Here is a 192,438-nt window from a genome sequence, read left to right on the forward strand (position 1 = left end):
GCACCAGCGCGGTGGTCTACAACGGCAGCGACGGCAGCACCACCGTGCAAATGGTCCGCCCGCCCGACGCAGCCACCAAAGCCCACAACGCGAAAACCCGCTGGGCCGACCCCTTCCTTTTCGGCGCGCCGGGAGTGAGGCAATGAAACCATCCCCAACAGCAGTGGCGGGCACGATCCCGTGCTGCGATAGCGGCACCGCGAATCCCCGAGAGGCCCGCGCTGTTGCGCTAGGCCGAGGGTGCAAAAAAGGCCCGCGTCCAGAAGGGCGCGGGCCTTTTTAGTGAGCGGGCACCTGCGTTACAGCACCGGGTAGTCGATGTAGCCCACCGGGCCTTTGCCGTAGAAGGTTTCCGGGTGCGGCTCGTTGAGCGGTGCATCGGCTTTGAGGCGGGCCGGCAGGTCCGGGTTGGCGATGAACGGGATGCCGAAGGCGACCGCGTCAGCCTTGCCGCTGGCCAGCCAGGCGTTGGCGCTGGCCTTGGTGAAGCGTTCGTTGGCGATGTACGGGCCGCCGAAGGCTTGCTTGAGTTGCGGGCCGAGGCTGTCGGCGCCTTCCTTTTCCCGCGAGCAGATGAACGCGATGCCGCGTTTGCCCAGCTCCCGGGCCACGTAGGTGAAGGTTTCGCTGAGGTTGGCGTCGCCCATGTCGTGGGAATCGGCCCGCGGCGCCAGGTGCACGCCGACGCGGCCGGCGCCCCAAACTTCGATGGCGGCGTCGGTCACTTCCAGCAGCAGGCGCGCGCGGTTTTCCAGGGAGCCGCCGTAGCGATCGGTGCGCTGGTTGGTGCTGCTTTGCAGGAACTGGTCGAGCAGGTAGCCGTTCGCGCCGTGGATCTCCACGCCGTCAAAACCGGCGGCCTTGGCGTTTTCCGCACCCACGCGGTAGGCCTCGACAATGTCGGCCACTTCTTCGGTTTCCAGGGCGCGCGGGGTGGGGTAGTCCGCCAGTGGGCGCACCAGGCTGACGTGGCCCTTGGGTTGCAGCGCGCTTGGCGCCACCGGGGTTTCGCCGTTCAGGTACGAGGGATGGGAAATGCGCCCCACGTGCCACAGCTGCAGGAAGATTCGCCCGCCCGCGCCGTGGATGGCGCGGGTGACGTTGCTCCAGCCACGCACCTGGTCGTTGGACCAGATGCCCGGGGTGTCCGGGTAACCCACGCCCAGGGGCGTGACCGAGGTGGCTTCGCTGAGGATCAGGCCCGCGGAGGCGCGTTGCACGTAGTACTCGGCCATCAGCGCGTTGGGCACCCGGCCCTCGTCAGCGCGGCAGCGGGTCAGGGGCGCCATGATGATGCGGTTAGGCAGTTGGAGGTCGCCGAGGGTGATGGGGTCAAAAATAGTCGTCATGCCAATAATCCTCTGGGTAGTCAGTTAGTTGCGGGGGCCAGGTCAGCATTGCCGCCCTGACGGAAGGTAATGAGAGTCACCAGCAGCGCCAGGACCGCCAGGGCGCCAGCGGCCAGGGGCACGCGGGTCAGGCCCAAGCCGTGGGCGATCACGCTGCCGCCGACCCAGGCGCCGAGGGCATTGCCGACGTTGAACGCGCCGATGTTCAGGGTCGACACCAGGTTCGGCGCGGCCTTGCCGAAGGTCACCACGTTGATCTGCAGCGCCGGCACCGCGGCGAAGGAGGCCACGGCCCAGAGGAACAGGGTGATCTCGGTAGGGATCAATGCCACGCTGGTCCAGCTCAGCACCGTGGACACCACGGCCATGGCCACGAATACGCCGATCAGGGTCGCCGCCAGGCGTTTGTCCGCCAGCTTGCCGCCGATGATATTGCCCAGGGTCAGGCCCAAGCCGATCAGCAGCAGGGTCCAGGTCACGCCCTTGGGCGAGACGCCGGTGACGTCCCCCAGCAGCGGCGCGACGTAGGTGAACAGGGTGAACATGGACGCCGAGAACAGCGCCGTCATGCTCAGCGACAGCCAGATCCCCGCACCCTTGAGGGCCGCCAGTTCGGCGCCCATGTCGAGTTTTTCCTCGTCGCGCTTGGCCGGCAGGAAGCGGATCAGGCCGGTCAAGGCGATCACGCCAATCACCGTCACCGCCCAGAAGGTCGAGCGCCAGCCGTATTCCTGGCCCAGGGCGGTGCCCAGCGGCACGCCGAGGACGTTGGCCAGGGTCAGGCCGGTGAACATCAGCGCAACGGCCGACGCCCGCTTGTTGGCCGGCACCAGGTTGGCTGCCACCACCGAGCCGATACCGAAGAACGCACCATGGCACAGGGCTGTGACGACCCGGGCGAACATCAGCACGTTGTAGTCACTGGCCAGGGCGCAGAGCAAGTTGCCGATGATGAAGATGCCCATCAACGCCACCAGCGCAGCCTTGCGCGGCAGCCGAGCGGTGGCCAGGGCCATAAAGGGTGCACCGATGGCCACGCCCAGGGCGTAGCCGGTGACCAGCCACCCGGCGCCGGGGATCGACACGCCCAGGTCCGCCGCCACATCGGGCAGAAGGCCCATGATGACGAACTCGGTGGTGCCGATGGCGAAGGCGCTCAAGGCCAGGATGAGGAGCGAGAGGGGCATGGGTGAATCCTTGTGGAACTCTGGGTCAGAGCTCTTTGCTAATGGCGCGGATGAACGCTTGGATCACGTCCTCGTTGCGTTTGAAAAAGTGCCACTGGCCGGCTTTCTGGCTGGTAATCAGGCCGGCCCGTTGCAGGGTCGCCAGGTGTGCGGAGACGGTCGATTGCGACAGGCCGCAGCGTTGGTCGATCTGCCCGGCGCAAATGCCGTACTCGTGGTTGTGGGTCTGGTCGGGGAACTGGACCTTGGGGTCCTTGAGCCAGTTGAGAATGTCTCGCCGTACTGGGTGTGCCAGGGCTTTTATTATTTCGTCGAGGTCAATGTTCATGGCGGTGCTCGGGTGGGTAAAACGTTATATCGCGATGAGGCGAACTTTAAATCGGTATTTCGCGATATACCAATATGATTTTGATCTGATATCAGCATAAATCGGTATATCGAGTTATAACGATATGTAGGGCGCAGTGCTAAGCTGCGCCGATGAACTATCTCGCACATCTTCACCTCGGTGGCCAGCGCCCGGGGCAATTGCTGGGCAGCCTGTATGGCGATTTCGTCAAAGGGCAGTTGCGCGGGCATTACCCGCCGCAAATCGAAGCGGCCATTGCGCTGCACCGCCAGATCGACGTTTTCACCGACCGCCATGCCGTGGTGGGCCAGGCGCTGTCGCGCTTTACCGATACGCGGCGGCGCTATGCGGGGATTGTCTTGGACGTGTTTTTCGACCATTGCCTGGCCCGCGACTGGGCGCAGTACAGCGACGGGCCGTTGGAGCACTTCACGGCCGGGGTGTACCGGGTGCTGGCGGCCGAGCCGTGCCTGCCCGAGCGCTTGGCCCGGGTCGCGCCGCACATGATGGCCAACGACTGGCTGGGTTCGTACCGGGATTTCGCCGTGCTCGAGCAAGTCCTGCGCGGTATCGCCCGGCGCCTGTCACGGCCAGAGGAGTTGAACGCGGCGATGGTGGAACTGGAGCGCTTGTACGAGCCGTTGAGTGACGACTTTCGGCTGTTTTATCCGCAGTTGCAGGTGTTTTCCCACGGTCGCCTGGCGACCTGAAACCCCTGGGGAGTTCCCCCGTGTGAGCGAGCCTGCTCGCGATAGCGGCCAGCTAGCCGATATTTTCGGTGGCTGTCACACCGCCATCACGGGCAGGCCCTCCACAGGTCGCCTCACCCCCCCTATAGCTCACGCCGCAAACGCTGGGCGCACGGGCATCTGCTGGGGGTGGGGCAGGGCGCCAAACAGGGCTTTTTGCACTGCTTGCTGGGCCTCGAAGGCCAGGGCGGCGCGTTCTTTGCCCAGGCTGGGGATGGGTTTGAGCAGGTGGATTTCCACCTCGCCCTGATCGTTGGCGAACAGGCGCATCAGGTGCGAGAGCAAGTCATCGTCGCCAATGAACGGCGCGAGCGGGTCGAGCTGGCCGTGGCGCAAATAGCGGATCGCCACGGGTTGTACCGCGGTGGCGGTGTCGATGGCCGCCGACAGCAAGCGCCCATGGAACGTGCGCAGGGCACGGCCGTCGGTGGTGGTGCCTTCGGGGAACATCAGCAGCGGGTGCTGTTGCTCCAGGTGCCGGCTCATCTGCTTGCGGATCAACTGGCTGTCGCCCGAGCCGCGGCGGATAAACAGGCTGCCGGCCTTGGCCGCCAACCACCCGGCCACCGGCCAGGTGCGCACTTCGGCCTTGGACAGAAACGACAGCGGCGTGAGCATGCCCAGCAGTGGGATGTCGGTCCAGGACACATGGTTGCTCACCCACAGCAGCGGCTGCGTCGGCACCTGGCCCAGCACCCGCACGCGAAAGGGCAGGGCGTTGCTCAGGCGCGCCATGAAAAACCGCGACCAGCGCTGGCGCCGCACCATGGAGTTGGCGATGCCCAGGCGCTCGAACAGGCCGAACAGCGTGGCCATGCTCAACCCCAGCGCCACCACCATCAGCACCCGGGCGATGCGCGCGTACACCCGCAACCGGCTCATCACACGGCCGCCTTGAAGTGGCGGGCGTAGCGCGGGCACAACTCGTCGCGCTTGAGCAGGATAAACACGTCGGCCACCTGGAAATCCTCGTCCCAGCACGGCTCGCCGCAGATCTTCGCGCCCAGGCGCATGTAGGCCTTGAGCAGCGGCGGCATCTGCGCGATGACATTGGCCGGCACGTCCAGGTGGGGCAACGGGTTTTTCGGTTCGGCCCGCAGGTGCTCGGTGCACAGGTGGCGTTCGCGCAGGCGCTGCATGATCGCCTGGGCCTGCAGGCCACCGTCCTGCATGGGGATGCTGGCGCAGCCCATCAGGTAGCTGTAGCCGCCCTGGTTGAGCACTTCGGCCAATTCGCCCCAGAGCACGGCGATGGTGCCGCCGTTGCGGTACGCCGGGTCAACGCAGGTGCGGCCGATTTCCAGGATCGGGCCTTTGAGGTGGACCAAACCGTGCAGGCTGAACTCTTCTTCGCTGTAGAACCGCCCCAGGCTGCTGGCGGCCTGGTGGTCCAGCAGGCGCGTGGTCGCCACCAGGCGCCCGCTGTTGAGGTCGCGCACGCCGATGTGGGCGCAGTGCACATCGTAGTCATCCATGTCCAGGCCCAGCTCCGCGCCCTTGAGCTTGGCGTTGAACTCGCCACTGAACACGTTGAAGCGCAGGGCCTGGGCCTCGCGCAAGGCCTGGGCGCCGATCAGGCGCTCGGCTTGCAGGTGGCGTTCGGTGCCGGTGTCGGTGCTGCGTGCGAGTTGAGTCATTGCCGATCTCCGTACGGGCCACGGCCCCATCATGGGTGGCAGCCGAGCGACTTTCTTTGTGTCCAATTGTTGTGCAAAGTCAGGCTATGTAGCCCCGGTGTCATCGCCATGAAGCTTTGGTGATGCTTATGTGACAGCCCCTTGAGGACCCTTTCATGCCTTGGTCGACCCTGTTCAATGCGCCTGCGCGAATGCCCGCCCACCCTGACCTGGCGCAGGGTTACAGCGCAGTGCTGGAGCAAATCGGCAGCGTTGCGCCGTTTGAATTGGCGGTGCGCGGTGGCCATGGGGCGGCCACGCCCGGGTGGGCGTTCCTGCTCGGTTACCAGGCTGCGTTGCGCCTGTTGTGGCCCAGTGCACCGCCCACCCTGGGCGCTTTGTGTGCGACCGAACAGCGCAGCCTGCGCCCCAGCGACATGCACACCCGCCTCGACAACTTGCGCCTGAGCGGGCGCAAGGACTTCGTCACCGCCGGTGACGCGGCGGACTGGCTGCTGGTGTCGGCGCGCAGCGAAGCCTTGGGCGAACCTGCACGCCTGAACCTGGCCGTGGTGTACGCCGGGGAGGCCGGCGTGCGCGTGGAAAAACTGCCGCCCATTGCCCTGATGCCGGAGATCAGCCACGGCCGCCTGCACCTGGACAACGCCCACTGCGAACTGCTGGCCGGGGACGGCTGGGACGCCTACGTCAAACCCTTCCGCACCCTGGAAGACACCTACGTGCTCAGCGCCCTGTGCGCCTGGTTGTATGGCGTGGGGCAGGACTGCGCCTGGGCGCAACCCCTGCAACTGCGCCTGCTGGCGCTGTTGGCCGGGTGCGCCGAAGTCAGCCGCCACTGCCCCGACGAGCGCGCCGCCCATGTGCTGCTGGGCGGTGTGTTTGCCCAGTTCGAGGCCCTCAAGCCTGAGTTGGACGCGGCGTTGGCGGCGGGCCCGGCGCTGTGGGCGGGCCTGTGGCAGCGCGACCAGGGCTTGCTGCAACTGGCCGGCGCGGCGCGGGCCCAACGCCTGGCCAAAGCCCTGGCCGGATAAACGCGGCAACTGTCATGTGGCTCGGCTAGGCTTGGCCCACCCCTTCGCCGAGCCCTCGCCATGTTCAAAGGCCTGACCCTGCTGGTTGTGCTGTTGCTGACAAGCCTGGGCGCGCGCGCCGAAAACTGGCCGGGCGAGCAGTGGGACGCCGGCCCGCCCCTGGCGGGCCCGGCGCTCAAGGCCCTGGAAGACTACGCCTTCGCCCCTCGCGACGACGCCACCCGCGAGGGCATCCGCACCGACGCCTTAGTGGTGATCCGCGACGGCCAGGTCATCTACGAACGCTACGCCGCGCCCACCACCGCCGACACCCCGCACCTGACCTGGTCCATCAGCAAAAGCCTGCTGGCCACTCTGCTGGGCGTGGCCCATGGCGAAGGGCATTTTGCCCTCACCGACCCGGCGATGCGCTACTACCCAGCCCTGGCCGGCCACCCGGCCATCACCCTGGCCGACTTGCTGCACTGGGCCTCGGGCCTGGACTGGCAGGAAGACTACGAATACGCGCCGCTCAACGCCTCGGTGGTGGCCATGCTCTACACCCGCGGGCGGGCGGACATGGCCGCCTTCACCGCTGCGCACCCGGCCGCCAGCGCGCCGGGGCGGGCGTTCCGCTATTCCAGCGGCGACAGCAACCTGCTCTCGGCGGCGCTCAAAGGCATGCTCGGCGCGCGGTATGCGGACTATCCCTGGACCGCGCTGTTCGAGCCCTTGGGCATCCGCGGTGCCGTGTGGGAAACCGACGCCAGCGGCACTTTTATCGCCTCCTCCTATGCCTACCTCACCGCCCGCGACCTGGCGCGCGTGGGCCTGCTGATGCTGCGCGACGGGCGCTGGGAGGGCCGCCAATTGCTACCGCGCCAGTGGGTCACGTTCAGCCGCCAGCCCTTTGCCGGTTACCGCGCCGGCCAGGACGCCGCCGTGCCGGGCGGCCACTGGTGGCTCAACCGCGCGGTGGGCGGCGCCGACCGGCCCTGGCCCGCCGCCCCGGCCGACGCCTTCGCCGCCCTTGGCCACTGGGGCCAGGCGTTGTATGTGATCCCTGGCGCCAACCTGGTGATCGTGCGCTACGGCGACGACCGTGACGCCAGTTTCCGCCACAACGAACTGCTGGCCCGCATCCTCGCCGCGGTGCAGCCATGAACCGCCGCCCCTGGCTGCGCCGCCACCCATTCCTCGGCCTGCTGGGCCTGTTCCTGTTGGCCCTGCTGGCCTGGGCCTGGCAGGCACGCCAGGCCCTTGAGGCGTTTCCCGACATCCTGAGTGCTTACACCGCCAAGGAGTACTGCTCGTGCCGCTACGTGATGCAGCACCCGGCCGCTTACTGCCAAGGCTATGTGCGCCAGTACCTGCCGCTTAGCGGCTTGCGCGACGACCCGGCGACCAAGCAGGTAACCGCCAGCGGCCTGGGCCGAAGTCACGGTGCCGCGTGGTTGGGGGAGCGGGTGGGGTGTCGGTTGGTGGAGTGAGATGCCCCCAACCCCAGTTATGTAGCTACCCATGCAGCGACGGCATTGGGTCAACCAACCAATGCGCCGGCAGGCAATCCGCAATCGTGGGCAAGCCAGATCGCTGCCGCGCCGCGCCCACAAGGCCTGTCGCCATCGATCAGCAGTTTGCAACGGCCCACGGGCCGGGTACTGTTCGCCTCACGTTTCCCGGTTCATGAGTGCCTATGTCCAGCCTTTCCCTGTGCAAAACCCTGTCGGCCGTGCTGTTGGCCTGTACCGCGCTGTCGGCCCAGGCCAATTGGTATTTGGATGGCGAATCTTCGCGTTTGTCGTTTATCACTACAAAAAACACCCATATCTCCGAAGTTCAGCGCTTTTTGGTCCTGCATGGCAAGGTGGACGCCAAGGGCGCGGCGCAGTTGCAGGTGGAGATGGACTCCGTCCTCAGCGGCATTCCCCTGCGCGATGAGCGCATGCGCCGCGATCTGTTCGAGGTCAAGACCTTCCCCCAGGCCCTGGTCAGTGCGCAGATCGACCTGCGCCCCATCAACGACCTGGCCCCCGGCGCCCAACTGGAATTGCGCCTGCCCCTGACCGTGACCCTGCACGGCAAGGCCCATAGCTATAACGCCGAGCTGTTGGCCACGCGCCTGGACGACCGGCGCTTTCAGGTCGTGACCCTGGAGCCGTTGGTGCTCAACGCCCGTGACTTCGACCTGCAACCGGGCCTGGAGGCCCTGCGCAAAGCGGCCGGGCTCAAGGCCATCAGTTTGTCGGTGCCGGTGGGTGCGGTGCTGATTTTCACGGCGCGCTGACATGAGCGGCGGGGTGTTCCCCTGGCGTGAAGGCAACCGCTTCGAGCTGTTGATCGACGGCCCGCAGTTTTTCCCGCGCATGCTGGTGGCCATCGCCCGCGCCGAGCAGCAGGTGGAACTGGAGCTGTACCTGGTGGAGGCGGGCGCCTGCGCCGAAGCCATGGTCCAGGCCCTGGTACAAGCCGCCGAGCGCGGTGTGCGGGTGCGTTGCCTGTTCGACGACTACGGCAGCCTGGCCTTCACCCTAGGGCTGCGTCGGCGCCTGACCGATGCCGGGGTCGAGTTGCGCTTCTACAACCGCCTCAGTTGGCGGCGCTGGGTGCGTAACCTGTACCGCGACCACCGCAAACTGCTGCTGGTGGACCAGGGCCTGGCGGTGGTCGGTGGCACGGGGGTGACGGATGAGTTCTGGATGCCCGGCGAAGACGTCAGCCAATGGCACGAAGTGATGGTGCAGATCAGCGGGCCGCTGGTGCTCGACTGGCAAATGCTGTTCGACCGCCAGTGGCTCGCCAACCGCCACCGCACGGCGTGGAAACCCACCTCGCACTTTGGCCTGCAACGCCTGCCCCGGGTGCCGCCCAGTGGTTCGGGCATGGGCCGGGTGGCCTACGCCGACGCCCGCCAGCACCGCGACATCCTCCAAGCCCTGGTGCGTGCCCTCAACAGCGGGCAACGGCGGATCTGGCTGGCCACGCCGTATTTTCTGCCTACCTGGAAAGTGCGCCGCTCCCTGCGCAAGGCTGCCGCCCGGGGCGTGGACGTGCGCCTGTTGCTCACCGGGCCGCGCACCGACCACCCCTCGGTGCGTTATGCCGGGCACCGCTACTACCCACGGCTGCTCAAGGCCGGGGTGCGGATTTTTGAATACCAGCCGTGTTTTTTGCACCTGAAAATGGTGCTGGTCGATGACTGGGTGAGCATTGGCTCATGCAACTTCGACCACTGGAACCTGCGCTTCAACCTGGAAGCCAACCTTGAAGCCCTCGACCCGGACCTGACCCGGGCCGTGGCGGCCAGTTTCGAGGCTGATTTCGCCCAAAGCGAAATCGTCAGCCTGCAGGATTGGCAGCGCCGCCCGTTGTGGCGGCGGGTCAAACAGCGGATATGGGGTTGGGTGGACCGGGTGGTGGTCAACTTGCTGGATAGGCGCGGCTGAGCCGGGCAGCGATTAATGCGAACAACTGTGGGAGCGGGCTCGCCCGCGATGGCGGATGACCGGCCAGCCCATCTGCTGGCTGACCCACCGCAACCGGGGGGCGTGCGGAGCGCCGCCCGGCCCGTTCCCACATCAGCCCCACCGTTTTCAGTCAGAGCAACTCAAAACTCTGCTGCTTCACATCCCGCGAGTTGAGGCCGATCTGCACGTTGAACTTGCCCGGTTCGGCGGCGTATTGCAGTTGGGTGTTGTAGAACTTCAAGTCGTCCTCGCTCAGGGTAAAGCGCAGCACCTTCTCTTCGCCGGCCTTGAGCATCAATTTCTGGAAGCCCTTGAGCTCCTTGACCGGGCGGATCATCGAGCCGGTGACGTCCTGCACGTACAACTGCACCACGGTTTCGCCATCGCGCCGGCCGGTGTTCTTGACCTTGATGGTGGCGTCCAGGGTGCCGCTTTTGTTCAGCGTGGTGGACGACAGCGCCATGTCGCTGAGGCTGAAGTCGGTGTAGCTCAGGCCATAGCCGAACGGGTACAGCGGCCCGGTGGTGTCGTCGAAGTATTGGGAGGTGTAGTTGCCGGGTTTGCCCGGGGTGAACGGGCGGCCGATGCTCAGGTGGTTGTAGTAGGTGGGGATCTGGCCTACCGAGCGTGGGAAGGTCAGGGGCAGTTTGCCCGACGGGTTGTAGTCGCCGAACAGCACGTCGGCGATGGCGTTGCCGCCTTCGGTGCCGGCGAACCAGGTTTCCAGGATGGCGTCGGCCTGTTCCTTCTCGTCCACGATCGACAGCGGCCGGCCGTTCATCAGCACCAACACCAATGGCTTGCCGGTGGCCTTGAGGGCTTTAATCAGTTCGCGTTGGCTGGCCGGAATGTTCAGGTCGGTGCGGCTGGAGGATTCGTGGGACATGCCCCGCGACTCGCCCACCGCGGCCACCACCACATCGGCCTGCTGCGCGGCTTTCACCGCCTCGGCGATCAGTTGCGCGGCCGGGCGCGGGTCATCCACCACTTCCGGGGCGTCGAAGTTGAGGAAGTTCAGGTAGCCGAGCACCTTGGCATCGCCCGTGATGTTGGCGCCGCGGGCGTAGGTCAGGGTGGCTTGCTGGCCCATGGCCGCGCGCATGCCGTCGAACAGGGTCACCGATTGGTCCGGGCGCCCGGCGGCGGCCCAACTGCCCATCATGTCGATGGGCGCCTTGGCCAGCGGGCCGACCAGGGCGATTTTCGCGGTCTTGGCCAGCGGCAGGGTCTGGTTGCGGTTTTCCAGCAGCACCAGGCTGCGGCGCGCCACGTCGCGGGCTTCGCTGCGGTGCATGCGCTCAGGGGCGTAGAGGTCGGCCGGGTCTTGCTCGGCCTTGCCGATGCGCAGGTACGGGTCCTTGAACAGGCCCATGTCGTACTTGGCGCCCAGCACTTCGCGCACGGCGTTGTCGATGTCGCTCTGGGCGATGTCGCCGGCCTTGAGCAGCCCCGGCAGTTCCTTGCCGTACAGGCTGTCGTTCATGCTCATGTCGATGCCGGCCTTGATCGCCAGTTTCGCCGCCTCGCGGCCATCGCGGGCCACGCCGTGGTTGATGAGCTCGAACACTGCGCCATGGTCGCTCACGGTCAGGCCCTTGAAGCCCCATTCCTTGCGCAGCAGGTCTTGCATCAGCCAGGTATTGGAAGAGGCCGGCACGCCGTTGATGGAGTTGAGCGCGGTCATCACCCCGCCGGCACCGGCGTCGATGGCGGCGCGGTAGGGCGGCAGGTAGTCCTGGTACATCTTGACCAGGCTCATGTCGACGATGTTGTAGTCACGCCCGCCCTCGACCGCGCCGTACAGGGCGAAGTGCTTGACGCTGGCCATGATGCTGTCGGCCGCGCTCGGCGCCGGGCCCTGGAAGGCGCGGACCATCACCTGGGCGATGCGTGAAACCAGGTAGGTGTCTTCGCCAAAGCCTTCGGAGGTGCGGCCCCAGCGTGGGTCGCGGGACACATCGACCATCGGCGCGAACGTCAGGTCGATGCTGTCGGCGGCGGCTTCCTTGGCGCTGATGCGCCCGCTCAGGCCAATGGCGTCCATGTCCCAGGAGGCGGCCAGCGCCAGGGGGATCGGGAAAATCGTGCGGTGCCCGTGGATCACGTCATAGGCGAAGAACATCGGGATCTTCAGGCGGCTGCGCATCGCCGCGTCCTGCATCGGCCGGTTTTCCGGGCGGGTGATGGAGTTGAACGTGCCGCCGATGCGTCCGGCGGCGATTTCCTTGCGGATCAATTCGCGGGGCATTTCCGGGCCGATGCTGATAAGGCGCAACTGGCCGATCTTTTCGTCCAGGGTCATCTGCTTGAGCAGGTCACTGACGAACGCTTCCTTGTTATCGGCGGTGGCGGCCCACGCGCCAGGGCTGGCCAGGGCGATGGCCAGGCTCAGCAAACACAACTTCTTCATCAATATTGTTCTCGGGGTGCGAGCGGGCCTCGTTATAAAAAAACGCAGCCCGTTCGCCAAAAAATAGGGAGCGGCTATTGTTGTTCGGGTGTTGTGCAGGTAAATACCGCACACTCGGCAACGACTTTTCGCACAGGGCATCTTTTAGCTCAAAGGCTTGATGCTTGCCAGTAGCGGCGCAACATTAAAGTGCCAGGCACTGGCCAGCGCCGGTTCCAATTCTCCGAGGGAGCGTCACCACCATGAACACACCAAACGGTTATCGCGCAGGTTGGCAGCTGGCGGTCTTGCTGCTGGTCGGCACGCTGCTCAGCGGCTGCGGCATCAACACCATTCCCACCCTGGACGAGCAGGCCAAGGCCGCTTGGTCCCAGGTGCAGAACCAGTACCAGCGCCGCGCCGACCTGATCCCCAACCTGGTGGAAACGGTCAAGGGCTACGCCCAGCACGAACAGGAAACCCTCACCGCCGTGATCGAGGCGCGGGCCAAGGCCACGTCCATTCAGGTGGACGCCAGCACCCTGGACAACCCGGAAAAGCTCAAACAGTTCCAACAGGCCCAGGACCAACTCACCGGCGCCCTCAGCCGTTTGATGGTGGTGTCCGAGCGCTACCCGGACCTCAAGGCCAACCAGAACTTCCTGGCCCTGCAATCGCAACTCGAAGGCACCGAGAACCGCATCAGCGTGGCGCGGCGCGACTTCATCCTCGCGGTGCAGAAGTACAACACCGAGCTGCGCACCTTCCCTGGCCGCTTGTGGCACAGCGTGATGTACAGCGACCTGCCGATCCGCGAGAACTTCGAGGCCACCAGCCCCGACGCCGACAAAGCCCCGCAAGTGAAGTTCTAAGGAACCTGCCATGCGCCTGTTGAACATCGGCCTGTCGCTGCTCTGGGCCTTGGCCCTCACGGCCCAGGCCGAACTCAAGTTCCCCGAACTCAGCGGGCGGGTGGTCGATACCGCGAACCTGATCGAGCCCGCTGTGCGCCAGCAACTGGCCCAGCAACTGGCCGCCCACGAGCAGGCCACCGGTGAGCAAGTGGTGGTGGTCACCCTGCCTGACCTGCAAGGCACCAGCATCGACGACTTCGGTTACCAGTTGGGGCGCCACTGGGGCATCGGCCAGAAAGACAAGAACAACGGCGCGCTGTTGATCGTCGCCCGCGACGAGCGCAAGTTGCGCATTGAAGTCGGCTATGGCCTGGAAGAGCGCCTCACCGACGCGCAATCCTCGATCATCCTCAACCAGGTCATCACCCCAGCCTTCAAGAACGGCCAGTTCAGCAAGGGCATCAGCGACGGCGTCGCCGCGATGCTGTTGGTGCTGGGCGGCAGCCCCCTGGATGAGCCGGTGGCCGGGCCCAGCACGCGCCATTCGGGCATTTTGCTGTTCGGGCTGCTGATCCTGGTGGTGTTCGTGATGCTCGGCGGGGGTGGCGGGCGCGGGCGTGGGCGCGGTGGCCCCGGCGCAATAGTCGGCGGTATTCTCGGCGGCTTGGCCAGCGGCGGTTTCGGCGGCGGCGGGGGCGGCGGAGGCTTTGGCGGTGGCGGCGGCAGCTTCGGCGGCGGCGGTGCATCGGGCGGCTGGTGACAACAACCCTGAACAGGCAGTGCTAACCATGGCTTTATTGAGTGAATACGAACAACGGCAAGTGGCCCAGGCCATTGCCCGGGTCGAGCGGCAAACCGACGCCGAACTGGTCACTGTGCTGGCGGCGCGGGCCGACGACTACGCCTACATCCCGCTGCTGTGGGCCAGCCTGTTGGCGCTGGTGGTGCCGGGCGTGGTGCATTACGCCAGCGGCTGGATGAACATGCACAGCCTGCTGCTGACCCAATGGGTGAGTTTTGTGGTGCTGTGCCTGGTGTTTCGCCTGCCGGCGCTGACCAGCTACCTGATCCCCCGCTCGGTGCGCCACTGGCGCGCCTCGAACCTGGCGCGGCGCCAGTTCCTGGAGCAGAACCTGCACCACACCGTGGGCAGCACCGGCGTGCTGATTTTCGTCAGCGAGGCCGAGCGCTACGTGGAAATCCTGGTGGACGAAGGCATCTCCCGGCGCCTCGATAACCAGGCCTGGGAAACCATCGTCAGCACCTTCACCGCCCAAGTGAAGCAAGGCCAGACCCTGGCGGGCTTCATCGCCTGCATCGAAGCCTGCGGCGAACTGCTCAAGGAACACGTGCCGCTGACCCACGAACGCAACGAATTGCCCAACCGCTTGGTGGTGCTGGCCTGAGTGTGTGGGCCGTGGTGTAAATAACTGCGTGTCCCCACGGCCCAACCCCCCTAAAATGCGCGCCACTTTCCGATTCGCACTCGCCGAGGCGCCTTGCTTATGTCCGTTCCTGCCACCCCCGCCAGCGGCGATCACCACACTCAATTTCTCGACCTGTTGCGCGCCAGCCTGGCCGAGAACGGCTTTATCAAACTGGTGCTGGCCAAACACGTGGGCAGCGAGGTGGAGCTGCAACGCCTCACCGTCAAGCAGGTGACGGTCAAGGAGCAGGCGTGCCTGTGCTTCGTGTACCGCTACAAAACCCGCGACATCACCAAGAACTTGGCCCTGGACGAAGGCGTGGCGCTGATCGCCGGGCTGTTGCCGGCTACCTTCAAAAACGCGCATTTGCTGACCCTGAGCGACGAAGCCCAGCTCGAATACAGCAAAAAGGGCAAGAGTTCGCTGTTCAAGAGCAAGCCCCAGCAACTGCGGGAAGTGCCCTCGGCCGAACACGACCGCGAGAAACACCGCTTCCTCGACCTGAGCCGGCCGTTCCTCGCCGACCTGGGCGTGACCAACGCCCGCGGCGAACTGATCCCGGCCATGTCGCGCAAGTGGAAGCAGATCAACAAGTTCATCGAAGTGTTCAGCCACGCCCTCACCGCATCGCCCCTGGCCCTGGACAAACCGGTGCGCGTGGCGGATTTCGGCTCGGGCAAGGGCTACCTGACCTTCGCCATCCACGACTACCTGCGCAACACCCTGCAGGCCGACGGCCAAGTCACCGGCGTAGAACTGCGCCAAGACCTGGTGACCCTGTGCAACGCCGCCGCCGCGCGCCTGCAACACCCCGGGCTGGCGTTCAAATGCGGCGACGTGCGCAGCGTCGCGCCCAGCGAACTGGACGTGATGATCGCCCTGCACGCCTGCGACATCGCCACCGACTACGCCATCCACACCGGCATCCGCTCGGGCGCGGCGATCATCCTCTGCTCGCCGTGCTGCCATAAACAGCTGCGCCTGCAAATCCACAGCCCGGCGCTGCTCAAGCCGATGCTGCAATACGGCCTGCACCTGGGCCAACAGGCCGAAATGCTCACCGACAGCCTGCGTGCGCTGTTCCTCGAAGCCTGCGGCTACGAGACCAAGGTGTTTGAATTCATCTCCTTGGAACACACCAACAAAAACAAAATGATCCTCGCCATCAAACGCCCCGAACCCTTGGACCCGGCGGCCCTGCTGGTGAAAATCCAAGCCCTCAAGGCTTTCTACAACATCAGCGAGCATTGCCTGGAAACCCTGCTGCGCGCCGATGGCTACTTGCCCGAATAAGCTCCCCCTTATGGGAAGGGGGTTATAGGGGCGCTGGCCTATGTGGGAGCGGGCTTGCCCGCGATGGCGCCCTCAAGCCCGCTGCCACAGTTGAACTGTGGTGTGGGTGGGTTTTTCATTTTTTCCGCTGTGGGAGCGAGCCTGCTCGCGATGGTGGCACCTTGCCCTTGCTGGCCGGCGCGGCCTGCACCCCGGTCCTGCGCCCCAGCATCACCGTGGCGATCACCCCAGTGGCAAACAGCCACGTGATCGGCGCCACTTGTTCGCCAAAAAACAGCGCCGAAAAAGCAATGGTGAAGAAAATCTGCAGCAACTGGATCTGGCTGACCCGGGCGATGCCGCCCATGGCCAGCCCCGCGTACCAGGCGAAAAAGCCGAGAAACTGGGAAAACAGCGACACATAGCCAAACGCCCACCAAGCCTTGGCCGACACCGGGCCCTGGTGTTGCAGCGCCAGGTACGCCACCGGGCCGATCAGCAGCGGGGTGGACAGCACCAGCGCCCAGCAGATCACCTGCCAGCCGCCCATCTCCCGCGCCAGGCGCCCGCCCTCGGCGTAACCCAAGCCGCCCACGGCAATGGCGCCGAGCATCAGCAAGTCCCCGGCCTGGATGCTGCCGGCGCCGCTTATCAGCGCATAACCCAGCACCAGCGCACTGCCCAGGGCCGCGCAGGCCCAGAAGGCTTTCGACGGCCGCTCATGGGACAGCCACGCCGCATACAGCGCCACACACAGCGGCTGCAAACCGTTGACCAGCGCACCGTGGGAGGCGGGCAGGGTCCGCATGGCCCAGGCCGACAGCACGGGAAACCCCAGGATCACCCCGGCGATCACCAGGCACAGGCCTTTGACCTGCGCCCAGGTCGGCCACTTCTCCCGGCGCCACATCAACAGCGCCGCCGCCGGCACCGCCGCGAACAGCGCCCGGCCCAGGCCGTTGAGCAACGGGTGGATTTCCTGCACCACGATGCGGGTGAAAGGCAGGGTCAGGCTGAAGATAATCACGCCCAGCAGGCCCAGGGCCATGCCGGTGTTTTCGCGGGAAGTCATAGGGGCAACCGGAATCAAAAGGTGGCGGGTGGCCTCCATCTAGCCATAAACCACCGCGGTTACGCTGTTACAGCTGGGGGCGAAGTGGGGCGTACAGTTTGTACTCCCCAACGCCAAGGCACCCCGTAGCAAGCGGGCTTGCCGGATCGGTGGTGCTGCTTGCACAAACCCCAGGGCTGCTGCGCACCCCAACGCGGGCAAGCCCGCTTGCTACACTCGGCCGCCGCCGCGCAGGCCCGGTGTAGTAGGCGGTTATTACCCACGCCGGCCAATTGGGGCTAGGGTGAATACTTCCTGTACTTACCCCGAGGAACCCCGTCATGGCCGCGAAGAAAATCCTGATGCTGGTCGGCGATTACGTCGAAGACTACGAAGTGATGGTGCCGTTCCAGGCACTTTCGATGGTGGGCCATACCGTGCACGCGGTGTGCCCGGACAAAACCGCCGGGCAGACCGTGCGCACGGCGATCCATGATTTCGAGGGCGACCAGACCTACAGCGAAAAACCCGGCCACTTGTTTGCCCTCAATTTCGATTTCGCCCAGGTCGCGGCGGCCGACTACGACGCCCTGCTGGTGCCCGGCGGCCGGGCGCCGGAGTACCTGCGCCTGAACGACCAAGTGCTGCAACTGGTGCGTGATTTCGACCGGGCCGGCAAGCCGATTGCGGCGGTGTGCCATGGTGCGCAACTGCTGGCGGCAGCGGGCATTCTGGCGGGCCGCGAATGCAGCGCCTACCCGGCCTGCGCCCCGGAAGTGCGCCTGGCCGGCGGCACTTACATCGACATTCCCGTGACGGCGGGCCACGTGCAAGGCAACCTGGCCACCGCCCCGGCCTGGCCGGCCCACCCGCAATGGCTGGCCGGTTTCCTCGGGTTGCTGGGCACCACCATCACGCTGTAAAGGAGGTTTTTGCCATGTGCGAGCTGTACGTCAAGGCCGATCCGATGCTCTACGAGTCACGCTCGCGCTCCCTGCGCATCCGCGGCGTGGTCACCACCCTGCGCCTGGAAAACCAGTTCTGGGACATCCTCGCCCAAATCGCCCAGGCCGATGGCATGAGCACCAACCAGTTGATCGCCAAGCTCTATGAAGAGGTGATGGACTACCGTGGCGAGGTGGTCAATTTCGCCTCGTTCCTGCGGGTCAGTTGCACCCGTTACCTGAGCCAGCCGCGTACTCAGGCACCGGCGCAGTTGGCCCTGGTGCGCAGCCCGGCTTGGGCTTAAAGCAACGTTGGCCTGGACTGATCCGGGCTCCAGAGCCAGAAGGTGTAGCCGTAGTCGCCTTCCAGCTTGGGAAAAATCGCGCCATCACGGAAATACTGCCGCGAACCTTCACGGGCGGGGCTGAACCACCAACCGGCGTGGGGGCACGGCTCGCCGCTGGCTTTGCGCGGCGGGTGCTGCGGCTCGCTACCCGGCGCGTCGGCCATGGCGTCGGGGTCGCTGTCTTCAAACTCGCCTTCGAGAAGTTCGACGAAGTACCACTTGCAGGGGCGTTCGGTGAAGGCTTTATCCATTATTTCGTGGCGGGCCGGATGTTCAATGTTAGGGAACACACTGGCGTATTTACGTTGCCGAGCAAAGTTCAATAACCCGATATCATCGCCCCACAGGCCCGCTCGCCCAACTGCGTTCAAGGCGTCCAACCCGATGTCGTTGAATGTTTGGCACTCTTCAAGAGACTGCCACATCCCCTCACCGCCTCCGGTCCAACCGAACTGCAAAGCACCATGAGGATCATCCTGCGGGAGGTACACGCCAGTGCGAATCGGTACTCTTCCCGTCTCACCTTCAATATCCAGATGAACTTTGAACTTTGGTAATTGAGGGAAGTGCTGTTTGCAGTCTTTCCAGACATACCAGAAGGTGATGTCATCCCAATCGCGGCACATAACCTCATCAATTTTGAAACCATAGGAAAACACCTCGTTGGCCCGTTCGCGAAACGCTTTCTCCTGTTCTGCAGTGGCCCATTGCATTGAAAACTCGCCCAGCATATGGGCGCATTGATTGGTTCCCGTGATGCCGTAGCACTGGTCGGCGCGCTTGGCCATATCCCACATGGTGTTTTCCCTGTACTCGATCAAGGCTGGAAACCCGCCGGTGCTCCAGTTGGCTGCGGTATCGCGCACGCCCCAGCGTTCGCTGACCATCAGGGGGTCGAGAATCGAACGGCGTTCCAAAAGCATCTCGGCCATGACGATCAACTCGTCGATCTTCGGCAACAACGCGTCCAGGTAACTTTGCGACGAGTAGTAATAGAGCATCGCCGCTTGGCGTTTTTGCCACAGGGACAGGTGATAAGTCGGGGTCATCGGATAAAGAACGTTCATGTTGTGTGCCCGGGCAGTGCAGACCAGGCGGGTTCACCTGGCCTGCATTTAACGATCAAAGTGTTGGCCTGGACTGATCCGGGCTCCAGAGCCAGAAGGTGTAGCCGTAGTCGCCTTCCAGCTTGGGAAAAATCGCCCCATCGCGAAAATACTGCCGCGAACCTTCACGGGCGGGGCTGAACCACCAACCGGCGTGGGGGCAAGGCTCACCGCTGGCTTTGCGCGGCGGGTGCTGCGGCTCGCTGCCCGGCGCGTCGGCCATGGCGTCGGGGTCGCTGTCTTCAAACTCGCCTTCGAGAAGTTCGACGAAGTACCACTTGCAGGGGCGTTCGGTGAAAGAGTGAACTTGTACTCGGGTACGAGCGTAGAAGTACGACTCTTTAAAGACGCCTTTATAGGGCGATTGCTCAATGAACCTTGCAAGTCCGTTTTCATCGCCCCATAAGCCTGCGCGTCCCAAGGTTTTCAAGGCGTCCAGGCCTATATCATTGAATGTTTTGCATTCTTCCAGCGTTTTCCACATACCTTCACCGCCTCCGGTCCAGGCAAATTGCAGGGCACCGAGAGGATCATCCTGAGAGACATAGACACCGGTACGTGGCGGAACTTCCCCGGTTTCACCTTCAATATCCATATGCACTTTAAATTTCGGCAAGCGCGCAAAGTGCCCTTTAACTTGCTGCCAAATAACCCAAAAAATCACATCGTTCCAGCCCCGTTCCATGACACCGTCAATCTTAAAACCGTAGGAAAACACCTCGTTGGCCCGCTCGCGAAAAGCTTTCTCCTGTTCTGCAGTGGCCCATTGCATTGAAAACTCACCCAGCATATGGGCGCATTGATTGGTTCCCGTGATGCCGTAGCACTGGTCGGCGCGCTTGGCCATATCCCACATGGTGTTTTCCCTGTACTCGATCAAGGCTGGAAAACCGCCGGTGCTCCAGTTGGCTGCCGTATCGCGTACACCCCAACGTTCGCTGACCATCAGGGGGTCGAGAATCGAACGGCGCTCTAAAAGCATCTCGGCCATGACGATCAACTCGTCGATCTTGGGCAACAAAGCGTCCAGGTAACTTTGTGACGAGTAGTAATAGAGCATCGCCGCTTGGCGTTTTTGCCAAAGAGACAGGTGATAAGTCGGGGTCATCGGATAAAGCGGATTCATTTTTTAAACTCCGTTACTTGGCCGGGCAAGTTGGGCAGGCCGAGGCGCACATTGCTGAGTTGGGTATCAAAGTCGGTCATGCCCCAGGCGGTATCAAAGGGGCCGCTGATGGCGGGGTGATTGATTTTTTCGCGCAGGCACTCATAGAACTCCTGTTCTTCTGGCGACATGTTCTTGTAACGCTCGTAGTTCATGTCCGGGGCAGGCTCCATGCGACCGGTCTGGCGATCCACGCGGTAGTAGGTCAGGGTGTCGAAGGCTTCAGCGGTGCTTTCGCCGGCGCTATTACGGATGAACTTGGAATCGAACTTGATTTGCTCCCAGCCGCCCTCTAGATAGCGATCCGGCAAACCAGCCTTGGGCGCTTTGACCTGGGACGCAGCGGGGCCTTTCCAGACCTTGAGGGTTTCCCCGGCCTTGAGTTCGTACACCACGAACTGGCCGTTGACGTTCCAGTCCGGCCACACGGCCAGGTACTTGCGCCAGGCAGACTTGGGGTTGGCTGAGTCCATGATTTGCTTGAACACGGCTTCCGTGACCCAGTCCTGGGCGCTGGCAACACTGCCGGGGCCTATGATGCGGTAAAGGCGTAGGGGGCCGACCAGTTCAACTGCCTCCAATCCCTTTGCGAAGGTTCTGATCTGCTTATCATCGAGGTACGGAAAGCCTTGCTCAGCTTTCTCCTTGACCTTTGCTCTCTCTTTAGACGCCTTCAGCGGCTTAAACACCCCCGGTTTTCCCCGACTCAACCACCCCGGCAACGGCTTCGCATCCCGCATCAATTTCACCGCCCGCGCCTCGGGCAATCCGCCGTGAAAGTGCACATTCACCGTGTTCAAGATCGCCCGATGCTGCATCAGGTCTTCCATTTCCAGCCGGCGGATCACGATGTCGAGGGCGTCGCGTATCGGTTGTAGCGCTTTGCCGATATGGGCATTGGCCTGTAGGCGCACGGCCTTGACCATGTTCAGGGTTTGCTCGGCCTTGGCGGCGGCCCCGGGGACGTATTTGACTTTGCCCAGCAAAGTGTTGAGCAGGGCAATGCCCCGGTCGAAGGCGTGCAGTAACCTCAAGACGTCTATTTGGTTGCGCACCTTTTTGATGGCGTCGGCCAGTGTCTGGAACACCTGGCCCCATTTCATGCCACGCCAATACTTCACCACTTCCTTTTTACGCAGCAGGGTGATGACCCAGGTCATCGCCTCGTCCACGGCCTGCTCCACGGCATGGCCACCGGAGCGGCGGATAAACAGGAAGAAGATTTTCAGCACGCCCTTGACCAGGGAACCGAGCACCGGGAACAGGCCGATCAGGGTCAGGCACAGGCCGACCCAGGCCCAGGTGTTGCTGTGGTCTTTTTGCAGTTCGCGGCAGTTGGCGACCAAATCGCGCATGTCGCAGACCTGGTCCACCAAGGGCACCATGGAGACCGCCGCGTCGAAGGCGATTTGCCCGGTGCTGCGGTCTTGGTTGAAGTCCCCCTGGATCGCCTCCCACACCCAAAGGGCGGTATCGACACTGGCGTCGAAGAGTTTTTCCGGGGCGCCGGTGATGTACGCCAGGGCGACGCGCATGTTGTCGGCGGGGACAGCGGTTTCTGGGGGAGAGGATGGCGGCATGGCACGCACTCGCGCAGGACAAAACGCGATGCTAGCGAGGCAATTTATTGCGCGAAATCAGACCAAACGGACGCGATTGGTGGGAATCGGCCTACGACAATTCGTAACCCTGGCCGTGCCCGCGCAAACGGGCCCTTATGCGCTGAGCACGCTTGCGAAAGCACGCCGGGCCCTTTCCCACCGGGGCAAAGCCCTGCTTAGAAAAACCGCGTCACGCTGACCTTGGCGTTGCGCCCCAGGCTGGCGGCGTTCTCGCCGCTCAGGGGTGGGCGGTAGTCGCGGTTGAACATGTTGTCGAGGGTGAAGTGGACTTCGGTGCCCTTGAGGTACGCCTGCTGCGGTTTCCAGTGGGCGAAGAGGCCGTGCACGTTGTAGCGCTTGTTTTCGTAGTGGCGCCAGTAGAAGTCACCGATATCGCTGGCCGGGCCGCTGGCGTAGGAGTCATAGGGGGTGCGGTCGGTTTGGCGTACCCATTGGCCCTGCCAGCCGACTTGCGCGTCCCACGACGGGATCTTCACCCCCAGGCTCGCCACCCATTTGCGCGGTGGAATGTCCCGCGCCCACACGTTCGGGCCCCAGGGGTTGGTGTAGGCGCCCTGGTGCTTGCCGGTGATCCACGAATACGACAGCGTGCCGAACAGGTAGGTCGAGTCGTAGAAGCTCTCGAACTCGAAGCCCTTGATGGTCACGTCACCGATGTTGCGGTACACCGGCATCGTTTCCACGCCCGGGCAGCCGCCATCGCCGATGCTCAGGCCGTTTTCCAGCTGCGCCGCGCAGGCGACGCCGGTGGCCTTGAGGATTTCGTCCTTGATGGTGTTGTGGAACACCGTGGTGCGCAGTTGCACGCTGTCGCTGTCGGTCAGCAGCCTGTCGTAGTTGTGGATAGTGCCGGCGCGCAGGGCGGTGATGCGCTCGGGGTCGAGGTGGCGGCTGGTGGCCGAGCGGCTGCTGCCGGCGGCCTGCACTTCGTATTGCTCGTCGATCACCGGGGCGCGCCAGGTTTTGCTGTAGTCGGCGAACAGGGCCAGGTTCGGCGTGGCCTTCCAGAAGGCCGAGAGGCGCGGCGACCAACCGGTGTAGGTCTTGTTGCCGTAGTCGTGGCCGTCTTTGGGGTTGGGGCTGTTGTAGAACGGCGCGTCGTTGCGCTCGCCCCGGTTGCGCACGTGGTCGTAGCGCAGTGATGGGGTCAGGGTGAAGTCACCCAAGGTCACGGCGTCCTGGATATAGAAGGCGTTGTTGTCCACTTTGCCGTGGGGCATGAAGCCCGGTTGGTAGTGGCCGTAGTTGTACTTGGCGGTGCCGTAGGTGTTGCCCGGCATCCACATGTCCACTTCGCGCTCGTGCTTGCGGATCTGCACGCCGGTGGTCAGGGCATGTTCCAGGGGGCCAGTGGCGAACAGTGCGACGTTGCTGATTTCGACGAGGCGGTCTTCGTAGCCCACGGTGATTTCACGCCCGCCCGTGACCGGTTGGAAGTAGGCGTTGGGGCCGCGTTTGTCGTGCTGGTCGGTGGTGGAGTCCGAGTAGCTGACCTTGAGGTCGATCAGCGGGTTGTCCAGCGGTTGGTAGTGGTACTTGGCTACCCAGGTGGTGTCCACGGTGTTGCGCTGGGCCAGGTAGTAACTCAGGGCACCTTCGTAGCCCAAGCGGTCTATCAGGCGTTGGCTGGGCGGTGCTGGGTAACTTTTGGCCGAGAAGGGCGCCCAGATGTCGCTGTCCGAACGCGAGTAGCTGAACCCCAGGCTGTGCTCGTCGGTGACCTGCATGTTGAGCTTGTACAGCACCCCTTCCAGGTCCTGGGCGGTGTTGGGCTGGCGCTTGGGGTTGATCGGGTATTCGTGTTGCGGGTCGGGCTGGGCGCTGGCCAGTTTCATGTCGTCGCCGTCGCGCTTGGTCCAGTAGGCCAGGGCGTCGAAGCGGCCGTCATCGCTGCGCCCGAACACCGCCGAGGTGTAGGCCTGCTGGTGGTCGTTGCTGCTGTAGCCGTACTTGACCATGGCGCCGCTGTTGCGGCCCTCTTGCAGCAGGTCGGGGGCGTCCTTGGTTTCCATGTGCACGGTGCCGCCGAAGCCGCCGTTGCCGGTCAGGGGCGAGTGCGGGCCTTTTTCCACTTCGATGCGGCGGATCAGCTCCGGTTCGATGAAGATTGCGCCTTGCTGGTAGCGCTCAAAGCCACTTTTGGTCGCGCCGTCTACGGTCATCGGCACGTCTTCGGCGTCGCCCAGGCCCCAGATGTTGATGGTTTGCCCGCCGGGTTTGAGCGAGCCGCCCAGGGTCACGCCGGGCAGGGTGGCGATCAGGCTGGGGATGTTGTTGGCCTGGTGGCGGTCCATTTCCGCCTGGTTCAGGGTCGAGCGCCCGACGGTGGCGGCATTCACTTGCTGGCCGTCGCCGATCACGCTCAGGGCGCCGAGCTTGATGCTCTCGCTGCTGGTGGTGCCGGTTTCGTTGGGGCGCACCACGTACGTTTGGCCGACCATGACGAGGCTGAAGTCGCTGCCCTGGAGCAAGCGGCGGATGGCGTCCTGGGGGCTCAGGTCACCCTCCAGCGCCGGAGCCTGGGCGTTGCGCAGCAAGGCTTCGTCGAACAACAGCTGGATGCGCGCCTGCTTGGCCACTTGGCTGAGCGAGGCGGCCAGCGGTTGGGCCGGCAGGTGCAGGTTGATCGACTCGGCCTGGGCTTGCAGGCTGAACGCCAGGCAGGTGGCGAGCACGGTTGGGCGCAGGCAGAGGCGCTGGAAATGATCTGGCACGCGAAACATTAAATCCCCCCGGTGTGGCCAAAACGGCCAAAAAGGCCTGCGCACAGCACGCAGACGGGAGGAAGACGGGGCAGGCGAAGAAACCCTCACATGCGAATGCAAAATATTCTCATAAGGGCTTATTGGCGCGCCTCGATGCGCAGGCGACCGCCGCCCAGGGCCACGGTGTTCACCGGGATCAGCGCCGGCAGGGCCATCAGCAGGGCGTCGGGGTTCTTGACGTCGAGGTTGCCGGACACCTTGTAGCGCCCCAGCGCAGCATCGGCCAACTCCACCGGCACGGCGCGGTAGAGGTTCAACTCATCCACCAGGCTGGCCAGTTCGCGGTTGCGAAAGGCCAGGTGGCCGCTGCGCCAGTCCGCCACCTGCTCGGGGGCCAGGTTGTGCTGGCTCAGGGTGGCGGTGGCCAGGTCGTAGCGGGCCTGTTGCCCGGCGCTCAGCAGGGTGGGTTCGGCGCTTTTGGAGGCGGGGGTGAATGCCACCTGCCCGTGGGCGACGCTGACCACCAATTGCTGCTGGCCGCGGCGCACGTCGAACCCGGTGCCGACCACCCGCACACGGGCCTCGCCCGAGTGCACCCACAGCGGCCGCTCCTTGTCGGCGGCCACTTCCAGATACACCTGGCCTTGCTCCAGGTAAACGTTGCGCTGCTGGGCGCTGAACTCGATGTGCAGGCGTGTGTTGGCGTTGACGAACAAGGTGCTGCCATCGGGCAATTCGAAGGTACGCGGGCCGCTCGCCTGGGCGGCGATCTGCTGCTGGTACAGGGCCAGCGGCGCGCCGAGGTTGAAGGCCAGTAGGCCACACACCAGCACCGCCGCCACCGCCAGCGCGGGGCGCCAGGGCAGGGGGTTGCGCGCCGTTAGCGGGCGCGGTTTGGCCTGTTGCTGGAGCTCGGCCAGGTCGACCCACAGTTGCTCGAACTCATGGTAGGCGCGGGCGTGGGCTGGCTCGTCGAGCCACCTGGCAAAGGCTTTGCGCGTGGCGCGGTCGGGGGCATTGCGGTTGCGCGCGAACCAATGGGCTGCCTGGGCATCGACGCTGTCGGCGTCGAGGGCGTTTTCTAGGCCGCGAAGGCGGGTCATTCTGGCTGCTCCTTGCCATGTTCCGGTTGTAGGCGCTGTTTGCAGTGCAACAGGGCAAAGGCGATGTGCTTTTCCACCATGCTGACGGAAATGCCCATGCGCGCGGCGATCTGTGCCTGGCTCAAGCCCTCGAAGCGATGCAGCATAAGGGCTTCGCGGCGCCGCGGCGAGAGTTCGGCAAGTACCGCCTTGAGCTGTTCGAGCCGTTGCAGGCGTTGGGTCGCGGCCATGGGGTCGGTGCTCTCGTCCGCCAGGGGTTGTGCATCCGCCGGGGCTTGGCCGTGCACCAAGTGGCGCACCTTCTGCCGGCGCCAATGGTCGCGCAGCAGGTTGCGCGCCATCTGGAACAAAAAGGCCCGGGGCTGCTCGACCTTGGCCCGGTCGCGGTAGTCGAGCCATTGGGCGAACACGTCCTGGGTCATGTCCGCCGCGTCATTGGCGTTGTCGGTGCGCTTGCGCAGGAAATGCAGGATGTCGGCATAAAACCCGCGAAAGGACTCGGCCGACAGCGGGTCGGGTTTGAAGCCAGACATGGATATCCTTCTTGACCAGGCACGGAGGGCGGAAAAGTCGCGAATGATATCGAGAATTATTGCTATTTGCCTATAGGTAAATTCGCTGGGCGGTGAGGGTGCCTGAGAATTTTTGGCAGCAGGCCTATTGTGGAAGGGAGGCTGACCCCGCCCCCCACACACATACCCTGCGCGTTCAGCCCCGCGCTCAAATCACAAAAAAACCATGGGTGGCGTCACGCCCCAGTTGCTCCACCAAGCCGTATTCCCAATCCAGGTAAGCCTGCATGGCCTCGCGGGGGTTGTCGGTGCCCTCGTACGGGCGGCGGTAGCGGTCGATGCGCGGCGCGGCTAATTGCTGTCGGCTTTCTTCCACGGGCAGGCCGGCGGCGATCCACGCGGCGGTGCCGCCCTCAAGGACGAACACCGGGCGTTCGGTCAGGGCCTGCAGTTCGGCCACCACGAAGCGCGCCAGCAGGCTGCTGCCGCAGGTCAGCACGTAGCGCTCGGCCACGGGGATGTGTTCCAGGGCCTGGGCCAGTTGGCTGCGCAAGGCCCACCACGCGCCAGGGATGTGGCGCTTGACGTAGTTGGCGCTGCTGGTGAAGTCCAGCACCTGGGTGCCGGGGGTGTGCAGCCAGTGGGCCAGGGTTTGCGGGCTGACCGTGTCGGCCCCGGGCTGGGGCGGCAAGGGTGTGTGCCAGGCGCCCCGCTCGCTGAAATCGGCGTGTTGCAAGCCGTCGAGCACCGCCACGTCCCAGCCCATTTGCGCCAGCCACGAGGCGCTCATGTTGGCGCGTACGCCGTCGTCGTCCACCAGCACCAACCGCGCGCCGCGCACGCTGGCGATGTGGTCGGTTTCCTGCACCAGTTGCCCGCCGGGGGCGGGGCGCGAGCCGGGCAGGTGGGCGTTTTCGAACTCCTCGGGGGTGCGTACATCCAGCAGGTAGGTGGTGCGCCGCGCCTCGGCCTGCCACTGGTGCAGATCAGCGAGGTGGGCACGGGTTACACCGGCGCGGTCGGCCACGGCGCGGGCCGAGGCCTGGGCCAGTTGCCGGTTGGCCGCGCTGACCTCGCCAAAGCGGCGCTGCTGCTCGTGCTCCAGGGCCTGCCCGGCAAGGGTCCAGCCGATGGTGCCGTTGCGCAGCGCCGCCACTTCGTTGGGAATGCCGGCGTTGACCAGCGATTGGGCGCCAATGATGCTGCGGGTGCGCCCGGCGCAGTTGACGATCACCCGGGTCTGCGGGTTGGGCGCCAGTTCGCGCACCCGCAGCACCAGTTCGGCGCCGGGCACGCTGGTGCTGCCGGGGATGCTCATGGTCTGGTATTCGTCGAAGCGCCGGGCGTCCAGCACCACCACATCGGCGCGGGCATCGAGCAGCCCTTGCACCGCTTCGGCCGACAGCGACGGCGTGTGGCGCTCGGCGTCCACCAGTTCGCCAAAGGACTTGCTCGGCACATTGACGTCCTTGAACACCTCGCCGCCGTCCCGTTGCCAACCGGCGAGCCCGCCGTCGAGCAGGGCGACATCGCTGTAGCCCAGGTCCAGCAAGCGCTGCGCAGCCACTTGCGCCAGGCCCTCGCCGTTGTCGTAGACGGTGATCGGCGTATTGCGCCGGGGGATGCGCGCGTAGCTTTCCAGCTCCAGTTTGCCCAGGGGGATGTTGGCGGCGAACAGCGGGTGGGCCTCGGCGTAGGGCGCTTCTTCGCGCACATCGAGCAGGGCCAGTTCCTCGCGCGCCAGCAGGGCGCGGCGGATATCAGCGTGGGTACGACGGGCAGGGCGGGTCATGGCCGGGGCTCCAGGGACAGGTCCCAAAGGTTGGGCAACAGGCGATTGCTGTAGCCGGAGATAAAGGGTTTTTCGCTGCCATCGAGGCTGTACACCGCGCGCTCTACCGCGCCGATGTTGGCGCCATACACGTGGATGCTGATGGACACACGGTCGGCGTAGGCATTGGCCACCTGGTGGATATCGCCAATGCGCGGCGACACCGCTTCCACCTGCCCGGGCGCCAGGCGCACCGGCTCGCCGGCGGCGCTCAGGCTGCCATCGGCGTCACGGGCAAAAGCCTGGGAATACTCGGCACCGCGCAGCATGCCGATCAGCCCCCAAACCCGATGGTCGTGCACCGGCGTGCGCTGCCCCGGCCCCCAGACGAAGCTGACGATGCTAAAGCGCTGGCGTGAATCGGCGTGCAGCAAAAACTGCTGGTAGCGCTGCGGGTCGGGTTGGGCGAAGGCTTCGGGCAGCCAGTCGTCGTGGCTCACCAGTTGCGCCAGCAGCGGGGCGGCGGCGTGCAGCTGTTGCGCTTCGCTGGCCGGTTGTTCCAGCAGGTGCGCGAGTTGCTCGATGAACAGGCGCAAGCGCGCCAGGTTCGGTGGGTTGGGGTCAAGGGCTGGGGCATTTCGGGGCATTGAGCTCCCTCCGTGGAAACAACGTAAAACAACGCGGACTACACGAGCGAGCTAAAAGGTATTATTCTTTCTGCACATTTTTCCAGTCATTTATTATGCGAAAAAAGAATGAAGATAGATGATCTCAACGCGTTCGTTGCCGTGATCCGCTGCCAGACCATCAGCCAGGCTGCCGATTCCCTGCAACTGACCCAGCCGGCCATCACCCGCCGCGTGCAGAACTTCGAGGAAGCCCTGGGGGTGGAGTTGCTCGACCGCAACACCAAGCCCCTCAAACCCACCAGCATGGGGCTGCGGGTGTACGCCCAATGCCTGGAAGTGCTGCGTGCCATCGACGCCTTGAGCGAACTGGTGGCCAGCGACGGCGCGCCCAGCGGCGCCTTGCGCATCGGCGTGCCGCAAACCATCGGCGATGTGGTGCTGCTCGATGCCCTCAGCCAGCTCAAGACCCTCTACCCGCAACTGCACACCTCGGTCGCCACGGGCTGGGGCAGCCACTTGCTGGGCAAGGTCGAAAACGGCGAACTGGACGTGGTGGCGGCACTGTTCCCGGCCGGCAAGGTATTCCCCGAAGGCGTGGTGGGGCGCTCCCTGGGCAGCATGAATCTGGTGGTGGTTGCGGCCAAAGGCGAGGTGCGCAAGCGCAGCTACAAACTGGCCGACTGCTACCAGCGCGGCTGGGTGCTCAACCCCGACGGCTGCGGCTTTCGCGCCGGCCTGCAACGGGCCTTGAGCGCCCAGGGGCTGTCGTTGCAGATCAACCTGGAAACCTTCGGCACCGAACTGCAACTGGGCCTGATCGCCAACGGCCTGGGCTTTGGCCTGGTGCCCCTGCCGCTTTTGGAGAACAGCAGTCACCGCGACAAACTCGACATCGTTCCGGTGGCGGATTTCAAACCGGTGATCGACCTGTGGCTGATCCACCCGCGCTTTTTGGGCAACCTGCAAGAACCGGTGGGCCTGTTCGGCGAAATGGTTGCGGCGCGGGTGGGCAAGCACTGACAAAAGAGGGGGCTGTTGCGGGGCTGCCTTGGCGGACTGCTTGCAAAAAACCGCACCCCCCAGTTGTGTCGTTCCCCCTGCCGCCAGGCCGCCATCGCGGGCAAGGCCCGCTCCCACAGATGCGCGCCTCTATGTCTTGTTAGTTCGCATAATAGAATCTCATGTTGATGCGCAATTTCTATATTAGGTTAGAACCAAAGCGAATTTCACGGACGTTTTTTATGTAGTTAGGATGGGGCTCACTGCGCTGAATCAAGGACGTTGCCATGCCCGCGCCCCTCGTTGCTGCCTCTTTCGCCCGCTGCACCCGCATCGCCCATTGGCGCGGCTGGCGCGAGGGTGGGGCGCGGTTGCTCAGCCCCTTGCTGCTGTTGCTGGCCTGGGAAGTGGCCGCGCGCACCGGGCTGTTGCCGCCACGGGTGCTGGCCGCGCCGAGTGCCATTGGCGGCACCTTGTGGCAGATGCTCGCCAGTGGCGAGTTGGGCGGCCACTTGCTGGTGTCGTTGCGCCGTGCCCTCAGTGGCCTGGCGATTGGCGTGGGCTGCGGCACGCTGCTGGCGCTGCTGGCCGGGTTGTCGCGCCGCGGTGAGCTGGTGGTCGATTCGCCCATGCAGATGCTGCGCACCCTGCCGTTTTTGGCCATCGTGCCGCTGTTCATCCTCTGGTTCGGCGTGGGCGAGACGCCCAAGATCGCCCTGATTGCCCTGGGCACCACTTTCCCGATTTACCTGACCTTGTTTTCCGGCATCCGCAGCCTCGACCCCAAATTGTTGGAGGCGGCGCACTTGCTCGGCCTTTCGCGCGGGGAGCAGATCATCCATGTGGTGCTGCCCGGTGCCTTGCCGGCGTTTTTCGTTGGCCTGCGCTATGCCTTCGGCATCAGTTGGCTGGGCCTGGTGGTGGTCGAGCAGATCAACGCCAACGCCGGTATCGGTTACCTGGTCAACGATGCGCGGGACTTCATGCGCACCGACGTCATTGTCATCTGCCTGCTGATCTACAGCGTGCTGGGCCTGGCTATCGACAGCCTGGTGCGTGTGCTCGAACGCTTCGCCCTGGCCTGGCGGCCGACCTTTATCAGGACCTGACCATGAGCGTGCCCCTAAACCCCATCCCCCGCGCCGCCGTCGAGTGCCGCCGCGTGACCCGGCGTTTCGCCGGCCAAGCCGTGCTCGATGGGCTGGACCTGGACATCGCCCCCGGCGAATTCGTCGCCCTGTTGGGCAGCAGCGGGTCGGGCAAGACCACCCTGCTGCGCGCCCTTGCCGGGCTGGACGCGGTGGACGAAGGCCAGTTGCGCGTGCCCCAGGCGTTGGCGGCGGTGTTCCAGGAGCCGCGCCTGATGCCCTGGAAGCGCGCCTGGCGCAACGTCGCCCTCGGGGTGCGCGGTGGCGAGGCCAAGGCGCGGGCGCTGGCGGCCCTGGCCGAAGTGGGCTTGCAGCACCGCCTTAATGCCTGGCCCGCCACCTTGTCTGGCGGCGAGGCCCAGCGCGTGGCCCTGGCCCGGGCGCTGGTGCGCGAGCCGCAGTTGCTGTTGCTCGATGAGCCGTTCGCCGCGTTGGATGCCCTGACCCGCATCCGCATGCATCAACTGATTATCAGCCTGTGGCGCGCCCACACCCCGGCGGTGCTGCTGGTCACCCATGACGTCGACGAAGCGCTGCTGCTGGCCGACCGCGTGGTGGTGCTGGCCCATGGGCGCATCGCCGAACACATGCCGATCCGTTTGCCGCGCCCGCGCCAGGTCGCCCACCCGGGTTTCCAGGCCTTGCGCGAACGTTTGCTGAGCCTGCTGGGGGTGGCCACCGACCACCCGCCCGCAGCCTTGCACCCCCAGCCCCTGAGCAGGACCGCCCACCCATGAGTGCATCCACCGTACAGCGCCCGCAACCGCCCCTGGCCGACCTCGACGGCCCGGCCTTCGCCGATGTGCTGGCCACCCTGAGTCGCGAATTCGCCGCCAGTGCCGCCCACTACGATCGCCACAGCGCCTTCCCCCACGCCAACCTGCAACGCCTGCACGAGCATGGCCTGCTGGCGCTGACCGTGCCCCGGCGCCTGGGCGGCAGCGGCGCCACCCTCGACCAGGCGCGGCGGGTTATCAGCGCCGTGGCTCGGGGCGAGCCGTCCACCGCCCTGGTGCTGGTGATGCAATACCTGCAACACAGCCGCTTGCAGCACAACCATGCCTGGCCGCTGCACCTGCGCGAACAACTGGCCCACGAGGCGGTGCACGATGGCGCGCTGATAAACGCCCTGCGGGTCGAGCCCGACCTCGGCACCCCGGCCCGTGGCGGTTTGCCCGCCACCGTGGCGCGGCGGGTGGAGGGCGGCTGGCGCCTGAGCGGGCGCAAGATCTACTCCACCGGCATCCCCGGCCTGACCTGGCTGTCGGTGTGGGCGCGCAGCGACGAGGCCGAGCCCCGCGTCGGCACTTGGCTGGTGCACCGCAACACCCCCGGCATCGTTGTCGAAGAGACCTGGGATCACCTGGGCATGCGCGCCACCGGCAGCCACGACGTGGTGTTCGACGAGGTGTTCGTGCCCCTGGAATACGCCGTCGATATCCAACCGGCCCATGTGCCGCGCCCCAGCGAGTTGGACAGCGATGGCCTGCTGTGGCTCGCCGTGTTGCTCTCGGCGATCTACGACGGCGTAGCCCGCGCCGCCCGCGATTGGCTGGTGGGTTGGCTGGCCGAACGGGTGCCGGCCAACCTCGGCGCGCCGCTGTCGAGCCTGCCGCGTTTTCATGAACTGCTGGGGCGCATCGACGCGCTGCTGCTGGCCAACCGCGTGCTGCTGGAGGCCGCCGCCCAAGGCCGGGTCGCCGCCAGCGAAGCGACGCAAATCAAATACCTGGTCACCAGCAACGCCATCAGCGCCGTCGAGTTGGGCATCGAAGCCATCGGCAACCCGGGGCTGGCGCGGGGCAACCCGATCGAGCGGCATTACCGCGACGTGCTGTGCAGCCGCATCCATACCCCACAAAACGACGCCATCCTTGGCGCCGTGGGCCGCGCCGCGTTCGCCTTGCCCAGCCGTGGGGGGCAGGCATGAGCCGCGTCGCCAGCCAACTGGGCGCCGCGTTCAACCAGCAACTGCGCCAGTGGCTGCCGGGAATACAGGTGCTGGAGGTGCCCCGGGGCTTGCCCCGCCCGTTGCCGGCGGATGTGCGGGTGCTGCTGGCCGCGCCCCATGGCGAGTGGCTCGAGGCAGCGGGGCCGCCAGCGGGTTGGCCCTTTGCCCTGGAGTTGGTGCAACTGGTGACCTCGGGCCTGGATTTTTTCCCGCCGTGGCTGTTTCGCAGCGTGGCGGTGGCCAGCGCCCGGGGCACCAGCGCGGCGACCCTGGCCGAGTTCGCCCTGGCGACGATTTTCGCCGCCGCCAAGCAGCTACCGCAGGTGTGGATCGACGGCCCGCAGCACTGGCAGCAACGCCCCTTGGCCTCAGTCAGCGGCAGCACCCTGGGGTTGTTCGGCTTTGGCCGTATCGCCCAGGCGCTGGCGCCCAAGGCCCAGGCCCTGGGCATGCAGGTGCTTGCCCTGCGTCACAGCGCCCAGCCCTTCGAGGTGCCGGGGGTAGAGGGGGTGGCGGATGTGCATGAACTCTTCGCCCGCGCCGATCACCTGCTGCTGGCGGCGCCGCTTACCGAGCGCACGCGGCACGTCATCGGCCCTTCGGTGCTGGCCTCGGCCAAGCCCGGCCTGCACTTGATAAACCTCGCGCGCGGGGCGCTGATCGACCAAGCAGCGCTGCTCCAGGCCCTGGACAGCGGGCGCATTGCCCTGGCCAGCCTGGACGTCAGCGACCCCGAACCGTTGCCCGCCGGGCACCCGCTCTACCGCCACCCCCGGGTGCGGCTGTCGCCCCACACCTCGGCCAATTGCCCCGAGGTGTACCGCCAGATCGCCCTGCTGCTGGGGCGCAACCTCGCGCACCTGGCCCATGGCCGCGCCCTGGAAAATGCCGTGTCCATTGCCATTGAGGAAGCACAGCCATGACCGCACCTCTTCGCCCGGCGGTGTACGACCTGCCGCGCCAAGGCCACACCGTGGCGCGCTGGGAACACCCGCCGCAACAGCCCACCGCCGCCCTTGAACGCCTGGCGCGCAAGCAGAGCCTGGCGGCGGCGTTCCGTGTGTTCGCCCGCCAGGGCTTCGACATGGGGGGCGCCGGCCATATCACCGTGCGCGACCCGCAGTGGCCGGACCATTTCTGGGTCAACCCGGTGGGCGTTTACTTTGGCCACTTGCGGGTGTCGGACCTGCTGCTGGTCAACCCTCACGGCGAAATCGTCGAAGGCGAGGGCGCGTTGAACCTGGCGGCGTTCGCCATCCACGCCGCCCTGCATGAGGCGCGCCCCGATGTGGTGGCCGCCGCCCATGCCCATTCGTTGCATGGCAAGGCCTGGTCGAGCCTGGGGCGCCTGCTCGACCCACTGACCCAGGACGCCTGCGCCTTCTACGAAAAACACGCGCTGTTCGACCACTTCAGCGGCGTCGTGCTGCAGGCCAGCGAAGGCGCGCGCATCGCCCAGGTGCTGGCCGGGCACCACGCGCTGATCCTGCAAAACCATGGCCTGCTCACCGTGGGGCAAACCGTGGAAGCGGCGGCGTGGCGCTTTATCGCCCTGGACAACGCCGCCCACACGCAATTGCTTGCGGAAGCGGCGGGCACGCCCCGGCCAATTCCCCATGCGGTGGCGCAGCACACGGCGCGCCAGGTGGGTACCGAGTTCGGTGGCTGGTTCAGCTTTCAACCCTATCGCCAGCAAATCCTGCGCAGCGAAGCGGACTTTCTCGATTAAGGATCAGCGCCATGCAACGTCGTCGTTTTCTGCAATGGGCCGGTGTCGCCGGGTTGGCCGCCGGCCTGCCGCGCCTGGGCCTGGCCGCGCCGGACTTGGCGGGGGTCACCCTCAACGTCGCCACCTATAAAGGCGCGGCACCGACCTTCTTCCCCGAGGCCGGCATCGGCGCGGCGCCGTACCGGGTCAAGTACGCCGAATTCACCGGCGGCAACCTCAGCTTCGAGGCGTTGGTCAGCGGCACCCTGGACCTGTCGCCCATGAGCGAGATCCCGCCGATCTTCGGCATCAAGAACCACGCGCCGGTGAAGCTGATCGCGGTACTCACCGGCGACGTCAACAACCAGGCCTTCGTGGTGCCCAAGGGCTCGGCGGTGCAGTCGGTGGCCCAGCTCAAGGGCCTGCGGGTGGGTTACATCCGTTCCACCAGTTCCCACTACTTTCTGCTCAAGGCCCTCAAGGAACAGGGCTTGAGCTTTGCCGACATCGTGCCCATGGCTCTGACCCCGCAGGACGGCTTCGCCGCACTGCAAAACGGTGCGCTGGATGCCTGGGTGACCTTCGGCTACTTCATCCAACTGGCCGAACTGCGCAGCGGCGCGCGCGTGCTCAAGACCGGCCAGGGCTACCTGTCGGGCAACTACGTGATCGCCGCCAACCAGGCCAGCATCGCTGACCCGCTCAAACACGCGGCCATCACCGATTACGTGCTGCGCGAGTACCGCGCCTGGCAATGGATCGCTGCCCACCCCGAAGAATGGGCGAGCAAAAGCGCGAAAGTCCTCGGCATGCCCCGCGAGGTGTTCCTCGCCCAATACCGCGCGCAAAGCGGCCCGCGCCTGCTGCAACCGGTGGATGACGCGGCCATCGCCTCGCAGCAGGACGTGGCGGATTTGTTTTTCGAAGCGGGGGTGCTGCCCAACAAGCTGGATGTGTCGGGGTTGTGGGACCGCAGCTTTCGCTGGGGCTGACCACTGCCGTGAAATCCTGTAGGCGCCTGGTTTGCCAGCAATGGCGGTTCTAAGGGCGCCATCGCTGGCAGCCAGGCTCCTGCAAGGCAATGTGCTGTGCCCACAGCATCCCATTCACCCAGGAGGGCATTGCATGCCTTTAGCCCGCAGTACCCTTGCCTTGCTTTGCCTGTTCAGCCCCGCACTTTGGGCGCAGGAGCCGGCGCTGCAACTGCACCAACGCCTGACCGTGCTTGACAGCCACCTCGACACTCCCATGCAACTGGCGCGGCCGGGCTGGGATATCGCCCAGCGCCATCGCTATGGCGATGACCTGTCCCAGGTCGACTTGCCGCGCATGCGCGAGGGAGGCCTGGATGGCGGTTTTTGGGCGGTGTTCACCCCCCAGGGGCCGTTGACCGCCGAGGGCCGCACCCTGGCCAGCGAGCACGGCTTGGCGGTTATCACGCGTATCCGCGACATGATCGCCGCTCACCCTCAGGAGTTCGCCCTGGCCCTGGCCGCCGAGGATGTGCCCGCCATCGTCGCCCGTGGCCAGCGGGTGGTGTTTATCAGCCTGGAAAACGCCGAACCCCTGGCCGCCGACCCCACGCGGCTGGCCACTTACCAGCGCCTGGGCCTGCGCATGCTGGGGCTGGTGCACTCGGCCAACAACAGCTTCGCCGACTCGGCCACGGCATTGGCGCACTGGCACGGCTTGAGCCCGGCCGGGCGTGAGTTGGTGCAAGAGGCCAATCGCCTGGGGATTGTGCTGGACGTGTCCCACGCCTCGGACGCGGTGTTCGACCAGGTGCTGGCACTGTCCACGGCCCCGATCATCGCTTCCCATTCCAGCAGCCGCGCCGTCACCGCCCACCCGCGTAACCTCGACGATGGCCGCTTGCGCGCCTTGGCGGCGAAGGGCGGGGTGGTGCAGGTCAACGCCTTTGCCAGCGACTTGCTCGACAACCCGCCCGCCCCGGCGCGCAACAAGGCCCTGGCGCCGCTGTACCGCGAGTTCCGGTTGGCGGCCAGCATGGCCCCGGCCGAGGTGGCCGACCTGGCGGCGCGCATCCGCGCGGTCGAGGCGCAATACCCAGAGCGCCGCGCCACCCTGGACGACTTTATGGCCCACTTGCTGCACATCCTCGATGTCGTCGGCCCCGACCACGTTGGCATCGGCGCCGACTGGGACGGCGGTGGCGGGGTGCAGGGCCTGGAGGACGTAACGCAACTGCCGCGCATTACCGAACGCTTGTTGGCGGCGGGCTATGGCGAGGCAGACCTGGCGAAGATCTGGGGCGCCAATCTGCTGCGGGTCGTGGCCGAGGCGGCGGCGCGCGCGGCTCATGCAAACAACGCAGAATAATCCGCTGTAAATATGAAACTAATTAATATTTGCATATGCTTAAAATGTATTTCTCTTATTAAATAACGCCCCCTAGGATGGCTTCCCATAGACCCAAGTTGCTGAACGCAGCGCCGGGCTATAACCGAATGCACTATCCATCCGCCAGGCAGGGAGCGCTTGCATGCCGTTGACCAGAAGACAATTGATCGCCCGTGTGGCCGCCGTGGGCGGCTTGCAGGCCGCTTCGGCGGTAATGGGTTTGCTGGGGGTCAATGGCGCGGCCCTGGCCGCAGCGGAAAACTACGCCTCCCTGCCCACCGCCAGTGTGGGTAAGGGCGCCAGTGTGGTGGTGATCGGCGCCGGCATCGGTGGCCTGGTCAGCGCTTATGAACTGCAAAAGGCCGGGTTCAACGTCACCCTGCTCGAAGCCCGCGACCGGGTGGGCGGGCGCAACTGGACGGTGCGCGGCGGCGACCGGGTGGCCTACACCGACGGCAGCGCCCAGGTCGCCCAGTTCGATGATGGCTTTTACCTCAACGCCGGCCCCGGGCGCATCCCCAGCCACCACCAATTGATGCTCGGCTACTGCCGCGAACTGGGGGTGGAGCTGGAAGTGCTGGTCAACACCAGCCGCAATGCCCTGGTGCGCCCGGACCTGAGCCAGCCGCCAATCCAGATCCGCCAAGCGGTGAACGACAGCCGTGGGCATTTTTCCGAATTGCTGGCCAAAGCCGTCAACCGCAACGCCCTGGACCAGGAGTTGAGCGCCGCCGACCGCAGCCACCTGCTGAGTTTCCTGAAAACCTGGGGCGATTTGTCCGACAAGCTTCAATACCTGGGCTCGGCCCGCTCCGGCTACAAAGTCTGGCCCGGCGCCGGCGATCAACGGGCGCAGAAGAACGACCCGCTGCCCCTGCAAACCCTGCTCAACCCGGCCCTGACCACGGCGCTGATGATCGACGAATACCCGGAATTCTCTCCCACTATGTTCCAACCCGTGGGCGGCATGGACCGCATCCCCAAGGCCTTCGCCCAACGCCTGCAAGGGGTGGTGCGCCTGGGTGCCGAGGTGCGCTCGCTGCATAACCACGCCGATTTTGTTGAGGTCGGCTACCGCGACCTGAAAAGCGGCAGCGAGCAGCGCATCCGCGCCGATTACGTGATTAGCGCTTTGCCCCTGCCGCTGCTGGCCAAGGTCGACAGCAACCTCAGCGCACCGGTGCGCAAGGCCCTTGGCGCGGTGCAGTTCGGCTACGCGAATAAAGTGGCCTGGCAGGCGCCGCGCTTTTGGGAACGCGACTACCAGATCTACGGCGGCCTGTCGTTCATCAACCAGGAAGCCTCCGGGCTGTGGTACCCCAGCGGCGGTTTCAACCAGGCTCAGGGCGTGTTGGTGGCGGCGTACAACAACGGCGAAACCGCGCGCAAATTCGGCGAAAAGAGCCTGGCCGAGCAGATCGAGATTTCCCGCCAGGCCGTGGAGCTGCTGCACCCCGGCCACGCCCGGGAGCTGGGCAAACCCCTGGCGGTGGCCTGGAGCAAAATTCCTTATGCCCTAGGCCCGTGGCTCAACCATGAAGTGGCCGAGCCCGACTACAGCCTGCTCAACCAGGCCCAGGGCCGGGTGTACCTGACCAGCGATGGCCTGGCCCACAGCGGCATCGGTATCTGGCAGGAATCCGCCGCCGCCGCGGCGCGGCGCGTGGTGCGCCAGTTGTTCGAGCGCTCGCAAGCCTCGCCCGTCAAGCAAACGGCCTGAAAAAGCCGCGCTTTCATTCACATAGCGACATTGATACGCCAGGTAGCGGACCTCCGAGGCTGGCCATAAAAAACCTTGGAGTGCCTGTACATGTCTTTGAACAAAACCGTAGTGGGGATGGGGATCCTGTTGGCCGCCAGCAGCGCCTGGGCCGCGGGGATTGAACGCGTGCCCTCGACTTACCCGAACTCGCCGATCCTGCAATCGGTGACCTTGCCCGCCAACACCGAGGTCACCTACCTCTCCGGCCTGCTGCCCGACCCGGTGGACGCCAAGGCGCCCAAGGACCAGGTGCGCGCCGCCGGCAACACCGAGGCCCAGGCCCGGGTGGTGCTGCGCAAGGTGGAAACGGTGCTGGCCAGCCAGGGCTTGAAACTGGCGGATGTGGTGCAACTGCGGGTGTACCTGGTGGGCGACCCGGCCCTGGGCGGCAAGCTGGATTTCGAGGGCCTGCAAGTGGCCTTTCGCGAGTTTTTCGGCAACGCCCAACAACCGCTGAAACCGGCGCGCACCACGGTGCAAGTGGCGGGGCTGGTTTTGCCCGGCGCCCTGATCGAAATCGAAGCCGTTGCCGCCAAGGCCCCTTGAACGCTGCCAGAAAAGGATTCCCGCCATGCCTTCACACTTCTCTAAAACCCTGTTCGGCGCGGGCCTGGGCCTGCTCTGGGCCAGCCCCGCACCGTTTGTTTTCGCCGCCGACCAGGCCCTGGGCACGGTGGTGGTCACCGGGGTGCGCGGCAGCCAGCAGCGCACCGTCACCGACAGCCCGGCGCCCATCGATGTGATCGACAGCGAGCAACTGCGCACCATCGGCCAGAACGGCCTCAAGGAAATGCTCGCGCGCCTGTTGCCGTCCTTTAACGTGCCTACCATCAACGGTGGCGGCACGGCGTTTCTGGTGCGCGGGGTGAGCATGCGTGGCCTGAGCGGCGACCAGGTGCTGGTGCTGATTAACGGCAAGCGCCGCCACAACTCGGCGCTGATAAACAACGGCGCGCGGGTGGGCAACGCCTCGGTGCCGGTGGACCTGGACCTGATCCCCACCGCCTCCATCGAGCGCATCGAAGTGCTGCGCGACGGCGCGGCGGCGCAGTACGGTTCGGACGCGATCGCCGGGGTCATCAACATCATCCTCAAGCGCAACGCCGAAGGCCTGAGCGCCGACACCACCCTGGGCCAGTATTACGATGGCGACGGCACCACCGGCCACGAAGCGATCAACTGGGGCACGGGGCTGGGGGAAAACGGCGGGTTTTTCAACCTGTCCTTCGACGGTAAGGTGCAAGAGCCTTACGAGCGTTCCGCCGCCGCTGATGGCCAGTTGTACTTCAAGCAACCCGACGGCTCCCCCGACCCGCGGGAAAACAACCGCCAGGGCTGGGGCGGCGAATATGGCCTGGGCCGCGACCGCACCGCCAGCGTGGCTTACAACGCCGAACTGCCGTTGCAGGACGACCTCAAGCTGTACTCCTTTTCCACCCTCAGCTACCGCAACAGCAACAAGGACCTGGGCCACCGCAAACCCACCGACATCACCAGCCTGGCCGGCGTGCCGAACGCGCCGTACCCCAATGGCGGCCAGGCGCGGCGCGAGATCCACGAGACCGATTTCCAGATCGCCGGCGGCGCCAAAGGCCTGTTGGCCGAGTGGGGCTGGGACCTGAGCAGCACCTACGGCAAAGACCGCGCCGTGCTCGACACCGCCAACAACCTGAACATCTCCAACGGCCCCTACGGCCAGCACGACTTCCACCTGGGCAACCTGATTTTCGACCAGTGGACCAATAACCTGGATTTCAGCCGCGCCCTCGATATCGGCTGGAGCAGCCCGCTGGAAACCGCGTTCGGCCTGGAATACCGCTGGGAAAAATACGCCCTCGAAGCCGGCGAGGAAAATGCCTACAACTACGGCAGCTATGTGCCGGATGTGGGCAAATTCGCCGGGGTGCACCCCGACCCGGGGCTGTTCTCGGTCAACGGCACCACGCCTGAGGACGCCTACGACCTACAGCGCCACAGCGAAGCGGCCTACGTCGACCTGGGCCTGAACATCACCCCCAACTGGTATGTCGGCGCCGCCGGGCGCTACGAGAAGTACAACCAGGGCGTGGGCGACACCACCAGCGGCAAACTCACCACCCGCTATGAATTCAGCCCCGGCTACGCGGTGCGGGCGGCGGTGAGCAATGGCTTTCGCGCGCCGTCCCTGGCCCAGAGCGTGTTTTCCACCACCAGCACCGTCACCCAGTTCGGCGCCAACGGCACCACCAGTTCGGTGCGCACCAAGCAGATGCGCCCCGATTCACCGGAAGCCATCGCCCTCGGCGCCCGCGACCTGGAGCCGGAAACTTCGCGCAACTACAGCCTGGGCTTCACCGCTGAACCCATCGAACGCCTGCGCCTGACGGCCGACTTCTACCTGATCGACATCGACAAGCGCATCCTGCAAACCGGCATCCTCAAGGGCTCGGCGGTGTCGCAGATCCTTGTCGAAAACGGCCTCTCGCCCAACCTCGCCGGGCAGTACTACACCAACGCCGCCGACACCCGCACCAAGGGTGTGGACCTGGTGCTGGACTACCGCCAGTCCCTGGGCCAGTACGGCGAAGCGAAATGGAGCGTGGCCTACAACCGCAACAAAACCAGCATCCGCGACCTGGCCGATACCCCGGCGCAACTGGCGCGCCTGGGCTCGGGTTACGTGCTGTTCGACCGCCAGCAGCAGATCGACCTGACCGAATCCACGCCCAAGGACAAGTGGATCCTGTCCACTAACTACAAGGTCGGCGACTGGACCACCAACCTGCAACTGACCCGCTTTGGCGAATACACCGAAGGCTCCAATATCCCGGCCAACGACCGCACCTACAGCGCCAAGTGGATCACCGACATAGACGTGGCCTACGACGTCACCCAGAACCTCACCGTGGCCCTGGGCGCCAACAACCTGTTCGACGAGTACCCGGACAAAATCGGCCTCAAGGCCTGGGCCGGCACCTACGAATACGGCATGTTCTCGCCCTACGGCTTGGGCGGCGGCTACTACTACAGCCGCGTCAGCTTGGCGTTCTGATTGATGCGCCCAATGAACACACCCGCCCTCCCACAGGCGAGGCTTATACCGGCCCGCAGCACGGCTTTGGCGCTATGGCCGCTGCTGCTGTCGCTGCTGTGCGTTAACGCCCTGGCCGACACGCCGTTGCGGGTGTCGAGCCAGAAACAGTCGCTGAAGATCCTCCTGCAAGCCGCCGGGGAATTGGAGAACGTGCCATACCCCATCGAGTTCGCCTCTTTTGGTGCGGCGGCGCCGACGGCCGAGGCGTTGGCGGCGGGGGCGGTGGACATCGGTAGCCTGGGGGATGCACCGTTTGTGTTTGCCGCCGCGGCCGGGGCGCCGCTGAAAACCGTGGGGGTCATCAAACTCAACGTCACCCAGACCGCCGTCGCCATTGTGGTCAAGGCCGATTCGCCGCTGCGCGACGCGGCCTCCCTCAAGGGCCAGCGCATTACCACTACCAAGGGCTCCATCGGCCATTTCCTGGCCCTGGCGGCGCTGCGCTCGGTGGGGCTGCATGGGCGCGACGCACAGTTTGTGTTCCTGCAACCTGGGGACTCGCGCAGCCTGCTGGCCAATGGCGGCGCACAGGCCTGGTCGACCTGGGACCCCTACACCAGCATGGTGCAGATGGAGGGCGGCAGCCGCGTGCTGGTCAGCGGCGAAGGCCTGTTCGCCGGGCACATGCTGTTGGTGGCCAACGACGCGGCGATCCGCGACAAACCGGCGCAACTGCGCGATTTCCTGCAACGCCTGGGCCGCGCCTACACCTGGGCCGACGCCCATCAGCAGGCGTTTTCCAACATCCAGGCCGGCTACAGCGGTTTGCCGGTGGCGATCCACGCCGCGTCTAACCGTTACGCCCGCGCCCACCGTATCGATGTCGGGCCGGCGGTGGTCGATGACGTGCAGCACACCGCCGACCTGTACCGCGAGGAGGGCATCATCCACGGCACTTTCAATGCCGCCCATTACTTTGACGGGCAGTTCAACGAACCCAACTAACAGCGCGGTAAAGCGCGAACTATCAGCCTTGCGCAGATCAACTATGCACCACTTTAAAGTGGCCGCTTATCGCGCCTATTTGACTGATTTTCAATACATTTTTAAGTTAGGTGAATAGAGATAAAGGGTATTTCACAAGGGCTTTACAGCTACCTAAAGTTGCCGTGAAACAAATTGTTTCAGTGTTAAACATTCCAGGGATTCAGGGAGTTTGCATGTTTACAGTCACCACTGCCGAGCAACTTACCGCGCAGCATATTCTGGATGTCGTGGAGAAACGTTCCTATGGCGTCCAACTCAAAGGCTTCTGCCCGCCCGACACGCTGCACGTGGCCCGTGAGCGCCTCCTGCACCAGGACTTGCGCAGCGCCTTCAGCCAGCAAACCGAGTTCGTGCGCATCGGCAAGGCCTACATCGAGATCCAGGACGAGCGCAGCCGCGCCGAGTACCACGCCCAGGCGCCGGGCACTATCCGCCGCATCCGCGAACTGTTCCGCCCGCTGGCCTCGCCCATCGATGAACTGCGCCTGCTGCTGGACGAGACCTGGCCCCAGGGCGCGCACCTGCTGCAAGTGGACGGGCAAAAGTGTTTTGTCGGCATCGCCCGCTTTCAGGGCAGCGGTGTCGACCTCACGCCCCACACCGACGACCTGGAGCGCAATGCGCCGCCGGGCCACGAGCCGAAACTGCTTAGCCAACTGTCGACCAACATCTATTTGCAGATCCCCGAGGACGGCGGCGAGCTGGAGATCTGGGGCATCGAGCCCGACGAGCAGGAGTACCAGCGCTTGCGCGGCGAACGGGCCTACGGCATCGAGCGCCACCTGTTGCCGCCGCCGGATTTCGTCATCAAACCCGAGCCCGGCGACCTGATTCTGCTCAACCCGCGGCTGATCCACGCCGTGCGCCCTTCGGCCAGCAGCACCCGGGTCACCCTCGGGGTTTTTATCGGTTACTACGGCGAACACCAGCCATTGGCCTACTGGAGCTAAACCCATGAGCAGCGTGCAAGAAATCAACCTCAAGGCGTACTTCAACAAAGGTGGCGAAGACCACAGCTTCGACGGCAAGAAAGTGGTATTGGCGGTCAGCGTCGGCCAGGAGTACCACGAAGACCAGAAGCTGCGCTCTACCATCCACCTGATAAACCAGTCCGGTTTCAGCCACGTCAAAGTGGTGGTGGCCGACACCCTGCAACGCCACAACAAGCACGGCAAATCCCCGGGCGAAGCGTTGTCGGCGTCGATCCGCGACGGCGATGCGTGGCTGGCGCGCAACCAGGGCATCCTCGACGGCTTGCGGGTGCCGTACCACATCACCCGCTGGAACCAGGAACTGGCCAGCGACCACTACGCCGACCTGCGCCAACAGCTCAACGGGGTGTACCAGCAGCGTGCGGAACTGCGCGAGGCCATCGAAAGCACCATTGCCGTGTTCACCGACCGCTTGCGCCTGCGCGACGAGCACGCCGATATCGAACGAGCAGCGGCCCAGTGCCGCGAATACATCCTCGAAGAAATCCCCATCATCCTGCCGCTGTGGGCGGGCGAGGGTTATGACTACGTGCTCTACCCCCAGCCAATGACCGCCGCCATGGCCACCAGCCGCGACCTGTTGATCGAACCCCACAGCCCCGACCGCGTGCGCTGGCTGCCGCTCAAATTCAAAAAACGCGGCATCCCCATCCCCTTCAACCTGCCGGGCGTCATCCATCCCAACTGGTCCAGCGGGGCGATTGCGATCTAGCCCGCCAACGGGGGGCAGCAGGCTAACTGTGGGGGCGGGCAAACCCGCTACTACAGAGCGTGCTGATTGCTCGGTAAGCGGCTTTCTAATGGTTTTTTTGACTTTCAACCAAGGAGTTTCCATGGGCGTTTTTGCGCAACAGCAACGCAAGTGGTGGGCGTTGCTGGGGGTGAGCATTGCCAGTTTTCTCGGCTGTGTCGATTTCACCATCGTCAACACCGCGCTGCCGGCGTTGCAGGCCGATTTGGGCGCGTCGGTGGACAGCCTGCAATGGGTCATCAATGGCTTCATCCTGGCGCTGTCGAGTGTCATGGTGCTGGTGGGGCGCTTGGCGGACCTGCATGGGCGCAAGCGCATGCTGTTCATCGGCCTTGGGGTATTTGGCCTGGCGTCGCTGGCGGCGGGGCTGGCGGGGCGGGTCGATGGCCTGATTGCTGCGCGGGTGGTGCAGGGCCTGGCCTGCGCGGTGTTGTACACCGCGTCCGGGGCGATTGTCGCCAGCACCTTTGCCAGCCATGAGCAGGGCAAGGCCTTCGGCGTGCTGTTTGGCGTCAACGGCGTGGGGCTGGCGGTGGGGCCGGTGTTGGGCGGGGTGATTAGCGCCGCGTTCGGCTGGCCATGGATCTTCCTTATCAACGTGCCGTTCGTGCTGCTGAGCCTGGGCATTTGCGCCTTGAGCGTCGATGAGTCGCGCAGCGGCGATACGGGCGCAACCCTCGATTGGCCCGGCGCGTTGTTGCTGCTGCTGGGCCTGCCGAGCCTGGTGTTGGTGATCGTGCAGGGCGCGGCGTGGGGCTGGGCCTCGGCGCCGAGCTTGAGCCTGGGCGCCATTGCGGCAGCGGCATTGCTGGCCTTCGTCCAGGTGGAGAGGCGCGTGGCGGCGCCCATCATCGATGTGCAGTTGTTCGCCAACCGGCGCTTTGTCGCCGGGGTGGTCGCCAGTTTTGGCCTGGCGGTGTTCTATTGCGTGGCGTTTTTCGTGATGCCGCTGTACCTGGCACTGATCCGTGGCGAAGGCGTGCAGGCCAGCGGTTGGCTGCTGTTGCCCACCACCCTGGGGGTGGCGCTGTTGTCGCCGCTGGTGGGGCGCCTGGTGGACCGCAAAGGCCCGGCGCTGCTTATCAAAACCGGTTTGCTGCTGTTTGTGCTGTCGGCGGCGCTGCAAGTGGGCTTCGACCGCCAGACCTCGCTGCCCTACTTGCTGGCGGCGTTTGGCCTGATGGGCCTGGGCTGGGCGAGCATCCTCGGGCCGTCCACGGTGCTGGGGATCAGCGCCGTGCCCCAGGACGTCAGCTCGGTGGCCATGGGCTCGCTGATGACCTTGCACAACGTCGGCGGTGGCCTTGGGCTGGCGGTGGGCGTGGGGCTTTATCACCACTTTGCCGGGCCACTGGCGGGGGATGTGCAGGGGGCCTTCTTGCAGGGCTACCGGGCGGTGATGGTGTTCCTCGCCCTGGTGAGCCTGGCGGTGTGGGCGCTGGTGAGCCTGTTGCTGCGGGCGCCCGTGCCTGCGCCGCTGGCCGAGGAGGGCGCCCACGGTGGCTGAGTGCGGCGGGCAGATCCGCCTCGGTGCGTTCCTCTGCGGCGCCAACGTCTCGCTGAACGCCTGGAGCGATGGCCGCTGTGGGAGCTGGCCCTGCCCGCGATGGCGCCCGGCCAGCCTCTACAAAGCGCCCCGCACTCAGCGCTCCACCGGCACCGCCAACCCTGGATGGGTCAGGGCGTGGGTGCGGGCGTCGAAGAAGTGCAGTTCGGTGTCCAGCCCTTCAAACAGCGCCGCGTAGTGGCGTTTTTGGTGCTGCACAAAGGCCGCGGTGCGGGCCTTGATGCCGATGGCCAAGGCCTTGGGCCGGGCCAGGCGCAGGGCCTGGACAAGGTGCCGGTCCTGCTCGCCCAAGTTATGGCCGAGGATGCACAGGGCACCGTGTTGGCCCAGCAATTGCTGGTGGCAGAACGACAGATAGTCGGAGCTGCGAATGGTCTTGAGCTTGTCCTGGCTGCTGCCTTCATTAATGAACAGCGGTACGTCGTCCAGGGTCTTGATCGTATTGTTGATGGCGAAACTGCCGAGCAGGCTGGCCTCGGTGCTGGTCAGCTTGCGCGCGGTGCCGTCGCTGTTGCGCACCAGGTGCAGGCCGCCGTGCAGGTACAGCACGCGGGTTTTGGTCGTGGCGGTGCGGTTGAGGTCGAAGCTGGCGTCGGCACCGTCGAACAGGTCGCTGAGGGCCTGGGGGGCATGCTGGATCGCCCAGGAGGTGAGCAGGTCGTAGTTGCTGGTGAACACCGTGGGGTAGCGCGCCAGTTCCTGGCTGAGGGTGGCCAGGGTGGCCGGTTTGACCAGGCGCCAAGGGATGTGCACGGCGTGCACGCTGTTGATGAGCGCTTCCTTGATGGCGTAGTAGCGGTTGCGGGGTGCCGCCGAGCTGACGGCCAGGGCTTTGTTGACGCGGCTGGTGGTTTTCAGCGCGCTCAGGGCCTGCTCGAACACCCGCGTGCCGAGGGCCTCGAACACGCTCAGTTCTGAAGGCCCCAGGGGCTTTTCTTCCACCGTGCGGGCGTTTTCGAACAGCGAGTCGTAGCCAAAATCGTCCCATACCGCGCGGCTGGCGCCATTGCCCAGCAGCAGGGCGGTGCACTCGAGCGTGGCGCGCAGGGCGTTCCAGTCGGCGAGTTCGGCGTCAAATTCCTGGAAATCCTTCATTGCGGTTTTTCGTCTCAAGGCGTGTCGTTGGGCGGGGCGCAGACTCTAGCACGATGGGAAGTTGAGCCAGATCAACAACTGCCCTGACCTATGGGTCGATCCTGTGCGCATGCGTCGGGCCCTGTCATCGGCCCGGCCCCCATTTGAGAGGATTGGCCATGAGCAGCACGTTTTTTATTCCCGCCGTCAACATCATGGGCATTGATTGCCTGGAAGAAGCCATGGTTGCGATCCGCAACTACGGTTTCACCAAGGCCCTGATCGTCACCGACGCCGGTTTGGCCAAGGCCGGCGTGGCCACGGCGATTGCCGAGAAACTGGCGATGCAGGACATCGACTCGGTGATTTTCGACGGTGCCAAGCCCAACCCCAGCATTGCCAACGTCGAGGCGGGTTTGGCGTTGCTCAGTACCAGCCAGTGCGATTTCATCGTGTCCCTGGGCGGCGGTTCGCCCCACGACTGCGCCAAGGGCATCGCCCTGTGTGCCACCAACGGCGGGCATATCCGCGACTATGAGGGCGTGGATCAGTCGACCAAGCCGCAACTGCCCCTGGTGGCGATCAACACCACCGCTGGCACAGCCAGTGAGATGACCCGTTTTTGCATCATCACCGACGAATCGCGCCACGTGAAAATGGCCATCGTTGACCGCAACGTCACGCCGCTGTTGTCGGTCAACGACCCGGCGCTGATGGTGGCGATGCCCAAGGGCCTGACCGCCGCTACTGGCATGGACGCCCTGACCCACGCTATCGAAGCCTATGTCTCGACCGCCGCCAACCCGATTACCGACGCCTGTGCGATCAAGGCCATCGAATTGATTAGCGCTAACCTGCGTCTGGCTGTGCGCGACGGCAGTGACCTACAGGCCCGTGAAAACATGGCCTACGCGCAGTTCCTCGCCGGTATGGCGTTCAACAATGCTTCCCTGGGTTTTGTGCATGCCATGGCCCACCAATTGGGCGGTTTCTACGACTTGCCCCACGGCGTGTGCAATGCGGTGCTGTTGCCCCATGTGCAGACTTTTAACGCGGTGGTCAGCGCTGAGCGCCTCAGCCATGTGGCCCATGCCTTGGGCACGGATATACGCGGTATGAGTGCCGAGGAGGGGGCCCAAGCCGCCATCGTGGCGATTCGTTGCCTGGCCCAGGATGTGGAGATTCCCGCCGGTTTGCGCGAGTTGGGCGCCAAGTTGCAGGACATCCCGGTATTGGCCGCCAACGCGCTCAAGGACGCCTGTGGCCTGACCAATCCGCGTGCGGCGGATCAACGCCAGATCGAAGAGATTTTCCGCAGCGCCTTCTGACCTTCGCGCAGCGCCCGTGGCATGGCCATGCGCGGGCGCTGCTCAGTGGCGCACTTCGGCGCCCTGTTCGCCGAGCAAATCCCCGATTAACTCGCACAGTACCCGGATCACGTTGGGCTGCATGTCGGCACGCAAGGTGATTTTGAGCGCCGCTTCATGCCGCGCCACCAACGGGAAAAATATCGGGGCGGTGAGAAAACCGATCTTCGCCAACTCCCCCGCGACCCTGTTAGCCACCTCGGCCTTGCCACAGGGGATGAGGCGGATGGGCAGACCATTGGCCCGTTGCGGCGTCTGAATGAGGCGGTCGAAAAAGCGGATATTGACCTGAAGTTTTTCCTGCCATTGCGTGAATTCCCCCGTGCGGTGCAGGGCAACAGCCGCGCGGCCGGCGCCGATGCACGCTGCGTTCAAGCTTTGCGAACCATTGCCCGGCGCACCGTAGCGCAACGCCAATTGGCGCTGGCGCGGGTTGGCGAACATTACCGCTGCGCCGCTGGCGCCGAAGGCATTGGCCAGCGAGGCGACGACCAACAGGTCATCGTCCAGGGCGGGCACCCGGGGGCGCACCGAGCCCGCGCCGTACTGCCCAACGGTGCTCAGCCCGTGGGAATCGTCCAGGTAGAGGAACACGCCGTAGCGGTCCTTGAGGTACAGCAGGCTGTCGAGGTCGGCAACGCCGCCCATGGGGTACACCGCGTCGGCCACGTAGACGATTTTGGCGTAGCGCTTGCACAGGTCTTCCAGCACGTTCATGTCGTTGTGGGGCACGGTGATGACCTGGGTTTCATCACTGCACAGCGCCCGCAGGCGGCTCATGGAGCAATGGGCGCGGCGGTCAAACACCATCACCGGCGCGGTGTTGCCGGTCAGCGCGCCACTGGCCAACAAGGGCAGGATCGCGGCGCTGGCGGCGCTACACGACAGGGTGCTCAGGCAACAGGCGCCGAACAGTTCCGACAGCTCGTTTTCGTACTGCTCCAAAAGCGTTAACTGACAGCGCTGGCGCACATTGGCGACGCGCAGGGTGCCGGCGTCCTGCAGGCCCTGAATGGCGCCGGCGAGAATAGTTGGGTGGTAGTCCAGGCCCAGGTAGGAGGTGCTGCTGAAGTCGCGCAACTTGCGCCCGTGCTGGTCGAGCAAGTGGTTGGGGTTCTTCACCTCGACATGCAGGCCACACACACGCTGGGCCTCGGCCGCTTGCCAGTCGCGGTCGGCCAGGGCAATGACTTTTGTGTGATGGATAAAGCGGTGCAAGGGTGATGCTGGGTGGTTCATGGGGCAGTCCTTTGTGTGAACAGTATCTGTTTCTTTTTGTGTCAGCTTGACGGGGCGTGACTTTACAGAGCCTTCATCACCCAGATGAATCGGCTGCTTCTCTTACGGCTGCGGGGCGCTGGATGCTTGCGTGTAGGCTTTTACTGATGCTGTTGTGGGGTCGTCCGCAAGCCCCCGTCGGGGCCAGTAACGGCGATATTCTGCCGCTCCCATCGCCCGCCCCGCTGAGCCTTTGATGCTGCATAAAAGCCTGATCCGTCGCCTGGACCTGATAACCCTGCAACTTTTTGTCGCCGTCCATGAGGAAGGCACCCTGACCCGGGCCGCCGGCCGTGAGGCCATCGCACTGTCGGCCGCGAGCAAGCGCCTGATGGAGTTGGAAGAAGCGCTGGGCATCGGCCTGTTCATGCGCCAAGCCAAGGGCATGGTGCTGACGCCCGCCGGGGAAACCCTGCTGCACCACGCCCGCAAAATGCTGTTCAACGTAGAGAAAATGGGCTTGGAACTGAGCGAACACAGCTTCGGTGTGCGTGGCTACGTGCGCATGTTGGGCAACCTCTCGGCGATCATTCAGTTTTTGCCCCAGGACCTGCGGGACTTTTCCGAGCACCACCCCCACGTCAAGGTCGACCTCGAAGAGCGCCCTAGCAGTGGCGTGATCCAAGGCGTACTCGACGGTGTGGCGGACTTCGGTATTTGCTCGCGTGACAGCGATGTCAAGACACTGGGCGCCGTGCCTTATCGCCACGATCAATTGATGGTGGTGATGCGCGCCGACCATGAGTTGGCCAGCGCCCGGGAACTGGCGTTTGTCGACACCCTGGGCAGCGACTATGTGGGCCTGCATGCCGCCAGTTCGATCAACATGCGCACCCACGCGGCGGCGCGTCAGGCCGGGCGGGTGCTGCGCCTGCGTATCCACGTGCCGGGGTTTGACGCGGTGTGCTGCATGGTGTTGGCCAACATGGGCATCGGCATCCTGCCGCAACGGGCCTTCGAACTGATTGGCCAGCCCTTGGGCCTGCATGCGGTGCCGCTGAGTGACGACTGGGCACGTCGCACGTTGATTCTGGTGGTGCGGGACGAGGCTTCGCTTTCTCCTGTAAGCCGCATGCTCTTCGAGCGGTTACGCTTGGTGCATGGCGTGTAGGAAACGGCTGGCCGTTTTGGCATCCATTGCCCGTTCGTATTTGGCGAAAGCCTGTTGCCAACTCACGGTTGGATTCCCCGCCCCGCGCTCCTCTAGCCTTGGTCGAACTTCCAAGAACAAGAGGTAAGCCCCATGAACGCCTCCACGAGCGAAACGACCGCCCTGTACGGGATCAAGGTCATTGAGATTGGCACCCTTATCGCCGCGCCTTTCGCCGCGCGCCTGCTGGCGGAGTTCGGCGCCGAAGTCATCAAGATCGAAGCCACCGGCCAGGGCGACCCGTTGCGTAAATGGCGAAAGCTCCATGAGGGCACATCACTGTGGTGGTACCTGCAATCGCGCAACAAGAAGTCCCTGGCGTTGAACCTCAAGTCCGCCGAGGGCGTGGCGCTGGTCAAACAACTGGCCACTACCGCCGATGTGCTGATCGAGAACCTGCGCCCCGGTGCGCTGGAGGCCCTGGGCCTGGGCTGGGATGAGTTGCATGCGATCAACCCGGGGCTGACCCTGGTGCGTATCTCCGGCTATGGCCAGAGCGGCCCGTACCGCGACCGCCCCGGTTTCGGCGCGATTGGCGAGGCCATGGGCGGGTTGCGTTACACCACCGGCACTCCGGGTTCGCCGCCGGCGCGGATGGGGGTGAGCCTGGGGGATTCATTGGCCTCGCTGCATGGCGTGATCGGCGCGCTGATCTCGTTGTTGCGGGTCAAGACCGGGCGCGGCGCGGGGCAGGTCGTGGATGTGTCGCTGGTGGAAAGCGTATTCAACGTGATGGAAAGCCTGGTGCCGGAGTACGACTTGCTGGGCCATGTGCGTGAGCGCAGCGGCGGTTCGCTGCCGGGCATTGCGCCGTCCAACACCTACCTGACGGCGGATGGCGCCTACGTGGTGATCGCCGGCAACAGCGACCCGATCTACAAACGCCTGATGACCGCCATCGGCCGCGAAGACCTGGCCCTGGCGCCGGAGTTCGCCCACAACGACGGGCGCGCGGCCGGTAGCCGGGTGCTCGATGCCGCTATCGGCCACTGGACGTCCAGCCTGCCCATCGAGCGCGTGCTGCAAGTGCTGGACGCCGCCCAAGTGCCGGCCGGCAGGATCTATTCGGTGGCCGACATCGTCGCCGACCCCCACTACCAGGCGCGGGAGATGCTGCTGCAGGCCGAGTTGCCCGGTGGCACCCGGGTGAAGATGCCGGGCATCGTGCCCAAGCTTTCCGCTACGCCAGGGGCGGTGAACTGGTCCGGGCCGGGCCTGGGCCAGCACACCGACGAAGTCCTCGCGGGGCTGGGCTTGAGCGTGCGGCAGATCGAAGGCCTGCGGGCTGCGGGGGTGGTGCAATGATCTCGGATTTCTCCCAGACCCTAGTGATCCAGGAAGTGTCGCCCCGCGACGGCTTGCAGATCGAGCCGATCTGGGTCGAAACGGTGGACAAGATTGCGCTGATCGACGAACTGTCCCTGGCCGGCTTCAGCCGCATCGAGGCCGGCTCGTTTGTCTCGCCCAAAGCGGTGCCGGCGCTGCGTGACAGCGAGCACGTGTTCCAGGGCATTACCCGTCAGCCGGGGGTCGTTTATGTAGCCCTGGTGCCCAACCTCAAGGGCGCGCAACGGGCGTTGGCGGCTCGGGCCGACGAGCTGAACCTGGTGATGTCCGCTAGCCAGACCCACAACCTGGCGAATCTGCGCATGAGTTGCGAGGGCTCCTTCCTCGCGTTCGGCGAGGTGGTGGAGAGTGTCCGCGGTACGGCGGTGGGCCTCAACGCCACCGTGGCGACGGCGTTTGGCTGCCCGTTCGAGGGCAAGATCGATGCCGACCGCGTGCTGGGCATAGTCGACGGCTACCTGGAGTTGGGCATGCACGGCATCACCCTGGCCGACACCACGGGCATGGCCAACCCGTTGCAGGTCGAACGCCTGGTGCGCCGAGTGTTGCAGCGGGTGCCGGCGGCGCGCCTGACCCTGCATTTCCACAACACCCGGGGCCTGGGCCTGTGCAACGTGTTGGCTGCTTTCGAGGCCGGTGCGCGGCGCTTCGACGCCTCCCTCGGGGGCTTGGGCGGCTGCCCGTTCGCGCCGGGCGCCTCAGGGAATATCTGCACCGAGGATCTGGTGAACCTATGCGATGAAATGGGCATCCACACCGGCATCGAGCTGCCCCTGCTGCTGCGCCTGTCCCGGCGCCTGCCCGCGTTGCTGGGTCATGAGCTGCCCGGCCAGGTCGCCAAGGCGGGCACGCCCCAACATCTGTATCCGGTGCCGCAATACGTCGCAGGGCTGTAACCCGGAAAACCATAAAAACAATCGGGCGCCTGCGGGCGACCCACTGGAGAAATTTCATGAGCCTGAATGTCCTGGGGGTCGGCGCGAGGCCGGCCACTTCTCAAGATGCCGAGCGGGCGGTGGTGCGCAAAGTCGCCTGGCGCCTGATGCCGCTCATCATGGTGTGCTACCTGTTCGCGTTTTTTGATCGCATCAACATCAGCTTTGCCAAGTTCCAGTTGCAGGCCGACCTGAGCCTGAGCGACACGGCCTATGGCCTGGGGGCCGGGCTGTTCGTGGTCGGCTATGTGATCTTCGAGGTGCCGAGCAACATGATGCTGTACCGGGTCGGCGCACGGCGCTGGATCGCGCGGATCATGATGTCCTGGGGCTTGGCCACGGCGGCCATGGTGTTCGTTACCGCCGAATGGCAGTTCTATGTGCTGCGTTTCCTGATTGGCGCCATGGAGGCCGGTTTCGCGCCGGGGGTGCTGTATTACCTGACGCTGTGGTTCCCTCAGCATTTCCGTGGCCGGATCACCTCCATGCTGTTCCTTGCCTCGGCTTTCGCCGGGTTGGTGGGGGCGCCGTTCTCGGGGCTGGTGCTGCAGCACCTGGATGGCGTACTGGCGATGCGCGGTTGGCACTGGTTGTTCCTGCTCGGAGGCTTGCCCTGCATCGGCCTCGGCTTGTTGGTACTGGGCCTGCTCAAAGACCGTATCGAAGACGCACCGTGGCTGAGCGCCGCAGAGAAAATGCTTCTGGCCAGCCGCATCGCCCAGCACGAACCGCACAAGCACGGTGGCTCCTTGCTCTCGGCGCTGCGCATTCCAGGGTTTCTGACCCTGGGCCTGATCTACTTCCTGATCCAGGTGGCGTCCTATGGCCTGAACTTCTGGGCACCGCAGATGATCCGCAGCGCCGGCACGGAGGACCCGGTGATGATCGGCCTGCTGACCGCCATCCCCTACGTCTGCGGCGCGATCACCATGGTCGTGATGGGGCGCTGGTCGGACGCCACTGGCGAGCGGCGCAAGTTTGTCTGTGGCCTGGTTAGCCTGGGCGCGGTGGGGTTCTTTTGCGCCGGGATCTTTGCCAGCCACACCACGTTCCTCATCATCGCCCTGGGCATGTTGGGCGCCGGGATCATTGCTTCGATCCCGGCCTTCTGGACCTTGCCGCCCAAGTTGCTGGCAGGGGGCGGGGCGGCGGCAGCCGGCGGCATCGCGGTGATAAACACCCTGGGCCAGTTTGGTGGGATCGTCAGCCCGGTAATGGTCGGCCGCATTCGCGACCTGACTGGCAGCACCACGCCGGCGCTGTACGTGATCGGCACTGCCGCGTTGCTCGCCGCGGCCCTTGTGTTGTGGGGGTTGCCGCAGAAGCTGCGGGCCCTGGACACCCCGCGGGCGGACTGACACCGATCAGTGGCTGGTGGCCAGGGCCTTGGCCGCCGAGCCACCGAACTGGATCAGCCCTACACCGGCAATCAGCAGGATGGCCCCCAGCAGGCGCGGCGGGGTCAACTGCCGCTCCATCAGGCCGAACCAGCCGAAGTGGTCCAGCACCAGGGACGCGATAACCTGCCCGGCCAGCGCCAGGGCAATGAACCCCGATGCGCCGAGCCGGGGCAGCAGCACCAGCGCCAGGGAAATGAAGCACACCCCGAACGCACCGCCGGCCCACATCCACAGCGGCGCCTTGCTGATAAAACCCAGGGATGGCAGCGGCAGGCGCAGCATCAGGATGATCGGCAACAGCACCGCGATACTCACCAGCAGCGAGGCGAGGGTGGCCCACAACGGGTGGCCCAGGCCGCGGCCGAGGTTCGCGTTGATCGCACTCTGGAAGGGCACGACCGCCCCGGCGATCACTGCCAGTAGTAAAAGGCCAAGCCAATGCAAAGGGTTCATGTGAAGGTTCCTGGAGGTTTTGCTGGACTCTAATGTATTCATAGTTTTAATTTAAATTCCGTTTTCAAATGTAGAACATGCACAAGATGAATGATCTGCGTCGTATCGACCTCAACCTGTTGGTGGTGCTGGACGCCTTGCTCAGCGAGCAACAGGTGACCCGCGCCGCCGAACGCCTGCATTTGAGCCAACCGGCGGTGAGCCATGCCCTAGCACGCCTGCGCGACATGCTCGGCGACCCCTTGCTGGTACGCGCCGGGGCTGGCTTGGTAGCCACGCCTCGGGCCTTGGAATTGGCGCAACCCCTGGCCGAGGCCTTGGCGCGGGTACAGGCATTGCTGGCGCCGAGCCAGTTCGACCCAGCGTCGGCCAAGCGCCGGTTTCGCCTGGCGATGTCTGACTATGGCGCGGCGCTGGTGTTGCCAGGGTTGATCCGCACCTTGCGCCAGCAGGCGCCGGGCATCGACCTGGTGGTCAGCCACGCCAGCCGCGAAGGCATGCTCGATGGCGTGCTCAACGGTGACATCGACCTGGCTGCCGGGGTGTTCCCCGAACTGCCCCATGAGCTGCGCAGCACCCCGCTGTTCGAGGAGCACTTCGCCTGCCTGGTGGATCGCCACAGCCTTGGCGCCGACGGCCAGCTCGACTTGCCCACGTACCTGGCGCGGCCCCATGTGCTGCTGGAGATGCGCGGCAGCGGCACCCCGGAAATCGAGCGGGCGCTGACAGCGATCCGCTGCCGCCGTCATGTGGCGGTCAGCCTGCCGCACTGGAGCGTCGCGCCACACCTGATCGGCGGCACCGACCTGATTCTCACTGTTGCCTCGCGGGGGTTGCGGGGTATCGACGACCCAGGGTTGGCAGTGGTGGCCCCGCCGTTCAGCATTCCCAACTTCAATTTCGTGCTTGCCTGGCACGAGCGCCGGGGTGGCGACCCGGCCCTCAATTGGCTCAACGGGCAGATTGAACAAGTGTCGGGCCGCGTGCCGCAGGCTCAGCGGTAGCTAGTAATCTTTAGCGCCTGAGATAGACTGCGGCGATTCGCCTCATGTCGTTTGGCCATCTGCCTTGGACATGATCGACCTTCATTACAGTTCTCGATGGAAAACGGGATGACGCCTTCCTTGCTGTTCGCGGTACTGGCTTCTGGTTTTATCTATGGCATCACCCCAGGCCCGGGCGTGCTGGCGGTGTTCGGCATCGGCGCGGCGCGAGGGCGCCGGGCGGGGGCGGGGTTCCTCTGCGGGCACCTGCTGGGCGATGTGGTGTGGTGTAGCACGGCGCTGATCGCCATTGTCGGTGCGCGGGTGATCGGCAGTACGGCGTTCGACGTGCTGGGCGTGCTTAGCGGCCTGTACCTGTTCTGGCTCGGCGCGCGGGCGCTGGGTGCGCGGCGCAACAGCGACCCGGCCACCCAAGGCCCGGCGCGGCAACCGTTTTGGCATGGCGTGGTGTTTGGCCTGACCAACCCCAAGGCTTACCCGGTGGCGGTGGCGACCTTCACGGCGCTGCTGTCCAGCCGTGCCGAACTGCTCAACTGGGAAATGCTGCCGTGGCTGATTTTCCTCAGTTTTATCGGCGGGCTGGCGGCGTACGCCATCCTGATCGCCGTGGTTGGCGCGCGGCACGTGCGTACCCTGTACCAGCGCCATGAGCTGGCGATCACCCGGGTTTGCGGCTTGATGTTCATCGGCTTCGCCATCAATGCCCTGTTGCACGCGGTGCCCGGGTTGCTGGCGAACAAAACCCTGGATTGACCCTCCAGGGAGCAGCGCTGCAGTAATGGCCCCAGGGACGGATACTCAATGCTGGATTTTTACGGGCAGTATCGACTCCAGATGGCAACCAAGAACTCCGCTCCACTGGCGAGCTACATCGATCTATTGCTGGATGCCGTGTGCGCGGTGGACGGGCAGGGGCGTTTTGTCTTTGTCAGCGCCGCGTGCGAGCGGATCTTCGGCTATACCCCCGAGGAACTGATCGGCCGGGCGATGATCGACCTGGTCCACCCCGCCGACCGCGAGCGCACCCTGCAAGCGGCGCGGGAAATCATGGGCGGTCAGCCCATGCCGAATTTCGAGAACCGCTACCTGTGCAAGGACGGGAAAATCGCCCATATCCTTTGGTCGGCACGCTGGTCGCCCGTGGATCAACTGCGCATCGCTGTTGCCCGCGACATCACCGAGCGCAAGTTGGCCGAGTCCAAACAGGCTGCGCTTTATGCCATCTCCGAAGCCGCCCATGCCGCCGAGGATTTACTGGCGTTGTTCGGCCGCATCCACCGCATCATCGGCGAGTGGCTGCCGGCGCTGAACTTCTCCGTGGCGCTGTACGACCACCAGTGCCAGCAGATCAGTTTTCCTTATCAGGTTCACGACCAGAACGCTGCGCCGCAGCCTCAAGGCGTGGACACGGCCAGCCTGTGCGCAGAGGTCATCCGCAGTGGCCAGCCGCTACTGCTCACGCCTGAGGACAGCGGCCGGTTGCCGGCCTTCGACGCGTTGGCCCATGACCTGCACTCTTCCTGCTGGCTCGGCGTGCCGCTGACATCCCCGCGCGGCACCATCGGCGCCTTGGTGGTCAAGAGCCCGCCGGGTGGGGAGCACTACACCGAGCAGGATAAGGAACTGCTGCAATACGTCTGCGCCCAGGTGGCCACCGCCATCGAGCGCAAGCAACTGCACGCGCGTTTGCAGCACATGGCACAGTTCGACCAGTTGACCCAACTGCCTAACCGCGAACTGCTGCGCGAACGGGTGCGGGCGGCGCTGACCCGCGCGCGGCAGGAGGCGGGGCGCATGGCACTGCTGTACATCGACCTGGACAAGTTCAAACAGGTCAACGACAGCTACGGGCACGGCGTTGGCGACCTGCTATTACAAGCCGTGGCCAGTCGCCTCAAGGGCTGCGTGCGCGAAAGCGACACCGTCGCGCGCATGGGCGGCGATGAGTTCGTCGTGCTGCTTGAAAAGGTGCACGAAGAAGAGGATGGCCGACGCGTGGCCGAGAAGATCCGCCAGGCCCTGAGCCAGCCGCTGCACCTGGGTGGCCATCTACTGACCATCGTTCCCAGTATCGGCCTGGCGTTTTACCCGCAGCACGGCGACGAAGACACGCAATTGTTCAAGCACGCCGACGATGCCATGTACGCCGAAAAACGACGCCAGCAAGCGCTCTGAACTGGGGCCGTTCGTCGTGGCCGCGACAAGTTTTTTAAACCTTTACGGTGCCAGGCATTCTGAAGTTGTGCGGGCGTCCCCCGCGCCAGTCACTCAGGAGGCAAGGCTAAGGCCTGCGCCTCAACTGCCATCTTCAAGGAGGGCGCGATCATGAGCCTCAAGGCCAGCCGATTACGCACCGTCAGTTTTTCCCTGCTCTTGGGCCTGTGGGCCAGCCAGGCCTGGGCCCAGACGCCCGCGCAATTCATCGACGACGCTTCGGCCCAAGCCATCGCCGACATCGAACTGAACCGCATGGCCCACCAGAAAACCGAGTCCCAAGAGGTCAAGGACTACACCATCCAGGTCATCAACGACCGCACCACCGCCAACCAGCACCTGGCCAAAATCGCCAAGCAACTGGCACTGCCCGTGGCCGAGCGCAGCGAAGTGGTCGACAAAGCCAAACGCCTGATGCCCCAGGTCAAGGACGGCGACACCTTCGACCAGGCCTACGCCGCCGCTCAGGTGAAAAACACCGAACAAGCCATCGAACAACTGCAACAACAGGCGAAAACCAGCGAACTGCCGGAACTCAAGGCTTTTGCTGAAGAAACCCTGCCCAAACTGGAAGAACACCTGGAGCGGGCGCGGGCATTGGCGGGCAGGTAACACGAACCTCTGTTTTAGGTGGGCGTGGGCGCTTGTGATGGCATCGATTGTCGCCGGGTGGAAATGTCCGGCCCATTCAGCGGCTTGTCGAAGCGGTGGCTTGCGAGATGACGGGGCACAAAAAAACCGGCGTATTAGCCGGTTTTTTGGGTTCGCTGTTTGCCACAAGGAGCGGGACCAGGCGAGGAATAAGTGGAGCGGGTGAAGGGAATCGAACCCTCGTTATCAGCTTGGGAAGCTGGAGTAATGCCATTATACGACACCCGCTCAGAGCGGCTGACTTTGTACCAGATGTGCGCTTGGATTTGAAGTTTTTCTTTGTCGGGTCAACACATTAGTGGCCGGTATTGAGAGAGCAAGCCCCACGTATCGGGTGTTTTGGCCGTGGCGTGGGGCTTGTTTGCAGGGCGGGTCAAAGGGCCAGTGCAGGGTGGACCGGGTGGTGGAGGTAGCGCGGTCGGGTTTCGTGTTGGCCGGGTTTGAGGAAACCTATCAAGGCGTGGCGGGTGTCGCGGCAGGCGGCTTTGTGTTCCATGTCGAGGAAGTGCCCCGTGGCCTGGACGGTGCTGAAGCTGCTGTGCTGCACGTGGTCGGCGAACAGTTTGGCGTCGCTGGCGCCGGTGTATTCATCCCATTCACCATTGACGAACAGCACCGGCACGCTGATTTTTTTCGCGGCGCGCAGGTAGCAACTGCGGTCGCTGGTGAGTACGTCGTTGATGTGAAAGCGCATTTGCCCATATTCGTGCTCGGCCAGGTTGCTGACGTGGCGGTAGTTGAAGCGCTTGAACAGGGACGGCAGGTGTTTGCCGATGGTGGAATTCACCAAGTGCCCGACCCGGTCGCGGTCCAGGGCGCCGAGGTAGCCAGCCCCGCGTTCGAGGTAGTCGAGCATGGGCGCGTTGATGACCGGCGAGAACGAACTGACCACGGCTTTTTCGATCCGTCGTGGCCGTTGGGCCAAGGCTACTAGCGTGGCCGCGCCGCCCCAGGAGAAGGACAGGATGTGCTCGGCGGCGAAGTGATCGATCAGTTCCAGCAGGATCTGCCCTTCGACGTCCTTGGTGAGCATTTTTTCATGGCGGTTGTGGGCCTTGGATTTGCCCGCGTAGGGCTGGTCGTAGAGCACCACATTGAACTGCGGGTGCAGGTTTTTCACGGTTTGGGCAAATGACGCAGTGGTGGCCATCGAGCCGTTGACCAGGATGATGGTTTTTTCTGCGGCATCTGCGCGATAGAACTCCGTGTAGACCCGGTACTGCCCCTGTATATCCAGCACGGCGATTTCTGGCCTCATGTCGTAAGACTCCTGGCAAGCAAGCGGGTATGCGCGCAACGTGAGTGTGCACGGGCTTTGTGACAGGTAGGCATACGCCTGCAAGTGAGGGCCCATGTCGATCCGCTGGGGCTGGTCGACGGGTGTTGTTATAGGCGGGCAATTTGCCGGAATGCGTTGAGCCTCAAGGGCCCAGGCCAGCAAATTTTTTATTGGAAGTGGCTTGTGACTGTACGGTCATGTTGCGGCCGACCGTTTGATTCAAGCAGGGCATCGGGCAACCCGCAAGTACCGAATGGCCATTGTCCTGCAACCTGCAGGGCCGACTTCAGATCTGCTGGATTTCATCCGGGGTTAAGGCACGGTACTGGCCCGGCGCCAGGGCCGGGTCAAGCACCAGCGGCCCCATGGCTTCGCGATGCAGGCGCAGAACCTTGTTGTCGAAGTGGCCGAACATGCGTTTGACCTGATGGTAGCGGCCTTCGACGATGCTCAGGCGTGCGGTCCTGGGGCCCAGCACTTGGAGTTCGGCGGGTTGGGTGGTGAGGTTTTCAAAGGCAAAGTACAGGCCGGCGGCGAATATCTGTGCGTAGTGCGGGCCGATGTCTTGCTCGGTTTCGACGTAATAGACCTTGGCCAGTTTGGTCTGCGGCTGGGTCAGGCGCCGCGACCAAGTGCCATCATTGGTCAGTAGCATCAGGCCGGTGGTGTTGAAGTCCAGGCGCCCGGCGATGTGCAGTTGGTGCTTGTCCGGTGCGGCGATCAGGTCCAGGACGGTTTTGTGCTCTGGGTCGCGGGTGGCGCTGACGCAGCCCTTGGGCTTGTGCAGCATTAGATAGCGCGCGGGCCTTGCGGCTTGCAGCAACTGGCCATCGCATTCGACCCGGCTGAACTCGCGCACGTCATGGTGGGGGTCGCTGACGGTGTGCCCGTCCACCTGCACGCGGCGTTCTGCCAGCAGCAGGCGCACCTGTTTGCGGTTGAAGCAGGGCAGGTTGCTGAGAAAGCGATCGAGGCGCATGGCTATCGGCGGGCGGCGAATGGGGCGCGCATGTTACTCCACGGCCGGGGCCGCTGCCTGCAACTGCGCGTCGACTTGCGCGCAGCGCGGGCACAGGCACGCGGCGTTACGCAGTTCGGGGGGCAAGGCCTGCAGCACGCGCGGGTCGATGCTGACGCTGTAGCACCAGCAGGCCTGGTCGGCGCTACGCGGGTCGGCCAGGGTGCAGTCGTTGCGGGCGCCGCAGGCCGGGCACAGTTCGGGTTTATTCATAGCTTGAGTGAGGCATTTCTACGCAGGTGCGGTTGCGGCCCGTCTGTTTGGCCCGGTACATCGCCTGATCGGCCCGGGACAGCAGGCTGTGCAGGGTGTCGTCGGGTTGCAGGGTGGTGAGGCCGATACTGACGGTTATTTGCAGGGTTTGCCCCTGATAGTCGTAGCGTTGTTCTTCGATGCGCGTGCGAATTTTTTCGGCAATCATCAGGCCATCCTGGCCGTCGGTGTCTTTGAGCAGCACGATGAATTCTTCACCGCCCCAGCGGCAGATGATGTCGGATTGGCGCAGGCAGCTTTCCAGGTCTCGGGAGAAACCGGCCAGCACCTTATCGCCGGCGAGGTGGCCGTAGGTGTCGTTCAGGCGTTTGAAATGGTCCAGGTCCAGCAGCATCGCGGCCAGGGGCTTGGGCTCGCGCTGAGCTTCGTGCAGCGCTTGCGCGGCCAGCAGGTCGAAGCCACGGCGGTTGGGTAGGTCGGTGAGGCTGTCGAGGGTAGCCTGGGTCTCGATCCGCCGTTGGTAACGGTTGACCACGCGGTTAAGCAGCGCCAGCACGATGAGCGTGACGATCAGGCAGATCAGCAGGTTCAGGTACAGCGACTGGCGGATCTCGCCCAGGGCGCTGTCTTCGCGCTTGTCGACGAACAGATACCAGTTCAGTTCCGGAATAAAGCGCACATTAAGAAAGTGCTCCTGGCCTTGGGCCGAGTATTCATAACTGCCACTGTGGGGCTTGGGCAGTTTGGCCAGCAGGTCTTTGAGGCTTTCCAGGTCATGCAGCGATTGCCCGGCGCGCGCGCCTTGCGGGCCACCGTCGGCACCGGTGAGCACGAGCCGTCCCGTGGTGTCGACGAAGTACACGCTGCGCTGGTAGCGCTGCTGGTAGGTGTCGATCAGTTTTATCACCGCATCGACGGTCAGGCCCACACCAGCGGCGCCGATGAACTGGTTCGCGTAGTCGTAGACTTTGTAGTTGATGAAGAACGTCAGGCTGTCCTGGTTGGCCATGTCCAGGTCAACGTTGATCTCGTAGGGCGTGGCCATGTCGCGCACGCGGAAGTACCAGGCATCGCGGGGCTCATCGACGGCGATTTTCTTCAGCACGCCCTTGGCCTGGTAGTAGGTCAGGCTGCTGTTGGAGACGAAGAACGCGGTGTATGCGCCGTAGTGGGTCATCACTTCGTTGAGGTAGCGGGTCATCTGCCCCGGCTCGCGCTCGCCGGCCATCACCCAATCGCGCATGAAGGTGTCGCGGGCCATCATCGAGGAAATCAGGATGGGCCGTACCAAATCCTTCTGGATTTCCGAGTAGACGGTGTCGGAGGTCAGGGGCAGTTCGGTGTTGACGATGTTGTCGCGAATGGAGGCCCGCGAGGCGTAGTAACTCAGTAGCGAAGTGGCGAGGAAGCCACAGCCCAGCAGAGCGATAAGGGTGGTGACCAACCCGCGTTGGGAGTAGAGCGCAGAACGAAGCGGCATAGCGATTCCATGGCTAGAGACCTGATGGGTGCATTCTAGTGGCACCGAGGGTAAATGATGGAGGCATTTTCGGCCGCCTTGCGCTGCTGCAAAGCCGGGAAGGGGGGGAGTAACGAGTTGCCTGGCATTGTTCTTATTGTTGTTTGGGATTAAGCCTACAGAAAGTCCCATTGTTAAATTACTAATGCCCGATAGTCTCATCACTGTCCGCTGTAAACGTATTCGCAAGGAATCGAAACAGGCGGATTTAATTAACGACTATCAGGGGTTAGTTATGAAAATGAAATTTCTTGTTGCCGCGGCACCATTGTTTTTTTCCATGAGTTCGTGGGCCGTTAGTTTTGAAAGCTGCCCGGCACCGGCGGATATCACCGGTAAGTACGGCATCTACACGGCAACTACGGCCAGTGCCAAAGGCGAGTGGCTTGGCGTGCTCAGCCCGTCGGCAGTGCAAAACCAAAAAGTGGTGTCGTTTGAGAATGGAGTGTTCTACCCCAGTAACAATGCCAGTGGAACAGTGGGCACTGTGGGTTATTGCCAATATAAAGTGGGTAATGGTGAAGGCTTGAATATGCGTTATCGCCCGAACGAAAGTTCTGATGTTTTAGTACAGCTGAGGAACCTGGATAAGTGGAAGCAAGTTACCACCGAGATTGGCTTGGTGTTGTATGAATGCACCAACCAGGCACCGGGCGACTGTGCCTTCAGTGATGTCGAACAATAATTCGCGCGGATAACCGCAACCGCCAGGCAGCCACCCGGGTACCCTCGTTTGTATTCGGGTGTTGCTGAATGGCACCAGATTCCGTTTTTGTTGTCAGATATTTCGTCAGTCGGTGTATTTGCCGGCTGACGCCAACCAGCGTCGCTGGCATGGCCCATCAGCGGTCCAGGAGGCCGCCATGTATCGCCGAATTCTTCTGATTGTTGTGCTGGGTCTGTCTCTTGCTGCGTGCACGCCTTACTACGATGGAGGGTCGACGTACTACCGTTCCGAGGTCTACAGCACGCCGGCACCGGCCTATTACTACGGTGGCGGGAGTTACTACCAGGATCGCAATCGCTATTACAGCCCGGCCCCGCGTTATTACTCGGCGCCTCGTTATTACCAACCGGCTCCGCGCTACTACCAGCCTGCACCACGGATGGCCTACCGTGCCTACCCCAATCGCGGCTGGGACCAGCACCGCGGCCCGCGGGGTGACTATCGCGGGCGCGATGAGCGCGCCGAGCATGGCAACCGCGGCCACGACAGAGGCCACAACCGCGGCGAGCGTGATGGGCGGGGTGATCGCGGTCATCGTGGCGGGCACAACCGCTGAGGCTTGTCCTAGCCTATTACCGTTACTTAAAGCGTTGAGCCGGAGGGGGCGAGCTTGCTCGCTCCCTCCGTCGTCTTGGGGTCATGAGCGTCAGTACTCAGATAAATCCGCCAGCGGATGCCTGCCTTCCCAAGCCTTGTGAAAATGCGCCTCGATCACGGCTGGGGGAATGCCGTTGATATCGGGCCAGTGCCAATGGGGCGTCTGGTCCTTGTCGATCAGCCGGGCCCGCACGCCTTCGCTGAACTCGGGATGACGGCAGCAGTTGAGGCTCAAGCTGTATTCCATCTGGAATACCTGGGCCAACGACAAATGCCGTGCCCTGGCAATTTGCTCCCACACCAGATGCGCGGTCAGCGGGCAGCCTTCGGTCATGGTCTTGGCGGCGCGGGCCAGTAGCGGGTCGGGGTGGTCGCCCAGTTGGCTGATGGCCCGCCAGGCACCTTGCACGTCGCTGACATCCAGCCATTGATCGATCTCCCCACGCCGGGCCAGCCACTGGCCGGCGGGCACCTGTGCGCTGGCTTCTTGTTGCAGGGCCTTGAGTAGGCTGTTGAGCTGTACGGGCGTCTGTTCCTGCCAGTTGAGTTGCAGCAGCCCTTCGATCAACGCTTCCTGTTGTTCATCCAGCAAGAAGCGGTCGGCCAGGTCCAGGTCGAGGGCGTCGCGGCCGTTCAGGTGCGCGCCGGTCAGGCCGAGGAACAAACCGAGCTTGCCGGGCAGGCGCGAGAGAAACCAACTGGCACCCACATCCGGGTACAGGCCGATGCTGATTTCCGGCATCGCCAGGCGACTGCTGGGGGTGACGATGCGGATGTTGGCGCCTTGCAGCAGCCCCATGCCGCCGCCCAGCACGTAGCCGTGGCCCCAGGCGATCAACGGTTTGGGGTAGGTGTGCAGGCCATAGTCGAGGCGGTACTCGGCGGCAAAGAATCGCGCAGCCAGGGGCGGCACTTCACCGGGCTGGGCGCGGCAGGCTTGCACCAGGCTGCGCACTTCACCGCCCGCGCAGAAGGCCTTGGCGCCGTTGCCGCGCAGCAATACGCAGACGATTTGCGGGTCCTTGGCCCAGGCGTCCAGGCGTTCGCTCAAGCCCAGGATCATCGGCAGGGAGAGGGCGTTGAGGGACTTTTCGGCGTCCAGGCTGGCGATGCCGATGCGTGCGCCGTCGGTGCCGGTCAGCTCTTCAAAGTGCAGGTTCATCGTGACCTCAATCGGGAATTTGAGCGTTCAGTATGATCGCTGTGTAGGAAAGTGCCGGTTCTGCGTCAGATCAATTGACAAGCGCTGTGAGCTTTCCTAGGGTGCCGCCATTGTTTTTTCTGGACCCTTGCCATGACTTCCGACGACCGCATCAAACTGGAACCGAGCTGGAAGGAGGCCCTGCGCGCCGAGTTCGACCAACCCTATATGGCCGAACTGCGCGAGTTTCTGCGCCGCGAACATGCCGCGGGCAAGGAGATTTACCCGCCGGGTCCGATGATCTTCAATGCGCTCAATTCCACGCCTTTGGACAAAGTCAAAGTGGTGATCCTCGGCCAGGACCCCTACCACGGCCCCGGCCAGGCCCATGGCCTGTGCTTTTCGGTGCAACCGGGCGTACCGGCGCCGCCGTCGCTGGTCAATATCTATAAAGAGCTCAAGCGCGACCTGAACATCGACATCCCCAGCCACGGCTACCTGCAAAGTTGGGCCGACCAGGGCGTGCTGATGCTCAACACCACCATGACCGTGGAACGGGCGACCGCCAACGCCCACGCGGGCAAGGGTTGGCAGTTTTTTACCGACCGGGTGATCGAGATTGTCAGCGAGCACCAGCCGCACCTGGTGTTCTTGTTGTGGGGCGCCCATGCCCAGAGCAAGCAGAAACTGATCGACGCCACCAAGCATTTGGTGCTGACCTCCGTGCACCCGTCGCCGTTGTCGGCCTATCGCGGTTTTCTCGGCTGCGGGCACTTCAGCCGCACTAATAAGTACCTGGAGCAGAATGGCGAGGCGCCGATCGAGTGGCGTTTGCCGCTCGTCGTGTGAGGGTTTGGCTCAGTCCTGACGGTTCCAGTGGCGGAACAGCGGCTCGGCCAGAAACAGCACGAACAACAAGCGCATGACCTGCATCGCAGTGACCAGAGGCACCGACAGTTGCAGGGTTTCGGCGGTGAGGCTCATTTCCGCAATACCGCCGGGCATCATGCCCAGGGTCAGGGAGCGCAGGTCCAGGTGGGTCAGGGCGCTCAGGCCCAGGGCTGCGAGGGTGGCGATGAGCATGGTCAGCGCCGTGCCGACCAGGGTGCGGCCCATGAACGACGGGGCGCGGCGAAAAAACTGACGGTTGAAGTGGCAACCCAGGCCACTGCCGATCAGCCATTGGCCGACTTGGCTGCCGCCGTCGGGCAAACCGATGTGCAGATCCCAACCGATACTGACCGCCGCGCTCACCAGTAACGGCCCGAACAGCCAGGGGTTGGGCTGGCGCAGGCGTTGCCAGAACCAGGCGAGCAGGGCGCCCGCCGGGAACAACACGGCCAGCCAGCGCCAATCGACAGTGGCCGGGTGCAGCAGCGGTACGCCGTCACCCAACAGGTACTTGAAGGCAGCCGGCACACAGAGCACCACCACCAGTACCCGTAAGCTTTGCCCCGCGGCGACGCGGCTGAGCACGGCGCCGTTGCGGGCGCCGAGGTTGACCATCTCGCCGGAACCGCCCGGCATGCTGGAGAAGAACGCAGTGGCGCGGTCTTCGCCGGTGCGGCGCAGCAACCAGACCCCGACCACGCTGGACAGGCTGGTCACCAACGCACCGAAGAAGATCAGGCCGAAGTGGCTCATCACCTGCTCGATCACCACCGGGGTGAAGTGCAGGCCAATGCCGATGCCGACAATCCATTGCCCGCATTTGCGCCCGCCGGGAACTTCCGCCAACTGCCAGGGGGTGAGGCAGCGCACCAGGATGATCGCCAGCAACGAACCGACCATCCACGGCAGCGGCCAGCCGACCAGGCTGGCGAGGTAGCCGCCCGCCAGGCCCACCAATGGCGTGCCCCACCAGGCTTTAAAGGCCCGCTCAGACATCGGCGATAAGGCGCCGTTGCAGGGCGCGTTTGCGCCAGATACGCAACAGCGGCACCAGCAGCATGATGGCGGTCAGCACCCAGACCCCAAAGGTGATCGGGCTCGACCAGAGGATTTCCAGCGCGCCGTCGGAAATTGACAGCGCCCGGCGCAGGTTCTGCTCCATCAGCCCGCCGAGGATGAACCCCAGCAGCACTGGCGAGAGCGGGAAATCCAGCTTGCGCAGGATGTAGCCGAAGATGCCGATGGCCACCATCAGGAACAGGTCGAAAGTGGTGGCGTGCACGGCGTAGACGCCGATCCCGGTAATGATCGCGATCACCGGCACCAGCGCCCAGTTCGGTACGGCGAGGATGCGGGTAAAGAGGCGGATCATTGGGATGTTGAGGATCACCAGCATGATGTTGGCGATGAACAAGGAGGCGATCAGGCCCCAGACGATGTCCGGTTGCTGCTGGAACAACAGCGGGCCGGGGGTGATGTTGTACAGCGACAGGGCGCCGATCATCACCGCAGTGGTGCCCGAGCCCGGTACGCCCAGGGTCAGCATCGGCACCAGCGCGCCACAGGCCGAGGCGCCGATGGCGGTTTCCGGGGCGGCGAGGCCGCGCATGTCGCCTTGGCCAAAAGTGCCCTTGGCGCCGGCGATGCGTTTCTCGGTCATGTAGGCCACGGCGCTGGCCAGCGTCGCGCCCGCACCGGGCAACACGCCCATGATGAAACCCAGGAGGCCGCAGCGCACGTTCACCGCGAACACCGCCGAGGCTTCCTTGAGGTTGAACAGCATCCGCCCGGTGGCCTTGACCGCTTCCTGGCCACGGTGGGTTTTCTCCAGCAACAGGAGGATTTCGCTGATGGAGAACAGGCCCAGCACCAGCACCACGAACTGAATGCCGTCGGTGAGGTGGACATTGTCGCCAGTGAAACGGTACACACCGCTGTTGGCATCGATCCCCACCGTTGACAGAAACAGCCCGATTAGCGCCGCGATAAAGGTCTTGAGCGGTCGATCACCGGCCATGCCCCCCAGGCAGACGATGGCGAACACCATCAGCACGAAGTATTCCGCGGGGCCGAAGGCAATCGCCCATTTCGCCAGCAGCGGGGCGAACAACACCATGCCGCAGGTGGCGATGAATGCGCCAATGAACGAGCTCCAGGCCGACAGTGACAGCGCCACACCGGCCATGCCTTTGCGCGCCATCGGGTAGCCGTCGAGGGTGGTCATCACGGTGGAGGCTTCGCCGGGGATGTTGAGCAGGATCGAGCTGATGCGCCCGCCGTACTCGCAGCCCAGGTACACGGCGGCCAGCAGGATCAGCGCCGACTCCGGCGGCAGGCCGAGGGCGAAGGCGATGGGGATCAACAGCGCCACGCCATTGATAGGGCCCAGGCCTGGCAACAGGCCAACCACGGTGCCGATCAAGGTGCCGCACAGCGCGGTGACCAGGTTGTAGGGGCTCAGCGCCACGCCGAAGCCCTGGCCCAAGTAGCTGAAAGTATCCATATCAGTTCTCCAGGACGGCCAGCAGGCCCAGGGGCAGCGGCACGTCCATCAACGTGTCGAACAGCAGGTAGAGGCCAACGCTCATCAGGGTGGTCACCGCGATGGCAGGCAGCCAGCGGCCGCCATACAGGCGCGCCATGGGAATGCCGATCAGCATGCTGCTGAGGATGAAGCCCAGGGGCTCGAACAAGCTGGCGAAGATCAGCAGCAACGCGACGCACAGGCCGATTTTTTGTAGGGTTTCGCGGTCCAGAGGCGGCTCGTCCTCGCTGTGCACGATGGGTGTGGGGCGAAACAGCATATACAGCAGCGCCAGGCCCATCAGGCCCAGCATCAGCAGGGGAAAGGCCCTTGGGCCGACAGGTTCGTAGGAAAAAGCCGCCTGATAAGGCCAGGCCATGAGGGCCAAACCCAGGCACGCCAACAGCAGTGCGCCGGCGAAGATGCGTTGTAACAGCATGGGGAACTCCTGGGCCGCGCGCCCGTTGCTCGGGGCGCGCGGCCGCTAGAAAGAGGCGATCACTGGATCAGGCCGAACTCTTTGGCCAGGACTTTGTAGTCGGCGACCTGCTTTTTCACGTAGGTGTCCAGTTCCGGGCCGGTCAGGGCGAATGGGAACAGCTCGCGTTGGTCGCGCAGCGTGGCGAAGTCAGTGGAGGCCAGCATTTTGTCGAAGGCGTCTTTCCACCAGGCGTAGTCTTCGTCGCTGACTTTTGGCCCCAAATAGAAGCCGCGCACCACGGGCCAGACGATGTCGTAGCCCTGCTCCTTGGCGGTGGGAATGTCTTTCATTTCCGGTTCGTCCAGGCGTTGTTCGGCGAACACCGCCAGCAGGCGCATGTCGCCGCTCAGGATGTGGGGCATGGAGTCGGAAATATCGGTGCTACCGACCTGGATGTGCCCGCCCAGCAATGCGGTGGCGATCTCGCCGCCGCCTTCGAGGGCCACGTAGCGCAGGTCGCGTGGGTTGATCCCGGCGGCCTTGGCGATTAGCGCGGTTTGCATCCAGTCCTGGCTGCCGACGGTGCCGCCGGAGCCTATCACCACTTTGCTCGGGTCTTTTTTCAGGGCCTGGACCAAATCGTCGAGGCGCTTGTAGGGCGAGTCGCTTCTCACCGCGATGGCGCCGTAGCTGGTGCCCACCGCTGCGAGCCAGCGCACGTGGGTTTCATCGAAACGGCCGAACTTGCCCTGGGCCAGGTTCAGCAAGGAGCCGCTGGACCAGGCCACCAACGTGCCGGCATCGGCCGGGCGCTGGGCCACCACCGCGTTATAGGCCACCGCGCCCACGCCGCCGGGCATGTAGGTGACGCGCATGGGTTTGCTCAGGAGTTTTTCGTTGACCAGGGCGCTTTGCACCAGTTTGCAGGTCAGGTCGAAGCCGCCGCCGGGGGAGGCGGGGGCGATACATTCCGGGCGCTTGGGTTCGGCCAGCAACTGGCCGGTAAACAGCAGGCAACCGACGGCCAGGGCACATTGACGCAGGGATAGGGGCATGGTGGTCTCCAAGGGAGTTGTTGTTATGGGTGTGACGGGGCTTATCAGAGCACAACGCTGTAGCTGACCAGCAGGCGCATGTCATCGGCGCCGCGGGATGAACAGAGGGAGCGGTAGGTGGCGTTGCGCAGGAATCGGGTGGGCGGACGAAGACGGGGCTGTGCTGACCGCATCGTGGAACACTCCATTTATTGTTCTTATTGTCGAAAACGCATCGGGGCGTTTTTCGGGGAACTACGCTTGACCGCGTACCGCGGCCGAAACTGTCCGTGGCGGGACTCTAGCGGGCCAACCTTTCGCTAACCTTTCAGGTTTTTTTTGCCTTCACAGCCTCGGATGCGCCTGTAAACTCCGCGCCCAAGAGTGGCGCCGACCCTTCCTGAATGAGGTACAGATCCATGCGTGTCCTGCTCGTCGAAGACCATCTGCAGTTGGCCGAAAGCGTCGCCCAGGCCTTGAAAAGCACCGGCCTGACGGTGGATGTGCTGCACGATGGGGTGGCCGCCGACCTGGCCCTGGGCAGCGAGGACTACGCGGTGGCAATCCTGGACGTGGGCCTGCCGCGCATGGATGGTTTCGAGGTGCTGGCGCGCTTGCGCGCCCGGGGCAAGAACCTGCCGGTGCTGATGCTCACCGCCCGCAGCGACGTCAAGGACCGGGTCCACGGCCTCAACCTGGGGGCCGACGATTACCTGGCCAAGCCGTTTGAACTCACCGAACTGGAAGCGCGGGTCAAGGCGCTGCTGCGCCGAACCGTGCTCGGTGGCGAACGCCAGCAACGCTGCGGGGCGTTGGTCTATGACCTGGACACCCGGCGCTTCACCCTGGGCGAGGAACTGCTGACCCTCACTTCCCGCGAACAAGCGGTGCTCGAAGCCCTGGTTGCCCGCCCGGGCCGGGTGATGAGCAAGGAACAACTGGCTTCCCAGGTGTTCGGCCTGGACGAAGAGGCCAGCCCCGACGCCATCGAAATCTACGTGCACCGCTTGCGCAAGAAACTCGATGGCCACCCGGTGGTTATCGTCACCTTCCGGGGGCTTGGCTACCTGCTGGAAAGCCGCGATGCATAAGCCCAGCAGCCTGCGTTGGCGCTTGTTGTGGAACCTGGCCCTGCTGCTGGTGGTGTTGATGGTGGCCAGCGGCTTGAGCGCCTACTGGAACGGCCGCGAAGCGGCGGACACCGCCTACGATCGCACCCTGCTGGCGTCGGCGCGGACCATCGCTGCGGGCCTGTCCCAGCGCGACGGCAGCCTGAGCGCCGATGTGCCCTATGTGGCCCTCGACACCTTCGCCTACGACAGTGCCGGGCGCATCTACTACCAGGTCAACGACATCCACCAGAAACTTATCTCCGGCTACGAAAACCTGCCCGGCCCGCCACCGGGTACGCCGCGCACAGATGATTACCCGGCCCTGGCACGCTTCTACAACGCCACCTATCAGGGGCAGAACGTGCGGGTGGTGAGCCTGCTCAAGGCCGTGATCGAGCCGAACATGAACGGTATGGCGGAAATCCGCGTCGCGGAAACCGACGAGGCGCGGGTGAGCATGGCTCGCAGCCTGATGGCCGACACCCTGTTGCGTCTGGGCATGCTGGCCATGGGCGCGCTGCTGTTGGTGTGGTTTGCCGTCAGTGCCGCGTTGCGCCCATTGGAGCGCTTGCGCACGGCGGTGGAAGAACGTCAGCCCGATGACCTGCGGCCACTGCCGTTGGTGCAGGTGCAGCATGAGCTGTGGCCTTTGGTGCGGGCGCTGAACCACTTCACCGAGCGTTTGCGCGGGCAGTTCGAGCGCCAGGCGCAGTTCATCGCCGACGCCGCCCACGAGTTGCGCACGCCCCTGGCGGCGCTCAAGGCGCGCTTGGAGCTGGGCCTGCGTGCCAGTGACCCGCAAACCTGGCGCCTGACCCTGGAAAGCGCGGCCCAGGGCACGGATCGCTTGACCCACTTGGCCAACCAGTTGCTGTCCCTGGCGCGGATCGAAAACGGTGCGCGGGCGATTGCCGAGGGCGGTGCCCAGCGTCTAGACCTGAGCCAATTGGCGCGGGAACTGGGCATGGCCATGGCGCCCCTGGCCCATGCCCGGGGTGTGGCCCTGGCGCTGGAGGCCGATGAGCCGGTGTGGTTGCTCGGCGAGCCGACGCTGCTCAACGAGTTGCTCAGCAACCTGGTGGATAACGCGTTGGCCCACACGCCTGCGGGTGGCAACGTGATTTTGCGCGTCGCCGCACCGGGTGTGCTGGAGGTGGAGGACGATGGCCCGGGCATCCCCCGCGAGGAACGCGGCCGGGTGTTCGAGCGCTTTTACCGACGCAGCGCCCAAGGCGCCGGTTCGGGCCTAGGGCTGGCGATTGTCGGGGAGATCTGCCGCGCACACCTGGCGCAAATCAGCCTGCACGACGGTGCGGGGGGCGGGCTGAAGGTGCGGGTAAGTTTTATTGCTGGCGCCTAGTAAAACATCGACCGGGATTCTTCCAGGTCGAGGCACAAGGCGGGGTTGTCCAGGTCAAGGTCCAGTTTGCGGAACGCCGGAACTTCCTGCAGGTCGAGCCGCGCCAATGGGTGCCGGGTGCCCCGGTGGCAGTAGAGCGTGGCCACTTGCACCAGGTCGACGTAATCCAGTTGCAAGGATTGGCGGGTGAAATCCTGGTACAGGCCGGGCAGCTTCACCAGCCGTTCCGGGAATTCCCAAACACTGAGCAGTTTGTCCCCCAGCAACGGGTGGATGTGTTCGATCACGTGGTTGAGGCTGACCGGGTCGGACAGCAGCTCATAGTGGTCTTCGGCGTAAGTGAGAATCGGCAGCACGCCGATTTGGTGTACCAAACCACCGAGGGCCGCTTGGTCCGGCATCAGTTGGCTGTGGCTGCGACACAGGGCGTAGCTGACGCCCGCCACTTCCAGGCTGCGGCGCCAGACTTCGCGCATTTTCTGCTCTACCACCTCGGAACGGGCGTGGAAGATCTGCTCCATCACCAGGCCAATGGCCAGGTTGCTGCTGTAGTTGACGCCCAGGCGCGTGATCGCGGTGTGCAGGTCGGTGACTTCCTGGGTGGCCCGTAGCAGAGGGCTGTTGACCACTTTGATAAGGCGTGCCGACAGGGCGGTGTCGCGGCCGATCACTTTGCTCAGGGTGCTGACGCTGATTTCCGGGTCTTCGGCGGCCTTGCGTATGCCCAGGGCCACCTCCGGCAGTGTTGGTAGGACCAGGTCATCGTTGTCGATGGCGGCCACCAGATCCCGTTGGACTTTTTCTGCCAGCTTGCTCATTTCTGCTCTCTAGGGTGTTGCAAAAAGGTGCTGCGCTTAACGCTGGATTTCACGGTCGCGATCCAGAGAGTAAGGCAGGTCGAGCAGGTGCAGAGCCGGGCCTTCGAGGGTGGCCAGGTGAATATCGCCCGCTTCAGCGGCTTCGGCCTGTAGCACGGCCAATAGTTCCATGCCGGTTGCGCTGCGTGCGGCAATTACCACTTCACCGATGGAGCTGGCGTGGCTGGGCGCAAAGAGCGGCGTGCCGGGCTCGGGCAGGACGCTGGCGTCCAGGGCCAGGCGATAGAGGCGGCGCTTGAGTTTGCCCAGGTACTGCATGCGCGCGACGATTTCCTGGCCGGTGTAGCAGCCCTTCTTGAAGCTCACGCCGCCCACGGCTTGCAGGTTGAGCATCTGCGGGATGAACAGTTCGCGGGTGGCGGCCATGACCTGGCCGATGCCGGCCCGCACCTGCCCCAGCAGCCAGGCGTTGAGATCGCCCTCGGGCAGGTGGGTGGCGAGGGTCTGGTGCAACGCCTCGGCCTGTTGCGCCGCCGCCCACAACTCGGCGCGGGCTGGGGAGACGCGCACGGCGATCAAGCCATTAGCGCGGACGACGGCGTCAGTCTCGGCCGGCAGGTCCAGGCCCAGGGCGCGCAGCGCGGCATCGCCGTCGTTCAGGCCAAAACGCACCCAGGCAGCGCTTTCGTCGGTCAATTTGGATTTGGAGAACACGGCGTATTTCTTCAGGTCCGCCAGTTGTGGCTCCACCAGCTCGCGGGCCATGGCCAGCAGGCAGCCATCCCCTTCAAGCAGGATGCGAAAGCTCGATTGCATGCGGCCCTTTTGCGTGCAGCGCGCGCCCAGGCTGGCGTGGCTTTGGCTCAGGTAATCGAGGTTGCAGGTTAACTGGCCTTGCAGGAACTTGGCCGCGTCCGAGCCGCGAACAGCCAGGACACCTTCATGGGACAGCGTGCAGAAAAAAGCGGAATCGGCCATGGGTCATCGCAGGGTAAAAAGTCTGGGGCACATCATAAGGGGGCGCCCTGGAAATGGGTAGTTTCCAAAGGATCGGCGGTGGCCGACCAAAGCCGACTGGCCCTGGCCATTACGGGCTGTATACTTGCGCCCTATTTGAGGAGCGTTCCATGGTCGAAGACGTTGAACTGAATCGCCTTTACTGGCACAGCCGCCGCGGCATGCTTGAGCTGGACGTGTTGCTGGTGCCGTTCGTGAGGGAGGTTTACCCCCATCTGAACCAGGTTGACCGCGACTGCTACGTCAGGCTGCTCGAATGCGAAGACCAGGATATGTTCGGCTGGTTCATGGAACGCAGCGAATCCGAAGACCCCGAGTTGCAGCGCATGGTTCGCATGATCCTGGACCGTGTTCAGCCCAAGTAATCACTTTGAGTGCCGCTGGCATGCCTCACGGTACCTGCTGGCGGCCTATCTCCTGGCCCAGCTGTTCGCGCTGGGTTCGTTGTTTGCCCTTGATATTGGCGGTTGGGCACGTCTGGCCGCTGTCGTGTTGTGCCTGGGCCACGGGGCCTGGACCCTGCCACGGCATATCCTGCTGACCCATCCCACAGCCTTCTGCGCCCTGCGTCGTGACGCTGACGGCTGGCAACTATGGAACGCCGCCGATGGCTGGCAGGCCGTGCAATTGCGCCGTGACAGCCTGGCGCTGCCGATGATGGTGGTGCTGCGTTTTCGCTTGCGCGGCCAGCGCCGGGTACGTGCGGTGTGTGTGCCGCGCGATGGGCTGGCGCCGGAGGTGCATCGGCGCCTGCGGGTTCGTCTCAAGTTCAGTCGGCGTAGGTGGGCGGCACCAGAATAGTGTCCAGGGCCTGTTCCAGTTGGTTCGGGTAATCGAGCGTGTAGTGCAGCCCGCGGCTTTCCTTGCGTTCCATGGCGCTGCGGATCATCAGTTCTGCTACCTGGGCGAGGTTGCGCAGTTCGATCAAGTCCCGGCTGACCTTGTAGTTACTGTAGAACTCGTCGATCTCATCGAGCAGCAAGCGCACCCGGTGCTGGGCCCGCGCCAGGCGTTTGTTGGTGCGCACGATGCCTACGTAGTCCCACATGAAGCGCCGGAGTTCATCCCAGTTGTGGGCGATGATGACGTCTTCGTCGGAATCGGTAACCTGACTGGCATCCCATGCCGGCAGGGTGTCAGGCGCGCCGATCCGGGGCAGCTGCTCGACAATGTCGGCCGCTGCCGAGCGGGCATAGACAAAACACTCCAGCAGCGAGTTGCTGGCCATGCGGTTGGCGCCGTGCAAACCGGTGAAACTGGTTTCGCCAATGGCATACAGGCCGGGCACATCGGTGCGGCCCTGCTGGTCCACCATCACACCGCCGCAGGTGTAGTGCGCAGCGGGCACCACCGGGATGGGTTGGCGGGTGATGTCGATGGAAAATTCCAGGCAGCGCTCATAGACGGTGGGGAAGTGGTTCTTGATGAAGGCTTCGGGCTTGTGGCTGATGTCCAGGTACACGCAGTCGATGCCCAGGCGCTTCATCTCATGGTCGATGGCGCGGGCCACGATATCCCGGGGCGCCAACTCGGCGCGGGGGTCGAAACGCTGCATGAAGCGCTCGCCGTTGGGCAGCTTTAGGTGGGCGCCTTCCCCTCGCAGGGCTTCGGTAATCAGAAAACTCTTGGCCTGCGGGTGATACAGGCACGTGGGGTGGAACTGGTTGAACTCCAGGTTGGCCACGCGGCAGCCCGAGCGCCAGGCCATGGCAATGCCATCACCGCAGGCACCGTCGGGGTTGCTGGTGTAGAGGTAGACCTTCGCCGCGCCGCCAGAGGCAAGCAGGGTGAAGCGCGCGCCGTAGGTGTCCACTTCGCCAGTGCCACGGTTGAGCACATAGGCGCCCAGGCAGCGGTCACCGTCGCGGCCCAGGCGTTTTTCGGTAATCAAGTCCACGGCGACCCGTTGCTCCAGCAACTCGATGTTCGAGCGCTGCCGGGCTTGGGCCAGCAGGGTCTTGAAGATCGCGGCGCCCGTGGCGTCGGCAGCGTGGATGATGCGCCGATGGCTGTGCCCACCTTCGCGGGTCAGGTGGAACTCGAAACCGCCGTCCTCGGTGCCGGATTGTTCGTCGCGAGTAAACGGCACGCCTTGATCGATCAGCCATTGGATGGCTTCGCGGCTATGCTCGACGGTGAAGCGCACGGCATCTTCGTGGCACAGACCGCCGCCGGCATTGAGGGTGTCTTGGACATGGGATTCGACGGTGTCGGTGTCATCCAGCACGGCGGCGACACCGCCCTGGGCCCAGAAGGTCGAACCGCTGGCCAGGTCGCCCTTGCTCAGCACGGCAATGCGCAGGTGGCCGGGCAAGGTCAGGGCAAGGCTCAAACCGGCAGCGCCGCTGCCAATCACCAGAACATCGTATTGAAACTGTTGGCTCATTTCAGGATTCCGCTCGATGCGACCCGGGTCGGGGTTGGCGCAAGACACCTGGAACGGCGAGTCAAGACAGCCACACAGGCGACTAGTATATAGAGGGGTGGATCGGCACAATAGCCGGGCGTTCATGGCATTGTGAAACTACCGTGACAGGTACTATTAGCTGGCCGGGTCTAAAGGCTGCTGCTTTCACGAAGAATTCCGCCCTAGGCGAATATCGACGATGAAGGGCGCTTTTTCCCGACATGGTTGCACAATGTTCATCGAAGGCGGTTATAACGCTGGGAACTTTTACTGTGCCGTCAGGCTCAATAGAAGGTTGCCCGTAGGAAAGGGATAGCGTCGGTTATTGCGGGAAACGGGTGAACCGGTTCCCGGAAAAGGGTCGACGACAAGATTATTCGCGCAGCCGGCCATGCCCGAGCTGCGTTTTTCGTGTGTGCCAGATCAGAGCTCACAGGAAACTTGCTTGGAGGGGGAGAACTTTTGCGAAAAGCCCGAGTCTATGTTTGCAAGTCCGGTCATTTGGTAATGCAAGCCTCCTCTGAGTTCATCGAGGAGTGTTCATGCTAACCCAGGAAGAGGATCAGCAGCTGGTCGAGCGCGTACAGCGTGGCGACAAGCGAGCGTTTGATCTGCTAGTGCTGAAATACCAGCACAAAATTCTCGGGTTGATCGTGCGATTTGTGCACGACACCCATGAAGCCCAGGACGTTGCACAAGAGGCCTTTATCAAGGCTTACCGTGCGCTTGGTAATTTTCGCGGCGACAGCGCCTTTTATACATGGCTGTACCGCATCGCCATCAATACGGCGAAAAACTATCTGGTTTCCCGCGGTCGCAGGCCGCCGGATAGTGATGTCAGTTCTGAAGATGCGGAGTTCTATGATGGCGACCATGGTCTTAAAGACCTTGAGTCACCGGAGCGGGCCCTGTTGCGTGATGAGATCGAAGGCACAGTCCATCGAACTATCCAGCAATTACCAGAAGATTTGCGCACAGCTTTAACTTTGCGTGAATTCGACGGTCTGAGTTACGAGGACATTGCAAGCGTCATGCAATGCCCAGTGGGTACCGTGCGCTCCCGGATTTTCCGCGCTCGGGAAGCCATCGATAAAGCCCTGCAGCCGTTGTTGCAGGAAAACTAAAGACAGCGGCGACAGCCAAGAGAGGAACCGCCATGAGTCGTGAAGCCCTGCAGGAATCGCTGTCCGCAGTGATGGATAACGAAGCGGACGAACTGGAATTACGTCGGGTATTGAATGCCTTTGACGAGACTGAAACCCGCGATACCTGGGCTCGTTATCAGGTTGCACGGGCAGCCATGCACAAGGAGTTGTTGCTCCCTCGCATGGACATCTCGGCGGCTGTCTCCGCAGCCCTGGCTGATGAAGCCGTGCCGGCCAAGGTTACTCGCGGCCCGTGGCGCAGCCTGGGTCGTCTGGCGGTTGCCGCGTCCGTGACGGTCGCTGTGTTGGCAGGCGTGCGCCTGTACAACCAGGACGATATCGCTGGCGTCGAATTGGCCCAGCAGTCCCATCAGGCAACTCTGGCCGCACCGCAGGTCAAAGGTCCGGCAGTGTTGGCAGGCTACAAGGAAAGCTCCGAGGTCGCAGGCCCCATGACCAACGGCGTGATGCAGGCTCAGCCGCAGGATCAGCGCGTGCCAGGTTTCTTGCGCCAGCATGCTCAGCAGGCGGCCCTTAAAGGGACTGAAAGTGCATTGCCTTACGCTCGTGCGGCCAGCCAGGAAGTCGCTAAGTAAGGAGGCGCATGCGCGTTTTACCTCTAGCGGCAACGATGCTTTTGCTGAACGGCTGGCTCATCGAGCCAGCCCATGCCGATGAAGCTGCGCAATGGTTGAATCGTCTGAGCCAGGCGCAGCGACAGCAGAGTTTCCAGGGGACTTTCGTTTACGAGCGTAACGGTAGTTTTTCTACCCACGAAATCTGGCACCGCGTCCATGATGGCACCGTTCATGAGCGTATGCTCCAGCTCGATGGCTCCGCGCAAGAAGTGGTGCGAGTCGGTGGCCGTACCCAGTGTGTCAGCGGTGCTTTTATCTCTGGGTTAGGGGCGGCGCCTGAAGCGTCTGCCGAGGCCTTGGATCCGCAAAAACTTAAGAAATGGTACGACCTTGCCGTCATTGGCAAGTCGCGTGTCGCTGGGCGCGCGGCAGTGATTGTCGCCCTGACGCCCAAGGATCAGCATCGTTATGGCTTTGAGCTGCATCTGGATCGGGAAACCGGCTTGCCGCTTAAGTCGCTTCTACTGAATGACAAGGGGCAGTTGCTCGAACGATTCCAGTTCACTGGGCTGGACACTGACGACATCCCCACCGACGCACAGCTGCAGGCTAGCCGTGAGTGCAAGTCGGTAGCGCTCTCCACCGATCAGGTTGCGGCCGCAAACGTGGAGCAAGCCTGGCGTTCAGACTGGCTGCCGGCAGGCTTCGAGTTGGCCAATAGCAGTGCGCGTATTGATCCTGAGACCAAGACCACCGTCAGCAGTTTGATGTATGACGACGGCTTGGCGCGCTTCTCGGTGTTTCTTGAGCCGGTGAATGGCGCTGAGGTGATGGATACGCGGGTGCAGTTGGGCCCTACGGTTGCGGTCTCTCGGCGTTTAGCGACGTCTGAAGGGGAAGTGAGAGTGACCGTCGTGGGCGAAGTGCCGATGGGTACTGCTGAACGGGTTGCGCTCTCGATGCGTTCCAACACATCTCTCCCCAAGCCGTGAATTTGCATATGGTGCTCATCAAGCGGTTTATTGGTTGTGCAAGGCCAGCAATGTCCACGCCATCCTTGAGATCTCGAAATGTTTGGTGAGTATTTCAATTTGCAAAAACCACATTTTTTTTCTATAGGTCAGGGCCGCTCGGCTCTGGCCTTGTTTTGTTGTTCCCGGAACAAAAGCCCCGGTGTAGCCTCTGTGCCGGCTTTTGCTCCATATTGCTTAACCATGTTCGTCGTAACGGGAGCCGTATGTCGATACCACGTTTGAAGTCCTATTTATCCATTTTTGCCACCGTCCTGGTGCTTGGGCAGGCTGTCCCGGCGCTGGCGGCCGATTTGCCTGACTTTACGCAGTTGGTCGAGCAGGCATCGCCTGCGGTGGTGAACATCAGTACCACTCAGAAGCTGCCGGACCGCAAGGTTTCCGCGCAGATGCCGGACCTGGAAGGCTTGCCGCCGATGCTGCGTGAGTTCTTCGAGCGCGGCATGCCCCAGCAGCCCCGTTCGCCGGGCGGTGGCCGTCAGCGCGAGGCCCAATCCCTGGGCTCGGGTTTTATCATCTCCCCCGATGGCTACATCCTGACCAACAACCATGTGATTGCCGACGCCGACGAAATCCTGGTTCGCCTGGCCGATCGCAGCGAGCTCAAGGCCAAGTTGGTAGGCACCGACCCACGCTCCGACGTGGCACTGCTGAAAATCGAAGGCAAGGACCTGCCTGTGCTGAAGCTGGGTAAGTCCCAGGACCTGAAGGCTGGGCAATGGGTCGTGGCGATCGGTTCGCCGTTTGGCTTTGACCACACGGTCACCCAAGGCATCGTCAGCGCTATTGGCCGTAGCCTGCCGAACGAAAACTACGTGCCGTTCATCCAGACCGACGTGCCGATCAACCCGGGCAACTCCGGTGGCCCGTTGTTCAACCTGGCCGGTGAAGTGGTCGGCATCAACTCGCAGATCTATACCCGTTCCGGCGGCTTCATGGGTGTGTCCTTCGCGATCCCCATCGATGTCGCGATGGATGTGTCGAACCAGTTGAAAGCGGGCGGGAAGGTCAGCCGTGGCTGGTTGGGCGTGGTAATCCAGGAAGTGAACAAGGATTTGGCCGAGTCGTTCGGCCTGGACAAGCCGGCCGGTGCGCTGGTGGCGCAGATCCAGGATGACGGCCCGGCGGCCAAGGGCGGCCTGCAAGTGGGTGACGTAATCCTGAGCATGAATGGCCAGCCCATTGTGATGTCGGCAGACCTTCCGCACCTGGTTGGCGCACTCAAGGCCGGCTCCAAGGCCGCGCTGGAAGTTATCCGTGAGGGCAAGCGCACCAATGTCGAGCTGACGGTCGGTGCTATCCCTGAGGAAGGTGCGGAACTGAGCGCCCTGGGTAAATCCGGCGTTGAGCGCAGCAGCAATCGCCTCGGCGTAGCGGTGGTCGAGTTGACCGCCGAGCAGAAGAAAGCCTTTGACCTCAAGGGCGGCGTGGTCATCAAGGAAGTGCAGGACGGTCCTGCGGCCCTGATCGGCCTGCAACCTGGCGATGTGATTACTCACCTGAACAACCAGGCCATCGGTTCGGCCAAGGAGTTCACGGATATCGCTAAGGCGTTGCCGAAGAACCGTTCGGTATCGATGCGGGTGCTGCGCCAAGGGCGCGCCAGCTTCATCACGTTCAAACTGGCTGAGTAACGGTCGCAACAAAAAAACCGCCTCCAGGGAGGCGGTTTTTTTGGGTCTGCCATTTACTGGCGAGGGTCAGCGCATCATGTCCTTGACCATCTGCTCCTGGTCCATCAACTCCCGCTGCCGGGCATCGATGCGCGACGACAGCGGGAAGTTGCTGCCGGCACGGCGCTTGGCGAAGTCCAGTTGCTGGATGGCCTGGCGGTAATCGCCCACCAGGGCGAAATATTCGGCGCGGGCCTGGTGCAGGCCGATGATGTTGCCGGAAAGCCCGCGGGTTTCGGCCACCATATACCAGACATCCGGATCGTCGGGGCGGGTCTTGAGTAGGCTTTCCAGGGCTTTCTCGGCATCGGCGGCGCGATTCTGTTTGAGCAGCAGATCGACGCGCACTTCGTTGAGCGGATAGTTGCCCGGGTATTGGGTGAGCATTCGCTCGACCCGCGACTGGGCGTCGGGCAGACGATTGTTGGTGATGTCCAGGTCGACCTGGGCCAGGTTGTAGGTGATGTCGTTGGGGGCCTTGGCCAACAATTGCTTGAGGTTCTCCCGCGCTTCGTTCAACTGGCCGCCCTTGATCTGGGCGATGGCTAGGCCATAGCGCGCCACGTCGTTTTTCGGGTTCTCTTCGAGTTGGGCGCGAAAGCGCTTGGCGCCTAGGCCGGGGGTTTCTTCGTAGATCAGTTGCACCCGGGCACGCACCAGTTGATAGCGCAGGCTGTCTTCGGTGCCGCCGGGGCCGGCCTGTTCGGCGCGGTTGCGGGTGTCGGCGATACGGGATTCGGTCACCGGGTGAGTGAGTAGAAATTCTGGCGGCTTGGCATCGAAGCGGTACTGGCGCATCAGGCGCTCGAACATGGTGGGCATGGAGCGTGGGTCATACCCGGCCTTTTCCAGGTTGAGGATGCCGATGCGGTCGGCTTCCTGCTCGTTTTGCCGGGAGAAGCGGCGCTGTTCCTGGATCGCTGCGGCCTGGGTGCCGGCAATGGCCGCGATCCCGGCATCGCCGGCCCCCGCGGCGGCGACGATGATGCCGGCCAGCAGGGCGGCCATCATCGGTACCTGCATGCGTTGCTGGGCCTCGACACCACGGGCGAAGTGGCGTTGGGACAAGTGGGCCAGTTCGTGAGCCAGTACGGACGCGTATTCACCCTCGGTCTGGGCGTTGAGGAACAGGCCGCCGTTGACACCGATGATCCCGCCAGGTGCCGCGAAGGCGTTGAGTTGCGGGCTGTTAATCAGGATGAACTCCAGGCGCCGATCATTGACCTGGCTGGTCTCCACCAGTTTGTACACGCTGGTTTCGACGTAGTCCTTGAGTTGCGGGTCGTTGAGTTGCGACACCTGGCTGCGCAGCAGGGCCAGCCAGGCGCGGCCCAATTGGTGTTCCTGTTGTGGCGAGACAATGGCAGAACTGGCGTCGCCGAGTGACGGCAAGTCGTCGGCGAAGCCCGGTGAGGCGAGCAGGCAAGCGAGCGTCAGTAGGGTAGGGCGCAGAAAAGTCATGCACAAAGCCTTAATCGACAAAGGCCTTACTGTAGCCGGACAGTTGCGATCAGACCAGATAATCTAGGCGGCTTGAAAACTGTCAGGAGTGGCTCGATGAGCGATGCTGTGGCGCACGACGCCGAACTGGACGCCAGCGGTCTGAACTGCCCGCTACCGCTGCTCAAGGCCAAGCTGGAACTCAATCGCCTGGCCAGTGGCGCGGTGCTTAAGGTGATCGCCACCGACGCCGGTTCCCAGCGCGACTTCCGCACCTTTGCCCGATTGGCCGGTCATACGCTGCTGCATGAAGAAGACGAGGCAGGCGTCTACCGCTATTGGTTGCGCAAGGCCTGAAGCCGGTATTGATTGCCTAAGGAAGTTAGATGTTCAAAGTGCTACGCGATTGGGTTCAGCGTTACTTCTCCGATGAAGAAGCCGTGGTGCTGGCGGTGCTGCTGTTTTTGGCCTTTACCGCCGTCCTGACCCTGGGCGGCATGCTGGCGCCGGTACTGGCGGGAATGGTGCTGGCCTACCTGATGCAAGGCCTGGTCGTCAGCCTGGAGCGCTTGCGGGTGCCCGGTGGCGTGGCGGTGGGCCTGGTGTTCGCCCTGTTCATGGGGTTGTTACTGGTGTTTATCCTGGTCGTGGTGCCGTTGCTCTGGCATCAGGTCATCACCTTGTTCAACGAATTGCCCGGGATGCTGGCCAAATGGCAATCGCTGTTGTTGCTGTTGCCTGAGCGTTATCCCCACCTGGTTTCCGACGAACAAGTGCTACAAGCCATCGAGGCCGCGCGGGGCGAGATCGGCAAGTTCGGGCAATGGGCACTGACGTTTTCGCTGTCGAGCCTGCCGTTGCTGGTCAACATCATGATCTACCTGGTGCTGGTGCCGATCCTGGTGTTCTTTTTTCTCAAGGACCGCCAGATGATCGGACGTTGGGTGCGCGGTTATCTGCCCCGTGAGCGTGCGCTGATTACCCGTGTGGCGCAGGACATGAACCGCCAGATCGCCAACTACATTCGTGGCAAGGTGATCGAGATCTTCATCTGCGGTGGCGTGACCTACATCGCCTTTGTCACCCTGGGCTTGAACTATGCCGCGCTGCTGGCCCTGCTGGTAGGGGTGTCGGTGGTGGTGCCCTATGTCGGGGCGGTGGTGGTCACGGTGCCGGTGACCTTGATCGCGCTGTTCCAGTGGGGCTGGAGCGATCAGTTCATTTACCTGATGGCGGTGTACGGCATCATCCAGACCCTCGACGGCAACGTGCTGGTGCCGTTGCTGTTCTCCGAGGCGGTCAACCTGCACCCGGTGGCAATCATCTGCGCGGTGCTGTTGTTTGGCGGGTTATGGGGCTTCTGGGGGATTTTCTTCGCCATCCCGCTGGCCACCCTGTTCAAGGCTGTGCTCGATGCCTGGCCGCGCAAGGAGGCGGTGGTCGCTCCGTTGCTCTGACGTTTGGGTGGGGTCGCGGGCAGGCTTGGCGCTGCCCGCGAAGGGTTTGAGCAATCAGGCCTTGTCGAGGGCCTGGGCGGCGGCCAGCACCGCCTCCACATGGCCGGGCACCTTCACGCCACGCCATTGCTGGCGCAGCACGCCGTCCTTGTCGATCAGGAATGTGCTGCGGTCAACGCCCATGTATTCCTTGCCATAGAGCTTCTTGAGCTTGATGACGTCGAACAATTGGCAGACGGCTTCGTCCTTGTCGCTGATGAGCTCGAACGGGAACGCCTGCTTGGCCTTGAAGTTTTCATGGGACTTCAAGCTGTCGCGAGAAACGCCGAACACCTCGGTGTTGGCGGCCTGGAACTGCGGGTAATGATCGCGAAAACCCTGGCCCTCGGTGGTGCAACCCGGCGTGCTGTCCTTGGGGTAGAAGTAGAGCACCACCTGCTTGCCCTTGAGCCCGTCGAGGCTGAAGGTCTGGCCGCCGGTGGCCGGGGCCTCGAAGTGGGCAACGGGTGTATCGATGGCAACGGCCATTGAATGCTTCCTTACATGGGGTTCTGTGGGCGCCAGGGTTCGATCAGGGCATCCAGGTTCAGCGCGTCGGCGAAATCCAGGAACTGATCGCGCAACCAACTGATCTGCACGCCGGGCGGCAGGGTCACGGTGAAGGTTGCGTTTAGCATGGTGCCGCCGGTTTGCGGGGCCAGGTAAGTGTCGCAGGTGAGGTTTTCCAGCTCGACGTGGTGGTCGATGAAGAACTGGCACAGTTCGTTGACGATGTCCGAGCGGTACGCCGCGCTGACATACGCCACGTAGGGCAAGGCCTCGGGACGGTTCTCCAGTGCGGCGCTGCGCACCACATTGACGGTGAAGGCGTGCTTCTTGGCCAGTGACGGCAGGCCGGCTTCCAGGCGCGCCAGGGCGTCCCAGCTGCCGGAAATCTGCAGCACCAGCGCACTGCACTCGCCGTGGCGAGTCAGCCGGGAGGTGACCACCGCGCAGCGATTTTCATGGCTGGCGCGGCACAGGACGTTAGTCAGCTCCATGGGGTTGGCGCCAAGGGCACTGATAACAAGGAATTGTTCGCGAACTGTGGGGGTGGACATGCAGCATTCCTAAAGCGATGAGCGGTCGGTGCCAGGGCGGGTCCGTGTAGGGCAACTGCGCAGCCTTGGGCCCATGGCAAGTTCCCTGGCAACACTGCCACCCTCGGTCCCAAGAGTCTGGGAACCGGCAGCAACAGCGCTTGAACAGGGGGGCTTGAGCCAAAAACGAAGGCTGGAATCCGCCACACGGGCTAATCGGCACCGATCAAAGCCTGAGAGGGTAGCGAAAACCATCGCTAAGGGGAATGGTACTTCGCTTGTGCAAGCATCTTGTCGCCAGTACCATTACCGCTCTCTTTTTCCGGCAGGAGCGGTTGCATGATTGCGGGCAGTATGGTGGCACTGGTCACACCCATGGATGCACAGGGTCGTCTCGACTGGGACAGCCTGAGCAAACTGGTGGACTTTCACCTGCAAAACGGCACCCACGCCATCGTGGCCGTCGGCACCACGGGTGAGTCAGCGACCCTGGACGTGAACGAGCACATCGAAGTGATCCGTCGCGTGGTCAAGCAGGTTGACGGGCGCATCCCGGTAATTGCCGGTACCGGCGCCAACTCGACGCGCGAAGCGATCGAGCTGACCACTAACGCCAAGACCGCCGGCGCCGATGCCTGCCTGCTGGTCACCCCGTACTACAACAAGCCGACGCAAGAAGGCCTGTACCAGCATTTTCGCGCCATTGCCGAGGCGGTGGACATCCCGCAGATCCTCTACAACGTGCCTGGCCGTACCGCGTGTGACATGCAGGCCGAGACCGTAATCCGCCTGTCCACCGTGAAGAACATCATCGGCATCAAGGAAGCCACCGGCGACCTGCAACGCGCCAAGGCCATCCTTGATGGCGTGAACAAGGATTTCCTGGTGATTTCCGGTGACGACGCAACCGCCGTCGAACTGATCCTGCTCGGTGGCAAGGGCAACATCTCCGTGACCGCCAACGTCGCACCGCGTGACATGAGCGACCTGTGCATCGCGGCCCTCAATGGCGAGGCCGACAAGGCCCGGGCCATCCATGAAAAACTGATGCCGCTCAATAAAACCCTGTTTATCGAATCCAACCCTATCCCCGTGAAGTGGGCTTTGCATGAGATGGGCCTGATGCCGGACGGTATCCGTCTGCCGCTCACCTGGCTCAGCCCTGCCTGTCACGAACCGCTGCGGCAGGCCATGCGCCAGTCCGGCGTCCTGGTTTAATTGAGGAAGCACTACGCATGAAGCGATTGGCCGGACTTTCCGCACTTGCCTTGATTATCTCCAGCACCAGCGGCTGTGGATGGATCTGGGGCCCGGAAGGTTACTTCCGCGACCGTGGTAGCGATTACCTGGAAGCACAACAGACTGCACCGATGCAATTGCCGCCGGACGTCACCACCGCCAAGCGTCTGGACCCGCTGTTGCCGATCCCGCGCAACGTGGCCGACGACAGCGTCAAAGGCGAGTACGAAGTGCCCCGCCCGCAACCGCTGTCGGCCCTGGCCGATGCCAGCGACTACAGCCTGCAGAAAAGCGGCGAGTCGCGCTGGGTCATGGCCCAGCACGCCCCGGCCGAAGTCTGGCCGGTGGCGGTGCAGTTCTTCCAGGACAACGGTTTTCGCCTGGATGAACAGCGCCCGCAAACTGGTGAATTCACCACCACCTGGCAGCGCGCTGACGAATTGTCGGCGTCCATGGCCAAGCGCCTGGCCAGTGCCGGCATCGCCGCCGACAGCGAAACCCGCGTACGGGTGCGCATCGAGCCAGGCGTGCAACGCAATACCAGTGAAGTCTATGTGGTCAGCGCCGAGCGTCCTGCCGGCAGCACGGCCAATGTCGAGTTCACCAACCGTTCGCTCAACGCTGGCCTGGACGCGGCCCTGGTGGACGAAATGCTCGCCAGCATGACCCGCAGCGCCGAGAAGGGCGGTTCCGTGTCCCTGCTCGCTGCCCGCGATTTCGATACGCCGAGCCGTGTCAGCCTCACCGAGGACGGCAGCGGCAACGTCGTGCTCAACCTGGGTGAAGACCTTGACCGTGCCTGGTCGAGCGTTGGCCGTGCTCTCGAGCAGGGCGAATGGCGCGTTGAGGACATCAACCGCAGCCTGGGCCTGTACTACATCAACCTCGCCGAAAAAGCCGAGAAGAAAAACGACGAGCCAGGCTTCTTCGGCAAGTTGTTTGGCAGCAAGCCGGCCAAGGAAGAAATCGAAGCCCGCGCCGAGCGCTATCAGGTTCGCCTGAGCAAGGTCGGCGACAACGTGCAAGTCACCGTCGAGAAAAACATCAACACCGTTGCTCCCGCCGAAGTGGCGCGCAAAGTGTTGGGCGTCATTCAGGACAACCTGGGTTAATCATCATGCGTTTTGCCGTTCTCGGCAGCGGTAGCCAAGGGAACGGCACGCTTGTGGCCTGTGATGACACGTATGTCTTGGTCGATTGTGGTTTCTCCCTGCGGGAAACCGAAAAACGCCTGCTGCGCCTGGGTGTGAACCCGGCGCAGTTGAGCGCGATACTCGTGACCCACGAACATGCCGACCACGTGCATGGCGTGGGTTTGCTGTCTCGGCGCTACGATCTTGCGGTCTACCTCAGTCGCGGCACCCTGCGCGGGATGCGCAAACCCATTGAGCCGGCAGGTTTTCTGGCCGGTGGTGAACAACTGCGCATCGGTGCGCTGGACATTGACGTGATTGCTGTGGCCCATGATGCGCAAGAGCCGACGCAGTACGTGTTCAGCGATGGCCAGCGGCGCTTCGGCCTGCTGACCGACCTGGGCTCGTATTGCGCCCGGGTGCTGGATAGCTACCGTGGCCTGGATGCTTTGATGATCGAGTCCAACCACTGCCGCGACATGCTTGCCCGTGGCCACTACCCGTACTTTCTCAAGCAGCGGGTCGGCGGCGAACTGGGACATTTGAACAACCACCAGGCAGCGCTCCTGGTGTCCGAGTTGGGTTACAAAGGCCTGCAACACCTGGTCCTGGCCCATCTGAGCAGCAAGAACAACCTGCCGCAGCTGGCCCGGCAATGTTTCGTCGATACCCTCGGGTGCGACCCGGACTGGCTGCAACTGGCCGATCAAGATTCAGGGCTCGACTGGCGACATATCGCCTAGCCCATCTACTTAGCAAGCGGAGCCCATCATGGAAAAACGTGAAGAACTCTACCGCGGCAAAGCCAAGTCGGTTTTCAAGACCGACGACGCCAACCGCTTGATCCTGCTGTTTCGCAACGACACCTCGGCGTTCGACGGCAAGCGCATCGAACAGCTGGACCGCAAAGGCATGGTGAACAACAAGTTCAACGCCTTCATCATGCAGAAACTCGAAGCGGCCGGTGTTCCGACCCAATTCGACAAACTGCTGGGCGACAACGAATGCCTGGTGAAGAAACTCGACATGATCCCGGTCGAGTGCGTCGTACGTAACTACGCCGCCGGCAGCCTGGTCAAACGCCTCGGCGTGGAAGAGGGCCTCAAGCTCAATCCCTATACCTTCGAGCTGTTCCTCAAGGACGACGCCAAGGGCGACCCGTTCATCAACGAATCCCACGTTGTGGCGTTCGGTTGGGGTACCGCCGAGCAACTGGCGCGCATGAAAGAGTTGTCCCTCAAGGTCAATGACGTCCTGAGCAAACTGTTCGACGACGCCGGCCTGCTGCTGGTGGACTTCAAGCTGGAGTTCGGCGTGTTTCACGACGGCTCTATCGTCCTGGGCGACGAATTCAGCCCGGATGGCTGCCGCCTGTGGGACAAAGACACCGGCAAGAAAATGGACAAGGACCGCTTCCGCCAGGGTCTGGGTGGCGTGATCGAAGCCTACGAAGAAGTCGCCAACCGTCTGGGCGTACCGCTTTAATCGACGCAAGCATCTGATAGCACGGATTTTTTTTGCTCTTGGGGGTTCGCTTAAGGCAAATGTGCTGTTATGATGCGCGCCGTTGGAGAGATGCCAGAGTGGCCGAATGGGACGGATTCGAAATCCGTTGTACCTTCACCGGTACCTAGGGTTCGAATCCCTATCTCTCCGCCATTATTGAATAAGACTAAGCCCCTGAAATGGTTAAACATTTCAGGGGCTTTTTCGTTTCTGTATATCAGTTTTGCATGCCCTAAGGCCCCGCCAGGAATGGACGGGGCTTTTTGGTTTATACGTTGCGCTCAGCGGGCGGCGACCTCTTTTACTGGGGTGTCACGGTGGGTGCTGACGATAAGGGTGATGGCGTGTAGGCAATCGGCCTTGTTGTGGTAGGCCTCGCCGCTGGCGATGGGCTCATGGTTGCCGGCTTTCAAGCGCCAGCGCCATTGGTTCAGGCCGGTCAGGCTTGTGCCAGTGGTCTGTTGGTAGATCTCAAAGTACATGGGGCTGCTCCTTGCAGTTGTTGTGGGGTGACAGGCGCCTGGCCTGTGGGAAAGAACCTTAGCTGTCGACCTCAATACGGCCAGGTCGCGCCTGTGAGCAATGGTGAGGGGATATTGCCTATGAAGGTTTGAGGCAGAGGGTATATAGGGGGAAATCTCCGACAACTTCGGCGAAATGATCGCCAGAAGCGAAAAAACTGCGGGCCAATGCCCTTGCCAGCCCCGTTCGCCTGCTGCTTAATACGACGCTCCTTGGGGGTGTAATCGGCGCTGTAGAGCGGCCGGCCAAGGTTCTGATTGATAAAAACTCATATAAAAAAAGAGCAATCAATTGACCCATGCGCACGTAACAGGCCCAACCACGCCGCTGACGCTTTCTCTGGTGGTGCCGGTCTTCAATGAAGTCGAGAGCATCGACCTGTTCATCGCCCGTATCTCTGAGGTTTTTCGCAGCGAGACGCAGGTTGCGGTGGACATCGTGTTCATCAACGACGGCAGCACCGATGGCACCTTGGAGCTGTTGCTGGAACGCCAGCAGCACGACCCGCGCCTGACAATCCTCGACCTGAGCCGTAATTTCGGCAAGGAAGCGGCCCTCACTGCCGGCCTGCAATACGCCGCTGGGCAAGTGGTGGTGCCGATTGATGTCGACTTGCAAGACCCTCCCGAAGTCATCCTGCAAATGATCGCCCTGTGGCGCGAGGGCTTTGAAGTAGTGCTTGGCCACCGTGTCAGCCGCGACAGCGACTCCTGGGCCAAGCAGGTTTCGGCCAATGGTTTCTACCGCCTGCACAACCGCATCGCCGAGCAGAAGCTGCCGGAGAATGTCGGTGATTTCCGCCTGATGGACCGCTGCGTCGTCCAAGCCCTGCAATCGCTGCCCGAATCGCGACGCTTTATGAAAGGCCTGTTCGCCTGGGTCGGGTTTCGCACCACCTACGTGGACTATGTGCGCCCGGCGCGGGCGGCGGGGGCGACCAAGTTCAACGGTTGGCGGCTGTGGAATTTCGCCCTGGAAGGCATCACCAGTTTCAGCACCGAACCGTTGCGTATTTGGACTTACCTGGGCCTGGGGGTGTCGCTGATTTCCTTTGCGTTCGCCATTTTCATCGTGCTGCGGGCGTTGATCCACGGCATCGACCTGCCTGGCTACGCCTCGCTGATGGTGGCGGTGACCTTCCTCGGTGGCCTGCAATTGATCGGCATTGGCGTGCTCGGCGAGTACCTGGGGCGCACTTACATTGAATCCAAGCGGCGCCCGGTGTTCTTGGTGCGGCGTATCTACAGCACTAAGGGTTGACCGATGGACCTCAAGGAAACCGACATCCTCGGTGCGAGCATTAACCAGCACTGGTATTACCGCTCCAAGGCCCGCGCGCTGACGCGGTTTTTGCAAGGCCAACCGGCCCGGACCATTTTGGATGTGGGCGCAGGCTCCGGGTTTTTCTCCCATCACTTGCTGACCCACACCGCGGCCCAAGAGGCCTGGTGCGTGGACATCAGCTACGACGCCGAGTCCGACGCCACGGTCAGTGGCAAACCGGTGCACTACCGCATTGGCGTCGATCAGGTAGAGGCTGACCTGGTGCTGCTGATGGACGTACTCGAACACGTAGACGACGACGTTGGCCTGCTGCGCGCCTATGTGGACAAGGTGCCCTCGGGCAGCCGCTTCCTGATAAGTGTGCCGGCGTTCCAAGCCCTGTGGAGCGACCACGACGACTTCCTCGAACACAAGCGCCGCTACACCCTCAAGCACATGGAGCAGGTGGCCCGCGACGCGGGTTTGCAGGTGCGCCACGGTGCCTACTACTTTGGCTTGGTGCTGCCGATTGCCGCCGCCCTGCGCCTGATGCCCAAAGGCCAGCAACCAGGCCCGGCGCGCTCCCAGCTCAAGGCTCACCACCCGTTGGTCAACGGCATGCTTACAGCGATGTGCAGCTTGGAATTGCCCCTGATGAAAGCCAATCGCCTCGGCGGTTTGACGGTGTTCTGCCTGGCGCAGAAGCCGTGACGGGGCGCCCGGCATGAGCCGGTCGCTGCCGTTGCTGTGGCACCGCGCCCTACGGTTTGGCTTGACCGGGTTACTGGTTACTGGCCTGCATGCCATCACTGCCATCGTATTGATCGAGTGGCTGGCCCTGGCGCCGCCCTTGGCCAATGGCGTGGCCTTCGCAGTGGCGACGGTGGTTTCCTACGTGGTCAATACAACGTGGAGTTTTTCCAGCCAGTTGCATGGGCGCACCTTGCGCCGCTTTGTCTGCGTGTCGGTGGCCGGGTTCCTGCTGGCGATGCTGGTGGCCTGGGTCGCGCAGCGCTGCGGGCTCGATTATTTACTGGGCATTCTGGCCGTGGCGCTGGTGATTCCGGCGTTCACCTTTGTGCTGCATAACTTCTGGACGTACCGATGAAGGCGTTAGCCAAGCACTTGGGTTTTGACGCATTGGCGCTGCTGCTGGGGGCGTTGGCGTTTTTCATGGTGGTGGGGCCGCGGGTGCTCGACCCGCAGAACATTGCCTGGCTCGCGTCGGGCGACCCGGCTACCCACTACCTGGGCTGGGAATTTTTCCGGCAGGGGCCGTGGACCTTTCCGTTGGGGCTGAACCCCGGCTATGGCCTGGAGCTGAGCAGCTCGATCATCTTTTCCGACTCCAACCCGCTGCTGGCGTTTGTCTTCAAGCCCTTTGCCAGCCTATTGCCAGCGACGTTCCAGTATTTCGGCCTCTGGCTGCTGCTGTGCTTTGCCCTGCAAGCCTGGTTCGCCTTCAAGTTGTTGGGGCATGTCACTGCCAGCCCCGTGCTGCGCCTGTTGGGGGCGGGGCTGTTCGTGTTGTCGCCGCCATTGATGCTGCGCATTGGCGGGCACTTGTCACTGGTGGGGCATTTTCTGATCCTGGCGGGGCTGTACCTGGCGTTCCACCCGGCGTTGCGCAGGCGGCGCCTGGCCTGGGGCGCTTTGCTGGTGGTCACCGCGCTGGTGCATTCCTACCTGTTGGCGATGGTCGCGGCGTTGTGGGTCGCCGACCTGCTGGGCAAGGTTGTGCAAAAACAACTGCCACGGACCCAGGCCTGGCGTGAGCTGGCCCTGCTGTTCGCCTGCGTGGCGCTGGCCTGCTGGCAAGCGGGTTACTTCAGTGTCGGTAACGGCACGGTCAGCGGTGGCTTTGGCCTGTATCGCCTGAACTTGCTGTCGATCGTCGATTCCAGCGGTTGGTCTTATGTGCTCAAGGATTTGCCCGAAGGCGCCGGGGATTACGAAGGCTTCAACTACTTGGGGCTGGGGGCGATTTTTCTTGTCCTCTGCGCGCTCGTGCCGATGCTGCGGGGCAAGGCCCGGTTGCGCGAACTGTTCCACGGGCGCCTGATGCTGGGGCTGATGTTGCTGGCCCTGACGCTGTTCGCCATTTCCCACCAGATCGGCCTCGGTCCGTGGGCGCTGCGCCTGCCGATCCCGGGTTTTGTCGAAAACTTGGCCAACGTGTTCCGCGCCTCGGGGCGGATGTTCTGGCCGGTGTTCTACGTAATGATCTTCGCCGCCGTGTTCCTCGTGGTGCGCGGTTGCTCGCGGCGGGTGGCCACCGTGCTGCTGGCCTTGGCGCTGGTGATGCAGGTGCTGGACACCCGCGCCGGTTGGACGGGCCTGCGCCAGACCCTGATGGCCGCGCCGGCCTCGCAATGGCCCAGCCCCCTGATCGACCCGTTCTGGGAGCAGGCCGGCGCGCACTATAAAAAGGTGCGCTGGGTTCAGCCGCAAAACACCCCGCCGGCCTGGTCGGTGCTGGCTAGCTACGCCGCGGCCCATCGCATGGGCACCGACGCCGTGTACCTGGGGCGCATGAGCAAGACCGCTCTCAAGCAGATGAAGCAGAAAACCGCGACCGCCATCGCCAGCGGCCAGTACGAGGCGGATTCGCTCTACGTCCTCGACGAACCAAGCGTGCGCCAAGTGGCCAGCAGCCTGAACCGCAGCACCGACCTGTTGGCCCGCATCGACGGCTATACCGTGCTGGCGCCAGGCTGGAAGCATTGCGCCACCTGCCTGGCGGCCCCGGCCGAACTCGACCCCCACGCCCTGATGCCCACCCAGGAGGCGGCGAGCGACATCCTCGGTTTTGCCCAGGGCAACCCCGGCACCGCTTACCTGCTCAGCGGTTGGTCCGGGCCGGAAGCCTGGGGCACCTGGTCCGATGGCGACAGCGCGCAACTGCTGTTCAAACCCGCCGGCCCGGTGCGCGCCCTGCGCCTGGAAACCCGGGCACTGGTGATCCCCAGCCATCCGCACCAGGACGTGCAGTTCAGCGTCAACGACGTGCCGGTGCGCACGGTGCGGCTGATTAAATTCGACGGTAACCAGATCGACCTCGACCTGCCCGCCGCCGCCCAGCAAGCCATCGCCCGCGAAGGCGTGGTGCGCCTGGCCATGACCTTCCTCAACGCGGTCAGCCCGCAGGAGCTGGGCCTGGGCGCCGATGACCGGCGCTTGGTGCTGGGGATCAAGACGCTGGCGGTGCAGTAATGGCCATCGATGCCTAGCGTTCACATGGCTGGGCGCCAGCATCGCGCTGTTTCTACACTGGGTTTTCCGGGGGCGTGGGGCTGGCGATGAACCGCAACGAACTGCGCAAAACCGACGCCTGCGCAGCCTGTTCAACGACCCGCTGTTTAACTGTGTCGGCCACCGCATGGAACCCACGGCGCGGGCCGAAGCGATCATCCAGCGCCTGGCGCCGGCGCTGGATTGCGCTACTGGGCCTTCCACCGTTGCCACAGAGTGGGAGCGAGCCTGCTCGTGATGGCGTCCTGCGCTTGCCTGCCACCGCCCCACCCCGTATACCTGTGCTCTTTCGCCACGCACCTGAAGGAGCCGCGCCATGCCTCACTTGCACCTGGAATACACCCCCAACCTGCCTCAGCTGGAGGTCGATAAGGCCTTGCTGCGCCTCAACCACACGCTGGTGGCGTCCGGGCAGTTCGGCGCGGAGTTCGATATCAAGAGCCGCGCCGTGCCGGTGGGGGCCTTTCGCGTCGGCACAGGGCTTGGCGAGCGCGGGTTTGTCGCGGTGAAACTGGCGCTGCTCAGCGGCCGCTCGCCGCAGATCAAGAAACAACTGTCCGAAAGCCTGTTGGCGGTGTTGCAGGACCTGTGCGAATGGCCGGCCCAGGTGCAGGTGCAGTTGAGCGTGGAAATCATCGACATCGACCGCGACGCCTACTCCAAGGTCGCCGTCGGTGTCTGACCTCAGATCAGGCCCCCGTCCGCGCAGGCCTTGACGATCTGCTCGCGCAGCCACTGGTTGGCGCTGCCGGGGTCGCCCCACTGCATGTACAGGTTGAACCCCGGCAAGCCGTGGGGCGCCTCGCGGCTGGCGAAGGCATCGGCGCTGGCCAGGAGGCGGTGGATGCGCCGGGGCATGGTCACCACCAGCGGGCTGTCGGCGATCATTTTCAGGGCCGCGCCGTAGCTGTTGGTTTGCGCCACGAACTGGCGCTTGTGGCCCTGGCGGGCGAGCCAGCCGTCGATCATGTTGGTGTCGGACGTCCAGGGCGTAGGGAACACGTGGCGGCGTTCGAGAAAGCCTTGCAGGCTCAGGCGCGCCTCGGCGGGCGCGGCGGCCTTGGCGAACACGCAGACCAACTCATCCTCCACCAACACCTGGCACTTGAAATCCGGGTGCGGCGGGTGGAAGTCCGGGCCGAACCCCAGCACCAGATCGAGGCGGCCATCGGCCAGTTCCTCGCTCGGCGCGTGGCTGTCGAGTTTGCGCACATTGATGGTCACCCTTCGTTGCTCGGCATCGAAATGGCGCAGCAGGCGCGGCAGCACCAACAGCTCGAAGTACTCCGGCGCGCACAGGTTGAAGGTCACGGCCTGCTGACCCGGGTCATAGGCGGCCAGACCCGAATGGCACAGGTTGATGCGCTCGATGATCTGGCGTAGCGGTTCGAGCATGGCGCTGGCCTTGAGGGTGGGCAACATGCCCGCGCGGGTACTGATGAACAATTCGTCATCGAACGCCCCGCGCAGTTTCTTCAGGCAGTAGCTGACGGTGGACTGGCTGACGTGCAGGGCCTCGGCCACGGCGGTGACGTTCTGCTGCTCATGCACGGCGATGAACACCATCAGGTCCTGCATGTCGAGTTTGCGGAGGGCGTTGCTAGTGAGCATCCATGGCTTCCCGGGCGGCACTTGCGCCCTGATGGCGCGACAGTGGCCAGAGGGTAGCGCAGCCCGGGGCGCTACGAGAATGCCTTTTTATAGGCTCACCGCAACGGTACGCCGGCTGGCCATCACCAGCGCCAGCATGCCGGCGCCCACCAGCACGGCGCCCAGCCACTCCAGCGGTAGCGGCGCCTGCTGCAACCGCAGCCAATTGAACAACGTCAGCAGCAGGGTGCTCAGGTAGATGTAGGAAATCACCGTGGCCGGGGCGATCACGCCGATGGCGCGGTGCAACAACCAGAACGTGCCGAGGGTGGCGAACAACGCCAGGTACAGCAGCCACAGGCCATCGCCCAGGGTCAGTTGGGTGGCACTGCGCCAACCGCCGTTTTGCAGGCACAGGGCGAACAGGAACAGCGCACCGAACAGCATGTTCCAGAACGTCATCGCCACCGGCCCACGGCCCTGGAGTGCACCCGCCTTGAAGCGTTGGCTCAGGGGCGAATACAGCGCCATCGCCAGGCAACCGGCGCCGTATACCAGCACCGGGTACAGCGACGGCCACTGCCCGGGGCCGCCGCCCTTGAGGATCAGCAGCACCGCCCCCAACGCCGCCACCAGCATCGGCACCAGGCGCCTCCTCGCGTGGGTGCCCGGAATCAACAGCACCTCGCACAGCAGCGTCAACAAGGGCACCAGGGTGAACAAGGTGCCGGTATTGGCCGCCGAGGCATACCGCAGCGCCTCGAACAACGTGCCGAAATACACCGCCAGCAACAGCCCCAGCACCCCGTGGCTGGCCGTGGCGCGCCACGTCAGGCGAGCGGCGCCTTGCCACAGCAGCATCGGCAGGAACAACAACGCCGACAGCAACAGGCGCAATGCGGTGAGGAGGATAGGGTCCACGCTTTGCCCGACCTGCGCTGCGGCAAAAAACGACGCGGCGATCAATACGGCCCAGGCCAGCATGCCGACATGGGCCGAAGTGAAACTGATGTGCTTCATGAAGTAAGCCTTGAATGAGAAGGCGCCGATTAGGCGACGCCCCGCAGCGCCGGGCAAATCAGAAAGTCTGGGGTGCTATCGAGAAAATGGGTTGCGGTGTATTCCTTGGTCTGAATGTTTAGTCCAGACATCAGCAAAGTTCTTCAAGTATGAATTTAACGAACTATCGCCCCGTGTGACGCTGCGGGCCTTCTGTTGCCCTTGGTTGCTCCCATGGACGCTTGGTTCGTCGCACTGCAATCCCCGGCCCCTGGCGCGTGTTCGCCTGGGGCGGTGCCTGCGCCGTGCCTGTGCGCCTTGCCCTCGCAATTGGCTTTTTGGGCGCTGTGGCATTGCCGCCATGCGCGCCCGCCGGATGCCTGCCGTTCCCGTTGACCTGCGGCCAGCCCCTCGTGCTGGCCAGACGCGAACCCATGAGAGCCTCCCAATGAGCGTTGCCCCCACCCTGTTTGCTAGCCGCGAAGAAGCCCAGTCATTCCTCGACCACAACCCCGATATCGAACTGTTCGAGCTGTTCATCCTCGACAGCAACGGCGTGCCCCGGGGCAAGCTGCTGCATCGCGATGAACTGCTGGCGGTGTACGACAGCGGCCGGCCGTTGCCCAGCACCATCCTGGGCCTGACGATTAATGGCGATGACGTAGAGGATTCCGGCCTGGTGTGGGACGTGGGCGATATCGACTGCCGCGCCTATCCGCTACCGGGCAGCTTGCAGCGCCTGCCGTGGCGCCTGCTGCCGACGGCGGCGGTGCAGGTCAGCATGCATCCCCGGGAGGGGCTGCCGGCGGCCGTGGCTGACCCGCGCCATGTGCTGGCGCGGGTGATCGATGGCCTCAAGGCCGATGGCTATTACCCGGTGATGGCGGCGGAACTGGAGTTCTACCTGCTCGATAGCCAGCGCGATGCCCAGGGCCGCCCGCAACCGGCGCTGGATGCCGACGGCGGGCGCCCCCGAGCGACCCAGGTGTATGGCCTGCGGGAGTTGGAGCAGATCGAACCCTTCCTCGCCGACCTCTACACCGCCTGCAAACTGCAAGGCATTCCGGCGCGCACGGCGATCTCCGAATACGCCCCAGGCCAGGTCGAGATCACCCTGCAGCACCGCGACGACGCCCTGCAAGCCATGGACGACGCGGTGCGCTACAAACGCCTGGTCAAAGGCGTGGCCCACAAGCACGGAATGACCGCGTGTTTTATGGCCAAGCCGTTCGATGACCTGGCCGGCACGGGCATGCACCTGCACGTGAGCCTGGCGGATGAACACGGCCACAACCTGTTCGCCAGCGAAGCCCTCGATGGCACGCCGCTGCTGCGCCACGCGGTGGGCGGCATGCTCGCCACCTTGCTCGACTCCTTGCTGCTGTTCTGCCCCAACGCCAACTCCTACCGGCGCTTCCAGAGCAACAGCTACGCGCCGCTGGCCGCCACCTGGGGCGTGGACAACCGCACCGTCAGCCTGCGGGTACCTGGTGGGCCGGCGTTTTCCCGGCACATCGAACACCGCATCTGCGGTGCCGACGCCAACCCCTACCTGGCGGCAGCGGCGATCCTCGCCGGCATCCATCACGGCATCCGCCAGCGCCTCGACCCTGGCGCGCCGGTGGAAGGCAACGGCTACGCCCAGGCCAAAGAGCTGCTGCCCACCGATTGGCTGACCACCCTGCGCGCCCTCGAAGGTTCGGCCTGGGCCCGGGAAGCCTTGGGCGCGGAGTTTTTGCGGGTGTACCTGGCGGTCAAGCGGGCCGAGTACCGCCAGTTCATGGGGCAAGTGGGCGAGCAGGATTGGCGCTGGTACCTGCACCAGGCCTGAGGCGCCAAACCTTCGTTAAAAAGCCGCCAGGGCAAAATACTGGCGGCTTAATTATTCCTTACTATCTTTTTCACGAAACATTGATGATTGCCTGCTTAAAGTTCGTGCTGTCGTAGCCCGTGATTATGTTTGTTGCGCGCAGGCGGCACTTCTTTCAAGGAATAAGCAGATCATCATGTCAACGACTAAAGCCGTGCGCCCAGAATGGGTGACGTTGGTTGCCAGTGCCTTTTTATTAGTGGCCTTCAACATTACGTTATGGCAGCACCTGTTCGCGATTACCGCCACGGGCGGCCAGGGTTTTGGCCTGCGCGTGGCGTTCGGGGTGATGATCGTATTTGCGTTTAACCTGGTGCTGACGTTGTTGGCGTTTCGTTATGTATTTAAGCCGCTGTTGATTCTGTTATTCATGATTAGCGCTGGCGTGGCCTATTTTATGGCGCAATACGGGGTGTTGATCGATACCGGCATGGTACGTAACTTTGCCCAGACCAATGCCACGGAAGTGCGTGACTTACTGTCCTGGAAGTGGCTGGCTTATATAGTGGGCTTGGGTGTAATACCGTCGCTGATCGTTTGGAAACTTCCAATTAGTTATCGCCCCTGGCCCCGCGAGTTGTTGTTTAAGTTGCTGGCAGGTGTCGTGTCGATGGCAGTGATTGGTGGCGTGGCGTTGGTCAACTATCAGGGCCTGTCGTCGCTGTTTCGCAACCACCACGAACTGCGCCTGATGCTGGTGCCGAGCAACTACATAGGCGCTGCGGCGGGGCTGCTGCGCGAGCAAGCGGCGGCGGCCGGCCGGTCTTTTGTGGCCATCGGCGAAGACGCGCAAAAGAACCCCACCTGGCAAACCCACGGCCGCAAATCGCTGACGGTGTTGGTGGTGGGCGAGAGCGCCCGGGCGCAGAACTTCGGCATCCTCGGCTACGAGCGCGATACCACCCCGCAACTGAACAAGGAGAGTGGGTTGATCGCCTTTACCGACGTGCGCTCCTGTGGCACCGAGACAGCGGTGTCGGTGCCGTGCATGTTCTCCAACATGGGCCGCAAGGGCTACGACGCCAGCCAGGCGAAAAACCAGGAAGGCCTGCTGGACGTGCTCAAGCGCGCCGGGCTGGAAGTGATCTGGCGCGACAACCAGTCCGGCTGCAAGGGCACGTGCGACCGGGTCACCCTGCAAGATGTCAGCAACCTCAAGGACCCGCAGTTGTGCGCCAACAGCGAGTGCCGCGACGAAATCCTCCTGCAAGGCTTGCAGCAACTGATCGACAGCCTGGCCAAGGACACCGTGCTGGTGCTGCACCAAATGGGCAGCCACGGCCCGGAATACTTCAAGCGCTACCCCAAGGCCTACGAGCGTTTCACCCCGGTGTGCGAAAGCAATGCGCTGAACAATTGCAGCCGCGAAAGCATCGTCAATGGCTACGACAACACCCTGGTCTACACCGACCACGTGCTGGCGACCCTGATCGACCTGCTGCGGCGCAACCAGGACAAGGTCGATACCGCCATGCTGTACCTCTCCGACCACGGTGAGTCGCTGGGCGAGTACAACCTGTTCCTCCATGGCACGCCCTACATGCTGGCGCCGGACCAGCAAAAACACGTGGCGATGCTGGCTTGGTTCTCCGACAGCTACCAAAAGAGCTTTGCGCTGGACACCCACTGCCTGCAGTTGAGCCGCGACAAACCTTTGAGCCAGGACAACCTGTTCCATTCCATGCTGGGCCTCTTGGAGGTCAGCACCCAGGTGTACGACGGCAAACTCGACCTGTTCGCCGGGTGCCGCACGCCGGTGCTCGATGGCGTGCTGGCCGGCCAATAAACACCGTAGCCAGCGTGCTGGCCGGCGCAGGGTTGCGCAGCGACCCCAAAGCATCCGGCAACACCGCGTACTCAGGCCCTGAGAAGCCTGGGAGTGCTGCGCGGGCAAGCCCTCTTGTTACGACAAAGCACATGCGCTCACCTTTTTTTCACCTGCCAGCGGCTAACCTGCCGCTTCCATGACCCTTACCTTCGAGTGTTGGCTTGATGTCATCGCAGTCACCTTCCACCGTTGAGCATGAATTCGCCGAGCGTTACGAGCGCGAGCACGCCAGCACCTGCCTGGAGGCTCGGCCGCTGGGCCTGGGCCAACGCCTGGCGCAATGGCGTGACGAACAACGGGTGCGTGGCGCACTCAAGGCTGCCGGGGAGCCGGGGTTGATCCTGGACGTGGCCTGTGGCGCGGGGCTGTTCTGGCCGGTGCTGGCCGAGCACGGCAACCGGGTGATCCTGGCGGCCGACAACTCCCCGCAGATGCTCGACCACGCGCCCATCCACCACCCGCGTGAAGTGCTGGCGCGGGTCAAGACCTTCCACAGTTCGGCCTTCAGCCTCGGCCTATCGGCCAATGCCGTCGATTGCATCTTCTGCATGCGCCTCTACGCCCACATGCTCAACGGCGAGCATCGCCTGGCCTTGCTGCGCGAATTCCACCGGGTCAGCCGTGACACGGTGATTGTTTGCGTGCGCCTGCTGGGGGGCCTTGACCTGGGCCGCGTACGCGATGAAAACCCCTTGCAGGGCAGCAAAAACCACATCGAAAAGGAATTCAGACAAGCGGGATTCGACATCGTCAGTCATCAGGATTTTTTCCCCGGCCTCGCCTTGTCGCGGGTTTATGTCCTGAGGAAGGCCAGTTAGGGCTGGCTTGTAGGTCTATTCTTCAGCTCTTGAAGGTTTTTTCCTTTGTGCACAGCTGTAGTTCAGGCGCGGAAATCCCCGGGGGCGATATATACTGCGCGCCATTCTTCAAGGGAGAGCCGTGTGGCCATCGATATTCACTGGATTCGCGACAACGATAGCCTCGGTCGTTTCTGTACACAGTGGCAGGCACTGCCCTTCGTCGCCCTCGACACCGAATTCATGCGGGTCGACACCTTCTACCCCATCGCCGGCCTGTTGCAGATCGGCGACGGCGAGCGCGCCTACCTGATCGACCCGTTGACCATCGACAACTGGCAGCCCCTGGCGGCATTGCTGGAAAACCCGGCGGTGACCAAGGTGCTGCACGCCTGCAGCGAAGACCTGGAAGTGCTGTTGCGCCTGACCGGCAGCCTGCCGGCGCCGCTGTTCGACACCCAATTGGCCGCCGCTTACCTCAACCTGGGCTTCTCCATGGGTTACTCGCGCCTGGTCCAGGAAGTGCTGGGCATTGAGCTGCCCAAGGGCGAAACCCGCTCTGACTGGTTGCGCCGGCCGTTGTCGGACACGCAAATCAGCTACGCCGCCGAAGATGCCGTGCATCTGGCCGAGGTTTACAACCACCTGCGGCCCAAGCTGTCGGACGACAAGCACGCCTGGGTCCTGGAGGATGGCGCCGAACTGGTGGCCAACCTGCGCCGCGAAACCGACCCCTACGAGGTCTATCGCGAGGCTAAGCTGGCCTGGAAGCTGTCCCGCGCCCAATTGGCGGTGTTGCGTGAGCTGTGCGCCTGGCGCGAGCAAGAGGCCCGCGCCCGGGACCTGCCGCGCAACCGTATCATCCGCGAGCACGCCCTGTGGCCATTGGCCCGCACCCAGCCCGACAACCTCTCGGCGCTGGCGAAAATCGACGACATGCACCCGCGCACCGTGCGCCAGGACGGCCAGTTCCTGCTCGACCTCATCCAGCGCTTCGCCAACCTGCCGCCCGAGCAATGGCCACCGGCCGTGCCCGAGCCGCTGCCGGTGGAAGCTGCCGCCTTGGTCAAGCGCCTACGCGCCTTGGGCCAGAGCGAGGCCGAGCGCCTGGATATCGCCCCGGAGCTGATGCTGCGCAAGAAAACCCTCGAAGCGCTGATTAAAAGCGGCTTCCCCCAGGGCCCTTATCAATTGCCCGATTCCCTGCGTGGCTGGCGCCGCGAATTGATGGGCCAGGCCCTGCTCGACAGCCTGGCCACCGCCGGAGAACAGCCTTGAAACGTATTTGCTCCATCTACCGCAGCCTGAAGAAAAACGAGATGTACCTTTACGTGCTCAAAAGCGATGCCCTGGAGCGTGTGCCGGAAAACCTCTTGGCCGCGTTCGGCAAGCCGCACCACGCCTTCGACCTGGTGCTGAGCCCGCAGCGCGCGCTGTCGCGCGAAGACATTCATGTGGTGCTGGCGAACCTGGAATCCCAGGGTTACCACCTGCAAATGCCGCCCGCCGAAGACGAGTACATCGAGCACTTGCCCGAAGAGCTGCTGCGGCGCAATGACCCGGTGTGATCGCTAAGTGCCCTGCCAGGGGCACTGTTATCCGTTGGATGCACATTTTTGCCAGGGGGGCGGGGCTGTCGGGAATCGACGGCCGCGGCCCCGTGCCCTGTTTTTGAAAGGTTTGAACCATGCGCGTTCTGATTGCTGAACACGACCACGCCCTCTACGCCCAACTGCTGCGCGCCGCCGCGCCCGACCTTGAGGTGCTGACCAGCGGCGATTCCGCCGAACTGGCCAGCCTGGCGGCCGACTGCCCGGTGTGGTTGGGCCAGCCCGACCTGTTGGCGACCCTGCTGCGCCAGGGCCACCACCCACAATGGCTGCAATCGACCTGGGCGGGCATCACGCCGCTGCTGGCCGACGGCTTGCCGCGCGACTATCGCCTAACCCGGGCGGTGGGGATTTTCGGCCAGGTCATGGCCGAATACGTGCTCACCTACATGCTCGGCCACGAGCGCGAAGTGCTGGCGCGCCTGGTCAGCCAGGTGGAGCGCAAGTGGGACGGGCGCCTGGGCCAGAGCCTGGCCGGGCGCAAGGCGTTGATCGTCGGCACCGGCGACATCGGCAGTTGTGTGGCGCAGTTTTTGGTGCCTTTTGGCGTGCAGTTGTACGGCATCGCCAGCAGCGCCCGCGAGCAGGCGCCGTTTATTGAAGTGGCGGCGCTGGAAGATTTGCCGCGGCTGGTGGGGCAGGTGGATTACGTGATTAACCTGCTGCCCAACACTCCCCACACCCACGACCTGTACAACGCCGCGCTGTTCAAGCAGTTCAAGCCCACGGCGCTGTTCATCAACGCCGGGCGCGGCGTGGCGGTGGTGGACGCCGACCTGGTCGAGGCCCTCAAGGAAGGGCACCTGGCCGGTGCAGTGATCGACGTCTGCCGCCAGGAACCGCTGCCCCAGCGCCATCCCTTCTGGACAGCCTGGGGCCTGCTGCTGACCGGCCACAGCTCCGCGCCCACTTCACCGCCGTTGCTGGTGCAGTTGTTCGTCGAAAACCTGCGTGCCTATCAGGCCCAGCAAGCCTTGCGCGGGGAAGTGGATTTCGCCCGGGGCTATTGAGCGGGCGTTGTCGCGGGTGGCTCCCACAGGCCTGTCAGCCTTAAAGGCTGAAATCCCCTTCCGCCGCCAACTCGCTCAGCGGGCGGCGGGGGCTTGGGGTTTCCCGGGCCTGTAGGTAGTCGGCCAGGGTGGCCTTGTCGCCGAGTTTGCCGATGGCCACGGCGGCGTGCAGGGCGTAGCCCTCGGGGATGTTCAACTCCTTACGGGTCAAGTCTTGGTCGAACCCGGCCATGCCGTGGGTGTGCCAGCCGCTCAGGCTTGCTTGCAACGCCAGGTGGCCCCAGGCCGAGCCGGTGTCGAAGGTGTGCCACAGGGCCGGGGTTTCTTCGCTGGCGCCGGGGGCGGTGAAGGTGGTTTTCGAGATCACGATCACCAGGGCCGAGGCGTGTTGCGCCCAACTGCGGTTGAATTCGTTGAGCAGGCCCAGGTAGCGCTCCCAGTTCGGCGTGTCGCGGCGTGCATACAAAAAGCGCCACGGCTGCGAGTTGTAGGCCGAAGGCGCCCAGCGCGCGGCTTCAAAGAAGCTCAGCAGGGTTTCTTGGGGGATGCTCTCGCCGGTAAAGGCCCGGGGCGACCAGCGTTCGATGAATTGCGGGTGGATGGCGTAGTCGGCAACGCGAGGGTTAGCGCTCATGCAGGGTTCCTGGCTAGGTCAATGAATACGGATAAAAACCGGCGGGCGCAGTTAGGCTGGGCGATGGGTTTTTGGCGGGGTTTACAGCGCGGCGCAGGCAACGCGGTCGAGCGTTAATGGCCTGCGGCCAGCGCCTAAAGCTACTGGGCGAGGGGCAAACTGACAAGCCTGGCGCTACCAGCAGTCGCCCGCCCTTGGCCCACCGCCCCCTTGGCACTAGACTGGCGGCCTTTTCACTGCGCTGATGTTGAACTGCGAACCATGGCTGCCAACGTAGAACCCTTCTGGACCCGCAAAACCCTCGAACAACTCGACCCGCAGGAGTGGGAATCGTTGTGCGACGGCTGTGGCCTGTGCTGCCTGCAAAAGCTCGAGGATGAAGAGGACAACAGCGTCTATTACACGCGAATTGCCTGCAAGTTGTTGGACCTGAACACCTGCCAGTGCAGTGACTACCCCAACCGCCGCGACACGGTGCCCGATTGCATCCAGCTCACCCCGGGCAAGGCCGACCAGTTCACCTGGCTGCCGCCGACCTGCGGCTACCGCTTGGTCAGCGAGGGCAAGGACCTGCCGCGGTGGCATCACCTGGTGTGCGGTGACCGCGACGCGGTGCACCACGAACGTATTTCCCAGTCCGGGCGCATGCTGGCCGAAGGCAGCGTGGCCGAGGACGATTGGGAAGACCACCTGATTTTTCGCGCAGGCTGAGGCCCCACGGCCCGGCGGCGCAATCGTTGAACCACGAGGGACTGTGTATGGCTGTAGGAACCCGGCTGGCGGCGGCCTGCTTGCTGCTGGCGCTGAGTGCGCCGCTGTGGGCGGCGAAGAAAGTCGACCTGGATTACCAGGTCAAGTTGTTGCCCAAGGGCGACCAGGCCTGGGTCACCCTGACCCTGGGCGAAGGCTCGGCGGTGCGCAGCCTGGATTTCGACCTGGGCGCGGGCGACGACTACAGCGATTTCAAGGCCGACGGCCAGTGGCAGGCCCAGGACCGGCGCGGCATCTGGCGCCCGGCCAGCGGCAAGGCCAGCCTGAGCTACCGCGTACGCATCAACCAGGCCCGTGACAATGGCAGTTTCGACAGCCGCGTGACGCCCAAGTGGGCACTGTTGCGCGGCGATTTGCTGGTGCCGGCGGCGCGGCTCGATCAGCAGGATGGCGTCGAATTGGTGGCGCGCCTGGGCTTTGAGCTGCCGCCGGGCTGGAAAAGCGTCGAGACGGCGTGGCCGCGCATCGGCAAGCAGCGTTTTCGCATCGACAACCCTTCGCGCCTGTTCGACCGCCCCACGGGGTGGATGCTCGCCGGCACCCTGGGCAGCCGCCGCACGTTGCTGGGGGAAACCCAGGTCACCGTGGCCTCGCCCCAGGGCCAGGGCATGCGCCGCATGGACGTGCTGACCCTGCTGACGTTTGTTTGGCCCCAGGTGCAAGCGGTGTTCCCGCGCCACCCGGGCAAGCTGCTGATTGTCGGCGCCGGCGACCCGATGTGGCGCGCCAGCCTGGCCGGGCACGACTCCATTTACCTGAGCAGCCGCTTGCCGCTGGTCAGCGAGAGCGGCAGCAGCCCTTTGGTGCGCGAGTTGGTGCAGGTGTTCGGGCGGATCAACGACAGCCACGGCAGTGACTGGATCAGCGAAGGTTTTGCCGAGTACTACGCCATCGAACTGCTGCGCCGCGCCGGGGGCATCAGCGACGAGCGCTACCAGAGCCTGCACGCCCGCTTGGCCAAGCAGGGCCACGAGGTCACTAGCCTGCGCGGCGAGCACATCGCCGGGGCGCAATTGGCCCGGGCGGTGCTGCTGTTGCAGGAGTTGGACAGTGAAATCCGCATCAAGACCCGCAACAAACGCTCCCTTGACGACGTGCTGCGGGCGGTGATGCGCCTGGAAAGCGTTAGCACCGCCGAGTTCGTGCAGCTTAGCGAGAGCATCCTGGGTGGCGGCTCAAAGGTGCTCGACAGCGAGTTGTTGAAGGGCGTGTAGACGCAGCCAGGTGCGCGCTTAGAGGTCGGGCTTGGCCTTGGGCGCAGTGGCGGCGTCGGCCTTGGCTTGCAGGTTGTTGAGGTCACGGGCGGCGCGTTCGATCTTGCCGCGCACGTTGTCCATGTCGCGGCGGCCTTTTTCCAGCAGGCTCTTGGCCGAACTGTGGCCGGTGATGCCACGGGCCAGGGCCACGCCGCCAATCGCCACTTGAATCAGGCCGAACACGCCGCCACGGCGCAGGCCTTTGCCCATCATCACCACACCGCCGGCCAGGGAGCCGATGCGTTCCCAGCCCTGCACGTTCTGCTCGGCGGGGCCGCGGGGCGTGGTGGATTCGATGCGTTGTACGAGTTTGCTGTCGCTCATGATCTGTCTCCTGGGGGCGGGTTGCTCTTAAGGCTGACTACGCGGGGGCGGCGCTTGTTCCATCGGATCGCTCAGAACTTAGGCCCGGAACGGGTGTTATTGCCCTTGGCCAAGCGGTCGTAGAGCACCACGTTGACCGTGGCCGCCAGGTTCATGCAACCGGTGGTGGGGATGTACACCACGTCTTCGCACCAGTCGCGGATCTCTTTGTCCAGGGAGCCGTCCTCGGGGCCGAAGATATACAGCGCGCGGTCCGGGTGAGTGTATTCGGGCAGCGAACGGGCGCCCTCGACCAACTCCACTGCCACCGGGATGCAGCCTAGGGGCAGGATTTTTTTCAGGTCGTCGATGCCGATCAGCGGGATGTCCTGGTGGACTTTCTTGGTGTCGGTCACGAAGTCGCGGGCCCGTTCATAGCGCTTGCCGGTGTAGAACACCGAAGCCACGCCATAGCAACCCGCCGCACGCATCACCGAGCCGACGTTTTCCGGTGATTTGGGGTTGTACAAACCAATGCAGCTGTATCGTTTGTTGGCCACGGGAGGGGGAGCCTTCGGGGAAAAGGCGCGATTATACGGCGATTGCGGTGTTTAGCCGATGGCTATCGCCAGCCTCTGTGGGAGCAGTTCCCCCGGCTTTTGTGGGAGCGAGCCTGCTCGCGATAGCAATCTGTCAGCAGGCAGGGGTGTTGGCGGTACCGCCGCCATCGCGGGCAGGCCTGCTCCCACAGGTTTGGCGCAGTTCTCCCGGCTTTTGTGGGAGCGAGCCTGCTCGCGATAGCAATCTGTCAGCAGGCAGGGGTGTTGGCGGTGCCGCTGCCATCGCGGGCAGGCCCGCTCCCACAGGTTTGGCGCAGTTCCCCCGGCTTTTGTGGGAGCGAGCCTGCTCGCGATAGCAATCTGTCAGCAGGCAGGGGTGTTGGCGGTACCGCTGCCATCGCGGGCAGGCCTGCTCCCACAGTGGAGCGGACTCCAAGGCCCAGGTTGCAGGCGCAGTCACTCGTCCTTTTTCATCAACCCCGCCAGGGCGGCGAACGGGTTGTGGGTGGCCTTGGCGATGGTGGGGGTACTCAGGGAGCCCTCGCCGAAGTACTGCTGGTCGGTGTAGCGCGAGTGTTCGTTGTCGTGGCAGTACAGGCACAACAGTTCCCAGTTGGAGCCGTCCTGGGGGTTGTTGTCGTGGTTGTGGTCGCGGTGGTGCACGGTCAGTTCGCTCAGGCGCTTGCCGGCAAATTCACGGGCGCAGCGGCCGCACACGTGGGGGTACATTTTCAGCGCTTTGTCGCGGTAACCCATCTCGCGGTCGCGTTGGGCGTCGGCGAGGATACGGTCCAGTTTGGAGGTATTGGTCGAACTCATGGGTTCACCTGTGTAGAAGACGAATGACGGGAGTGCTGGCAGTTTAGCTCAGCCCTTGAGTTTCTCGGCAATCCAGATGGTGTGCCGGGTGCCCTTGTTGCCGTGGGCGAAGACTTGCACTTCTTCGGCCTTGAACCCGGCCTTTTTCAGTTTGTCGCTGAACTGGCGGTCGGCGCTGGCCGACCACACTGCCAGCACGCCCTTGGGCCGCAGGGCCTTGGCGCAGGCGCTGAGGCCGCCGGCCGAGTACAGCCAACTGTTGGCTTTCTGGGTCAGGCCTTCGGGGCCGTTGTCGACGTCCAGCATGATGGCGTCAAAGCCCTGGGGTTCGGCTTGCAGCACCTTGGCCACGTCTTCCAGGCGGATCACGGTGCGCGGGTCGAGCAGCGGGCGCCCGGATTTTTCCCCCAGCGCCCCGCGGTTCCACTCCACCACGCCTGGCACCAGCTCGGCGACCACCACTTCGGCGCTCTTGCCCAGGTGCTTGAGGGCCGAGGCCAGGGTAAAGCCCATGCCCAGGCCGCCGATCAGCACCCGCGAGCCGGGCCGGCCGGCCACTTTGCGGCAGGGGATCTCGGCCAGGGCATCCTCGGAGCCGTGCATGCGGGTATTCATCAATTGCCCGCCGTCGCCACCCTGGATCTTGATGACGAAATCCTCGCCGTACTCGAACAGGCACAAGGCACCGCCGTTGTCGGGGATCGGGGTGGTGTCCAGCAGAACGAAACGTTTCATGGGGTGCTCATGTGAGAAGGAGGAAAAACCGCGAGGGAGCAGGGCAAACCGGCGCGGTTGGGAGTAGCCTGAGGCTCACCACCAGGGCCAGGGAGCCAACGATGAAGCGCACCATTCTAACGGTCATTGCTGGGGCCGCGCTCTGGATAAGTGCGGCGCAGGCCCAGGAGTTGCAGACGGTGCCGGTGGCGCCGCCGCCCGTGCCGGGTTCGCCGGGCACCGCCACGCCCACGCCTTACCCGCAAGTCACCCCGCCCGGCGTGCCCCGGGCCACGGGCAGCCGCAACGGCGCGCCGCTGCTGCCGCCCATCGACAAGCCCGGGCCGCCGAAAGACCAGCCGTTGCCCGTAGACCCGGCCCCGGACAAGCTCAAGCCCGGCAGCTAGACCTGCTGCGACAGCAGTTTGCCATCGGCCATGCGCAGGCGTTTGGACAGGGCGATGGCCAGGGCGCGGATGATTTTGGCGGCGACTTTCGGCGCGTCGTTGAGCATGCGCTCCAGGGAATCCTTGCCCAGGGTCAGCAACTGGCAGTCCTCGGCGGCCACGCAACTGGCCGAGCGCCGCTCGCCGTCGAGCACCGCCATTTCGCCAAAGGCGCGGCCGGCGCGCAGGGTGGCGATGGTCATCGCGTGGCCGTCGCCATTGGTTTTTTGCACCGCCACCTGGCCGCTGTGGAGGATGCACATGAAGCTGCCGGCGTCGCCCTCGTGGAAAATGGCTTCGCCCTGGGCAATGGTGGCGATGCTGAAGTAGCCCGCCGCCGCCGCGAAGTCCGCAGGCAGCAGTTGATCGAACAGGCCGCAGTCCATCAGCCAGTCGCGGATTTCGTTGTTCAGTAGGGTCGGTTCGGACATGGTCGTGCGTCTTTGGTCTTTGAAAATGAGTGCGTGTGGTTCAGACACGCACGCGGCCTACAGTTCCTCAGGCGATGCCCAGCACCTTGAACACAAAGGCGTATTCGAGAGCTACGTCACGTAATCCCTGATAGCGCCCGCTCATGCCGCCGTGGCCGGCCTCCAGTTCCGTCTTGAGCAGCAACGGGTTGGTGTCGGTCTTGGTGGCGCGCAATTTGGCCACCCACTTGGCCGCTTCCCAATACTGCACGCGGCTGTCGTTGTAACCGGCGATCACCAGCAGCGCCGGGTAGGCCTGGGCGCGCACGTTTTCGTACGGCGCGTAGGCCTTGATCCGCGCGTGTACCTGCGGGTCCTGGGGGTTGCCCCATTCGTCGTACTCGGTGACGGTCAGCGGCAGTTCGGGGTCGAGCATGGTGTTGAGCACATCGACGAACGGCACTTCGGCAATGGCCGCGGCGAACAACTGGGGGCGCTGGTTGAGCACCGCGCCAATCAACAGGCCGCCAGCGCTGCCGCCACTGATGACCAGTTGCTCGGGGCGGGTGTAGCCCTGGGCGATCAGGTGTTCGGCGCAGGCGATGAAGTCATTGAAGGTGTTCTGTTTGTGCTCCTGCTTGCCGGCGCGGTACCAGGCTTCGCCCAACTCGCCGCCACCACGCACATGGGCGATGGCGAAGGCCACGCCCCGGTCCAGCAGGCTCAGGCGCGCGTGGGAGAACCAGGGGTCGAGGCTTTCGCCATAGGCACCGTAGCCGTAGAGGTAGAGCGGTGTCGGCTGGCCCAGGCATTGGCGCTTGACCACCAGGCTGATGGGCACCTGCGTGCCGTCCGGCGCGGTGGCCCACAGGCGTTGGCTGACGTAGGCGTCGGCGTCGAATGGGCCGAGCACCGGGGTTTGCTTGAGCACCACTTGCTCGCCGGTGGCCAGGTGCAGTTGGCGGATTTGCGCCGGACGGTTGAGGGCTTCGTAGCGCAGGCGGATGTGTTCGCTGGCAAATTCCAGGCTGTTTTGCACATAGAGGCTGTAGGCCGCGTCGGGCAACTCTACGCGGTAGGCCGGCAGGCCCTGGGGCCGCACTTCGATGACCGGCAGGCCACCGATGCGCAGGCTCAGGGTCAGGCCCCCAGCGTTGAGGCTCAAGCCGTCGAGCATCACCGTATCGCTGTGGGGGATCAGGGTTTGCCAGTCGCCGGCGGTGGGCGCCTGGCCCTGGTCAGCGGCTTGGTACAGGGCGAAGTTGATGCCGTCGCGGTTGCTACGGATCAGCCAGGTCCACTGGCCGTCGAGCTGGCCGTGATCGACCTCGTATTCATGGCCTTCGACCCGCGGCGCCAGGCAAGTGAAGGGCTGTTGCGGCTGGCTGGCGTCCAGGGCCCAGACTTCGCTGGTGGTCTTGCTGCCCAGCGACAGCAGCAACTGGCGCTCGGAACTTGAGCGGTAGCAGTGCAGGAAAAAACGCCCGTCCGGCTCGTGGAACACTTCTTGCGCGGCGGTGCCGTCGAGGCGATAGCGAAAGAGTTTGTGCGGGCGATGGGTATCGTCCAGTTCGCCGAAAAACAGGGTCAGGCTGTCGTTGGCCCAGGTCATGCTGCCGTCGCAGTCCTGGAAGGGCAGTTCGCTGAGTTTGTCGTTGCTCAGTTCCTTGACGAACAGGGTGTAGGTTTCTTCGCCGCTGGTGTCTAGGCTGTAGGCCAGGCGCTGGTGGTCGGGGCTGATGCTGAAGGCGCCGAGGGAGAAAAACCCGCCGTTGGCCAGCACGTTGGGGTCCAGCAGCAGTTGTTCGCGGCTTTCGTCCAGGGTCAGGCTGTCGTCCGCCGGGCGCGGGCAGCGGTAGTGGCGCGCGTACTCATCGCCCGCCGTGGTGCGGGTGTAATACAGGTACGGGCCCCAGGGCGAGGGCAGGGACAGGTCGGTTTCCAGGATGCGGCCCTTGATCTCTTCGAACAGCGCCTCGCGCAGCGGCGCTTGATCGGCCAATTGCGCCTGCACGTAGCTGTTTTCGGCCTTGAGGTAGTCGAGCACCGGGGCGCTGTCGCGCTCCTGCAGCCAGGCGTAGGGATCGGCACCGTCGGCCTTGTGGGCAATGGGCGCGGCGAGAACGGAAGAAGAAACGGGCATTTTGAGCTCTCGGGCAATTGACAAAACGGGCGACGCGCAAGGCGTACAAGCCTGATGGGCGAAAAGCCGTTATCATAGCGCCTCTTTGCCTGCCAGCCATGGACACCATGACCGAGAACGACTTTCTGATCGCCTGGGGCCTTTACGCCGTTGCCGCTTTGGGCTGCCTGTTGGTGTGGATGCGCATGACCCGCTGGATGTGGCGCTGGCTGCGCGAGCCCTTGCGGGTGTTGATGGCGGTGGTGTTGTTCACGCCCACCATCATCGACCCGGTCAAGGAGCAGTTCGCCCCCGCCGTGGCGATCACCGTGATGGACCTGCTGCTCAAGGTCGGCAACAACGTCCTGCGTGCAGTCTCGGACCTGGTGATGTACAGCATCATCGCCCTGGGCCTGTACCTGGTGTTCGCGCTGATCCGCTGGCCCATCGAGCGCAGCATCAACGAACGCAAGGCGCGCAACGAGGCCGCCAAGGCTGCCGCGGCCGCGGCTGACGCGCAGCTCGACGAACAACCTTTCGGGCATGCCGGCGACGACCGCTATGGCCGTGCGCCACTGCCCAGCAACCCCCAGCGGTCGCGCGTCGAACCGCGTTTGTAACCTGGCCCCGGCATTGAAGCGAGAGTCCGAGCATGTGTGAGTTACTGGGCATGAGCGCCAATGTACCGACCGATATTGTGTTCAGCTTCACCGGGCTGATGCAGCGCGGCGGGCGCACCGGCCCGCACCGCGACGGTTGGGGCATCGCGTTTTATGAAGGGCGCGGCTTGCGCCTGTTCCAGGACCCGGGCGCCAGTTGCGACTCGGAAGTGGCGTTGCTGGTGCAGCGCTACCCGATCAAAAGCGAAGTGGTTATTGGCCACATCCGCCAGGCCAACGTCGGCAAGGTCTGCCTGTCCAACACTCATCCCTTCGTGCGCGAGCTGTGGGGGCGCAACTGGTGCTTTGCGCACAACGGCCAGCTCGCCGGTTTCGCCCCCGCGGCAACTTTTTATCGGCCCGTCGGCGATACCGACAGCGAAGCGGCGTTCTGCGACCTGCTCAACCGCGTGCGCGATGCCTTCCCGGAGCCGGTGGACATCGAGCAGTTGCTGCCCTCGTTGCTGCAAGCCTGCGCCGAGTACCGCAGCCTGGGCGTATTCAACTGCCTGCTCAGCGACGGTGATTGGCTGTTTTGCTATTGCTCCACCAAACTGGCGCAGATCACCCGGCGTGCGCCCTTCGGCCCGGCGCGCTTGAAGGACGTGGACGTGATCGTCGACTTCCAGGCCGAAACCACGCCCAATGACGTGGTCACCGTGATCGCCACCGAACCCTTGACCGAAAACGAAACCTGGACCCGCTACCAGCCCGGCCAATGGAGCCTGTGGCGTGGTGGCGAATGCGTGGCCCAAGGCCAAACCGAACCATAAGGACGTCCACGATGTTGCTCAGTTATCTGCGCCTGGTGTTGTTTGCGGCGGGCCTGTTGATCGGGGTTCAGGTGCCGGGGTTTGTCAGCGATTACGGCAAGCGCGTCGAGGCGCACCTGATCGAAGCGCAGACCGGCCTGCAAGGCTTCCAGCGCACCGCCGAACAGTTCTTCAAGGGCGATTTGCAAGCCCTGGTCGCCCATTACCGTGCCAGCGACGACCCGGTGTTTCGCAGCGACGCCGACAGCCTGAGCACCTTGCTCACCCGCCAGCAGGCGTTAGACAAGCAGTTCCAGGCCATGCAAGGCCCGTGGTACATCCGCGTGCTGCAAGTGGCGCTGGCCGCCGACCCGGCGATCCGCGAGGAAACCTGGAACGGCTACAGCTACCAGATCCTCCTCACCCCCGAAGCCATGGGCTGGGCCATGGGCGGCGCGTTGGCCTTGTCGTTTGGCATCGAATGCCTGTTCCGCCTGATCGACTGGGTGGTGCTGGGCGGGCGGCGTCTGCGCCAGAGCCGGCCCATCGAAGACCGCAACCTGCGCGGCTTGTAATCCCCATAGGGTAGGAAGCGGGCAAGCCTGCTTGCTACGTCTTATTTGAGGGCGATGTAAGTCTCGCCCATCTTCTGCGCATAGGCGCTCACTGTGCTCTGGCACAGGGCCACGATGTCTTCGGCCAGGTCCACGCCCACGCGCCAGCACACCACCACTTGCAGGTTCGGTGGGCGCTGGTCGATGGGCAGCAGGGTCAATTCGCCCCGGGCCAGTTCTTCGCTCACCAGCACCGGCGGCAGCGCAGCGATGCCGAAGCCGTCACGCAGCAGGCGGGTGATGGCCGACACCGAATTCACGCAACTCAGGCGCGGCGACATTACGCCATGGGCCTGCATCAGCCCGAGGATTTCCTGGTGTGGGTGGGAGTTTTTCGAGTAGGTGATGATGCGCTCGTTGGCCAGGTCGGCCAGGCCTGAGTAATCGCGGTTGTAGATCGAATTGCTGGCCACGATCCACGCCACCGGGTGGCTGGCCAGTTCCAGGCTGCGCAGGCTTTCCTGGCGCAGCAGGTCGGTTTGCAGAATCAGATCGAGAAAGCCTTTTTGCAACTGATCGCAGAGGTTGAGCGAGGTATCGGCCACCAATTCGATTTCCACCTGCGGGTAGACGTCCGCCATCTGCGCCACCAGGGAGCTGAGCCAGGTGTGGATCACCGTGTCCATCGCGCCGATGCGGATGCGCCCCACCTTGCTGCTGCGGGTGGAGATCGACTGCTTGAGCGCCTGCATGGTGTCCATCATCTGCTCGGCGTAATCGAGCACCTTCAAGCCCTCGGGGGTCAGGCTCACGCCGCGCGAATCACGCAAAAACAGTTTGGCCCCCAACTCGCTTTCCAGCACCGCGATGCGGCTGGAAATCGAGGCCTGGGTGGTGAACAGCTTCTCTGCGGTCAGGCGAAAGCTCTTGAGGCGCGCGACCCAGACGAAGGTTTCGAGGAACTTGAGATTCATGGGATCAACTTTTACTTATGCCTTGAAGCGGTTTTTATTGGTTGGACGGGCAGGGCGCCAGCATCGAAAAATGCCTGCACCCACCATAGGCGTCGGGTTCGCACAATACCAATAAGAATCAGCTAGGCGCCCGGCTCGCCACTCGCGGTGGCCCGCCACGCAACGGACACTAACTGATAATCTGCGGAAGATTGAAGAAATTTCCCGCATAAAAATATTCAAAAGCCTACGGGAGTGTTCACGTGAGCCGCCTGCTATTGAACTGCGACATCGGCGAAAGCTTTGGCAACTGGACCCTGGGTCTGGACGCCGAGGTCATGCCCTTCATTGACTGCGCCAACGTTGCCTGCGGGTTCCACGCCGGCGATCCGAGCATCATGCGCAAGACCGTTGCCCTAGCCCTGAAGAACGCGGTGCGCATCGGCGCGCACCCGGCGTACCAGGACCTGGCCGGGTTCGGGCGCCGCTCGATGGCGTATTCGGCCCAGGAAATCCAGGACCTGCTGCACTACCAGATCGGCGCGCTGGACGGCATCTGCCGCGCCCAGGGCACCCGCGTCAGCTACGTCAAACCCCACGGCGCGATGTACAACGACATGATGGCCAACCCCGCCCAGTTGCGGGCGGTCATCCAGGCCGTGGCCGCCTACGACCGGCAGCTGCCGCTGATGCTCATGGCCACCCGCGATAACAGCGCGGCCCAGGCCCTGGGCGATGAATTCGGCCTGACGTTATGGTTCGAGGCCTTTGCCGACCGCGCCTACGACGCCGCCGGCCATCTGGTTTCGCGGCAGTTGCCGGGGGCGGTGCACCACGACGCCGACACCATCATCGACCAGGCCCTGCGCATCGCCCGCGGCGAGCCGCTGGTGGCCAGTGATGGCAGCGCCTTGGTGCTGCACGCCAACACCCTGTGTGTTCACGGCGACAACGCCAGCTCGGTGGCTGCGGTACAGCGTATCCGCGAGGCCCTGGACCGGCAGGCCAACCCATGACGCCACGGATTGAAACGGTCGCCATCGACTGCCTGATGGTGCGCCTGTTCGACGCCATCGCCGAAGAGAACATGCCGTGGATGCTCGCCGCGTGCGAGCGCGTACGCGAAGGCTTCGCCGCGCACCTGATCGACCTGGTGCCGTCCTACACCACGTTGATGGTGCATTACGACCTGCTGGCGCTGACCCCGGCCCAGGCCCGCGAACTGATCGCCGAGGCCTTGCACAACCTGGCGCCTAACGCCCAGGCCAGCGGCCAGCGCCATGTGTTGCCGGTGTGGTACGACCTTAGCGTCGGCCCGGAACTGAGCCTGTTGGCCCAGCGCAGTGGCCTGGCCATCCCCGAGGTGATCCGCCGCCACAGCGAGCGCGACTACCAGGTGTTTGCCCTGGGCTTTGCGCCGGGGTTCGCCTTTATGGGCCTGGTGGAAGAAACCCTCGCCGCGCCGCGCTTAGGCACCCCGCGCAAGCGGGTGGCGGCCGGCAGCGTGGGCATCGCCGAACGCCAGACCGCCGCTTACCCGGTGGTGTCCCCCGGTGGCTGGAACCTGATCGGGCGCACCCCCAGCAAACTGTTCGACCGCGAGCGCGACGGCTACAGCCTGATGCAACCGGGCGACACCGTGCGTTTCGAGGCGGTGAGCCATGCCGAATTCATCAACCTGGGCGGTGACGACACGCCGTTGGAGGCGCTGCCATGAGCCGTTTTTCGATCGAGGCCAGCACGCCGCTGTGCCTATTGCAGGACGCCGGGCGCTTTGGCGTGCGCCATTTGGGCGTGACCCAGGGCGGCGCGGCGGACTGGGTGTCGATGGCCTGGGCCAACTGGCTGCTGGGTAATGCGTTGGACGCGGCGGTGGTGGAAGTTACCCTCGGCGGCTTTGCCCTGGTGGCCCAGGTCGACGGTTGCCTGGCCCTGGCCGGCGCCGATCTGGGCGCGCAACTCGACGGCCAGCCATTGCTGCCGTGGCGCAGTTTCAGCATCCGCCAGGGCCAGCGCTTGAGTTTCACCCAACCGGTGTTGGGCGCACGCGCCTACCTGGCGGCCCCGGGCGGTTTTGCCGCGCCAAGGGTGCTGGGCAGTTGCGCCACCGTGGTGCGCGAGGCGTTGGGCGGGCCGGACGGCTTTGGCCGGGCCCTGGCCAAGGGGGGCGAACTGACTTGCAGCGGCACGGCTGCGCCGGTGCGGGCGTTGGCGGCGGGGCAGGCCCCGGATTTCACCTCCCAGGCACCGCTGGACCTGGTGCTGGGGGCGCAGATCGGCCAGTTCGGTGGCCAGAGCCTGTTCGATGCCTTCAATAGCACCTGGACCCTGGACAGCCGCGCCGACCGCATGGGCATTCGCCTGTTGGGCACGGCGTTGCAGTATCAGGGCGCGCCGATGATTTCCGAGGGCATCCCGTTGGGCGCGGTGCAGGTGCCGCCGGACGGCCAGCCGATTGTGCTGCTCAACGACCGCCAAACCATCGGCGGCTACCCGCGCCTCGGTGCCCTGACGCCCCTGGCCCTGGCCCGGTTGGCGCAATGTCTGCCGGGGCAAGAAGTGCGGCTGGCGCCGGTGGTACAGGACCTGGCCCATGAGCAGCAGGTGCGGTATGTGCGGCGGTTTCTCGACTGCTGACGGCCTCGCGAGCCGGCCCGCTCCCATAGGCGTTTTTCTGTGGGAGCGGGCCCGCGATCGCGTCTACTTGGACAAGAACCGCATCCCTTCCTCCAACCCCCGCAACGTCAGCGGGTACATCTGGTCGTCGATCAGGTCGCGTACCAGGTTGGTGGAGGCGGTGTAGTTCCAGGCGTCTTTGGGGTAGGGGTTGATCCAGATGAGCTTCTTGTACTTTTCCTTGAAGCGCTGCATCCACACATAGCCCGCCTCTTCGTTCCAGTGCTCGACGCTGCCGCCCGGTTGGGTGATTTCGTAGGGCGCCATGGCGGCGTCGCCGATGAAGATCACTTTGTAGTCGGCGCCGTACTTGTGCAGCAGGTCCTGGGTGGACGTGCGCTCGGAGGTGCGGCGCAGGTTGTTCTTCCACACCGACTCATAAACGAAGTTGTGGAAGTAGAAGTACTCCAGGTGTTTGAACTCGGTCTTGCACGCCGAGAACAGCTCTTCGCAGATTTTTACGTGGGCGTCCATCGAGCCGCCGATGTCGAACAACAACAGCAACTTGATGGTGTTGCGCCGTTCCGGGCGCATCTGAATGTTGAGCAGGCCGGCATCACGGGCGGTGTGGTCGATGGTGCCGTCGATGTCCAGTTCTTCGGCCGCGCCCTGGCGGGCAAATTTGCGCAGGCGGCGCAGGGCGATCTTGATGTTGCGGGTGCCCAGTTCCACCTGGTCGTCGAGGTTCTTGTACTCGCGTTGGTCCCAGACCTTGACGGCTTTGCCCTGGCGCTTGCCGGCCTCGCCCACGCGGATGCCCTCGGGGTTGAAACCGCCGGAGCCGAAGGGGCTGGTGCCACCGGTGCCGATCCATTTGTTGCCGCCGGCGTGGCGTTCCTTTTGCTCTTCCAGGCGTTTCTTGAACTCTTCGATCAGTTTGTCGAGGCCGCCCAAAGACTGGATCTGCGCCCGTTCTTCGTCGCTCAGGGAACGTTCGAACTCCTTGCGCAACCAGTCTTCAGGGATCAGGGCCTGGAGGTGGTCGTCGAGTTTTTCCAGGCCATTGAAGTAGGCGCCGAAGGCCCGGTCGAACTTGTCGAAATGCCGTTCATCCTTGACCAGGATCGCCCGGGCCAAGTAGTAGAACTCGTCCATGTCGGCGAAGGTCACGCGCTGTTTAAGCGCGTTGATGAGGTCCAGCAGCTCGCGCACCGAGACCGGTACCTTGGCGGCGCGCATTTCATTGAACAGGTTAAGCAGCATGGCATTCGCCCTTATCGAGTGCCGCGACGGCTCATGAACGCCAGGCGTTCGAGCAACTGCACGTCCTGCTCGTTTTTCACCAGGGCGCCGGCCAGGGGCGGGATGGCTTTGGTCGGGTCGCGTTCGCGCAGCACCGCCTCACCGATGTTGTCGGCCATCAGCAGCTTTAGCCAGTCCACCAGTTCGGAGGTGGAGGGTTTTTTCTTCAGGCCTGGCACTTTGCGCACATCGAAGAACACGTCCAGGGCTTCGCTGACCAAGTCTTTCTTGATATCGGGGTAATGCACGTCGACGATTTTCTGCAGGGTGGTGCGGTCCGGGAAGGCGATGTAGTGGAAGAAGCAGCGGCGCAGGAAGGCGTCCGGCAGCTCTTTTTCGTTGTTGGAGGTAATGATGATGATCGGGCGCTTCTTGGCCTTGATGGTTTCGTCGATCTCGTAGACATAGAACTCCATCTTGTCGAGTTCTTGCAGCAAGTCGTTGGGAAACTCGATGTCGGCCTTGTCGATTTCGTCGATCAGCAGGATCACCCGCTCCTCGGCCTCGAAGGCTTCCCACAACTTGCCTTTTTTCAGGTAGTTGCGCACGTCGTGGACTTTATCCACGCCCAGTTGCGAGTCACGCAGGCGGCTGACCGCGTCGTACTCGTACAGGCCCTGGTGGGCCTTGGTGGTGGACTTGATGTGCCAGGTAATCAACTTGGCGCCGAAAGACTCGGCCAGTTGTTCGGCGAGCATGGTCTTGCCGGTGCCCGGCTCGCCCTTGACCAGCAGGGGCCGTTCCAGGGTGATGGCGGCGTTGACGGCCAGTTTCAGGTCATCGGTGGCGACATAGGCCTGGGTGCCTTCGAATTTCATCGGTAACTCCTTGAACGGTAACGCCGGCCTGCGCTGGGGCAGGGCGGACACAAATTGCAAACGTGCCCGACTATAGCGCGAGGCCCGGGCGACTGTGAACGCAGACGCCCCATTCAGTCTCTGAATGAGGCGTCACACCGTGACTCAGTCAGCCTCGGGCTTGGGTTGCTCGTAGCGGGCATTGAAGGCCTGGACGAAGCCGTTGCGCAGAATCTGCAGGAAGGCCTGCAAGGTGCTGATGTTTTGCTGGTGCACGTTGCCGCTGAGTTCCACGCGGGTGGCGAACTGGTTCTTGCGCTGGTTTTTCAGCACGGTTTCGCTGGTGCCCACCAGGGCTTCCCAGATCGAACGGAAAACCCCCTTGTTGCGGTTTTCCACGTCCTGCTGCCAGTTGAACACCTCCACGTCGCGCAGCAGCGGCTTGATGTAACCGCTTAATTGACCTTTTTCGGCCTGGGCCTCGATCACCACATCGCCGGAGCCGGCGTTGAAGTCGAACTTGCCGTAGGCCGAGGCGAAGTCGTTCAGGCGTTTGAGCTCGATATCCCGGGCGCGCAGGCGGAACTGGAAGTCCTCGAAGTTGCTCAGCGGGTCGAAGGTGGCGGTGGTTTCCAGCGGCGCGTGGCCCAACAGCAGGGCCTTGCCCTCGAAACGGGCGTCGCGCTTGCCTTTGACGTCCACCACGTTGGTCAGGTTGTAGAAGCTGGCGTTGACCGCCGTGGCGTCCATCTTCACCGCCGGTTTGGAGTTGAAGTTGTGGAAGCTGACCTGGCCGTCGTCGATGCGCACTTCGTCCAGGGTGATCGGCAGCAGTTTGCCCAGTTGCGCCCGCCAGTCGGTGCCGGCACCGGTCTGGGACGCCTGGCGGTTGGCACCGCCATCGACGAAGTTGATCTGCGGTTTGACGAAGCGCACCCGGGCCACCACCGCGCGGTCGTACCACAGTGCGTGCCAACTGACGGCGAGGTCGATCAGCGGCGCGTTGACGAACGGCACCGGCACCTTGGCGTCAGTTTTGACGATCTCCAGGCCATTGATCCGGTACGCGCCGCGCCACAGGGCCAGGTCCACGTCGCTGACCTGGCCGCGGTAGTCGCCCATGTCGGCGAGTTTTTCATTGAGGTAGTCGCGTACCAGGTAGGGCAGGGCGATGTGCAGGGCCAGCAGGAGCAGCGCGATGGCGGCCAGGCTCCAGAGTGGCCAACGGTAGCGGCGTTTCATGGGGTGGGTCTCCGGTGTAGGTAAGGGGTTGACCGCGCGGGCCGCTGGCCGTTCGCCTCGACTGGACGCCTCGCGGCACGAGGCATACCCTTGAACGCTTCTTCTTCGCTGCATAAGGACCCAGCCATGAGCCGCATTTTTGCTGACAACGCCCATTCCATCGGCAACACGCCCCTGGTGCAGATCAACCGCATCGCGCCGCGCGGCGTGACCATCCTGGCCAAAATCGAAGGGCGCAACCCTGGGTATTCGGTCAAGTGCCGGATCGGCGCCAACATGATCTGGGACGCCGAAAGCAGCGGCAAACTCAAGCCGGGCATGACCATCGTCGAACCCACCTCGGGCAACACCGGCATCGGTTTGGCGTTCGTCGCCGCCGCCCGTGGCTACAAGCTGATGTTGACCATGCCGGCGTCCATGAGCATCGAGCGGCGCAAGGTGCTCAAGGCCCTGGGCGCGGAACTGGTGCTCACCGAGCCGGCCAAGGGCATGAAGGGCGCCATCGAGAAGGCCGCCGAAATCCTGGCCAGCGACCCGGCCACCTATTACATGCCCCAGCAGTTCGATAACCCGGCCAACCCGGCGATCCACGAAAAAACCACCGGCCCGGAAATCTGGAACGACACCGATGGCGCCGTGGACGTGCTGGTGGCCGGCGTAGGCACCGGCGGCACCATCAGCGGCGTGTCGCGCTACATCAAGCACACCCAGGGCAAGCCGATTCTCTCGGTGGCCGTGGAGCCGATCACCTCGCCAGTCATCACCCAGGCCCTGGCCGGTGAGGAAATCAAGCCTAGCCCGCACAAGATCCAGGGCATCGGCGCCGGTTTCGTGCCCAAGAACCTGGACCTGTCCATCGTCGACCGGGTCGAGTTGGTGAGCGATGAAGAGTCCAAGGCCATGGCCCTGCGCCTGATGCAGGAAGAGGGGATTTTGTGCGGGATCTCCTGCGGCGCCGCGATGGCGGTGGCCGTGCGCCTGGCGCAAACCCCGGAAATGCAGGGCAAGACCATCGTCGTGATCCTGCCGGACTCCGGTGAGCGCTACCTGTCGAGCATGCTGTTCAGCGACCTGTTCACCGAGCAGGAAAACCAGCAGTAACCCCCCCACGGCGCCGGTTGACCCACATCAGCCGGCGCCGCGCCGCCTTATGGTAATAAGGGCTTTGTTGCGGATTTCTTAATACTGAATGTTGCCTCGCGCGGGTTTTGCCCAGGGGCCGTAGTGTTTATGATGGCCGCCTGCCGCGTCGGGTAAAGGACGCGCAGCGTTGCTTATTACCAAGGAGTTGTTGGATGACCTTTTCATTTGCCGCCAAGGCGTCGGTGTTGCTGCTGTTTTTGGGCAGCACGCTCTATGTGCATTTGCGTGGCAAGGCGCGCCTGCCGGTATTGCGCCAGTTCGTCAACCATTCGGCGCTGTTCGCCCCTTATAACGCCCTGATGTACCTGTTTTCGGCGGTGCCTTCCAAGCCGTACCTCGACCGCAGCAAGTTCCCCGAACTCGATGTCCTGCGCGACAACTGGGAGGTGATCCGCGACGAAGCCATGCATTTGTTCGACGAGGGCTACATCCGCGCCGCCGAAAAGAACAACGACGCCGGTTTCGGTTCGTTCTTCAAGAAGGGTTGGAAGCGCTTTTATCTCAAGTGGTACGACAAACCGCTGCCATCGGCCGAGGCCCTGTGCCCCAAGACCGTGGCGCTGGTCAGCTCCATTCCCAACGTCAAGGGGGCGATGTTCGCTTTGCTTCCGGGCGGCAGCCACCTTAACCCGCACCGCGACCCGTTCGCCGGCTCCTTGCGTTATCACCTGGGGCTGTCTACGCCCAACTCCGACGATTGCCGGATTTTCGTCGATGGCCAGGTTTACGCCTGGCGTGATGGCGACGATGTGATGTTCGACGAGACCTACGTGCATTGGGTCAAGAACGAAACCGACAAGACCCGGGTGATCCTGTTCTGCGACATCGAACGGCCCCTGAGCAACCGCGTGATGACGGCCATCAACCGTTGGGTCAGCGCCTGGCTGGGCCGCGCCACCGCGCCGCAGAACCTCGACGACGAGCGCGTCGGCGGCATCAACCGTGCCTATGCCTGGAGCAAGAGCTTCAGCGACGGCATCAGCGGCACGGTCAAGCAGTGGAAGCGCCGCAACCCCAAGCTCTACCGCGTCCTGCGCCCGGTTTTGGCGGTGGTGGTGCTGGCATTGCTGGGTTACTGGTTGTTCGGCTAAGCCGTTGCAAATTGTATCGGGCGCTGGTTATAGTCGGCGCTCGGTGTGGCCAAAGGCCTGCCTCTTTCTTCCTTCATAAAAAGATCTGCACCATGCCCGCATCCCTTCTCAACGCGGTAGTCGATTCAGCGCTCAACGCTGGCGTCATGCCGTGCGGGGAACAGCAACCGGCGCAGATCAGTCACTACCCTCCACCTGTCAGTAGCCCCCCGGTGTACGCCTGCGTAGCACCGCCGGGTGTCGGCATGTCGGGCTGATCGGCTTCGCGCTGTTCCCACGCCCGCCAGCACATCACTACTGAACCTTCAGCCTCGGCTGAATTGGCTATTTGCCTGATTACGGGTGGTCTTCATGTTTGTCATTTCCAAGCAATCCGTGGCCGCGGCGGCGTCCACGAGTGTGTTCGTCCTGCTGTGGAGCAGCGGTGCGATTTTCTCCAAATGGGGCCTGGCCCACGCTTCGCCCTTCGCCTTTTTGCTGATGCGTTTTGCCTTAGCGCTGGTGGCCCTGGTGCTGCTGATGCCGCTGCTCAAGCTCAAGCGGCCCAGGGCCGGCAAACCGCTGCTCTTTGCCCTGGCCACCGGGGCGGTGTTGTTGGGGGCTTATCAGATTTTTTACTTGCTGGCCCTGGACTTCAAAATCACTCCCGGCGTGATGGCCACCCTCATGGGTGTGCAACCGATCCTCACCGTGGTGCTGATGGAACGCCAGCGCTCGTGGCACCGCATCTTCGGCCTGCTGCTGGGCCTGGCGGGGTTGGTGATGGTGGTGTACCAGAGCATCGGCCTGGCCGGGGTGTCGCTGGCGGGCATCCTGTTCGGCCTGCTGGCGCTGCTGGCCATGACCCTGGGCTCGATCATGCAAAAACGCATCACCGATAACCCGTTGGGCACATTGCCGGTGCAGTACCTGGCGGGGCTGGTGCTGTGTGCGGTGTTCGTGCCGTTCCAGCCATTCCACTTCGAGTACAGCAGCGGGTTTATCGTGCCGGTGCTGTGGATGGGGCTGGTGGTGTCGGTGCTGGCGACCCTGCTGCTGTACCGCTTGATCGCCCGGGGCAATCTGGTGAACGTCACCAGCCTGTTCTACCTGGTGCCGGCGGTGACCGCGGTGATGGACTACCTGGTGTTCGGCAATCGCCTCGCGGCCCTGAGCGTGCTGGGCATGGGCCTGATTATCGTGGGGTTGGGGCTGGTGTTTCGTAAAAGCGCCTGAGGCTGCCCCCTGTGGGAGCGAGCCTGCTCGCGATAGCCCAGCATCACTGCTGATTGTGCTGGCCTCATCGCGAGCAGGCTCGCTTCTACTGGGGGCTTTTCGCGCCCCTTTGCTTAGCGATGGGTGGCAATCCAGATCAACAACCCGGCCTGGAACACGCAGAACGCCACCAGGCAGGTGATGGTGAAGCGCAGGCCGGTGTCTTCGCGTTTGTACTTGCTGACCTTGTCTTCGTGCTGGCGCAACTTGACTTCCTGTTCGGCCAGGTTCTGCTCGGCTTGCTGGAGCATCTGCGCCGCTTCGAGGATTTCCACGAACTGCACCTTCTCGGTGTTCCAGTCCGCCAGCAGGTCTTCGACCTGCACGTCCTTGACGCTGCCCTTCATGTGCTGGGCGTCGGTGTAGACCACGTCGAAACCCTGGATGCGCAGAAAGTGATCGCGGCGCAGGCGCGTGTCTTCGCTCAGGGCGTCTTTGCTGGCCAGGTCTACGCCATCGACCTTGTAGTGGGGCCACTTTTTGCGCGCCCAGCTGATGGCCTGGGCCAGCAGGAATCGCCCCAGGCCGCGGTTCAGCGGTTCGATCTGCACGCTGCTTTGCGGGCCGAAACTGACCCGCTTGGTCTCGTGATCGACCCACACATCCAGGCGGTTCTGTTCCTTGCGCACCCGTTGCCCCGGCAACTGGATGACCATGCGCAACAGGCTCTGGCCTTTGTTGTTGCGCTCGGCATAGCCGAACTCGACAAAACGCAGCGGCCGCCCGCCAGTGACGCGGTCGGTCTGTTGCGGCGCCAGGCGCAGCATTTTGTGGTGCTCGGTGTGGACGTCCGCCCACGGCCGCTCGACCGCTTCTGGGGCGTCTTGCTCTGGCGCGGTGTCAGTCGAATTCTGGGTATCAGTCATAACGGCGAGATCCTGTCCAAGCCCTGCTTGGCGACCGTATGTTGACGGCCGACAAAGGCTTATCGGCCGTTTTTTGCAAGACTGGAGGGTAGTGCCCGTTTAATGGGGCCAGGTGTTGCTTTTGTGTCGCCATCCCGTGGGCGTCGGGCAGCGGTCTCAAGGGCGCTGTCGCGGGCGGGCGGAGCGCCGCCCGGCCCGCTTCCACACTGCTTATGGGGCGGTGAGGGTGGCGATAAAGTGCAGAATCTGCGCGCCCAGTTCCGCCGCTAGGGGCAGTTGTGGGTCTTTGTAGGAGGCCAGTTGCCGCCGGGTGTCGTTGGCCACGATGCGCAGCACGTGGTTCATGCCTTCGATCAGCGCCAGGTGCGCGTCGGGTTTGGCGGCTTTGAGTAGGCGCGCATCCGCCACGCCGACCTGGATATCGTTACTGCCCTGGATGATGAGCGCCGGCATTTTCAGGCGGGCGAAAGCGCCCGCCGGGTCCTGGCGGAACAGGCTTATCAGGTAGGGCTGCACGCTCGGGCGGAAGATCACTTGCAGGGCTGGCGGCACCTCAGCGTCCACCTGGCCGGCCTTGAGGCTGTCGAGCAGTTGATTGCTGCGCAGCATCAGCGCGGGTGGCAGGCGCGTGGCCAATTGCTGGCGCAGCACCTCGTCGATGGGGCGGGCGCTGCCGGACACCGAAATCACCCCAGCAGCCCCCACCGTGGGCGCGGCGAGGTTGGCGATCAGCGCGCCCTCGCTGTGGCCCAGCAGGATCAACGGGCCCATACGCGGGTCGTTCTTGAGTTGCTGGCCCCAGGCCACGGCATCGCTGACATACGCCTCGACGCTCAGGTTGCGCTCGTCCGGGGTGGCCGCCAGGCTTGCCGCCACGCCGCGCTTGTCGTAGCGCAGGCTGGCGATGTTGTGTTTGGCCAGCACCCAGGCCAGGCGCTTGAGGCTGTCGTTGCGCCCGCCATCGGGGTTGTTGCCGTCGCGGTCGGTGGGGCCGGAGCCGGAAATTATCAGTACCACCGGCACCGGCGTGTCGGACTTGGGCAACAGTAACGAGCCATGCAGCACGCCGCTGCCGGTGTCCAGGGTCATGGGGCGTTGCAGTACGGTGGCCTGGACCAGGCCGGTAAACAGGGAAAGGGTCAAGGCAAGGACTCGTAGCATCATCACGCCATTATTGGTCAGGTGGCGTTTGGACTCGCCGCCCCTATAAAGGTTCGAGGATGAACTCGTTGCACAGCCTGCGTATACTGGCGCGCGGCTCAATGCCCGCCAGAGCCACGTCTTCCAGCGATTTCACGGAGCGCCCCGCATGTCCGGCAATACCTACGGCAAGCTGTTCACTGTCACCACCGCCGGCGAAAGCCATGGCCCGGCGTTGGTCGCCATTGTCGATGGCTGCCCGCCAGGCCTGGAATTGTCGCTGGACGACCTGCAACACGACCTCGACCGGCGCAAGCCCGGCACCAGCCGCCACACCACCCAGCGCCAGGAAGCCGACGAAGTCGAAATCCTCAGTGGCGTGTTCGAGGGCCGCACCACCGGGTGCGCCATTGGCCTGCTGATCCGCAACACCGACCAGAAGTCCAAGGACTACTCGGCCATCAAAGACCTGTTCCGCCCGGCCCACGCTGACTACACCTACCACCACAAGTACGGCGAGCGCGACTACCGCGGTGGCGGCCGCAGCTCGGCGCGCGAGACGGCGATGCGCGTGGCGGCGGGGGCGATCGCCAAGAAGTACCTGGCCAGCCAGGGCATCGTGATTCGCGGCTACATGAGCCAGCTCGGCCCCATCGAGATTCCGTTCAAGACCTGGGAGGCGGTGGAGCAAAATGCCTTCTTCAGCCCCGACCCGGACAAAGTGCCCGAGCTTGAGGCCTACATGGACCAACTGCGGCGCGACCAGGATTCGGTGGGCGCCAAGATCACAGTGGTCGCCGAAGGGGTGATGCCGGGGCTGGGCGAGCCGATCTTCGACCGCCTCGACGCCGAACTGGCCCACGCGCTGATGAGCATCAACGCGGTCAAGGGCGTGGAAATCGGCGCCGGGTTCGCCTGCGTCGCCCAGCGCGGCACCGAGCATCGCGACGAGATGACCCCCGAAGGCTTCCTCAGCAACAACGCTGGCGGCATTCTCGGCGGCATTTCCTCGGGCCAGCCCATCGTCGCGCACCTGGCGTTGAAGCCAACCTCCAGCATCACCACGCCGGGCCGCTCCATCGACGTCCATGGCAACCCGGTGGACGTGATTACCAAGGGCCGCCACGACCCCTGCGTGGGCATCCGCGCCACGCCTATCGCCGAAGCGATGATGGCCATTGTGTTGATGGACCACTTGCTGCGCCATCGCGGGCAAAACGCCGACGTGCGCGTCAGCACCCCGGTGCTGGGCCAGTTGTGACCCGGCCCCACGCCTGATGGCCGCGCTGCCGTACTGGCGGTTATCCAGTTTCTACCTGTTCTACTTCGCCCTGCTGGGGTCCACGGCGCCATTCCTGGCGCTGTATTTCCACCACTTGGGGTTCAGCGCCGCGCGTATTGGCGAACTGGTGGCCATCCCCATGCTGATGCGCTGCGTGGCGCCCAATATCTGGGGCTGGCTGGGGGACTACACCGGGCGGCGCCTGGCCATTGTGCGTGTTGGCGCGTTGTGCACGGCGCTGACCTTTTCCCTGATCTTCTTCAGCAAGAGCTACGCCTGGCTGGCGATGGTCATGGCCTTGCATGCGTTCTTCTGGCACGCGGTGCTGCCCCAGTTCGAGGTCATCACCCTGGCCCATTTGAATGGCCAGACCGCGCGCTACAGCCAAATCCGCCTGTGGGGTTCTATCGGTTTCATCATCACCGTGGTCGCCTTGGGGCGCCTGTTCCAGTGGCTGAGCCTGGACATCTACCCGGTGGCGCTGGTGGCCATCATGGCCGGCATCTTCCTCAGCAGCCTGTGGGTGCCCAACGCCCAACCGGTGCAGAGCAGCCGCAGCGCCGGCGGCGGTTTCCTGCAGCAGCTGCGCAGCCCTGGGGTACTGGCGTTCTATGCCTGCGTGGGGCTGATGCAGTTGAGCCACGGCCCGTATTACACCTTCCTGACCTTGCACCTGGAGCACCTGGGCTACAGCCGTGGCCTGATTGGCCAGTTATGGGCGGTGGGGGTGGTGGCCGAGGTGCTGATGTTTTTGGCCATGAGCAAGATCCTGGCGCGGTTTTCCGTGCGCCGGGTGCTGCTGGCCAGTTTCCTTTTGGCGGCCCTGCGCTGGGTGCTGCTGGGTGCCTACGCCGAATCGGTGTGGGTGCTGCTGTTCGCCCAGGTGTTGCACGCAGCGACGTTCGGCAGCTTTCACGCCGCTGCCATCCATTTCGTGCAACGTAGCTTCGGCGCGCGCCAGCAAGGCCAGGGCCAGGCACTGTACGCCGCGCTGGCCGGCATCGGCGGCGCCCTGGGCGCGTTGTACGCCGGTTACAGCTGGAATGCCCTGGGTGCCACCTTGACCTTTAGTATTGCCAGCGTCGCGGCCCTGGCCGCAGCCGTTATCATTGCCACCCGCATGCAAGAGGACAGGCCATGAGCCCTACCCGTGAACACCTGGCCCGGCAGATCATCGACGCCGGGCGCTTTCTGTATGGCCGCGGCTGGTCGCCGGCCACCAGCAGCAATTACTCGACGCGCCTGGGCGCGGAGCAGGCGTTGCTGACGGTGTCGGGCAAGCACAAAGGGCAACTTGGCCCGGACGATGTGCTCGCCACCGACCTGGCCGGCAACAGCCTGGAGCCGGGCAAAAAGCCCTCGGCTGAAACCCTGCTGCACACCCAGCTCTATGCCTGGCGCGCCGACATCGGCGCCGTGCTGCACACCCACTCGGTCAATGCCACGGTGCTGTCGCGGGTGACCGCCGGGGCGTTCATCGAGTTTGAAGACTACGAGCTGCAAAAGGCTTTCAGCGGTATCTCGACCCACGAATCGCGGGTGCGGGTGCCGATTTTCGATAACGACCAGGACATCGTGCGCCTCGCCGCCCAGGTCCAGCCGTGGCTTGACGCCCACCCCGAGTGCGTCGGCTACTTGATCCGCGGCCACGGCCTCTACACCTGGGGCCCGCAGATGAGCGACGCGCTGCGCCAGATCGAGGCGTTCGAGTTCCTCTTTGAATGCGAACTCAAGACCCGTTCCGTACTTGCCCGCTAACGCTGACTTCGCCTGAAGTCGCCCACAGCCTGATGAAACCCAGCGCCTGAGCGGTGTGTAAAAACCGCAGGGCCCTGCCAGACCGAGGAGTTGCCGCCATGAGCAGCCTGTCCGTTTACCACGTTTCCAGCCCCGAACTGCCGAACAAGGTTCTCACCCATTTCGAGGACATTGCCGCCACGTTGGCCGATAAAGGCGTGCGTTTCGACCGTTGGCAAGCCAATCGCAAAATCGAACCGGGCGCCAGCCAGGAAGAGGTTATCGCGGCCTACCAGGAGCAGATCGAGCGCTTGATGAGTGAGGGCGGCTACGTCACCGTGGACGTCATCAGCCTCAACAGCGACCACCCGCAAAAAGCCGAATTTCGCGCCAAGTTCCTCGACGAACACCGCCATGGCGAAGACGAAGTGCGCTTTTTCGTCGCCGGCCGCGGGTTGTTCACCCTGCACATCGACGACTACGTGTACGCGGTGCTGTGCGAGAAAAACGACCTGATTTCGGTGCCCGCTGGCACGCCGCACTGGTTCGACATGGGCGAGCACCCGCATTTCGTCGCGATCCGCCTGTTCAACAACCCTGAGGGTTGGGTGGCCAAGTTCACCGGTGAAGACATCGCCAACCGTTTCCCGCGCCTGGAGGATTGAACCGATGCCGATCAAGGCCATTGTCACCGACATCGAAGGCACCACCAGCGCGGTAAGTTTTGTCTTCGACGTGCTCTTCCCCTATGCCGCCCGGCACCTGCCGGACTTCGTGCGGGCTAACGCCGAACGGGCGGACGTGGCCGCGCAACTGCTGGCGGTGTGCCAGGACAGCGGCGAACCCGGGGCGGATGTAGAGCGGGTGATCGCGATCCTGCTGGGTTGGATCGCTGAAGACCGCAAGGCCACACCGCTCAAGGCCTTGCAGGGCATGGTCTGGGAGCAGGGCTACCAGGCCGGCCAGTTGAAGGGCCATGTCTACCCGGATGCGGTCGAGGCGTTGCAGCGCTGGCATCGCGAGGGCTATCAGCTGTTCGTCTACTCCTCCGGCTCGATCCAGGCCCAGCGCTTGATTTTCGGCTGCTCCGAGGCGGGCGACCTGTCGGGCCTGTTCAGCGGCTACTTCGACACCACCACCGGGCCCAAGCGCGAGGCGCAGTCTTACCAGCGCATCGCCCAAGCCATTGGCCTAGAGGCGCCGGCGATTCTGTTTCTCTCGGACATCGTCCAGGAATTGGATGCGGCGCAGCAGGCTGGCATGGCCACTTGTGGCCTGGTGCGTGATGGCGGCGAATTGGCCGGCCATGTGAACGTGGCCAGTTTTGCCCAGATCGACCTTGCCACCTTCTGACTTTTCCGTTCGCACCCGGTGAATCGCCAATTTCCACGGTGGGATTTGGCGACATACCTCACCGTTCTTTCGGAGGTATCCGGGGTCGCTTCTTAGGATTGGGTAGGACACTGCCTGATACCGAGTAGGGGCCTACTGTTTAGCGGTTTACGCGCTTGTTTAATCCCTCGCCTGTGTAACTCTCAGATCGTCAGGTGCCTGTCAGCTGAAGGTTGGCATGGGCAATTTGGCGGTTCTGGACGAGAAGCGGGAGAGTGCGAATGAACAGTTCACTGCCAAGCGGCCTGGATGGGGCGGATGTTCGCCCCTTGGTAAAACCCAAGGCCAAGCGACCTCGCAAACGCCCGGTGGGCGAGCCACTGAGTGCGAAGGAACTGGAGATTCTGCGCTGGGCCAAAGAGGGGAAAACTGTGTGGGAAATCAGCGTGATCCGCGCCATATCCGAGGCCACGGTCAAGTTCCACCTGCGCAATATCTACATCAAGCTGAGCGTCAGTAACCGCGCCCAAGCCGTAGGCGAGGCGGTCAAGCGCGGCGTGCTGAGTTGAAGGGGTGGAGCCCGCAGGCTCCACGACGCCGCGCCCGCCGAGTTTAAGCCGAGTGGTAGGTCGGCAGGGCAAAACGCTGCTGGCTTTGCAGCATGGAGATTTGCGGCAACTCGCTGGCCTGTTCGGCCAGGTCGCGGCGAATAGCACTGATAACCCAGGACAACTGGTCCCCGGCGTGCAACTGGGCGTAGGAAATCGAGCGTTTGAACTGCTTGCCTTCGCTGTTGCGCAGGGTCAGCAGGATGCCCCCATCCGGACGGGCCTGGGTGGTGACCTCGAAATTGGAAAACAGGGAAGTGAATTTTTCTTGGATCAAGCTCATGTCTATCCGCTCCGTGAGTGCTAAGGGCAATCGTGGAGGGGTAGTTGCAGCGATTGTGCCAGTATCTGATTTATATAAAATCGTTATAAATCAATAGGTTATAAATTTTATAATTTGGCGACTTCGTGCATTTTGCATGAATGGCCATCGTGCATCCTGCATTTTGCGAGACCGGGCCGTGGTAGGCGTGCTCCTGTGACCCTGCTGGCCGCCGGAAAATTCCATCTCTGGTTTCAGCGTTGCTGCGGCTTTGCAAGAGGGGTGAAAAGGTGAAGAGATACAAAACTTTTCAAATCCTCCATGTACAGCCCGAGAAGGCCTGACGTATTTTCCAGGCTGTCACAAGCACTTGTTAACCGTTTTGTTAGTCGGGCAGCCTCAACGGTTGCCTGATTCCATGCAGGACGCATGGCGCGCCACATCACGACAGGGACTGTTCTGCGTCGCAGCTGGATTGCTCTGTGTTCGCCCGATAATAAGAAAATAGGAATTCACCTATGACTCACGATTTCTGCGTTATCGCCCAAGGCACCCCGCAACTCCAGGCTGTTCCCGCGCTGTTTTCTGCTCCCCAGGCCGGGGCGAACGAACTCTGGCTGATTCCCTGGCCGACCTGAACCTCTTCGCGTCACCGAACCTTCAATCGTTAATTCATTGTTATCGGCTTGCCCTGGCTGAGTCGCCGGTGCGTCGCCGTTTTGTGTTGAGCAGGAGCCACCATGAGCAGCAACTCTAGCGACATGATTACCTGGGGCATGATGATCCGTAAGTTGCCCGCCATCGCCAAAGCCATTCCGCGGGTACTCAAGGGCCTCAAGACCGCCAATATCAAGGACGCGCAGCAGCCCTGCGGCCTGGGTTGGACGTTCGAACAGGCCACCTTGCGCAACCCTCAGGGGCCGGCGCTGATGTACGCCAACGTCGCGTTCAGTTACGAGCAGGTCAACCAGTGGGCCAACCGCATCGCCCATCACCTGATCGCCCAGGGCATTGGCAAGGGGGATGTGGTCGGGATCTTTATCGAAAACCGCCCGGAATTGCTGGTCACGGTACTGGCGGTGGCCAAGGTGGGTGGCATCTGCGCGATGCTCAATACCTCCCAGACCCAACACGTGCTGGTGCACAGCCTGAACTTGGTCAAACCCGTGGCGATTATCGTCGGCGGCGAGTTGACCGAGGCCTACTCGGCGGTCCGCAGCCAGGTGGCCATCCCTGACGCCCGCACCTGGTGGGTGGCCGACCAGGACACCTCGCGCCACCACGGCCAGGCGCCGCAGCATTACCTCAACCTGATGGCCGACAGCGCCGACGCCGCGCAGGACAACCCGGCCACCAGCCAGAAGGTGTACCTGGACGACCCTTGCTTTTATATCTACACCTCCGGCACCACCGGGCTGCCCAAGGCCGGGGTGTTCAAGCACGGACGCTGGATGAAGACCTCGTCTATCTTCGGCGTGATCGCCCTGGACATGACGCCCCAGGACATCCTCTATTGCACCTTGCCGCTGTACCACGCCACCGGCCTGTGCGTGTGCTGGGGCTCGGCCATCAGCGGCGCGTCGGGCTTCGCCATCCGGCGCAAGTTCAGCGCCAGCCAGTTCTGGAGCGATGCGCGCAAGTTCAACGCCACCACCATCGGCTACGTCGGCGAGCTGTGCCGCTACCTGATGGACCCGCCGCCCAGCGCCGAAGACCGCGATAACCCAGTGGTGAAAATGATCGGCAACGGCCTGCGCCCGGGCGTGTGGGGGCCGTTCAAGGAGCGCTTCGGCGTCAACCACATTTGCGAGTTGTATGCCGCCAGCGACGGCAACATCGGCTTCACCAATATCCTCAATTTTGACAACACCATCGGTTTCTCCCTGATGGCCTGGGAGCTGGTGGCCTATGACCATGACAGCGGTGCGCCGGTGCGCGGCGAATCCGGGTTCATGCAGAAAGTGCCCAAGGGCAGCGAAGGCCTGTTGCTGGCGCGGATCGACGACAAGGCCCCGCTGGACGGTTACACCGAGCCGGAAAAAACCGCCAAAGTCATCCTCCACGACGTCTTCGCCAAGGGCGACCGCTACTTCAACACCGGCGACCTGCTGCGCAATATCGGCTTTGGCCACGGCCAGTTCGTCGATCGCCTGGGGGACACCTTCCGCTGGAAAGGCGAGAACGTCTCCACCACCGAGGTGGAGAACATCTTCCTCATGCACCCGCACATCGCCGAGGCGGTGGTGTACGGGGTGGAAATCAACAACACCAACGGCCGCGCGGGCATGGCGGCCATTACCCCGGCCGAATCCCTGGCCACCCTGGATTTCGGCGAGCTGCTGCGCTGGGCCAAGGAACAGATGCCGGCCTACGCCGTGCCGCTGTTTTTGCGGGTGAAGGTGAAAATGGAAACCACCGGCACCTTCAAATACCAGAAAGTGCGCCTACGCGACGAAGCCTTCGACCCGCGCAAGGCCGGCGATGACCCGATCTACGCCTGGCTGCCCGGCTCGGACACCTACGTGCAGGTGACCGAGGACGTATTAGCCGATATCCATGGCGGCAAGTTCCGTTATTGATTGGCGCTATGGTGGTGGATGAGAAAAAAACCGTGACAGCGCGCCGGCCGCTTGAGGACACTAGCGGCCTTTGCGATTGCCGAAAACGGAGCCAGCCATGTCAGACAACAGCCGCCAGATGACCCAGGAAGAAGCCGAAGAATTCGCCGAGCAGGTGTTCAACGTCGCCCGCAGTGGCGACGCGGCCATGCTCGCCGCCCTGGTGACCAAGGGCCTGCCCGTCAACCTGCGCAACCACAAGGGCGACACCCTGTTGATGCTGGCCAGCTACCACGGCCACGTCGATGCGGTGAAGGTGCTGCTCGAACACAAGGCCGACCCGGAACTGCGCAACGACAACGGCCAAAGCCCGATTGCCGGCGCGGCGTTCAAGGGCGACCTGGCGGTGGTCAAGGCCCTGGTGAGCGGCGGGGCGCAAGTCGAGGGTGCGTCTTTCGACGGGCGTACAGCCTTGATGATGGCGGCGATGTTCAATCGCGGCGAAATCGTCGACTACCTCATCAGCCAAGGCGCCGACCCCCGCGCCAAGGACGCCAACGGCGTCACTGCCCTGGACGCGGCCCGCACCATGGGCGCGGTCGATACGGCAGCGCAGCTTGAGAAACTGTTGAACGCTTAAGGCCTCTGTGGGCGCCGGCTTTTTGTGGGGTCGGGCTTGCTGTGGGAGCGGGTTGCCCGCGATGAGGCGGTATCTAGAGCCTCTTCACTGCCTGGCGCGCTCCCACACACACTTCGCACAAGCCACTCTCCCAGTAGGGCCCTCACACAAGCCTGCCCCCACACGGCCACACCCCAATCGGGTATCCTTCGCGCCCTCGAATTTCCCCAGCCACAGGATTGCCCCCATGAAAGCCGCACTCGTCGAACTTATCAGCAAAATCAGCTCCGGCTGCATGGCCGACGATGAGATCCAGCGTGTGGCGGACGAAGCCGCCCAGGCTTACGCCGACGCCGGTGGCTTTCTGGCGGCCAACCCGGACATCAACTACGACGACACCTTCCCGATCCCCCTGGGCGAGTGGGTGGTGGTCGGCAGCCTGCCGCAAACCGTGCTGTTCCAGGCTGATACCTACATGGACCTGTTCGCCCAGATCGTCGCCTCGTTCGGCCCCGGCGTGGCGTTCAACCTCAAGCCCAAGCAATTGGCGAAAACCGAAGCGCTCACCGCCCTGAACCGCATGCAGATCCAACTCGCGGCCATGAACCCGGAAAACGGCGGCTATGTGCTGATGAACTTCAGCCAACTGCTCGATGACGAGCTGCAAATGGTGCTGGTCTACGGCAACGATGTGCAGCGGGTGCTGGCGTTGTGCGCACAAGTGGGCATCAGCGCGGCCCCTGCGCTGGAAGCCTTGAAAGTCGCGATTCACGTCTGAGGCGAATAAAAGGGAACCCTGGCCGGGCGCGTCTATCCTAAGTGGGCATGCCACTTCTTGGGAGCGACACCATGGGTTCCACGTTTAACGGTCTGATTGGTCTGATAATTCTTGCCCTGGACATCTGGGCAATCATCAACGTGCTTAAAAGCGGCGCCGAAACCGGGATGAAAATCCTCTGGGTGCTGCTGATCGTCCTGCTGCCGGTGCTGGGCCTGATTATCTGGGCCATTGCCGGGCCGCGTGGCAACGTGCGGATCTGAGCCTCACAACAACCACGCACCCTCAAGCTGCAACAACGCCTGTTTGCGCTCAAGGCCGCCGGCATAGCCGGTGAGGGTGCCGTTGCTGCCGATCACGCGGTGGCAGGGAATGAGGATCGAGATCGGGTTGGCCCCATTGGCGGTGCCGACGGCGCGGATGGCCTTGGGGTTGTCGATGTGTTGAGCCAACTGGGCATAGCTGCAGGTACGCCCGAACGGAATGCGCTGCAACGCCTGCCACACCTGCTGCTGGAACGGCGTGCCCCGGGGCGCCAGGGCCAGGTCGAACACCTCGCGCCGGCCTGCAAAATACTCATCCAATTGCCGGCATACGGCATCCAACTCGCTGGTGGCTTCGCGCCATTGCGGTTGCGGTGTCCAGTGCTTGTGGCCGTCCATATAGAGCATGCGCAGGCCTTGCTCATCGCCCGCGATGAACAACGGCCCGGTGGGGCTGGGGTGATAGCGATAAAACATCTGCTGGCCTCCTGACCAAAAACCGCCACCAAGATAGAGCCAGAAGGTTCGACCTGTCATGTGCAGCAACGTAGAATGCGCGCCTTTCCTTGGTCAGGCGCAACGGCGGCTGGCCATCATGGGCGGGTGACCGTCCGTTGCCACCAGTATTTATCGGGGGTCTTACCCATGAGCACCAACCACACCAGCGATTACCTGGAAACCCTCTACGAAGGCTACGGCCAGCGTTTTCGCATGGAAAAACTGCTGCACGAAGTGCGCACCGAACACCAGCACCTGGTGATTTTCGAGAACCCGCGCATGGGCCGTGTGATGGCACTGGACGGTGTGATCCAAACCACCGAGGCCGATGAGTTCATCTACCACGAGATGCTCACCCACGTGCCGATCCTCGCCCACGGCACCGCCAAGCGCGTGCTCATCATCGGCGGCGGCGACGGCGGCATGCTGCGCGAAGTGGCCAAGCACGGCAGCATCGAGCACATCACCATGGTCGAGATCGACGCCACGGTAGTGGAAATGTGCAAGGAATTTTTGCCCAACCACTCCAAAGGAGCCTTTGAAGACCCGCGCCTGAACCTGGTGATCGACGACGGCATGCGTTTCGTCGCCACCACCACGGAAAAATTCGACGTGATTATCTCTGACTCCACCGACCCCATCGGCCCGGGCGAAGTGCTGTTCTCGGAGAACTTCTACGAAGCCTGCCGCCGCTGCCTCAATGAGGGCGGCATCCTGGTGACCCAGAACGGCACGCCGTTCATGCAACTGGGCGAAGTGCAGACCACCGCTGGGCGCCTGCGCAGCTTGTTTCCGGACTGGCACTTCTACCAGGCTGCGGTGCCGACCTACATTGGCGGGGCCATGACCTTTGCCTGGGGTTCGACCAACACGGCGTACCGCCAGTTGTCCCGCGAGACCCTGTGCCAGCGTTTCGCCGGCAGTGGCATCGTGACCCGCTACTACAACCCCGAGATCCACATCGGCGCCTTCGCCATGCCGCAATACGTGCTGCAGGCGATCAACAAACCGAGCAACGACTGAGCTGAGGTGTAGCCAGCGGGCTTGCAGCGGCCGTCATCGGCGTCAATCCGGCAGGCGTAAGGGGCTGCTGGGCAGCCCAGCGCGGGCGAGCCCGCTTGCTACAACGGTAGGATCAAGGGCCTCACGGCCCTTTTTTTGTATCGAAACATGCGTTAAACGAAATTTTCACAAGCGCTCCAAGACAATCCCCAGCGCTTTTGCTAATGCCAACTACCCTTGACGCTCCGTTCCAGCCCCCTGGAACGCCTTGGCGGGCCTGACGAACACTAATCAATAGCGTTGCCAAAGGCGATCGTGCACTCTGCGCGCACTGCGCATACCCCGTCGCCACTGCGTTTTCGCAGGGATGAAAAGAGGCCAGGGTGCAGCTGTTCTTTGAAACTTCAACTTCCAATGAGTCTTGACACGACATGGCAAACCCGGACGCCCTGAATCAGCAGCGTGCTTCAAGCCGCTTACTGCAACCCACCGTCAAATCCCACCTGGCCTACACCCTGTTGTGTGCCCTGGTCATGATGGTGATGCTTTCCCTGCTGCGCCTGGCGCTGCTGGTTTATAACCGGGACATGATCCTCGACACCCCGGCGGCGACCTTCCTCGAAGCCTTCGCCAATGGCCTGCGTTTCGACCTGCGCCTGGTGGTGTACCTGAGCATTCCGCTGTTGCTGGCGCTGTTCAGCGTGCGCGCCATGGCGGCGCGGGGGTTCTTCCGTTTCTGGCTGACCCTGGCTTCCAGCATTGCGCTGTTGCTGGGCCTGATCGAGATGGACTTCTACCGCGAGTTCCACCAGCGCCTCAACGGCCTGGTGTTCCAGTACATCAGCGAAGACCCGGCCACGGTGTCGAGCATGCTGTGGAACGGTTTCCCGGTGGCCCGCTACCTGGTTGCCTGGGCCATCGGCACCTGGCTGCTGAGCCTGGCGTTCAAGGGCGCCGACCGTGCGACCCGGCCCCGTGGCCCGTTCAGCGGTGGCACCATCGTCAGCCGCCAGGTTGCACCTTGGTACACCCGCACGGCGGTGTTCATGGTCTGCCTGGTGATCTGCGTGATCGCCGCACGCGGCACCCTGCGCCAGGGCCCGCCGATGCGTTGGGGTGACGTCTACACCACCGACTCGATCTTCGCCAACCAATTGGGCCTCAACGCTTCGCTGTCGTTGATCGGCGCGGCCAAGAGCCGTTTCTCCGAGCACCGCGACAACGTCTGGAAGGCCACCCTGCCCGACAGCGAAGCCCAGCAAGTGGTGCGCGACCTGCTGCTGTTGCCGCAGGAAAAACTGGTGGATGCCGATATCGCCGCCGTGCGCCGCGACTACCTGCCGCCGGCCGAGAAGACCCTGCCGATCAAGAACGTGGTGGTCATCCTCATGGAAAGCTTCGCCGGGCACTCGGTGGGCGCTTTGGGGGCTTCGGGCAATGTCACGCCTTACTTCGACAAACTGGCCAAGGAAGGTCTGCTGTTCGACCGCTTCTTCTCCAATGGCACCCATACCCACCAGGGCATGTTCGCCACCATGGGCTGCTTCCCCAACCTGCCGGCGTTCGAGTACCTGATGCAGACCCCCGAAGGCAGCCACAAGCTGTCGGGCCTGCCGCAACTGCTCAGTGCGCGTAATTTCGATGACGTGTACGTCTACAACGGCGATTTCGCCTGGGACAACCAGTCCGGGTTCTTCAGCAACCAGGGCATGACCACCTTCATCGGCCGTAACGACTACGTGAACCCGGTGTTCTCCGACAGCACCTGGGGCGTGTCCGACCAGGACATGTTCAACCGTGGCCTGGAGGAACTCAAAGCCCGCGAAGGCAAGGCGCCGTACTACGCGCTGCTGCAAACCCTGTCCAACCACACGCCGTATGCCTTGCCCACGCCGTTGCCGGTGGAACCGGTGACCAACCGCGGCCGCCTCAACGACCACCTGACCGCCATGCGCTATTCCGACTGGGCGCTGGGGCAATTCTTCGAGAAAGCGCGCAAGGAGCCCTACTTCAAGGAAACCCTGTTCATCGTCGTCGGCGACCACGGCTTTGGCGACGAGCGCCAGATCACCGAAATGGACCTGGGCCGCTTCAACGTGCCGCTGCTGCTGATCGGCCCGGGGGTGCAGGAAAAATTCGGCCAGGTCGCCCACACCGTTGGCACCCAGATCGACATCGTGCCCACCATCATGGGCCGTTTAGGTGGCGAAGTGCGCCACCAGTGCTGGGGCCGCGACCTGCTGAACCTGCCCCAGGGCGACACCGGGTTCGGCATGATTAAGCCCTCGGGCAGCGAGCAAGTGGTGGCGTTCGTCACCACCGACCGCATCCTGGTCCTGCCCAAAGACATGCCACCCAAGGTCTACAGCTACCAGTTGGGCAGCAACCCCACGTCGGCGGTGATCCCCGATGTGCAAGACACCGAACAACAACGTCGCAAACTGGAAGCCTTTATCCAGACTGCGACCAAGAGCCTGCTGGATAACACTGCGGGTGTGGTTAACGGCAAACCGGATTGATGGTTTGACGGCATAAAAAAAGAGGCCCTGAGGGCCTCTTTTTTTATGCGCTGCTAAAGGTTTGCGGCAGTTATATCTTGCCCAGCAACAACAGGATCAACAGCACCACCAGGACAACGCCGATGATGCCCGAGGGGCCATAACCCCAGCTTCTGGAGTGCGGGAAGACAGGCAGGCCGCCCACCAGCAGGAGGATCAGGATGACGATAAGAATGGTGCCCATGTCGATTTCCTTATTAGTGTTTTCTGGAATGACCGTAGCTTTTCAGTTCGCCGCTCAATGGTTAAGGCGTTGAGCGCTTAAAGACTCCGACTGGTCGCCGACACGGAAGATTCCAAGTTTTTTTAGTGTTTTTTCCGTCCCCGCTTATTTCCTTTACGCGTGTCTCCCGTAGGGCGTCGTGCCCAGGGTTTGCCTGGGGCATTCAGCACCCTGATGGTGCGTGGGCGGGCCGATTTCCTTCGCTACACTGCGGCCCAACTTCCCCAGAACAACAAGGCAACTTTTATGCAAAATCGCATGATGATTACCGGCGCCGGTTCCGGCCTGGGTCGCGAAATAGCGCTGCGCTGGGCCCGTGAGGGCTGGCAGTTGGCCTTGTCGGACGTCAGCGAACCGGGCTTGCAGGAAACCCTCAGGCTCGTGCGCCAGGCCGGTGGCGACGGGTTTGTCCAGCGCTGCGACGTGCGTGACTACAGCCAACTGACGGCGTTCGCCCAGGCCTGTGAAGAAAAACTCGGTGGCATCGATGTGATCGTCAACAACGCCGGCGTGGCCTCGGGTGGCTTTTTTGCCGAGCTGTCCCTGGAGGACTGGGACTGGCAAATCGCGATCAACCTCATGGGTGTGGTCAAGGGCTGCAAGGCGTTCCTGCCTCTGCTGGAAAAAAGCCGCGGCAAGATCATCAACATCGCCTCCATGGCCGCGCTGATGCAGGGCCCGGCCATGAGCAACTACAACGTGGCCAAGGCCGGGGTGGTGGCGTTGTCCGAGAGCCTGCTGATCGAGTTGGCGCAGCAGGAAGTGGCGGTGCATGTGGTGTGCCCCTCGTTCTTCCAGACCAACCTGCTGGACTCTTTCCGTGGCCCGACCCCGGCGATGAAGGCCCAGGTGGGCAAGTTGCTGGAAAGTTCTCCCATCAGCGCCAGCGACATTGCCGACTACATCTACGAGAAAGTCGCGGCCGGCGAGTTCATGATTCTGCCCCACGAGCAGGGGCGCATGGCCTGGGCGTTGAAGCAGAAGAACCCGCAGTTGCTCTACGACGAAATGACCCAGATGGCCGACAAGATGCGTGCCAAGGCCCGTCAAGCGGCCAACTGAACTTGCCCGCCCGCCGCTGCCTCGTTAGGGTTGCCACCTTCGGCACCCCTAACGAGGCGGATTCATGCTCAATTACCTGTGGTTTTTTCTCGCGGCGCTGTTTGAAATCGCCGGGTGCTATGCCTTCTGGATGTGGTTGCGCCAGGGCAAAAGCGCCTGGTGGATCATCCCCGCGCTGCTGAGCCTGACCCTGTTCGCCCTGCTGCTGACCAAGGTCGAAGCCACCTACGCCGGCCGTGCCTACGCGGCTTACGGCGGTATCTACATCATTGCGTCCATTGGCTGGCTGGGGCTGGTGGAGCGCATCCGCCCCTTGAGTTCGGATTGGCTGGGTGTGGCCCTGTGCGTGGTGGGTGCCGGCATCATCCTGTTTGGCCCGCGTTTTTCCAGTGTCTGAAACCTTACCTGCGCACGCGGTGCAAGCGTATTGAGTGCATAGGAATAGCCCTTGAAGGCTGTAGGTGTGTTCAAACCGCTGCGAAAAGCAGCGTTTGAAAGAAATTTCCGTAGGGGTTGGTTCGTCGTGGCGTAGGGGATGACTGTTTTGATGCTGGCGCATTGAAGGCAGTGGATCCAGCGGGCATCTTCAAGGCCCGGTTACCCTAAAGGACTAGTGCCATGCTTGTATTGAGCCGCGTTGTCGGCGAGCTGATTTCCATCGGCGACAACATCACCGTACGCATACTTTCCGTCAACGGCAGCAATGTTCGCTTTGGCGTCGAGGCGCCGAAAAACGTTGAGGTCCATCGGGCCGAGGTGTATGAACGCATCATCGCCCGCCAGGGCGCCAAGAGGACCCAGGGCCAGGGTTAGTCGAACAGGGCCTTGGGCACGTCATGCTTGAGCATCAGTTGACACTGCTGGCTTTCGGGGTCGAACACAATCAACGCCTGCCCCTTGGTCAACGCCTGGCGAACGCGCAGCACGCGGGTTTCCAGCGGCGTGTCGTCACCGTTGTCGGTGCCGTCACGGGTGACGAAGTCTTCGATCAAGCGGGTCAGGGTGTCTACTTCGAGTTGGTCGTGGGGGATCAGCATGGGCGCCTCGGCGGTGCATCCGCGAAAAGTGGTAGATATTAACAGCATTCATCCGGCGCTCCGGCCCTAGCCTCGCTCATGCAGATTGACTGCAATGACGAACTAGGAAACCCCTCAGATGAATGCATGGATTGCACGTTTCACCCCCCGCCACCCGGGCCTCGTCGGCTTGTTGTTGAGTTTTTGCCTGGCGCTGCCACAGGCCCGCGCGGCCACGATTATCACCCTGGACCGTGGGCTGTTCAGCCTGCGTTATGACTGTGATAACCGCACGGCCCTGCGCTTCGCTTACCGGTTGACGGTAGACAAAGGCAACGCGCCGCGCCCCCGTGGCTTTGAACTCGACCCGAGCTTGCCGGGCCATTGCCAGCAGCAGTTGAGCGCCGCGTCCTACGACCGCGTGGCCAAAGGCTGGGACCGCGGCCACCTGGTGACTTCCAATCATTTGGATCACAACCCGCGCAGCATTGCCCTGACGCACCGCATGACCAACATCGTGCCGCAGTGGCGCTCATTCAATCAGGGGGTGTGGCGCCAGACTGAGGAAATCGCCGAGTGCTATCGCGACCTGGCGCCGGTGCAGGTTTACGGCGGGGTGCTTTACAACGACCCGCGCAACGACCACTTCCTGGCCTCCCACGGTATCCGCACCCCGGATTACTTCTGGAAGACCCTGGTCACTAAGGACGCCGCCGGGCGCACCCAGACCCTCAGTTGGCTATTTCCCAACGTGCCGGGCCTGGGGCCGCTGGACAGCTACATCGTCAGCATCCGCGCCCTGGAAAAACGCATAGGCAAACAAGCGGTGGGCATCACCTTGCCCTACGCGCTGAAAACCCGGGTGGCGACGCGCAGTTGGCCGCTCCCGAAAAACTGCCAACCCGGCTAAGCCCCGTCAGCCGTCGCGTTTGGGGCCTACCACGCTGTCCACCGAGGGCACGCGGGTGTCGCTTTCCATTTGCGCGTCGTGCTCCAGTTGATGGCTGAAGCGGTCCAGGGAACCCTGGGCCGGTTGGGCGTCGCTGGCGAACACCGGCGGGCTGAGGATGTAGGCGCCCAACAGGCGGCTGAGGGCCGCGAGGCTGTCGATGTGGGTGCGCTCGTAGCCGTGGGTGGCATCGCAGCCGAAGGCCAGCAGGGCGGTGCGGATATCGTGGCCGGCGGTGACCGCCGAATGGGCGTCGCTGAAGTAGTAGCGGAACAAGTCGCGGCGCACCGGCAACTCGTTGTCGCCGGCCAGGCGCAGCAAATGGCGCGACAGGTGATAGTCGTACGGCCCGCCCGAATCCTGCATGGCCACGCTCACCGCGTGCTCGCTGGAGTGCTGGCCGGGGGCGACCGGGGCGATGTCGATGCCGACGAATTCGCTGACGTCCCAGGGCAGGGCCGAGGCCGCGCCGCTGCCGGTTTCTTCGGTGATGGTGAACAGCGGGTGGCAGTCGATCATCAGGCTCTGGCCGCTGTCGACAATGGCCTTGAGTGCCGCCAGCAGCGCCGCCACACCGGCCTTGTCGTCCAGATGGCGGGCGCTGATGTGGCCGCTGTCGGTGAATTCGGGCAAGGGGTCGAAGGCGACGAAATCGCCAATGCCGATGCCCAGGGAATCGCAATCGGCGCGGGTGGCGCAGTAGGCGTCCAGGCGCAGCTCCACGTGGTCCCAGCTGATGGGCATTTCATCCACCGCCGTGTTGAACGCATGCCCCGAGGCCATCAGCGGTAACACGCTGCCGCGGATCACGCCGTTGTCGGTGAACAGGCTGACACGGCTGCCTTCGGCAAACCGGCTCGACCAGCACCCCACCGGCGCCAGGCTCAGGCGCCCGTTGTCCTTGATCGCCCGCACGCTGGCGCCGATGGTGTCCAGGTGCGCGCACACCGCTCGGTCGGGGCTGTTTTGCCGGCCCTTGAGCGTGGCGCGAAGGGTGCCCCGGCGAGTCAACTCGAACGGGATGCCCAGCTCTTCCAGGCGCTCAGCGACGTAACGCACGATGGTGTCGGTAAAACCGGTGGGGCTGGGAATGGCGAGCATTTCCAGCAGGACTTTCTGCAAGTAGGCGAGGTCGGGTTCCGGGATGGTACGGCTCATGGAAACTCCTGGGTGGGGAAGGGGGATCTGTGCGGGGCCATCTGTAGGAGCCGTTCAGTGTGGAAGCGGGCTTGCCCGCGATGGCTGCATAGAAATGCAGTCGAGATGTCGACTGAACTGCTTTCATCGCGGGCAAGCCCGCTCCCACAAAAAAACCGACAAGCGCAATTTCTGCGCAGGCCCGCTCTTAAAGCCTCAGCGGCTATGGGGAAACAACAAATCCACAAAGCGCTCGGCGGTGGGTTGGGGTTCGTGGTTGGCCAGGCCGGCGCGTTCGTTGGCCTCGATAAACACGTACTCGGGGCGGTTGGCGGCGGGCACCATCAGGTCCAGGCCCACCATCGGGATGTCCAGGGCGCGCGCGGCGCGCAGGGCGGCATCGATCAGGGTGGGGTGCAGCATTGCGGTCACGTCTTCCAGGGTGCCGCCGGTGTGCAGGTTGGCGGTGCGGCGCACGGCCAGGCGTTGGCCGGGGGGCAGGATGCTGTCGTAGTCGTAGCCGGCCGCGTGCAGGGTGCGCTGGGTTTCGGCGTCCAGGGGGATTTTGCTTTCGCCGTCGGTGGCGGCCTGGCGCCGTCGGCTCTGGGCTTCGATCAACGCGCCGATGCTGTGCTGGCCGTCGCCGACGATGTGCGCCGGGTGGCGGATGGCGGCGGCCACCACCTCAAAACCGATCACCAGGATGCGCAGGTCCAGGCCCTCGTGGAAGCTTTCCAGCAACACGCGGCTGTCGAACTGGCGCGCGCTGTCGATGGCCTGCTGCACCTCTTCGATGGTGCACAGGTCCACCGCCACGCCCTGGCCCTGTTCGCCGTCCAAAGGCTTGACCACTACCCGCGTGTGCTCGTCGAGAAACGCCAGGTTGTCGTCGGCATTGCCCACTCGTTGCTGGGCCGGCACGTTCAGGCCCGCAGCCTTGAGCACCTTGTGGGTCAGGCTTTTGTCCTGGCACAGGCTCATGCTGATGGCGCTGGTCAGGTCGCTGAGGGATTCGCGGCAGCGCACCCGGCGCCCGCCGTGGGTGAGGGTGAACAGGCCACTGTCGGCGTCTTCGACTTGCACGTCGATGCCGCGGCGGTGGGCTTCTTCGACAATGATCCGTGCATAGGGGTTGAGCTCGGCGCTTGGCCCCGGCCCGAGGAATAGTGGCTGGTTGATGCCGTTCTTGTGCTTGATGGCGAAGGTGGTGAGGGTGCGAAAGCCCAATTTGGCGTAGAGCTGCTTGGCCTGGCGGTTGTCGTGCAGCACCGAGAGGTCGAGGTAACTCAGGCCCCGGCTCATGAAGTGCTCGATCAAATGCCGTACCAGCACCTCGCCCACCCCGGGCCGCGTGCAGTGCGGGTCCACCGCCAGGCACCAGAGGCTCGAACCGTTCTCCGGGTCATGGAACGCCTTGTGGTGGTTCAGGCCCATGACGCTGCCGATCACCGCGCCGCTGTCTTCGTCCTCGGCCAGCCAGTACACCGGGCCGCCCTCGTGGCGCGGGGTCAGGCGTTGCGGGTCGACGGGCAGCATGCCGCGCGCCTGGTACAGCGTGTTGATGGCCTGCCAGTCCGCCTCGCTTTGCGCGCGGCGAATGCGAAAACCGCGAAACACTCGGGTGGCCTGGCGGTAGTCGGTGAACCACAGGCGCAGGGTGTCGGAAGGGTCGAGGAACAACTGCGCCGGTTCCAGCCCCAGCACCTGTTGGGGTGCGGCCACGTAGAGGGCGATGTCCCGTTCGCCGGGCGCTTCGTGAAGCAACTCGCAGGCCAGGCTGGCGGGGTCGGGGAAGGTGTGGCCGATGAGCAAGCGGCCCCAGCCGCAATGCACGGCGATGGGGTCGGGGCCGGGTTCGCTGCCGTCTTCGGCAAAACGCGCCTGTAAGCGCTCATAGGACGGCGTCTGGCCGCGCAACAGGCGTTGGCTGTAGGCGGAGGCATGGGGTTTCATCAATCAGATTCCTTGTTCGCTGAGCCATAGGTTCAGCGCGGCCAGTTGCCACAACTTGGAGCCGCGCAGCGGCGTCAACTGGCCCTGCGGGTCGCTGAGCAAACGGTCGAGCATGGCCGGGTTGAACAGGCCACGATCCTGGCTGGGGTCGAGCAGCAACTCGCGCACCCAGCCCAGGGTGTCGCCTTGCAAATGCTTGAGGCCAGGCACCGGGAAGTAGCCTTTCTTGCGGTCGATCACCGCGCTGGGGATAACCCGCCGCGCCGCTTCCTTGAGCACCTGCTTGCCGCCGTCGGGCAGCTTGAACCGGCCGGGCACCCGTGCCGACAGCTCCACCAGGCGATAGTCGAGGAACGGCGTGCGCGCCTCCAGGCCCCAGGCCATGGTCATGTTGTCGACCCGTTTGACCGGGTCGTCCACCAGCATCACCGTGCTGTCCAGGCGCAGGGCCTTGTCCACGGCGGCCTCGGCGCCGGGCTGGGCGAAGTGCTCGCGCACAAAATCCCCGGCCGCGTCGTTGGCGGTCAGCCACTGCGGCTGCACGGTGGCCGCGTAGTCGTCGTAGCTGCGGTCGAAGAACGCCTCGCGATAGGCCGCGTACGGGTCGCTGGCGCCGTCCACCTGTGGGTACCAGTGATACCCGGCGAACAACTCGTCGGCGCCCTGGCCGCTTTGCACCACTTTGCAGTGCTTGGCCACCTCCCGCGACAGCAGGTAGAAGGCAATGCAGTCGTGGCTGACCATTGGCTCGCTCATGGCGCGGAATGCCGCCGGCAGTTGCTCGATGATTTCTTTTTCGGCGATGCGCAACTGGTGGTGTTCGGTGCCGTAGTGCTGGGCGATCAGGTCCGAGTACTGGAACTCATCGCCCCGCTCGCCGCCGGCATCGGCAAAACCGATGGAGAAAGTCGACAGTTGCTCCACGCCCACTTCACGCAGTAAGCCCACCAGCAGGCTGGAGTCCACGCCGCCGGAGAGCAGCACACCCACCTCCACCGCCGCCCGTTGGCGAATGGCCACGGCCTCGCGGGTGCTGTCCAGCACGCGGTCGGTCCAATCCTCCAGCGTCAGGTGCTGCTCATCGGCACGCGGGCCGTAGGCCAGGCTCCACCAGGTTTTTTGCTCGGTGCGGCCATCGGCGTCGATGCGCAGCCAGGTGGCGGGGGGCAGTTTTTCGATGCCCGCCAGCAGGGTGCGCGGTGCCGGCACCACGGCGTGGAAGTTGAGGTAGTGGTTGAGCGCCACCGGGTCCAGCAGCGGGTTGATGTCACCGCCCTTGAGCAGCGCCGGCAACGTGGAGGCAAAGCGCAGGCGCTGGCCAGTGCGCGACAGGTACAACGGCTTGACGCCGAGGCGGTCGCGGGCGATGAACAGACGCTGCGCGTCGCGTTCCCAAATGGCGAAGGCGAACATGCCGTTGAGCTTGGGCAGCAGGTCGGCGCCCCAGGCGTGGTAGCCCTTGAGCAGCACTTCGGTGTCGCCGCCGGAATAAAAGGCGTAGCCCAGGCCTTCCAGCTCGGTGCGCAGTTCGGGGAAGTTGTAGATCGCCCCGTTGAAGGCCAGGGACAGGCCCAGTTGCGCGTCCACCATCGGCTGGGCCGAGCCGTCCGAGAGGTCCATGATTTTCAGCCGCCGATGGCCCAGGGCAACCGGCCCCTGGCTATGAAAACCCCAGGCGTCGGGGCCGCGAGGGGCCAGGTGATGGGTGATTCTTTCCACCGCTGCCAGGTCGGCAGGGTGGTGATCGAAACGTAACTCGCCAGCTAATCCGCACATAAATTCCTTACCGGTTTTTCCGTTGGGGAGGGGCATTCGTGCCGGCGCCAAAACAGCGCGGGCAAGGAAACTGACCGGTGTCGAACCTGGGAGTTTTAGATCGATCCGTTATAAGCGGCCGCGGCGCAAGCGCGTGGGCCGGCGCATCGGGTAGTAAATAGTTGCGCCCTGGGCCGGTGCGCCGAGTGTTTTAGTAAGCCGCGCCGTGGGTTCTTCAGCAGGGGCGGGCAAGGTGTTCGTCAGGGTTCGCGGCTTAATCAGGAGCGAACACAGTGGCAAGGCAAGACCGCGCGGTTAACCCCCCATCGACCGTTTCGGGGGACGAACAATTGGCGGCATTGCTGGACATGACCGGCGATCTGGATAACGCCGGTCCTGCCCGAGAACCTGGCGCCGTGGTTGCTGCACGCCCACGGGCAAGACCTGCAGGAACTGCGAACCAACCTCCACAACCTGCACGATTTTCAGCGGCGCACCGAGGCCGCAATGCGAGGCCTGGTACCTGCGCTTGAGTATTGCCGTTCGTTGTTAAAGGCCACCTGGGTATCTGTAGCATTCCCTAGCGCCGCTGAGCGCGTGGGCCTCAGGCCTTGCCGCGCACCAGGGCGCGCAGGGCGAAGCGGTTGGGGTGGCAGGCCTGGGCCACGTCCTTGGGCACGGGCAGGGGGTCGTCATCCAGCCATGCCGCCAGCAACTGCGCGGCCAGCGGCGCGGTAATCAGCCCGCGCGAGCCGTGGCCGCTGTTGACGAACAACCCGTCAAGCCACGGGCAGGGCACATCCGGCACCTGGCGGGCGTCCTTGGCCAATGCGGCGTAGGCCTGGGCGAACGCGGGCAGGTCGGCCAATGGGCCGACGATGGGCAGGTAGTCGGGGCTGGTGCAGCGGAACGCGGCGCGGCCCTGGAGTTGGGCCGGGTCCAGTTGCCCGGCGTGCAGGCGCTGGAAGAGGTCGCTGGAAATGGCCTCCAGCAGTTGCAGGTTGCTGGCGTGGTCGGCGGCAGTGGTGGCGCTGTCCTGGCTCTTGAAATCGAAACTGGCGCCCAGGGTGTGTTCGCCGCCGCGCATCGGTGCCACGTAGCCTTCGGCGCAAACCACCGTGGCCAGGCTTTGGCTGGTAGCGGTGGCGGGCAACCGGGTGATCTGCCCGCGGATGCGCTTGAGGGGTAACCCGGCGCTTTGGCTGAAACCCTTGATCTCGGCGGCCCCGGCCAGCACCACCACGGGCGCCTCGGCCAGTACCTGCTCGCCCGCCAGGGCTTGCCACTGGCCGTCAACCTTGCGCAGCGCCAGGGCTTCATGGTGGGTCAGCAATTCGATCCCCGGTTGGCTGGCCAACCACTGGCACAGGGCCGGCGGATGTACCCAGCCGCCCTCGGGGAAAAACAGCCCGCCGTGGGCCAGTTCCACCCCGGCCAGGGCTTGCGCCTGGTCGCGGTCTAGCAAGTGCAGCAGGTCGGGGGCGAAGGCCTCGGCCAATTGGCCCTGGCGCTCGGCTTCCTTGGGGTCGAACGCCAGTTGCAGCACGCCGCAGGCGTCCCAGTCGTGGCCGCGTTGCAGTTGCTCCAGCAGGCGCCGGGTGTGGCCGAAACCGCTGACGATCAAGCGCGACAACGCGGTGCCGTGGGCCGACAGCTTGAGGTACAGCACCCCTTGCGGGTTGCCCGAGGCCTCCTGGGCCACGGCGCCGTGACGCTCCAGCAGGGTGACCTGCCAGCCCCGCGCCGCGAGGCTGGCGGCGCTGGCGCAACCGGCCAGGCCGGCACCGATCACCAGGGCCCGGCGCTCGCCGTGGGGCGGCGCAGGGCGGGCGAACCAGGGTTTGCTGGCGGCGGGCGGTGCCACGTCGGCGGGCCAGCCGAGGAACTCGCCGCGCAGGATCTCCCACTTGTGGCCGATGCCCGGGGTGCGCTTCATCTTGAACCCGGCGCCGTTGAGCAGGCGCCGTACCCAACCGGTGCTGGTGAAGGTGCTGAGGGTCGCGCCGGGGGCGGCCAGGCGCGCTAGTTCGGTGAACAGTTCGGCGGTCCACATGTCAGGGTTTTTCGCTGGGGCAAAACCGTCGAGGAACCACGCATCGACCTGGCCATCCAGTTGCGGCAATTGCTCCAGGGCGTCGCCGATCAACAGGGTCAGGCTGACCCGGCCATGGCCCAGGATCAGGCACTGGAAGCCGGCGTGGATCGCCACGTATTGCGCCAGCAACTGCTCGGCCAACGGCTGCAACTCGGGCCACAGGGCCAGAGCCCGGCTCAGGTCGGCGTGGCTTAAGGGGTATTTTTCGACACTGACAAAATGCAGCCGCGCCCCGGCCGGCGCCTGTTGCTCGAACAACTGCCAGGCACAGAGAAAGTTGAGCCCGGTGCCGAACCCGGTTTCGCCAATCACCAGCCGCCCGTGGGGCGCCAGCGCGGCGAAACGCTCGCCCAAGCGGTTTTGCTCGATGAACACGTAGCGGGTTTCGGCAAGGCCCGATTGGTCGGAGAAATACACGTCGTCAAACACCCGCGAGTGCGGGCGACCTTGGTCGTCCCAGTCGATCTGGGCGTGGGGCAGGGCAGTGGTCATGGTCGGCTCGGCTACGGCAAGGGCGCCATTCTAGCCGATCAGGGTGGTGGCGATTGATCCATGGCAAGGTGGGCGCTGATCCAAGGGCGGAAAATCCGCGGCCTGCTGTGCGTCCCGTCCGGGGATGGGGGTGGATTTTGTTCCACCGCCGCCCTATGCGATCCGCTAGTCTTGCTCAATCTTGGAAGGGAGCCGCTCATGTTTGAATCCGCCGAAATCGGTCACGCCATCGACAAAGACACCTACGACGCCGAAGTGCCGGCCCTGCGCGAAGCTTTGCTCGAAGCCCAGTTCGAGTTGCAGCAGCAGGGCCGCTTTCCGGTCATCGTGCTGATTAATGGCATCGAGGGGGCGGGCAAGGGCGAAACCGTCAAGCTGCTCAACGAGTGGATGGACCCGCGCCTGATCGAGGTGCGCACCTTCGACCAGCAGTCCGACGAAGAACTGGCCCGCCCGCCGGCCTGGCGCTACTGGCGCCTGCTGCCGGCCAAGGGGCGCATGGGGATTTTCTTCGGCAACTGGTACAGCCAGATGCTCCAGGGCCGGGTCCACGGGCGCTTCAAGGACCCTGGCCTGGACCAGGCCATCGGCGGTGCCGAACGCCTGGAGAAAATGCTCTGCGATGAAGGCGCGCTGATCTTCAAGTTCTGGTTCCACCTGTCCAAGAAGCAAATGAAAAACCGCCTCAAGGCCCTGCGCGACGACCCGCTGCACAGTTGGCGCATCAGCCCGCTGGACTGGCAGCAGTCCGAAACCTACGACCGCTTCGTGCGCTTTGGCGAGCGGGTGCTGCGCCGTACCAGCCGCGACTACGCGCCCTGGTACGTGATCGAAGGCGTGGACGCCCATTACCGCAGCCTCACCGTGGGCAAGATCCTGCTCGAAGGCCTGCACGCGGCGCTGAGCCGGCCCAAGGTCAACCCCGACCGGGTCAGCGCCGCGCCGCTGCCGCCGAGCATCGACCAACTGAGCCTGCTGGGCAGCCTGGACATGAGCCAGCGCTTGGACAAAGCCGACTACGAAGAACAACTGATTACCGAACAGGCGCGCCTGTCGGGGTTGATGCGCGACAAACGCATGCGCAAGCACGCCTTGGTGGCGGTGTTCGAGGGCAACGATGCGGCCGGTAAGGGCGGCGCGATCCGCCGCGTGGCTGCCGCCCTGGACCCGCGCCAGTACCGCATCGTGCCCATCGCCGCGCCCACCGAGGAAGAACGCGCGCAGCCGTACCTGTGGCGCTTTTGGCGGCACATTCCGGCGCGGGGCAAATTCACCGTGTTCGACCGTTCGTGGTACGGCCGGGTGCTGGTGGAACGGGTCGAAGGCTTTTGCGCCAAGGCCGACTGGATGCGTGCCTACGGCGAAATCAACGACTTCGAGGAACAACTGAGCGATGCCCGGGTGATTGTGGTCAAGTTCTGGCTGGCCATCGACAAGCAGACCCAGCTCGAACGCTTCCAGGAACGGGAGGAAATTCCCTTCAAGCGCTTCAAGATCACCGAAGACGACTGGCGCAACCGCGAAAAATGGGACGACTACCGCGCCGCCGTCGGTGACATGGTTGACCGCACCAGCACCGAAGTTTCGGCCTGGACCCTGGTGGAAGCCAACGACAAGCGCTGGGCGCGGGTCAAGGTGCTGCGCACGATCAACCAGGCGTTGGAAGCGGCCTTTGTCCGCTCGGACAAGCAGGACAAAAAGAAATAACCCTACGTGTAGCAAGCCCGCTTTTTACAAGGGGGCCGGCCTACCCAATGGTTTTGCATACGCCCGATGAATGATTGTCGCGGTCGGCGCGCCCGGGGATTTACTCTCGGGCCACTCTCAACCGACAACAACAATCCCGAGGTGTGGCATGCGTGAAGTAGTGATCGTCGACAGTGTGCGTACCGGCCTTGCCAAGTCCTTTCGCGGCAAGTTCAACCAGACCCGCCCCGATGACATGGCGGCCCATTGCGTCAATGCGCTGCTGAGCCGCCACGGCATCGACCCGGCCAGTGTCGAGGACTGCATCGTCGGCGCCGGCTCCAACGAAGGTGCCCAGGGCTACAACATCGGGCGCAACGTGGCGGTGCTGTCGCGCCTGGGCACCGGCACGGCAGGCATGACCCTCAACCGCTTCTGCTCCTCGGGCCTGCAGGCGATTGCCATCGCGGCCAACCAGATCGCCTCCGGGTGCAGCGACATCATCGTCGCCGGCGGGGTGGAATCCATCAGCCTGACCCTCAAAAGCGTCAACACCGACCACCTGATTAACCCGCAGCTCAAGGAGCAGGTGCCGGGCATCTACATGCCCATGGGCCAGACGGCCGAGATCGTCGCGCGGCGCTACAACGTCAGCCGCGAGGAACAGGACCTGTACGCCCTGCAAAGCCAGCAACGCACCGCCCAGGCCCAGGCCGACGGCTTGTTCGACGATGAAATCGTGCCCATGGCGGTCAAGTATGCGGTCGAAGACAAGGCCAGCGGCCAGGTGCAGATACTTGATGGCGTGGTCGAGCGCGACGACTGCAACCGCCCCGACACCACGTTGCAGAGCCTGGCCGGGCTCAAACCGGTGTTCGCCGAAGACGGCTCGGTGACGGCGGGCAACTCTTCACAGCTGTCCGATGGCGCTTCCATGACCCTGGTGATGAGCCTGGAAAAAGCCCTGCAACTGGGCCTTAAGCCCAAGGCGTTCTTCCGCGGTTTCACCGTGGCCGGTTGCGAACCGGACGAAATGGGCATCGGCCCGGTGTTCTCGGTGCCCAAATTGCTTAAGGCCAAAGGCCTGCAAGTGGCCGACATCGACCTGTGGGAACTCAACGAAGCCTTCGCCTCCCAGTGCCTCTACGCGCGCAATCGCCTGGAAATCGACAACGCCAAATACAACGTCAACGGCGGCTCGATTTCCATCGGCCACCCCTTCGGCATGACCGGCTCGCGCCAGGTCGGCCACCTGGTGCGCGAACTGCAACGGCGCAACCTGCGCTACGGCATCGTCACCATGTGCGTGGGCGGCGGCATGGGCGCTACCGGGTTGTTTGAAGCGGTGCGTTGAAGCGCTACAAGCCCTGCAATTATTGAATGGGTCTTATGTGGGAGCGGGTGGGATTTTCATTTTCCTCTGTGGGAGCGAGCCTGCTCGCGATGGCGCCACATCAGTTGCTGGATGAGTGGCTGACCCACCGCCATCGCGGGCAAGCCTGCTCCCACAGTTGAACTGTGGTGCGGGTGGGATTTTCATTTTCCTCTGTGGGAGCGAGCCTGCTCGCGATGGCGCTACATCAGTTGCTGGATGAGTGGCTGACCCACCGCCATCGCGGGCAAGCCTGCTCCCACAGGTGTTTCTCCCACAGGGTAAAAGGTGCTTTCCATGCTGTAGGGCAACCGCCCCATACAGTTCTGCCTGCGGCGCGTTTCAAACTGTGACTGTGTGTCGCGCCGTGGTGGGCCTAGAATGGCGGTCTTTCGCCGTCGCTTCAGAGGTTCACCATGCACGTTTCGTCCGGTCGCTGGGTTTATGGGCTGCTCCTGGCCTTGTTGACCGCGTTGTTGTGGGGGATCTTGCCGATCAAGCTCAAGCAGGTGCTGGTGGTCATGGACCCCCTGACCGTGACCTGGTATCGGCTGCTCGTGGCCGGTGGCCTGCTCTTCATCTACCTCGCCCTGGCCCGGCGCTTGCCGAGCCGCAAGGTGCTGGGTAAGCGCGGTAAATGGCTGGTGCTGCTGGCCTCGCTGGGGCTGGCGGGCAACTACGTGCTGTACCTGATGGGCCTCAACCTGCTCAGCCCCGGCACCGCGCAACTGGTGGTGCAGACCGGCCCGGTGATGCTGCTGGTGGCCAGCGTGTTCATCTTTCGCGAGCGTTTCACCCTCGGCCAGGGCGTGGGGCTGTTGGTGCTGCTGGTCGGGTTCGGGTTGTTCTTCAACCAACGCCTGGTGGAATTGCTCACCTCCCTGACCGACTACACCGCTGGCGTGCTGCTGGTGCTGGCCGGCTCCACGGTCTGGACCTTCTACGCCCTGGGCCAGAAGCAACTGCTGACGGTGTGGAGTTCGTTGCAGGTGATGATGGTCATCTACCTGTTCTGCGCGTTGGTGCTCACCCCTTGGGTGCATCCGCTGGAGGCCTTGCACCTGACGTCGCTGCAAGGCTTTTTGCTGTTCGCCTGTTGCCTCAATACCCTGATCGGCTACGGTGCGTTTGCCGAGGCCCTGGCCCATTGGGAAGCCTCGCGGGTCAGTGCGACCCTGGCGATCACGCCGCTGGTGACTTTCGTTGCCGTGGCCCTGGCCGCGTGGCTGTGGCCCGATTACGTGCACGCCGAGCAGATCAATGGCCTGGCCTACTTCGGCGCGTTGCTGGTGGTGCTGGGGTCGGCGCTGACGGCGTTGGGCCCGTCGTTGATGGCCGGGCTCAAGGTACGGCGCGAGCGCCTGGCCACCAGAGTCTAGCAATTGCCCACATTGGCCCTTCTCCTGGGCCCGGGCACTGGCTAAGCTCCAGGCTTCGCAAATTCCCGCAGAGGTCTTCCTATGCCGCAGCAATGGCCCGCCGCCGATATCGCTCGAACGATCCTTGAAGGCTTCGACGATTACCGTGAGCACTTTCGCCAGATCACCGACGGCGCCCGGGCGCGGTTCGAGCAAGCCCTGTGGCAGGAGGCCCAGGCCGCGTCGGCGGCACGCATCAACCTCTACGAAGAAAAAGTCGGCGAAACCGTGGCGCGCCTGCACCAGGCCTTCGACGGCCAGGCCCTGCTCGACGTGAGTTTCTGGCCCCTGGTCAAGAGCGCCTATATCAGCCTGATCGACCTGCGTTTCGACGATGAGCTGTCCGAGACCTGGTACAACTCCACGTTCTGCGGGCTGTTCAGCCATGACCTGATTAGCGATGGCTGCATGTTTATCCACACCACCCGGCCCAGCCTGCGCCGGGCCCGCGCCGCGCAGACCCGCACCTACAAACCCGAGGGCGAGCTGTCGGGCATGCTGGAGCAGATTTTCGTCGACTACAGCTTCAGCGAACCCTACGCCGACCTACCCGGCGACCTGCGGCGCCTGCTCGCGCAACTGCGCGAGAACCTGCCGGACTGGGTCTGCAAGGACCCGCACCTTTCAGTGGAGCTGTTTTCCTCGGTGCTGTACCGCAACAAGGGCGCGTACCTGGTGGGGCGCATCTACACCCCGGACGAGCAGTGGCCGCTGGTGATCCCGCTGTTGCACCGCGAGGGCCGCGGGATCCAGATCGACGCGCTGATTACCGATGAAGCGGACGTGTCGATCATCTTTTCCTTCACCCGTTCCTACTTCATGGTGGATGTGCCGGTGCCAGCCGAGTTCATCGGCTTTCTCAAGCGCATCCTGCCGGGCAAGCACATCGCCGAGCTGTACACCTCCATTGGTTTCTACAAACACGGCAAGTCGGAGTTCTACCGCGCCCTCATCAATCACCTGGCCAACACCGACGACCAGTTCATCATGGCCCCGGGCGTGCGTGGCATGGTCATGAGCGTGTTCACCCTGCCGGGCTTCAACACGGTGTTCAAGATCATCAAGGACCGCTTCTCGCCGTCGAAAAACGTCGACCGCGCCACGGTGATCGAAAAGTACCGCTTGGTGAAAAGCGTCGATCGCGTCGGGCGCATGGCCGATACCCAGGAGTTCGCCGATTTTCGCTTCCCGTTGAGCAAGTTCGAGCCGGCGTGCCTGGCCGAGTTGCTGGAAGTGGCGGCGGGCACGGTCGAGGTGCATGGCGACACGGTGCTGATCCGCCACTGCTGGACCGAGCGGCGCATGACGCCCCTGAACCTGTACCTGGAAAACGCCAACGACGCCCAGGTGCGCGAAGCCCTGGAGGACTACGGCCTGGCCATCAAGCAACTGGCGGCGGCGAACATCTTCCCCGGCGACATGCTGCTCAAGAACTTCGGCGTCACCCGCCACGGCCGTGTGGTGTTCTACGACTACGACGAAATTTGCTTCCTCACCGAGGCCAACTTCCGCCACATCCCGCAGCCGCGCACCCCGGAAGACGAAATGGCTTCAGAACCCTGGTACTCCATCGGCCCGCTGGACGTGTTCCCCGAGGAGTTTCCGCCGTTCCTGTTCGCCGATGCCGGCCAACGACGGTTGTTCGACCAACTCCACGGCGAGCTGTACAACGCCGACTACTGGAAAAGCCTGCAAGAGGCGATCCGCGCCGGGAAAGTAATCGACGTGTTCCCGTACCGGCGCAAGGGCCTGGATAACGAGTGAGCCGCAGTGTGGGAGTGGGCCTGCGCAGGCTCACACCCGACCTGCGGTGATGGCCATAAATCTGCGACAATCGCCGCCCTGCGCCACTAGACGACCTTTGCCTACCTGATGACTGACCAATCGCCTGCTTTCGACCAACTGCTGAAAAACCTCGACCACGCCATGCTCGCCGACCGTCACCGGTTGCGCCGCCAGTTGCTGGAGCTGCGCAAGCAACCCGACGAGGCCAAGCTGGCGCAGTGGCTGGAGCGCGCGCAGGCGTCCTGCGACCGGGTGCTGGCGCGGCGGGCCAGCCTGCCGCTGATCCGCTACGACGACAGCCTGCCCATTGCCGCCAAGCGCGATGAAATCAAGGCTGCATTGCTAAAGCATCAGGTGCTGATAATCGCCGGCGAAACCGGCTCGGGCAAAACCACCCAGTTGCCCAAGATCTGCCTGGAAATCGGCCGTGGCCAGTACGGCTTGATCGGCCACACCCAGCCGCGGCGGATCGCGGCGCGCAGCGTGGCGAGCCGGGTCGCCGAAGAACTGGCCACGCCGTTGGGCGCGTTGGTGGGTTATCAGGTGCGGTTCGAGGACCAGAGCGACGCCAATACCCTGGTCAAGTTGATGACCGACGGCATCCTCCTGGCCGAGACCCAGAACGACCGCTACCTGGAGCGCTACGACACGATCATTGTCGACGAGGCCCACGAACGCAGCCTCAACATCGATTTTTTGCTCGGCTACCTCAAGACCCTGTTGCCGCGCCGCCCCGACCTGAAAGTCATCATCACCTCGGCCACCATCGACCTGGAGCGCTTCTCCAAGCACTTCAATGACGCGCCGATCGTCGAAGTCTCGGGCCGCACCTTCCCGGTGCAGACCTGGTATCGGCCCCTGACCCTGGAGCAGGACGAGGAGGGCAACCGGGTCGAGGACGACTTGACGGTGGACCAGGCCATTCTCGCCACCCTCGACGAAATCGCCGCCCATGAGCGTAGCGAGCGCAAGAGCCCGGGCGATGTGTTGGTGTTTTTGCCCGGCGAGCGGGAAATCCGCGACGCCGCCGACATGCTGCGCAAGGCCCAGCTCAAGCACACCGAGATTTTGCCGTTGTACGCGCGCCTGTCGCCGGCCGAGCAACAGCGGATTTTCCAGTCCCACCCGGGGCGGCGCGTGGTGCTGGCCACCAACGTCGCGGAAACCTCCCTGACAGTACCGGGCATTCGCTATGTGATCGACAGCGGCACCGCGCGCATCAGCCGCTACAGCTACCGCGCCAAGGTCCAGCGCCTGCCCATCGAGGCGATTTCCCAGGCCAGCGCCAACCAGCGCAAGGGCCGCTGCGGGCGGGTCGAACCGGGCATCTGCATTCGCCTGTACGCCGAGGAGGATTTCCTCGCGCGCCCCGAGTTCACCGACCCAGAGATCCTGCGCACCAACCTGGCCGCGGTGATCCTGCAAATGCTTCACCTGCGCCTGGGCGAAATCACCGACTTCCCCTTTATCGAACCGCCGGACGGCAAGGCCATCAGCGACGGCTTCAACCTGCTGCAAGAACTCTCGGCGGTGGACCGCAACAGCCAATTGACCCCGCTGGGCCGTCAGTTGGCGCGCCTGCCGGTGGACCCGCGCATGGGCCGCATGCTGCTGGAAGCGGCCAAACTGGGCAGCTTGCAGGAAGTGCTGATCGTCGCCAGCGCCATGTCGATCCAGGACCCCCGCGAGCGCCCGCCGGAGCGCCAACAGGCCGCCGACCAGGCCCACGCGCAGTGGAAGGACGTGCACTCGGACTTCGCCGGGTTGGTCAACCTGTGGCGCGGTTTTGAGGAACAGCGCCAGGCCCTGACCGCCAGCCCGCTGCGCAACTGGTGCCGCAAAAATTTCCTCAACTATTTGCGCCTGCGCGAGTGGCGCGATTCCCACCGCCAATTGAGCCTGATCTGCCGCGACATGCAGTTGGCCGTCAATAAAGAGCCGGCCGACTACCCGAAACTGCACAAGGCCGTGCTGGTGGGCCTGCTCAGCCAGATCGGGCAGAAAACCGAGGACGGCGACTACCTCGGCGCCCGCCAGCGGCGGTTCTGGATTCACCCGTCCTCGGGCCTGGGCAAAAAGCGCCCGCAATGGCTGATGACCGCCGAACTGGTGGAAACCACCAAGCTCTATGCGCGCATGGTGGCCAAGATCGAACCGGACTGGATCGAGCCGCTGGCCGGGCACCTGATAAAGAAAAACCACTTCGAGCCGCACTGGGAGAAGAAGCGCGGCCAGGTCGTGGCGTTCGAGCAGATCACCCTGTTCGGCCTGATCGTGGTCGGCCGCCGCCCGGTGCATTACGGGCCGATCGACCCGCCGCTGGCGCGTGAGCTGTTTATCCGCGAAGGCCTGGTGCGCGGGGAAATCCAGTCGCGGGCCAAGTGCCTGAGCGCCAACACGCGCCTGCTGGAGCAGTTGGACGAACTGGAAGCCAAGGCGCGCCGGCGCGACATCCTGGCCGACGAAGAAACCCTGTATGCCTTCTACGACGCGCGCCTGCCCGCCGAGATCCACCAAACGGCCACGTTTGACAGTTGGTACAAGGTCCACAGCCAGAAAGACCCGCAGCTATTAATGATGCGCGAGGAAGACGTGCTAGCCCGCGAGGCCAGCGAAGTCACCGCCGCCCATTACCCCGACACCCTGCACCTGGGCGATTTGGCCCTAGCGCTGAGCTATCACTTCGAGCCCAACCACCCGCGTGACGGCGTGACCTTGCGCGTGCCCGCGCCGCTGCTGCCGGCGTTGCCGCCCGAGCGTCTGGAATGGCTGGTGCCGGGGTTGATCGAAGCCAAGTGCATCGCCCTGGTGCGCAACCTGCCCAAGGCCCTGCGCAAGAACTTCGTGCCGGTGCCGGATTTCGTCAAGGCCGCGTTGGCGCGCATCACCTTCGCCGAAGGCTCGCTGCCCCAGGCCCTGGGCCGCGAGTTGCTGCGCATGACCGGGGTGCGCGTCAGCGATGAAGCCTGGGCCGAGGCGGCGCAGCAGGTCGACAGCCATTTGCGCATGAACCTGGAAATCGTCGATGGCCAGGGCAAGTTCCTCGGCGAGGGCCGTGATTGGGCACAGTTGACCGCTCGTTTCGCCGAGGCCAGCCAGGCTGCGCTGGCGGTGCCGCACACGGCGAAAAGCCAGGAGCCGGTGCAACCCAAGGCGTTCGCCGCGGTGGCCGAGAAAACTCAACAGAACATCGCCGGGCTGTCGATGACGGTGTACCCGGCGCTGGTTGAAGAGGGCGGCACGGTCAAGGAAGGGCGCTTCTCCACCCTGGCCGAAGCCGAGTTCCAGCACCGCCGCGCCTTGCAGCGCCTGCTGATGCAGCAACTGGCGGAGCCGGCGAAGTTCCTGCGCGGCAAATTACCGGGCCTCACCGAACTGGGGCTGATGTACCGCGAACTGGGGCGCATCGATGCCCTGGTCGAAGACATTCTGCTGGCCAGCCTCGACAGCTGCGTGTTGGACGGCGAAACCAGCCTGCCCCGCGACGGTGCCGGGCTCGCTTCCCTGGCCGAACGCAAGCGCGGCGCCTGGACCGAACACGCTGAACGCCTGGCGCGCCTGACCCTGGACATCCTCAAGCTGTGGCATGGCCTGCAAAAGTGCTTCAAGGGCAAGATCGACCTGGCCCGCGCCGTGGCCCTCAACGACATCAAGCAGCAACTGGGCAACCTGGTGTACCCAGGGTTCGTGCGCGAAACCCCGGTGCAGTGGCTCAAAGAATTGCCGCGCTACCTCAAAGCCATCGAACTGCGCCTGGAAAAACTCCCCGGCCAGGTGCAGAAGGACCGGGTCTGGAGCGGCGAGTTGAGCGGCCTGTGGGCGCAGTACCAGGCCCGTGTCGCCAAGCATGCCCAGGAAGGCAAGCGCGACCCGCAATTGGAGCTATACCGCTGGTGGCTGGAGGAGTACCGGGTGTCGTTGTTTGCCCAGCAGTTGGGCACCAAGGTGCCGATTTCAGACAAGCGCCTGAGCAAACAGTGGAGCCAAGTAGAGCCCTAGTGCATTTGCCCTGCTGCCCTGTCGTCTCGGCATAGGGGCCAAATGCTGGCGTTTATGGCAAACTTCGCCGCTATAAACGCCGTACCCGCAGTGCTGCGCTTTCGCAGCCACGGCGGATCGGAATAAAGCGACGCCAGGCCCGGCCCTCTAAGGGAGCCGGACCCTTTATGTGTTGGTACGTCGGTGCCAATGCTTTCTGCCTGAACGGATTAGAGAAACGACCATGCATAACGTCGTCATCAGTGGCACCGGCCTGTACACACCGGCCAACAGCATTTCCAACGAAGAACTGGTGCAGTCTTTCAACACCTACGTGGCTCAATTCAACCACGACAACGCCGAGGCCATTGCCCGCGGCGAGGTTCAGGCGCTGACCGAATCCAACGCCGCTTTTATCGAAAAAGCTTCCGGCATCAAGAGCCGCTTCGTGATGGACAAGGAAGGCATCCTTGACCCGCAGCGCATGGCCCCGCGCCTGCCCGAGCGCAGCAACGACGAGTGGTCGGTGCTTTGCCAAATGGCCATCGGCGCCGCCGAACAAGCCTTGCAGCGCGCCGGCAAGACCGCCGCCGACATCGACGGCGTGATCGTCGCCTGCTCCAACCTGCAACGCGCCTACCCAGCCATTGCCATCGAAGTGCAAGAAGCGCTGGGCATCCAGGGGTTCGGCTTTGACATGAACGTGGCCTGCTCCTCCGCCACCTTCGGCATCCAGGCTGCGGCCAACAGCGTGCAACTGGGCCAGGCCCGGGCGATCCTGATGGTCAACCCGGAAGTCTGCACCGGCCACTTGAATTTCCGTGACCGCGACAGCCACTTCATCTTTGGCGACGCGGCCACCGCCGTCATCATCGAGCGGGCCGACCTGGCCACCTCCAAGCATCAGTTCGACATTGTCAGCACCAAGCTGCTGACCAAGTTCTCCAACAACATCCGCAATAACTTCGGCTTCCTCAACCGTGCCGCGGAAGAGGGCATCGGCGCCCCGGACAAGCTGTTCGTGCAGGAAGGCCGCAAGGTGTTCCGCGATGTGTGCCCGATGGTGGCGGAACTGATCGGCGCCCATTTGCAGGAAAATTCGCTCAACGTCGGCGATGTGAAGCGTTTCTGGCTGCATCAGGCGAACCTGAGCATGAACCACCTGATCGTCAAGAAACTGTTGGGCCGCGAAGCCACGGAAGTCGAGGCGCCAGTGATTCTCGATACCTATGCCAACACCAGCTCGGCCGGTTCGGTGATTGCTTTCCACAAGTACCAGGACGATTTGCCGACCGGCTCCCTGGCCGTGCTCAGTTCGTTCGGTGCGGGTTACTCGATTGGTAGCGTGATTCTGCGCAAGCTCTGACCTGTCGGTTATGTTTCGCGCGCTAAAAGATGAAATTTCCTGCATTCGAAGGGGTTAAAGCGCTGTAACTTTTGGGCGCTGTCGCAGGTTTCCCAATACCTGCGGCCTTCTCCTAACCGCGACAGGAAGGGCAGTGAATGTTGGCTAAGGATGATGCACAACTGATCGAGCGCCTACTGGCGGGCGAGCAATTGGCCTACAAACAGTTGGTCAGCACCTATCAAAGCGCCATGCGCGCCGTGGCCTACGCCATCGTCGGCAACCGCCATGCCGATGAAGTGGTGCAGGATGCCTGGCTCTCGGTGGTGCGCAGCCTGGCGAAGTTCGAGGGGCGTTCGAGCCTCAAGACTTGGTTGCTGACCATCACCGCCAACGCCGCCAAGGGCCGCTACCGGCAAAACCGCCGCGAAGTGCTACTCGACGACCTGCCCGCCCCCCACGGTACCCTCGGTGACGAACGCTTCAGTCACGAGGATGGCCACTGGCTGGTGGCTCCTTACGCCTGGCATCAGGATTCCCCGGAAGCCTTGCTCAGCCAGGAGCAGTTGCGTCAATGCCTGGAACACACCTTGCTTAGCCTCTCCGAGTTGCAAAGCAGCGTGCTGTTGCTGCGCGAGCGCCAGGGTCTGGAGATGGAGGAAATCTGTAATCTTCTGCATATCTCCCTCTCCAATGTCCGCGTGCTGCTACACAGGGCACGGCTCAAAGTTTTCGCAACCGTGGAACATTTCGAGGAAACCGGCGAATGCTGACCTGTAAGGAACAAGTGGCCCGCTCCAGCGACTTTATCGATGGCCAACTGAGTTTTCGTGAACGACTGATGATGCATCATCACCTGCTGTTCTGCCCCAATTGCCGCCGTTTCATGCGCCAGATGCGCTTGCTGCAAGCGACCCTGCGCGAGCTGCCGGAACCCCCCGTACCGGGCCTGGACGAACTGGCTGCACGCCTCGCTGCCGAACAAAAAAACACCATCAAATAGCCCTCGCCTCCCGCCGAAAACTCCCCCGAACCGCTCTAGATTGCGGCTTACAGCTTGCCGCTCGGCGTCTGAACCGCTTATTTCTTTTCGAAGTAAAAAAGTTCCGCTGTAACAAAATCTTTATATATCAGCAACTCCTCTGAAATAACCCGCCGCCAAGATTCCCTCCCAACACCAGCGGGCCAGCCCCGCGTGTTTTCCAACGCCAAAGACCACCAATTAGGGGAACTCTTCGATGATCCGTAAGCACTTCGCCGGTTTTGCCGCCAGCGCCCTGGCCCTGGCAGTTACCGCCCAGGCTTTCGCTGGCACTGTCACCACTGACGGCGCCGATATCGTAGTCAAAACCAAGGGCGGCCTTGAGGTTGCTACCACCGACAAAGAATTCAGCTTCAAGCTCGGCGGGCGTTTGCAGGCGGACTACAGCCAGTTCGACGGCGTGTACACGAAGAATGGCGACACCGCTGACGCGGCTTACTTCCGTCGCGCGTTCCTGGAGTTGTCCGGTGTGCTCTACACCGACTGGGCCTATGCCATCAGCTACGACTTCTCCCATAACGCCGGCGATTCGGACAACGGCTACTTCGACGAAGCGTCCCTGGCCTATAACGGCTTCAAGCCTGTATCGATCAAGGTCGGCCGTTTTGACCCGGACTTCGGCCTGGAAAAAGCCACCAGCTCCAAGTGGGTCACCGCGCCAGAGCGCAACATGGCCTATGACATGGTCGATTGGGCCAACAGCCACCAAAACGGCCTGGGCCTGCAAGCCTCCAGCACCTTCGCCGACTCGTTCTACGCCTCGGCTGGCGTGTTCAGCAAAGACACCGACGACACCGACGGCAACAGCGTCAAGCAGGTCAACGGCCGCTTTGTGTTTGCGCCGATGCACGAGGCTGGCAACGTGCTGCACTTTGGTGTGAACCTCGCGTCCCGCGATGTTTCCGACACCGCGTTCGATTCGCGCTACCGCACCCGTATGGGCATCCGCGGCGTGGAAACCCTGGGCGGCAACGACGCCGGCACCAACGGCAACCGTCCGATCCTGGGTGGCAGCTCTTCCTCGCCAGCAGGTTCTTATGACCGCGATGACGCCTTCGGCTTGGAAGCCGCGTTCGCCATGGGCCCGGCCTCGATCCAGGGTGAGTACATCGCCCGCAAGACCAAGGCTGACGACAGCAGCCGCGAAGACATCAAGGGCCATGGCTTCTACGTGCAGGGTGCGTACACCCTGACCGGCGAATCGCGCGGCTATAAAGTCGGCAAATTCGACGCAATCAAACCGGCCAACAAAGCCATCGGTGCCTGGGAACTGTTCTATCGCTACGACAGCCTGACCGTCGAAGACGACAACATCACCACCGCCAGCCTGACCCGTGACGTCGGCGACGCTGAAGCCAAGGTGCACACCCTGGGCGTGAACTGGTACGCCAACGAAGCGGTGAAAATCTCCGCCGCCTACCTCAAGGCCAAGACCGACAACGTGACCAACGCCACCGCCGCCAGCGGCGGCACCCCGGCGCGTCGTACCGGCGACGACAGCGGCGACGGTTTCGTGGTCCGCGCCCAGTACGTGTTCTAAGCCTCACGCTGTTGCGTTCCAGGAGCTCTTTCTTCATCCGTTAAAGCTCCCCTCGTGTTCAACCCCGCTTCGGCGGGGTTTTTTTATTTCGGCCGGTGTCGCGGATAGGGGATACTCGCCGGGACTTTGGGTTCAGGGCGGGGGGTAGGATGGTGCTTGAGGTTGTGCAGGATTTTTCGGCCATCGCGCCCGCTGAATGGGATGCCCTGGTGCCGGCGAACCAGCCGTTCTTGCGCCACGGTTTTCTGGCGGCGCTGGAGGCGAGCGCCAGTGTCGGCCAGCACACCGGGTGGCAGCCCGAGCATCTGCTGCACCGTGAGGGCGGGCGCTTGCTGGCGGCGTTGCCCAGCTACCGAAAATGGCATTCCTATGGCGAGTACGTGTTCGACCACGCGTGGGCCGATGCCTGCGAGCGCGCCGGTATCGACTATTACCCCAAGCTGTTGACGGCCGTGCCCTTCAGCCCGGTCAGCGGCCCGCGCCTGTTGACGGCGGCCGGGCAGGATGGCGCCGAGTTGCTCCAGTGCCTGCCCGGTTACCTGGAGATCGAAGGGCTGGGCAGCGCCCATATCAACTTCACCGACGCCGCCACCGATGCTGCCTTGGCCGGGCAACCGGGTTGGCTGCAACGCATTGGCTGCCAGTACCACTGGCACAACCGTGGCTATCGCGATTTCCAGGATTTCCTCGACGCCCTCAGCTCGCGCAAGCGCAAGCAGATGCGCAAGGAGCGCGAGCAAGTGGCGGGGCAGGGCATCGATTTTGAGTGGCTCGAAGGTCGGCAAGTGGGCGAAGCACAGTGGGATTTTGTCTACGCCTGCTACGCCAATACCTACGCGGTGCGGCGCCAGCGGCCGTACCTGACGCGGGCGTTTTTCAGCCTGTTGGCCGAACGCATGCCCGAGGCGATTCGCGTGGTGCTGGCCAAACAAGGCACGCGGCCGGTGGCAATGGCCTTCAGCCTGGTGGGCGGCGACAGTTTTTATGGCCGCTACTGGGGTTGCCTGAAGGAGTTCGATCGCCTGCATTTTGAAACCTGCTTCTACCAGGGCATGGAATACGCCATCGCCGAGGGTTATCAGCGTTTCGATGCCGGCGCCCAGGGCGAGCACAAGTTGATCCGCGGGTTTGAGCCGGTGCTGACCCATTCGTGGCATTACCTGCGGCACGCGGGGCTGAAGGCGGCGGTCAGCGACTTTTTGGAGCAGGAGCGCGGCGGGGTGATGGCTTATGCGCTGGAAGCGAAAGCAGCCTTGCCCTATCGGCAAGGCTGACCTTCTTCAGGGATAGCGGTTCAGTGCTCCTCCTTGCCCAGCCAGCGGTAAGTCACGCCACCGATCACCGCACCGAGGATCGGCGCCAGCCAGAACAGCCACAACTGCTGGATCGCCCAGCCACCGACAATCAGCGCCGGCCCCGTACTGCGGGCCGGGTTGACCGAGGTGTTGGTCACCGGGATGGAGATCAGGTGGATCAGGGTCAGGGCCAGGCCGATCGCAATCGGTGCCAGCCCCGGTGGGGCGCGTTTGTCGGTGGCGCCGAGGATGATGACGATGAACATCGCCGTCATCACCAGCTCACTGACAAAGCCTGCGGCCATCGTGTAGCCCCCCGGCGAATGTTCGCCATAGCCGTTGGAGGCCAGGCCGCTGGCCAGCTCGAACCCCGGTTTGCCGCTGGCGATGAAGTACAGCAACGCCGCAGCGACCACCCCGCCAATCACCTGGGCCACTACATAGGCCGGCAGTTCCCGGGCGGGAAAGCGCCCACCGACCACCAGGCCCACCGACACGGCGGGGTTGAGATGGCAACCAGAGATATGACCAATGGCGAAGGCCATGGTCAGTACGGTGAGGCCGAATGCCAGCGATACCCCCAGCAAGCCGATTCCGACATCCGGAAACGCTGCCGCCAGTACCGCACTGCCACAACCGCCCAACACCAGCCAGAAAGTACCTAACAACTCAGTAACTGAACGTTTGAACAGAGACATGAGAGTGTCCTTTGAGGTCGACTTATCGACTCGATACAGCCGTTATGCTTCCTGCGTCTTACTTCAGGCTCTCTCCAGAACCTTGGCTCAGTACAGCAGGCCTGTGGCGTAATGCCAGTGCCCCGAAAAAAAACGCCGGGCCCCTGGTTTACAAGGGCCCGGCGTCACTTCGGCGGCGTGCGGCAGGCGTTCAGTCGATGCCGACGAAGCCGCCGGTCTGGTGTTGCCACAAGCGCGCATAGAGGCCGCCGTGGGCCAGCAGTTGGGCGTGGGTGCCGGTTTCGGCGATGCGGCCCTTGTCCAGCACCACCAGGCGATCCATGCGCGCAATGGTGGAGAGGCGGTGGGCGATGGCGATCACGGTTTTGCCTTGCATCAGGGTTTCCAGGCTTTCCTGGATGGCCGCTTCGACCTCCGAGTCCAGGGCCGAGGTGGCCTCGTCCATTATCAGGATCGGCGCGTCCTTGAGCAGCACCCGGGCAATGGCAATGCGCTGGCGCTGGCCGCCGGAAAGCTTGACCCCGCGCTCGCCCACGTGGGCATCGAAACCGGTGCGGCCCAGGGCATCGGACAGGTGCGGGATGAATTCGTCGGCGCGGGCCTTGCGCACCGCTTCCCACAGTTGCTCGTCGCTGGCATCGGGCTTGCCGTAGAGCAGGTTGTCGCGGATCGAGCGGTGCAGCAGGGAGGTGTCCTGGGTAATCATGCCGATTTGCTCGCGCAGGCTTTCCTGGGTGACGTCGGCGATGTTTTGGCCATCGATCAGGATGCGCCCGCCCTGCAGGTTGTAGAGGCGCAGCAGGAGGTTGACCAGGGTCGATTTGCCGGCACCGGAGGGGCCGATCAAACCGATTTTTTCCCCGGGCTCGATGACCAGGTCCAGGCCACTGATGACGCCGCTGCGCTTGCCGTAGTGGAAGTCCACTTGCTCCAAGCGCACTTCGCCGCGCGCCACGTGCAGGCGCGGGGCCTGTTCGCGGTCGGTGACGGCCACCGGTTGGGCGATGGTCTGCAAGCCGTCCTGGACCATGCCGATGTTCTCGAAAATGCCGTTGACCACCCACATGATCCAGCCCGACATGTTGACGATGCGAATCACCAGGCCCGTGGCCAGGGCGATGGCACCCACCGAGATCAGCGAGTGGCTCCACAGCCATAGGGCCAGGCCCGTGGTGGTGACGATCAGCAAGCCGTTCATGGCGGTAATGGCCACGTCCATGCTGGTGACCACGCGCCCGGACAACTGGGCTTTTTCGGTTTGGTGGGCGATGGCTTCGCGGGCGTACTGCTGTTCGGACTGGGTGTGGGCGAACAGCTTGAGGGTGGTGATGTTGGTGTAGCCGTCAACGATGCGCCCCATCAGTTTGGAGCGTGCGTCGGAGGACTCCACCGAGCGCTGCTTGACCCGTGGCACGAAGTAGTAGAGCGCGCCGATGTAGGCGGCGATCCAGGTCAGCAGCGGGATCATCAGGCGCCAGTCGGCTTCGGCGAACAGCACCAGGGAGCTGATGGCGTAGATCAGCACATGCCACAGGGCGTCGACCGCTTGCACTGCTGAATCGCGCAGGGAGGCGCCGGTTTGCATGATGCGCTGGGCGATGCGCCCGGCGAAGTCGTTCTGGAAGAAGTTCAGGCTTTGCTTGAGCACGTAGCTGTGGTTTTGCCAGCGAATCATGCTGGTCATGCCCGGGTTGAGGGTCTGGTGTACCAACAGGTCATGCAGGCCGAAAAAGATCGGGCGCAGCACCAGGGCCACCACGGCCATCCAGATCAGTTCGTTGGCGTGGACGCTGAAAAAATCGGGAGAGGGCGTGCCCTGGGCCAGGTCGATGATGCGGCTCAGGTAGCTGAACAGGGCGACTTCAATCAGCGAAGCCACCAGGCCAATCAGCAACAGGGCGGCAAACAGCGGCCAGACCTGGCGCAGGTAATAGAGGTAGAAGGGCAGGACTTTGTCGGGGGGCGTCGCGTCGGGGGCGTCGCGGAAGATGTCGATCAGTTGCTCGAAACGACGATAGAACATGGGCTCGGTGCCCGCGTGCGGGCTCTCCTTGTCGAGGGTGGAGCGGCGCGAGGCAGGCCCCGCGCCGCTGGCGCGCGTCAGTCGATGCGCTTGGCCGACTTGATGAACACCGGGTCGGCGGGCACGTCGCGCATGCCATTTTTGACGGTGGTACGGGAGTTGACGATCTGGTCGACCACGTCCATGCCCTTGGTCACCTTGGCGAACACGGCGTAACCGGCATCGCGGCCCGGGTCGAGGAAGGCGTTGTCGGCAACGTTGATGAAGAACTGGCTGGTGGCCGAGTTCGGGTTGGAGGTGCGGGCCATGGACAGGGTGCCGCGCACGTTATGCAGGCCGTTGCTGGCTTCGTTGCGGATCGGGTCCTTGGTGTCTTTTTGCACCATTTGCTCGGTGAAGCCGCCGCCCTGGGCCATGAAGCCCGGGATCACGCGGTGGAAAATGGTGTTGTTGTAGAAGCCGCTGTCCACGTACTGGAGAAAGTTTTTGCTGCTGATGGGCGCCTTGACCGGGTCCAGCTCGATTTCCACTGCGCCGAAACTGGTATCCAACACGACTTTGGGGGCTTTTTCCGGCGTGGCAGCCATCAGGTGGGCGGCGAAGAAGACAGAGCCAGCGACGAGGGCGAGTTTTTTTAGCATGGGTCAGTGATCCTGAGGGGTGGTGTCGACTGTGGTTAGAAACTCAAGCAGGGTTTGGTTGAAGCGGTGTGGCTGGTCTAGCGGGGTGGCATGCCGCGAATCGGCGATGACCACCAGGTGCGCATCGCTCAGGAGCCGGACATAGGCTTCCTTGAGTGCCACCGGCGTGTAGTCACGCTCGGCGCTGATGACCAGGGTTGGACAGGTAACCCGCGAAAGTCGTTCCTGCACGCCCCAGCCGACGATGGCATCGAAGCTGGCGAGATAAGCACGTTTGTCGTTTTTTGCCCAGCGCTCAGCCATTTTTTGCCGCAGCGCCGCTTGTTCTGGCTTGGGAAACAGCTTGCTACCCAAGGCCCGGCCAATGGTGTCCATACCCAGCAGGCGCGCCAGGCTCCAGCGCTTGAACCACTGCCAGTAGTCGTCGGCGCTGCGCAGCTTGACCTGGGGGGCGCTGTTGACGATGCACAGGCTCTTGAGCAAGTGCGGTTGGTCCACCGCCAATTGGAAGCCGATCATGCCGCCCATGGACAACCCCACCAGGTGCACCGGCCCCAGGTTCAGGTGCTCGATCAGCGCCACCAGGTCGGCGCTGAACCCGGCAATGCTGTAGCGCTCGCGGGGTTTGTCGGAACGGCCGTGGCCGCGCACATCGGGGATGATGAGGCGGTAGCGGGCGGCAAGGTCAGGGATCTGCATCTCCCAATCCAGGGCGCTGGAACCCAGGCCATGGACCAACAGAAGCAGCGTGCCGTGGCCGTATTCCTCGTAGTGCAGGGTGCAACCTTCGTGCTCGAAATAGGCCATGGCAGAACTCCTTGTTCAGTGGGTCAGGCTTGCTCGGGGGCGGCGAACGGGGCCTCCAGCGGCGCGGTGTCGAAGGTGCGCAGCAGTTCGACGAGGATTTGCGTGGCTGGGCCCAGGGGTTTTTCCTTGTTGGAGTACAGGTAGAAAGTCGGGTGGCGGCTACCGCCCTGGTCCAGCGGCAGCAACTTGAGCAGGCCTTCCTTTATTTCCCGCTCGATCAGGTGCCGCGGCAGCCAGGCAAAGCCCAGGCCACTGCCCACGAAGGTGGCGGCGGTGGCCAGGCTGCCGACGGTCCAGCGCTGTTCGGCGCCCAGCCAGCCGACGTCGCGTGGCTGCTGGCGGCCGGAGTCGCGGATCACCACTTGCAACTGGCTTTCCAGGTCCTGGAAGCTCAGCTCCCGCTGCAAACGGTGCAGGGGGTGGTCGGGGTGGGCAACGGCGACGAACTCCACGCTGCTCATCTCGGTGCCCAGGTAGCCGGAGATGTTGTAGCCGCTGATGGCCAGATCCGCCACGCCTTCGAGCAGGACTTCTTCGACCCCCGACAACACCTCCTCGCGCAGGCGCACGCGGCAGCCGCGGCTTTGCGGCATGAACGCGGTGAGGGCGCGCACGAGGCGGGCATTGGGGTAAGCGGCGTCCACCACCAGGCGCACTTCGGCTTCCCAGCCCTGCTCCATGTGGTGGGCCAGGTCTTCGAGTTGGCTGGCCTGCTTGACCAATTGCCGCGAACGGCGTAACAGCACGCCGCCGGCCTCGGTGAGTACGGCTTTGCGCCCGTCGATGCGCAGCAAGGGCACGCCGAGCTGGTCTTGCATGCGCGCGACCGTGTAGCTCACGGAGGACTGCGAACGGTGCAGCGCTTCGGCTGCCTGGGCGAAGCCGCCGTGATCGACCACCGCTTGCAGGGTCCGCCATTGATCGAGGGTAACGCGGGGCGCTTTCAAGTTGAGCTCCTCTTGTCCTAAGCTGGCAGCCCTTTGTTGGAGGCTGCCGAATGAGAAAAATTTGTTTTGCGTTACTGGCGCTGTTGCCGCTTAGTGCGTTCGCCTACCCGATCGCGGTGGAAAAACACCTCACCGGCGTGAGCGTCGACTACACCGCGTTCGACACCGATGCCGACATCGGCTCCATCCAGATCAACAACTACGGCAAGAGCGACGCGCTGTGCACGGTGGTGTTCCGCAATGGCCCCGAGGCGCCGCGCACCCGCAAAGTCGAGGTGCCGGCCGGCAAGTTCAGGAACGCCACGGCCAAGTTCAACCGCAGCATCATCCGCCTGCGTATCGAGCTGACCTGCGTGGCCAAGTAACGGGACGGGAGGCGGTCCTACGGGGAACGCTTCGCTTATAAACGAATTTATAGATCGGTTATAGCAGTTATTTGCGCTTTTTCATCGATATGACTCTGTTTAACCTCCACTCCATCGCCTTACAGCATCTACCGATGGAGCCTACAAGCTATGTCACGCGTTCTTATCATCGAAAGCAGCGCCCGCCAGCAGGACTCGGTGTCCCGCCAACTGACCCAGACCTTCATTACCCAGTGGCAGGCCGCGCACCCGGCGGATCAGATCAGCGTGCGTGACCTGGCCGTCAACCCGGTGCCGCACCTGGACGCCCACCTGCTGGGCGGCTGGATGAAACCCGCCGAACAACGTACGCAAGCCGAACAGGCCTCCCTGGAGCGTTCCGAAGCCTTGACCGAGGAACTGCTGGCCGCCGATGTGCTGGTCATGGCCGCGCCCATGTACAACTTCACCATCCCCAGCACCCTCAAGGCCTGGCTCGACCACGTGCTGCGCGCCGGAGTGACATTCAAATACACCGCCACCGGCCCCCAAGGCCTGCTCACCGGCAAGCGCGCCTTTGTGTTGACGGCCCGCGGCGGCATCTATGCCGGCAGCAGCGCCGACCACCAGGAACCCTACCTGCGCCAGGTCATGGCGTTTATCGGCATCCACGACGTGGCGTTCATTCATGCCGAAGGCCTGAACCTGGGCGCCGACTTCCACGACAAAGGCCTGAGCCAGGCCAACGCCCGTTTGGCCCAGCTCGCCTAAGGCGTTAATCGCCCGGTAATCGTAGGCAGGCTTAGTAGGCCTCCTTGCGCATTCCCCTTCAGATCGGTTCGCGCATCGAACCTCCCTTTGCACTTGTTGCTCCTGAGTGCTCCCGCCCGATCGGCCCTGTGGCCTGATCGGGTTTTTTTTGCCTGCGGGTTCCTGCCGGGTTTCCCTGCGCGGCGCAAAACCGCTAAGGTCGCCGCCATTTGAAATGAGGTGCCTATGGGCTATCTACTGGTTGTCACGCTGATTCAGGCGTTTTCCTTCAGCTTGATCGGCGAATACCTGGCCGGGCATGTGGACAGCTACTTCGCCGTGCTGGTGCGGGTGGTATTGGCCGGGTTGGTGTTCATTCCCCTGACCCGTTGGCGCCAGGTGGAACCGCGTTTCATGCGCGCCATGCTGCTGATCGGCGCGTTGCAGTTCGGCGTCACCTACGTGTGCCTGTACCTGAGTTTTCGGGTGCTGACGGTGCCGGAGGTGCTGCTGTTCACCATCCTCACGCCGTTGCACGTGACCCTGATCGAAGATGCCCTGAACCGGCGTTTCAACCCTTGGGCGTTGATCGCGGCGCTGGTGGCGGTGCTGGGCGCGGCGGTAATTCGCCTGGACCGCATCAACCCGGACTTCTTCATGGGGTTCTTGCTCCTGCAACTGGCCAACTTCACCTATGCGGCGGGGCAGGTGCTGTACAAGCATTTGGTGGCGCGCCACCCCAGTGACCTGCCCCATTACCGGCGCTTCGGTTACTTCTACTTGGGGGCGCTGGCGGTGGTGTTACCGGCGTTCCTGGCCTTCGGCAAGGCGGATTTTTGGCCCGAAGCGCCGTTGCAGTGGAGCGTGCTGGTGTTTTTGGGGTTGGTGTCTACGGCGCTGGGGATGTACTGGTGGAACAAGGGCGCGTGCCTGGTCAGTGGCGGCACCCTGGCGGTGATGAACAACCTGCACGTGCCGCTGGGGCTGCTGGTCAACCTGTTGATCTGGAACCAGCACGAAGACCTGGGGCGCCTGGCCCTTGGCGCCCTGGTGATCCTGGGCGCGGTGTGGATCAGCCGCCGCGGCGCACTTCGCACCTCGTAGCAAGCGGGCGAGCTCGCTTGCTACGTTGTTTCGGGGGCGAGAGGCGGGAAGAGCCCGGCGCGCAGGTCGTTGCCGCTGGGCTGTTGGTACAGGCTCAGGCCGAATTCCGGTAGCACCGCCAGCAGGTAGTCGAAGATATCGCCCTGGATCCGCTCGTAATCGGCCCACGCGGTGGTGCGGGTGAAGCAGTAGATCTCCAGCGGCACCCCTTGGGCCGTGGTTTGCATCTGGCGGACCATGCAGGTCATGTTCGGCTGAATTTCCGGGTGGCTCTTGAGGTACGCCAGCGCGTAGGCGCGGAAAGTCCCCAGGTTGGTCATGCGGCGGCGGTTGGCCGACAGCTCGGCGACGTTGCCCTGGGCCTCGTTCCAACTCTTGAGTTCAGCCTGTTTGCGGCCGATGTAGTCGGTCAGCAGGTGCACCTGGGTCAGGCGTTGTTCTTCCTCGTCGCGCAGGAAACGCACGCCGATGGCGTCGATGTACAGGCTGCGCTTGATCCGCCGGCCACCGGCCTGTTGCATGCCGCGCCAGTTCTTGAACGACTCGGACATCAGGCGCCAGGTGGGAATGGACACGATGGTTTTATCGAAATTCTGCACCTTGACCGTGTGCAGGGTGATGTCCACCACGTCGCCGTCGGCGCCGACTTGGGGCATTTCGATCCAGTCGCCGACCCGCAGCATGTCGTTGCTGGTCAACTGCACGCTGGCGACGAACGACAGCAGGGTGTCCTTGTAGACCAACAGGATCACCGCCGACATCGCCCCCAGGCCGGATAGCAGCAACAGCGGCGAGCGGTTTATCAGGGTGGCGACGATGATGATCGCGCCAAACACGTACAGCACCATTTTCGCCAGTTGCACGTAGCCCTTGATCGACCGGGTGCGGGCGTGTTCGGTGCGCGCGTAGATGTCCAGCAAGGCATTGAGCAGGGCGCTGAGGCTCAGTACCAGGAACAGGATGGTGAATGCCAGGGCGACGTTGCCCAGAAACACGTGGCTGTTCTTGCTCAGATCCGGCACCAGGTTGAGGCCGAACTGCACGATCAGCGACGGCGTCATCTGGGCCAGGCGATGGAACACCTTGTTTTCGCGCAAGTCGTTGACCCAGTGCAGGGCCGGTTGCCGGCCCAGTAGCCGGGCGGCGTGCAGAATTAAGTAGCGTGCCACTCGTCCGAGCACCAGGGCGACCACCAGCAAGGCGCTCAGGGCCAGGCCGGAAAACAGCAGCGGGTGTTGATCGAGCATGCCCCAGAGGTCTTGGGCGTTGAGCCAGAGCTGTTTCATATCCATGGGTAAAGCGATTCTTCTGTAGGACGAGACCGGGCGATTAGAGCATTTAAGACAAGCGAGGTTACGATTCGGGACAAGTTCGCTAACAAAAATGCAGCTGATTGCGCTGCTTTGCGTAAAGAAACTCGGTTTGGCCGCGCGAAACCGTTACCCTATGCGGCTGTTTTTCTGCATTTCTTCGAGGTAGCACCCGTGTTTTCCCAATTCGCCCTGCACGAACGCCTGCTCAAAGCCGTGGCCGAGCTTAAATTTGTCGAGCCTACGCCAGTGCAAGCCGCGGCCATCCCGCTCGCGCTCGAAGGGCGTGACCTGCGGGTGACGGCGCAAACCGGCAGTGGCAAAACCGCCGCTTTCGTCCTGCCGATCCTCAACCGCTTGATCGGCCCGGCGAAAGTCCGCGTCAGCATCAAGACCCTGATCCTGCTGCCGACCCGCGAACTGGCCCAGCAGACCTTGAAGGAAGTGGAGCGTTTCGCCCAATTCACCTTCATCAAGTCCGGCCTGATTACCGGCGGCGAAGACTTCAAGGTGCAAGCCGCCATGCTGCGCAAGGTACCGGACATCCTCATCGGTACGCCGGGGCGGATGATCGAGCAGCTCAACGCCGGCAACCTCGACCTCAAGGAAGTCGAAGTGCTGGTGCTGGACGAAGCCGACCGCATGCTCGACATGGGGTTTGCCGACGACGTGCAGCGTTTGGTCGAGGAATGCGCCAACCGCCAGCAGACCATGCTGTTCTCCGCCACCACCGGCGGCTCCACCCTGCGCGACATGGTCGCCAAGGTGCTGGTCAACCCTGAGCACTTGCAGCTCAACAGCGTCAGCCAACTGAACGCGACCACTCGTCAGCAGATCATCACGGCCGACCACAACCAGCACAAAGAACAGATCGTCAATTGGCTGCTGGCCAATGAGACTTATCAGAAGGCAATCATCTTCACCAACACCCGGGCCATGGCCGACCGTATCTACGGCCGCCTCGTGGCGCAGGAATACAAGGCCTTCGTCCTGCACGGCGAAAAAGACCAGAAAGACCGCAAGCTGGCCATCGACCGCCTCAAGCAGGGCGGCGTGAAAATCCTCGTCGCCACCGACGTCGCCGCCCGCGGGCTGGACGTCGAAGGCCTGGACATGGTGATTAACTTCGACATGCCCCGCAGCGGCGACGAGTACGTGCACCGTATCGGCCGCACCGGCCGCGCCGGTAACGATGGCCTGGCGATCTCGCTGATCTGCCATGGCGACTGGAACCTGATGTCGAGCATCGAGCGCTACCTCAAGCAAAGCTTCGAGCGCCGCACCATCAAGGAAGTCAAAGGCACCTACGGCGGGCCGAAAAAGGTCAAGGCCTCGGGCAAAGCCGTGGGCGTGAAGAAGAAAAAGGTCGACGCCAAGGGCGAGAAAAAGAAAACCGGCGCCAAGTCGCCGACCAAACGCAAGATCGCCAACCGCCCCAAGACCGACGCCCTGTCGCTGGTCAGCAAGGACGGCATGGCGCCGCTCAAGCGCCGCAAGCCCGAAGCACCTGCGGCCGAGTAAGGCGCGCAGGCCTTAAAAAAACCGGCCCCTGGCCGGTTTTTTATGGCCTCAACTCTCTGCCTTGGCCTCGGCCTTGTTCAGCTCTTGAAGGCGTTTGTCGATCAACTGGCATTTGTCCGGCAAATCCTTGCTGGCGGTGGTCAGGTCCATTTGCTGCAACTCGTCGTTGATCTCCTTGGCTTTGGCCGGGTTCTGCTCGGTGATCTGGGTGACCTTCTCGGCCACTTCCTTGCGTTTGGCTTCGGCCTCTTCGGGGGTGCAGGCCCAGGCGGGCAGGGCGGTGAACAGGGCGGCGGCGACCGTCAATTTCAACAGGGTATTCATGATGCAGACCTCCAGGTTTGCGGGTGCACTACGCCCGGTTGAGGCTGGCGCTTGGGCAAAAGTTCAGTGAAATTGCGCTCATCAACCCGGCTGAACGGCTGCGGAACAGGCAGGTCACACCCTTTGAAAGGCATCTTTTTCTTATGCCTGCCGGAGGATTCAGGATGACTACTTACAACTGGGAACTGATCGAACGCCTGCTCCACGAAGTTCAGAACGGCGCCGACCACAGCTTCACCCCACGGCCCTATGCCGAAGAGCACGCAGCGGCCAAAGCGGCGGAAGGTGAGCAGGTGGAGAACCTCGACCACCTGAAAACCACCGCCACCGAGTACGAAAAGCTCCTGCTCGACCGTGGTTTCATCGCACCGCGCCCCGAGGAAGAGGGCGGAAATGGCGAAAATTTTGTGCTGACACCTCGCGGTTCCAGCTTGCTGGCGATGATCGACAGCAGCATTCCCGGCAACGACCACCCCCGCGAACTGTTGGACCAACAGGCCGACGCCCTCGACACCGCGACCTTCGACAGCCTGGCGTCCAGGGCGCAGAACGCCTGATTAACCGGGGCGCACGGTTTGCAGGCATTGCAGTGAAGTGAGGTCCTGGCGCACGCCGTCGAGTTTTTTCAGCAGGCGTGAACGCTGGGCCTCAGTGCTTTGGGCCATGAGGTCAACGATCAGGCTGCGGGCCGCTTGCTCGGTCCGCTCGAAGGCCTGGCGATAGGCGGGGCTCCACAACTGCTCGCGTTCCACCAGCAATTGCTCGATGCGTTGTGGGAAGTCGGCGGCATGACGCTGGGCCACTGCGGTGCTGAACTCGCCTTGCCATTGGGCGCGGTTGGCGATCCATTCGCGGTTTTGCTCGCCCAGGCTGGCAGACCAAGCCTGTACCCGTTGCCGCTGGCCGGGGCTGAGGGGGCCGAGCCAAGTGGCCAGGCGCTTGGCCATGCGCTTGGCGCGCTCGCGGATTTGCTGCTCCAGCGGTGGTTCGACGTATTTGGCCTGGCGTTCGCGCAGGTCCTTGGCGAAGGCCGCGTTCATCTCGGCCACTTGCCGCTCGCTCAGCCCTTGCAGCAGCTCCACGGCCGAGGGGGTAATGGCCCGGGCGGTTTGGCTGATGGCTTGCTTGGCTTCTGCGGCCCGGGCTTGCAGGGCCTGATCGCTGACCTGGTCGGTCTTGACCATGGCCTCGACACGGTCGAGCCAGTCGAGGTAGGCGGGCAATTGGGTGCTGCAATGCCAGCTCAGGTGCTCCTTGAGACGTTGGTCGAACCAATCTTTTTGGGGGCGGTTCATGTCCAGGTAGTAGCTGAGCGTCCACGGCACGATCACATCAAGGTTGCGGTAGGCCAGCCCGACGCGGCTGCACCCGGCGAGGGTCAGGCCGAGGGCCAAGAGCAGGGTGATGGCGTTGAACCAGCGGGGCATGGGCAAGTCCTGGCAGGCAGTCATAGACCCTCATCTGAACCCGCAAGGGTGCTGGCAGTTCAGTGTGGTTCAGGCGCTGGGGCAGGATTTTTACGGGTGATGGGGGAGGCGGGGCTCTAGCCCTGGCGCTTCGAGGCTCGAAGCGCTTAGGGACCAGGGATTGCTGCGCGGGGTGTTACTTTTTGCCAAGGGTAATTTGCTTGGACGGGCCGAAGGTCTGGCCACTGACGCCTTTGGCGATTTGCTGGATTTCACCGCCGGACTTCAGGAAAGCAGCAATCTGCTCGTTGATCGAATCGCTGGTTTCAACGGCTGGAGCTGGCTTTGATTTGCTATTGGATGCTTTTACGCGCATGGCGGCCATTAACCTGTAGAAAATTAACTTGGCCAGGCATCGTACAGGAAATACTTGACAATTGCTTGGTAAATATCTGCTGAAATGAATTAACTCATCGTTTGGAAATTAAAACCCGCGCATTCAAATAACGCCCTAAGCGGTTGTTTTCACTCAAAAGAGGCGGCAAATAAATACGGGCGTTGCGCCGATTGCCCCAAGCGCGGCCTGACGAGCGGCTCGTCCGTGCGCTAAATTCAGGCGCTACAAGGACTTTTTTCCGCCGCGCCCGCAGCCTGCAGAACGGCGCCGGTAAACTCGGGTAGAATGCCGCCCACGCAATGAGGGTATTGGAAATGGCTTTAGTCGGACGCTACAACAGTTTGCAAGTGGTTAAACATACTAACTTCGGTTTGTATCTGGACGGCGGCGCCGATGGCGAAATCCTGCTGCCCAATCGTTATATTCCAAAAGATATTCCCAGCGAAGATGAAGACTGGCTCAACGTTTTTATTTATTTGGACAGCGATGACAAACTTATCGCCACCACGGAAAAACCCAAAGTTCAGGTCGGTGAATTCGCCAGTTTGAAAGTGGTTGAAGTCAACAGCATCGGCGTGTTCCTCGACTGGGGCCTGCCCAAGGACCTGTTGCTGCCGTACTCCGAAGAAAAACGCCAGATGACCGCCGGCGAGTACTGCGTGGTGCATGTGTACCTCGACAAACACACCCGCCGCATCACCGCCACCGCGCGCCTGGACCGTTACCTGGACAAAACCCCGGCCAACTACCAAGTGGGCCAGGAAGTGGACTTGCTGGTGGCCGAAGCGACCGACATGGGCTTCAAGGCCATCATCAACAACAAGCACTGGGGCTTGATCCACAAGAACGAAATCTTCAAGTTCATGCGCGCCGGTAAAGAAGAAAAAGGCTTTATCAAAGAGATTCGTGCCGACGGCAAGATCAGCCTGAGCCTGCAACCGGTGGGTGAAGAAGCCGCCAGCAGCCTGAACTCCAAGATCCTCGCCAAGTTGCGCGAAAACAACGGCAGCCTGCCGGTCAGCGACAAAAGCGACCCGGCCTTGATTAGCAGCCTGTTTGGCGTCAGCAAGGGCAACTTCAAGAAAGCCATTGGCGCGCTCTACAAAGGTGGGCAGATCGTGATCCACGCCGACCGCATCGAGTTGAGCTGATTGCCTGAGGGGGATAGTGGCATTGAGCCGCCTAGCGCGGCGGTTTGCCGGGGTTTACGTGGGATGCAGGGCCTATTGCTGATGGATTCAGTAATAGATCATTGTAAGAACGAGCGAGCATTGCGTAGGAGTTAGGACTATTCTCTGTGAGAACACGTTCAAGACTCTCGATCGCACCGCATTACCCTGAAGGGGGCACCATGAAAGAGAAAATTCAAAACTGGCTCCACGACCTCGGTGTTGCGCTGGGTCTGATTGAACCGCCGCTGCAACCGGTGCCTATCCGCACGGACGACGAGCAACGCCGTCGCCAGCCGCGCCGCCGCTAACCCCCGCCCTTGAAGTGATCCAGGGCCTGATGCCGGTCAGGCCCACCGGTTTTCCCCTGTGCCCGCCCCGGGCTTTTTCTTTGTCCAGAACCTTATGCCCCGCCCACACTGCCCGCGCTGCCTGCGCCCCGACACCCATTGCCTGTGCCCGCTGATCCCCAGCCTCGACAGCCGCACCCGGGTGCTGTTGTTGCAGCACCCCAGCGAGGTACGCCACGCGCTGAACACCGCGCGCCTGGCGGCGTTGGGCCTTAATAACGCTGAGTTGATCGTGGGCGAGGTGTTCGCCGACCTGCCGGCGCTGCTCGACCGCCCCGGTTACCAGGCGCGGTTGTTGTTTCCGGGCGAAGAATCCCAGGCGCTGCACGCCTATGGGCCGGCGGAGCTACCGCTGTTGCTGGTGGTGCCGGACGGCACCTGGCGCAAGGCGCGCAAGCTGTTGCACCTCAATCCGCTGCTGGCCGCGCTGCCCCGGGTCAGCCTGGCGGCGGGCGCGGTGTCGCGCTACCGCTTGCGCAAGGCGCCGGGGCCGGGGGCGTTGTCCACGGTGGAGGCCATAGCCCAGGCGTTGCAGGTGCTGGAGGCGCCGGCCTCGTTCGAGCCATTGCTGCGCCCGTTCGAGGCGTTGATCGAGGGCCAGATCGCGGCGATGGGTGATGACGTTTACCAGCGCAACCACGGCGCCTAGCGTTCGCGCATCGCCTCGGTGCGAGCCTTGAGCACCGGTTTGAGCAGGTAATCGAGCACACTTTTTTCGCCGGTGATGATGTCCACGGTGGCCACCATGCCGGGGATTATCAGCAGCGGTTTGACGTCGCCGCCCAGGTGGTTTTTGTCGGTGCGCACCTGGATCAGGTAGAAACTGTTGCCCTTGTCGTCGGTGATGGTGTCGGCGCCGATCAATTCCAGCTTGGCGCTCAGGCCGCCGTAGATGGTGTAGTCGTAGGCGCTGAACTTGACCATGGCTTTCTGCCCCGGGTGCAGGAAGGCCACGTCCTGCGGGCGGACTTTGGCTTCGATCAGCAGGTTGTCTTCCAGGGGCACGATTTCCACCATGTCGCTGCCGGGTTGGACCACGCCGCCGATGGTGTTGACCTTGAGCTGCTTGATGACCCCATGCACCGGGGAGGTCACCGTGGTGCGGGTGACGCGGTCGTCGATGGCGATGCTGGTGGCGGTGATTTTCGACAGTTCGGCGCGTTTTTCGTTGAGTTCCTTGGCCGCCTCGGAGCGGAAACTCTGCTCCGATTCATCGATCTTGCTCTTGATCTCATTGATCGCCGATTCGGCCCGGGGAATGGCCAGGGTGGTGGCATTGAGGGAGCCGCGGATTTCCACGGCGGCGCGTTTGAGGCGCAGAATTTCCACCGGCGACACCGCCCCGGTGCCCACCAGGGGCGCGGACATGTTCATTTCCTGTTGCAGCAGCCCCAGGCTTGAGCTGAATTGCCCTTGTTTTGAGCGAAATTCCGCCAGTTCTTGGGTTTTTTGCCGAAGTTGCTCACTCAAGGTCCGTTGTTCGCTGGCCAACCTGCGTTGGCGCTGCTCGAACAGCGAGCGTTCGTCCTCGGCCACTTGCGGGGCCTTGGCCACCACTTCGTCGGAGAGCTTGAAGGGCCGGCCCTCGGCTTCGGCCGACAGGCGTTCGACCTGGGCGGTGAGGGTGAAGCGATCCACCTCGCTTTCGCCCTTGTTGGAGCGAAACCGCGTGTCATCCAGGCGCAGCAGGGTGTCGCCCTTGTTCACCATTTGCCCTTCGCGCACGAAGATCTCGGTGACGATGCCGCCCTCCAGGTTCTGGATCACCTGCACCTTGCTCGACGGAATGGCCTTGCCTTCGCCCATGGTCACTTCTTGCAGCACAGCGAATTTGGCCCACAACAGGGCGCTGATGATAAGCGCGGCGGCGATCCACACCGTCAGGCGCGACCAGCGCGGCGAGTCTTCCTGGGCGACGCCGGCCACTTCGGGCATGAATTCGCTGTCGGCGTTTTTGTTGAAACGAGCGAAGTAGCCGCGCGGGGCAGTGGGGTTGGACATGGGCGCCTCCTAGACGGCCGCAGAGCCGACACGGCCCTTGCGCAGTGCATCGATGACCGCTTCCTTGGGACCGTCGGCGACGATCTTGCCGTTGTCCAGCACGATCAGGCGATCCACCAGGCTGAGCATTGAGGTGCGATGGGTGACCAGCAACAAGGTCTTGCCCGCGACCCAGGTGTGCAGGCGTTGGCGCAGGGTGTCTTCGCTGCTGTTGTCCATGGCGCTGGTGGGCTCGTCGAGCACCATGATCGGCGGGTCGAGCAGCAACGCCCGGGCCAGCAGCACAGCCTGGCGCTGGCCGCCGGAGAGTAATTGGCCGCGCTCGCCCACCGGGCGGTCGAAGCCTTGGGGGTGCTGGCGGGCCAGTTCGGTGACGCCGGTCAGCTCCGCCACTTCAAGCATCCGCGCGTCACTGATGTAGCGTGCGCCGAGGGTCAGGTTGTCGCGCAGGCTGCCGGCCAGCAGCGGCAGGTCATGGGCGACATAGCCGATCTGTTGGCGCAGGTCGGCCACGTCCAGTTGCCGCAGGTCCAGGCCATCGAGCAGCAGTTGGCCTTCGTCGGGGGCGTAGAAACCCATCACCAGGCGCCCCAGGGTGCTTTTGCCCGAGCCGCTGCGGCCGATGATGCCGATGCGCTCCCCCGGTTTGACGCTGAAGCTGATGTTGTGCAGCGCCGGCGCGCCTTGCCCGGCGTACTGGAAGGTCACCTGGCTGACGTCCAGCGCGCCTTGCAACTGGGTGCGTTCCAGCGGCCGCTGCTTGGCGTCGCGTTCCTGGGGCAGGCCCATCAGGGCGTCGGTGCTGCGCATGGTTAATTGGGCTTGCTGGTAGCGGGTGATGAGCCCGGCGATCTGCCCCAGGGGCGAGAGCACGCGGCTGCCGAGCATGTAGGTGGCCACCAGGGCGCCGACGCTGAGGCTGCCGGCGATGATGCTGTAGACCCCGGCGATGATGGTGGTCATGCCACACAACTGCTGGATGAACAGGGTGCCGTTGGTGGCCATGGCCGACAGGTTGCGGGCATGGCTGTCCAGGCGCGTGAGGGCGCCGTGGGTGCTTTCCCATTTGTGCTGGCGCTCGCTTTCGGCGCTGCAGGCCTTGAGGGTTTCCAGGCCACTGAGGGTTTCGATCAGCAGGGCCTGGCGTTCGGCGCCCAGGGACAGGCTTTTTTGCACGGTGTCGCGCAGGCGTGCCTGGATCACCATGGCAAAGCCGATGGTGATGGGGAACGCCAGCAGCGGGATAACCACCAGCCAGCCGCCGAGCAGGCCGATCACCACCAGCATCAGCACCGCGAAGGGCAGGTCGATGAGGCTGGTCAGGGTCACGGCGGTGAGGAACTCACGCAGGCCCTGGAAGTCATGGATGCTCTGGGCAAAACCGCCGATGGTGGCCGGGCGGGCCTTCATCGACATACCGGTGATGCGCTCAAACAGCGTGGCGGAGAGGATCACGTCGGTTTTCTTGCCGGCGGTGTCCAACAGGTGCGCGCGCACCACCCGCAGCACCAACTCGAACCCGGTGCCGATCAACAGGCCCACCGACAGCATCCACAGGGTGGACGTGGCCTGGTTGGGCACCACGCGGTCGTAGGTCTGCATGACGAACAACGGCACCATCAGGCCCAGCAGGTTAATCAGGAAACTGGCGAGGATCGCGTCGCTGTACAGCCAGCGCGACAGCTTGAGGGTGTCGCGAAACCATGCCTCTACCCGGGGCACCAGGGGCGCGCGCAGGTCTTCGAGTTCGTGGCGCGGCCGGGCGAAGAGGGCCTGGCCGCTGTATTCCTCGGCCAACTCTTGGCGGCTGACCCACTGCTCGCCGCCCTCGGCTTCGCTGGGCAGGATCAGCGCCTTGTCGTCCTCGCTCCAACGGCGCAGTACGGCGGTGCGGCCGTTGTTGAGGATCAGCAGCACCGGCAGGTTTAGCGCAGAAATGGCCGACAGGTCCCGGCGCAGCACCCGCGCCTGCAACCCGGCCCGGGCCGCGGCCCGGGGCAGCAGGTCCAGGCTCAGGCGTTGCTGGGCCAGGGGCAACCCGGCGCTCAGGCTGGCACGGCTGACGGTGCGGTCGTGCAGCTTGCACAGGATCATCAACCCGTCCAACAACGGGTCGTCGAAGCTCAGACGCGGGTCCACGCCAGTATTGCCGGGTTCCATGCTGGTCAAGTTGCGCACTCCTTGTACCGACTACTTCATTTCAGGCAAACGGGCTTCGTTTCTCACTTCGGTCTGGGCGATGGCTTCGGCGGGGACGACGACTTTCTCCTTGTTCAGCAACTCCCCCATGTTGGCCAGCACGCGGTACATCGAGAACTCTTCGGTGTAGCGCACTTCGGTGTAGCGGCGGTTGGCGTTGTACAGCTCGTTTTCACTGTCGAGCAGGTCGAGCAGGGTGCGTTGGCCCAGGCCGAACTGGTCTTGGTAGGCGGCGCGCACACGGGTGGTGGTTTCGGCGTATTCGCGGGCGGTGGGGGTTTGCTTCTTGGCGTTGACCATGGCGTTCCAGGCCAGGGTGATGTTCTCGTTGAGCATGCGCAGTGCGTTGTTGCGGATGTCCATGGCCTGGTTGATTTTGTGCGCGTCCGATTGCAGGCGTGCCTTGTCGCTGCCGCCCTTGAACAGGTTGTAATTCATGATGACGCCCACGCGCCATTCGTTGTCATGGCCCTTGTCGCCCTGGATGTTGTCGTTGGCGCCCACTGCCGCTTCGGCATCGAAACGTGGGTAGAACGGCGACTTGGCCACCTCATATTGGCTTTCGGCGGACTGCACGTCGGCCTGGGCGGATTTGAGGTAAGGGTTGTTCTCCAACATGCTCTGGCGCGCGTCCGGCAGGCTGGCGGGCACTTCACCACGAATCGAGGGCAGGGTTTCCAGTTCGTCGGGCATGCGGCCAACGGCGCTGAAGAAGTTCGCCTCGGCATCGGCCAGGTCGACGGTGGCGGTGTCAAAGTTGTTTTCCGCCAGGGCACGACGGGCGGCCGACTGGTCGAGGTCGGCGTTGCTGCCCACGCCGCGCTGGGTGCGCAGGCCAATCTGGTCGTTCACCCGCAGGTGCGCTTGCAGGTTGTTCTTGGCCAGGGTCACCAGTTCACGGCGCTTGAGCACCTCCAGGTACACCTCGATGGTACGCAGGGCCAGGCTTTCGGCGGTGCCGCGGGTGTAGTAGGCGCGGGAGTTGACCACCGATTGGGTGCGGCCCACTTCATTGGCGGTATTAAAGCCGTCGAACAGCATTTGCCGCAGGCGCAGTTCCGACTGGGTGTAGTTCAACGTTTCGGTGTGGTGGTTGCCCTGGCCACGGGTGGTGCTGTTGTCGCTATAGCCACGGCCATACCCGGCGTTGAGATCCAGCGAAGGGTAAAAACCACCCTTGGCGACCTTCACGTCTTCATCCGCCGACAAACGGCTGTTCTGGGTCGAACGAAGCTCGGGGTGATTATCCAGCGTGCTTTGGATGGCTTCAGTCAACGACATGGCCTGGGCCGCGGGGGCGCAGGCGATAGCCAATAAAACCGCGCTGCAGAGGGGTGTCAAAACGCGCATGGGTACTTCTCCCTGGTCCTGATGGTGCTTAGCAGTCGCCAAAAAGTTGACGAATTTTTTAGTTCAAACCGTTTCAGGTTTGTAACATGAGAGCTAAGAACACTTTTGCGCCGACCTAAGAAGAATTTCTCATAACACTTATGCCAAAAAAAACTTATGCACTCTGCCAGATCCAGCACATTGTTGATTGCGCGGGCCCTTATTAACCAAGCCCTCTGGAGCTTTTAAGGGGTTTCGCAAAGTTCAATCAATTTTGCAGTACAGGTCGGGAAAGGAGTGAAAAGGCGAGGGCGGCATCGTTTTTCGGGCGGCGGTTTTTTGTCACTTGCCCCTGGTTAGCGCTGTGACGCCCCTTCCCTTGAACGGTTTTGAGGCGGATGAGCTTGATTTTGTTTGGCTTGTTCCGCTTTCACCGGTAGTTCGGGAGGTGTAAGGGGTGACGGATTTGTGCCGCGCTTAGAGACGCGGCGCAGATCGGTCGCCCCGTGCCATTCACGCTTTCTCTGCATACGTAGATGCCGATAGCTGTCGGCGGCGGAGGAATGGATATGGCAACGCTCATCGGTATCGTCAGTCAGGTAGTGGGTCAGGTTTACGCAGTGGCGAGCAACGGTGCCAAGCGCGCCCTGGTCGAGGGCGACCGGCTGTTTGCCGGGGAAACGCTGGATACCGGCGCCTCCGGCGCGGTGGCCGTGCGCTTGCAGAACGGCCAGGAATTGACCCTCGGCCGTGGCAGCGAGCTGCAATTGAGTGCCGACCTGCTCAGCGACAAGGTGCCCCACGTCGTCGCCGCTGAAAGCACCACGCCGAGCCAGGCGCAATTGACGGACGTCGAGCAATTGCAAAAAGCCATCGCCGCTGGCGCCGACCCCACCCAAACCGGCGAAGCCACCGCGGCCGGCCCCGGTAGCCCCGGCGGTACGGGCGGCGCGGAGGGCGGCGGCCACACCTTTGTATTGCTCGAAGAAGTGGCGGGCCGGGTGGATCCCGTCATCGGCTTCCCCACCGCCGGGTTCAACGGTATTCCCGAATTCGTCCCGCAGATCATCGACCCGGTGCCAGAGGACACCACGCCCCCCATCGTGCCGCCCAACAACGAAGTGAGCCTGGGCGGGCTCGCGGTGGAGGGCGGCGAACTGACCCTCAACGAAGCCAACCTGCAACAGGGCTCGGCCAGCGACCCGGCGGCCCTGACCCAAAGCGGCAGCTTCAATGTGTCGGCCCCCGATGGCCTGCTCAACCTCAGCGTGGGCGGCATCAGCGTGGTCAGCGGCGGAGTGGCCGCGCTCTTTCCGCAGTCGATCACCACCCAACTGGGCAACACCCTGACCATCACCGGCTACAACCCGGCCACGGGCGTGGTCACCTACAGCTACACCCTCAACGGCAACGAAACCCACTCAGCGGCCGACGGCGCCAACAACCTGAACGAACAGTTCACGGTGGTGGCCAGCGACACCAACGGCGACACCGCCACCGGCTCGCTGGACATCAACATCACCGACGACCTGCCCAACGCGGCCAACGACAGCAACGCCGGCGTCGGCTCCGAAAGCCAACTGACCCTCGCCGGCAACGTGCTGACCAACGACGTACAAGGCGCCGACCGCGTGGCCAGCGGCCCGGTGACGGCCGGCACCTACACCGGCACCTACGGCACCCTCGTGCTGGCGGCCGATGGCAGCTACACCTATACCCTCAACCCCACGGGCGCGGCGTTTTTGGCCCTCAAGGGCGATGGTAGCGGCACCGAAACCTTCACCTACACCCTCACCGACTCGGACGGCGACACCAGTACCGCCAACCTGGTGCTCAACGTCCACAACAACGACGACCCCGCGACCCTCGACGGCCTCAAAGTCGAAGGCGCCGAACTGACCTTCTATGAAAACGCCCTGAGCGACGGCTCGGCGCCAGGCAGCAGCCCGCTGACTCAGGGTGGCTCCTTCACCGTCACCGCACTCGACGGCGTACAAACCCTGACCGTGGGCGGTATCAACGTAGTCACCGGCGGCGTGGCAGCGACTTTCCCACAGGTGTTTACCACCGACCTGGGTAATACCCTGACCATCACCGGGTACAACCCGGCGACTGGCGTGGTCACCTACACCTACACCCTCAACGACAACGAAGCCCACGCCCCGGGCGCCGGCACCAACAGCCTGGGGGAAAACTTCACCGTTACCCTGGTGGACAGCAACGGCACCACAGCCACCGACTCCCTGGACGTGAACATCGTCGACGATGTGCCAACGGCCAAAGACGACAGCAACACCCAAACCGCCACCGAGACGCTGACGTCGTTGACCGGCAATGTGCTGGACAACGACATCCAAGGCGCCGACCGCGTAACCACCGGCCCATCGGCCGGCCCCATTACCGGCGGTACCTTTACTGGCACCTACGGCACCCTGGTTCTGGGGGCGAACGGTACTTATACCTACACCCTCGACCCCAACAATCCCGCCTTCAAGGCACTGACCACGGATTCCACCGAGACCTTTACCTACACCTTCACGGATAAGGACGGCGACACCAGCACCGCGAATTTGGTGCTCAACGTCCACAACAACGATGACCCAGTGGTGATCGATGGCCTGAAAGTGGACGGCGGGGAAGTCACGCTGTACGAAAAAGCGCTCTCAGACGGTTCTGCTCCGGGCAGCTCGCCGCTGACCCAGGGCGGTTCCTTTACCGTGACCGCGCTGGACGGGGTACAAACCCTCACCGTCGGCGGCATCAACGTCGTCACCGGCGGCGTGGCGGCCACTTTCCCACAGGTGTTTACCACCGACCTGGGTAATACCCTGACCATCACCGGGTACAACCCGACTACAGGCGTGGTGACTTACACCTACACCCTCAACGACAACGAAGCCCACGCCCCGGGCGCCGGCACCAACAGCCTGGGGGAAAACTTCACCGTTACCCTGGTGGACGGTAACGGCACCACGGCCACCGACTCCCTGGACGTGAACATCGTCGACGATGTGCCAACGGCCAAAGACGACAGCAACACCCAAACCGCCACCGAAACCCTCACCAGCCTCACCGGCAATGTGCTGGACAACGACATCCAAGGCGCCGACCGCGTAACCACCGGTCCATCGGCAGGTCCTATCACTGGCGGTACCTTTACTGGCACCTACGGCACCCTGGTTCTAGGGGCAAATGGCACTTACACCTACACCCTTGACCCCAACAATCCTGCATTCAAAGCGCTGACCACGGATTCCACCGAGACCTTTACCTACACCTTCACCGACAAGGACGGCGACACCAGCACTGCGAATTTGGTGCTCAACGTTCACAACAACGATGACCCAGTGGTAATCGATGGCCTGAAAGTGGACGGCGGGGAAGTCACGTTGTACGAAAAAGCCCTGGGCGATGGCTCCGCTCCCGGCAGCAGCCCGCTGACTCAGGGTGGCTCCTTCACCGTGACCGCACTGGACGGCGTGCAAACCCTCACCGTGGGTGGCATCAACGTGGTGACCGGCGGTGTGGCGGCCACTTTCCCACAGGTGTTTACCACCGACCTGGGTAACACCCTGACCATCACCGGGTACAACCCGACTACAGGCGTGGTGACTTACACCTACACCCTCAACGACAACGAAGCCCACGCCTCCGGCGCCGGCACCAATAACCTGAGCGAAAGCTTCACCGTGACCCTGGTGGACGGCAACGGCACCACGGCCACCGACTCGCTGGACGTGAACATCGTCGATGACGTACCAACGGCCAAAGACGACAGCAACACCCAAACTGCGACTGAAACCCTCACCAGCCTCACCGGCAACGTGCTGGACAACGACATCCAAGGCGCCGACCGCGTAACCACCGGTCCATCGGCCGGCCCCATTACCGGCGGTACATTCACCGGCACCTACGGCACCTTGGTTTTGGGGGCGAACGGTACTTATACCTACACCCTTGACCCCAATAATCCCGCCTTCAAGGCACTGACCACGAACGCCACCGAGACCTTTACCTACACCTTCACGGATAAGGACGGCGACACCAGCACCGCGAACCTAGTGCTCAACGTCCACAACAACGATGACCCGGTGGTAATCGATGGCCTGAAAGTGGACGGCGGGGAAGTCACGTTGTACGAAAAAGCCCTGGGCGATGGCTCCGCTCCTGGCAGCAGCCCGCTGACCCAGGGCGGCTCCTTCACCGTGACCGCACTGGACGGCGTACAAACCCTCACCGTCGGCGGCATCAACGTGGTGACCGGCGGTGTGGCGGCCACTTTCCCACAGGTGTTTACCACCGACCTGGGTAATACCCTGACCATCACCGGGTATAACCCGACTACAGGCGTGGTCACTTACACCTACACCCTCAACGACAACGAAGCCCATGCAACGGGTGCAGGCACCAACAACCTGAGCGAAAGCTTTACCGTGACCTTGGTGGACGGCAACGGCACCACGGCCACCGACTCGCTGGATGTGAATATCGTCGACGATGTGCCAACGGCCAAAGACGACAGCAACACCCAAACTGCGACTGAAACCCTCACCAGCCTCACCGGCAACGTGCTGGACAACGACATCCAAGGCGCCGACCGCGTGACCACCGGCCCATCGGCCGGCCCCATTACTGGCGGTACATTCACCGGCACCTACGGCACCCTGGTTCTGGGGGCGAACGGTACTTACACCTACACCCTCGACCCCAACAATCCCGCCTTCAAAGCGCTGACCACGAACGCCACCGAGACCTTCACCTACACCTTCACCGACAAGGACGGCGATACGAGCACCGCGAATTTGGTGCTGAACGTCCACAACAACGACGACCCGGTGGTGATCGATGGCCTGAAAGTGGACGGCGGGGAAGTCACGCTGTACGAAAAAGCCCTGAGCGATGGCTCCGCTCCTGGCAGCAGCCCGCTGACCCAGGGCGGCTCCTTCACCGTGACCGCGCTGGACGGCGTACAAACCCTCACCGTCGGCGGCATCAACGTCGTCACCGGCGGCGTGGCGGCGACTTTCCCACAGGTGTTTACCACCGACCTGGGTAACACCCTGACCATCACCGGGTACAACCCGGCGACTGGCGTGGTCACTTACACCTACACCCTCAACGACAACGAAGCCCATGCCTCCGGCGCCGGCACCAACAACCTGAGCGAAAGCTTTACCGTGACCTTGGTGGACAGCAACGGCACCACGGCCACCGATTCTTTGAACGTGAATATCGTCGATGACGTCCCCACCGCGAAGGACGACAGCAACACCCAAACCGCCACCGAAACTCTGACGTCATTGACCGGCAACGTGCTGGACAACGACATCCAAGGCGCCGACCGCGTAACCACCGGCCCATCGGCTGGCCCCATTACTGGCGGTACATTCACCGGCACCTACGGCACCCTGGTTCTGGGGGCGAACGGTACTTATACCTACACCCTCGACCACAACAATCCTGCATTCAAAGCGCTGACTACGAACGCCACCGAGACCTTCACCTACACCTTCACCGACAAGGACGGCGACACCAGCACCGCGAACCTAGTGCTCAACGTCCACAACAACGACGACCCGGTGGTGATCGATGGCCTGAAAGTGGACGGTGGTGAACTGACGCTGTACGAAAAAGCCCTGAGCGATGGCTCCGCTCCTGGCAGCAGCCCCCTGACCCAGGGCGGCTCCTTCACCGTGACCGCGCTGGACGGCGTACAAACCCTCACCGTCGGCGGCATCAACGTCGTCACCGGCGGCGTGGCGGCCACTTTCCCACAGGTGTTTACCACCGACCTGGGTAACACCCTGACCATCACCGGGTACAACCCGGCGACTGGCGTGGTGACTTACACCTACACCCTCAACGACAACGAGGCCCATGCAACGGGTGCAGGCACCAACAACCTCAGTGAAAGCTTTACCGTGACCCTGGTGGACGGCAACGGCACCACGGCCACCGACTCCCTGGACGTGAACATCGTCGATGACGTGCCAACGGCCAAAGACGACAGCAACACCCAAACTGCGACTGAAACCCTCACCAGCCTCACCGGCAATGTGCTGGACAACGACATCCAAGGCGCCGACCGCGTAACCACCGGTCCATCGGCCGGCCCCATTACCGGCGGTACATTCACCGGCACCTACGGCACCCTGGTTCTGGGGGCGAACGGTACTTATACCTACACCCTCGACCCCAACAATCCTGCATTCAAAGCGCTGACCACGAACGCCACCGAGACCTTTACCTACACCTTCACCGACAAGGACGGCGACACCAGCACCGCGAATTTGGTGCTCAACGTCCACAACAACGATGACCCAGTGGTGATCGATGGCCTGAAAGTGGACGGTGGTGAACTGACGCTGTACGAAAAAGCCCTGAGCGATGGCTCCGCTCCTGGCAGCAGCCCCCTGACCCAGGGCGGCTCCTTCACCGTGACCGCACTCGACGGCGTGCAAACCCTCACCGTAGGCGGTATCAACGTGGTGACCGGCGGTGTGGCCGCCACTTTCCCACAAGTCTTTACCTCCGACCTGGGTAATACCCTGACCATCACGGGGTACAACCCGGCGACTGGCGTGGTGACTTACACCTACACCCTCAACGACAACGAAGCCCACGCCCCTGGCGCCGGCACCAACAGCCTGGGGGAAAACTTCACCGTTACCCTGGTGGACAGCAACGGCACCACGGCCACCGATTCGCTGGACGTGAACATCGTCGATGACGTGCCAACGGCCAAAGACGACAGCAACACCCAAACTGCCACCGAAACCCTGACGTCATTGACCGGCAACGTGCTGGACAACGACATCCAAGGCGCAGACCGCGTAACCACCGGTCCATCGGCCGGCCCCATTACCGGCGGTACCTTTACTGGCACCTACGGCACCCTGGTTCTGGGGGCAAATGGCACTTACACCTACACCCTTGACCCCAACAATCCTGCATTCAAAGCGCTGACCACGAACGCCACCGAGACCTTTACCTACACCTTCACCGACAAGGACGGCGACACCAGCACCGCGAACCTAGTGCTCAACGTCCACAACAACGACGACCCGGTGGTGATCGATGGCCTGAAAGTGGACGGTGGTGAACTGACGCTGTACGAAAAAGCCCTGAGCGATGGCTCCGCTCCTGGCAGCAGCCCC

At 63.5% G+C, this 192,438-nt stretch carries 182 protein-coding genes and 2 tRNA genes; 113 read left to right on the top strand and 71 right to left on the bottom strand.

Features of this window, described 5'->3' with window-relative positions; all coding sequences use genetic code 11:
* Positions 1 to 299: 299 nt before the first annotated feature.
* The 3 genes from CKW13_RS03380 to CKW13_RS03390 are packed head-to-tail and all read right to left on the bottom strand — an operon-like array spanning position 300 to position 2,864.
* The gene (locus tag CKW13_RS03380; RefSeq protein WP_095107038.1) at positions 300 to 1,349 is read right to left on the bottom strand and encodes an alkene reductase; all 1,050 of its coding nucleotides are present in this window, start codon (positions 1,347 to 1,349) and stop codon (positions 300 to 302) included.
* A 20-nt stretch (positions 1,350 to 1,369) separates the two neighbouring features.
* Positions 1,370 to 2,536, bottom strand: coding sequence for an MFS transporter (locus CKW13_RS03385; RefSeq protein ID WP_095107040.1), 1,167 nt, complete (start codon positions 2,534 to 2,536; stop codon positions 1,370 to 1,372).
* A 25-nt stretch (positions 2,537 to 2,561) separates the two neighbouring features.
* Positions 2,562 to 2,864 (bottom strand): helix-turn-helix transcriptional regulator, encoded by a 303-nt coding sequence (locus tag CKW13_RS03390; RefSeq protein ID WP_095107042.1) that lies wholly within the window; start codon positions 2,862 to 2,864, stop codon positions 2,562 to 2,564.
* Between the two features lie 152 nt (positions 2,865 to 3,016).
* Here CKW13_RS03390 and CKW13_RS03395 point away from each other — a divergent pair, with 152 nt between their 5' ends.
* The gene (locus tag CKW13_RS03395; protein ID WP_095107044.1) at positions 3,017 to 3,595 is read left to right on the top strand and encodes an ACP phosphodiesterase; all 579 of its coding nucleotides are present in this window, start codon (positions 3,017 to 3,019) and stop codon (positions 3,593 to 3,595) included.
* Between the two features lie 129 nt (positions 3,596 to 3,724).
* On the opposite strand, the gene CKW13_RS03400 is transcribed toward CKW13_RS03395, so the two are convergent.
* Both CKW13_RS03400 and olsB read right to left on the bottom strand, forming a co-directional pair.
* Entirely contained in the window at positions 3,725 to 4,516 is a 792-nt protein-coding gene (locus CKW13_RS03400; RefSeq protein WP_095107046.1) for a 1-acyl-sn-glycerol-3-phosphate acyltransferase, read from the bottom strand.
* Positions 4,516 to 5,271 (bottom strand): L-ornithine N(alpha)-acyltransferase, encoded by a 756-nt coding sequence (gene olsB, locus CKW13_RS03405; RefSeq protein ID WP_095107048.1) that lies wholly within the window; start codon positions 5,269 to 5,271, stop codon positions 4,516 to 4,518. Before olsB ends, CKW13_RS03400 begins: the two co-directional genes overlap by 1 nt.
* A 155-nt stretch (positions 5,272 to 5,426) precedes the next feature.
* On the opposite strand from olsB, the gene CKW13_RS03410 reads away from it, so the two are divergent.
* The 5 genes from CKW13_RS03410 (at position 5,427) to CKW13_RS03430 (ending at position 9,727) form a co-directional block, all read left to right on the top strand.
* Complete coding sequence (locus CKW13_RS03410; protein ID WP_095107049.1) at positions 5,427 to 6,302, top strand: acyl-CoA dehydrogenase family protein; 876 nt, start codon at positions 5,427 to 5,429, stop codon at positions 6,300 to 6,302.
* Positions 6,303 to 6,362: 60 nt separating this feature from the next.
* Positions 6,363 to 7,445, top strand: a complete 1,083-nt coding sequence (locus tag CKW13_RS03415; RefSeq protein ID WP_095107051.1) for a serine hydrolase — start codon at positions 6,363 to 6,365, stop codon at positions 7,443 to 7,445.
* Positions 7,442 to 7,771 carry an amidase gene (locus CKW13_RS03420; protein ID WP_095107052.1) on the top strand — a complete coding sequence of 110 codons (330 nt, stop codon included), beginning with the start codon at positions 7,442 to 7,444 and terminating at the stop codon, positions 7,769 to 7,771. Before CKW13_RS03415 ends, CKW13_RS03420 begins: the two co-directional genes overlap by 4 nt.
* A 206-nt stretch (positions 7,772 to 7,977) precedes the next feature.
* Positions 7,978 to 8,568: a YceI family protein gene (locus CKW13_RS03425; protein ID WP_095107053.1), complete on the top strand. Its 591-nt coding sequence runs from the start codon at positions 7,978 to 7,980 to the stop codon at positions 8,566 to 8,568.
* A gap of 1 nt (position 8,569) precedes the next feature.
* Positions 8,570 to 9,727: a phosphatidylserine/phosphatidylglycerophosphate/cardiolipin synthase family protein gene (locus CKW13_RS03430; protein WP_095107054.1), complete on the top strand. Its 1,158-nt coding sequence runs from the start codon at positions 8,570 to 8,572 to the stop codon at positions 9,725 to 9,727.
* 151 nt (positions 9,728 to 9,878) lie between these two features.
* Here the strand turns inward: CKW13_RS03430 and bglX are convergent, their stop codons facing one another.
* On the bottom strand, positions 9,879 to 12,158 hold the full coding sequence (gene bglX, locus CKW13_RS03435) for a beta-glucosidase BglX (protein WP_095107056.1): 2,280 nt from the start codon (positions 12,156 to 12,158) through the stop codon (positions 9,879 to 9,881).
* 242 nt (positions 12,159 to 12,400) lie between these two features.
* On the opposite strand from bglX, the gene CKW13_RS03440 reads away from it, so the two are divergent.
* The 4 genes from CKW13_RS03440 (at position 12,401) to CKW13_RS03455 (ending at position 15,711) form a co-directional block, all read left to right on the top strand.
* Entirely contained in the window at positions 12,401 to 13,009 is a 609-nt protein-coding gene (locus CKW13_RS03440) for a LemA family protein (RefSeq protein WP_095107058.1), read from the top strand.
* 10 nt (positions 13,010 to 13,019) lie between these two features.
* Positions 13,020 to 13,751 (top strand): YgcG family protein, encoded by a 732-nt coding sequence (locus CKW13_RS03445; RefSeq protein ID WP_095107060.1) that lies wholly within the window; start codon positions 13,020 to 13,022, stop codon positions 13,749 to 13,751.
* Positions 13,752 to 13,779: 28 nt separating this feature from the next.
* Positions 13,780 to 14,397 (top strand): TPM domain-containing protein, encoded by a 618-nt coding sequence (locus CKW13_RS03450; protein WP_095107062.1) that lies wholly within the window; start codon positions 13,780 to 13,782, stop codon positions 14,395 to 14,397.
* 99 nt (positions 14,398 to 14,496) lie between these two features.
* Positions 14,497 to 15,711, top strand: coding sequence for an SAM-dependent methyltransferase (locus tag CKW13_RS03455; protein WP_095107064.1), 1,215 nt, complete (start codon positions 14,497 to 14,499; stop codon positions 15,709 to 15,711).
* A gap of 115 nt (positions 15,712 to 15,826) precedes the next feature.
* Here CKW13_RS03455 and CKW13_RS03460 read toward each other — a convergent pair whose 3' ends face one another.
* Positions 15,827 to 16,762 carry a DMT family transporter gene (locus CKW13_RS03460; protein ID WP_095107066.1) on the bottom strand — a complete coding sequence of 312 codons (936 nt, stop codon included), beginning with the start codon at positions 16,760 to 16,762 and terminating at the stop codon, positions 15,827 to 15,829.
* Between the two features lie 320 nt (positions 16,763 to 17,082).
* Between CKW13_RS03460 and CKW13_RS03465 the strand changes: the two genes are divergently transcribed.
* Together CKW13_RS03465 and CKW13_RS03470 are read left to right on the top strand one after the other, a co-directional pair.
* Positions 17,083 to 17,664, top strand: a complete 582-nt coding sequence (locus CKW13_RS03465) for a DJ-1/PfpI family protein (protein WP_095107068.1) — start codon at positions 17,083 to 17,085, stop codon at positions 17,662 to 17,664.
* Between the two features lie 14 nt (positions 17,665 to 17,678).
* On the top strand, positions 17,679 to 17,990 hold the full coding sequence (locus CKW13_RS03470; protein WP_095107070.1) for a ribbon-helix-helix domain-containing protein: 312 nt from the start codon (positions 17,679 to 17,681) through the stop codon (positions 17,988 to 17,990).
* Here the strand turns inward: CKW13_RS03470 and CKW13_RS03475 are convergent.
* The 8 genes from CKW13_RS03475 to CKW13_RS03510 form a co-directional block, all read right to left on the bottom strand.
* Positions 17,987 to 19,099 carry a hypothetical protein gene (locus CKW13_RS03475; RefSeq protein ID WP_141233949.1) on the bottom strand — a complete coding sequence of 371 codons (1,113 nt, stop codon included), beginning with the start codon at positions 19,097 to 19,099 and terminating at the stop codon, positions 17,987 to 17,989. The two genes, CKW13_RS03470 and CKW13_RS03475, sit on opposite strands and share 4 nt — an antisense overlap.
* Positions 19,100 to 19,154: 55 nt before the next feature.
* The gene (locus tag CKW13_RS03480) at positions 19,155 to 20,264 is read right to left on the bottom strand and encodes a hypothetical protein (protein ID WP_095107073.1); all 1,110 of its coding nucleotides are present in this window, start codon (positions 20,262 to 20,264) and stop codon (positions 19,155 to 19,157) included.
* Positions 20,261 to 21,883: a hypothetical protein gene (locus CKW13_RS03485; protein WP_095107074.1), complete on the bottom strand. Its 1,623-nt coding sequence runs from the start codon at positions 21,881 to 21,883 to the stop codon at positions 20,261 to 20,263. The genes CKW13_RS03480 and CKW13_RS03485 overlap by 4 nt, the downstream gene beginning before the upstream one ends.
* A gap of 197 nt (positions 21,884 to 22,080) precedes the next feature.
* The gene (locus CKW13_RS03490) at positions 22,081 to 24,648 is read right to left on the bottom strand and encodes a TonB-dependent receptor (RefSeq protein ID WP_095107075.1); all 2,568 of its coding nucleotides are present in this window, start codon (positions 24,646 to 24,648) and stop codon (positions 22,081 to 22,083) included.
* Between the two features lie 119 nt (positions 24,649 to 24,767).
* A complete protein-coding gene (locus CKW13_RS03495; RefSeq protein ID WP_095107077.1) occupies positions 24,768 to 25,733 on the bottom strand; it encodes a FecR domain-containing protein in 966 nt (321 codons plus the stop codon).
* The gene (locus CKW13_RS03500; RefSeq protein WP_095107078.1) at positions 25,730 to 26,266 is read right to left on the bottom strand and encodes an RNA polymerase sigma factor; all 537 of its coding nucleotides are present in this window, start codon (positions 26,264 to 26,266) and stop codon (positions 25,730 to 25,732) included. The genes CKW13_RS03495 and CKW13_RS03500 overlap by 4 nt, the downstream gene beginning before the upstream one ends.
* A 187-nt stretch (positions 26,267 to 26,453) precedes the next feature.
* On the bottom strand, positions 26,454 to 28,037 hold the full coding sequence (locus CKW13_RS03505) for a rhodanese homology domain-containing protein (protein WP_095107080.1): 1,584 nt from the start codon (positions 28,035 to 28,037) through the stop codon (positions 26,454 to 26,456).
* Positions 28,034 to 28,663, bottom strand: coding sequence for a cysteine dioxygenase (locus CKW13_RS03510; RefSeq protein WP_095107083.1), 630 nt, complete (start codon positions 28,661 to 28,663; stop codon positions 28,034 to 28,036). The genes CKW13_RS03505 and CKW13_RS03510 overlap by 4 nt, the downstream gene beginning before the upstream one ends.
* 108 nt (positions 28,664 to 28,771) lie before the next feature.
* On the opposite strand from CKW13_RS03510, the gene CKW13_RS03515 reads away from it, so the two are divergent.
* From CKW13_RS03515 to CKW13_RS03585, 15 genes are all read left to right on the top strand, one after another.
* Positions 28,772 to 29,665, top strand: a complete 894-nt coding sequence (locus tag CKW13_RS03515; protein WP_095107085.1) for a LysR family transcriptional regulator — start codon at positions 28,772 to 28,774, stop codon at positions 29,663 to 29,665.
* Between the two features lie 266 nt (positions 29,666 to 29,931).
* On the top strand, positions 29,932 to 30,753 hold the full coding sequence (locus CKW13_RS03520) for an ABC transporter permease (protein ID WP_095107087.1): 822 nt from the start codon (positions 29,932 to 29,934) through the stop codon (positions 30,751 to 30,753).
* A 2-nt stretch (positions 30,754 to 30,755) separates the two neighbouring features.
* Positions 30,756 to 31,529, top strand: coding sequence for an ABC transporter ATP-binding protein (locus tag CKW13_RS03525; RefSeq protein ID WP_095107089.1), 774 nt, complete (start codon positions 30,756 to 30,758; stop codon positions 31,527 to 31,529).
* Positions 31,526 to 32,722: an acyl-CoA dehydrogenase family protein gene (locus tag CKW13_RS03530; RefSeq protein WP_095107090.1), complete on the top strand. Its 1,197-nt coding sequence runs from the start codon at positions 31,526 to 31,528 to the stop codon at positions 32,720 to 32,722. Before CKW13_RS03525 ends, CKW13_RS03530 begins: the two co-directional genes overlap by 4 nt.
* The gene (locus CKW13_RS03535; protein WP_095107092.1) at positions 32,719 to 33,666 is read left to right on the top strand and encodes a D-isomer specific 2-hydroxyacid dehydrogenase family protein; all 948 of its coding nucleotides are present in this window, start codon (positions 32,719 to 32,721) and stop codon (positions 33,664 to 33,666) included. Before CKW13_RS03530 ends, CKW13_RS03535 begins: the two co-directional genes overlap by 4 nt.
* Entirely contained in the window at positions 33,663 to 34,472 is an 810-nt protein-coding gene (locus CKW13_RS03540; protein WP_095107094.1) for a class II aldolase/adducin family protein, read from the top strand. The genes CKW13_RS03535 and CKW13_RS03540 overlap by 4 nt, the downstream gene beginning before the upstream one ends.
* 11 nt (positions 34,473 to 34,483) lie before the next feature.
* Positions 34,484 to 35,443 carry an ABC transporter substrate-binding protein gene (locus CKW13_RS03545; RefSeq protein ID WP_095107096.1) on the top strand — a complete coding sequence of 320 codons (960 nt, stop codon included), beginning with the start codon at positions 34,484 to 34,486 and terminating at the stop codon, positions 35,441 to 35,443.
* 133 nt (positions 35,444 to 35,576) lie between these two features.
* The gene (locus tag CKW13_RS03550) at positions 35,577 to 36,791 is read left to right on the top strand and encodes a dipeptidase (protein ID WP_095107098.1); all 1,215 of its coding nucleotides are present in this window, start codon (positions 35,577 to 35,579) and stop codon (positions 36,789 to 36,791) included.
* A 163-nt stretch (positions 36,792 to 36,954) separates the two neighbouring features.
* Complete coding sequence (locus CKW13_RS03555) at positions 36,955 to 38,532, top strand: FAD-dependent oxidoreductase (RefSeq protein WP_095107100.1); 1,578 nt, start codon at positions 36,955 to 36,957, stop codon at positions 38,530 to 38,532.
* Between the two features lie 90 nt (positions 38,533 to 38,622).
* Positions 38,623 to 39,120 (top strand): RidA family protein, encoded by a 498-nt coding sequence (locus tag CKW13_RS03560; protein WP_095107102.1) that lies wholly within the window; start codon positions 38,623 to 38,625, stop codon positions 39,118 to 39,120.
* Positions 39,121 to 39,145: 25 nt separating this feature from the next.
* Positions 39,146 to 41,605 carry a TonB-dependent siderophore receptor gene (locus CKW13_RS03565; RefSeq protein WP_095107106.1) on the top strand — a complete coding sequence of 820 codons (2,460 nt, stop codon included), beginning with the start codon at positions 39,146 to 39,148 and terminating at the stop codon, positions 41,603 to 41,605.
* Positions 41,606 to 41,617: 12 nt separating this feature from the next.
* The gene (locus CKW13_RS03570; protein WP_256576504.1) at positions 41,618 to 42,592 is read left to right on the top strand and encodes an aliphatic sulfonate ABC transporter substrate-binding protein; all 975 of its coding nucleotides are present in this window, start codon (positions 41,618 to 41,620) and stop codon (positions 42,590 to 42,592) included.
* A gap of 215 nt (positions 42,593 to 42,807) precedes the next feature.
* Positions 42,808 to 43,584, top strand: coding sequence for a 2OG-Fe(II) oxygenase (locus tag CKW13_RS03575; protein ID WP_095107109.1), 777 nt, complete (start codon positions 42,808 to 42,810; stop codon positions 43,582 to 43,584).
* 4 nt (positions 43,585 to 43,588) lie between these two features.
* Positions 43,589 to 44,338 (top strand): tRNA-dependent cyclodipeptide synthase, encoded by a 750-nt coding sequence (locus tag CKW13_RS03580; RefSeq protein WP_095107111.1) that lies wholly within the window; start codon positions 43,589 to 43,591, stop codon positions 44,336 to 44,338.
* Between the two features lie 121 nt (positions 44,339 to 44,459).
* Positions 44,460 to 45,884, top strand: coding sequence for an MFS transporter (locus CKW13_RS03585; RefSeq protein WP_095107113.1), 1,425 nt, complete (start codon positions 44,460 to 44,462; stop codon positions 45,882 to 45,884).
* Between the two features lie 135 nt (positions 45,885 to 46,019).
* Here CKW13_RS03585 and CKW13_RS03590 read toward each other — a convergent pair whose 3' ends face one another.
* Positions 46,020 to 47,039, bottom strand: coding sequence for a DUF4917 family protein (locus CKW13_RS03590; protein WP_095107115.1), 1,020 nt, complete (start codon positions 47,037 to 47,039; stop codon positions 46,020 to 46,022).
* 158 nt (positions 47,040 to 47,197) lie between these two features.
* On the opposite strand from CKW13_RS03590, the gene yiaY reads away from it, so the two are divergent.
* Complete coding sequence (gene yiaY / locus CKW13_RS03595) at positions 47,198 to 48,346, top strand: L-threonine dehydrogenase (protein ID WP_095107117.1); 1,149 nt, start codon at positions 47,198 to 47,200, stop codon at positions 48,344 to 48,346.
* A gap of 42 nt (positions 48,347 to 48,388) precedes the next feature.
* On the opposite strand, the gene CKW13_RS03600 is transcribed toward yiaY, so the two are convergent.
* Entirely contained in the window at positions 48,389 to 49,624 is a 1,236-nt protein-coding gene (locus CKW13_RS03600) for an aminotransferase class I/II-fold pyridoxal phosphate-dependent enzyme (protein WP_095107119.1), read from the bottom strand.
* 235 nt (positions 49,625 to 49,859) lie between these two features.
* On the opposite strand from CKW13_RS03600, the gene CKW13_RS03605 reads away from it, so the two are divergent.
* The 4 genes from CKW13_RS03605 to CKW13_RS03620 all read left to right on the top strand — a co-directional run bounded on the left by CKW13_RS03605 (position 49,860) and on the right by CKW13_RS03620 (position 54,453).
* Positions 49,860 to 50,774, top strand: coding sequence for a LysR family transcriptional regulator (locus tag CKW13_RS03605; protein WP_095107121.1), 915 nt, complete (start codon positions 49,860 to 49,862; stop codon positions 50,772 to 50,774).
* Between the two features lie 132 nt (positions 50,775 to 50,906).
* The gene (locus CKW13_RS03610) at positions 50,907 to 52,118 is read left to right on the top strand and encodes a CaiB/BaiF CoA-transferase family protein (RefSeq protein ID WP_095107123.1); all 1,212 of its coding nucleotides are present in this window, start codon (positions 50,907 to 50,909) and stop codon (positions 52,116 to 52,118) included.
* Positions 52,115 to 53,056, top strand: a complete 942-nt coding sequence (locus CKW13_RS03615) for a hydroxymethylglutaryl-CoA lyase (protein ID WP_095107124.1) — start codon at positions 52,115 to 52,117, stop codon at positions 53,054 to 53,056. Before CKW13_RS03610 ends, CKW13_RS03615 begins: the two co-directional genes overlap by 4 nt.
* 56 nt (positions 53,057 to 53,112) lie before the next feature.
* Complete coding sequence (locus CKW13_RS03620; RefSeq protein ID WP_095107125.1) at positions 53,113 to 54,453, top strand: MFS transporter; 1,341 nt, start codon at positions 53,113 to 53,115, stop codon at positions 54,451 to 54,453.
* 6 nt (positions 54,454 to 54,459) lie between these two features.
* On the opposite strand, the gene CKW13_RS03625 is transcribed toward CKW13_RS03620, so the two are convergent.
* Entirely contained in the window at positions 54,460 to 54,948 is a 489-nt protein-coding gene (locus tag CKW13_RS03625; protein WP_095107127.1) for a DMT family transporter, read from the bottom strand.
* 77 nt (positions 54,949 to 55,025) lie between these two features.
* Here CKW13_RS03625 and CKW13_RS03630 point away from each other — a divergent pair, with 77 nt between their 5' ends.
* The 4 genes from CKW13_RS03630 to CKW13_RS03645 all read left to right on the top strand — a co-directional run bounded on the left by CKW13_RS03630 (position 55,026) and on the right by CKW13_RS03645 (position 58,778).
* Positions 55,026 to 55,952: a LysR family transcriptional regulator gene (locus CKW13_RS03630; RefSeq protein WP_095107128.1), complete on the top strand. Its 927-nt coding sequence runs from the start codon at positions 55,026 to 55,028 to the stop codon at positions 55,950 to 55,952.
* A 108-nt stretch (positions 55,953 to 56,060) separates the two neighbouring features.
* Positions 56,061 to 56,705, top strand: coding sequence for a LysE family translocator (locus CKW13_RS03635; protein ID WP_095107131.1), 645 nt, complete (start codon positions 56,061 to 56,063; stop codon positions 56,703 to 56,705).
* Positions 56,706 to 56,786: 81 nt separating this feature from the next.
* Positions 56,787 to 58,127, top strand: a complete 1,341-nt coding sequence (locus tag CKW13_RS03640; RefSeq protein WP_095107719.1) for a bifunctional diguanylate cyclase/phosphodiesterase — start codon at positions 56,787 to 56,789, stop codon at positions 58,125 to 58,127.
* 150 nt (positions 58,128 to 58,277) lie between these two features.
* Complete coding sequence (locus tag CKW13_RS03645; RefSeq protein WP_095107134.1) at positions 58,278 to 58,778, top strand: DUF4142 domain-containing protein; 501 nt, start codon at positions 58,278 to 58,280, stop codon at positions 58,776 to 58,778.
* A 193-nt stretch (positions 58,779 to 58,971) separates the two neighbouring features.
* Here CKW13_RS03645 and CKW13_RS03650 read toward each other — a convergent pair.
* The 5 genes from CKW13_RS03650 to CKW13_RS03670 form a co-directional block, all read right to left on the bottom strand.
* Positions 58,972 to 59,045 (bottom strand) — tRNA-Gly (locus CKW13_RS03650).
* A gap of 145 nt (positions 59,046 to 59,190) precedes the next feature.
* The gene (locus CKW13_RS03655; RefSeq protein WP_095107139.1) at positions 59,191 to 60,075 is read right to left on the bottom strand and encodes an alpha/beta fold hydrolase; all 885 of its coding nucleotides are present in this window, start codon (positions 60,073 to 60,075) and stop codon (positions 59,191 to 59,193) included.
* Positions 60,076 to 60,382: 307 nt separating this feature from the next.
* Positions 60,383 to 61,075: a pseudouridine synthase gene (locus CKW13_RS03660; RefSeq protein ID WP_095107142.1), complete on the bottom strand. Its 693-nt coding sequence runs from the start codon at positions 61,073 to 61,075 to the stop codon at positions 60,383 to 60,385.
* Between the two features lie 33 nt (positions 61,076 to 61,108).
* Entirely contained in the window at positions 61,109 to 61,327 is a 219-nt protein-coding gene (locus tag CKW13_RS03665) for a cysteine-rich CWC family protein (RefSeq protein WP_095107144.1), read from the bottom strand.
* Positions 61,320 to 62,807: a sensor domain-containing diguanylate cyclase gene (locus tag CKW13_RS03670; RefSeq protein WP_095107146.1), complete on the bottom strand. Its 1,488-nt coding sequence runs from the start codon at positions 62,805 to 62,807 to the stop codon at positions 61,320 to 61,322. Before CKW13_RS03670 ends, CKW13_RS03665 begins: the two co-directional genes overlap by 8 nt.
* Before the next feature lie 127 nt (positions 62,808 to 62,934).
* Between CKW13_RS03670 and CKW13_RS03675 the strand changes: the two genes are divergently transcribed.
* Together CKW13_RS03675 and CKW13_RS03680 are read left to right on the top strand one after the other, a co-directional pair.
* Positions 62,935 to 63,531, top strand: coding sequence for a DUF3757 domain-containing protein (locus tag CKW13_RS03675; RefSeq protein ID WP_141233950.1), 597 nt, complete (start codon positions 62,935 to 62,937; stop codon positions 63,529 to 63,531).
* A gap of 178 nt (positions 63,532 to 63,709) precedes the next feature.
* Entirely contained in the window at positions 63,710 to 64,129 is a 420-nt protein-coding gene (locus CKW13_RS03680) for a hypothetical protein (RefSeq protein ID WP_095107150.1), read from the top strand.
* A 90-nt stretch (positions 64,130 to 64,219) separates the two neighbouring features.
* Here the strand turns inward: CKW13_RS03680 and CKW13_RS03685 are convergent, their stop codons facing one another.
* Positions 64,220 to 65,332 (bottom strand): enoyl-CoA hydratase/isomerase family protein, encoded by a 1,113-nt coding sequence (locus tag CKW13_RS03685; RefSeq protein ID WP_095107152.1) that lies wholly within the window; start codon positions 65,330 to 65,332, stop codon positions 64,220 to 64,222.
* Between the two features lie 132 nt (positions 65,333 to 65,464).
* On the opposite strand from CKW13_RS03685, the gene ung reads away from it, so the two are divergent.
* Complete coding sequence (gene ung / locus CKW13_RS03690) at positions 65,465 to 66,160, top strand: uracil-DNA glycosylase (protein WP_095107154.1); 696 nt, start codon at positions 65,465 to 65,467, stop codon at positions 66,158 to 66,160.
* A 9-nt stretch (positions 66,161 to 66,169) separates the two neighbouring features.
* On the opposite strand, the gene CKW13_RS03695 is transcribed toward ung, so the two are convergent.
* The 5 genes from CKW13_RS03695 to CKW13_RS24690 are packed head-to-tail and all read right to left on the bottom strand — an operon-like array spanning position 66,170 to position 70,375.
* Positions 66,170 to 67,198 (bottom strand): AbrB family transcriptional regulator, encoded by a 1,029-nt coding sequence (locus tag CKW13_RS03695; RefSeq protein ID WP_095107156.1) that lies wholly within the window; start codon positions 67,196 to 67,198, stop codon positions 66,170 to 66,172.
* Positions 67,191 to 68,705, bottom strand: a complete 1,515-nt coding sequence (locus CKW13_RS03700) for a tripartite tricarboxylate transporter permease (RefSeq protein ID WP_095107158.1) — start codon at positions 68,703 to 68,705, stop codon at positions 67,191 to 67,193. The genes CKW13_RS03695 and CKW13_RS03700 overlap by 8 nt, the downstream gene beginning before the upstream one ends.
* 1 nt (position 68,706) lies before the next feature.
* Positions 68,707 to 69,165: a tripartite tricarboxylate transporter TctB family protein gene (locus CKW13_RS03705; RefSeq protein WP_095107160.1), complete on the bottom strand. Its 459-nt coding sequence runs from the start codon at positions 69,163 to 69,165 to the stop codon at positions 68,707 to 68,709.
* Positions 69,166 to 69,224: 59 nt separating this feature from the next.
* Positions 69,225 to 70,202: a tripartite tricarboxylate transporter substrate binding protein gene (locus CKW13_RS03710; protein ID WP_095107162.1), complete on the bottom strand. Its 978-nt coding sequence runs from the start codon at positions 70,200 to 70,202 to the stop codon at positions 69,225 to 69,227.
* A gap of 44 nt (positions 70,203 to 70,246) precedes the next feature.
* The gene (locus tag CKW13_RS24690) at positions 70,247 to 70,375 is read right to left on the bottom strand and encodes a hypothetical protein (protein ID WP_256576518.1); all 129 of its coding nucleotides are present in this window, start codon (positions 70,373 to 70,375) and stop codon (positions 70,247 to 70,249) included.
* A 225-nt stretch (positions 70,376 to 70,600) separates the two neighbouring features.
* Here CKW13_RS24690 and CKW13_RS03715 point away from each other — a divergent pair, with 225 nt between their 5' ends.
* Both CKW13_RS03715 and CKW13_RS03720 read left to right on the top strand, forming a co-directional pair.
* Positions 70,601 to 71,272 carry a response regulator gene (locus tag CKW13_RS03715; protein ID WP_095107164.1) on the top strand — a complete coding sequence of 224 codons (672 nt, stop codon included), beginning with the start codon at positions 70,601 to 70,603 and terminating at the stop codon, positions 71,270 to 71,272.
* Positions 71,265 to 72,653, top strand: a complete 1,389-nt coding sequence (locus CKW13_RS03720) for a sensor histidine kinase (RefSeq protein WP_095107166.1) — start codon at positions 71,265 to 71,267, stop codon at positions 72,651 to 72,653. The genes CKW13_RS03715 and CKW13_RS03720 overlap by 8 nt, the downstream gene beginning before the upstream one ends.
* On the opposite strand, the gene CKW13_RS03725 is transcribed toward CKW13_RS03720, so the two are convergent.
* Entirely contained in the window at positions 72,650 to 73,471 is an 822-nt protein-coding gene (locus CKW13_RS03725; protein ID WP_095107168.1) for an HDOD domain-containing protein, read from the bottom strand. The genes CKW13_RS03720 and CKW13_RS03725 overlap by 4 nt on opposite strands.
* Before the next feature lie 36 nt (positions 73,472 to 73,507).
* The gene (locus CKW13_RS03730) at positions 73,508 to 74,449 is read right to left on the bottom strand and encodes a folate-binding protein YgfZ (RefSeq protein ID WP_095107170.1); all 942 of its coding nucleotides are present in this window, start codon (positions 74,447 to 74,449) and stop codon (positions 73,508 to 73,510) included.
* Between the two features lie 149 nt (positions 74,450 to 74,598).
* Between CKW13_RS03730 and CKW13_RS03735 the strand changes: the two genes are divergently transcribed.
* Complete coding sequence (locus CKW13_RS03735; protein WP_095107172.1) at positions 74,599 to 74,853, top strand: succinate dehydrogenase assembly factor 2; 255 nt, start codon at positions 74,599 to 74,601, stop codon at positions 74,851 to 74,853.
* A complete protein-coding gene (locus CKW13_RS03740; protein WP_095107174.1) occupies positions 74,837 to 75,289 on the top strand; it encodes a protein YgfX in 453 nt (150 codons plus the stop codon). Before CKW13_RS03735 ends, CKW13_RS03740 begins: the two co-directional genes overlap by 17 nt.
* Here CKW13_RS03740 and nadB read toward each other — a convergent pair.
* Complete coding sequence (gene nadB, locus CKW13_RS03745; protein ID WP_095107176.1) at positions 75,258 to 76,874, bottom strand: L-aspartate oxidase; 1,617 nt, start codon at positions 76,872 to 76,874, stop codon at positions 75,258 to 75,260. The genes CKW13_RS03740 and nadB overlap by 32 nt on opposite strands.
* Positions 76,875 to 77,437: 563 nt before the next feature.
* On the opposite strand from nadB, the gene rpoE reads away from it, so the two are divergent.
* The 4 genes from rpoE (at position 77,438) to CKW13_RS03765 (ending at position 81,283) form a co-directional block, all read left to right on the top strand.
* Positions 77,438 to 78,019: an RNA polymerase sigma factor RpoE gene (gene rpoE / locus CKW13_RS03750; protein ID WP_003172477.1), complete on the top strand. Its 582-nt coding sequence runs from the start codon at positions 77,438 to 77,440 to the stop codon at positions 78,017 to 78,019.
* Positions 78,020 to 78,051: 32 nt separating this feature from the next.
* Positions 78,052 to 78,636 carry a sigma-E factor negative regulatory protein gene (locus tag CKW13_RS03755; RefSeq protein ID WP_095107178.1) on the top strand — a complete coding sequence of 195 codons (585 nt, stop codon included), beginning with the start codon at positions 78,052 to 78,054 and terminating at the stop codon, positions 78,634 to 78,636.
* A gap of 8 nt (positions 78,637 to 78,644) precedes the next feature.
* Positions 78,645 to 79,610 carry a MucB/RseB C-terminal domain-containing protein gene (locus CKW13_RS03760; protein ID WP_095107180.1) on the top strand — a complete coding sequence of 322 codons (966 nt, stop codon included), beginning with the start codon at positions 78,645 to 78,647 and terminating at the stop codon, positions 79,608 to 79,610.
* Positions 79,611 to 79,855: 245 nt separating this feature from the next.
* Positions 79,856 to 81,283, top strand: coding sequence for a DegQ family serine endoprotease (locus tag CKW13_RS03765; protein WP_095107182.1), 1,428 nt, complete (start codon positions 79,856 to 79,858; stop codon positions 81,281 to 81,283).
* A gap of 66 nt (positions 81,284 to 81,349) precedes the next feature.
* Here the strand turns inward: CKW13_RS03765 and CKW13_RS03770 are convergent, their stop codons facing one another.
* On the bottom strand, positions 81,350 to 82,783 hold the full coding sequence (locus CKW13_RS03770) for a M48 family metalloprotease (RefSeq protein WP_095107184.1): 1,434 nt from the start codon (positions 82,781 to 82,783) through the stop codon (positions 81,350 to 81,352).
* A 96-nt stretch (positions 82,784 to 82,879) separates the two neighbouring features.
* Here CKW13_RS03770 and CKW13_RS03775 point away from each other — a divergent pair, with 96 nt between their 5' ends.
* Positions 82,880 to 83,119 (top strand): sulfurtransferase TusA family protein, encoded by a 240-nt coding sequence (locus CKW13_RS03775; RefSeq protein ID WP_095107186.1) that lies wholly within the window; start codon positions 82,880 to 82,882, stop codon positions 83,117 to 83,119.
* Between the two features lie 29 nt (positions 83,120 to 83,148).
* The gene (locus CKW13_RS03780; RefSeq protein WP_095107188.1) at positions 83,149 to 84,219 is read left to right on the top strand and encodes an AI-2E family transporter; all 1,071 of its coding nucleotides are present in this window, start codon (positions 83,149 to 83,151) and stop codon (positions 84,217 to 84,219) included.
* Positions 84,220 to 84,273: 54 nt separating this feature from the next.
* On the opposite strand, the gene CKW13_RS03785 is transcribed toward CKW13_RS03780, so the two are convergent.
* Complete coding sequence (locus CKW13_RS03785; RefSeq protein WP_095107190.1) at positions 84,274 to 84,747, bottom strand: peroxiredoxin; 474 nt, start codon at positions 84,745 to 84,747, stop codon at positions 84,274 to 84,276.
* Positions 84,748 to 84,758: 11 nt separating this feature from the next.
* Positions 84,759 to 85,319 carry a glycine cleavage system protein R gene (locus CKW13_RS03790; protein ID WP_095107192.1) on the bottom strand — a complete coding sequence of 187 codons (561 nt, stop codon included), beginning with the start codon at positions 85,317 to 85,319 and terminating at the stop codon, positions 84,759 to 84,761.
* A 318-nt stretch (positions 85,320 to 85,637) separates the two neighbouring features.
* On the opposite strand from CKW13_RS03790, the gene dapA reads away from it, so the two are divergent.
* From dapA to CKW13_RS03815, 5 genes are all read left to right on the top strand, one after another.
* The gene (gene dapA / locus CKW13_RS03795; protein WP_095107194.1) at positions 85,638 to 86,516 is read left to right on the top strand and encodes a 4-hydroxy-tetrahydrodipicolinate synthase; all 879 of its coding nucleotides are present in this window, start codon (positions 85,638 to 85,640) and stop codon (positions 86,514 to 86,516) included.
* 17 nt (positions 86,517 to 86,533) lie between these two features.
* A complete protein-coding gene (bamC, locus tag CKW13_RS03800) occupies positions 86,534 to 87,649 on the top strand; it encodes an outer membrane protein assembly factor BamC (RefSeq protein ID WP_095107196.1) in 1,116 nt (371 codons plus the stop codon).
* 5 nt (positions 87,650 to 87,654) lie between these two features.
* Entirely contained in the window at positions 87,655 to 88,413 is a 759-nt protein-coding gene (locus CKW13_RS03805; protein ID WP_095107198.1) for an MBL fold metallo-hydrolase, read from the top strand.
* A 28-nt stretch (positions 88,414 to 88,441) separates the two neighbouring features.
* Positions 88,442 to 89,155, top strand: a complete 714-nt coding sequence (gene purC, locus CKW13_RS03810; protein WP_095107200.1) for a phosphoribosylaminoimidazolesuccinocarboxamide synthase — start codon at positions 88,442 to 88,444, stop codon at positions 89,153 to 89,155.
* Between the two features lie 84 nt (positions 89,156 to 89,239).
* Positions 89,240 to 89,329: transfer RNA gene (locus CKW13_RS03815), tRNA-Ser, on the top strand.
* Positions 89,330 to 89,457: 128 nt separating this feature from the next.
* On the opposite strand, the gene CKW13_RS03820 is transcribed toward CKW13_RS03815, so the two are convergent.
* Positions 89,458 to 89,658 carry a DUF1508 domain-containing protein gene (locus CKW13_RS03820; protein WP_095107202.1) on the bottom strand — a complete coding sequence of 67 codons (201 nt, stop codon included), beginning with the start codon at positions 89,656 to 89,658 and terminating at the stop codon, positions 89,458 to 89,460.
* A gap of 331 nt (positions 89,659 to 89,989) precedes the next feature.
* Between CKW13_RS03820 and CKW13_RS03825 the strand changes: the two genes are divergently transcribed.
* The 5 genes from CKW13_RS03825 to CKW13_RS03850 all read left to right on the top strand — a co-directional run bounded on the left by CKW13_RS03825 (position 89,990) and on the right by CKW13_RS03850 (position 94,895).
* On the top strand, positions 89,990 to 90,958 hold the full coding sequence (locus CKW13_RS03825) for a glycosyltransferase family 2 protein (protein WP_095107204.1): 969 nt from the start codon (positions 89,990 to 89,992) through the stop codon (positions 90,956 to 90,958).
* 3 nt (positions 90,959 to 90,961) lie between these two features.
* On the top strand, positions 90,962 to 91,672 hold the full coding sequence (locus tag CKW13_RS03830) for a bifunctional 2-polyprenyl-6-hydroxyphenol methylase/3-demethylubiquinol 3-O-methyltransferase UbiG (protein WP_095107206.1): 711 nt from the start codon (positions 90,962 to 90,964) through the stop codon (positions 91,670 to 91,672).
* A gap of 13 nt (positions 91,673 to 91,685) precedes the next feature.
* Positions 91,686 to 92,069 carry a GtrA family protein gene (locus CKW13_RS03835; RefSeq protein ID WP_095107208.1) on the top strand — a complete coding sequence of 128 codons (384 nt, stop codon included), beginning with the start codon at positions 91,686 to 91,688 and terminating at the stop codon, positions 92,067 to 92,069.
* Entirely contained in the window at positions 92,066 to 94,174 is a 2,109-nt protein-coding gene (locus CKW13_RS03840) for a DUF6311 domain-containing protein (RefSeq protein ID WP_095107210.1), read from the top strand. The genes CKW13_RS03835 and CKW13_RS03840 overlap by 4 nt, the downstream gene beginning before the upstream one ends.
* A gap of 355 nt (positions 94,175 to 94,529) precedes the next feature.
* A complete protein-coding gene (locus CKW13_RS03850; RefSeq protein ID WP_095107212.1) occupies positions 94,530 to 94,895 on the top strand; it encodes a 5-carboxymethyl-2-hydroxymuconate Delta-isomerase in 366 nt (121 codons plus the stop codon).
* A gap of 2 nt (positions 94,896 to 94,897) precedes the next feature.
* Here the strand turns inward: CKW13_RS03850 and CKW13_RS03855 are convergent, their stop codons facing one another.
* Positions 94,898 to 95,824, bottom strand: a complete 927-nt coding sequence (locus CKW13_RS03855) for a LysR family transcriptional regulator (protein ID WP_095107214.1) — start codon at positions 95,822 to 95,824, stop codon at positions 94,898 to 94,900.
* Positions 95,825 to 95,911: 87 nt separating this feature from the next.
* Positions 95,912 to 96,823 (bottom strand): DMT family transporter, encoded by a 912-nt coding sequence (locus CKW13_RS03860; protein WP_095107216.1) that lies wholly within the window; start codon positions 96,821 to 96,823, stop codon positions 95,912 to 95,914.
* Positions 96,824 to 97,250: 427 nt separating this feature from the next.
* Here CKW13_RS03860 and CKW13_RS03865 point away from each other — a divergent pair, with 427 nt between their 5' ends.
* From CKW13_RS03865 to CKW13_RS03890, 6 genes are all read left to right on the top strand, one after another.
* Positions 97,251 to 98,633, top strand: coding sequence for a glutamine synthetase family protein (locus tag CKW13_RS03865; RefSeq protein WP_095107218.1), 1,383 nt, complete (start codon positions 97,251 to 97,253; stop codon positions 98,631 to 98,633).
* Between the two features lie 175 nt (positions 98,634 to 98,808).
* Positions 98,809 to 100,458, top strand: coding sequence for a phosphoethanolamine transferase (locus CKW13_RS03870; protein WP_095107220.1), 1,650 nt, complete (start codon positions 98,809 to 98,811; stop codon positions 100,456 to 100,458).
* A 206-nt stretch (positions 100,459 to 100,664) separates the two neighbouring features.
* Positions 100,665 to 101,318 (top strand): class I SAM-dependent methyltransferase, encoded by a 654-nt coding sequence (locus tag CKW13_RS03875; RefSeq protein WP_095107222.1) that lies wholly within the window; start codon positions 100,665 to 100,667, stop codon positions 101,316 to 101,318.
* A 123-nt stretch (positions 101,319 to 101,441) separates the two neighbouring features.
* The gene (gene rnd / locus CKW13_RS03880; RefSeq protein ID WP_095107224.1) at positions 101,442 to 102,575 is read left to right on the top strand and encodes a ribonuclease D; all 1,134 of its coding nucleotides are present in this window, start codon (positions 101,442 to 101,444) and stop codon (positions 102,573 to 102,575) included.
* Positions 102,572 to 102,865 (top strand): YcgL domain-containing protein, encoded by a 294-nt coding sequence (locus CKW13_RS03885; protein ID WP_095107227.1) that lies wholly within the window; start codon positions 102,572 to 102,574, stop codon positions 102,863 to 102,865. The genes rnd and CKW13_RS03885 overlap by 4 nt, the downstream gene beginning before the upstream one ends.
* Before the next feature lie 119 nt (positions 102,866 to 102,984).
* Positions 102,985 to 103,917, top strand: coding sequence for a D-2-hydroxyacid dehydrogenase (locus tag CKW13_RS03890; RefSeq protein WP_095107229.1), 933 nt, complete (start codon positions 102,985 to 102,987; stop codon positions 103,915 to 103,917).
* A 40-nt stretch (positions 103,918 to 103,957) separates the two neighbouring features.
* Here the strand turns inward: CKW13_RS03890 and CKW13_RS03895 are convergent, their stop codons facing one another.
* Entirely contained in the window at positions 103,958 to 104,551 is a 594-nt protein-coding gene (locus CKW13_RS03895) for a nitroreductase family protein (protein WP_095107231.1), read from the bottom strand.
* Positions 104,552 to 104,812: 261 nt separating this feature from the next.
* Here CKW13_RS03895 and CKW13_RS03900 point away from each other — a divergent pair, with 261 nt between their 5' ends.
* Both CKW13_RS03900 and CKW13_RS03905 read left to right on the top strand, forming a co-directional pair.
* Positions 104,813 to 105,262, top strand: coding sequence for a YcgN family cysteine cluster protein (locus CKW13_RS03900; protein WP_095107234.1), 450 nt, complete (start codon positions 104,813 to 104,815; stop codon positions 105,260 to 105,262).
* A gap of 47 nt (positions 105,263 to 105,309) precedes the next feature.
* Entirely contained in the window at positions 105,310 to 106,536 is a 1,227-nt protein-coding gene (locus CKW13_RS03905; protein ID WP_095107236.1) for a hypothetical protein, read from the top strand.
* Positions 106,537 to 106,554: 18 nt separating this feature from the next.
* Here the strand turns inward: CKW13_RS03905 and CKW13_RS03910 are convergent, their stop codons facing one another.
* The 4 genes from CKW13_RS03910 to CKW13_RS03925 form a co-directional block, all read right to left on the bottom strand.
* Positions 106,555 to 106,902 (bottom strand): DUF2892 domain-containing protein, encoded by a 348-nt coding sequence (locus CKW13_RS03910; protein ID WP_095107239.1) that lies wholly within the window; start codon positions 106,900 to 106,902, stop codon positions 106,555 to 106,557.
* Positions 106,903 to 106,973: 71 nt separating this feature from the next.
* Entirely contained in the window at positions 106,974 to 107,441 is a 468-nt protein-coding gene (locus tag CKW13_RS03915; protein ID WP_095107241.1) for an RNA methyltransferase, read from the bottom strand.
* 456 nt (positions 107,442 to 107,897) lie between these two features.
* Positions 107,898 to 108,260 carry a YajD family HNH nuclease gene (locus CKW13_RS03920; protein ID WP_095107243.1) on the bottom strand — a complete coding sequence of 121 codons (363 nt, stop codon included), beginning with the start codon at positions 108,258 to 108,260 and terminating at the stop codon, positions 107,898 to 107,900.
* A 48-nt stretch (positions 108,261 to 108,308) separates the two neighbouring features.
* The gene (locus tag CKW13_RS03925; protein WP_095107245.1) at positions 108,309 to 108,995 is read right to left on the bottom strand and encodes a spermidine synthase; all 687 of its coding nucleotides are present in this window, start codon (positions 108,993 to 108,995) and stop codon (positions 108,309 to 108,311) included.
* Between the two features lie 101 nt (positions 108,996 to 109,096).
* Between CKW13_RS03925 and CKW13_RS03930 the strand changes: the two genes are divergently transcribed.
* Positions 109,097 to 109,381: a hypothetical protein gene (locus CKW13_RS03930; protein ID WP_095107247.1), complete on the top strand. Its 285-nt coding sequence runs from the start codon at positions 109,097 to 109,099 to the stop codon at positions 109,379 to 109,381.
* On the opposite strand, the gene CKW13_RS03935 is transcribed toward CKW13_RS03930, so the two are convergent.
* Together CKW13_RS03935 and CKW13_RS03940 are read right to left on the bottom strand one after the other, a co-directional pair.
* Positions 109,378 to 109,851 (bottom strand): cyclic nucleotide-binding domain-containing protein, encoded by a 474-nt coding sequence (locus CKW13_RS03935; RefSeq protein WP_095107249.1) that lies wholly within the window; start codon positions 109,849 to 109,851, stop codon positions 109,378 to 109,380. The genes CKW13_RS03930 and CKW13_RS03935 overlap by 4 nt on opposite strands.
* A 67-nt stretch (positions 109,852 to 109,918) precedes the next feature.
* Entirely contained in the window at positions 109,919 to 111,973 is a 2,055-nt protein-coding gene (locus CKW13_RS03940; protein ID WP_095107251.1) for a S9 family peptidase, read from the bottom strand.
* A 98-nt stretch (positions 111,974 to 112,071) separates the two neighbouring features.
* Here CKW13_RS03940 and CKW13_RS03945 point away from each other — a divergent pair, with 98 nt between their 5' ends.
* Genes CKW13_RS03945 through CKW13_RS03955 form a run of 3 tightly spaced genes read left to right on the top strand, consistent with a single transcriptional unit; the run spans position 112,072 to position 113,938 of the window.
* Positions 112,072 to 112,572: an MFS transporter gene (locus CKW13_RS03945; protein ID WP_095107253.1), complete on the top strand. Its 501-nt coding sequence runs from the start codon at positions 112,072 to 112,074 to the stop codon at positions 112,570 to 112,572.
* A 32-nt stretch (positions 112,573 to 112,604) separates the two neighbouring features.
* Positions 112,605 to 113,384, top strand: coding sequence for a class II glutamine amidotransferase (locus tag CKW13_RS03950; RefSeq protein WP_095107255.1), 780 nt, complete (start codon positions 112,605 to 112,607; stop codon positions 113,382 to 113,384).
* Positions 113,385 to 113,395: 11 nt separating this feature from the next.
* Complete coding sequence (locus CKW13_RS03955) at positions 113,396 to 113,938, top strand: DUF2937 family protein (protein WP_095107257.1); 543 nt, start codon at positions 113,396 to 113,398, stop codon at positions 113,936 to 113,938.
* Positions 113,939 to 113,979: 41 nt separating this feature from the next.
* Here the strand turns inward: CKW13_RS03955 and CKW13_RS03960 are convergent, their stop codons facing one another.
* Complete coding sequence (locus CKW13_RS03960; protein ID WP_095107259.1) at positions 113,980 to 114,891, bottom strand: LysR family transcriptional regulator; 912 nt, start codon at positions 114,889 to 114,891, stop codon at positions 113,980 to 113,982.
* 242 nt (positions 114,892 to 115,133) lie between these two features.
* Here CKW13_RS03960 and CKW13_RS03965 point away from each other — a divergent pair, with 242 nt between their 5' ends.
* The 3 genes from CKW13_RS03965 to CKW13_RS03975 are packed head-to-tail and all read left to right on the top strand — an operon-like array spanning position 115,134 to position 117,507.
* Positions 115,134 to 115,886, top strand: a complete 753-nt coding sequence (locus CKW13_RS03965) for a 5-oxoprolinase subunit PxpA (RefSeq protein ID WP_095107261.1) — start codon at positions 115,134 to 115,136, stop codon at positions 115,884 to 115,886.
* Complete coding sequence (locus tag CKW13_RS03970) at positions 115,883 to 116,587, top strand: allophanate hydrolase subunit 1 (protein ID WP_095107263.1); 705 nt, start codon at positions 115,883 to 115,885, stop codon at positions 116,585 to 116,587. The genes CKW13_RS03965 and CKW13_RS03970 overlap by 4 nt, the downstream gene beginning before the upstream one ends.
* Complete coding sequence (locus CKW13_RS03975) at positions 116,584 to 117,507, top strand: biotin-dependent carboxyltransferase family protein (protein ID WP_095107265.1); 924 nt, start codon at positions 116,584 to 116,586, stop codon at positions 117,505 to 117,507. The genes CKW13_RS03970 and CKW13_RS03975 overlap by 4 nt, the downstream gene beginning before the upstream one ends.
* A 63-nt stretch (positions 117,508 to 117,570) precedes the next feature.
* Here CKW13_RS03975 and CKW13_RS03980 read toward each other — a convergent pair whose 3' ends face one another.
* The 3 genes from CKW13_RS03980 to CKW13_RS03990 form a co-directional block, all read right to left on the bottom strand.
* Positions 117,571 to 118,749 (bottom strand): VWA domain-containing protein, encoded by a 1,179-nt coding sequence (locus CKW13_RS03980; RefSeq protein ID WP_095107268.1) that lies wholly within the window; start codon positions 118,747 to 118,749, stop codon positions 117,571 to 117,573.
* 11 nt (positions 118,750 to 118,760) lie between these two features.
* Positions 118,761 to 119,606: a MoxR family ATPase gene (locus CKW13_RS03985; protein WP_095107270.1), complete on the bottom strand. Its 846-nt coding sequence runs from the start codon at positions 119,604 to 119,606 to the stop codon at positions 118,761 to 118,763.
* Positions 119,607 to 119,750: 144 nt separating this feature from the next.
* Positions 119,751 to 120,827, bottom strand: a complete 1,077-nt coding sequence (locus CKW13_RS03990; protein WP_095107272.1) for a DUF748 domain-containing protein — start codon at positions 120,825 to 120,827, stop codon at positions 119,751 to 119,753.
* A 126-nt stretch (positions 120,828 to 120,953) separates the two neighbouring features.
* On the opposite strand from CKW13_RS03990, the gene cysK reads away from it, so the two are divergent.
* The 4 genes from cysK (at position 120,954) to CKW13_RS04005 (ending at position 124,276) form a co-directional block, all read left to right on the top strand.
* A complete protein-coding gene (cysK, locus tag CKW13_RS03995) occupies positions 120,954 to 121,928 on the top strand; it encodes a cysteine synthase A (RefSeq protein ID WP_095107274.1) in 975 nt (324 codons plus the stop codon).
* A 194-nt stretch (positions 121,929 to 122,122) separates the two neighbouring features.
* Positions 122,123 to 123,061 carry an aspartyl/asparaginyl beta-hydroxylase domain-containing protein gene (locus CKW13_RS04000; RefSeq protein ID WP_095107275.1) on the top strand — a complete coding sequence of 313 codons (939 nt, stop codon included), beginning with the start codon at positions 122,123 to 122,125 and terminating at the stop codon, positions 123,059 to 123,061.
* Positions 123,062 to 123,153: 92 nt separating this feature from the next.
* Entirely contained in the window at positions 123,154 to 123,318 is a 165-nt protein-coding gene (locus tag CKW13_RS24385; RefSeq protein ID WP_176465043.1) for a hypothetical protein, read from the top strand.
* 94 nt (positions 123,319 to 123,412) lie between these two features.
* Entirely contained in the window at positions 123,413 to 124,276 is an 864-nt protein-coding gene (locus CKW13_RS04005) for a DMT family transporter (RefSeq protein WP_095107720.1), read from the top strand.
* Positions 124,277 to 124,389: 113 nt separating this feature from the next.
* Here CKW13_RS04005 and CKW13_RS04010 read toward each other — a convergent pair whose 3' ends face one another.
* The gene (locus tag CKW13_RS04010) at positions 124,390 to 125,181 is read right to left on the bottom strand and encodes a hypothetical protein (RefSeq protein ID WP_095107276.1); all 792 of its coding nucleotides are present in this window, start codon (positions 125,179 to 125,181) and stop codon (positions 124,390 to 124,392) included.
* Between the two features lie 210 nt (positions 125,182 to 125,391).
* A complete protein-coding gene (locus CKW13_RS04015; protein ID WP_095107278.1) occupies positions 125,392 to 126,345 on the bottom strand; it encodes an alpha/beta hydrolase in 954 nt (317 codons plus the stop codon).
* Positions 126,346 to 126,490: 145 nt separating this feature from the next.
* On the opposite strand from CKW13_RS04015, the gene aroC reads away from it, so the two are divergent.
* From aroC to CKW13_RS04045, 6 genes are all read left to right on the top strand, one after another.
* Entirely contained in the window at positions 126,491 to 127,582 is a 1,092-nt protein-coding gene (gene aroC / locus CKW13_RS04020) for a chorismate synthase (RefSeq protein ID WP_095107279.1), read from the top strand.
* A 13-nt stretch (positions 127,583 to 127,595) separates the two neighbouring features.
* The gene (locus tag CKW13_RS04025; RefSeq protein WP_176465060.1) at positions 127,596 to 128,744 is read left to right on the top strand and encodes an MFS transporter; all 1,149 of its coding nucleotides are present in this window, start codon (positions 127,596 to 127,598) and stop codon (positions 128,742 to 128,744) included.
* Positions 128,741 to 129,361: a methylthioribulose 1-phosphate dehydratase gene (locus tag CKW13_RS04030; protein WP_095107283.1), complete on the top strand. Its 621-nt coding sequence runs from the start codon at positions 128,741 to 128,743 to the stop codon at positions 129,359 to 129,361. Before CKW13_RS04025 ends, CKW13_RS04030 begins: the two co-directional genes overlap by 4 nt.
* A gap of 98 nt (positions 129,362 to 129,459) precedes the next feature.
* A complete protein-coding gene (locus CKW13_RS04035; RefSeq protein WP_095107286.1) occupies positions 129,460 to 130,005 on the top strand; it encodes an acireductone dioxygenase in 546 nt (181 codons plus the stop codon).
* A gap of 4 nt (positions 130,006 to 130,009) precedes the next feature.
* Positions 130,010 to 130,693, top strand: coding sequence for an acireductone synthase (gene mtnC, locus CKW13_RS04040; protein WP_095107288.1), 684 nt, complete (start codon positions 130,010 to 130,012; stop codon positions 130,691 to 130,693).
* 260 nt (positions 130,694 to 130,953) lie between these two features.
* A complete protein-coding gene (locus tag CKW13_RS04045; protein WP_095107289.1) occupies positions 130,954 to 131,241 on the top strand; it encodes a helix-turn-helix transcriptional regulator in 288 nt (95 codons plus the stop codon).
* Between the two features lie 43 nt (positions 131,242 to 131,284).
* Here CKW13_RS04045 and CKW13_RS04050 read toward each other — a convergent pair whose 3' ends face one another.
* Positions 131,285 to 131,563 carry a DUF3509 domain-containing protein gene (locus CKW13_RS04050; RefSeq protein ID WP_095107291.1) on the bottom strand — a complete coding sequence of 93 codons (279 nt, stop codon included), beginning with the start codon at positions 131,561 to 131,563 and terminating at the stop codon, positions 131,285 to 131,287.
* Positions 131,564 to 132,282: 719 nt separating this feature from the next.
* Between CKW13_RS04050 and CKW13_RS04055 the strand changes: the two genes are divergently transcribed.
* From CKW13_RS04055 to CKW13_RS04070, 4 genes are all read left to right on the top strand, one after another.
* Positions 132,283 to 134,121 carry a long-chain-acyl-CoA synthetase gene (locus CKW13_RS04055; RefSeq protein WP_095107293.1) on the top strand — a complete coding sequence of 613 codons (1,839 nt, stop codon included), beginning with the start codon at positions 132,283 to 132,285 and terminating at the stop codon, positions 134,119 to 134,121.
* A 97-nt stretch (positions 134,122 to 134,218) separates the two neighbouring features.
* Entirely contained in the window at positions 134,219 to 134,740 is a 522-nt protein-coding gene (locus tag CKW13_RS04060; protein WP_095107294.1) for an ankyrin repeat domain-containing protein, read from the top strand.
* 226 nt (positions 134,741 to 134,966) lie between these two features.
* Positions 134,967 to 135,497, top strand: coding sequence for a hypothetical protein (locus CKW13_RS04065; RefSeq protein WP_095107296.1), 531 nt, complete (start codon positions 134,967 to 134,969; stop codon positions 135,495 to 135,497).
* A 71-nt stretch (positions 135,498 to 135,568) separates the two neighbouring features.
* Positions 135,569 to 135,760, top strand: a complete 192-nt coding sequence (locus CKW13_RS04070) for a PLDc N-terminal domain-containing protein (protein ID WP_074755146.1) — start codon at positions 135,569 to 135,571, stop codon at positions 135,758 to 135,760.
* 3 nt (positions 135,761 to 135,763) lie between these two features.
* Here CKW13_RS04070 and CKW13_RS04075 read toward each other — a convergent pair whose 3' ends face one another.
* Entirely contained in the window at positions 135,764 to 136,237 is a 474-nt protein-coding gene (locus CKW13_RS04075; protein WP_095107298.1) for a methylated-DNA--[protein]-cysteine S-methyltransferase, read from the bottom strand.
* A gap of 168 nt (positions 136,238 to 136,405) precedes the next feature.
* Here CKW13_RS04075 and speE point away from each other — a divergent pair, with 168 nt between their 5' ends.
* Both speE and CKW13_RS04085 read left to right on the top strand, forming a co-directional pair.
* The gene (speE, locus tag CKW13_RS04080; RefSeq protein WP_095107300.1) at positions 136,406 to 137,281 is read left to right on the top strand and encodes a polyamine aminopropyltransferase; all 876 of its coding nucleotides are present in this window, start codon (positions 136,406 to 136,408) and stop codon (positions 137,279 to 137,281) included.
* A gap of 410 nt (positions 137,282 to 137,691) precedes the next feature.
* Complete coding sequence (locus CKW13_RS04085) at positions 137,692 to 139,779, top strand: LTA synthase family protein (protein WP_095107302.1); 2,088 nt, start codon at positions 137,692 to 137,694, stop codon at positions 139,777 to 139,779.
* Between the two features lie 70 nt (positions 139,780 to 139,849).
* Here CKW13_RS04085 and CKW13_RS04090 read toward each other — a convergent pair whose 3' ends face one another.
* Positions 139,850 to 140,008: a DUF3309 family protein gene (locus CKW13_RS04090; RefSeq protein WP_169858239.1), complete on the bottom strand. Its 159-nt coding sequence runs from the start codon at positions 140,006 to 140,008 to the stop codon at positions 139,850 to 139,852.
* A 279-nt stretch (positions 140,009 to 140,287) separates the two neighbouring features.
* Here CKW13_RS04090 and CKW13_RS04095 point away from each other — a divergent pair, with 279 nt between their 5' ends.
* The 3 genes from CKW13_RS04095 to csrA all read left to right on the top strand — a co-directional run bounded on the left by CKW13_RS04095 (position 140,288) and on the right by csrA (position 141,916).
* On the top strand, positions 140,288 to 141,103 hold the full coding sequence (locus tag CKW13_RS04095) for an SDR family oxidoreductase (RefSeq protein ID WP_095107304.1): 816 nt from the start codon (positions 140,288 to 140,290) through the stop codon (positions 141,101 to 141,103).
* A 64-nt stretch (positions 141,104 to 141,167) separates the two neighbouring features.
* Positions 141,168 to 141,500: a YnfA family protein gene (locus CKW13_RS04100; protein ID WP_095107306.1), complete on the top strand. Its 333-nt coding sequence runs from the start codon at positions 141,168 to 141,170 to the stop codon at positions 141,498 to 141,500.
* A gap of 221 nt (positions 141,501 to 141,721) precedes the next feature.
* Complete coding sequence (csrA, locus tag CKW13_RS04105) at positions 141,722 to 141,916, top strand: carbon storage regulator CsrA (protein ID WP_095107307.1); 195 nt, start codon at positions 141,722 to 141,724, stop codon at positions 141,914 to 141,916.
* Here csrA and CKW13_RS04110 read toward each other — a convergent pair.
* The gene (locus tag CKW13_RS04110) at positions 141,913 to 142,140 is read right to left on the bottom strand and encodes a YheU family protein (protein ID WP_095107308.1); all 228 of its coding nucleotides are present in this window, start codon (positions 142,138 to 142,140) and stop codon (positions 141,913 to 141,915) included. The two genes, csrA and CKW13_RS04110, sit on opposite strands and share 4 nt — an antisense overlap.
* 118 nt (positions 142,141 to 142,258) lie before the next feature.
* Here CKW13_RS04110 and CKW13_RS04115 point away from each other — a divergent pair, with 118 nt between their 5' ends.
* Entirely contained in the window at positions 142,259 to 143,029 is a 771-nt protein-coding gene (locus tag CKW13_RS04115) for a DNA/RNA non-specific endonuclease (RefSeq protein ID WP_095107309.1), read from the top strand.
* Positions 143,030 to 143,035: 6 nt separating this feature from the next.
* Here the strand turns inward: CKW13_RS04115 and CKW13_RS04120 are convergent, their stop codons facing one another.
* From CKW13_RS04120 to mnmC, 4 genes are all read right to left on the bottom strand, one after another.
* On the bottom strand, positions 143,036 to 144,226 hold the full coding sequence (locus CKW13_RS04120) for an osmoprotectant NAGGN system M42 family peptidase (protein ID WP_095107311.1): 1,191 nt from the start codon (positions 144,224 to 144,226) through the stop codon (positions 143,036 to 143,038).
* Between the two features lie 195 nt (positions 144,227 to 144,421).
* Positions 144,422 to 146,158, bottom strand: coding sequence for an N-acetylglutaminylglutamine synthetase (gene ngg / locus CKW13_RS04125; protein ID WP_095107312.1), 1,737 nt, complete (start codon positions 146,156 to 146,158; stop codon positions 144,422 to 144,424).
* Positions 146,159 to 146,161: 3 nt separating this feature from the next.
* Entirely contained in the window at positions 146,162 to 147,934 is a 1,773-nt protein-coding gene (locus tag CKW13_RS04130; RefSeq protein WP_095107314.1) for an N-acetylglutaminylglutamine amidotransferase, read from the bottom strand.
* 583 nt (positions 147,935 to 148,517) lie between these two features.
* Positions 148,518 to 150,500, bottom strand: a complete 1,983-nt coding sequence (gene mnmC, locus CKW13_RS04135; protein ID WP_095107316.1) for a bifunctional tRNA (5-methylaminomethyl-2-thiouridine)(34)-methyltransferase MnmD/FAD-dependent 5-carboxymethylaminomethyl-2-thiouridine(34) oxidoreductase MnmC — start codon at positions 150,498 to 150,500, stop codon at positions 148,518 to 148,520.
* Between the two features lie 198 nt (positions 150,501 to 150,698).
* Here mnmC and pap point away from each other — a divergent pair, with 198 nt between their 5' ends.
* The 10 genes from pap to CKW13_RS04185 all read left to right on the top strand — a co-directional run bounded on the left by pap (position 150,699) and on the right by CKW13_RS04185 (position 165,940).
* A complete protein-coding gene (gene pap, locus CKW13_RS04140; protein ID WP_095107318.1) occupies positions 150,699 to 152,207 on the top strand; it encodes a polyphosphate:AMP phosphotransferase in 1,509 nt (502 codons plus the stop codon).
* 148 nt (positions 152,208 to 152,355) lie between these two features.
* Positions 152,356 to 153,540, top strand: a complete 1,185-nt coding sequence (locus tag CKW13_RS04145; RefSeq protein ID WP_095107319.1) for a thiolase family protein — start codon at positions 152,356 to 152,358, stop codon at positions 153,538 to 153,540.
* A gap of 434 nt (positions 153,541 to 153,974) precedes the next feature.
* Positions 153,975 to 154,937 (top strand): DMT family transporter, encoded by a 963-nt coding sequence (locus CKW13_RS04150; RefSeq protein WP_095107321.1) that lies wholly within the window; start codon positions 153,975 to 153,977, stop codon positions 154,935 to 154,937.
* Positions 154,938 to 155,018: 81 nt separating this feature from the next.
* Positions 155,019 to 156,740 (top strand): bifunctional isocitrate dehydrogenase kinase/phosphatase, encoded by a 1,722-nt coding sequence (gene aceK / locus CKW13_RS04155; protein WP_095107322.1) that lies wholly within the window; start codon positions 155,019 to 155,021, stop codon positions 156,738 to 156,740.
* 108 nt (positions 156,741 to 156,848) lie between these two features.
* Positions 156,849 to 160,760 carry an ATP-dependent RNA helicase HrpA gene (gene hrpA, locus CKW13_RS04160; RefSeq protein WP_095107323.1) on the top strand — a complete coding sequence of 1,304 codons (3,912 nt, stop codon included), beginning with the start codon at positions 156,849 to 156,851 and terminating at the stop codon, positions 160,758 to 160,760.
* A gap of 223 nt (positions 160,761 to 160,983) precedes the next feature.
* On the top strand, positions 160,984 to 162,105 hold the full coding sequence (locus CKW13_RS04165; RefSeq protein ID WP_095107324.1) for a beta-ketoacyl-ACP synthase III: 1,122 nt from the start codon (positions 160,984 to 160,986) through the stop codon (positions 162,103 to 162,105).
* Positions 162,106 to 162,242: 137 nt separating this feature from the next.
* Positions 162,243 to 162,857 carry an RNA polymerase sigma factor gene (locus tag CKW13_RS04170; protein WP_095107326.1) on the top strand — a complete coding sequence of 205 codons (615 nt, stop codon included), beginning with the start codon at positions 162,243 to 162,245 and terminating at the stop codon, positions 162,855 to 162,857.
* A complete protein-coding gene (locus tag CKW13_RS04175; RefSeq protein WP_095107327.1) occupies positions 162,851 to 163,087 on the top strand; it encodes an anti-sigma factor in 237 nt (78 codons plus the stop codon). Before CKW13_RS04170 ends, CKW13_RS04175 begins: the two co-directional genes overlap by 7 nt.
* A gap of 235 nt (positions 163,088 to 163,322) precedes the next feature.
* Positions 163,323 to 164,666, top strand: a complete 1,344-nt coding sequence (locus CKW13_RS04180; RefSeq protein WP_095107328.1) for an OprO/OprP family phosphate-selective porin — start codon at positions 163,323 to 163,325, stop codon at positions 164,664 to 164,666.
* 149 nt (positions 164,667 to 164,815) lie between these two features.
* Positions 164,816 to 165,940, top strand: coding sequence for a GNAT family N-acetyltransferase (locus tag CKW13_RS04185; protein WP_095107330.1), 1,125 nt, complete (start codon positions 164,816 to 164,818; stop codon positions 165,938 to 165,940).
* 20 nt (positions 165,941 to 165,960) lie between these two features.
* On the opposite strand, the gene aqpZ is transcribed toward CKW13_RS04185, so the two are convergent.
* The 5 genes from aqpZ to CKW13_RS04210 all read right to left on the bottom strand — a co-directional run bounded on the left by aqpZ (position 165,961) and on the right by CKW13_RS04210 (position 171,077).
* The gene (gene aqpZ, locus CKW13_RS04190; protein WP_095107331.1) at positions 165,961 to 166,659 is read right to left on the bottom strand and encodes an aquaporin Z; all 699 of its coding nucleotides are present in this window, start codon (positions 166,657 to 166,659) and stop codon (positions 165,961 to 165,963) included.
* 190 nt (positions 166,660 to 166,849) lie between these two features.
* The gene (locus CKW13_RS04195) at positions 166,850 to 168,682 is read right to left on the bottom strand and encodes an ABC transporter ATP-binding protein (protein WP_095107332.1); all 1,833 of its coding nucleotides are present in this window, start codon (positions 168,680 to 168,682) and stop codon (positions 166,850 to 166,852) included.
* 77 nt (positions 168,683 to 168,759) lie between these two features.
* Entirely contained in the window at positions 168,760 to 169,323 is a 564-nt protein-coding gene (locus tag CKW13_RS04200) for a peptidylprolyl isomerase (protein WP_095107334.1), read from the bottom strand.
* A 3-nt stretch (positions 169,324 to 169,326) separates the two neighbouring features.
* Positions 169,327 to 170,130 carry an alpha/beta fold hydrolase gene (locus CKW13_RS04205; protein ID WP_095107335.1) on the bottom strand — a complete coding sequence of 268 codons (804 nt, stop codon included), beginning with the start codon at positions 170,128 to 170,130 and terminating at the stop codon, positions 169,327 to 169,329.
* 23 nt (positions 170,131 to 170,153) lie between these two features.
* Complete coding sequence (locus CKW13_RS04210; RefSeq protein WP_095107336.1) at positions 170,154 to 171,077, bottom strand: LysR family transcriptional regulator; 924 nt, start codon at positions 171,075 to 171,077, stop codon at positions 170,154 to 170,156.
* Positions 171,078 to 171,127: 50 nt separating this feature from the next.
* On the opposite strand from CKW13_RS04210, the gene CKW13_RS04215 reads away from it, so the two are divergent.
* The 3 genes from CKW13_RS04215 (at position 171,128) to CKW13_RS04225 (ending at position 173,275) form a co-directional block, all read left to right on the top strand.
* Positions 171,128 to 171,442, top strand: a complete 315-nt coding sequence (locus CKW13_RS04215; protein WP_095107338.1) for a 3-phosphoglycerate kinase — start codon at positions 171,128 to 171,130, stop codon at positions 171,440 to 171,442.
* Between the two features lie 150 nt (positions 171,443 to 171,592).
* Positions 171,593 to 172,192, top strand: coding sequence for an FMN-dependent NADH-azoreductase (locus CKW13_RS04220; protein WP_095107339.1), 600 nt, complete (start codon positions 171,593 to 171,595; stop codon positions 172,190 to 172,192).
* Between the two features lie 225 nt (positions 172,193 to 172,417).
* Entirely contained in the window at positions 172,418 to 173,275 is an 858-nt protein-coding gene (locus CKW13_RS04225) for a carboxylate/amino acid/amine transporter (RefSeq protein WP_095107340.1), read from the top strand.
* A gap of 20 nt (positions 173,276 to 173,295) precedes the next feature.
* Here CKW13_RS04225 and CKW13_RS04230 read toward each other — a convergent pair whose 3' ends face one another.
* Positions 173,296 to 174,567, bottom strand: coding sequence for a mechanosensitive ion channel family protein (locus tag CKW13_RS04230; RefSeq protein ID WP_095107342.1), 1,272 nt, complete (start codon positions 174,565 to 174,567; stop codon positions 173,296 to 173,298).
* 192 nt (positions 174,568 to 174,759) lie between these two features.
* Between CKW13_RS04230 and CKW13_RS04235 the strand changes: the two genes are divergently transcribed.
* A complete protein-coding gene (locus CKW13_RS04235) occupies positions 174,760 to 176,106 on the top strand; it encodes a DEAD/DEAH box helicase (protein ID WP_095107343.1) in 1,347 nt (448 codons plus the stop codon).
* A gap of 48 nt (positions 176,107 to 176,154) precedes the next feature.
* Here CKW13_RS04235 and CKW13_RS04240 read toward each other — a convergent pair whose 3' ends face one another.
* Entirely contained in the window at positions 176,155 to 176,430 is a 276-nt protein-coding gene (locus CKW13_RS04240; protein WP_095107345.1) for a hypothetical protein, read from the bottom strand.
* 164 nt (positions 176,431 to 176,594) lie between these two features.
* On the opposite strand from CKW13_RS04240, the gene CKW13_RS04245 reads away from it, so the two are divergent.
* Positions 176,595 to 176,987 (top strand): transcriptional regulator, encoded by a 393-nt coding sequence (locus CKW13_RS04245; RefSeq protein ID WP_095107347.1) that lies wholly within the window; start codon positions 176,595 to 176,597, stop codon positions 176,985 to 176,987.
* On the opposite strand, the gene CKW13_RS04250 is transcribed toward CKW13_RS04245, so the two are convergent.
* On the bottom strand, positions 176,988 to 177,857 hold the full coding sequence (locus CKW13_RS04250) for a DUF6279 family lipoprotein (protein WP_095107349.1): 870 nt from the start codon (positions 177,855 to 177,857) through the stop codon (positions 176,988 to 176,990). It lies immediately after the preceding gene.
* 175 nt (positions 177,858 to 178,032) lie between these two features.
* Positions 178,033 to 178,221, bottom strand: coding sequence for a hypothetical protein (locus CKW13_RS04255; RefSeq protein WP_176465044.1), 189 nt, complete (start codon positions 178,219 to 178,221; stop codon positions 178,033 to 178,035).
* Between the two features lie 326 nt (positions 178,222 to 178,547).
* Between CKW13_RS04255 and CKW13_RS04260 the strand changes: the two genes are divergently transcribed.
* The 3 genes from CKW13_RS04260 (at position 178,548) to CKW13_RS04265 (ending at position 180,401) form a co-directional block, all read left to right on the top strand.
* Positions 178,548 to 179,384 carry a S1 RNA-binding domain-containing protein gene (locus tag CKW13_RS04260; RefSeq protein ID WP_095107352.1) on the top strand — a complete coding sequence of 279 codons (837 nt, stop codon included), beginning with the start codon at positions 178,548 to 178,550 and terminating at the stop codon, positions 179,382 to 179,384.
* 200 nt (positions 179,385 to 179,584) lie between these two features.
* Entirely contained in the window at positions 179,585 to 179,713 is a 129-nt protein-coding gene (locus CKW13_RS24700) for a PA1414 family protein (protein WP_003184145.1), read from the top strand.
* Positions 179,714 to 179,807: 94 nt separating this feature from the next.
* Complete coding sequence (locus CKW13_RS04265) at positions 179,808 to 180,401, top strand: tRNA-uridine aminocarboxypropyltransferase (protein WP_095107354.1); 594 nt, start codon at positions 179,808 to 179,810, stop codon at positions 180,399 to 180,401.
* On the opposite strand, the gene CKW13_RS04270 is transcribed toward CKW13_RS04265, so the two are convergent.
* The 3 genes from CKW13_RS04270 to CKW13_RS04280 are packed head-to-tail and all read right to left on the bottom strand — an operon-like array spanning position 180,398 to position 185,302.
* Positions 180,398 to 181,753, bottom strand: a complete 1,356-nt coding sequence (locus CKW13_RS04270; RefSeq protein ID WP_095107355.1) for an HlyD family type I secretion periplasmic adaptor subunit — start codon at positions 181,751 to 181,753, stop codon at positions 180,398 to 180,400. The two genes, CKW13_RS04265 and CKW13_RS04270, sit on opposite strands and share 4 nt — an antisense overlap.
* Positions 181,754 to 181,762: 9 nt before the next feature.
* A complete protein-coding gene (locus tag CKW13_RS04275; RefSeq protein ID WP_095107356.1) occupies positions 181,763 to 183,922 on the bottom strand; it encodes a type I secretion system permease/ATPase in 2,160 nt (719 codons plus the stop codon).
* A 21-nt stretch (positions 183,923 to 183,943) separates the two neighbouring features.
* Positions 183,944 to 185,302 carry a TolC family outer membrane protein gene (locus CKW13_RS04280; protein ID WP_095107357.1) on the bottom strand — a complete coding sequence of 453 codons (1,359 nt, stop codon included), beginning with the start codon at positions 185,300 to 185,302 and terminating at the stop codon, positions 183,944 to 183,946.
* A gap of 548 nt (positions 185,303 to 185,850) precedes the next feature.
* Here CKW13_RS04280 and CKW13_RS04285 point away from each other — a divergent pair.
* On the top strand, positions 185,851 to 192,438 hold a 6,588-nt coding region (locus tag CKW13_RS04285; RefSeq protein WP_095107358.1), incomplete at its 3' end, for a retention module-containing protein.

It is taken from the genome of Pseudomonas sp. Irchel 3E20 (assembly GCF_900187645.1).
Lineage (GTDB): Bacteria > Pseudomonadota > Gammaproteobacteria > Pseudomonadales > Pseudomonadaceae > Aquipseudomonas.

Bases quoted from the DNA above. Each gene is read 5' to 3' on its own strand.
- CKW13_RS03380 (WP_095107038.1), bottom strand. From the start codon at position 1,349: ATGACGACTATTTTTGACCCCATCACCCTCGGCGACCTCCAACTGCCT.
- CKW13_RS03385 (WP_095107040.1), bottom strand. From the start codon at position 2,536: ATGCCCCTCTCGCTCCTCATCCTGGCCTTGAGCGCCTTCGCCATCGGC.
- CKW13_RS03390 (WP_095107042.1), bottom strand. From the start codon at position 2,864: ATGAACATTGACCTCGACGAAATAATAAAAGCCCTGGCACACCCAGTA.
- CKW13_RS03395 (WP_095107044.1), top strand. From the start codon at position 3,017: ATGAACTATCTCGCACATCTTCACCTCGGTGGCCAGCGCCCGGGGCAA.
- CKW13_RS03400 (WP_095107046.1), bottom strand. From the start codon at position 4,516: ATGAGCCGGTTGCGGGTGTACGCGCGCATCGCCCGGGTGCTGATGGTG.
- olsB (WP_095107048.1), bottom strand. From the start codon at position 5,271: ATGACTCAACTCGCACGCAGCACCGACACCGGCACCGAACGCCACCTG.
- CKW13_RS03410 (WP_095107049.1), top strand. From the start codon at position 5,427: ATGCCTTGGTCGACCCTGTTCAATGCGCCTGCGCGAATGCCCGCCCAC.
- CKW13_RS03415 (WP_095107051.1), top strand. From the start codon at position 6,363: ATGTTCAAAGGCCTGACCCTGCTGGTTGTGCTGTTGCTGACAAGCCTG.
- CKW13_RS03420 (WP_095107052.1), top strand. From the start codon at position 7,442: ATGAACCGCCGCCCCTGGCTGCGCCGCCACCCATTCCTCGGCCTGCTG.
- CKW13_RS03425 (WP_095107053.1), top strand. From the start codon at position 7,978: ATGTCCAGCCTTTCCCTGTGCAAAACCCTGTCGGCCGTGCTGTTGGCC.
- CKW13_RS03430 (WP_095107054.1), top strand. From the start codon at position 8,570: ATGAGCGGCGGGGTGTTCCCCTGGCGTGAAGGCAACCGCTTCGAGCTG.
- bglX (WP_095107056.1), bottom strand. From the start codon at position 12,158: ATGAAGAAGTTGTGTTTGCTGAGCCTGGCCATCGCCCTGGCCAGCCCT.
- CKW13_RS03440 (WP_095107058.1), top strand. From the start codon at position 12,401: ATGAACACACCAAACGGTTATCGCGCAGGTTGGCAGCTGGCGGTCTTG.
- CKW13_RS03445 (WP_095107060.1), top strand. From the start codon at position 13,020: ATGCGCCTGTTGAACATCGGCCTGTCGCTGCTCTGGGCCTTGGCCCTC.
- CKW13_RS03450 (WP_095107062.1), top strand. From the start codon at position 13,780: ATGGCTTTATTGAGTGAATACGAACAACGGCAAGTGGCCCAGGCCATT.
- CKW13_RS03455 (WP_095107064.1), top strand. From the start codon at position 14,497: ATGTCCGTTCCTGCCACCCCCGCCAGCGGCGATCACCACACTCAATTT.
- CKW13_RS03460 (WP_095107066.1), bottom strand. From the start codon at position 16,762: ATGACTTCCCGCGAAAACACCGGCATGGCCCTGGGCCTGCTGGGCGTG.
- CKW13_RS03465 (WP_095107068.1), top strand. From the start codon at position 17,083: ATGGCCGCGAAGAAAATCCTGATGCTGGTCGGCGATTACGTCGAAGAC.
- CKW13_RS03470 (WP_095107070.1), top strand. From the start codon at position 17,679: ATGTGCGAGCTGTACGTCAAGGCCGATCCGATGCTCTACGAGTCACGC.
- CKW13_RS03475 (WP_141233949.1), bottom strand. From the start codon at position 19,099: ATGAACGTTCTTTATCCGATGACCCCGACTTATCACCTGTCCCTGTGG.
- CKW13_RS03480 (WP_095107073.1), bottom strand. From the start codon at position 20,264: ATGAATCCGCTTTATCCGATGACCCCGACTTATCACCTGTCTCTTTGG.
- CKW13_RS03485 (WP_095107074.1), bottom strand. From the start codon at position 21,883: ATGCCGCCATCCTCTCCCCCAGAAACCGCTGTCCCCGCCGACAACATG.
- CKW13_RS03490 (WP_095107075.1), bottom strand. From the start codon at position 24,648: ATGTTTCGCGTGCCAGATCATTTCCAGCGCCTCTGCCTGCGCCCAACC.
- CKW13_RS03495 (WP_095107077.1), bottom strand. From the start codon at position 25,733: ATGACCCGCCTTCGCGGCCTAGAAAACGCCCTCGACGCCGACAGCGTC.
- CKW13_RS03500 (WP_095107078.1), bottom strand. From the start codon at position 26,266: ATGTCTGGCTTCAAACCCGACCCGCTGTCGGCCGAGTCCTTTCGCGGG.
- CKW13_RS03505 (WP_095107080.1), bottom strand. From the start codon at position 28,037: ATGACCCGCCCTGCCCGTCGTACCCACGCTGATATCCGCCGCGCCCTG.
- CKW13_RS03510 (WP_095107083.1), bottom strand. From the start codon at position 28,663: ATGCCCCGAAATGCCCCAGCCCTTGACCCCAACCCACCGAACCTGGCG.
- CKW13_RS03515 (WP_095107085.1), top strand. From the start codon at position 28,772: ATGAAGATAGATGATCTCAACGCGTTCGTTGCCGTGATCCGCTGCCAG.
- CKW13_RS03520 (WP_095107087.1), top strand. From the start codon at position 29,932: ATGCCCGCGCCCCTCGTTGCTGCCTCTTTCGCCCGCTGCACCCGCATC.
- CKW13_RS03525 (WP_095107089.1), top strand. From the start codon at position 30,756: ATGAGCGTGCCCCTAAACCCCATCCCCCGCGCCGCCGTCGAGTGCCGC.
- CKW13_RS03530 (WP_095107090.1), top strand. From the start codon at position 31,526: ATGAGTGCATCCACCGTACAGCGCCCGCAACCGCCCCTGGCCGACCTC.
- CKW13_RS03535 (WP_095107092.1), top strand. From the start codon at position 32,719: ATGAGCCGCGTCGCCAGCCAACTGGGCGCCGCGTTCAACCAGCAACTG.
- CKW13_RS03540 (WP_095107094.1), top strand. From the start codon at position 33,663: ATGACCGCACCTCTTCGCCCGGCGGTGTACGACCTGCCGCGCCAAGGC.
- CKW13_RS03545 (WP_095107096.1), top strand. From the start codon at position 34,484: ATGCAACGTCGTCGTTTTCTGCAATGGGCCGGTGTCGCCGGGTTGGCC.
- CKW13_RS03550 (WP_095107098.1), top strand. From the start codon at position 35,577: ATGCCTTTAGCCCGCAGTACCCTTGCCTTGCTTTGCCTGTTCAGCCCC.
- CKW13_RS03555 (WP_095107100.1), top strand. From the start codon at position 36,955: ATGCCGTTGACCAGAAGACAATTGATCGCCCGTGTGGCCGCCGTGGGC.
- CKW13_RS03560 (WP_095107102.1), top strand. From the start codon at position 38,623: ATGTCTTTGAACAAAACCGTAGTGGGGATGGGGATCCTGTTGGCCGCC.
- CKW13_RS03565 (WP_095107106.1), top strand. From the start codon at position 39,146: ATGCCTTCACACTTCTCTAAAACCCTGTTCGGCGCGGGCCTGGGCCTG.
- CKW13_RS03570 (WP_256576504.1), top strand. From the start codon at position 41,618: ATGAACACACCCGCCCTCCCACAGGCGAGGCTTATACCGGCCCGCAGC.
- CKW13_RS03575 (WP_095107109.1), top strand. From the start codon at position 42,808: ATGTTTACAGTCACCACTGCCGAGCAACTTACCGCGCAGCATATTCTG.
- CKW13_RS03580 (WP_095107111.1), top strand. From the start codon at position 43,589: ATGAGCAGCGTGCAAGAAATCAACCTCAAGGCGTACTTCAACAAAGGT.
- CKW13_RS03585 (WP_095107113.1), top strand. From the start codon at position 44,460: ATGGGCGTTTTTGCGCAACAGCAACGCAAGTGGTGGGCGTTGCTGGGG.
- CKW13_RS03590 (WP_095107115.1), bottom strand. From the start codon at position 47,039: ATGAAGGATTTCCAGGAATTTGACGCCGAACTCGCCGACTGGAACGCC.
- yiaY (WP_095107117.1), top strand. From the start codon at position 47,198: ATGAGCAGCACGTTTTTTATTCCCGCCGTCAACATCATGGGCATTGAT.
- CKW13_RS03600 (WP_095107119.1), bottom strand. From the start codon at position 49,624: ATGAACCACCCAGCATCACCCTTGCACCGCTTTATCCATCACACAAAA.
- CKW13_RS03605 (WP_095107121.1), top strand. From the start codon at position 49,860: ATGCTGCATAAAAGCCTGATCCGTCGCCTGGACCTGATAACCCTGCAA.
- CKW13_RS03610 (WP_095107123.1), top strand. From the start codon at position 50,907: ATGAACGCCTCCACGAGCGAAACGACCGCCCTGTACGGGATCAAGGTC.
- CKW13_RS03615 (WP_095107124.1), top strand. From the start codon at position 52,115: ATGATCTCGGATTTCTCCCAGACCCTAGTGATCCAGGAAGTGTCGCCC.
- CKW13_RS03620 (WP_095107125.1), top strand. From the start codon at position 53,113: ATGAGCCTGAATGTCCTGGGGGTCGGCGCGAGGCCGGCCACTTCTCAA.
- CKW13_RS03625 (WP_095107127.1), bottom strand. From the start codon at position 54,948: ATGAACCCTTTGCATTGGCTTGGCCTTTTACTACTGGCAGTGATCGCC.
- CKW13_RS03630 (WP_095107128.1), top strand. From the start codon at position 55,026: ATGCACAAGATGAATGATCTGCGTCGTATCGACCTCAACCTGTTGGTG.
- CKW13_RS03635 (WP_095107131.1), top strand. From the start codon at position 56,061: ATGACGCCTTCCTTGCTGTTCGCGGTACTGGCTTCTGGTTTTATCTAT.
- CKW13_RS03640 (WP_095107719.1), top strand. From the start codon at position 56,787: ATGGCAACCAAGAACTCCGCTCCACTGGCGAGCTACATCGATCTATTG.
- CKW13_RS03645 (WP_095107134.1), top strand. From the start codon at position 58,278: ATGAGCCTCAAGGCCAGCCGATTACGCACCGTCAGTTTTTCCCTGCTC.
- CKW13_RS03655 (WP_095107139.1), bottom strand. From the start codon at position 60,075: ATGAGGCCAGAAATCGCCGTGCTGGATATACAGGGGCAGTACCGGGTC.
- CKW13_RS03660 (WP_095107142.1), bottom strand. From the start codon at position 61,075: ATGCGCCTCGATCGCTTTCTCAGCAACCTGCCCTGCTTCAACCGCAAA.
- CKW13_RS03665 (WP_095107144.1), bottom strand. From the start codon at position 61,327: ATGAATAAACCCGAACTGTGCCCGGCCTGCGGCGCCCGCAACGACTGC.
- CKW13_RS03670 (WP_095107146.1), bottom strand. From the start codon at position 62,807: ATGCCGCTTCGTTCTGCGCTCTACTCCCAACGCGGGTTGGTCACCACC.
- CKW13_RS03680 (WP_095107150.1), top strand. From the start codon at position 63,710: ATGTATCGCCGAATTCTTCTGATTGTTGTGCTGGGTCTGTCTCTTGCT.
- CKW13_RS03685 (WP_095107152.1), bottom strand. From the start codon at position 65,332: ATGAACCTGCACTTTGAAGAGCTGACCGGCACCGACGGCGCACGCATC.
- ung (WP_095107154.1), top strand. From the start codon at position 65,465: ATGACTTCCGACGACCGCATCAAACTGGAACCGAGCTGGAAGGAGGCC.
- CKW13_RS03695 (WP_095107156.1), bottom strand. From the start codon at position 67,198: ATGTCTGAGCGGGCCTTTAAAGCCTGGTGGGGCACGCCATTGGTGGGC.
- CKW13_RS03700 (WP_095107158.1), bottom strand. From the start codon at position 68,705: ATGGATACTTTCAGCTACTTGGGCCAGGGCTTCGGCGTGGCGCTGAGC.
- CKW13_RS03705 (WP_095107160.1), bottom strand. From the start codon at position 69,165: ATGCTGTTACAACGCATCTTCGCCGGCGCACTGCTGTTGGCGTGCCTG.
- CKW13_RS03710 (WP_095107162.1), bottom strand. From the start codon at position 70,202: ATGCCCCTATCCCTGCGTCAATGTGCCCTGGCCGTCGGTTGCCTGCTG.
- CKW13_RS24690 (WP_256576518.1), bottom strand. From the start codon at position 70,375: ATGCGGTCAGCACAGCCCCGTCTTCGTCCGCCCACCCGATTCCTGCGC.
- CKW13_RS03715 (WP_095107164.1), top strand. From the start codon at position 70,601: ATGCGTGTCCTGCTCGTCGAAGACCATCTGCAGTTGGCCGAAAGCGTC.
- CKW13_RS03720 (WP_095107166.1), top strand. From the start codon at position 71,265: ATGCATAAGCCCAGCAGCCTGCGTTGGCGCTTGTTGTGGAACCTGGCC.
- CKW13_RS03725 (WP_095107168.1), bottom strand. From the start codon at position 73,471: ATGAGCAAGCTGGCAGAAAAAGTCCAACGGGATCTGGTGGCCGCCATC.
- CKW13_RS03730 (WP_095107170.1), bottom strand. From the start codon at position 74,449: ATGGCCGATTCCGCTTTTTTCTGCACGCTGTCCCATGAAGGTGTCCTG.
- CKW13_RS03735 (WP_095107172.1), top strand. From the start codon at position 74,599: ATGGTCGAAGACGTTGAACTGAATCGCCTTTACTGGCACAGCCGCCGC.
- nadB (WP_095107176.1), bottom strand. From the start codon at position 76,874: ATGAGCCAACAGTTTCAATACGATGTTCTGGTGATTGGCAGCGGCGCT.
- rpoE (WP_003172477.1), top strand. From the start codon at position 77,438: ATGCTAACCCAGGAAGAGGATCAGCAGCTGGTCGAGCGCGTACAGCGT.
- CKW13_RS03755 (WP_095107178.1), top strand. From the start codon at position 78,052: ATGAGTCGTGAAGCCCTGCAGGAATCGCTGTCCGCAGTGATGGATAAC.
- CKW13_RS03760 (WP_095107180.1), top strand. From the start codon at position 78,645: ATGCGCGTTTTACCTCTAGCGGCAACGATGCTTTTGCTGAACGGCTGG.
- CKW13_RS03765 (WP_095107182.1), top strand. From the start codon at position 79,856: ATGTCGATACCACGTTTGAAGTCCTATTTATCCATTTTTGCCACCGTC.
- CKW13_RS03770 (WP_095107184.1), bottom strand. From the start codon at position 82,783: ATGACTTTTCTGCGCCCTACCCTACTGACGCTCGCTTGCCTGCTCGCC.
- CKW13_RS03775 (WP_095107186.1), top strand. From the start codon at position 82,880: ATGAGCGATGCTGTGGCGCACGACGCCGAACTGGACGCCAGCGGTCTG.
- CKW13_RS03780 (WP_095107188.1), top strand. From the start codon at position 83,149: ATGTTCAAAGTGCTACGCGATTGGGTTCAGCGTTACTTCTCCGATGAA.
- CKW13_RS03785 (WP_095107190.1), bottom strand. From the start codon at position 84,747: ATGGCCGTTGCCATCGATACACCCGTTGCCCACTTCGAGGCCCCGGCC.
- CKW13_RS03790 (WP_095107192.1), bottom strand. From the start codon at position 85,319: ATGTCCACCCCCACAGTTCGCGAACAATTCCTTGTTATCAGTGCCCTT.
- dapA (WP_095107194.1), top strand. From the start codon at position 85,638: ATGATTGCGGGCAGTATGGTGGCACTGGTCACACCCATGGATGCACAG.
- bamC (WP_095107196.1), top strand. From the start codon at position 86,534: ATGAAGCGATTGGCCGGACTTTCCGCACTTGCCTTGATTATCTCCAGC.
- CKW13_RS03805 (WP_095107198.1), top strand. From the start codon at position 87,655: ATGCGTTTTGCCGTTCTCGGCAGCGGTAGCCAAGGGAACGGCACGCTT.
- purC (WP_095107200.1), top strand. From the start codon at position 88,442: ATGGAAAAACGTGAAGAACTCTACCGCGGCAAAGCCAAGTCGGTTTTC.
- CKW13_RS03820 (WP_095107202.1), bottom strand. From the start codon at position 89,658: ATGTACTTTGAGATCTACCAACAGACCACTGGCACAAGCCTGACCGGC.
- CKW13_RS03830 (WP_095107206.1), top strand. From the start codon at position 90,962: ATGGACCTCAAGGAAACCGACATCCTCGGTGCGAGCATTAACCAGCAC.
- CKW13_RS03835 (WP_095107208.1), top strand. From the start codon at position 91,686: ATGAGCCGGTCGCTGCCGTTGCTGTGGCACCGCGCCCTACGGTTTGGC.
- CKW13_RS03840 (WP_095107210.1), top strand. From the start codon at position 92,066: ATGAAGGCGTTAGCCAAGCACTTGGGTTTTGACGCATTGGCGCTGCTG.
- CKW13_RS03850 (WP_095107212.1), top strand. From the start codon at position 94,530: ATGCCTCACTTGCACCTGGAATACACCCCCAACCTGCCTCAGCTGGAG.
- CKW13_RS03855 (WP_095107214.1), bottom strand. From the start codon at position 95,824: ATGCTCACTAGCAACGCCCTCCGCAAACTCGACATGCAGGACCTGATG.
- CKW13_RS03860 (WP_095107216.1), bottom strand. From the start codon at position 96,823: ATGAAGCACATCAGTTTCACTTCGGCCCATGTCGGCATGCTGGCCTGG.
- CKW13_RS03865 (WP_095107218.1), top strand. From the start codon at position 97,251: ATGAGCGTTGCCCCCACCCTGTTTGCTAGCCGCGAAGAAGCCCAGTCA.
- CKW13_RS03870 (WP_095107220.1), top strand. From the start codon at position 98,809: ATGTCAACGACTAAAGCCGTGCGCCCAGAATGGGTGACGTTGGTTGCC.
- CKW13_RS03875 (WP_095107222.1), top strand. From the start codon at position 100,665: ATGTCATCGCAGTCACCTTCCACCGTTGAGCATGAATTCGCCGAGCGT.
- CKW13_RS03890 (WP_095107229.1), top strand. From the start codon at position 102,985: ATGCGCGTTCTGATTGCTGAACACGACCACGCCCTCTACGCCCAACTG.
- CKW13_RS03895 (WP_095107231.1), bottom strand. From the start codon at position 104,551: ATGAGCGCTAACCCTCGCGTTGCCGACTACGCCATCCACCCGCAATTC.
- CKW13_RS03900 (WP_095107234.1), top strand. From the start codon at position 104,813: ATGGCTGCCAACGTAGAACCCTTCTGGACCCGCAAAACCCTCGAACAA.
- CKW13_RS03905 (WP_095107236.1), top strand. From the start codon at position 105,310: ATGGCTGTAGGAACCCGGCTGGCGGCGGCCTGCTTGCTGCTGGCGCTG.
- CKW13_RS03910 (WP_095107239.1), bottom strand. From the start codon at position 106,902: ATGAGCGACAGCAAACTCGTACAACGCATCGAATCCACCACGCCCCGC.
- CKW13_RS03920 (WP_095107243.1), bottom strand. From the start codon at position 108,260: ATGAGTTCGACCAATACCTCCAAACTGGACCGTATCCTCGCCGACGCC.
- CKW13_RS03925 (WP_095107245.1), bottom strand. From the start codon at position 108,995: ATGAAACGTTTCGTTCTGCTGGACACCACCCCGATCCCCGACAACGGC.
- CKW13_RS03930 (WP_095107247.1), top strand. From the start codon at position 109,097: ATGAAGCGCACCATTCTAACGGTCATTGCTGGGGCCGCGCTCTGGATA.
- CKW13_RS03935 (WP_095107249.1), bottom strand. From the start codon at position 109,851: ATGTCCGAACCGACCCTACTGAACAACGAAATCCGCGACTGGCTGATG.
- CKW13_RS03940 (WP_095107251.1), bottom strand. From the start codon at position 111,973: ATGCCCGTTTCTTCTTCCGTTCTCGCCGCGCCCATTGCCCACAAGGCC.
- CKW13_RS03945 (WP_095107253.1), top strand. From the start codon at position 112,072: ATGGACACCATGACCGAGAACGACTTTCTGATCGCCTGGGGCCTTTAC.
- CKW13_RS03950 (WP_095107255.1), top strand. From the start codon at position 112,605: ATGTGTGAGTTACTGGGCATGAGCGCCAATGTACCGACCGATATTGTG.
- CKW13_RS03955 (WP_095107257.1), top strand. From the start codon at position 113,396: ATGTTGCTCAGTTATCTGCGCCTGGTGTTGTTTGCGGCGGGCCTGTTG.
- CKW13_RS03960 (WP_095107259.1), bottom strand. From the start codon at position 114,891: ATGAATCTCAAGTTCCTCGAAACCTTCGTCTGGGTCGCGCGCCTCAAG.
- CKW13_RS03970 (WP_095107263.1), top strand. From the start codon at position 115,883: ATGACGCCACGGATTGAAACGGTCGCCATCGACTGCCTGATGGTGCGC.
- CKW13_RS03975 (WP_095107265.1), top strand. From the start codon at position 116,584: ATGAGCCGTTTTTCGATCGAGGCCAGCACGCCGCTGTGCCTATTGCAG.
- CKW13_RS03980 (WP_095107268.1), bottom strand. From the start codon at position 118,749: ATGCTGCTTAACCTGTTCAATGAAATGCGCGCCGCCAAGGTACCGGTC.
- CKW13_RS03985 (WP_095107270.1), bottom strand. From the start codon at position 119,606: ATGAAATTCGAAGGCACCCAGGCCTATGTCGCCACCGATGACCTGAAA.
- CKW13_RS03990 (WP_095107272.1), bottom strand. From the start codon at position 120,827: ATGAAACGCCGCTACCGTTGGCCACTCTGGAGCCTGGCCGCCATCGCG.
- cysK (WP_095107274.1), top strand. From the start codon at position 120,954: ATGAGCCGCATTTTTGCTGACAACGCCCATTCCATCGGCAACACGCCC.
- CKW13_RS04000 (WP_095107275.1), top strand. From the start codon at position 122,123: ATGACCTTTTCATTTGCCGCCAAGGCGTCGGTGTTGCTGCTGTTTTTG.
- CKW13_RS24385 (WP_176465043.1), top strand. From the start codon at position 123,154: ATGCCCGCATCCCTTCTCAACGCGGTAGTCGATTCAGCGCTCAACGCT.
- CKW13_RS04005 (WP_095107720.1), top strand. From the start codon at position 123,413: ATGTTTGTCATTTCCAAGCAATCCGTGGCCGCGGCGGCGTCCACGAGT.
- CKW13_RS04010 (WP_095107276.1), bottom strand. From the start codon at position 125,181: ATGACTGATACCCAGAATTCGACTGACACCGCGCCAGAGCAAGACGCC.
- CKW13_RS04015 (WP_095107278.1), bottom strand. From the start codon at position 126,345: ATGATGCTACGAGTCCTTGCCTTGACCCTTTCCCTGTTTACCGGCCTG.
- aroC (WP_095107279.1), top strand. From the start codon at position 126,491: ATGTCCGGCAATACCTACGGCAAGCTGTTCACTGTCACCACCGCCGGC.
- CKW13_RS04030 (WP_095107283.1), top strand. From the start codon at position 128,741: ATGAGCCCTACCCGTGAACACCTGGCCCGGCAGATCATCGACGCCGGG.
- CKW13_RS04035 (WP_095107286.1), top strand. From the start codon at position 129,460: ATGAGCAGCCTGTCCGTTTACCACGTTTCCAGCCCCGAACTGCCGAAC.
- mtnC (WP_095107288.1), top strand. From the start codon at position 130,010: ATGCCGATCAAGGCCATTGTCACCGACATCGAAGGCACCACCAGCGCG.
- CKW13_RS04045 (WP_095107289.1), top strand. From the start codon at position 130,954: ATGAACAGTTCACTGCCAAGCGGCCTGGATGGGGCGGATGTTCGCCCC.
- CKW13_RS04050 (WP_095107291.1), bottom strand. From the start codon at position 131,563: ATGAGCTTGATCCAAGAAAAATTCACTTCCCTGTTTTCCAATTTCGAG.
- CKW13_RS04055 (WP_095107293.1), top strand. From the start codon at position 132,283: ATGAGCAGCAACTCTAGCGACATGATTACCTGGGGCATGATGATCCGT.
- CKW13_RS04060 (WP_095107294.1), top strand. From the start codon at position 134,219: ATGTCAGACAACAGCCGCCAGATGACCCAGGAAGAAGCCGAAGAATTC.
- CKW13_RS04065 (WP_095107296.1), top strand. From the start codon at position 134,967: ATGAAAGCCGCACTCGTCGAACTTATCAGCAAAATCAGCTCCGGCTGC.
- CKW13_RS04070 (WP_074755146.1), top strand. From the start codon at position 135,569: ATGGGTTCCACGTTTAACGGTCTGATTGGTCTGATAATTCTTGCCCTG.
- CKW13_RS04075 (WP_095107298.1), bottom strand. From the start codon at position 136,237: ATGTTTTATCGCTATCACCCCAGCCCCACCGGGCCGTTGTTCATCGCG.
- speE (WP_095107300.1), top strand. From the start codon at position 136,406: ATGAGCACCAACCACACCAGCGATTACCTGGAAACCCTCTACGAAGGC.
- CKW13_RS04085 (WP_095107302.1), top strand. From the start codon at position 137,692: ATGGCAAACCCGGACGCCCTGAATCAGCAGCGTGCTTCAAGCCGCTTA.
- CKW13_RS04095 (WP_095107304.1), top strand. From the start codon at position 140,288: ATGCAAAATCGCATGATGATTACCGGCGCCGGTTCCGGCCTGGGTCGC.
- CKW13_RS04100 (WP_095107306.1), top strand. From the start codon at position 141,168: ATGCTCAATTACCTGTGGTTTTTTCTCGCGGCGCTGTTTGAAATCGCC.
- csrA (WP_095107307.1), top strand. From the start codon at position 141,722: ATGCTTGTATTGAGCCGCGTTGTCGGCGAGCTGATTTCCATCGGCGAC.
- CKW13_RS04110 (WP_095107308.1), bottom strand. From the start codon at position 142,140: ATGCTGATCCCCCACGACCAACTCGAAGTAGACACCCTGACCCGCTTG.
- CKW13_RS04115 (WP_095107309.1), top strand. From the start codon at position 142,259: ATGAATGCATGGATTGCACGTTTCACCCCCCGCCACCCGGGCCTCGTC.
- CKW13_RS04120 (WP_095107311.1), bottom strand. From the start codon at position 144,226: ATGAGCCGTACCATCCCGGAACCCGACCTCGCCTACTTGCAGAAAGTC.
- ngg (WP_095107312.1), bottom strand. From the start codon at position 146,158: ATGAAACCCCATGCCTCCGCCTACAGCCAACGCCTGTTGCGCGGCCAG.
- CKW13_RS04130 (WP_095107314.1), bottom strand. From the start codon at position 147,934: ATGTGCGGATTAGCTGGCGAGTTACGTTTCGATCACCACCCTGCCGAC.
- mnmC (WP_095107316.1), bottom strand. From the start codon at position 150,500: ATGACCACTGCCCTGCCCCACGCCCAGATCGACTGGGACGACCAAGGT.
- pap (WP_095107318.1), top strand. From the start codon at position 150,699: ATGTTTGAATCCGCCGAAATCGGTCACGCCATCGACAAAGACACCTAC.
- CKW13_RS04145 (WP_095107319.1), top strand. From the start codon at position 152,356: ATGCGTGAAGTAGTGATCGTCGACAGTGTGCGTACCGGCCTTGCCAAG.
- CKW13_RS04150 (WP_095107321.1), top strand. From the start codon at position 153,975: ATGCACGTTTCGTCCGGTCGCTGGGTTTATGGGCTGCTCCTGGCCTTG.
- aceK (WP_095107322.1), top strand. From the start codon at position 155,019: ATGCCGCAGCAATGGCCCGCCGCCGATATCGCTCGAACGATCCTTGAA.
- hrpA (WP_095107323.1), top strand. From the start codon at position 156,849: ATGACTGACCAATCGCCTGCTTTCGACCAACTGCTGAAAAACCTCGAC.
- CKW13_RS04165 (WP_095107324.1), top strand. From the start codon at position 160,984: ATGCATAACGTCGTCATCAGTGGCACCGGCCTGTACACACCGGCCAAC.
- CKW13_RS04170 (WP_095107326.1), top strand. From the start codon at position 162,243: ATGTTGGCTAAGGATGATGCACAACTGATCGAGCGCCTACTGGCGGGC.
- CKW13_RS04175 (WP_095107327.1), top strand. From the start codon at position 162,851: ATGCTGACCTGTAAGGAACAAGTGGCCCGCTCCAGCGACTTTATCGAT.
- CKW13_RS04180 (WP_095107328.1), top strand. From the start codon at position 163,323: ATGATCCGTAAGCACTTCGCCGGTTTTGCCGCCAGCGCCCTGGCCCTG.
- CKW13_RS04185 (WP_095107330.1), top strand. From the start codon at position 164,816: ATGGTGCTTGAGGTTGTGCAGGATTTTTCGGCCATCGCGCCCGCTGAA.
- aqpZ (WP_095107331.1), bottom strand. From the start codon at position 166,659: ATGTCTCTGTTCAAACGTTCAGTTACTGAGTTGTTAGGTACTTTCTGG.
- CKW13_RS04195 (WP_095107332.1), bottom strand. From the start codon at position 168,682: ATGTTCTATCGTCGTTTCGAGCAACTGATCGACATCTTCCGCGACGCC.
- CKW13_RS04200 (WP_095107334.1), bottom strand. From the start codon at position 169,323: ATGCTAAAAAAACTCGCCCTCGTCGCTGGCTCTGTCTTCTTCGCCGCC.
- CKW13_RS04205 (WP_095107335.1), bottom strand. From the start codon at position 170,130: ATGGCCTATTTCGAGCACGAAGGTTGCACCCTGCACTACGAGGAATAC.
- CKW13_RS04215 (WP_095107338.1), top strand. From the start codon at position 171,128: ATGAGAAAAATTTGTTTTGCGTTACTGGCGCTGTTGCCGCTTAGTGCG.
- CKW13_RS04220 (WP_095107339.1), top strand. From the start codon at position 171,593: ATGTCACGCGTTCTTATCATCGAAAGCAGCGCCCGCCAGCAGGACTCG.
- CKW13_RS04225 (WP_095107340.1), top strand. From the start codon at position 172,418: ATGGGCTATCTACTGGTTGTCACGCTGATTCAGGCGTTTTCCTTCAGC.
- CKW13_RS04230 (WP_095107342.1), bottom strand. From the start codon at position 174,567: ATGGATATGAAACAGCTCTGGCTCAACGCCCAAGACCTCTGGGGCATG.
- CKW13_RS04240 (WP_095107345.1), bottom strand. From the start codon at position 176,430: ATGAATACCCTGTTGAAATTGACGGTCGCCGCCGCCCTGTTCACCGCC.
- CKW13_RS04245 (WP_095107347.1), top strand. From the start codon at position 176,595: ATGACTACTTACAACTGGGAACTGATCGAACGCCTGCTCCACGAAGTT.
- CKW13_RS04250 (WP_095107349.1), bottom strand. From the start codon at position 177,857: ATGCCCCGCTGGTTCAACGCCATCACCCTGCTCTTGGCCCTCGGCCTG.
- CKW13_RS04255 (WP_176465044.1), bottom strand. From the start codon at position 178,221: ATGGCCGCCATGCGCGTAAAAGCATCCAATAGCAAATCAAAGCCAGCT.
- CKW13_RS04260 (WP_095107352.1), top strand. From the start codon at position 178,548: ATGGCTTTAGTCGGACGCTACAACAGTTTGCAAGTGGTTAAACATACT.
- CKW13_RS24700 (WP_003184145.1), top strand. From the start codon at position 179,585: ATGAAAGAGAAAATTCAAAACTGGCTCCACGACCTCGGTGTTGCGCTG.
- CKW13_RS04265 (WP_095107354.1), top strand. From the start codon at position 179,808: ATGCCCCGCCCACACTGCCCGCGCTGCCTGCGCCCCGACACCCATTGC.
- CKW13_RS04270 (WP_095107355.1), bottom strand. From the start codon at position 181,753: ATGTCCAACCCCACTGCCCCGCGCGGCTACTTCGCTCGTTTCAACAAA.
- CKW13_RS04280 (WP_095107357.1), bottom strand. From the start codon at position 185,302: ATGCGCGTTTTGACACCCCTCTGCAGCGCGGTTTTATTGGCTATCGCC.